At 63.9% G+C, this 226,943-nt stretch carries 219 protein-coding genes, 4 tRNA genes and 2 other RNA genes (2 of these 225 running past the window's edge); 119 read left to right on the plus strand and 106 right to left on the minus strand.

Annotated features, from left to right (window positions below):
* A protein-coding gene (gene cca, locus ACFQO4_RS10780; RefSeq protein WP_500260916.1) for a CCA tRNA nucleotidyltransferase crosses the window boundary here: on the minus strand, positions 1-1,308 show its 5' portion. Its footprint begins 111 nt before the window's first position; 1,308 of the gene's 1,419 nt are visible here — the first part of the coding sequence; it begins with the start codon at positions 1,306-1,308; the stop codon falls past the left edge of the window.
* Entirely contained in the window at positions 1,305-1,469 is a 165-nt protein-coding gene (locus tag ACFQO4_RS10785; protein ID WP_500260917.1) for a hypothetical protein, read from the minus strand. Before ACFQO4_RS10785 ends, cca begins: the two co-directional genes overlap by 4 nt.
* Before the next feature lie 99 nt (positions 1,470-1,568).
* Here ACFQO4_RS10785 and ACFQO4_RS10790 point away from each other — a divergent pair.
* The 9 genes from ACFQO4_RS10790 to ACFQO4_RS10830 all read left to right on the plus strand — a co-directional run bounded on the left by ACFQO4_RS10790 (position 1,569) and on the right by ACFQO4_RS10830 (position 7,033).
* Positions 1,569-1,641: transfer RNA gene (locus ACFQO4_RS10790), tRNA-Asn, on the plus strand.
* A gap of 128 nt (positions 1,642-1,769) precedes the next feature.
* Positions 1,770-2,357, plus strand: coding sequence for a MogA/MoaB family molybdenum cofactor biosynthesis protein (locus ACFQO4_RS10795; protein ID WP_500260918.1), 588 nt, complete (start codon positions 1,770-1,772; stop codon positions 2,355-2,357).
* Positions 2,358-2,431: 74 nt separating this feature from the next.
* Positions 2,432-2,506 (plus strand) — tRNA-Ile (locus ACFQO4_RS10800).
* A 183-nt stretch (positions 2,507-2,689) separates the two neighbouring features.
* Positions 2,690-2,914, plus strand: a complete 225-nt coding sequence (locus ACFQO4_RS10805) for a DUF7563 family protein (protein WP_500260919.1) — start codon at positions 2,690-2,692, stop codon at positions 2,912-2,914.
* Positions 2,907-3,506 (plus strand): J domain-containing protein, encoded by a 600-nt coding sequence (locus ACFQO4_RS10810; RefSeq protein ID WP_500260920.1) that lies wholly within the window; start codon positions 2,907-2,909, stop codon positions 3,504-3,506. Before ACFQO4_RS10805 ends, ACFQO4_RS10810 begins: the two co-directional genes overlap by 8 nt.
* A 112-nt stretch (positions 3,507-3,618) precedes the next feature.
* Positions 3,619-4,125, plus strand: coding sequence for a PD-(D/E)XK family putative nuclease (locus ACFQO4_RS10815; protein ID WP_500260921.1), 507 nt, complete (start codon positions 3,619-3,621; stop codon positions 4,123-4,125).
* Positions 4,122-4,415 (plus strand): hypothetical protein, encoded by a 294-nt coding sequence (locus ACFQO4_RS10820; protein ID WP_500260922.1) that lies wholly within the window; start codon positions 4,122-4,124, stop codon positions 4,413-4,415. The genes ACFQO4_RS10815 and ACFQO4_RS10820 overlap by 4 nt, the downstream gene beginning before the upstream one ends.
* A 4-nt stretch (positions 4,416-4,419) precedes the next feature.
* Positions 4,420-6,045, plus strand: a complete 1,626-nt coding sequence (locus ACFQO4_RS10825) for a DUF7845 domain-containing protein (protein WP_500260923.1) — start codon at positions 4,420-4,422, stop codon at positions 6,043-6,045.
* Between the two features lie 409 nt (positions 6,046-6,454).
* Positions 6,455-7,033 carry a hypothetical protein gene (locus ACFQO4_RS10830; protein ID WP_500260924.1) on the plus strand — a complete coding sequence of 193 codons (579 nt, stop codon included), beginning with the start codon at positions 6,455-6,457 and terminating at the stop codon, positions 7,031-7,033.
* Positions 7,034-7,098: 65 nt separating this feature from the next.
* Here the strand turns inward: ACFQO4_RS10830 and ACFQO4_RS10835 are convergent, their stop codons facing one another.
* From ACFQO4_RS10835 to ACFQO4_RS10880, 10 genes are all read right to left on the minus strand, one after another.
* Positions 7,099-7,863: an AlbA family DNA-binding domain-containing protein gene (locus ACFQO4_RS10835; protein ID WP_500260925.1), complete on the minus strand. Its 765-nt coding sequence runs from the start codon at positions 7,861-7,863 to the stop codon at positions 7,099-7,101.
* Positions 7,864-8,088: 225 nt separating this feature from the next.
* Positions 8,089-8,472, minus strand: coding sequence for a PD-(D/E)XK family putative nuclease (locus ACFQO4_RS10840; RefSeq protein ID WP_500260926.1), 384 nt, complete (start codon positions 8,470-8,472; stop codon positions 8,089-8,091).
* A complete protein-coding gene (locus ACFQO4_RS10845) occupies positions 8,459-8,737 on the minus strand; it encodes a hypothetical protein (protein ID WP_500260927.1) in 279 nt (92 codons plus the stop codon). The genes ACFQO4_RS10840 and ACFQO4_RS10845 overlap by 14 nt, the downstream gene beginning before the upstream one ends.
* Positions 8,738-9,065: 328 nt before the next feature.
* Complete coding sequence (locus ACFQO4_RS10850; RefSeq protein ID WP_500260928.1) at positions 9,066-10,247, minus strand: hypothetical protein; 1,182 nt, start codon at positions 10,245-10,247, stop codon at positions 9,066-9,068.
* Positions 10,240-11,034, minus strand: a complete 795-nt coding sequence (locus tag ACFQO4_RS10855) for a hypothetical protein (RefSeq protein WP_500260929.1) — start codon at positions 11,032-11,034, stop codon at positions 10,240-10,242. The genes ACFQO4_RS10850 and ACFQO4_RS10855 overlap by 8 nt, the downstream gene beginning before the upstream one ends.
* On the minus strand, positions 11,031-11,588 hold the full coding sequence (locus ACFQO4_RS10860; RefSeq protein WP_500260930.1) for a DUF8063 family protein: 558 nt from the start codon (positions 11,586-11,588) through the stop codon (positions 11,031-11,033). Before ACFQO4_RS10860 ends, ACFQO4_RS10855 begins: the two co-directional genes overlap by 4 nt.
* 2 nt (positions 11,589-11,590) lie before the next feature.
* Positions 11,591-14,491 (minus strand): WD40 repeat domain-containing protein, encoded by a 2,901-nt coding sequence (locus tag ACFQO4_RS10865; RefSeq protein WP_500260931.1) that lies wholly within the window; start codon positions 14,489-14,491, stop codon positions 11,591-11,593.
* Positions 14,491-15,024, minus strand: coding sequence for a hypothetical protein (locus ACFQO4_RS10870; protein WP_500260932.1), 534 nt, complete (start codon positions 15,022-15,024; stop codon positions 14,491-14,493). Before ACFQO4_RS10870 ends, ACFQO4_RS10865 begins: the two co-directional genes overlap by 1 nt.
* On the minus strand, positions 15,025-15,150 hold the full coding sequence (locus tag ACFQO4_RS10875) for a hypothetical protein (RefSeq protein ID WP_500260933.1): 126 nt from the start codon (positions 15,148-15,150) through the stop codon (positions 15,025-15,027). It abuts the gene before it with no gap.
* 16 nt (positions 15,151-15,166) lie between these two features.
* On the minus strand, positions 15,167-15,601 hold the full coding sequence (locus ACFQO4_RS10880) for a DUF8023 family protein (protein WP_312907068.1): 435 nt from the start codon (positions 15,599-15,601) through the stop codon (positions 15,167-15,169).
* 121 nt (positions 15,602-15,722) lie between these two features.
* Between ACFQO4_RS10880 and ACFQO4_RS10885 the strand changes: the two genes are divergently transcribed.
* Positions 15,723-15,914, plus strand: a complete 192-nt coding sequence (locus ACFQO4_RS10885) for a DUF8053 family protein (protein ID WP_500260934.1) — start codon at positions 15,723-15,725, stop codon at positions 15,912-15,914.
* A gap of 73 nt (positions 15,915-15,987) precedes the next feature.
* Positions 15,988-16,491 (plus strand): hypothetical protein, encoded by a 504-nt coding sequence (locus ACFQO4_RS10890; protein ID WP_500260935.1) that lies wholly within the window; start codon positions 15,988-15,990, stop codon positions 16,489-16,491.
* Between the two features lie 21 nt (positions 16,492-16,512).
* Here ACFQO4_RS10890 and ACFQO4_RS10895 read toward each other — a convergent pair whose 3' ends face one another.
* Positions 16,513-17,100, minus strand: a complete 588-nt coding sequence (locus tag ACFQO4_RS10895) for a tyrosine-type recombinase/integrase (protein ID WP_500260936.1) — start codon at positions 17,098-17,100, stop codon at positions 16,513-16,515.
* A 136-nt stretch (positions 17,101-17,236) separates the two neighbouring features.
* Complete coding sequence (locus tag ACFQO4_RS10900; RefSeq protein WP_500260937.1) at positions 17,237-17,689, minus strand: type IV pilin domain-containing protein; 453 nt, start codon at positions 17,687-17,689, stop codon at positions 17,237-17,239.
* Between the two features lie 346 nt (positions 17,690-18,035).
* On the opposite strand from ACFQO4_RS10900, the gene ACFQO4_RS10905 reads away from it, so the two are divergent.
* Positions 18,036-18,818 carry a hypothetical protein gene (locus ACFQO4_RS10905; RefSeq protein WP_500260938.1) on the plus strand — a complete coding sequence of 261 codons (783 nt, stop codon included), beginning with the start codon at positions 18,036-18,038 and terminating at the stop codon, positions 18,816-18,818.
* Positions 18,819-18,821: 3 nt separating this feature from the next.
* Here ACFQO4_RS10905 and ACFQO4_RS10910 read toward each other — a convergent pair whose 3' ends face one another.
* Complete coding sequence (locus tag ACFQO4_RS10910; RefSeq protein ID WP_500260939.1) at positions 18,822-19,076, minus strand: winged helix-turn-helix domain-containing protein; 255 nt, start codon at positions 19,074-19,076, stop codon at positions 18,822-18,824.
* Between the two features lie 624 nt (positions 19,077-19,700).
* Between ACFQO4_RS10910 and ACFQO4_RS10915 the strand changes: the two genes are divergently transcribed.
* The 7 genes from ACFQO4_RS10915 (at position 19,701) to ACFQO4_RS10945 (ending at position 22,888) form a co-directional block, all read left to right on the plus strand.
* Complete coding sequence (locus ACFQO4_RS10915; RefSeq protein WP_500260940.1) at positions 19,701-20,081, plus strand: hypothetical protein; 381 nt, start codon at positions 19,701-19,703, stop codon at positions 20,079-20,081.
* On the plus strand, positions 20,078-20,368 hold the full coding sequence (locus ACFQO4_RS10920) for a hypothetical protein (RefSeq protein ID WP_500260941.1): 291 nt from the start codon (positions 20,078-20,080) through the stop codon (positions 20,366-20,368). The genes ACFQO4_RS10915 and ACFQO4_RS10920 overlap by 4 nt, the downstream gene beginning before the upstream one ends.
* Positions 20,361-20,663, plus strand: a complete 303-nt coding sequence (locus tag ACFQO4_RS10925) for a hypothetical protein (RefSeq protein WP_500260942.1) — start codon at positions 20,361-20,363, stop codon at positions 20,661-20,663. Before ACFQO4_RS10920 ends, ACFQO4_RS10925 begins: the two co-directional genes overlap by 8 nt.
* Positions 20,660-20,899, plus strand: coding sequence for a hypothetical protein (locus ACFQO4_RS10930; RefSeq protein WP_500260943.1), 240 nt, complete (start codon positions 20,660-20,662; stop codon positions 20,897-20,899). The genes ACFQO4_RS10925 and ACFQO4_RS10930 overlap by 4 nt, the downstream gene beginning before the upstream one ends.
* A 38-nt stretch (positions 20,900-20,937) precedes the next feature.
* Positions 20,938-21,930, plus strand: a complete 993-nt coding sequence (locus ACFQO4_RS10935; RefSeq protein ID WP_500261176.1) for a tyrosine-type recombinase/integrase — start codon at positions 20,938-20,940, stop codon at positions 21,928-21,930.
* A 204-nt stretch (positions 21,931-22,134) separates the two neighbouring features.
* A complete protein-coding gene (locus ACFQO4_RS10940) occupies positions 22,135-22,311 on the plus strand; it encodes a DUF8053 family protein (protein ID WP_500261177.1) in 177 nt (58 codons plus the stop codon).
* Positions 22,312-22,546: 235 nt separating this feature from the next.
* Positions 22,547-22,888 (plus strand): hypothetical protein, encoded by a 342-nt coding sequence (locus tag ACFQO4_RS10945; RefSeq protein ID WP_500260944.1) that lies wholly within the window; start codon positions 22,547-22,549, stop codon positions 22,886-22,888.
* A 164-nt stretch (positions 22,889-23,052) separates the two neighbouring features.
* Here ACFQO4_RS10945 and ACFQO4_RS10950 read toward each other — a convergent pair whose 3' ends face one another.
* The 5 genes from ACFQO4_RS10950 to ACFQO4_RS10970 form a co-directional block, all read right to left on the minus strand.
* The gene (locus ACFQO4_RS10950; protein ID WP_500260945.1) at positions 23,053-23,532 is read right to left on the minus strand and encodes a tyrosine-type recombinase/integrase; all 480 of its coding nucleotides are present in this window, start codon (positions 23,530-23,532) and stop codon (positions 23,053-23,055) included.
* 214 nt (positions 23,533-23,746) lie between these two features.
* A complete protein-coding gene (locus ACFQO4_RS10955; protein ID WP_500260946.1) occupies positions 23,747-24,229 on the minus strand; it encodes a type IV pilin domain-containing protein in 483 nt (160 codons plus the stop codon).
* Between the two features lie 8 nt (positions 24,230-24,237).
* Positions 24,238-24,657, minus strand: coding sequence for a type IV pilin domain-containing protein (locus ACFQO4_RS10960; RefSeq protein WP_500260947.1), 420 nt, complete (start codon positions 24,655-24,657; stop codon positions 24,238-24,240).
* Between the two features lie 244 nt (positions 24,658-24,901).
* Positions 24,902-25,126, minus strand: coding sequence for a hypothetical protein (locus ACFQO4_RS10965; RefSeq protein ID WP_500260948.1), 225 nt, complete (start codon positions 25,124-25,126; stop codon positions 24,902-24,904).
* An 80-nt stretch (positions 25,127-25,206) separates the two neighbouring features.
* On the minus strand, positions 25,207-26,460 hold the full coding sequence (locus ACFQO4_RS10970) for a sulfatase (protein ID WP_500260949.1): 1,254 nt from the start codon (positions 26,458-26,460) through the stop codon (positions 25,207-25,209).
* A gap of 110 nt (positions 26,461-26,570) precedes the next feature.
* On the opposite strand from ACFQO4_RS10970, the gene ACFQO4_RS10975 reads away from it, so the two are divergent.
* Positions 26,571-26,816, plus strand: coding sequence for a hypothetical protein (locus ACFQO4_RS10975; protein WP_500260950.1), 246 nt, complete (start codon positions 26,571-26,573; stop codon positions 26,814-26,816).
* Positions 26,817-26,984: 168 nt separating this feature from the next.
* Positions 26,985-27,446, plus strand: coding sequence for a DUF411 domain-containing protein (locus ACFQO4_RS10980; protein ID WP_500260951.1), 462 nt, complete (start codon positions 26,985-26,987; stop codon positions 27,444-27,446).
* 210 nt (positions 27,447-27,656) lie between these two features.
* Here the strand turns inward: ACFQO4_RS10980 and ACFQO4_RS10985 are convergent, their stop codons facing one another.
* The 3 genes from ACFQO4_RS10985 to ACFQO4_RS10995 all read right to left on the minus strand — a co-directional run bounded on the left by ACFQO4_RS10985 (position 27,657) and on the right by ACFQO4_RS10995 (position 28,454).
* The gene (locus tag ACFQO4_RS10985; protein ID WP_500260952.1) at positions 27,657-27,812 is read right to left on the minus strand and encodes a hypothetical protein; all 156 of its coding nucleotides are present in this window, start codon (positions 27,810-27,812) and stop codon (positions 27,657-27,659) included.
* A gap of 258 nt (positions 27,813-28,070) precedes the next feature.
* The gene (locus ACFQO4_RS10990) at positions 28,071-28,316 is read right to left on the minus strand and encodes a hypothetical protein (protein ID WP_253430948.1); all 246 of its coding nucleotides are present in this window, start codon (positions 28,314-28,316) and stop codon (positions 28,071-28,073) included.
* A 6-nt stretch (positions 28,317-28,322) separates the two neighbouring features.
* Positions 28,323-28,454, minus strand: a complete 132-nt coding sequence (locus ACFQO4_RS10995) for a hypothetical protein (RefSeq protein WP_500260953.1) — start codon at positions 28,452-28,454, stop codon at positions 28,323-28,325.
* 355 nt (positions 28,455-28,809) lie between these two features.
* On the opposite strand from ACFQO4_RS10995, the gene ACFQO4_RS11000 reads away from it, so the two are divergent.
* Genes ACFQO4_RS11000 through ACFQO4_RS11030 form a run of 7 tightly spaced genes read left to right on the plus strand, consistent with a single transcriptional unit; the run spans position 28,810 to position 37,850 of the window.
* Positions 28,810-32,589: an ATPase, T2SS/T4P/T4SS family gene (locus ACFQO4_RS11000; RefSeq protein ID WP_500260954.1), complete on the plus strand. Its 3,780-nt coding sequence runs from the start codon at positions 28,810-28,812 to the stop codon at positions 32,587-32,589.
* Positions 32,586-34,640 carry a type II secretion system F family protein gene (locus ACFQO4_RS11005; RefSeq protein ID WP_500260955.1) on the plus strand — a complete coding sequence of 685 codons (2,055 nt, stop codon included), beginning with the start codon at positions 32,586-32,588 and terminating at the stop codon, positions 34,638-34,640. Before ACFQO4_RS11000 ends, ACFQO4_RS11005 begins: the two co-directional genes overlap by 4 nt.
* A 1-nt stretch (position 34,641) precedes the next feature.
* Positions 34,642-35,139, plus strand: a complete 498-nt coding sequence (locus tag ACFQO4_RS11010) for a DUF7287 family protein (RefSeq protein ID WP_500260956.1) — start codon at positions 34,642-34,644, stop codon at positions 35,137-35,139.
* A gap of 2 nt (positions 35,140-35,141) precedes the next feature.
* Entirely contained in the window at positions 35,142-35,780 is a 639-nt protein-coding gene (locus ACFQO4_RS11015; RefSeq protein ID WP_500260957.1) for a DUF7288 family protein, read from the plus strand.
* On the plus strand, positions 35,780-36,628 hold the full coding sequence (locus ACFQO4_RS11020) for a DUF7261 family protein (RefSeq protein ID WP_500260958.1): 849 nt from the start codon (positions 35,780-35,782) through the stop codon (positions 36,626-36,628). Before ACFQO4_RS11015 ends, ACFQO4_RS11020 begins: the two co-directional genes overlap by 1 nt.
* Positions 36,625-37,101 carry a DUF7266 family protein gene (locus ACFQO4_RS11025; RefSeq protein ID WP_500260959.1) on the plus strand — a complete coding sequence of 159 codons (477 nt, stop codon included), beginning with the start codon at positions 36,625-36,627 and terminating at the stop codon, positions 37,099-37,101. Before ACFQO4_RS11020 ends, ACFQO4_RS11025 begins: the two co-directional genes overlap by 4 nt.
* A complete protein-coding gene (locus tag ACFQO4_RS11030) occupies positions 37,101-37,850 on the plus strand; it encodes a DUF7289 family protein (protein ID WP_500260960.1) in 750 nt (249 codons plus the stop codon). The genes ACFQO4_RS11025 and ACFQO4_RS11030 overlap by 1 nt, the downstream gene beginning before the upstream one ends.
* A gap of 48 nt (positions 37,851-37,898) precedes the next feature.
* Here the strand turns inward: ACFQO4_RS11030 and ACFQO4_RS11035 are convergent, their stop codons facing one another.
* A complete protein-coding gene (locus tag ACFQO4_RS11035) occupies positions 37,899-39,128 on the minus strand; it encodes a hypothetical protein (protein ID WP_500260961.1) in 1,230 nt (409 codons plus the stop codon).
* Between the two features lie 284 nt (positions 39,129-39,412).
* Between ACFQO4_RS11035 and ACFQO4_RS11040 the strand changes: the two genes are divergently transcribed.
* Together ACFQO4_RS11040 and ACFQO4_RS11045 are read left to right on the plus strand one after the other, a co-directional pair.
* Positions 39,413-41,938, plus strand: a complete 2,526-nt coding sequence (locus ACFQO4_RS11040) for a methyl-accepting chemotaxis protein (RefSeq protein ID WP_500260962.1) — start codon at positions 39,413-39,415, stop codon at positions 41,936-41,938.
* A gap of 194 nt (positions 41,939-42,132) precedes the next feature.
* A complete protein-coding gene (locus ACFQO4_RS11045) occupies positions 42,133-44,691 on the plus strand; it encodes a methyl-accepting chemotaxis protein (RefSeq protein WP_500260963.1) in 2,559 nt (852 codons plus the stop codon).
* 261 nt (positions 44,692-44,952) lie between these two features.
* Here ACFQO4_RS11045 and ACFQO4_RS11050 read toward each other — a convergent pair whose 3' ends face one another.
* The 9 genes from ACFQO4_RS11050 to ACFQO4_RS11090 form a co-directional block, all read right to left on the minus strand.
* A complete protein-coding gene (locus ACFQO4_RS11050; protein ID WP_500260964.1) occupies positions 44,953-45,801 on the minus strand; it encodes a CheR family methyltransferase in 849 nt (282 codons plus the stop codon).
* Positions 45,798-46,313: a chemotaxis protein CheD gene (locus tag ACFQO4_RS11055; protein ID WP_500260965.1), complete on the minus strand. Its 516-nt coding sequence runs from the start codon at positions 46,311-46,313 to the stop codon at positions 45,798-45,800. Before ACFQO4_RS11055 ends, ACFQO4_RS11050 begins: the two co-directional genes overlap by 4 nt.
* Complete coding sequence (locus tag ACFQO4_RS11060; RefSeq protein ID WP_500260966.1) at positions 46,310-47,542, minus strand: chemotaxis protein CheC; 1,233 nt, start codon at positions 47,540-47,542, stop codon at positions 46,310-46,312. The genes ACFQO4_RS11055 and ACFQO4_RS11060 overlap by 4 nt, the downstream gene beginning before the upstream one ends.
* Entirely contained in the window at positions 47,539-48,144 is a 606-nt protein-coding gene (locus ACFQO4_RS11065; RefSeq protein WP_253430985.1) for a chemotaxis protein CheC, read from the minus strand. The genes ACFQO4_RS11060 and ACFQO4_RS11065 overlap by 4 nt, the downstream gene beginning before the upstream one ends.
* A 3-nt stretch (positions 48,145-48,147) precedes the next feature.
* The gene (locus ACFQO4_RS11070) at positions 48,148-48,270 is read right to left on the minus strand and encodes a hypothetical protein (RefSeq protein ID WP_500260967.1); all 123 of its coding nucleotides are present in this window, start codon (positions 48,268-48,270) and stop codon (positions 48,148-48,150) included.
* Positions 48,267-51,866, minus strand: a complete 3,600-nt coding sequence (locus tag ACFQO4_RS11075) for an Hpt domain-containing protein (RefSeq protein ID WP_500260968.1) — start codon at positions 51,864-51,866, stop codon at positions 48,267-48,269. Before ACFQO4_RS11075 ends, ACFQO4_RS11070 begins: the two co-directional genes overlap by 4 nt.
* The gene (gene cheB / locus ACFQO4_RS11080; protein WP_500260969.1) at positions 51,859-53,085 is read right to left on the minus strand and encodes a chemotaxis-specific protein-glutamate methyltransferase CheB; all 1,227 of its coding nucleotides are present in this window, start codon (positions 53,083-53,085) and stop codon (positions 51,859-51,861) included. Before cheB ends, ACFQO4_RS11075 begins: the two co-directional genes overlap by 8 nt.
* The gene (gene cheY, locus ACFQO4_RS11085; protein ID WP_253430991.1) at positions 53,082-53,444 is read right to left on the minus strand and encodes a chemotaxis protein CheY; all 363 of its coding nucleotides are present in this window, start codon (positions 53,442-53,444) and stop codon (positions 53,082-53,084) included. Before cheY ends, cheB begins: the two co-directional genes overlap by 4 nt.
* A gap of 147 nt (positions 53,445-53,591) precedes the next feature.
* Positions 53,592-54,407 (minus strand): chemotaxis protein CheW, encoded by an 816-nt coding sequence (locus ACFQO4_RS11090; protein WP_500260970.1) that lies wholly within the window; start codon positions 54,405-54,407, stop codon positions 53,592-53,594.
* A 342-nt stretch (positions 54,408-54,749) separates the two neighbouring features.
* Here ACFQO4_RS11090 and ffs point away from each other — a divergent pair.
* Positions 54,750-55,060: signal recognition particle sRNA (ffs, locus tag ACFQO4_RS11095), an RNA gene on the plus strand.
* Between the two features lie 374 nt (positions 55,061-55,434).
* On the opposite strand, the gene ACFQO4_RS11100 is transcribed toward ffs, so the two are convergent.
* From ACFQO4_RS11100 to ACFQO4_RS11110, 3 genes are all read right to left on the minus strand, one after another.
* Positions 55,435-56,364: a mechanosensitive ion channel family protein gene (locus ACFQO4_RS11100; protein ID WP_500260971.1), complete on the minus strand. Its 930-nt coding sequence runs from the start codon at positions 56,362-56,364 to the stop codon at positions 55,435-55,437.
* On the minus strand, positions 56,361-56,615 hold the full coding sequence (locus tag ACFQO4_RS11105; protein WP_500260972.1) for a YhbY family RNA-binding protein: 255 nt from the start codon (positions 56,613-56,615) through the stop codon (positions 56,361-56,363). Before ACFQO4_RS11105 ends, ACFQO4_RS11100 begins: the two co-directional genes overlap by 4 nt.
* Positions 56,616-56,687: 72 nt before the next feature.
* Positions 56,688-56,963, minus strand: coding sequence for a ribonuclease P protein component 4 (locus tag ACFQO4_RS11110; RefSeq protein WP_312910419.1), 276 nt, complete (start codon positions 56,961-56,963; stop codon positions 56,688-56,690).
* A gap of 218 nt (positions 56,964-57,181) precedes the next feature.
* Here ACFQO4_RS11110 and ACFQO4_RS11115 point away from each other — a divergent pair, with 218 nt between their 5' ends.
* Positions 57,182-59,026, plus strand: a complete 1,845-nt coding sequence (locus ACFQO4_RS11115) for an ABC transporter substrate-binding protein (protein ID WP_500260973.1) — start codon at positions 57,182-57,184, stop codon at positions 59,024-59,026.
* Positions 59,026-59,862, plus strand: a complete 837-nt coding sequence (locus ACFQO4_RS11120; protein WP_500260974.1) for a phosphatase PAP2 family protein — start codon at positions 59,026-59,028, stop codon at positions 59,860-59,862. Before ACFQO4_RS11115 ends, ACFQO4_RS11120 begins: the two co-directional genes overlap by 1 nt.
* Positions 59,863-60,038: 176 nt before the next feature.
* On the opposite strand, the gene ACFQO4_RS11125 is transcribed toward ACFQO4_RS11120, so the two are convergent.
* From ACFQO4_RS11125 to ACFQO4_RS11135, 3 genes are all read right to left on the minus strand, one after another.
* Positions 60,039-60,458, minus strand: coding sequence for a hypothetical protein (locus ACFQO4_RS11125; RefSeq protein WP_500194189.1), 420 nt, complete (start codon positions 60,456-60,458; stop codon positions 60,039-60,041).
* 95 nt (positions 60,459-60,553) lie between these two features.
* Positions 60,554-61,432 (minus strand): DUF2797 domain-containing protein, encoded by an 879-nt coding sequence (locus ACFQO4_RS11130; protein WP_500260975.1) that lies wholly within the window; start codon positions 61,430-61,432, stop codon positions 60,554-60,556.
* Positions 61,433-61,477: 45 nt separating this feature from the next.
* Complete coding sequence (locus ACFQO4_RS11135) at positions 61,478-61,654, minus strand: hypothetical protein (RefSeq protein ID WP_253431006.1); 177 nt, start codon at positions 61,652-61,654, stop codon at positions 61,478-61,480.
* 150 nt (positions 61,655-61,804) lie between these two features.
* Here ACFQO4_RS11135 and ACFQO4_RS11140 point away from each other — a divergent pair, with 150 nt between their 5' ends.
* The 3 genes from ACFQO4_RS11140 (at position 61,805) to ACFQO4_RS11150 (ending at position 64,265) form a co-directional block, all read left to right on the plus strand.
* On the plus strand, positions 61,805-62,137 hold the full coding sequence (locus tag ACFQO4_RS11140) for a BsuPI-related putative proteinase inhibitor (protein ID WP_500260976.1): 333 nt from the start codon (positions 61,805-61,807) through the stop codon (positions 62,135-62,137).
* A gap of 204 nt (positions 62,138-62,341) precedes the next feature.
* On the plus strand, positions 62,342-63,220 hold the full coding sequence (locus ACFQO4_RS11145) for a hypothetical protein (RefSeq protein ID WP_500260977.1): 879 nt from the start codon (positions 62,342-62,344) through the stop codon (positions 63,218-63,220).
* A 25-nt stretch (positions 63,221-63,245) separates the two neighbouring features.
* Complete coding sequence (locus tag ACFQO4_RS11150) at positions 63,246-64,265, plus strand: DUF5787 family protein (protein ID WP_500260978.1); 1,020 nt, start codon at positions 63,246-63,248, stop codon at positions 64,263-64,265.
* 60 nt (positions 64,266-64,325) lie between these two features.
* On the opposite strand, the gene ACFQO4_RS11155 is transcribed toward ACFQO4_RS11150, so the two are convergent.
* Positions 64,326-65,150, minus strand: coding sequence for an MBL fold metallo-hydrolase (locus ACFQO4_RS11155; protein ID WP_500261178.1), 825 nt, complete (start codon positions 65,148-65,150; stop codon positions 64,326-64,328).
* 169 nt (positions 65,151-65,319) lie between these two features.
* A complete protein-coding gene (locus ACFQO4_RS11160) occupies positions 65,320-67,410 on the minus strand; it encodes a CocE/NonD family hydrolase (protein ID WP_500260979.1) in 2,091 nt (696 codons plus the stop codon).
* A gap of 381 nt (positions 67,411-67,791) precedes the next feature.
* On the opposite strand from ACFQO4_RS11160, the gene ACFQO4_RS11165 reads away from it, so the two are divergent.
* The gene (locus ACFQO4_RS11165) at positions 67,792-69,234 is read left to right on the plus strand and encodes an FAD-binding oxidoreductase (protein ID WP_500260980.1); all 1,443 of its coding nucleotides are present in this window, start codon (positions 67,792-67,794) and stop codon (positions 69,232-69,234) included.
* Positions 69,235-69,294: 60 nt separating this feature from the next.
* Here ACFQO4_RS11165 and ACFQO4_RS11170 read toward each other — a convergent pair whose 3' ends face one another.
* Positions 69,295-70,749 carry an ATP-binding protein gene (locus ACFQO4_RS11170; RefSeq protein ID WP_500260981.1) on the minus strand — a complete coding sequence of 485 codons (1,455 nt, stop codon included), beginning with the start codon at positions 70,747-70,749 and terminating at the stop codon, positions 69,295-69,297.
* Positions 70,750-71,170: 421 nt separating this feature from the next.
* Here ACFQO4_RS11170 and mptA point away from each other — a divergent pair, with 421 nt between their 5' ends.
* Positions 71,171-72,106, plus strand: coding sequence for a GTP cyclohydrolase MptA (mptA, locus tag ACFQO4_RS11175; protein ID WP_500260982.1), 936 nt, complete (start codon positions 71,171-71,173; stop codon positions 72,104-72,106).
* 172 nt (positions 72,107-72,278) lie between these two features.
* Entirely contained in the window at positions 72,279-73,943 is a 1,665-nt protein-coding gene (locus tag ACFQO4_RS11180) for a hypothetical protein (RefSeq protein ID WP_500260983.1), read from the plus strand.
* A 35-nt stretch (positions 73,944-73,978) separates the two neighbouring features.
* Here ACFQO4_RS11180 and ACFQO4_RS11185 read toward each other — a convergent pair whose 3' ends face one another.
* From ACFQO4_RS11185 to ACFQO4_RS11195, 3 genes are all read right to left on the minus strand, one after another.
* The gene (locus ACFQO4_RS11185) at positions 73,979-74,785 is read right to left on the minus strand and encodes an ABC transporter ATP-binding protein (RefSeq protein ID WP_500260984.1); all 807 of its coding nucleotides are present in this window, start codon (positions 74,783-74,785) and stop codon (positions 73,979-73,981) included.
* A gap of 62 nt (positions 74,786-74,847) precedes the next feature.
* Complete coding sequence (locus ACFQO4_RS11190; RefSeq protein ID WP_500260985.1) at positions 74,848-75,651, minus strand: TrmB family transcriptional regulator; 804 nt, start codon at positions 75,649-75,651, stop codon at positions 74,848-74,850.
* A gap of 79 nt (positions 75,652-75,730) precedes the next feature.
* Positions 75,731-77,428, minus strand: coding sequence for a DUF255 domain-containing protein (locus tag ACFQO4_RS11195; protein ID WP_500260986.1), 1,698 nt, complete (start codon positions 77,426-77,428; stop codon positions 75,731-75,733).
* Positions 77,429-77,563: 135 nt separating this feature from the next.
* Here ACFQO4_RS11195 and ACFQO4_RS11200 point away from each other — a divergent pair.
* Both ACFQO4_RS11200 and asnB read left to right on the plus strand, forming a co-directional pair.
* Positions 77,564-77,647 (plus strand) — tRNA-Leu (locus tag ACFQO4_RS11200).
* 299 nt (positions 77,648-77,946) lie between these two features.
* Positions 77,947-79,815 carry an asparagine synthase (glutamine-hydrolyzing) gene (gene asnB, locus ACFQO4_RS11205; protein WP_500260987.1) on the plus strand — a complete coding sequence of 623 codons (1,869 nt, stop codon included), beginning with the start codon at positions 77,947-77,949 and terminating at the stop codon, positions 79,813-79,815.
* Between the two features lie 58 nt (positions 79,816-79,873).
* Here the strand turns inward: asnB and ACFQO4_RS11210 are convergent, their stop codons facing one another.
* A complete protein-coding gene (locus tag ACFQO4_RS11210; protein ID WP_500260988.1) occupies positions 79,874-81,832 on the minus strand; it encodes an ATP-binding protein in 1,959 nt (652 codons plus the stop codon).
* Positions 81,833-81,993: 161 nt separating this feature from the next.
* Here ACFQO4_RS11210 and ACFQO4_RS11215 point away from each other — a divergent pair, with 161 nt between their 5' ends.
* Positions 81,994-82,278: a hypothetical protein gene (locus ACFQO4_RS11215; protein ID WP_500260989.1), complete on the plus strand. Its 285-nt coding sequence runs from the start codon at positions 81,994-81,996 to the stop codon at positions 82,276-82,278.
* A 53-nt stretch (positions 82,279-82,331) separates the two neighbouring features.
* Positions 82,332-82,865, plus strand: a complete 534-nt coding sequence (locus tag ACFQO4_RS11220; RefSeq protein ID WP_500260990.1) for a GNAT family N-acetyltransferase — start codon at positions 82,332-82,334, stop codon at positions 82,863-82,865.
* A gap of 14 nt (positions 82,866-82,879) precedes the next feature.
* Here the strand turns inward: ACFQO4_RS11220 and nadC are convergent, their stop codons facing one another.
* Positions 82,880-83,749 (minus strand): carboxylating nicotinate-nucleotide diphosphorylase, encoded by an 870-nt coding sequence (gene nadC / locus ACFQO4_RS11225; protein ID WP_500260991.1) that lies wholly within the window; start codon positions 83,747-83,749, stop codon positions 82,880-82,882.
* A 189-nt stretch (positions 83,750-83,938) separates the two neighbouring features.
* Between nadC and ACFQO4_RS11230 the strand changes: the two genes are divergently transcribed.
* Positions 83,939-85,087 (plus strand): mechanosensitive ion channel family protein, encoded by a 1,149-nt coding sequence (locus ACFQO4_RS11230; RefSeq protein WP_500260992.1) that lies wholly within the window; start codon positions 83,939-83,941, stop codon positions 85,085-85,087.
* Between the two features lie 33 nt (positions 85,088-85,120).
* On the opposite strand, the gene ACFQO4_RS11235 is transcribed toward ACFQO4_RS11230, so the two are convergent.
* Both ACFQO4_RS11235 and nadA read right to left on the minus strand, forming a co-directional pair.
* Complete coding sequence (locus tag ACFQO4_RS11235) at positions 85,121-86,650, minus strand: L-aspartate oxidase (RefSeq protein ID WP_500260993.1); 1,530 nt, start codon at positions 86,648-86,650, stop codon at positions 85,121-85,123.
* A 3-nt stretch (positions 86,651-86,653) separates the two neighbouring features.
* Positions 86,654-87,787, minus strand: coding sequence for a quinolinate synthase NadA (gene nadA / locus ACFQO4_RS11240; RefSeq protein ID WP_500260994.1), 1,134 nt, complete (start codon positions 87,785-87,787; stop codon positions 86,654-86,656).
* Positions 87,788-87,982: 195 nt separating this feature from the next.
* Here nadA and gfo6 point away from each other — a divergent pair, with 195 nt between their 5' ends.
* Positions 87,983-89,062, plus strand: coding sequence for a D-xylose 1-dehydrogenase Gfo6 (gfo6, locus tag ACFQO4_RS11245; RefSeq protein ID WP_500260995.1), 1,080 nt, complete (start codon positions 87,983-87,985; stop codon positions 89,060-89,062).
* A 174-nt stretch (positions 89,063-89,236) separates the two neighbouring features.
* Here the strand turns inward: gfo6 and ACFQO4_RS11250 are convergent, their stop codons facing one another.
* Positions 89,237-89,632, minus strand: a complete 396-nt coding sequence (locus tag ACFQO4_RS11250; protein ID WP_500260996.1) for a hypothetical protein — start codon at positions 89,630-89,632, stop codon at positions 89,237-89,239.
* 189 nt (positions 89,633-89,821) lie between these two features.
* Between ACFQO4_RS11250 and ACFQO4_RS11255 the strand changes: the two genes are divergently transcribed.
* Positions 89,822-90,169, plus strand: coding sequence for a nuclear transport factor 2 family protein (locus ACFQO4_RS11255; protein ID WP_500260997.1), 348 nt, complete (start codon positions 89,822-89,824; stop codon positions 90,167-90,169).
* Positions 90,170-90,260: 91 nt separating this feature from the next.
* Here ACFQO4_RS11255 and ygfZ read toward each other — a convergent pair whose 3' ends face one another.
* On the minus strand, positions 90,261-91,394 hold the full coding sequence (ygfZ, locus tag ACFQO4_RS11260; protein WP_500260998.1) for a CAF17-like 4Fe-4S cluster assembly/insertion protein YgfZ: 1,134 nt from the start codon (positions 91,392-91,394) through the stop codon (positions 90,261-90,263).
* A gap of 120 nt (positions 91,395-91,514) precedes the next feature.
* On the opposite strand from ygfZ, the gene ACFQO4_RS11265 reads away from it, so the two are divergent.
* Positions 91,515-92,204 (plus strand): class I SAM-dependent methyltransferase, encoded by a 690-nt coding sequence (locus tag ACFQO4_RS11265; protein WP_500260999.1) that lies wholly within the window; start codon positions 91,515-91,517, stop codon positions 92,202-92,204.
* Between the two features lie 39 nt (positions 92,205-92,243).
* On the opposite strand, the gene ACFQO4_RS11270 is transcribed toward ACFQO4_RS11265, so the two are convergent.
* Positions 92,244-93,854: an amidohydrolase gene (locus ACFQO4_RS11270; RefSeq protein ID WP_500261000.1), complete on the minus strand. Its 1,611-nt coding sequence runs from the start codon at positions 93,852-93,854 to the stop codon at positions 92,244-92,246.
* Between the two features lie 232 nt (positions 93,855-94,086).
* Between ACFQO4_RS11270 and hmgA the strand changes: the two genes are divergently transcribed.
* Positions 94,087-95,313 carry a hydroxymethylglutaryl-CoA reductase (NADPH) gene (gene hmgA, locus ACFQO4_RS11275; RefSeq protein ID WP_500261001.1) on the plus strand — a complete coding sequence of 409 codons (1,227 nt, stop codon included), beginning with the start codon at positions 94,087-94,089 and terminating at the stop codon, positions 95,311-95,313.
* Positions 95,314-95,421: 108 nt separating this feature from the next.
* Positions 95,422-95,895 carry a redoxin domain-containing protein gene (locus ACFQO4_RS11280; RefSeq protein ID WP_500261002.1) on the plus strand — a complete coding sequence of 158 codons (474 nt, stop codon included), beginning with the start codon at positions 95,422-95,424 and terminating at the stop codon, positions 95,893-95,895.
* Positions 95,896-96,015: 120 nt separating this feature from the next.
* On the opposite strand, the gene ACFQO4_RS11285 is transcribed toward ACFQO4_RS11280, so the two are convergent.
* The 3 genes from ACFQO4_RS11285 to ACFQO4_RS11295 form a co-directional block, all read right to left on the minus strand.
* Positions 96,016-96,789, minus strand: a complete 774-nt coding sequence (locus tag ACFQO4_RS11285; protein WP_500261003.1) for a hypothetical protein — start codon at positions 96,787-96,789, stop codon at positions 96,016-96,018.
* Complete coding sequence (locus tag ACFQO4_RS11290; RefSeq protein ID WP_500261004.1) at positions 96,786-99,941, minus strand: vWA domain-containing protein; 3,156 nt, start codon at positions 99,939-99,941, stop codon at positions 96,786-96,788. Before ACFQO4_RS11290 ends, ACFQO4_RS11285 begins: the two co-directional genes overlap by 4 nt.
* A 151-nt stretch (positions 99,942-100,092) precedes the next feature.
* Positions 100,093-101,490 carry an MFS transporter gene (locus ACFQO4_RS11295; protein WP_500261005.1) on the minus strand — a complete coding sequence of 466 codons (1,398 nt, stop codon included), beginning with the start codon at positions 101,488-101,490 and terminating at the stop codon, positions 100,093-100,095.
* 139 nt (positions 101,491-101,629) lie between these two features.
* Here ACFQO4_RS11295 and ACFQO4_RS11300 point away from each other — a divergent pair, with 139 nt between their 5' ends.
* The 6 genes from ACFQO4_RS11300 (at position 101,630) to guaA (ending at position 107,051) form a co-directional block, all read left to right on the plus strand.
* Complete coding sequence (locus ACFQO4_RS11300) at positions 101,630-102,595, plus strand: succinylglutamate desuccinylase/aspartoacylase family protein (RefSeq protein ID WP_500261006.1); 966 nt, start codon at positions 101,630-101,632, stop codon at positions 102,593-102,595.
* Position 102,596: 1 nt separating this feature from the next.
* A complete protein-coding gene (locus ACFQO4_RS11305) occupies positions 102,597-103,700 on the plus strand; it encodes a pyridoxal-phosphate dependent enzyme (RefSeq protein ID WP_500261007.1) in 1,104 nt (367 codons plus the stop codon).
* A 160-nt stretch (positions 103,701-103,860) separates the two neighbouring features.
* Positions 103,861-104,097 (plus strand): HalOD1 output domain-containing protein, encoded by a 237-nt coding sequence (locus tag ACFQO4_RS11310; RefSeq protein WP_500261008.1) that lies wholly within the window; start codon positions 103,861-103,863, stop codon positions 104,095-104,097.
* Between the two features lie 59 nt (positions 104,098-104,156).
* Positions 104,157-104,369, plus strand: coding sequence for a DUF8149 family protein (locus ACFQO4_RS11315; RefSeq protein ID WP_500261009.1), 213 nt, complete (start codon positions 104,157-104,159; stop codon positions 104,367-104,369).
* 79 nt (positions 104,370-104,448) lie between these two features.
* On the plus strand, positions 104,449-106,134 hold the full coding sequence (pyrG, locus tag ACFQO4_RS11320; RefSeq protein WP_500261010.1) for a glutamine hydrolyzing CTP synthase: 1,686 nt from the start codon (positions 104,449-104,451) through the stop codon (positions 106,132-106,134).
* Entirely contained in the window at positions 106,134-107,051 is a 918-nt protein-coding gene (guaA, locus tag ACFQO4_RS11325) for a glutamine-hydrolyzing GMP synthase (protein WP_500261011.1), read from the plus strand. The genes pyrG and guaA overlap by 1 nt, the downstream gene beginning before the upstream one ends.
* A 12-nt stretch (positions 107,052-107,063) precedes the next feature.
* On the opposite strand, the gene ACFQO4_RS11330 is transcribed toward guaA, so the two are convergent.
* The 4 genes from ACFQO4_RS11330 to ACFQO4_RS11345 all read right to left on the minus strand — a co-directional run bounded on the left by ACFQO4_RS11330 (position 107,064) and on the right by ACFQO4_RS11345 (position 109,315).
* Positions 107,064-107,420 (minus strand): DUF7344 domain-containing protein, encoded by a 357-nt coding sequence (locus tag ACFQO4_RS11330; RefSeq protein WP_500261012.1) that lies wholly within the window; start codon positions 107,418-107,420, stop codon positions 107,064-107,066.
* 165 nt (positions 107,421-107,585) lie between these two features.
* A complete protein-coding gene (locus ACFQO4_RS11335) occupies positions 107,586-107,990 on the minus strand; it encodes a DUF7344 domain-containing protein (RefSeq protein ID WP_500261013.1) in 405 nt (134 codons plus the stop codon).
* Between the two features lie 278 nt (positions 107,991-108,268).
* On the minus strand, positions 108,269-108,661 hold the full coding sequence (locus ACFQO4_RS11340; RefSeq protein ID WP_500261014.1) for a DUF7473 family protein: 393 nt from the start codon (positions 108,659-108,661) through the stop codon (positions 108,269-108,271).
* Between the two features lie 93 nt (positions 108,662-108,754).
* Positions 108,755-109,315, minus strand: coding sequence for a TATA-box-binding protein (locus tag ACFQO4_RS11345; protein WP_252700267.1), 561 nt, complete (start codon positions 109,313-109,315; stop codon positions 108,755-108,757).
* Positions 109,316-109,502: 187 nt separating this feature from the next.
* Between ACFQO4_RS11345 and ACFQO4_RS11350 the strand changes: the two genes are divergently transcribed.
* Entirely contained in the window at positions 109,503-110,645 is a 1,143-nt protein-coding gene (locus ACFQO4_RS11350) for a methyltransferase domain-containing protein (RefSeq protein ID WP_500261179.1), read from the plus strand.
* Between the two features lie 134 nt (positions 110,646-110,779).
* On the plus strand, positions 110,780-111,937 hold the full coding sequence (locus ACFQO4_RS11355; RefSeq protein ID WP_500261015.1) for an MFS transporter: 1,158 nt from the start codon (positions 110,780-110,782) through the stop codon (positions 111,935-111,937).
* A 21-nt stretch (positions 111,938-111,958) separates the two neighbouring features.
* Here ACFQO4_RS11355 and ACFQO4_RS11360 read toward each other — a convergent pair whose 3' ends face one another.
* Positions 111,959-113,836 carry a sensor histidine kinase gene (locus ACFQO4_RS11360; protein ID WP_500261016.1) on the minus strand — a complete coding sequence of 626 codons (1,878 nt, stop codon included), beginning with the start codon at positions 113,834-113,836 and terminating at the stop codon, positions 111,959-111,961.
* A 329-nt stretch (positions 113,837-114,165) separates the two neighbouring features.
* The gene (locus tag ACFQO4_RS11365) at positions 114,166-114,648 is read right to left on the minus strand and encodes an Lrp/AsnC family transcriptional regulator (protein ID WP_500261017.1); all 483 of its coding nucleotides are present in this window, start codon (positions 114,646-114,648) and stop codon (positions 114,166-114,168) included.
* 516 nt (positions 114,649-115,164) lie between these two features.
* Here ACFQO4_RS11365 and ACFQO4_RS11370 point away from each other — a divergent pair.
* The 6 genes from ACFQO4_RS11370 (at position 115,165) to ACFQO4_RS11395 (ending at position 121,644) form a co-directional block, all read left to right on the plus strand.
* Complete coding sequence (locus tag ACFQO4_RS11370; protein WP_500261018.1) at positions 115,165-115,329, plus strand: DUF7576 family protein; 165 nt, start codon at positions 115,165-115,167, stop codon at positions 115,327-115,329.
* Between the two features lie 174 nt (positions 115,330-115,503).
* Positions 115,504-116,499: a nucleoside hydrolase gene (locus ACFQO4_RS11375; protein ID WP_500261019.1), complete on the plus strand. Its 996-nt coding sequence runs from the start codon at positions 115,504-115,506 to the stop codon at positions 116,497-116,499.
* 104 nt (positions 116,500-116,603) lie between these two features.
* Positions 116,604-117,746 (plus strand): BMP family lipoprotein, encoded by a 1,143-nt coding sequence (locus tag ACFQO4_RS11380; RefSeq protein ID WP_500261020.1) that lies wholly within the window; start codon positions 116,604-116,606, stop codon positions 117,744-117,746.
* Between the two features lie 6 nt (positions 117,747-117,752).
* Positions 117,753-119,345, plus strand: coding sequence for an ABC transporter ATP-binding protein (locus tag ACFQO4_RS11385; RefSeq protein WP_500261021.1), 1,593 nt, complete (start codon positions 117,753-117,755; stop codon positions 119,343-119,345).
* Positions 119,342-120,583, plus strand: a complete 1,242-nt coding sequence (locus ACFQO4_RS11390; protein WP_500261022.1) for an ABC transporter permease — start codon at positions 119,342-119,344, stop codon at positions 120,581-120,583. Before ACFQO4_RS11385 ends, ACFQO4_RS11390 begins: the two co-directional genes overlap by 4 nt.
* On the plus strand, positions 120,580-121,644 hold the full coding sequence (locus ACFQO4_RS11395) for an ABC transporter permease (protein ID WP_500261023.1): 1,065 nt from the start codon (positions 120,580-120,582) through the stop codon (positions 121,642-121,644). The genes ACFQO4_RS11390 and ACFQO4_RS11395 overlap by 4 nt, the downstream gene beginning before the upstream one ends.
* Positions 121,645-121,684: 40 nt before the next feature.
* Here ACFQO4_RS11395 and ACFQO4_RS11400 read toward each other — a convergent pair whose 3' ends face one another.
* Positions 121,685-122,902 (minus strand): GNAT family N-acetyltransferase, encoded by a 1,218-nt coding sequence (locus ACFQO4_RS11400; RefSeq protein WP_500261024.1) that lies wholly within the window; start codon positions 122,900-122,902, stop codon positions 121,685-121,687.
* Between the two features lie 433 nt (positions 122,903-123,335).
* Between ACFQO4_RS11400 and ACFQO4_RS11405 the strand changes: the two genes are divergently transcribed.
* Positions 123,336-124,142, plus strand: a complete 807-nt coding sequence (locus tag ACFQO4_RS11405) for a mechanosensitive ion channel family protein (protein WP_500261025.1) — start codon at positions 123,336-123,338, stop codon at positions 124,140-124,142.
* A 6-nt stretch (positions 124,143-124,148) separates the two neighbouring features.
* Here the strand turns inward: ACFQO4_RS11405 and ACFQO4_RS11410 are convergent, their stop codons facing one another.
* Complete coding sequence (locus ACFQO4_RS11410; RefSeq protein WP_500261026.1) at positions 124,149-124,547, minus strand: hypothetical protein; 399 nt, start codon at positions 124,545-124,547, stop codon at positions 124,149-124,151.
* 200 nt (positions 124,548-124,747) lie between these two features.
* Here ACFQO4_RS11410 and ACFQO4_RS11415 point away from each other — a divergent pair, with 200 nt between their 5' ends.
* Entirely contained in the window at positions 124,748-125,197 is a 450-nt protein-coding gene (locus tag ACFQO4_RS11415) for a DUF1467 domain-containing protein (RefSeq protein WP_500261027.1), read from the plus strand.
* Between the two features lie 99 nt (positions 125,198-125,296).
* Here ACFQO4_RS11415 and ACFQO4_RS11420 read toward each other — a convergent pair whose 3' ends face one another.
* Together ACFQO4_RS11420 and ACFQO4_RS11425 are read right to left on the minus strand one after the other, a co-directional pair.
* Positions 125,297-126,496: an aminotransferase class I/II-fold pyridoxal phosphate-dependent enzyme gene (locus ACFQO4_RS11420; protein ID WP_500261028.1), complete on the minus strand. Its 1,200-nt coding sequence runs from the start codon at positions 126,494-126,496 to the stop codon at positions 125,297-125,299.
* Positions 126,493-126,978, minus strand: a complete 486-nt coding sequence (locus ACFQO4_RS11425; RefSeq protein WP_500261029.1) for an Lrp/AsnC family transcriptional regulator — start codon at positions 126,976-126,978, stop codon at positions 126,493-126,495. The genes ACFQO4_RS11420 and ACFQO4_RS11425 overlap by 4 nt, the downstream gene beginning before the upstream one ends.
* A gap of 289 nt (positions 126,979-127,267) precedes the next feature.
* On the opposite strand from ACFQO4_RS11425, the gene ACFQO4_RS11430 reads away from it, so the two are divergent.
* Entirely contained in the window at positions 127,268-127,771 is a 504-nt protein-coding gene (locus ACFQO4_RS11430; RefSeq protein WP_500261030.1) for a DUF7344 domain-containing protein, read from the plus strand.
* Here the strand turns inward: ACFQO4_RS11430 and ACFQO4_RS11435 are convergent.
* The 5 genes from ACFQO4_RS11435 to ACFQO4_RS11455 all read right to left on the minus strand — a co-directional run bounded on the left by ACFQO4_RS11435 (position 127,765) and on the right by ACFQO4_RS11455 (position 131,244).
* Positions 127,765-128,499: a hypothetical protein gene (locus tag ACFQO4_RS11435; RefSeq protein WP_500261031.1), complete on the minus strand. Its 735-nt coding sequence runs from the start codon at positions 128,497-128,499 to the stop codon at positions 127,765-127,767. The two genes, ACFQO4_RS11430 and ACFQO4_RS11435, sit on opposite strands and share 7 nt — an antisense overlap.
* A 151-nt stretch (positions 128,500-128,650) precedes the next feature.
* The gene (locus ACFQO4_RS11440) at positions 128,651-129,547 is read right to left on the minus strand and encodes a decarboxylating 6-phosphogluconate dehydrogenase (RefSeq protein WP_500261032.1); all 897 of its coding nucleotides are present in this window, start codon (positions 129,545-129,547) and stop codon (positions 128,651-128,653) included.
* 81 nt (positions 129,548-129,628) lie between these two features.
* Positions 129,629-130,243 (minus strand): GNAT family N-acetyltransferase, encoded by a 615-nt coding sequence (locus ACFQO4_RS11445; protein ID WP_500261033.1) that lies wholly within the window; start codon positions 130,241-130,243, stop codon positions 129,629-129,631.
* Between the two features lie 2 nt (positions 130,244-130,245).
* Positions 130,246-130,614 carry a universal stress protein gene (locus ACFQO4_RS11450; protein ID WP_500261034.1) on the minus strand — a complete coding sequence of 123 codons (369 nt, stop codon included), beginning with the start codon at positions 130,612-130,614 and terminating at the stop codon, positions 130,246-130,248.
* A gap of 66 nt (positions 130,615-130,680) precedes the next feature.
* Entirely contained in the window at positions 130,681-131,244 is a 564-nt protein-coding gene (locus ACFQO4_RS11455; RefSeq protein WP_500261035.1) for a metal-dependent hydrolase, read from the minus strand.
* A 104-nt stretch (positions 131,245-131,348) separates the two neighbouring features.
* On the opposite strand from ACFQO4_RS11455, the gene ACFQO4_RS11460 reads away from it, so the two are divergent.
* Both ACFQO4_RS11460 and ACFQO4_RS11465 read left to right on the plus strand, forming a co-directional pair.
* Positions 131,349-131,864, plus strand: coding sequence for a metallophosphoesterase (locus ACFQO4_RS11460; protein WP_500261180.1), 516 nt, complete (start codon positions 131,349-131,351; stop codon positions 131,862-131,864).
* Positions 131,865-132,392: 528 nt separating this feature from the next.
* Positions 132,393-132,524, plus strand: coding sequence for a DUF7859 family protein (locus ACFQO4_RS11465; RefSeq protein ID WP_256498863.1), 132 nt, complete (start codon positions 132,393-132,395; stop codon positions 132,522-132,524).
* 119 nt (positions 132,525-132,643) lie between these two features.
* On the opposite strand, the gene ACFQO4_RS11470 is transcribed toward ACFQO4_RS11465, so the two are convergent.
* Positions 132,644-133,660 carry a threonine aldolase family protein gene (locus ACFQO4_RS11470; protein ID WP_500261036.1) on the minus strand — a complete coding sequence of 339 codons (1,017 nt, stop codon included), beginning with the start codon at positions 133,658-133,660 and terminating at the stop codon, positions 132,644-132,646.
* Positions 133,661-133,846: 186 nt separating this feature from the next.
* Between ACFQO4_RS11470 and ACFQO4_RS11475 the strand changes: the two genes are divergently transcribed.
* Complete coding sequence (locus tag ACFQO4_RS11475) at positions 133,847-134,959, plus strand: aminopeptidase (RefSeq protein ID WP_500261037.1); 1,113 nt, start codon at positions 133,847-133,849, stop codon at positions 134,957-134,959.
* Between the two features lie 79 nt (positions 134,960-135,038).
* On the opposite strand, the gene ACFQO4_RS11480 is transcribed toward ACFQO4_RS11475, so the two are convergent.
* From ACFQO4_RS11480 to ACFQO4_RS11495, 4 genes are all read right to left on the minus strand, one after another.
* On the minus strand, positions 135,039-135,290 hold the full coding sequence (locus tag ACFQO4_RS11480; protein WP_500261038.1) for a hypothetical protein: 252 nt from the start codon (positions 135,288-135,290) through the stop codon (positions 135,039-135,041).
* A gap of 1,087 nt (positions 135,291-136,377) precedes the next feature.
* A tRNA-Arg gene (locus ACFQO4_RS11485) sits at positions 136,378-136,487 on the minus strand.
* A gap of 100 nt (positions 136,488-136,587) precedes the next feature.
* On the minus strand, positions 136,588-137,388 hold the full coding sequence (locus ACFQO4_RS11490; protein WP_500261039.1) for a ParB N-terminal domain-containing protein: 801 nt from the start codon (positions 137,386-137,388) through the stop codon (positions 136,588-136,590).
* Positions 137,389-137,497: 109 nt separating this feature from the next.
* A complete protein-coding gene (locus ACFQO4_RS11495; RefSeq protein WP_500261181.1) occupies positions 137,498-137,719 on the minus strand; it encodes a DUF7967 family protein in 222 nt (73 codons plus the stop codon).
* A gap of 9 nt (positions 137,720-137,728) precedes the next feature.
* Here ACFQO4_RS11495 and serB point away from each other — a divergent pair, with 9 nt between their 5' ends.
* On the plus strand, positions 137,729-138,379 hold the full coding sequence (gene serB / locus ACFQO4_RS11500; RefSeq protein ID WP_500261040.1) for a phosphoserine phosphatase SerB: 651 nt from the start codon (positions 137,729-137,731) through the stop codon (positions 138,377-138,379).
* Between the two features lie 170 nt (positions 138,380-138,549).
* A complete protein-coding gene (locus ACFQO4_RS11505; protein ID WP_500261041.1) occupies positions 138,550-138,999 on the plus strand; it encodes a hypothetical protein in 450 nt (149 codons plus the stop codon).
* On the opposite strand, the gene ACFQO4_RS11510 is transcribed toward ACFQO4_RS11505, so the two are convergent.
* The 4 genes from ACFQO4_RS11510 to ACFQO4_RS11525 form a co-directional block, all read right to left on the minus strand.
* Positions 138,996-140,006: a hypothetical protein gene (locus tag ACFQO4_RS11510; protein ID WP_500261042.1), complete on the minus strand. Its 1,011-nt coding sequence runs from the start codon at positions 140,004-140,006 to the stop codon at positions 138,996-138,998. The two genes, ACFQO4_RS11505 and ACFQO4_RS11510, sit on opposite strands and share 4 nt — an antisense overlap.
* Positions 140,007-140,087: 81 nt before the next feature.
* A complete protein-coding gene (locus tag ACFQO4_RS11515) occupies positions 140,088-140,726 on the minus strand; it encodes a DUF7978 family protein (protein WP_500261043.1) in 639 nt (212 codons plus the stop codon).
* 154 nt (positions 140,727-140,880) lie between these two features.
* Positions 140,881-142,122, minus strand: a complete 1,242-nt coding sequence (gene metX / locus ACFQO4_RS11520) for a homoserine O-acetyltransferase MetX (protein ID WP_500261044.1) — start codon at positions 142,120-142,122, stop codon at positions 140,881-140,883.
* A 4-nt stretch (positions 142,123-142,126) separates the two neighbouring features.
* Positions 142,127-143,443, minus strand: a complete 1,317-nt coding sequence (locus ACFQO4_RS11525) for an O-acetylhomoserine aminocarboxypropyltransferase/cysteine synthase family protein (RefSeq protein ID WP_500261045.1) — start codon at positions 143,441-143,443, stop codon at positions 142,127-142,129.
* 161 nt (positions 143,444-143,604) lie between these two features.
* Between ACFQO4_RS11525 and ACFQO4_RS11530 the strand changes: the two genes are divergently transcribed.
* From ACFQO4_RS11530 to ACFQO4_RS11545, 4 genes are all read left to right on the plus strand, one after another.
* A complete protein-coding gene (locus tag ACFQO4_RS11530; RefSeq protein ID WP_500261046.1) occupies positions 143,605-144,831 on the plus strand; it encodes an MFS transporter in 1,227 nt (408 codons plus the stop codon).
* 180 nt (positions 144,832-145,011) lie between these two features.
* On the plus strand, positions 145,012-145,320 hold the full coding sequence (locus tag ACFQO4_RS11535; protein WP_500261047.1) for a hypothetical protein: 309 nt from the start codon (positions 145,012-145,014) through the stop codon (positions 145,318-145,320).
* A 269-nt stretch (positions 145,321-145,589) separates the two neighbouring features.
* On the plus strand, positions 145,590-146,618 hold the full coding sequence (locus tag ACFQO4_RS11540) for a DMT family transporter (RefSeq protein ID WP_500261048.1): 1,029 nt from the start codon (positions 145,590-145,592) through the stop codon (positions 146,616-146,618).
* 126 nt (positions 146,619-146,744) lie between these two features.
* A complete protein-coding gene (locus ACFQO4_RS11545; protein WP_500261049.1) occupies positions 146,745-147,857 on the plus strand; it encodes a pyridoxal-phosphate-dependent aminotransferase family protein in 1,113 nt (370 codons plus the stop codon).
* A 52-nt stretch (positions 147,858-147,909) separates the two neighbouring features.
* Here ACFQO4_RS11545 and ACFQO4_RS11550 read toward each other — a convergent pair whose 3' ends face one another.
* The 6 genes from ACFQO4_RS11550 to ACFQO4_RS11575 all read right to left on the minus strand — a co-directional run bounded on the left by ACFQO4_RS11550 (position 147,910) and on the right by ACFQO4_RS11575 (position 152,724).
* The gene (locus tag ACFQO4_RS11550; RefSeq protein WP_500261050.1) at positions 147,910-148,185 is read right to left on the minus strand and encodes a DUF7513 family protein; all 276 of its coding nucleotides are present in this window, start codon (positions 148,183-148,185) and stop codon (positions 147,910-147,912) included.
* Complete coding sequence (locus ACFQO4_RS11555; RefSeq protein WP_500261051.1) at positions 148,182-149,750, minus strand: Na+/H+ antiporter NhaC family protein; 1,569 nt, start codon at positions 149,748-149,750, stop codon at positions 148,182-148,184. The genes ACFQO4_RS11550 and ACFQO4_RS11555 overlap by 4 nt, the downstream gene beginning before the upstream one ends.
* 565 nt (positions 149,751-150,315) lie before the next feature.
* Positions 150,316-150,603: a translation initiation factor eIF-1A gene (gene eif1A, locus ACFQO4_RS11560; protein WP_253431206.1), complete on the minus strand. Its 288-nt coding sequence runs from the start codon at positions 150,601-150,603 to the stop codon at positions 150,316-150,318.
* A gap of 43 nt (positions 150,604-150,646) precedes the next feature.
* Entirely contained in the window at positions 150,647-150,886 is a 240-nt protein-coding gene (locus ACFQO4_RS11565; RefSeq protein WP_500261052.1) for a hypothetical protein, read from the minus strand.
* A gap of 76 nt (positions 150,887-150,962) precedes the next feature.
* A complete protein-coding gene (truA, locus tag ACFQO4_RS11570; protein ID WP_500261053.1) occupies positions 150,963-151,898 on the minus strand; it encodes a tRNA pseudouridine(38-40) synthase TruA in 936 nt (311 codons plus the stop codon).
* Positions 151,899-152,013: 115 nt separating this feature from the next.
* Positions 152,014-152,724 carry a DUF2270 domain-containing protein gene (locus ACFQO4_RS11575; RefSeq protein ID WP_500261054.1) on the minus strand — a complete coding sequence of 237 codons (711 nt, stop codon included), beginning with the start codon at positions 152,722-152,724 and terminating at the stop codon, positions 152,014-152,016.
* Between the two features lie 115 nt (positions 152,725-152,839).
* On the opposite strand from ACFQO4_RS11575, the gene ACFQO4_RS11580 reads away from it, so the two are divergent.
* The 7 genes from ACFQO4_RS11580 to ACFQO4_RS11610 all read left to right on the plus strand — a co-directional run bounded on the left by ACFQO4_RS11580 (position 152,840) and on the right by ACFQO4_RS11610 (position 162,436).
* Positions 152,840-153,487, plus strand: a complete 648-nt coding sequence (locus ACFQO4_RS11580; protein WP_500261055.1) for an HVO_2922 family protein — start codon at positions 152,840-152,842, stop codon at positions 153,485-153,487.
* Between the two features lie 79 nt (positions 153,488-153,566).
* On the plus strand, positions 153,567-155,069 hold the full coding sequence (locus ACFQO4_RS11585; protein WP_500261056.1) for a sulfatase: 1,503 nt from the start codon (positions 153,567-153,569) through the stop codon (positions 155,067-155,069).
* A 331-nt stretch (positions 155,070-155,400) separates the two neighbouring features.
* Complete coding sequence (locus ACFQO4_RS11590) at positions 155,401-157,089, plus strand: alkaline phosphatase family protein (protein ID WP_500261057.1); 1,689 nt, start codon at positions 155,401-155,403, stop codon at positions 157,087-157,089.
* 85 nt (positions 157,090-157,174) lie between these two features.
* Entirely contained in the window at positions 157,175-157,834 is a 660-nt protein-coding gene (locus ACFQO4_RS11595) for a helix-turn-helix domain-containing protein (protein WP_500261058.1), read from the plus strand.
* Between the two features lie 640 nt (positions 157,835-158,474).
* Positions 158,475-159,956 carry a right-handed parallel beta-helix repeat-containing protein gene (locus ACFQO4_RS11600; protein WP_500261059.1) on the plus strand — a complete coding sequence of 494 codons (1,482 nt, stop codon included), beginning with the start codon at positions 158,475-158,477 and terminating at the stop codon, positions 159,954-159,956.
* Between the two features lie 159 nt (positions 159,957-160,115).
* Positions 160,116-161,750: a flippase gene (locus ACFQO4_RS11605; RefSeq protein WP_500261060.1), complete on the plus strand. Its 1,635-nt coding sequence runs from the start codon at positions 160,116-160,118 to the stop codon at positions 161,748-161,750.
* Positions 161,751-161,986: 236 nt separating this feature from the next.
* On the plus strand, positions 161,987-162,436 hold the full coding sequence (locus ACFQO4_RS11610) for a response regulator (protein ID WP_500261061.1): 450 nt from the start codon (positions 161,987-161,989) through the stop codon (positions 162,434-162,436).
* Positions 162,437-162,658: 222 nt separating this feature from the next.
* Here ACFQO4_RS11610 and ACFQO4_RS11615 read toward each other — a convergent pair whose 3' ends face one another.
* Positions 162,659-163,960 (minus strand): polysaccharide deacetylase family protein, encoded by a 1,302-nt coding sequence (locus ACFQO4_RS11615; protein WP_500261062.1) that lies wholly within the window; start codon positions 163,958-163,960, stop codon positions 162,659-162,661.
* Between the two features lie 140 nt (positions 163,961-164,100).
* Between ACFQO4_RS11615 and ACFQO4_RS11620 the strand changes: the two genes are divergently transcribed.
* The gene (locus ACFQO4_RS11620) at positions 164,101-165,102 is read left to right on the plus strand and encodes a glycosyltransferase family 2 protein (protein WP_500261063.1); all 1,002 of its coding nucleotides are present in this window, start codon (positions 164,101-164,103) and stop codon (positions 165,100-165,102) included.
* Between the two features lie 164 nt (positions 165,103-165,266).
* Positions 165,267-166,502, plus strand: coding sequence for a PKD domain-containing protein (locus tag ACFQO4_RS11625; protein WP_500261064.1), 1,236 nt, complete (start codon positions 165,267-165,269; stop codon positions 166,500-166,502).
* A 207-nt stretch (positions 166,503-166,709) separates the two neighbouring features.
* Here ACFQO4_RS11625 and ACFQO4_RS11630 read toward each other — a convergent pair whose 3' ends face one another.
* Entirely contained in the window at positions 166,710-168,083 is a 1,374-nt protein-coding gene (locus ACFQO4_RS11630) for a polysaccharide deacetylase family protein (protein WP_500261065.1), read from the minus strand.
* Between the two features lie 279 nt (positions 168,084-168,362).
* On the opposite strand from ACFQO4_RS11630, the gene ACFQO4_RS11635 reads away from it, so the two are divergent.
* Positions 168,363-170,096, plus strand: a complete 1,734-nt coding sequence (locus ACFQO4_RS11635; protein WP_500261066.1) for a hypothetical protein — start codon at positions 168,363-168,365, stop codon at positions 170,094-170,096.
* Between the two features lie 267 nt (positions 170,097-170,363).
* The gene (locus ACFQO4_RS11640; RefSeq protein WP_500261067.1) at positions 170,364-170,873 is read left to right on the plus strand and encodes a hypothetical protein; all 510 of its coding nucleotides are present in this window, start codon (positions 170,364-170,366) and stop codon (positions 170,871-170,873) included.
* A gap of 121 nt (positions 170,874-170,994) precedes the next feature.
* Here ACFQO4_RS11640 and ACFQO4_RS11645 read toward each other — a convergent pair whose 3' ends face one another.
* The gene (locus ACFQO4_RS11645; RefSeq protein ID WP_500261068.1) at positions 170,995-171,585 is read right to left on the minus strand and encodes a DUF7344 domain-containing protein; all 591 of its coding nucleotides are present in this window, start codon (positions 171,583-171,585) and stop codon (positions 170,995-170,997) included.
* 391 nt (positions 171,586-171,976) lie between these two features.
* Here ACFQO4_RS11645 and ACFQO4_RS11650 point away from each other — a divergent pair, with 391 nt between their 5' ends.
* Together ACFQO4_RS11650 and ACFQO4_RS11655 are read left to right on the plus strand one after the other, a co-directional pair.
* Positions 171,977-172,960, plus strand: a complete 984-nt coding sequence (locus tag ACFQO4_RS11650) for a DUF8471 domain-containing protein (protein ID WP_500261069.1) — start codon at positions 171,977-171,979, stop codon at positions 172,958-172,960.
* Complete coding sequence (locus tag ACFQO4_RS11655; protein ID WP_500261070.1) at positions 172,961-173,539, plus strand: metal-dependent hydrolase; 579 nt, start codon at positions 172,961-172,963, stop codon at positions 173,537-173,539. It begins immediately after the preceding gene.
* Positions 173,540-174,067: 528 nt separating this feature from the next.
* On the opposite strand, the gene ACFQO4_RS11660 is transcribed toward ACFQO4_RS11655, so the two are convergent.
* The 5 genes from ACFQO4_RS11660 to ACFQO4_RS11680 are packed head-to-tail and all read right to left on the minus strand — an operon-like array spanning position 174,068 to position 180,532.
* The gene (locus tag ACFQO4_RS11660; RefSeq protein WP_500261071.1) at positions 174,068-176,044 is read right to left on the minus strand and encodes a glycosyltransferase family protein; all 1,977 of its coding nucleotides are present in this window, start codon (positions 176,042-176,044) and stop codon (positions 174,068-174,070) included.
* Positions 176,037-177,008: a glycosyltransferase family 4 protein gene (locus tag ACFQO4_RS11665; RefSeq protein ID WP_500261072.1), complete on the minus strand. Its 972-nt coding sequence runs from the start codon at positions 177,006-177,008 to the stop codon at positions 176,037-176,039. Before ACFQO4_RS11665 ends, ACFQO4_RS11660 begins: the two co-directional genes overlap by 8 nt.
* A 6-nt stretch (positions 177,009-177,014) precedes the next feature.
* Positions 177,015-178,082: a DUF354 domain-containing protein gene (locus tag ACFQO4_RS11670; RefSeq protein WP_500261073.1), complete on the minus strand. Its 1,068-nt coding sequence runs from the start codon at positions 178,080-178,082 to the stop codon at positions 177,015-177,017.
* Positions 178,083-179,126, minus strand: coding sequence for a glycosyltransferase family 2 protein (locus tag ACFQO4_RS11675; RefSeq protein ID WP_500261074.1), 1,044 nt, complete (start codon positions 179,124-179,126; stop codon positions 178,083-178,085).
* Positions 179,126-180,532, minus strand: a complete 1,407-nt coding sequence (locus tag ACFQO4_RS11680) for a nucleotide sugar dehydrogenase (RefSeq protein ID WP_500261075.1) — start codon at positions 180,530-180,532, stop codon at positions 179,126-179,128. Before ACFQO4_RS11680 ends, ACFQO4_RS11675 begins: the two co-directional genes overlap by 1 nt.
* A gap of 510 nt (positions 180,533-181,042) precedes the next feature.
* On the opposite strand from ACFQO4_RS11680, the gene ACFQO4_RS11685 reads away from it, so the two are divergent.
* The 3 genes from ACFQO4_RS11685 to ACFQO4_RS11695 all read left to right on the plus strand — a co-directional run bounded on the left by ACFQO4_RS11685 (position 181,043) and on the right by ACFQO4_RS11695 (position 185,578).
* Positions 181,043-181,672, plus strand: a complete 630-nt coding sequence (locus ACFQO4_RS11685; RefSeq protein WP_500261076.1) for a helix-turn-helix transcriptional regulator — start codon at positions 181,043-181,045, stop codon at positions 181,670-181,672.
* Between the two features lie 952 nt (positions 181,673-182,624).
* Positions 182,625-184,433: a glutamine--fructose-6-phosphate transaminase (isomerizing) gene (glmS, locus tag ACFQO4_RS11690; protein ID WP_500261077.1), complete on the plus strand. Its 1,809-nt coding sequence runs from the start codon at positions 182,625-182,627 to the stop codon at positions 184,431-184,433.
* Positions 184,434-184,672: 239 nt separating this feature from the next.
* Positions 184,673-185,578: a carboxypeptidase-like regulatory domain-containing protein gene (locus ACFQO4_RS11695; protein WP_500261078.1), complete on the plus strand. Its 906-nt coding sequence runs from the start codon at positions 184,673-184,675 to the stop codon at positions 185,576-185,578.
* A 171-nt stretch (positions 185,579-185,749) separates the two neighbouring features.
* Here ACFQO4_RS11695 and ACFQO4_RS11700 read toward each other — a convergent pair whose 3' ends face one another.
* A complete protein-coding gene (locus tag ACFQO4_RS11700) occupies positions 185,750-186,754 on the minus strand; it encodes an AAA family ATPase (RefSeq protein WP_500261079.1) in 1,005 nt (334 codons plus the stop codon).
* Positions 186,755-186,835: 81 nt separating this feature from the next.
* Positions 186,836-187,939 (minus strand): DUF7282 domain-containing protein, encoded by a 1,104-nt coding sequence (locus ACFQO4_RS11705; protein WP_500261080.1) that lies wholly within the window; start codon positions 187,937-187,939, stop codon positions 186,836-186,838.
* 194 nt (positions 187,940-188,133) lie between these two features.
* Between ACFQO4_RS11705 and rnz the strand changes: the two genes are divergently transcribed.
* The 4 genes from rnz (at position 188,134) to ACFQO4_RS11725 (ending at position 193,257) form a co-directional block, all read left to right on the plus strand.
* Positions 188,134-189,069 (plus strand): ribonuclease Z, encoded by a 936-nt coding sequence (gene rnz, locus ACFQO4_RS11710; RefSeq protein WP_500261081.1) that lies wholly within the window; start codon positions 188,134-188,136, stop codon positions 189,067-189,069.
* A 228-nt stretch (positions 189,070-189,297) separates the two neighbouring features.
* Complete coding sequence (locus ACFQO4_RS11715; RefSeq protein WP_500193955.1) at positions 189,298-189,969, plus strand: hypothetical protein; 672 nt, start codon at positions 189,298-189,300, stop codon at positions 189,967-189,969.
* On the plus strand, positions 189,966-191,222 hold the full coding sequence (locus tag ACFQO4_RS11720; RefSeq protein ID WP_500261082.1) for a thiol-disulfide oxidoreductase DCC family protein: 1,257 nt from the start codon (positions 189,966-189,968) through the stop codon (positions 191,220-191,222). Before ACFQO4_RS11715 ends, ACFQO4_RS11720 begins: the two co-directional genes overlap by 4 nt.
* Before the next feature lie 55 nt (positions 191,223-191,277).
* Positions 191,278-193,257 (plus strand): DUF460 domain-containing protein, encoded by a 1,980-nt coding sequence (locus ACFQO4_RS11725; RefSeq protein ID WP_500261083.1) that lies wholly within the window; start codon positions 191,278-191,280, stop codon positions 193,255-193,257.
* 27 nt (positions 193,258-193,284) lie between these two features.
* On the opposite strand, the gene ACFQO4_RS11730 is transcribed toward ACFQO4_RS11725, so the two are convergent.
* Complete coding sequence (locus ACFQO4_RS11730; RefSeq protein ID WP_253431304.1) at positions 193,285-193,464, minus strand: DUF7470 family protein; 180 nt, start codon at positions 193,462-193,464, stop codon at positions 193,285-193,287.
* 238 nt (positions 193,465-193,702) lie between these two features.
* On the opposite strand from ACFQO4_RS11730, the gene rnpB reads away from it, so the two are divergent.
* From rnpB to ACFQO4_RS11745, 3 genes are all read left to right on the plus strand, one after another.
* An RNA gene (gene rnpB, locus ACFQO4_RS11735) (RNase P RNA component) lies at positions 193,703-194,131 on the plus strand.
* A gap of 88 nt (positions 194,132-194,219) precedes the next feature.
* Complete coding sequence (locus ACFQO4_RS11740; RefSeq protein ID WP_500261084.1) at positions 194,220-194,963, plus strand: hypothetical protein; 744 nt, start codon at positions 194,220-194,222, stop codon at positions 194,961-194,963.
* Positions 194,964-195,079: 116 nt separating this feature from the next.
* Positions 195,080-196,237: a nicotinate phosphoribosyltransferase gene (locus ACFQO4_RS11745; protein WP_500261085.1), complete on the plus strand. Its 1,158-nt coding sequence runs from the start codon at positions 195,080-195,082 to the stop codon at positions 196,235-196,237.
* A gap of 71 nt (positions 196,238-196,308) precedes the next feature.
* Here the strand turns inward: ACFQO4_RS11745 and ACFQO4_RS11750 are convergent, their stop codons facing one another.
* Positions 196,309-197,328, minus strand: coding sequence for a DUF7972 family membrane protein (locus ACFQO4_RS11750; RefSeq protein WP_500261086.1), 1,020 nt, complete (start codon positions 197,326-197,328; stop codon positions 196,309-196,311).
* Positions 197,329-197,462: 134 nt separating this feature from the next.
* Between ACFQO4_RS11750 and ACFQO4_RS11755 the strand changes: the two genes are divergently transcribed.
* Positions 197,463-198,041 carry a cysteine hydrolase family protein gene (locus ACFQO4_RS11755; RefSeq protein ID WP_500261087.1) on the plus strand — a complete coding sequence of 193 codons (579 nt, stop codon included), beginning with the start codon at positions 197,463-197,465 and terminating at the stop codon, positions 198,039-198,041.
* A 40-nt stretch (positions 198,042-198,081) separates the two neighbouring features.
* Here ACFQO4_RS11755 and ACFQO4_RS11760 read toward each other — a convergent pair whose 3' ends face one another.
* Together ACFQO4_RS11760 and ACFQO4_RS11765 are read right to left on the minus strand one after the other, a co-directional pair.
* Positions 198,082-198,870 (minus strand): TrmB family transcriptional regulator, encoded by a 789-nt coding sequence (locus ACFQO4_RS11760; protein WP_500261088.1) that lies wholly within the window; start codon positions 198,868-198,870, stop codon positions 198,082-198,084.
* Positions 198,871-198,936: 66 nt separating this feature from the next.
* Positions 198,937-199,101: a hypothetical protein gene (locus ACFQO4_RS11765; protein ID WP_500261089.1), complete on the minus strand. Its 165-nt coding sequence runs from the start codon at positions 199,099-199,101 to the stop codon at positions 198,937-198,939.
* A gap of 226 nt (positions 199,102-199,327) precedes the next feature.
* Here ACFQO4_RS11765 and gpmI point away from each other — a divergent pair, with 226 nt between their 5' ends.
* From gpmI to ACFQO4_RS11780, 3 genes are all read left to right on the plus strand, one after another.
* Positions 199,328-200,863 (plus strand): 2,3-bisphosphoglycerate-independent phosphoglycerate mutase, encoded by a 1,536-nt coding sequence (gpmI, locus tag ACFQO4_RS11770; RefSeq protein WP_500261090.1) that lies wholly within the window; start codon positions 199,328-199,330, stop codon positions 200,861-200,863.
* Between the two features lie 61 nt (positions 200,864-200,924).
* Positions 200,925-202,694, plus strand: a complete 1,770-nt coding sequence (locus ACFQO4_RS11775) for a sensor histidine kinase (protein ID WP_500261091.1) — start codon at positions 200,925-200,927, stop codon at positions 202,692-202,694.
* 106 nt (positions 202,695-202,800) lie between these two features.
* On the plus strand, positions 202,801-203,340 hold the full coding sequence (locus ACFQO4_RS11780) for a GNAT family N-acetyltransferase (protein WP_500261092.1): 540 nt from the start codon (positions 202,801-202,803) through the stop codon (positions 203,338-203,340).
* A 106-nt stretch (positions 203,341-203,446) separates the two neighbouring features.
* Here ACFQO4_RS11780 and pepF read toward each other — a convergent pair whose 3' ends face one another.
* Both pepF and ACFQO4_RS11790 read right to left on the minus strand, forming a co-directional pair.
* Positions 203,447-205,240, minus strand: coding sequence for an oligoendopeptidase F (gene pepF / locus ACFQO4_RS11785; RefSeq protein WP_500261093.1), 1,794 nt, complete (start codon positions 205,238-205,240; stop codon positions 203,447-203,449).
* 67 nt (positions 205,241-205,307) lie between these two features.
* Positions 205,308-205,634 carry a hypothetical protein gene (locus ACFQO4_RS11790; RefSeq protein ID WP_500261094.1) on the minus strand — a complete coding sequence of 109 codons (327 nt, stop codon included), beginning with the start codon at positions 205,632-205,634 and terminating at the stop codon, positions 205,308-205,310.
* Between the two features lie 145 nt (positions 205,635-205,779).
* Here ACFQO4_RS11790 and recJ point away from each other — a divergent pair, with 145 nt between their 5' ends.
* A complete protein-coding gene (gene recJ / locus ACFQO4_RS11795) occupies positions 205,780-207,276 on the plus strand; it encodes a RecJ family nuclease (protein WP_500261095.1) in 1,497 nt (498 codons plus the stop codon).
* A gap of 55 nt (positions 207,277-207,331) precedes the next feature.
* Here recJ and ACFQO4_RS11800 read toward each other — a convergent pair whose 3' ends face one another.
* Both ACFQO4_RS11800 and ACFQO4_RS11805 read right to left on the minus strand, forming a co-directional pair.
* Complete coding sequence (locus ACFQO4_RS11800) at positions 207,332-208,087, minus strand: CehA/McbA family metallohydrolase (protein WP_500261096.1); 756 nt, start codon at positions 208,085-208,087, stop codon at positions 207,332-207,334.
* A 952-nt stretch (positions 208,088-209,039) separates the two neighbouring features.
* Entirely contained in the window at positions 209,040-209,876 is an 837-nt protein-coding gene (locus ACFQO4_RS11805; RefSeq protein WP_500261097.1) for a glycerophosphodiester phosphodiesterase, read from the minus strand.
* A 260-nt stretch (positions 209,877-210,136) separates the two neighbouring features.
* Between ACFQO4_RS11805 and ACFQO4_RS11810 the strand changes: the two genes are divergently transcribed.
* From ACFQO4_RS11810 to ACFQO4_RS11835, 6 genes are all read left to right on the plus strand, one after another.
* Positions 210,137-210,922 carry an HAD-IIA family hydrolase gene (locus tag ACFQO4_RS11810; protein ID WP_500261098.1) on the plus strand — a complete coding sequence of 262 codons (786 nt, stop codon included), beginning with the start codon at positions 210,137-210,139 and terminating at the stop codon, positions 210,920-210,922.
* A gap of 322 nt (positions 210,923-211,244) precedes the next feature.
* Entirely contained in the window at positions 211,245-212,483 is a 1,239-nt protein-coding gene (locus ACFQO4_RS11815; RefSeq protein ID WP_500261182.1) for an ABC transporter substrate-binding protein, read from the plus strand.
* Between the two features lie 27 nt (positions 212,484-212,510).
* The gene (locus ACFQO4_RS11820) at positions 212,511-213,395 is read left to right on the plus strand and encodes a carbohydrate ABC transporter permease (RefSeq protein ID WP_500261099.1); all 885 of its coding nucleotides are present in this window, start codon (positions 212,511-212,513) and stop codon (positions 213,393-213,395) included.
* 6 nt (positions 213,396-213,401) lie between these two features.
* Positions 213,402-214,274, plus strand: a complete 873-nt coding sequence (locus tag ACFQO4_RS11825; RefSeq protein WP_500261100.1) for a carbohydrate ABC transporter permease — start codon at positions 213,402-213,404, stop codon at positions 214,272-214,274.
* 2 nt (positions 214,275-214,276) lie between these two features.
* On the plus strand, positions 214,277-215,413 hold the full coding sequence (locus ACFQO4_RS11830; protein ID WP_500261101.1) for an ABC transporter ATP-binding protein: 1,137 nt from the start codon (positions 214,277-214,279) through the stop codon (positions 215,411-215,413).
* 46 nt (positions 215,414-215,459) lie between these two features.
* Positions 215,460-216,662 carry a Cdc6/Cdc18 family protein gene (locus ACFQO4_RS11835; protein ID WP_500261102.1) on the plus strand — a complete coding sequence of 401 codons (1,203 nt, stop codon included), beginning with the start codon at positions 215,460-215,462 and terminating at the stop codon, positions 216,660-216,662.
* Between the two features lie 90 nt (positions 216,663-216,752).
* On the opposite strand, the gene ACFQO4_RS11840 is transcribed toward ACFQO4_RS11835, so the two are convergent.
* Complete coding sequence (locus tag ACFQO4_RS11840; RefSeq protein WP_500261103.1) at positions 216,753-217,130, minus strand: hypothetical protein; 378 nt, start codon at positions 217,128-217,130, stop codon at positions 216,753-216,755.
* Positions 217,131-217,399: 269 nt separating this feature from the next.
* Between ACFQO4_RS11840 and ACFQO4_RS11845 the strand changes: the two genes are divergently transcribed.
* Together ACFQO4_RS11845 and ACFQO4_RS11850 are read left to right on the plus strand one after the other, a co-directional pair.
* Entirely contained in the window at positions 217,400-217,714 is a 315-nt protein-coding gene (locus tag ACFQO4_RS11845; RefSeq protein ID WP_500261104.1) for a DUF5783 family protein, read from the plus strand.
* A gap of 76 nt (positions 217,715-217,790) precedes the next feature.
* A complete protein-coding gene (locus tag ACFQO4_RS11850) occupies positions 217,791-218,141 on the plus strand; it encodes a NifU family protein (protein ID WP_500261105.1) in 351 nt (116 codons plus the stop codon).
* Here ACFQO4_RS11850 and ACFQO4_RS11855 read toward each other — a convergent pair whose 3' ends face one another.
* Positions 218,142-219,059, minus strand: coding sequence for a ketopantoate reductase family protein (locus ACFQO4_RS11855; RefSeq protein WP_500261106.1), 918 nt, complete (start codon positions 219,057-219,059; stop codon positions 218,142-218,144).
* A 352-nt stretch (positions 219,060-219,411) separates the two neighbouring features.
* Between ACFQO4_RS11855 and ACFQO4_RS11860 the strand changes: the two genes are divergently transcribed.
* From ACFQO4_RS11860 to ACFQO4_RS11875, 4 genes are all read left to right on the plus strand, one after another.
* Positions 219,412-219,891, plus strand: a complete 480-nt coding sequence (locus tag ACFQO4_RS11860; RefSeq protein WP_500261107.1) for an Lrp/AsnC family transcriptional regulator — start codon at positions 219,412-219,414, stop codon at positions 219,889-219,891.
* 510 nt (positions 219,892-220,401) lie between these two features.
* Positions 220,402-220,932, plus strand: a complete 531-nt coding sequence (locus ACFQO4_RS11865) for an acyl-CoA thioesterase (RefSeq protein WP_500261108.1) — start codon at positions 220,402-220,404, stop codon at positions 220,930-220,932.
* Positions 220,933-221,102: 170 nt separating this feature from the next.
* Positions 221,103-223,544, plus strand: a complete 2,442-nt coding sequence (locus ACFQO4_RS11870; RefSeq protein WP_500261109.1) for a ribonucleoside-diphosphate reductase subunit alpha — start codon at positions 221,103-221,105, stop codon at positions 223,542-223,544.
* Between the two features lie 16 nt (positions 223,545-223,560).
* Positions 223,561-224,556, plus strand: coding sequence for a ribonucleotide-diphosphate reductase subunit beta (locus tag ACFQO4_RS11875; RefSeq protein ID WP_500261110.1), 996 nt, complete (start codon positions 223,561-223,563; stop codon positions 224,554-224,556).
* A gap of 173 nt (positions 224,557-224,729) precedes the next feature.
* Here the strand turns inward: ACFQO4_RS11875 and ACFQO4_RS11880 are convergent, their stop codons facing one another.
* Complete coding sequence (locus ACFQO4_RS11880; protein WP_312910648.1) at positions 224,730-225,059, minus strand: DUF7130 family rubredoxin-like protein; 330 nt, start codon at positions 225,057-225,059, stop codon at positions 224,730-224,732.
* A gap of 127 nt (positions 225,060-225,186) precedes the next feature.
* On the opposite strand from ACFQO4_RS11880, the gene ACFQO4_RS11885 reads away from it, so the two are divergent.
* The 4 genes from ACFQO4_RS11885 to ACFQO4_RS11900 form a co-directional block, all read left to right on the plus strand.
* Entirely contained in the window at positions 225,187-225,597 is a 411-nt protein-coding gene (locus ACFQO4_RS11885; RefSeq protein ID WP_500261111.1) for a 30S ribosomal protein S6e, read from the plus strand.
* A 14-nt stretch (positions 225,598-225,611) separates the two neighbouring features.
* The gene (locus ACFQO4_RS11890; protein WP_500261112.1) at positions 225,612-226,055 is read left to right on the plus strand and encodes a DUF7112 family protein; all 444 of its coding nucleotides are present in this window, start codon (positions 225,612-225,614) and stop codon (positions 226,053-226,055) included.
* Positions 226,056-226,186: 131 nt separating this feature from the next.
* Positions 226,187-226,843, plus strand: coding sequence for a TetR/AcrR family transcriptional regulator (locus ACFQO4_RS11895; protein WP_500261113.1), 657 nt, complete (start codon positions 226,187-226,189; stop codon positions 226,841-226,843).
* Positions 226,840-226,943: the beginning of an MATE family efflux transporter gene (locus ACFQO4_RS11900; RefSeq protein ID WP_500261114.1), read on the plus strand. The gene runs 1,369 nt beyond the window's last position; 104 of the gene's 1,473 nt are visible here — the first part of the coding sequence; it begins with the start codon at positions 226,840-226,842; the stop codon falls past the right edge of the window. The genes ACFQO4_RS11895 and ACFQO4_RS11900 overlap by 4 nt, the downstream gene beginning before the upstream one ends.

The raw sequence follows: 226,943 nt of genomic DNA on the forward strand, positions 1-226,943 counted from the left end.
GTGGGCGCCGAGTCCAACGTCCAGCAGTCGGTCGCTCTCGAGGAACGAGACGGCATCGGTGAACTCCCGGTCGCGTTCGACGACGTACCGGGCGCCGTCGATGAACGGGCCGTACACCGTCTCGTCGTCCGCGTAGGCGTCGTAGAACCCTTCGGCGTGGTCCTTGACGTGAACCGGCGGCCCTTCGTGGCGCTCGACGGCCGGGCGCTCGGCGACGGCGAGTTCGACGAGGAGAACGGCGCTCGCGTCGGCGAACGCTTCGGCTCTGAGGACGTCGAACTCGCGACGCTCGAGACCGCTTGCGATGCCGTCGAGGGACTTCTGGAGCTGTGGATAGAGCTGATCGTCGACGAGGGGAGGGGCATCGAATCGGATCGCGACGGGCGTCGTCTCGCGTCGATCGAGGTGGGCCGCGAGTTCGTCGGGTTCGAGTGGTTCCGGTTCGTCCGGTTCGAACAGCTCGATTCGGGGCGACTCGAGCACCTCGCGCGCGTAGTGCTGGAGCCGGGCGACGTTCGCCGCCGAACACACCGCGGCGACGTTGCGTTCGGGATCGGTCGGGTCGATGACGACGAGCGGGTCGTCGAACGTCGCTCGACCGTGGTCTTCGGGATCGAGTTCGACGGGCGGGCGCCAGCCGGCCGCTGCCTCGAGCAACGGCCGAAAACCGCCGTACTCGACGACGAGCAACTCGGTCAGGTAGCCGCTGAATCCCTCCGTCCGGAGGTTCGACCCGTACGCGCCGATCGCCTTCAGAAACTGCTTGGCGAGACGAACGTCGTCGGCGGTCTCGTCGTCGAGACGATCCTCGAGATACCGGTTGTGAAAGGGGGTCCGGTCGACTGCCGAGCGGATGTCGGTAGCGTCCTCGAGTCGAAAACAGGGGACGACGTCCACGTCGAATCCGTCGTACTCGCCCGTGACGTAGGGATGTTCGGCATACTCCTCGTGGCCCTCCGGGAGCGTTTCGTGGCCGACCTCGAGCCCGTAGGTCTCGAGTGTCTCGCGGTCGAGCGACGGTGGAAAGCGGACGAAGACGTCGATGTCGCGGTCGCCGCTGATCCAGGTGTCGCGAGCCGTGGACCCGACCTGGACGACGTCGGCGTCCGGACAGCGGTCAGTGGCCGCGGCGGCCGCCCTGGTGATGAGGTCCTCGGCGACCGTGTGCATGGTGGCTCGTTCGTCGTCGGCAGGGCTGATCCGCTCGAGGACCTGTTCGGTGACGGCCTCGAGTTCCGCGCTACCCGCATCGTCGGGCTTTCCGCCAGCCCCGTGTTCGGGTTCGCCCTCCCCCGTATCGTCGCTCATACGGGGGACGTACTCGAGCGACGGCCGAAAGGGTATCGAACGACGACGCGTGCTCGCTGGAGCTGGAGGGTGACGGCGAGGGTGAGCGTGCCTGCGACAGCGAACGCGGGGGCGAGGACGAGGACGAGATCGAGTGCGAGTGCGAGTGCAAGTGCAAGCACAACACCGGAAGTAAACCCGTGTGCGACGTGAACTCGAGGCACGACCCGGCGAAAAGCGAAAGCCCTATCAAATCAACCCGACAACCAGCAGATGCCTAAGCCGAAGTAGCTCAGTTGGTAGAGCACCTCGCTGTTAACGAGGCGGTCCCAGGTTCGAGTCCTGGCTTCGGCGCCTTCTCTCGAATTCTCGCTCGAGGGGTACCCACGCCGTGATTCGAGGAGCGACAGTCGCTTCGAGCGGCGAGCGTACCATCGGCCTCGAGGAGTGGCTATTAGTTCCCACCCACCGGAGAGACGCCCATGTCGACACCCGCCGACAGACGAACGACCGACGACGATGGACACGACGTCATCGACCCGCTGTACGTAGGAATCGTCACCGTCTCGTCCTCGAGAGCCGCGAGCGACGACCCCGATCCGGACGACCCCGGCGGCGACATCATTCAGGAGTGCTTCGAGACCGAGGGTCACGAGGTCCAGGCCCGCGAACTCGTTCGCGACGACTACGCGGCGATCCGGACGGCCGTCAGGAGTCTGGTCGTCCAGCCCGATATCGACGTCGTGCTCACGACCGGCGGCACGGGCGTCACCGCCGACGACGTCTCCCCGGACGCGGCTTCGGCGCTCTTCGAACGCGACCTGCCCGGATTCGGCGAGCTCTTCCGGTCGCTCTCGTGGGACGAGGTCGGCACGCGAGCGATGGCCTCGCGAGCGACGGCGGGGATCGCCGCGGATACGCCCGTGTTCTGCCTTCCGGGGAGTACGAACGCCTGTCGAACGGCCTGCGAGCAGTTGATCGTCCCCGAGGCGCCCCACCTCGCGGGACTGGCGACGAAACACCGCGCCGGGACGGGAACGCAGACGCTCGCGGATTTCGACGGGGAGTGAGACGTTACCCGAAGCTCGAGGTGGCCCCGGACAACAAGCGTTAATTAGCCTGCCCGTTTTCCCCCGATTGAAAGGGGCCCTTAGCTCAGTCTGGTTAGAGCGCTCGGCTCATAACCGAGTGGTCGATGGTTCGAATCCGTCAGGGCCCATCCGAAAATAACCCGATCCGTGGCCGATAGCGATTCGGCCATCGGTCGGGTTCTTACCCACTCGAAAAGCGGATATTCGTTCTCGAGCGAAGCGAGTTCGAAACTGGAGCCGAACCAGTCACTGGTTCCGGGTCGCCTCCCTCGTGCGATATTTGTAGCCGAAACGGGGTGGTCGACGTGGCGGTGAGCGACTGGGTACCCGGGAGCAGTTCGACCTGTGACCACTGCGGCGCCCACGTCAGCGAGCAATTTCGGCGGGTCTACGGCGACTCGTCGGACCGCGCCCACCGCTGCGGGGAGTGCGATTCGTTCCGTCGCCTGAGCCGCGGGACCGGCGCCGGTGTCGACGTCGCGATTCCCGATCCCGAGATCGCGCCCGGTCGCCACGGGGGTGAGTCCGATGTCTGACCTCAAATGGCCGAAGTCGTTCCCACGGACGTCACCGGAGGAGCGCGAGGCCTATTCGGGGAACTTCCGCGTTTCGACGCGACGCGCGTTTCAGAATATCCTCGGCGAGCTGCAATCCTGGGATGGTGTTACCGACGTCCAACTCGAGAGTGCTGCCGATCACCTGAAACAGAATCCGAATCTTCCCTACGCCAACGCCACGAAGCCGGACGATCCGGGCGTCGTCGCCTACTTCACGAAAGACGGCGAGCAGATGGCTGCGGCCTGTGATCGGTGGGATAACCTGCGCGACAACGCCCAGGATCTCTACCATTACTTGCACGAAACTCGGATGCAGGAACAGCGCGGAACGGTCACCGCCGAAAGCGAATATCAGAAACTTCGACTCCCGAGTGCTGGTGAGGCCGTCGAAGCCGCGCCGTCACCCTACGCTGTCCTTGAGGTCGCTCCCGCCGCTGACAGCGACGAGATTCGAGATGCGTTCCGAGAGCGAATCAAAGAAGCCCATCCCGATAAAGGAGGTTCGGAATCCGAGTTCAAGCGAGTTCAGAATGCCTATCAGACGCTAACTAACGGGGGTGACCAGCGGTGAGCCGACTCGTCAAAAGCAACGAGTGCGAGCGCTGTGAGGAATCCATCAGTGGCCTCCGTCGTCTTTGTCCTGAGTGTACTCGAGAGGTTCGCCGTGCTCGAGGTGGGCCGCTGTGAGCCACGCCGTCGAGACTATGGCCCGGTCACGACAGGCGGGTGACCGTGCAGAGACGGCCGTCCTCGAGTTGATCGACGGTCTACGATACGTCCCCGACTCGGAAGCTCAGCACTACGACGCGATCGCCGAGGCGGTCATCGTTCCATGTCGAGAACTTCCGTTCGTCGGGCTCTGTCTTCTCGAGGCGGGGGTCGTCGTCGAGATCAAGAGTGTGGCCGTCGTCTACGGACAGAACCAGCGCCGCGGCCGCTTTAGCCTTCGACGCGTTCAACACCAGAGCTTGCTCGAGGAGGGCGGCGTCTACCTGTTTGCCGTCTGTACGCCGAACAGCCGCGAGATCATCGGGATGAAGGTCGTTCCGGCGAATCAGGTCGATCACCTGCTTGAGTCGGTAACCGACGGCTGGCGGACCGCGGGCGACGGTCGCGAAGATTATTCGCAGCTCGCCTGGACGCGAGTCTTCGATTCGAGCGAACTCCGCGAGCGAGGGGATGCGCTGTGAGCACCGAGCACGTCGGTGACGATCGTGACCTTGAGGCCGAACTGGCGAGCCCGGCCGCCGGCCGGATCGGGTTGCCCTTCGACGCGATCTGCACCGGCTGCCAGCGTGTCGCGGTGAAGCGAGCGAGTCTGGAAGACGTCGGGCACGAGCCGCAGGCCGATCTTGAGTCGCTCGAGGCGGGCGACTGCACGTCGTTCAAGCACATCTGCCATCGCTGTCAGACCTGTACGTGGTGGAATCCGGTGGCCGTGCTCACCGGCCTGATCCGGGCCGATCGGGAGGAGGACTAAGCTCATGTCCCAACCCGAAACCACGCCCCACGAGAGCCACGGGCGATGGAAGTGGGACACCTGGGGCCGCGGGCCCTACGATGCCCTCTCGAGCGTGATGCTCGGTCCACCGTTCGAGGGACACCTGAAACTGGACGTCGACGTCGACGGCGAGCCTTGGCACCTGGAGGTCACCTACTCAAAATCCGGAATTAAACCGCGGCCTCGAGACAACATCAACGCCTCGAGGCTCTACGAGTGGGACATCAAAGGCCGCGGACCGGGCGAGGCGAAAGCGTCGTTCAATATCTCGCCCCGGTTCCCGAACATGTGTCACTGGGAAACCGGCGATCCGTTGGGCCTTCCCTGGGAGAACCAGTTCGGCGAGGTCGACGGTGTTGACGTCGAGTACGAACCGTCGAACGTCGAACCCGAGCGAGCGCTCGAGTTGCTCCCCGAGTTCTATGCAGCGATCTTCGAGGAAGCGGGTGAGCCAGTGTACCCCGAGTACTTTCGGAAGCCGCCCCACCCGACGTACAGCCGCGAATGGGCGCACGAGCGCTACGTACGTATGCGTCGCGAATGGGCCGAGAAACTGGCCTCCGCGGGCGTCCTCCAGAAGATTACCCACCACCTGACCGATATGGAGGGTGTCATCGCCGAGTTGAAGATCAACAACAAGGAGGTCGTCAACCATCAGAACCGGCTGGTACTCGACCCCGCGGCGGTGAGTGAACTCCTCCCCGGCCACAGCTACGGACGGAAGTTCGAGATTTACCAGCTGAAAGATCCGGACGCGGTGTCGAAAGATCACCCATCGTACCACCCGAAGGTGGAGGTACTGGTGAACAAGAAGATGAACGACCGCGAGGCATGGGCATGGGCCGATCGACGCGAGGTCGTCGAGGAGATCGACGAGACGCTGATGAATTTCATCAACTGGGACGACATCCCGCTCGCCCCGGACGCGAGCGCGGTGTACGTCGAAGACGACCATTTCGAGGCCGTCGCTCGTGACGATCCGGTCGAACTCTATCCGGACCCGACGCCGCGCCTCGAGGCGAAGAGTGAACACCTGTTACTGACGACGCTTCGCGATCTCGGGAAGACGCCGCGCGACGTCGCCGAGAAGGTCTCGACCGACGGCGGCGTGACCGTCGGCGACCTGGCCGACGAGCTAGGGAAGCATCCGTCGACGATCTACCGGGCGATCGAGGAACTCGGCGAACTACTCGACCTCGAAAACGGTCAGGTCTCGTACCGGGCCAGGAAGTATCGCGAGGAGATCCGAGCGCTCGTCGAGAGCGCCGAGTACGGCATCGAGAGCTACGCCGACCGTATCCAGCACATCATGGGCCTGGCGGATCACGTCGCCGAGTGCTCGCCGTTCCAGAAGTGGCTAGCCGAGCACGGCGCCGAGCTCGAGTTCGACCAGGAAGGCGAACCGAAACGCCTCCGCATCGACACCATCCTGTCGACGCTGAAAGCCTCGAGTTTTGAGAGCGCCCAGGAGGTCGCCCGCGAGGCGATCGAGAAGTGGCGCCACTCGGGCAACGACCCAGCCCTCTTCTCGAGGGTGCCGATGCTGTGGCGGACACCTGGAGGGGACACGGAGACACGACCGGTCGGACGACTCGCGCCCGACTGGTAGCGCGGCCCTCGTGAGTGGCAACGCTTTTTCGCACCTTCTTTTCAGAAATTGAGATTGTACTCAATCCGTGAGTGTACAACTTCGGTTGTGTTCTGGCCTCGAGGGGTCGGGCTCCGGCGCGATCGGGCCGGTGCCCCTGCGGGGTCGATTCGCGCTGCGCGCGAACGCCCCCTTGCGGCGTGTCCCCAAGGGGACAAAGCCAAAAAATTACAACGCCCCCGCCCCACCTCCGCACGATTCCAGTTGAAGCACATGAAACAGGGGTGTGCTCTTTTGCAAGAGTTTATGAGTGAAGCCGGGAGCAAAGTCGGTGCTATACGGCATCCCAAGTTAATCTGCTGATCGCCTACGCGCTCTCGTTACCACGGATATGGCAAATCTTTTGAAATGGTCAACTAATTACTAACATATGTCACCTAATGCTGATTCTGAATTTAGTCAACTAGATGAGTATTTGGACAATGTTGATTTGTCCTCTGATGTCAGTGAAGGTGGATTGGAGGTTTTGAAAGATGAATTACAAGACCGAATTGATCATCAAGAGAATGAATATCAATACTATTTGGATTTAGGATTTAGAAGTGCACGAACAGTAATAGTCCTATTAGGAATATTTGTGTCTGCTATTGCAGTACTAATAAACCAGGGAATGATAAATATCACCGATCTCATCTCAGCCCCTTTCCTTTTTGGAGGATTTTCTGCCGTTTTATCAATTCTTTTTGGCACGCTCCTCCCATTCTTCATCAGCTATTTCAGGAATAGAGCTCGGAGAGAAACAGATTATGAATCAATTACATTAGCAGAAGATCCTGGATTAGTTTATTCTAAAGAACAAATCCTAACCTTTGCCGTAGAACAAAAGGTAAGGATGACTAAAAGGTCACATAAGAGTGTAGGGCAGGCACAAGTTCTTGCACTTATATCCCAATACTTGTTTGTTATTTTTGGAATTTGCGTTGGGTACGGTATATTGGCTGCGTTGTGATTACGGATCGATTAGCGTATCCACTCACATCTTTCTCCCAGATCACATTCAAAATGTTGATTATCTCACCGTTTGTATCTCTTTACTGTTTCTTTTAGAGTCGCTGGAGCATCATCTATTTCCAGGCCGAGTTTCTCATCGATTTGTTTTTCTTTTGCAGCTATTCTACTATCTATGTACTGGTAGAATTCATCTCTTTTCCCTGGTTGTAACAGTTTTTTCATATTTGATTTGATTCGAATTCCGTTATTTTCGCCATTGTCATAAAGTGCTTTTAGCTGAGAAAGATCTTCACGAATATCATCTGACTTTGTTTCTAACTGTGATTTCACCCTTCTATCAATTATATTATTAATCCCTGACTGCCCTGCTTCTATGCTTTTAGTATTCTTTCGAATGTATATTCTATCTCGTGAGATTCGCCCCTGTTTACCTTTTTGTGATATCAAAGGGAGGATCTCCGGCACGTCATCCACAAACAAAACTTGGAACAATTTTCCTTCTAATTCACTCCATTCTGCCGATGCATACACATATTCCTCTACCTCATAGATCTCATGTGCTTCGTCAGGAAGATACTGATCAATCGATAAATCCGATTTATCTTTCAAATTTTCAAGTCCCTTAATTTCTAAAGTATTGTCCTCCTTTTCAGATATCCCGAATAAGATCACTCCACCACCAGAATTCGCGAGAGCGAGCACATGCTTTCCGAGTTTTGCATTATCTATCCACTCTTTCTTGAAATCGAGATTATCATATTCCCCATCGTAATTTCGAAGAATCTCTCTTAGTTTCTCTCGATTCGGCTCTCGGAAGAATTCTGCCATGTCTTCCTTTCGACTTTCTCGGAATGATACCGATGCCATACTGACTCATCATCGTTCACGATTACTAACCCTTTTGGAAGACTTCAAATCAATATCTAATACCCCGAGAATCGTGTGTATTTTCGGTGGGGTAGCCTTGGTCACCGCTAATCGGTGATCAAGCTTTCAATTCACCCTATTCTGGGACAAATTCTAAGTCAAAACTGATATCGTCACCAACACTAACTAGAAAATGTCCGGAATCGCTACCTTAGCTTGATCGGTCCCACGATGATCCCCACCACCATGCCATCGTAGGAATGGGAGACTCGAGGCCTTGCACATCCTGTCTTTGACGATCGTCAACCCCGAGCTTCCATGTGGCCGATAGACCACAAAGCAGTACCAACCATTCGATCGGCGTAATCGATCGTGATAGGCTTTGTAGACCTTGAAATTCCCCGGCTGGCCGTCGCTATGCTCGAGCATCGTGCTCTTGATCTCGACGGGCGTCCCATTCTGAAAGCGTGCATCGTGCCAACTCGAGCGTTCGAGGTCGAACCGTCGCTTCCGGGCCATCCGTTTCTCGCAGATCGTCCCGAAGTGGTTCGCTCGCTTACTCCGATTCATTTCGAGCCTCACAGGCGTCTTTGTAGCCCACGTCCTCACAGCTGAATGTGTGTCTCTCGAGAACTTCGCTCTCGCCGTTCTCGTAGACTGTAGTGACGATCGCCTCGTATTGGTAGGTGATATTGCCACCATTGCCGTTGGTGATCGCGTAGATTTCGGGGACCACGCGAGAGGTGTGAGCCGTCCAGATGCCCGTATTGCCAGTTGCCCCAACCACTCGAAGCTCGACGTACTCGAGGTCGTCAAACGAGTCGACGTCAACCATAGCTGAGCATCGGTGGATGTGCTCGCCGGAGAGTGCCTCGTGATCGTGGCACCGAGTCGTGAGTTCGACCTCCGGTTCCGACGTTCCGAAGGTCGTTCCCGCGTAACTGCCTATCAGGATCACAGCGACGATCGCCGTTGCGACCAACAGCGTTCGTCGATTCGGATTCACGCCGACCACGCGCCACGCGCGCCGATATATATCAACTCCTCCGCCTGATTCGACGCCCGCCCATCGGTCGCTTCGCTCCCCGCGGGAGCGAGCGATGGGCTTGGGCCTCGAGTAAAGGGGACTGCGTATCCGTATCCAGCCATCCATCGCGCCGCGGTCATGCGATAACCTCGTTCACTTTGGAAATCGCGTCGACGTGCTCGCCGTCGTCTCGGTATTCCCGCCAGCGTGAACCCACCCAACCGTGGCTGTAGGGAACGAATTTGGCGGTTTCACGGTTTGTCATTCCCTCTTCCTTACAACGGATCACCGTCCACAGCGCGGTGAGGCGAGCGGCCTCGTCGGCATTCATCTCGTCGGTTTCGTCGCCGAAGCGCGACCAACTCCAGTCGCTCGCTTCTTTGGTGTTGTACCGGAAGTCCGTCGGCGGGATACCTTCGATCTCACCCTGGACGTCTGCGAGTTTCGCGTTGCTGATCGAATCGGCGATGATCGCTTTCTTCTGGCTCACCTTCTTGACGATCGTGCCGACGCGCCAGAGCATCGGGTGGATCGATCGTTCGCCGTGAGCGATGTAGATCAGTGCACCACCGTACTTGCGGATCTTGTAGACCAGCGGCGCCATTTTCATTCGGGTTTCGTAGCCCTGTTTTCCCTGGCCGCTCGCTGAGCTCGAGAACTCGTCGCCGATGAACAGTTTCGGGCGCTGGCTGTGCTCGAGCGGGTCGCCGTCCTGCTCGACCCACTCCATGAGGGTGCCGTAGTCGGGAATCCAGCCGTCCTGGACGTCGCCGTCCTCGTCGACCCAGCGGTTCTTCTCCTCGAGGGACTGGATGTTGGTTCCGAGCAGCGACTCCGATCGGTTGAGGTCGCGCCAGCGCTGCGCGAGTAGACACGCGAAGTCGGTCTTTCCGGCGCCCATTTCACCCAGAACGACGACGACCGGCGCCGGGCCGTCGATCAGGTTGTCGACTTTGCCGATCGCCTTCATTCCCGAGACGTCCGCTCGCTGGGAGGTATCGCCGACCATGTGCTTGATCGTCGGCATATCGCCGTTCTCGAGCGCCTGGCGGAAGGTTTCAGTCCCTTCGACCATGCGGATGTCGCGGTGTTTTCGGAGGTCTTTGCACTGGCCGGGCATCTTGTCGGGCCGATCGGCCTCGAGCGGATCGTAGTGAACCGAGCGGATCGACAGCGCTCTCGAGACGTGCTCGTCGCGAACGATACCGCCGTGGTCGTGGATCTCGCGGTTTTCCCGGTCGCTGTAGCCTTCCTGGTGTTCACGCGCCTGTGCGGTCGTGTAGAGCGCCTGCTGGTCGGCGCCGTTGTTCTCACTCATGGTTTCGTCCTCCGTCGGTGGCTGTCTCTGCAGTCTCGAGCGTGATTCCCTGCGGGTTCTCCGCCGGGTCGTAGTCGATCGCGTAGTCGTCGACGTCGCGGATCTCGTCGCTGTCCCACTTGTCGGCTTCCTCGCGAGCGGCCTCAAAGCGTTCCTTCACGCTGGTCTGCTGGCCCATTAGCCCACGCTCGTCGGCCTCGGCCTGGAAGTTGATCGAGTCGCGCTCGATCTCGACGCCCATCTTCGAAATGCGGCCGCGGAGTTTGTTGAGCGCGATCGAGTCCTCGATGAGGTCGCCGTGAATGTCCTCGAGCATCGCTTTCAGCGTCACGAGCTTCGAGTCGGCCATATTCGACTGGTAACAGCCGGTGACGATGAGGTCCTCCGTGTCCTCGAGCCACTCGAACTCGCGAACCTCGAAGGCCTCGTTGTCGTTGCATTGGTACGGCGACGGTCCTTCGACGGTCTTGTTCGCCCACACCTCTGGTTCGACGTAATACTTCTCGCGGACGTCCTCGACGCCGTTGATGTGGTGAACGGGAATCATGTGTCGGTTTCGGAGCTTCCGCGCACCCGTGATGAATACCGCGAGCAGCGGCGGCCCCAGGAGCAACAGCGCGGCGAACCAGCCGAAGACGATCGGCGGGATACCGGGGACACTCGGTCGAATCCAGATGAGCGCGGCGCCGAGGGAAACCATGATCCCGAGAACGATTAGCTGACTCTCGGCGAGCAAGTAGGTCACGCGGTCGGACCAGCTCGAGAACGTGCCACTGGTTTCGGTCATGCCTGCACCACCCCACTCTCTTCGGAGCGGACGACGTACGCGGCGCCAACACCGGCGAGTGCCGTCGTCATGATGACGCCCGAGAACAGGCCGCTCTCACCGCCGAAGTGGCGGAACGGGTTCTGCTCGACCATGCCGGTCGAGACGACCGCGCCGGTTCCCTGCGCGAGTGACTGCCTGGTGGCGACAGCGACTGCGGCGCCGTCCCGATCGGCGACCGCGAACGTCACCGTGTTCGTTCCCTTCTCGAGGCGCACCTCGTCGTAGTTGAAGCTGGTCGTTCCCTCTTCGAAGGTACCGGCCTCAGTGAGCGATATACGGCGCCGTTCGTCGGCCTCGATGGTGAGCGTGAACCGGCCGCTCGAGTAACTCCAGTCGACGATTCGCGTTTCGGCGTCGATCGCCCGTTCGTAGTCCTCGCCCGCCTCGATACCGTCCTCGGTGGCTGTTTCGTTCGTGGCGTTCTCCTGGGACTGTGCGAGCGCGCCCATACTGCCCATGCCCATCGCGAGCGATACCGCTACGATCGTGGCGAAAATGAAAATGCGTCTCATGGTTAGTTACCCAATCCAGGGATGAGGTCGGTCACGATCCCGACGACCGCCAGGACTACCGCCGCGATGAGTCCGAACCCCAGAATGGTGCTGCCGCCGCCATCGAAACTTCCGAATAGTCCGCCGAACAGTGGCTCGTCGTCTTCCGTGCTCGAGTTCGTCTCCTCGTTCTCACTCTCGAGTTGTGCGATCAACTCCTCGAGTTCGGCCATTGCCTCGGCGAACTCCGCCGACGTTACCGCGTCGTAGTCCTGGTCAGTGTAGTCAGGTTCCGTAGTCCGTACGTCGGAGCCGTCGTCGTTGCCGACCGTGGCATCGACTCCGTAGTGCTCGATAATCGCCAGCACGTCGCGCGTGTAGCGAATATCATCGACACTATCGAACTCATCCATCTCCTCGACGATCGTCTCGATAGAGTCGGGCGTTCCTTCCAGTGCTTCAATGTCGGCAATCGTCTGCTCGTCAACGTGCGTGATTTCGGCGCCTTCGGCGTCCCACATCTTGACGACCTCGAGCACGCCATTCCAGAGGTCGACTTGACCTTGACCGCTCGAGTCGTCCGTGGACTCGTCGAATATGAGCGAGCGAGCCGCCATTCCAGAGGCCGCCGGAGGGTCCATGATAGAAACACCCTCGTAAGCAGTGGTACTCCCTGAATAGACCCACATTGCAGAGCCATCAGACGCATCGACTGCATGGAGTTCACCAGCCCGGTCAGCGGAATAGACAAATCTTCCACCAGGAGGCACCGCCAACGAGTTGAGTCCATCCGTGTGACCCCCTTCGTATGCGTACTTTTCAGACCCATCTGACGGGTTGAAAAATCGCACATCCCCGGCGGTGTCGTTATCACCGGCGACGACTGTCCCATTAGGAAGTGTCGCGACAGGGGCAGAGTGCCCCGTCGTGGTAGTCCAACCGAGGGAGCCGTCAGCAGTGTCTATTTCTCGCAGGTCGCCAGACTCCGAGAAATACAGATGCTCTCCGTCAGGAGAGATCGCTATTCCTTGAATCTGTCCAGTTACCGGGGTGCTCCACACGCCAGAGCCGTCCGAGGCGTCAATCGCGTGGACACCATCGCCATTCGTCGATACGGCGTAAGCGGTCTGAGAGTCGTGAGAAAAGACCCCCGCAGTAACCCCATCACCATGCGAATATGTCCACTGCTCAGTACCGTCAGAAGCGGCGATTCCATACGTCAGGTTGTCCCACCCGCCACCGATGATGGTGGTACCATCCGGCGACACATCAACGAAATCGACAGATTCCGTGTTTCCGTCGAAATGCCATAGCTCCGAACCATCTGAGGTGTCGATCGCGTAGACGCCAAAGGACCCACAAACGAACAGTGTTCGTCCGTCGGGAGAGATCGCCGAATCGGAGAAATCGGCGGAATACGCCCCGATCGAAGCCAGCAGGTCCCCCGTAAAGGGATCGACTGAAGAAATGGTACCGCCAGCACCAACACCGTAAGTTGGGGGGCCGACAGTGTAGGTTTCGCCCGATTGGAAGCCACCCATAGGAACATCGCTTCCGAACACGATTCCGTTGTACTGCTCGGCGTCGGCGTAGCCGTCCGGGTAGACGTGGCGATCGTCGAGGTCCGGGTCGGGATCGACCCACGTTTCCGTAGCGCCGCTCCAGTTGACCGACATACCGCGCACGATCCGGAGGTCCGGGCGTTCGAACCCGAATTGCTGCATCCAGCTAATTTGGAAGCGTTCGTCGGTCGGGTCGTCAGTTCTCGAGAGGAACCGCGCCATTCCCTCCGGGCTACGCACTTGCTCGGGCGTGATGTTACCGGCGTCCAGTTCGCCGTAAATGTCTTCGACGAACGACTGGTCGTACCACGCCACTACGTCGTCCGAGAGCGTGCGAATTTCTTCGAGTATTTCGAAGAACTCCGGTCCATCGAACGCGAGCAGGGAGTCGGTCGAATCGAGGTCGCCACCGTCATCAGTCACGCTCTGCGTGGTGAACCGGAGGTCCGTCAGCACCTCTGTTCCGTCCTCGAGCACGAACGTCGTCGCACCAGGGTTCGACCGTCCAGACAGTTGGGCGGTCGAATCCCAGGCGTCGAGTTCGTCAGCACCGAGCGCCTTCGAGCCGATCAGCGTCTCGTCGCCAGCATCGAGGAAGTCGAAAACGGGCGTGATGAATCGCCCATCGTCACCGTCAAGGTTGTCGACGTTATCGAGCGCGTTTTCATCGACGACCGTTCCCTCATGCAGCACCGGTTTCGTCTGCTCTCGAGCATCCGAAATACGAACGATCACGTTCGAGCCGTCCGACACGCGCTCGCCGATCGTCTGAATGTTGTACGCAGGGTCCGTGTCCTGACCAGCGCCAGCGATATACGACAGTTGCAGCAGCGCCTTATTAGAGACGTGCAAGTGGTTGAACTCAGAGACGCAGTAGTATTGTCGGATACGCGAGAGCGCGGTGTCGTAACCCTTGCTCGAGCCGTTTCCGAGTTCCCATTCAGACGCCATGCCGTGCCGCGCCTCGAGCGAGGCGATCGGGCGAGTGTCTTGCAGGTAGTTCCCGAAGTTGACCGAGTGGTTGTTCATCCAGGCCGCCTCGTTCGTGACGAGTTGGTGCAGCTGCACTCGGTCGGACGTTGGGTCTTCGTTCATCGAGTTACGATACCAGGTGCCACCGACGAGGCCGACGAACACCGGCATCGCGAACACCGCCATCGTCCAGTGGGTCTTGTCGATAACGCCGCCGATCGCTTCCTTGAGGCCATCGACGACGCCGTTGTCAGCAGCGACCGTTCCGCTTGAGGCCGCCCCGGCGACCGCCGCTGCGCCGATCGCCTGAAGCGCCCGGCGCCGGGTGAGCGTGATCCCGTGATGGTACGTCGGAGGATCTCCCGACGATGGGCTTTGGGCTGAAGACATCAGTCACCTCCTCGAGCGCGTGCCGCCACGCCAGCGAGAGCCAGTGCGAGGACGGCGACACCGACACCGAAGCCGGGTTGAGCGTCACCGTAGGCGATCACACCTCCGATTAGCCCGCCCTCGATTTCGACGGTCTCGACCTTTTCGGCGTCACCTTCGACCACCACGCGCGTTGTCTCGTTGTACTCGAGGCTCGCGTAATCTTCGAAATAGACGTCCTCGACGATGCGCTCGGTCTCTTTGCCTTCGATGGTGACCGTGTGCAGCGCCGTGGCGTTCGTTCCCGAGTCGTTGAACTCGGTTTCGTTGTAGAACGTCGCCTCGACGCTCGCGACATCCGTCGACGAATCGTTGAAGTCGTCGGAAAACTCGACGGCGATCGTCACCGGATCGGACTCGTTGTCGACCTCGACGGTTTCGTTGAGCAGCTCGCTGGTGTCCGCGGCGCCGAGGCCGACCAGGAGGCCGGCGCCGAGTGCGAGCACGACGACCGCGAGCGAGAGCCATCGGGCAGCCGTGGGCGTGGGCCGCATTCAGACCACCCCCGCAGCCATCACCCCGGTAAGCGCGATCGAGAGCGCCGAGGCCGTGATGATGTAGCCGGTGATCGTCGAATCGTACCACTCCGCTTTCGTACCGTTGAATTCCGTGAGTTGCATGAATTGAACCTCGAGGTTACTTGTAGGCGATCAGGTAGAACGCCGCGGCGTTCAGCAGGACGATGAACCAGCCGAGATACCACATCGAGTCGACGGCGTACGAAACAGCGGGTACGAGCGCCGACAGGATGTTGAGGATGAACGCCAACAGGAGCGTCACCGTCTCGATGTCAGTGTAGTCCTCGAGTGTGGTCTGGCCGTTCGTGACCCAGGCGGTCAGGAGCGTCAGCATCGAGACGATGAACGCGTAGGTGATCTCGGTGCCGTGGGCGGCGTAGAGCGCCGCGTCCATCCCGACGTTGAACGGCGCGTTCAACGCGATCGAGACCACGCCGACCATCGAGACCGACGCGAGCACGAACAGCGGCGCGAGCACACTGTCGATCAGATCGATTCCGTCCTCCCGGCGAACCGCGCCGGGAACCATGTTCTGCGGTAGGCTAAGTGCCATACCTCCGTAGCGGCGCCCCAACGGGTCGAAAAACTCCGTATTTCATAGGCGACGCCTCGGGTACTCATTGGCGAAACAGACTGTCAGCAACCTTTATACCAAGGCGGGTTGCCCGCCGGATATGGCACTGAACAAATTACGCCAGCTCGATCAGAACTCTGCCGGTGTTACGCTCCCGAAAGACGACCTCCGCCTCGAGGGAATTCTCGACGAAAACGGTGAAGTCGAGGGCGAACACCACGCGCATATTCGCCACGTCGACGAAGGGAAATGGACCGTCGAATTGGTCGAAATTACTTTTAGCGAAAAATAACGGTGTTATATTTTCAGCATCAATTATGTTTCCTGACCGTAATATATTAGATGATTAGGTCAAATTTCCTACTATGCGTCGCAGACAACTCCTTGTGAACGCAGGATCGGTAGCGCTCGGTAGTACAATAGCCGCTTCGGGCTTGGCCGCTGCAGAGTCCGGTCGACGACTTCCACCGAATGATAACGTCCCGAGCGCATCCATCCATCCGTTTCCGACTCCAGAGCCCCAGGAGGTGTCGACCGGTGATTGGATCACCCATCGAATTGGATGGATTTCACCGACTAAAGCGGAACTCGAGGACTTCCTCGGGAAATATGAGATTCGAGCGTGGATCGATGGAGAACCCATAGACGATTTCGACTCATATCGAGGAGATATCAACGAGGATGAGGACGGGTGGACGACGTACTGGCGCTACACGACACCGCCAAAACCACCCGGAGTATACGAATTTGAGGTGGAGCTCGAATTCAACGAGGATTTGGATAACGGGAAGAACGAAGCTGGCGACGTTATCACGGTCGCCGGTACGTACGAAGTTACACCTAATGGCGGGCGCGGTAAAGGACGATAACAGAGTCCAATCAAACCCCGATCAAAGCCAGTTGACTTTTTTACGTTCTCGCTGCTGAGCCTCAGGCGAATACGTTCCGCGATAGTGCTCGAGGAATGTCTCGAGATCGTTCCACCCGCCCCAGTCGATCACCAGGAGCGGATCGACGTCGGCTGCGGCGAGCGCGGTCGCCCACGTCCGGCGGAGATCGTGCATCCCGAGATACAACCAGCCGTCGTCTCCGGTCACCTGGTGGAGCTCGCGAGCGGTCCCGCTGAGCCAGCGCCGAAGTGAGCGCGTCGTCGATATCTCGAGTAACGGTTTCTCGCTCGAGGCGTCTCTTACGTCGGCCACGGTTCGGATAGTTGTCGCCAAATCGCGCGGTACGGGCGTCTCACGGAACTTGTCGCCTTTGCCGTGCCAAACGCGGAGAACCGTTCCGGCGTCGGTGTCGACGACGTCCTCGGGCGAGACGTCGAGAATTTCGTGCGATCGGAGCCCACAGCGCGCGCCCAACGAATAGGCGAGTCGCTGCTGGGTATCGGTGGCGGCCTCGAGGAGCTGTGCAACTTCGGTCTGGCTGAGCCAGACCTTCATGTCGTCGCGGTTGCGATGTTGCTGGAGATTCATGTCCGGGTTGCGAGTAAGGCGGACGGCAACCCGGGGTATAGTGAGTGTTTTGGTGCGATGGGCGGCCCGATCGGGCCGGTTTACGTCCGAGATTCAGTCGTTATCGGACGAGAAAGAGAGATAAAATTACTATCGCTTAGCTGGAGGTCTCAAAGCTAGTCAATTCGTTTGAGGTACTATCTGTCTCCCAGACAATACGTACTTCGTCACCAGCATTGTAGTCAGGCCCTTCAGTCAGGTCTAAGGTATCTCCACCAGCAACCCTATCGCCAGACGCCCAACCAGACACGTCGGTCCGGACACCATTTGCCACGATAACCAAATTGCCCTCATCAATCTTGTCTCCACCACTGTGAGTCAGAGTAAGTGATTTTGATGAATCATTACTGGTGTGAGTTTCCTCTTCCCAATCGTAAGTCGCTGTTGGCGCTGAATTCCCCACGCTGCTGCCCATATCCAACACAAACGCTGCAATCACTGCAGCGAGAATAACCGTAATCGCAACCATGAGTATAACTCCGATGACAGGAGAGACAGCCCTCTCCGATTCGTTTCCGATCAGCTTGCTTCTGTATTGCTTCAGGTCCATGATTATCGTTGTTCTATTACGCGCACCAGATGTGAACGGTCAGAAACTTTATTGACTGACCCGGTGTCGAGTCAGTTGGCGGATGGGGTTGGGGGTACTTACCTTCCCACACCGTCAGTTCTTCGCGTCGCACCTGTGCTGATAGTCTCACTTAACGGCTGTATAATAAACCCTGTGGCTAGGTCTGAATAAACGACAATCACGAAATCTTAGACGGTTTCAGATGTGATAATCAGCGACTCGTGGAAGGCCTACAACACCCCCTTGAAACGTTCATGTCTGGCGTTTTTCCGCTGTGCTGTCGAAACCCGAATCCTATTACACAAGACAGTCCATCACTCGATCAATGACCGACAGCGTGTTCGTGACCGAGGAGGATCTGGCGCGAACCTTCGACGGTGGGGCCTACGAGGACGCCTTTGAGATCGTCGAGCAGTACCGAAAAGCGACGCGTTACACCTCGAAACACGACGTCAAATCGGGCGCGACCGCCTCGGCGCTGGATCTTCCGCGCTCACGCTTGCGGACGTGGATCGACGAGGGCGGTGCACCCGACGCAGTGAATTGTATCGAGGCCGCGCGCCGACACGGTTGGCTCAATCTCGAGTACGGCGACTCGAAATTCGACGCACTGAATGCACTCGTCGCGAACGTCTTCTCGGGCGGGTCGATCGCCCGCGAGAACTACACCCCGACGTTTGCCCTGAATCGACACGGCGACGAGAGCCACGTGATCGACGCGCTCGGTCTCGCCGGCGTCGACTACGATCTCCTCGAGCGCACCGGTCGCGCGGACGAAGCTCGACCGACGACCGACGGACGTGTTCTGGGGCGAGTTCTCGCCAGCCTCGGCGCTCCCGTGGGGTCGAAAGCCGACAACGAACTCGAGTTGCCTGCGTACCTTGAGGATGCACCCGACGACGTCCGTCGACTGTTCGTCGTCTGCTACCTCGAAAATCGCGCCCATGCCCATCGCTCCATCCTCAAATTCAGGGAGGAACGCTCGAGGGCGTACCTCGAGGACCTGGCGGCCTTGATCGAAGACGTCGCCGCGGGACCGGTCACCGTCTCGGAAAAGAACGTCAATATCTCGAAAGCGGCCGCTGAAAACCTCGGAAGCGTGATTTAGCGATTACTCGAGGTCGTCGGCCTCGAGATCGCCCTCGAGATAGGCATGGCCGAGGTCAGTGATTTCGTATAGCCCGTCGTCCACACGGTTCACAAGCCCGGATTCGAGAAGTTCAGCCAGTCTGGTGCTCAGATAATGGCGTGAATAATCTGTATTCACTGAGAGGATTTTTGGAGAGAGAACTAATCCGCTATCGTCGAGAGTCTCGAGGATTCGGTCATCAGCCTGGGTCATCCATGAGACCCTCGGTCTTCGCATACTGATACGTCCCATACCCGCATTTTATCAATACTGGTTGGATTTCTGTGCAGCATCATTTGGTACTCCACAGATTAACGTACGTTAGGTTAAATATAAGTGGTTGGGATGTTTCGGTTGTGAGCAACGGACGCCAGACGAACCCGCCGCTGGCCGGTCGGGATCCTGAAAAGCTGCGAACCCGGTGTTTGGGCCACCGGTTCGCTGGCCTCCGTAACCAGGCTACGGAAGCATGCAAAGACGCAACCCGCGGGAAATTAAGTCTCCCGCTCGAACGGTGACGTATCGACAGCGACGAGTTTCACTTTCACTTTCACTATGGGCATTTGGCCGACCGCTTTTATACCCCGGTTCATCTGTCCGGGTGATGGCTTCGAGTAAGCAGGAGATCCGCTTAGCGGATCGCACAGATCGATGGCGGTACGTGTGCCCACGCGGGCACCGATCATGGGAGCCGACGAATTTCCACTTCTGGTGCCAGCAGTGCGCGAGTAACTGGGCCGACGTCGATCCCGAGTTTGACGAGTTGCACGATCGCAAGACCGGCGAAATGGTCGCCCGGTCTGAACTCATCCTTTCACCGGAAGGGATCAATGAACCGCCCGAAAACGGAGGTGGACACGCGTGAACGACGATTTCGAGATGTCTAAGGGCGAAACTGGTCGGTCGTTCATCAGCCGTCTCGCCGATGAAGTCACCGACTGGATGATCGAAGATCCGTCACGGGAAGACATCTGTGACGAGGTTTGGGCGTTTGCGCTGGCGACGTTCGTCGACGGAACCGCGATCACCCCACGCGGATTTGACGAATCCGAGCGGTACACGCAGGCGAGTACTGTAAGACCGCCGTTCGTCGACGCGACCGTCGAGTACGCAGAGTGTCATTTCTGCGGTCAGACGTGGGAACCCGAAGCTGTGGACGGATTCGACCTGTCGACGGAAGACGAATACTACCCGAAAATGGTTCCAGTTTGCCCGGAACACGCGTGGGGAGGTTGCAGATGAGCGACGATCGCGCCCTCGAGCGCCAAGCCGACGCGCTCGAAGCGATCGCCACCGAACTCAGGTATCAGAACGCCGTACTCGTGGAGGTCGTCTCGAGTATGGACGACCTGGCCGCTCGAGTCGATCGGCACCACTGCCCGGACGGGCCGCCCCGTGATCGGTCGGGGAAGGCCCTCCAGACGTGGATTCAAGATCGCCTTTTCGAGCGCGACGAACTCGAGGACGTCGACCGCGACTACAGCGCCACCTGGGGAAATCCCGAGAACTGGGGTGAAAACGATGACTGAACCGAACGACGTGCTCATTCAGACGACTCGAGCCGCCCTCGAGCACAAGATGAAAGGCGAGGTGAAGCCGGGTCACCTGCCGTTCTGGCGGGTGAACGGGACGCCCCGCCGCACTGATGAAGGCGCGTCGATCCTCTTCAGCGACGGTCAGCGCGTGATCGCCCGCGGGCTCGTTGCGAAGCTCGAGGAGGGACGAATCTGGTTCACCCCGCTCGAGGCCGTCGACGAGGTGTTGCCAGCCGAGCCACCGACGCGCGGGTTCAAGTACGTCGACCCATCGGGGGTACCGGCGTGATCTACGAGCAACGGCACTGGACTCGAGTCCAGCAGGTCGCCCGAAAGGCGCTCTGTGAACTCGCCACCGGAAACGCAGAGACGGTCACCGACGCCGTCGACGCCGTGGGCGATGGGCTTGGGCCAGCACGCCGAGCCGATTCGGTCTGGTTGGTCGAGATGATCGACGATCGACTCGACGACCAGGATCGAACGGAGCTCCTCGAGGCCGTCCGATCGGAGGTCGGTTCAGCGTGAGCGGCCTTGAACCAATCACACCCGAGCGAGCCGTCGAGATGTACGTCGAAGGGCGTCGAGACGAACTCAGCGCGCAAACGCTCCCCTCACATGTCTACCGACTCGAGGCGTTCACACAGTGGTGTGCCGAGGAGAGCATCGAGAACCTGAACGAACTGACCGGCCGTGATCTGTACGCCTATCGAGTCTGGCGACGCGAAGGACAGGGCGAAGGCCGCGAGGAGGTGACGACGATCACCCTTCGAGGCCAGCTCGCCACGTTACGCGCGTTCCTTCGATTCTGTGCCGACATCGACGGCGTTCCGGAGGATTTGTTCACGAAGGTTCCGCTCCCGACCGTCTCCGCCAGTGAGGGCGTCAGCGATACGACGCTCGAGCCGGACCGAGCGACCGAGATTCTGGACTACCTGTCTCGCCACCACTACGCCTCGAGAAAGCACGTCACGGTGCTGTTGCTGTGGCACACGGGCGCTCGAGCGGGCGGTGTTCGAGCACTCGACGTGTCGGACTGTGATCTCGATACCGACCGGCCTGGCCTCCAGTTCGTTCACCGGCCCGAGTCGGACACACCACTGAAGAAAGGCGAGAAGGGTGAACGGTGGAACTCGATTAGCGGTCACGTCGCGGGCGTGCTCGAGGATTACATCGACGGACCTCGCGAGCGCGTTACCGATGAGTATGGCAGAGCGCCGCTGCTCTCGACTCGAGCGGGCCGAGCGAGTGTCTCGACGATTCGAGATACGCTGTACGGCGTCACCCGACCGTGCTGGCGCGGGGCTTCGTGCCCGCACGATCGTGACCCCGAGGACTGTGACGCCACCTACTACGCGAAGGCTAGCACCTGCCCGTCGTCGCGATCTCCGCACGACGTCCGAAGCGGCCGGGTGACCGCGTATCGACGCGCCGATGTCCCCCGTCGTGTCGTCGGTGATCGACTCGACGCGAGCGACGACATCCTCGACCGGCACTACGACCGACGAAACAACCGCGAGAAGGCCGAACAGCGCCGCGACTACCTCCCAGATTTGTAACCATGATCCACGATTTCACGAACGTAGAAGCAACGCCGAAGTGCAGTCCCGTCAGGGCCCATCGATTCTGCGACGAACGGAGGTGAGGAGCGAATCGATCACGCACTGACGATTCGAATCAGGGAGCAGCTTCGCTGCGACCGAGGTTCGAATCCGTCAGGGCCCATGGAGCGAGCCGAGCAGTTCTCGAGGTTCGTAGAGTGGATCGCTGGCGATTCGAATCAGGGAGCCGGTGTTACGCTCCCAAAAGACGACCTCCGCCTCGAGGGAATTCTCGACGAAAACGGTGAAGTCGAAGGCGAACACTACGCGCATATTCGCCACGTCAACGAAGGGAAATGGACCGTGGAATTAGTCGAAATGAGTTTTGGTGAGAAGTAGCTGAGGTTTATTTTTCATCTGAAGTGAATTTCATGACCGGAATGCATTAGAACTTCAGGTCAGATATCAAACTATGCGTCGCAGACAACTTCTGACGAACGCAGGAGGGGTGGCGATCGGTATGACCACAGTCGCTACGGGCCTGAGTGCCGCCAAATCGGGTCGACGACTTCCGCCTAACGAGAATACACCGAGCGCTTCCATTCACCCGTTCCCAGGACCAGGAACGCAACAGGTGTCGACGGGAGAATGGATTACGCACCGGATAGGATGGATCGATTCGACCAAAGCGGAGGTCGAGGAATACCTCGAGAAATCCGAAACCCAGGCCTGGATCGATGGCGAACTCATCGATTATTTCGATTCGTATCGAGGGGAGATCAATGAAGAGGAAGACGGCTGGACTGTCTACTGGCGCTACACAACACCACCAAAATCACCCGGGACGTACGAATTCACAGTTCAGATCGAATTTACTGGGGACCTGAGCAACGGGAAGAACGATGCTGGCGATGTCATTACGACCACCGGGACGTACGAAGTCACGCCTAGCGGCGGTCGCAGTAAAGGGAGATAGCTGAAACCTGAGCGAAGGGGAGCACAATCGATTGCTCTCGTTCAATTCAAAGTATTCCTATAGCCAGTCGACTTTCTTACGTTCTCGCTGTTGGGCTTCCGGGCTGTAGGTGCCCCGGTAGTGCTCGAGGAACGTCTCGAGATCGTTCTACCCGCCCCAGTCGATCACCAGGAGCGGATCGACGTCGGCAGCGGCGAGCGCGGTCGCCCACGTCCGACGGGGTCATGCATCCCGAGATACAACCAGCCGTCGTCGCCGGTCACCTGGTGGAGCTCGCGAGCGGTCCCGCTAAGCCAGCGCCGAAGTGAGCGCGTCGTCGAGATCTCGAGCAACAGCGTTTCGTTCGAGGCGACGCGAACGTCGGCCACGGTTCGGATGGTCGTCGCGAGGTCCCGTGGAACGGGCGTCTCGCGGAATTTGTCACCCTTGCCGTGCCAGACGCGGAGCATCGTCCCGGCGTCGGTGTCGACGACGTCCTCGGGCGAGACATCGAGAATTTCGTGTGATCGGAGCCCGCAGCGTGCACCCAAGGAATAGGCGAATCGCTGTTGGGTGTCGGTGGCAGTCTCAAGGAGCTGTGCCACTTCGGCCTGGCTGAGCCAGACTTTCATGTCGTCGCGGTTGCGATGCTGTTGAAGATTCACGTCCGGGTTGCGAGTATGGCGGACGGCAACCCGGTAGATAGTGAGTGTTCTGGTGGGTGACCGTCCGGATCTGGCCGATTCACGTCTAAGATCCAGCTGCTATCTGACAGTTGCATTGAGTTGCATTATAGTATCAATTGTTCTCAGACAATATCATTTGTGACTCTCTCGGTGAAGAGTAGAATAATAGAAACAGAGGAAGTGAGTAGATGGACTATGGAGAGTTGTCGACCGTAACCTCAATAGTGTACGTGTTGGATGAAACTACGTTCTCATCATCTCCAGAGACTGCTACAGCAGTTACTGCGATTTCAACTTCTTCGGAATTAGTAACATCCGTTGCGTCATCACTACCAGCCTTGATAGTGATACTATCACCAGTAGATGAGAGTGTGCCACTGCTTGGTTCTGCAGTGATAGTGCCTGACGCCGAACCGGAATCTTCGACCTCGGCTCTGATTTCGACACCATCTTCAGCGTTCCCGCTGTCGGTTAGCTGGATTCCAACATCCTCAGAAGAGGCATCCACCGATACACCAGCGTTAACATTCGCACCCTGGCTTTGACCAAGATCAAGAACGAACGCCGCAATAACGGCAGCAAGAATTACTGTGATTGCGACCATCAGTATAACCCCTATAACTGGAGATACACCACGGCTAGTTGACTCGTCTTCAGTTGGGAGTTTGCTCTTCATTTTCATGGTTATCCCTTGTGATTGCCGACGACGTTTTCATCGTCACCAGAAACGGCGACAGCAGTTGCGTCAAATGATTCGTCGAACGTTGCTCTGTCTCCGGTACTCGACAATTCACATTCTTGGTCGCTACCTGAAGCGGTCCAGCTTCCACCGGAACAAGTGTTAACGTCGCCGGCACTTGCGCCTTCAACGGTCACTACCACTTTATCAGAGTTCCCTTTATCCGTCAACTGGATCTCTCCGTCAGAAATCGAAACACCTGCATTGGCGGTTCCACTTTGGCCTTGACCAAGGTCAAGTACGAATGCTGCAATAACAGCAGCGAGAATAACGGTAATCGCGACCATAAGTATAACACCAATGACCGGCGATACCGCCCGGCTGGACGATTCGTCTTCGGTTTGAATTTTGCTTTCCATTTGCATGTCGAATCACAGCACCGTGTGAACGATGGGAAGATTTATTGACAGGGGAATGATTCCCACAATCGACGGATGGGTTAGGGGGTATGCACCGCGTCAACCACTCCGTCAGCTTCTCACCGTTTCGTCGGATGCTGATAGTGGAACCTCAACCATCCCTAATAAACACATCGGTCAGTTCTGAATAAATGACTCTCAGTCTCGATGAATCGTTTTCAAAATTGATAATCAGCGACCCATAGAACCCTTACAGCACCCCCTTGAAGAGCCGCTGTCTGGCGATTTCAAAATGGCAGTTCCAGAAGTGAAATCCACACGATTCCGTACTGCTGTCACTCACACAATGATCGAGCCGGTGTTCGTCACCGACGAAACCCTCGCGCGCACCTTCGACGGCGGTAGCTACGCCGGCGCCTGGGACGCTGTCGAGCATCACCTCGAGGACGTCATCGCCTGGAGACAGCGTTTGCATCCCGTATTTCTGCTACTGATGAGCGATCGCCCCTCGAGTCGTCGCTGGATTCCACGGAACCACCTGATGAGCCGGTCCGCTCAGACTTTGCTGCCGATCGGCAGCTCGTCGACGCCACGGATGATTCGTTCGCGCTCTCGTTTAGCTTCCTCCCAGTCGTCGACCAGTTGGCGACCGATTGCGCGCAGTTCGTCGTTGTCCAGTTGTTCGTCTTCGTCGCCTGGCAGCGGGTGGAGGAGTTCCTCGCCGTCGTGTCGTCTGCCGAACTTCCAGTTCTTCCCGCGGATGCAGGTCGTCGGGTCTCTGTTCCGCGTGACCACCCACGGCTCCGTCAGCGCTTCGTAGTCCTCACCCGCCGCCAGCGTCGAGACGAGTTCCGGGAGGCGGCGCAAGGAGAACGGTTCCGTCACGGTGTCGTTCGGCCCGTTCCCGACGACCAGCGGGACGTGAGCGAGTTCCTCGTGGGGATACCCGCCGTGGCCGTATCGTCCGTGTTCGCCGAACAGTTCGCCGTGATCTGCGTGAACGATGAGTAACGGATCGTCGTCCATCTCCTCGAGGTCGTCCACGAGCCGCGAGAGGAACGCGTCGGTGTGTCGCACGGTGTCTTCGTACGCGTCCAGAAGCGCCGCGCGGAACCGCTCGTCGAACCAGTCCGGCCGCCCGGCGTACATCCACATGTTCGCCAGGTACGTCATCGGTCGCGACCGCGAGCGATACTCGTCACCGGGAATGTACGGGAGGTGGGGGTCTACCAGAAACGCCCACGCGAAGTACGGGTCGTCCGCACCCTCGAGCCACGTGGATATCTCGTCGTAGTAGTTCTCCCACGACATGAACATGTCCTGACCCTGCCACCAGTTGAGCGCCTGGACGAGCGCGTAGCGAACGGTGTTGTCCGGCCGCCCGCCCTCGATGAGCCCCTTCGAGAGGTCCTCGTCCATGAAATCCTCGAAGTAGTCGAACCCGGCATCGAACCCGAAGTGGCTCGAGGTCCACGGGTTCGCGGTGAATCCCGCGGTTTCGTACCCGGCAGCCGACATCCGTTCGGCGATCGTTCGCTGTGACCGGAGATGCGCCCGGATGTGCTCTCGCATCTGTGATTTGGTGATCTCGGTGCTACCCGGTCGCTCGACCGCGTGTTCGCCGGTCATGAACGTCGTCGCCGACTCGTGGGTTGCAGGCCCCGTGGCGATCGCGTTCTCGAACGCGAGACCGTCGTCTGCGAGGCGCTCCAACGTCGGCATCGCGTCCGACAGGTCGTCTGCGTAGCTACAGTAGTCGAGTCGAAGACTGTCGATCGTGACGAGTATGACGTTCCGTTGATCTCCCATTACTGTCGCTACGGTCTATGGTCTCCCCAATCAACGTTTGGTATTCTACGAAGCCGCTATGATGGCTTATACACCCGATAATAATACGCTTCGCAGTCTAACTCACGCTAATGAGTTCGGACCACGCTGCGCTAGAACGTGACGAACGTGAATCGATTACCCTTCCACCGGAACTCGTCTCGAGGATCGAATCTCGGCTCCCCAGGAGCGACTTCGACTCCGCCGACGAGTACGTCGCGTTCGTCATGCAGGAAGTGCTCACTTCCATCGAAGCCGAAACCGAGACGGACGACTACGAGGGGGCGGCCCAGGACGAAGTCGAAGCGCGACTCGAGTCGCTGGGTTACCTCGAGTAGCGATCCAGTTGCCGCTCTTTTCGGGTACCCAGTTCGCCCACTCGTTTGCGGGCGACGCAACCATCGACAATCAGGCAATTCCCGTTCGTCTGGAATTGCCGACACAGAGATGGCTCTCGAAGAGAGACGATCAGAGAACGAATGAGAGAGACGTCGAGACGTACGGCTTTGCTAGCCGGTGGGAGTGCACTCGCCGTTGCGCTGGCAGGGTGCCTGAGCGATGGAACTGGCGAGTGGGAGACGGACGAAGCGATTCCGGTGACCGCCGCGAAGATGTACAAGGGACCGAATTGCAATTGCTGTGACGTCTACGCGGAGTATCTCGACGACTCACTCACGACTGACCTGGAGACGGTCGTTCCCGACGACCTCGAGGCCGTCAAGGCTGATCACGGAATCGAACCCGACCTTCGAAGCTGTCACACCGTAGAGCTGGACGGCTACCTCGTCGAGGGTCACGTTCCAGCCGAAACCATCGCCGCGCTGTTCGAAGACGAACCCGATATCGCTGGAATCGCATTACCGGGAATGCCGTCCGGGTCGCCGGGAATGGGCGGGGAGAAAGACGGAACGTGGCCGGTGTACGAAATCCGGGTCGAAGGGGGCTCCGCAGTATATACAGAACTGTGAACGGCCGGTACTCCAGGCCCCTCGAGCGAGTGCTGTAAAACGGCGAAGTCGGCAGAGAAGTATGTGACGCGGGAGTCCAAGTTTCGACGGTGTCCGGACTGCACCAGCGCGAAAACGACGCTCGAGCAGCGACGCGATTCGGTCGGTTCTAGCGCCCAGGGCACGAACCTGGAGAGACCAGACGATGGCAGGGCCCTCGAGCGGTGCTCGTCACTCCATTATCTCGAAGTCGCGACTGCCACAGGGACACGCGTCCGTTCCGATCGGACGAATCCGTCCGCCCTCACAGACGATTGCCGCGTGAGAGGATCCACACTCGACGCAGATGGCGACCACCCTGTTCGAGTCGTCTTCCCTTCGAGCCATAGCCTATCATACGCTGCCGCGCATATTCAAACCCATTTATCAGGAATTCGAAAATCATCGGGAGAGAACGGCAGTCTCGTCAGATGCCGCGTCCCGGAGCCTGTCGGGGTGAAGGTCGCCTCGAGCCTCGAGGAAGGAGCACGCGTACCGATCGCTGCTTCGCGTCGATTGCGTTGGACGTGAGTTCGATCACCCGACCGGGGCGAGTCCGACCCTCCAACCCGTGACCCATATCGCCCGTGTACGAGAATTGTTCGACTACCTGTTTTTCGACCGACTCGACCAGTAGAGCGGGATCAGGAGGACGAGAAACACCGACCCCATCGCCGCGATCGAGATCCAGATGACGCCAATGATCTGTTCGTCGAGGTAGCCCGCGATCTCGAGCAACCAGAGGAGGCTGTAGACGGTGGTCACAATCACGATGGTGATGTAAACGCGGAGAAAGAGCCCAGCGGCGTGATAGAGAACCGTTTTCGAGGGGATGAGGGAAGTGTGCTGCATGGTGTGTTAGAAGATGGCCCCGAACTCGGCGGCGAGGATGACCGTCCCGACGAGCGCGATCCCGACGGCGATCGTCGAGAGGACGAGTATCCACCACGCGAGCGGACTGAGGTTGTCACGAAGACGAGAAAGTGCCATAGTGCCTGTTCTGGTGAGAGACGGCCGCATCCAATAATAAAATGAGCGGTTTGTTCAGCCGATGAACGTGTTCGGCGGTCAGAACCCGTGAGACTGGACGAACGGGACCCGTCGGTCCCACTCCCTGACGAATCGTCGACTGTCAGTCGCAAATGATAGTATTTTAACGTTAACCACAAGACAAAAATAAACGGGGTCGAAACGGGCGGTAGATACAGTGGAGGTGCTGACATGCGCGTGAGATCGAGACGAGCGACGGGGCGCGAGACAGTGACACGGACGGCATTGCCCGAGATTATCAGAAGTGGTAATTTCTGGATGAAACTTTTGATGGATGAGAGATTGGAGGACGTCAATGGCTACTGAGGACGTCGACCAGACCGATCCGGGTGCGGTCACTAAGGGAGGTGACTCGGGATCGGCGTCGGGGTCGAATACACAGACGACACACGAACCGACTCGAGGCGCCGACGTTCGGGTCGGAGCGTACACGTGGGCCGATTTCATGACGGAATACGGCTACGAGGACGAGATCTCGATTCTCTATCCCCACGGGGTGAGCGGCCCCGACGACCAGCTCGGGCTCGATACCGACGGCTCGGCGGAGTCGACCGCACCCTACGGTGCCGACTGGGAGCGCGTCGAGTTCGATCCGGAACCGCACCTGGGCTACGACCCGGACGAACTGCCGGACCTGATCGGCGAGGTGTTTCAGCCGAATGGGGACCGTCTCCAGGATATCTTTCTCACCTACGTCGACCCCGAAACCACTCCAGTTCTGAAGGATTTCTACACCTGGGAACACTACAAGTGGGAGTACTACTACGACGAGGACGGCAGCCGCCCCCGCGACGGGTCGGGCGAAATCGAGTCGTTCGACGAGGAGGAGGCACTCGGGTTCGACCCGGACGACATCCGCCAGAAGATCCACCAGGGCGGGCAGGCCGCGATGGAACTCGACGACGTCGCCGAGGAGCGGACGGTCAACGTCAGCGAGGACCTCGACGAAGACAAGTTCTTCTCGACGGAAATCGGCGACACGACGGTCGTCAACCGGTACGACCTCGAGAAGGCGGTTCCGTTCGCCAAGAAGCGCCACTACCGCGAGGTCGAGCGCTACTGGGTGAACAAACCCTACGCGTTCGTCATCATCTTCCACTCCGAGAAGGAAAACGAGAAGAAGTACTACGCCGTCGAGCCCCACCTGAATCCAATCGAAGAGGAGCTACGGGACTTCCTCGGCGGGAAGTTGCGGACGGCGATCAAGTACTCCGACGACGGGATCAAACACACCGCCGACCTGGACGGCCGCCGCGAGGTCATCGAGGAGGAAACCCGTCGGCTGCTGAAACGCTACGACCTGTTCGAGAAGTCGAGCGGCAAGACCACGAAGGGGATCATCGAATCCCTGCGAACGCTGCTCGATGACGAGGACGAGACCCCGACGACGGCCGACCTCTACCTCGAGGGTACGGCGGCCAGGCCGGAGCCAGCGATTCTCGAGGACGACCCGGACACGCTGACCGAGTACCAGGTCGAGAAACTGCTCTACCTCCTGAAGCGAAACTTCCTCGGCTACGAGCGGATCGACCCGATTAAACACGACATCAACGTCGAGGACATCTCCTGTGACGGCTACAACTCGCCGGTGTTCGTCTACCACTCGGGGTACGAACAGGTCATCTCGAACATCTACCACGGCGAGGACGAACTCGACGACTTCGTCGTCAAACTCGCCCAGCGCTCGGGCAAGGGGATCAGCAAGCGACTGCCGCAGGTCGACACCACCCTCCCCGATGGGTCGCGCGCCCAGTTGACCCTCGGCAAGGAGGTCTCCGACCACGGGACCAACTACACGATCCGACAGTTCAAGGACGTCCCGTTCACCCCGGTCGACCTGATCAACTGGAACACGTTCAGCCTCGACGAGATGGCCTACCTCTGGCTCGCCATCGAGAACCACAAGAGCCTGATCTTCGCTGGTGGGACGGCGTCCGGGAAGACGACCAGCCTGAACGCGGTCTCGCTGTTCATCCCGAGCAACACGAAGATCGTCTCCATCGAGGACACCCGCGAGGTCGAACTCCCGCAGCGAAACTGGATCGCCTCCGTCACCCGCCCGTCGTTCGCCGACGACGACCAGGGCGACGTCGACGAGTTCGACCTGCTGCGCGCCGCGCTGCGTCAACGTCCCGACTACCTCGTGATGGGTGAGATCCGGGGTGAAGAAGGGCGAACCCTGTTCCAGGTCATGTCGACGGGGCACACGACGTACACGACCTTCCACGCCGACTCCGTCGACGAAGTGCTCAAGCGGTTCACGACGGACCCCATCAACGTCTCGAAGACGATGTTCACGGCGCTGGACCTGGTCTCGATTCAGACCCAGACCCGGGTGCAGGGCAAGAAGGTCCGCCGGAACAAATCGCTAACCGAGATCAACCACTACGAGGCCGAACACGACGAGATCAACGTCCAGGACGTCTACCAGTGGCAGGCCGAGACCGACGAGTACCTCAAGATGGGGGACTCGAACACGTTAGAGGAGATCAAGTTCGACCGCGGCTGGAACGACGAGAAGCTCCGGACCGAACTGTTCAAGCGCCAGGTCATCCTCGCGTACCTGATCAAGAACGGCCTCAACACGTACTCGGAGGTCGCCGCGACCGTCCAGGCGTTCATCAACGATCAGGAAACCATCCTGACGCTGATCGCCAACGGCCAGCTCGAGAACAGCCTCGAGGACCTCCAGGAGATGGAGAGCGTCCTGATCGACGTCGACCCCGAGAAGGAGGAACTGGTCCCGCGGCCGGACTCGACCACCGAGACGTACAACCTCTCGACGGACATCCTCGAGCGGGCCGAGGAGTCGCTCTTCGAGGAGTACCGGGGACAGGTTCCGAGCGGCCTCGCGAGCGCACTCGGCGACGTCGAACAGGCCGACACAATCGAGGTCGACCGGGCCGACGTCGACGAGTTCGACTTCGGCGGCGAGGTCGACGAGGACGTCCCGGACGACGAGTGGGACCTCGGCGACGGCTCGACCGAGTTCGCCTTCGACTCGGGCGACGGACCGGCGTGGCTCGACGACGACGGGGACTTCCCCACCGGCGACTCGAGCGATCAGAGTCAGACGGCGACGGCGGATGCGTCGGCTGCGGACGAATCGACGGCCGAACCCGCTACGGCACCGGCGTCTGCACCGGAACTGGAGGCCGGGCCGTCGGAGACATCGACGGCTGCGCCGGACGAATCGACGTCCAGCCGATCCACCGACGAGGTCCAGCCAGCGACCGGGTCCGACGCGGCGGGGAGCCAAGCGAGTCAGCCGGCGGCCGAACCCAGCCCCGAGTCCGACCTCGAGGACGAAAGCGAGGAAGTGACGGCGCAGCAGGCAGGCGCGGGGACGGCTGCGACCGCGGACCACGATGCGGCCGGCGAAGTGACCACCACGGCCGATCCGTCAGCTACGACCGACACGTCTGCCGAAACCAATACGTCTACCACGGCCGAGACGTCCACTACAGCCGATACGTCCGCCACAAGCAGCACTTCGACCACGACAACCACGGAGACGACCGAGGAGGGAGACGGCACCCTCGAGGGACTGTTCTCCGACATGGGGTCGACGCTCGAGCGCCTCGAGGAGGGGCCGAGCACGGAGACACAGACGGAAACGCACTCGAAGCCAGGTCCCGATACGTCGGGATTCGACGCGATGTTCCCGGACCGGGATCTGGACTCGATTTTCGGGTCCGGCCCGACGACCGCCGACGGCTCGAGCGACGACGCTGGTTCCGATTCTGACGGCTCGAGCGACGACACCCCGGCGGAAGCCCCCCAGGGGTCGATCTTCGACGAGGACGACGGGTCGATCTTCGACGACGAGAATCAGCCCACCGACGCTGGCGCGGGTGACGGGCTCGCTGACTCGAGTGCCGGAACGGACACCGTCGACTCGACCGATGGAAGCGGTTCGATCTTCGGTGACGACGGCGACAATTCGATCTTCTCCGAGGACGGAGCCGACGAGGACGCAAGCGACGCCAGCGAGGAGAGCATGTCGGGCTCGATCTTCTCCGAGGACGGAGACGACGAGCCGGCCGACGACGACGCGGAGGCAGACGACGAATGAGCCTCCAGTCGAGCGACGGACCGGGCGGCATCGCGAGCAGTTCCGACCTTCTCGGCGAGATGTTCTACCCGCTCTACGACTGGCTGTTCAGCGAGGACAGCCAGTTCGTCTCCGACCTCGAGACGAAACTCGCCCAGGCACGGATGACCGACACCGTCGAGATGTACCTCTCGCGGTCGCTCGGCATCGGGTTCATCGCCGGCCTCGTGCTCTGGCTCATGGGACTGATGCTGGGGTACGGCCTGTTCGCCACCGGGGTGATCCAGGTCGATACGATCATCGGCTTCCCCGTCAGCAGCGAGACGGTTCTCGCGATCATCGACACGCTGCGGATTCCGGCACTGATCGTCACGACGGGCCTGTTCTTCGGGAGCCTCGGGTTCGCCTTCGGCTTCGGCACACTCGTCGCGATTCCGTACTCGCGCGCGTCGACGCGCAAGCGCGAGATCAACATGCTCCTGACGGACGCCGTCTCCTACATGTACGCCCTCTCGGTCGGCGGACTGAACCAGCTCGAGATCCTCGAAGCGATGGCCGAGGCTGACGACACCTACGGCGAGGTTTCGAAGGAGTTCCAGAGCATCGTCCAGGAGACCGAGTACTTCGACGTCGATTACCGGACGGCCATCCGAAAGCAGGCAATCGAGACCCCGAGTGACGACCTCTCGCAGTTCCTGACCGACATGCTCTCGATCGTCAACAGCGGCGGCGACATGGAGAGCTTCCTCGAAGACAAGAAGGAAAAACACATGCGAACCGCCAAGCAGGAGCAGGAACTCACCCTCGAGACGCTCGAACTGTTCGGCGAGATGTACATGACACTCTCGCTGTTTCCGCTCCTGTTGATCATCATCCTCGTGATCATGCAGATGGTGCCGGACGCAGACGTCGATCCCAACCTGCTGTACATGTCCGTCTACGGACTGATCCCGCTCACGGGAGCGGGCTTCATCGTCCTCGTCTCGACGGTCAAACACGACGAACCCGGCGACGGCTACCTCGGAACGTCGAGCGGGGACAGCCGGATCAAGCACGAGCAGGACAGCGGCCTCCTCAACCTGGGTCTCGTCGAGCAGTACACCGGCGCCCACCGCGTCTTCGACCGGATCAAGAACCGTGAGGGTACCCACGAGACCGTCAAGGTTCTGCAGGCACCGCACATCTTCTTCCGGGACAACCCGCTGTACACGCTCGCACTGACCGTGCCGGCCGCCCTCGTCGTCGTGACGACGGCGATGGTCAACGGGAGTGCGCCGACCTCGTGGGACGGGATGAAAGCACGGCCCGTCTGGGGCACGTTCATCTACCTCTACGCGCCGCTTTACATCACGATGGTCCCGCTCTCGGTCTTCCGGGAGTGGAACGTCATCTCCCGGAACGCCGTCGTCAAGACGCTCTCGGAAGACTTGCGAAAACTCGCGAGCGCGAACGACACCGGCCTCACGCTCCTCGAGTCGCTCAAGTCCGTCTCCGAAACAACCTCGGGGCGGCTGGCTCGCGAACTCGAGTTGATGCACACCAAAGTCAATTACGGGATGAGCCTCTCGGAGGCGCTCGTCGAGTTCAACAACAAGTACCACATCCCGCGGCTGGCCCGGACGGTCAAGCTCATCACGAAGTCCCAGGAGGCGTCGAACCAGATTTCGGCGGTGTTGCGGACGGCCGCCCGCTCGAGCGAGAATCACGACGACATCGAACGGGAACGAAAGTCCCGGACGCGGATGCAGGTCGTCATCATCATCATGACGTTCATGACGTTGCTCGCGGTGATCGCCATCCTCCAGACCCAGTTCATCGGGACGATGGCAGGTCTCGAGACGGGCGGCAGCGACGTCGACGCCGGGGCGAACAGTCAGCTCGCGGACGCCAACTTCAGCGAGAACGTCGACATCGATCAGCTGTCGCTGCTGTTCTTCCACGCGGTGACCTTGCAGGCCGTCCTCTCGGGGTTCATCAGCGGCTACATCCGTGACGCCGACCTGCTGAGCGGGTTGAAGTACGTGATCATTCTCTCGACGATCGCCCTGATCGCCTGGGCGCTGGTGGCCTGAGATGACGCGCCGACGCCCCCGTACCGTCTCGGTCTCGATCTCACTCGACTCGAGAGGCCAGACCACCCAGGACTTCGCGGTCGGCATCGGGGTGTTCCTGCTCGCGGTCGCGTTCGTGTTCTCGTTCGTCCCGTCGCTGATCACGCCGTTTTCGGCGTCGACGGCACCGGAGTCGGCACAGGCTGACCGAATCGCCGGCGAGATCGTCACAGAGTACTCGAGCGGGGAGCCGAACGACCTCGATCTGGCGGCGCTCGAGGACGCCGATCCCGACGGGCTCACGGGACTGGGGCTGCGAAACACCGGGTCGGTTCGGATCGATCGGATCAACGTGACGGTCGTGAACGCCACTCGAAATCCCCAGTTTGGCGTTGGAGACGAGTACCGGGGCCAGTCGGCGGGTAGTGCGACGCGGATCGTGACGGTTTCGAATACGTCGGCGATGCCCGGCGACGTCGACTGCGACCCCGCCTGTCGACTCGTCGTAAGGGTGTGGTAACCATGAGACGGAATACACCGAATTCGAGAACGACCGATCGCGGCCAGGCGTACACGCTCGAGGGGTTCATCGCGGCGTTCATCCTGTTGATCGCCGTCCTCTTCGCAGTGCAGTCGGTGGTCATCACGCCATCGTCGGGCGGGGCGGTCGACCGCACTGCCCAGGCCCAGCAACAACAACAGGTCCAGGACGCACTGATCATCGCTCAGCGAGAGAACGACCTCTCGCAAACCGTTCGGTACGTCGACCTAGACTCGAGCGACGAGTTCGAGGAGTTCCACAACCACTCGAGCGGCGTCCAGGGAGTTTACTCGACGGCGGCGTTCGAGAACGTATCGACGCTGGGTGCCATTTTGAATCAGCACCTCGACGCCGGACAGAGTTACAACGTGGAGTTACACTACGAAAACGAGTCCGGAGAGGCGGCGTCGCCGATCAAACTCGTCAACCAGGGACCGCCCTCGAGTACGGCGGTGACGGCGAGTTACACAGTCGTTCTGCACGACGATCAGAATCTGACCTCGCCTGATCACGACGATCGAACCCTCGACCAAATACAGGGTACGGAGGGATACATCCCCGATATCGACGACGGTAGCGGCCTCTACAACGTCGTAGAGGTACGGGTGGTCGTATGGTGATGACACAGGAGAAGAGAGACCGCGAACGCGGTCAGCTCGTCCTCATCTCCGCAATCACCATCGCGTTCATCCTCCTCGGCGTCGTCGTCGTGTTCAACGGCGTCCTCTACACCCAGACGCTCTCCTCGAGCGCGTCGGGGCAGACCGTCTCGGACGCCGAGCGGACGGCAGCAGAAGTGACCCAGGGTGTGCTGACAGTCGCCGAGCAGCGAGACGAGGTGGCCGTCGACTCGAACGATCAAATCATTACGGACGTCGAGGCGTTCCTGGACCAGTATCAGAACCGGACGGCGACGAATCGACCAGCGATCGTCTCGAGCAACGTGTCGGCAGTGAATGGAACGTACGCGACCGCGAACCTCTCCGCCGAGCGAAACGTGTCGGACGCCGATATCTACGGAGTGGCGCTTACGCTCGAGAGCGGCGATCTCAACGATAGTGAAAACGTCACCGTCGAACTGGCCGGAAGCCCAGACGTCACGATATCGGAGGACGACGGCACCCTCGAGATCGAGCGAGGAGACGACCGCTGTGAGATCGAACTCGACGGAGAGCCGGCGACGATCGACTTCGTCACGGGAACGGTCCACGGTGCGGAACGGACGACGTGTTCGGCGAGCAGGCTCTCGCTGCCGACGACGAACGTCGACCTCGTCGTTACGCCTAGTGATAACCTCAGCGACGTACAACTTGAGGTACTCTTCACCGGCGGGGATCCGCTGACAGGCTGGGAGGACGATAAAGACGCCGTCGTCGCAATCAAGATCGGCCTCGAGTACACCACGAACGACCTCACGCAGTCTCGAACGCTCGAGGTGCCGATGCCGCTGGGGGTGTACAACTCGTGATTGGGCCCGAATCGAACGACCGCGGTGTCTCCATCGCCATCACCCACGTCCTCACCATCGGCATCACGACAGTCCTGATCGCCGGGCTTCTCATCTCCGCCGGGTCGCTCCTCGAGTCCCAGACCGATCGTAGCGCCCAGCAATCGCTCGAGACCATCGGGGAACGGCTCTCTGGCGAAATCTCGGCTGTCGATCGAATGACGACCGAGAACGGATCGGCGAATCTTACCGCCGAACATCCGTCGATGGTCGCCTCGAATCGGTATACAATCACGTTGCTGGATAACGAAACCTGTGCGGATCAGCCGTTACTCACAGACGCGACGAACTGTATGCGATTGAGCGCACAGAGCGCGGACGTCGATATCTACGTGCCAGTGACCGCCCCCGTCGACGACGGGAGTTCGGTTTCTGGCGGAACCATCCGGATCGTCCACGACGGCGACAAAGTTAGACTCGAGCGTGATCGCTAATGTTCGATCGTACCCCCTCCTGTGATCACGACGATCGCGCCGTTTCCGAGGTCCTGGCGTTCATCCTCGTGTTCACCATCATCATCGGTTCGGTGACGATGGTGTCGGTCTTCGGGATGCAGTCGCTGACGAGCTACCAGGAGGGCGAGCAATTGCGCAACGCCGAGCGGGCGATGGACGCCCTGAGCGACAACTTCAACGACGTGGTCCGGTACGACGGCGTGACGGCTCGATCGGGCGAACTCAATCTTCGTGGTGGGTCGGTGTCGACGGCGCACGAGGGGACGGAGTTGACGATTTCCATCAACGATAGTTCTGGCGATGTGATCAACGAGACCGACGTGACGACTGGCGGCCTCGTATACGAAGCCGGCAGCGGCACCGACACCATCGCCTACGAGGGCGGCGCCATCTTCCGCGGCGATCATACCGGGAACGTCGTCCTCCAGGAGCCCATGCTCCGCTGTCGGGACGACACCGCCGTCGTGTCCCTGCTCGTCATCGAAGCCGAGCCACGAACCCTCCAGAGCAGCGAGATCAACCAGCTCCGGCTCACCGAAAACACGTCGAAGACGACCCGACGGACCTACACCGGCGTCGACGAGGTGACGGTCGACGTCGGCAACTCCGAGTACAAGATGGCCTGGGAGCGGACGCTCGAGGAGCGTGGGTTCGGCGAAGATGAGTGCAGTCTCGGCGGCGACGGCCGCGTCACGATTCACGTCGTCTACGCCGACCTCGAGTACTGAACGTCACATCAAACTGAGTACTGAACGTCACGCCACCTCGAGTACTGCTCACTTCCAGTCGCCGGTCAACATCACCCGATACCCCGCTCGAGCGCCGAGCGCCTCGACTCGAGCGGCGTGGTCAGTCGAAGAACCCGCGGTATTGAGGTGGTACCCGTTCGAAAGTTCCCGGCTCCGTGAGAGGCGCGATGCACCATCCCGGTCGACGAGAACCGGGGGGTCCAGGGTGCCACCGGCCTCGTGGGCCTCGGGTTCCGATCCGGGCCACGGAACGTGGACGCCCGATAGTCCCCGCTCGAGGAGGAACTCGGCGGCGTGGACGAGCGCCTCCGTGGACGAACCGTGGCCGATAGCCCCGATCGAGCCGTGATCGGCGAAGAAACGGGCGACGTACTCACCGTCCGATCGTGTCGTCGGTTCGTTTCGGTCGGTAGATGGGGTGGTGTTGCTGGTAGTGTCATCGCCAGCGTCGCCGTCACCGGAGTCGCCAGCGTCGGGTCGTTTGTCGGGAGGACCGTCCAGCGACCGCTCGCAGTACTGGACGCGGTCTCGAGTCGGCTTCTCGAGGGGCTCGCTCTCGTCCTCGGCCTCGGCAGCCTCGCTCTCGAACGTCGGGGTCCCGGCGTCGGGGTTTCCAGACGTGGACGGAGACGCGGACGCGGCGTCGGTCCCCGAGAACGAACCGATCAGATGTTCGATCAGTCGGTCGACGGCCGCCTCGAGTTCGTCGGTGTAGGCCGACCCGGTGACCGCCTCGAGATCGTCGACGAGCGTCTCTCGCACCGCCGTACGCTCGACGGCCAGCCGACGAGCGACGGTCGCTCTGGAGTGGCGCCCAAGACGCCGCTCGAGCGCCGGTCTCTGGTAGTGCTCGAGTAGCGGGTCGAGTGTCTCCCGGCGGCGAAGGTCGCAGTGATGAGTGTCGATCGAGTCCGTTCCGGCGAGCAAAACCGCCTCGCGGCCGTCGGTGTAGATCGCGCGATCGACCCCGGTTTCGGCGAGACAGGTCCCGAGTGCCGAGAGGCGATCACTCGAGGGGAACGCGCTCGCCGGATCGACAGTCACGAACAGCGCGGGGGTCGCCTCGATCGAACAGACGTACTCGAGTGTGGTTCCCGCCACCGAGATGTTTCGCCGGCAGTCATGGACGGTGTTCCAGCCAAGGGCGCTCAACAGCATGTCGACGATTGGCGTCGTTTCAGCCAGTGTCTCCGGTGGCGCGGCTTCACACAGGAGCCGGGTTCGGGTAACGAACGTCTCGAGGCGGGGGGTAGACATGTGCGTTCAGTGGCGGATACTCGGGTAGGTATCCCGGGCTGACAACTTAAACGACACTGTTCTGCAGAGACCTGTTCTCAGTCGTGATAATCACGGGAGAGGATTTATTGTGAATGATACCTGTCTATGACCGTATGTTAGGCCCGGTCCGAAAAGTCATTCCCAAATTCATCAGACAGCGATACGCACTCAAGTTCGCTATCGTGCTTCTCGTCATCGGTCTGTCTGTGGGGGCAATGGGGTATCTGGGGACGAATCAAATCGCGAATGAAGTACAGTCGCAGGTGCAAGACGATTCCGCAGAGCTGGCACAGCAGGAAGCCCGGAACGTCGACAAGTGGAACCAGTTGAACGTCCAGGCACACAAATCAGCTGAAGATACGCTGACGACGGGTGAAACAGGAGAGTTGCTCGGTGCACGTAACTCGATGTCCGCCCACAGCGTCCATTACGTCGACCTCAACAACAACGTCACGCACAGCACAGTGGGGGACCTCAGCGGGAAGGCTCCCGCAGAAATCGTTCGAAACCACAGTCCCGAGAACGGCGAGATTACCTGGGCAGCGGAGTTCGCCAGGATCGAGCCCCACTACGAGAGCAACGACGACCCCCTGAAATCAGGAGGCGAGTTCTACGGCTACCGGGTTTCGAGCCTCGATACCAACGTTGCAATCGTGCCACACTACGCGTCCGATGGGACGCGCGTGTTGAGTTACGTCACGAGCGTCGATGGGAAAAACGAGTTCATGGTCACCACCCTCGAGATCGGTGCGTACACTGACGAGATGATTCACAACGAAGACGAGGGTCGAATCTCGTTCATCGTCATGGAGACCGGCGGCGGCGACGCCAAGGTCGTCATGGACCCGAGCGAAAACGCCTACCTCGAGGAGTACTCGACCGAAGACTTCAACCTCAGCGCAGTCGGCCTCGAGGGCGAGCACTTCTCGGTCGACGAGCCGAACGACGCGCTGGCGTCAGCCGTTGGCAGCGATTACGGAAACGAACCGTACATCGGCGCGGCGGCTCGCGTTACCGAGGGCAGTCCGTTCCTCGTCGTCGTCCACACGCCCGAATCCGAGGCGTTCGGCTTCGTGCAGGACGTTCAGCAGTACGGCATCTACGCCTCCATCGGTGGCATCCTGTTCGTGATGCTCATCGGCGGCGTCATGGGGCGCAACACCTCGCGCTCGATCGACCGACTCACGACGAAAGCCGAGCGGATGGAAGAAGGCGACCTCGACGTCGAGTTCGAGACCCAGCGCGTCGACAGTATCGGTCGGCTCTACGCCGGGTTCGCCACCATGCGCGACTCGCTGAAGAACCAGATCCAGAACGCCCAGGACGCCCGTGAAGAGGCCGAACAGGCCCGCGCGGAGACCGAGGCGATCAACCGCCACCTCGAGGCGAAAGCCGACGAGTACCGCGCCGTCATGCAAGAGACCGCCGAGGGCGACCTCACCGCCCGGATGGACGCCGAAACCGAGAACGAGGCGATGGAAGACATCGCCCTCGAGTTCAACGCGATGGTCGCCGAACTCGAGGAGACCACCGCCGGCGTCAAGGCCTTCGCGACCGACGTCGCAACGGCGAGCGAACAGGTCACCGCCTCGAGCGAGGAGGTTCGTTCGGCTTCCGAGCAGGTCACCGAATCCGTCCAGGAGATTTCCGACGGCGCCGAGCGCCAGAACCAGAGCCTCCAGTCGGTCAACCACGAGATGAACGGCCTCTCGACCACGATCGAGCAGATCGCAGCCTCCTCGAACCAGGTGGCCGACATCGCCGAGCGAACGGCCCAGACGGGCAAGCGTGGGCGCGACGCCGCCGAGGACGCCATCGAGGGCATGGCCGAGATCGAATCCGAGTCTCAGTCCGCAGTCGAGGAGATCGAACGACTCGAGGCGGAGATGGAACAGATCGACGAACTCATCGAGTTCATCACCGAGGTCGCCGAACAGACCAACATGCTGGCGCTGAACGCCAACATCGAGGCCGCTCGCTCGGGCGACTCCGGTGAAGGGTTCTCTGTGGTCGCCGGCGAGGTCAAGGAACTGGCCGAGGAGACGAAGACGGCGGCCGAAGACATCGAGGAGCGACTCGAGGCGATCCAGAACCAGACCGAGCAGACGGCGACCGAGGTGCAGTTGACCAGCGACCGGGTGGCCGAACACACCGACTCGGTGCAGCGGGCGGCCAACGCGTTGGACGAGATCGCCGACTACGCCGGCGAGACCAACGTGGGCGTCCAGGAGATTTCGGCGGCGAGCGAGGAGCAGGCGGCGTCGACCCAGGAGGTCGTCTCGATGGTCGACGAGGCCGCGACGATCTCCGAGGAGACCACCGCCGAGAGCGAGAACGTCGCCGCTGCGGCCGAAGAGCAGACTACGGCCCTGACCGAGGTCTCCCGCAGCGCGAGCGACCTCGCGAACCAGGCGGCACAGCTCTCGGAGGCGCTCGACCGATTCGACACCAACGCCCAGCCGGCGCTCGAATCTGGGGACATTGACGACCTCGAGAGCGACGCGATCGCGTTCGACGACGCGACCCCGTCGGTGACGGATGCGCCAGCTACCGACCAGTCTGAGCAACAGACCGAAGAATCGAACCCCGTCGAGATCGGGGCCGGAAGCGGAGCGGGCGGTGATGGAGCGGGCGACGGCGGCGAGACCGACGACGTCGATTCCGTCGACTCGGCGGGCGTAAACGAGTCGACGCTGGCACTCGAGTCGGAAGTCGAAGCCGACGACGGCGACGGCGACGACGAATCCGACGACAGCGACGACATGTTCACGTTCGGTAACAGCTCCTGAGCGGCTCGATCAGCGAATCCGTACCGAATTCGGCGTTTTTTCTGTTTCGTTCTCCCGTGTTTCGCTCTCTCGAGTAGTAACACCGTTCTCGAGCCTGGCGTTCGTCCGATTCTTTCGACGTCTCGAATTCGTCTCGTATCTGTGATGAACTTTCACAGCAAACATTTATTACGGATAGCTGATCTATAGGTCGTATGGTGAGTATCGTCCGCAGACTGGTTCCACGAGTGATACGACGAAGTTACGCGCTGAAGTTCGCTATCGTGTTGCTCGTTCTGGGGTGTGCCGTCGGGGCAATCGGACTGGTCGCGACCGAGGAAGTACAGACGGAGGTGCAATCGATCGTGCACGAAGACCACGGGACGCTCGCGGTCCAGCAGGCACAGGGCATCAGAAACTGGAATACGAACAACGAAGAGACCGTCGAGGCGATGGCCCGCTCGAGTGCGATCGAGAGCGGAGACGCCGAAACCATCCAGGCGTATCTCGACGACGAAATCGCCGGTCGGTACAATTCGGGCGCCGGTCGGACGTATCCACACATTCACTACATCGACGCCGATTCCGGCGACATCGTCGCCAGCACGAAGACGGATCAGGATCTGAACCCCGTCTCGGAACTCGAGGGCGAGTGGTTCGACGACCTCGATTCGATCAGCGGAACGGTGACGACCGGCGCCTACCAGAGTGGGACGTTCGGCGGGAACGAAGAGCGGGTCGCGTACGTGACCGACGCCGGCGACCTTCAGGACAGCTACCTGCTGGCGTACACCGTTCCGCTCTCGTTTTACGAACAACAGATGCGAGACGGCGACTCCGGCGTCGTGATGCTCGTCGACGGCCAGGATCGCGTCATCGCCTCGAGTCCGACCGGAGCAAAATGGGCGAACTACGACGAATCCACCCGGCCACTCGAGACGGCGCGCTCGCTGTCGGCTGGACAGGGCGAGGGGATGCTCGTCGAGGCCGGCGCCCAGGGCGTCCTGACCAGCCGATCCAGTTACAGCATCGGTTCCGGCGAGGAGTACGTCGTCGGCGCCGCGCCGGTTCCGGGGACCGACTGGGTCGCCCTCGTCCACACGCCCTCGAACAGCGCGTACGGCTTCGTACAGAACATCCAGCGGTACGGGATCTACGCGACCCTCGGCATCGTCCTGCTGGTCGTCCTGGTCGGTGCAACACTCGGGTTCAACACCTCGCGCTCGATCGACCGGCTCACCGGGAAGGCTGAGCGGATGGAAGAAGGCGACCTCGACGTCGAACTCGAGTCGCCCCGGATCGACAGTATCGGTCGGCTCTACGCCGGGTTCGATAGCATGCGCAACTCGCTGAAGAACCAGATCCAGAACGCTCAGGACGCCCGTGAAGAGGCCGAACAGGCCCGCGCGGAGACCGAGGCGATCAACCGCCACCTCGAGGCGAAAGCCGACGAGTACCGCGCCGTCATGCAAGAGACCGCCGAGGGCGACCTCACCGCCCGGATGGACGCCGAAACCGAGAACGAGGCGATGGAAGACATCGCCCTCGAGTTCAACGCGATGGTCGCCGAACTCGAGGAGACCACCGCCGGCGTCAAGGCCTTCGCGACCGACGTCGCAACGGCGAGCGAACAGGTCACCGCCTCGAGCGAGGAGGTTCGTTCGGCTTCCGAGCAGGTGACCGAGTCGATCCAGGAGATCGCCGACGGCGCCGAGCGCCAGAACCAGAGCCTCCAGTCGGTCAACCACGAGATGAACGGCCTCTCGACGACCACTGAGGAAATCGCGGCGTCCTCAAACCAGGTGGCCGACATCGCCGAGCGAACGGCCCAGACGGGCAAGCGTGGGCGCGACGCCGCCGAGGACGCCATCGAGGGGATGGACGCCATCGAGACCGAATCCGAGGCCGCGGTGGCCGACATCGAGGCGCTCGAGGCGGAGATGGAACAGATCGACGAACTCATCGAGTTCATCTCTGAGGTGGCGAAGGAGACGAACATGTTGGCGCTGAATGCCAACATCGAAGCGTCGCGTTCGAACGCGGGGGAAGACGGCTTCTCGGTCGTTGCCGGCGAGGTCAAGGACCTGGCCGAGGAGACCAAAGACGCCGCCGAGGACATCGAGGAGCGACTCGAGGCGATCCAGGCCCGGACGGCCGACACCGCGGAGTCGGTGACGAACACGAGCGAGCGCGTCGAGGCGAACCGCGACGCCATCGAGGACGCCGTCGCCGCGCTGGACGAGATTGCCGACCACGCCGAGGAGACTAACGTGGGCGTCCAGGAGATCAGCGCAGCGACCGAAGAGCAGGCGGCGTCGACCCAGGAGGTCGTCTCGATGGTCGACGAGGCGGCGACCATCTCCGAGGAGACCACCGCCGAGAGCGAGAACGTCGCCGCCGCGGCCGAAGAGCAGACTACGGCCCTGACCGAGGTCTCCCACAGCGCGAGCGACCTGTCCGATCAGGCCACACGGCTCTCGGAAGCACTCGACCGCTTCGACACCGGCGTCGGACCGGGTCAGGTGGTCGACGCCGAGGCGAAAGTCCTCGTCGCGGGGGCGGACAACCCGACACCGCTTCCCGAGACCGGATCGGACCCATCGCTCGAGGACGAAACTGCGCCCAAATCGGTCGACCATACGTCCGAATCCCTCGAAGAGCAGCGAGACGACGACGAAAGCGACGGCGACGAACGGGCGGACGACACTGCGTCGGGCGACGGCCGGCGCGAGGACGACCCGTCGGACGTCTTCACCTTCGGCGAGGAGAACTAACGGATTCCTCGCGTTCGAGGCCCCACTCGAGTACCGTGTCGAGACGCTCGAACACCGCGGCGGTGCGACTAGGCCTATTAGTATAATTATTGTAGTGTTCGAAGGCCTCCGGTGAGCACGAACCCCGTGACCGTGTGTCTGGGAGCGATGCCAGAACGAGCTCCAAATCGGTCTCCCTCGTCATCGATGACGACGAGGCGTTCGTCGAGACGAAGCAGTCGGTCCGAGCGTTACTTCGGTAGCCGCCACGAGGACGGGAGATTAGTTGGTCGACTCGGAGTTCATCGAAACTCCCACTGAGCCCTCTCGCTGGTAGATCCGAAGTCTGCCATCGGTAATCGCGAACGCGGACTTCAGTGTCGGCGGGATCGTCTCGGCCTTGCCGATGACGAGGTAACCGTCGGCCCGAAGCGATCGGGCAATGGTCTCGAGCATCGACTGTTTGTACGCGTTGTCGATGTAGATAAACAGGTTCCGGCAGATCACGAGGTCGAACCCGGACTTCGCCTCGCCGTTGATGAGGTCGTGTCGCTCGAACGTGATCGGCCGGGCGACGGACTCGCGCACCCGGTAGGTTTCGTTCGACGGGTCGTGGTCGACGTATTGCTCGTAGGCGTCCAGGAACTCGAGCTGGTCGCCGAGATCGACCGTCCTGGATTCGGTGTACGTCCGTTCGCGCGCGGTCTCGAGGGCCGGCTCGCTGATGTCGGTCGCGAGGATGTGGATCGACGATTCGTCGATTTCGTCGTCGTCGTGGGCGAGCATCGACAGCGAGTACGGTTCGCGGCCGTCGGCACACGCGGCACTCCAGATGTGGACGCTCTCGTGGCGCTCGGTCAGCGTTCGGAGCACGTCGCGAATCCCCTCCCAGACGTCGGGGTTGCGAAAGAAGCCGGTGACGTTGATGCTCAGCGAGTCGAGCAGCGCCCGCTGTTCGTCCGCCTCCGACCGCAGCAATTCGAAGTACTCTTCGTAGCTGTCACAGCCGGTTCGGCGCATCCGTGAGGAAACCCGCCGGTCGAGGTAACTCGTGTTGTAGTGGCTCGTGGCGAACGCCAGCTCCGCCTCGACGTACTCGAGGAGGCGTTCGAACGCCGGGTCGGTGCTCACAACTCGCTCACTCCGTGCTCACCGTTGGCCGTCCGAACGATAAGGGTACCGGTGCCGGGAGTGAATTCAACCGTCCGACCGTGGTTTCCGCCGACGTCCTCGGCGATCAGCGGGACGCCGAGTTTCTCGAGTTCGGTCTTCGCGGCGTCGACGTTTCGCTGGCCGACGCCGTCGCCGAAGCTCTCGAACTGGAACATGTCGCTCCCGCCGGCGATCTTGGCCTCGACGGAGGTGTAGCTGGCGCCGCGTTCGACCATCCGCCGTAGGAGGGCTCGGATGGCCGTGTCGGCGTACTTTCCGGGCTTGACGTCGCTATTGTCGGCGGCGTCGCCGTTCGGGAGCATGACGTGTGCGAGACCACCGATGTCAGAGTCCGGATCGTACAGCGCGACGGCGAGACACGAACCCAGTCCGTAGGACTTCAGCGTGTCCTCGCCCTCGCTGACGACGAGTTCGGAGATTCCGACCTGCACCGGTTCGGGGACCCCCGGTTCGGTTCCGTACGTCTTCATTCTACGTCTCCGAATTCGGCCGTCGTCGGCGTCTCCTCGATGCGGTCGACGTCGAGGTCGTTCAGTGCGCGTTCCAGGTCTCGCTCGTCGGGGATGGCGTAGATGTCACAGTCGAACTCGCGCCCGTCGGCCATCACCTGCGTGTCGAAGACGAACGCGAACTCCTGGTTCTCGCCCAGCTGGATGATGACGGGGTCGACGGCGGCGGTGCCGATGTCGTGAATGAACTCGGGGGGCGAGTGATCGATCGTCGTGTCGAGCACGTTCGCCCAGCCGTCGAGGAAGCCGCTGGCCATGATGTTCCCGAGTTCCTTGATGGCGCTTCTCTCCATCTCGCCAAATCCATCCTCGTCGCCGGTCTCCATCGGCACCATCGCGTCGACGATCTCGTGTGCGGATTCCTCGTCGAACAGGAACAGGAGGTACCCACTCGGCGTGCCGTCGAACTCGAAGGCGACCCCGACGAGGCGCTCGTTCGGGACGGACGCGGGAATAGCCTCGAGCGAGACGAAGTTCAGGCGTCGAATCTCGACGCTCGTCTCGATTCCGGTGAGCGTCGTCGCCGTCTTCGCCACCTCCTCGGCACCCTGCTCGGCCATCCGGTCGAAGCCGTCGAGCTTGTCGTACTCGATTCCGTCGCTGGTGCGCAGTCGCTCGAGCAGGCTTGCCATAGAGTCGCGCGCGGGGAACAGGTAGTGGCTGAAGCTGAGTTCGGTGCCGACAGCGTTGATGTGACTCTGGAAGAGCAGGGCCATGTCCCCCTCGCCAGGAGCCTCGTCGATGTCGCCGAAGAAGGGCTCGGCGGTCGTTCCCTCGATGAACTTCGGCGTCGAGACGTCGATCACGGTCTCTAAGACGTCGGCCCAGCCGTCGATGAACCCGCTGTTCATCACCTGCCCGACCTCGGTGGCGGCGCTCATGCTCATCTCGTCGAACTCCTCGACGTCGGCCTCGGCGATCAGCATCTCGACGATGCGAAGCGCGCTGTTGCGGTCGAAGACGACGACCGAGTGGCCGTCGAGGCCGCCGCTGAGTTCGACGCGGATCCCGACCTTCTCGGTGCCGTCCTCGAAGTCGTGTCGAATCTCCTCGCCGCGCATGAAGTTGAGCTTCGTGACCCCGACCTGCGTCTCGACGCCGGTCATCTTCGTCAGCCGACCGGCCGCCAGCCCGGCGCCTTCGCGGGCCATCCGGTAGAACGTGCCGAGGGCGTTGACGTCGAGTTTCATGCAGGGTGCACGTCGATGCCGTTGACCATCTCGACGAACTCCTCGAGCTCCGGGAAGGCGTAGATTTCCGCCTCGATCTGATAGCTCGGCACCGAGAGATCGGAGTCGAAGAAGAGCGCGAGGTCGTCGCCGCCGAGCCCAGCCGTTCGAACGACGATGTCGCCGGCCGGTGCGTAGACGAGCTGTGGGGCGGCGATGTCGATCGCGCGCCCGAGCACGTCGGCCCAGCCGTCGATGAACCCGCTGGCCATCATGTTCCCCATCTCTTCGACGGCGCTTCGGGCCATCTTCCCGGAGACGTTCGACATGTCGTCGACGACGTCCCGAAGCATGATCGCGGTGATCTTCTTCGCGCTTGCCTCGGGAAAGAGGATGAGGATGTGTCCGTGGGGCGGGTCGAGCAACCGGACCCGGACGCCGACGCGCTTGCCTGGCTCGAGCTGACTCTGGATGTCGTCGACGTCGATGAAGTTCGTCTTCGTGACCTCCATCTGGGCGTCTTCGCCGGTCAGTTTGCTCATGTTGTCGGCGACGCCGTTCGTTCCGACCTTCGCCATTTCGTTGATAAAGCTCAGCTTCCGAATGTCGACCATCATCGTCATAGATTAGGTACCTCTGTGTGCGTTGTCGAGTTCGTTCGTCGTGTCCGTAGCCGGTGTCTCTTTCGAGTAGGGGATCGCGTTCGACCGTCCGTCACTCTCGGTGTAGGTGTGCATGCTCGTGCTCATAGTGTATTGACGTCGAGGATCGTAACCACTTCCCCCCGGCCACGAACCGTCGCCCCGCTCAAGCCTGGCAGCCCACTCATGAACCCCTCGAACGGCTTGATGACGACCTCCTGTTGCCCGTGGACGACGTCGCAGTGAAGGGCGACCGACCGGACGTCGTCCCGGATTCGGATCACCATTCCGCCGTCCGGGTCGGACGACTCCGGCGTCTCGAGTCGCTCGGCGAGTTCCACGACGGGAACGGGCGAGTCGCTCGAGGGAATCACCGGATTGCCATCGACGGTCTCGACGACTCGCGCGTCGTCGATGTCCTGAACGGCCTTGATCGGGACGCCGAACTCCTCGCCGCCGATCTCGAAGAACAGGACGTCGGCGATGGCGACCGTCACGGGGAGTTCCATCGTGATCGTCGTCCCCACGCCGGGCTCGCTGTCGACCGAGACGGTGCCGTCGAGGTCCTCGATCGTCCGCTTGACGACGTCCATCCCGACACCGCGGCCGCTGACGTCGGTCACTTCCGTCGCCGTCGAGAGACCGGGATGGAACACCAGGTCGTAAACCGCCTCGTCGTCCAGGTCCGCGGCCTCCTCGGCCGCCAGGACGTCGGCGTCGACCGCCGCCTCGCGCAACTCCTCGGCGTCGAGGCCGCGACCGTCGTCGTGAATTCGGATCTGCACGCGGTCGCGGGCCCGCTCGGCCGTGAGTCGGACCGTCCCCTCGCGGGGTTTTCCGGCCTCCTCGCGGACCGACGGCGCTTCGATACCGTGATCGACCGCGTTCCGAACCAGGTGGATGAGCGGGTCGCCGATCCGGTCGAGGATACTGCGATCGAGTTCGACCGACTCGCCCTCGGTCTCGAAGGCGACCGCTTTCTCCTGGTCGCGCGCGATGTCCCGAACCGTCCGGGGCAATCGGTTGGCGACCGTCTCGAGGGGGACCAGTCGGACGTCCATCACCGTCTCTTGGAGTTCGGCGGTTATGTCGTCCAGGTCGTCGAGTTCTCGACGGATCGTCTTCGGGTCGTCGTCCTGCTCGATGGTGTGGCGGAGGCGGACGCGGGCGGTGACCAGCCCCTCGACGAGGTTGAGGAGCGTGTCGACCTGATCGATGTCGACGCGGACCGACTGCGCCTGGTCGGCGTTCGATTCCGAAACCGCCTCCTCGTCCGTTTCTGGTACGCCGACGTCCGGAATCGGCATCGGCGGAACGTCCTCGTAGACGCAGTTCGATTCTGCGGCGGTCGCGTCCCCGCCGTCTCTGTTCTCTGCAACGCCGAACGCAGCGGTGCTCGACGCGTCCGCGCCGGCCGTGAGGCCGTCCTCTGGAGCAGAGGTGGCAGTTTCGACGTCAAGGTCTTCGAGGTCGTCGGGGTCGTCGAGAGTATCGAAGCCGTCGAGGTCGTCGAGGTCGTCGGCGTCCATCGCAGACGCCTCGAGTCCAGCGTCGTCCTCGAACGCGTACGCGTCCTCCGCATCCGCGTCGACGTCGAACGCCGTCGGTGCCGGCTGGTCGTCGACGAACGCGGTATCGTCCGGCGTCTCGAGGTCCCCGTCCAGATCGTGGGCGGGGTCGGGGTCCTCATCGACGTCAACGTCGACCTCGAGCGTCGAGTCGTCGAACGAGACGTCCTGTTCGTCCTCGAGTGCCAGGTCGTCGACCGGATCGAATCCGAAGTCGACCGCGAAGTCGTCTTCGGCCGCGTCCCGATCGATCGACTCGAGTCCCAGGTCGTCTTCGAGATCAAGGTCGTCCTCGAGAGCAACACCTTCGACGTCGAATTCCGCTCCCAAATCGTCGACTGCGGAATCGTCGTCGGAACTCGATTCAGAATCGTCCGTCCCGTCGTCGGTTTCACCGAAGTCGACGCCGTCGAGGGCGGCAACGCCGGCCTCTTCGGGTCCGTCGGCCTCCTCAACGTCCGTCGCTCGCGGCTCGAGCGAGTCGGGATCGGACGCCTCGGCGGGCTGCTCTGCGGCGCTGTCATCCGCGTCCAGGTCGAGGTCCGCATCGTCGAAGGCGAACGCTTCGAAGTCGTCGTCAGTTGGGACGATCGAGTCGTCGGCGTCAGCCGGTGTCGAACCCGTCGCCGCATCCGATTCCACATCCGCATCCGACGACAACTCCACCGGAGCGTCGTCCAGGCCGGACGACTCGGTGGCTGTCACCTCGCTATCGGCATCCGTCCGTTCGACGTCCCCGTCACCGGTCTCCTCGGCGTCGCTGGTCTCCTCGGCGTCGCGCTCGAGGACCACGTCGTCGAACTCTTCGTCAAATTCGGCTCCGAACTCGTCTTCGACCTCGAGGAAACTGTTGTCGTCGACGTCGACGTCGTCGCCGAGCAGTTCGTCCATGTCGACCTCGTCGTCGCTGTCGAACTCGTCGAATTCGAGTTCCTCGAGTTCGTCCTGGAGTTCGTCGAAGCCGACCATCTCGACCTCGTTTTTGAGTTCGGCGAACACCGCACTGGCGTCGCCGGCGTCGTCAGCGTCGGCAACGTCTTCGCTATCGTCCACACCGCCACCGCTCACGGATTCCGAATCCGCTGACTCGGCGGCGGTAGCACCGTCGGCGGGGTCCGATTCCGCCTCCGAATCGTCGACGCCTCCTTCCAGTGAGACGTCCGCCGGCGCCGACTCGCCGAGCAGGTCGTCGAACGACCCCGCATCGCCCATCTCGTCGAACGCATCGAGGTCCTCGCCCTCGACTTCCTCGACCATCGCGTCGAGGTCGTCGAACTCGTCGAACTCGTCGAGCAGTTCGTCGACCGAGAGGTTCTGCGCGTCGGTCGAGGAAAGGTCCTCGGCGGCGTCGTCTGCGGTGAGCGACTCGTCGACCGCGTTGGCTCCGGATGTGTCACTGCTCGAGTCGAACCGGTCCGTCACCTCGACGATCTCGAACGCGTCGACCGCAGCGACTGGCTCGAGGGCCGCACTGATCGCGTCCTTGCCAACGGCGCTTCCGAACACGGCGTCGAAGGCCGTGCCGTACTCGCCGTTTTCGATCGCCTCACGGGAAGGTGCGGTTCCGACGAGGTCGAACGCGTCCACGAGCGCCTCGACCACGAGTTGACCGTTGTTGACCTGCGGGTCGTCGGTGATCGCGAGCCGAACGAGAAACGCGTCGTGGTCGGCGTCTTTCGGGGGATCGAACCGGGCCAGGATGGCGTCGATTTCGGCATCCGTCGGCGTCGAAACGTCCTCGCTCGTCCTCGCCCGCGTCGTCGAATCGTCCAGAAAGCTACGGAGCGTCTCGATCTCCGCCGACGGATCACGATCGATGTCGCCGTTCGGGGGCGCCTCCTCGAGCATCGCCTCGAGTTCGTCGACGCCGTCGAAGATGGCGTCCATGACCTCGGGCGTGATTTCGAGGTCGTCCCGTCGGACGGCATCGAGGAGGTCCTCGATGGCGTGTGCGAGGTCGCTCGCACGGGCGAGCCCCATCGCACCGCAGTTCCCCTTGAGGGTGTGTGCGGTCCGGAAGATGGCCTCCATCGCGTCGTCGTCGTCCGGGTCTCGCTCGAGCGTGAGCAGGGAGTTGTTCAGTTCCGTGATCTGTTCGTCGCTCTCCTGGGTGAAGTCCGTCCAGTACTCACTCATCGGTCTCACCGTCCGTAACGAACGCACCGACGATCCGATCGACGAGCGCCGGCGCGGGAACGACCTCGTCCACGCGACCCGTCCGGATCGCCTGCTGGGGGATACCGAAGACAGGGCTCGTCGCCTCGTCCTGGGCGATCGTATGGCCGCCAGCGTCGGCAATGGCCTCGATGCCCGCGGCACCGTCCCGGCCCATTCCGGTCAGGACGACGCCACAGAGTGGATCGACCACGCGCGCTGCGGCGGTCTCCATCGTCACGTCGATCGCCGGGCGAACCCCGTGAACGCGCTCGCCGTCGTCGAGGCGAACGCGAAGCGATCCGTTGACGTTGTTCACGACTCGGAGGTGCTGACCGCCTCTGGCGATGACGACGTCGCCGGCATCGATCCGGTCGCCGTCGCTCGCCTCGAACACGTCGTAGGCACAGATTGCATCCAACCGAGTGGCGAGTCGCCGGGTGAAATCCGCCGGCATGTGCTGGACGATCAGCACCTTCGCCTCGAGGTCGGCCGGCAGGTACGCCAGCAGTCGCTCGATGATCTTCGGGCCACCAGTCGACGCCCCGATCACGATCGTCGGGTGATCGAGAGACGCACCGTCGACAGGGGTCGGCGCGTCCATCGTCGGCGGGGCGGACGGACCACGAGCGGTTAGCGTGCCCGCGTTTCCGGATTCGAGGACTTCGGCGCTCCCGGTACTGGCGCTGGCACTGGCGCCGCTCGCCGACCGCGCCACGTTCACCTGCCGGCGTTCGGTCGCCGTGACCGCGGCCGTCGCACGTGCGAGCGCCAGCGCCGACACGGGGGCCGCCGAGAGCTCGTCGACCTTCGCGACGACGGCATCCGTGAGATGACCGAGGTTTTGCGTCCCCAAACCGTCGGGTTTCTGGAGGACGTCGAGCGCGCCGCGCTCGAGCGCCTCGAGAGTCGCATCCGCCCCGGCCTCTGTGTGGGCACTGAGCACGAGAATCGGCGTGGGGTCGTGCGTCATGATGCGCTCGACAGCTTCGATACCGCCCATGCCCGGCATTTCGACGTCCATCGTGATCACGTCGATCGCGTCGTCCTCGTTGCCTTCGTCGTCTCCAGCGGACGCGATAGCCTCGATGGCTGCCTCGCCAGTATCGGCGGTCCGTACGTCGTACCCGGCGGTTTCGAGCGCGTTCCCGACGACTGTTCGCATGAACTGCGAGTCGTCGACAACGAGTACGCCCGTCATGCCGCGACGACGTCAGCCAGTGCCTTCCGTACGCTTGGTTCCTCGAACGGCTTCGTGACGTAGCCGTCCGCACCAGCCTTTACGGCGAGTTTCATCTTCTCTCGTTGCCCGACACTCGTACACATGATGACCCGCGACCGGGGATCGAGTTTCTTGATCGCCGCGGTCGCCTTGATGCCGTTACACTTCGGCATCACGATGTCCATCATGACGATGTCTGGGTTCTGTTCCTTGTAGAGTTTTACCGCCTCAGCGCCGTTCGACGCCTCTCCAACGATATGGTAATCCTGCTCGAGAATCTGGCGCAGTAGATTACGCATAAAATGGGAGTCGTCTACGATGAGCACCCCTGTCGACATTCAATTGTACACCAAATTCCGATAGAGATACAACTACCATAAATGCTGTCTCTCGATTATCAGACATGATAACCGGCGGCAGCGGCCGAATTCTCCGCGTTTTCGGGTGAACAGGAATAGGTCTACCGGCCGTTCGACGACGGTTTTTTACGACTCTGTTCCGGCTGCTAGCAATAGCGCCGGTACGTCGAGGATTCCGGTCGCCTCGATGACGACCGTTCCCTCCGCTCGAGACGGCGTCTCGGATACCTCGTCTTCGTCCTCGAGGACGAACTCGTCGCTCACGACGGATTCGTCCGCGTCCGCATCTGCGCCAGTGTCCGCGCCGGCGTCCGCACCCGCCGAACCGCGGCGCGAAATCCCCCCCACTGCGGCGGACGAAGCCGAACCGGAGCCCGGCTTCGACCGACTCCTCGAGAACCGCGACGACCGACCCCCGCGCCTGGGCCGGGATTCCTGGCGCGGGCGGCGCTCGCGTTCGACGAGGCCGCAGACGAGCGGGTGCTCGATTGCGCCGCCGGCAACCCCGGGGTCCTCGACCTCGTCGGGCTCGAGGACGTCGTCTTCGGCAACGTTGTGGACGCCGAGCACTTCGTCGACGCGAAGTGCCGCCGCCTGCTCGTCGGTGGGTCGATCGAGTACGACGAGTCGCTGTGCGTCCGGCGTCGGCCCGACGGGGAAGTGGACGCGAGTGTCGACGATGGCCGTGATCTCCCCGCGGAGGTCGACCAGGCCCTCGACGGCCTGCGGCGACCGCGGCACCCGCGTCAGGTCTGCATCTGCCGGCGGGTCCGTGACTGTCTTCACTTCGTCGACGGGGATCGCCAGGCGGTGCTCGCCCAGTCGAACGAAGATGAACCGCACGCGCTCTTCTTCCTCGGCCGTCGTCTCGTCGGCCGACTGTCGCTCGCTCGGGTCCTCGATACTGATCCCGAGGAGTCTATCGGGTAGCTCCGGAGTCATTGTCTGGTCGACTATCTCAGTCCACCACTAAAACGTTGCCTCTCCGAGAGGTCGTTCGAGAGAGGCGGCTCGAGGAAGTTTCTCGGCGAGGGTAGCGGGTCGTCATATCGGCCGTGAGGCGGTCTGGGGGTTTGGTTTCCGGTTTTCCACAGACCGAACCCCGAGTTCCGAATCCGAAAACGCCACCAACTCGAACGGCGAGGAACTCGCGAGTCGAGGGGACGCAGGTCAGAAGGCAGGGACTCGAGGGGACGCAGGCTCGAGGGTGAGAACGAGAGCGAGAGCGAGAACTAAAACAAGAACGAGAGACGAAAGGGCCTTAAGGTACGGTCGACTATCCAGACGTGGACTAGGTCGGGCAGTTAGGCCCTGCTCACAACCCACGGTATGGCCTTCAGTGGGGACCGAAGCCCGCGGGCGTCCGGTCAGACCGGCCGGGGCCCCGGGAGCCAACGTGGAAGCCTCGTCCGTCGGGGACAGCGGTCGACCATGACCGTCCGCAGGGACGACTCATCGTCGTTAGCCGGCGACAGCCCATCAGGCGCGGAAGCGAGCAGTGGACCGCCGGACACCTGTCGCTCGACGGGTCGCGGGGTGGAGGAGGCAACCGGGATTCCCCCGGCCGGAACGCCGGGCAACCGCGGGGTCCAACACTCATAACCGACCTTTTACACTGCAGTCTACCTCGCCAGCGTCAGCAGTGCTGGCGTATGGCTCGGCGTCCCTCAGTAAAAGCTCGACCAAAAGCACTCCTCCCTCCCCTTCACTCACTTCGTTCGCTTCGGGTCAGTCGTCGGCCCGCTCGCTCACTGACTCACGGGCTTCGCCCGTTCGTCTTTTCACGGCGCCGTGCGCCGCGCTTCCGTTCGCTCGCGGTGAAGATACTCGTAACGCCTGCCCTCCCCCGAGTTGCGTCCCGCTCAAGGAACTCGCGGAACGCTCCCGGCCATTTGCCGCGAGCACGGCTCGAGCAGCCAACACTACTCTCGAGAACGGTAGAAACCGAAAGCGATGAAACCGAACCGGGTCAGTCGTCTGCCGCCTCGAGCATAGACGGGTTGCCGACCTGCAGGCCCCCATCGAGCGTCCGAACGGGGTAGGGGATGTCGATACCTTCCTCGTCGAATCGCTCTTTGACGCTCGTGACGTACTCCGCGCGGGTCCGGACGAAGTCCGATCGAGACGGATTCGCGATCCAGAACCGCGACTGGAGGCCGACGTCGGAGTCCCCGAGTTCGGTCAACCGAACCGAGGGACCCGGATCGTCCATGATGTCGGGGTGGTTCTCGGCTTCCTCGAGGATGATGTCCGTCGCCTCCTGGATGTCGTCGTCGTAGCCGATCCCGAAGACGAACTTCAGGCGGAGTTTGTCCGCCTCGACGGGGTTCTTGAGGACGTTCTCGGTGAGAAGGCTGTTCGGCACCGTCAACAGTTCGTTGTCGAAGGTGCGAACGCGGGTGACGCGCAGGCTGATATCCTCGACGACGCCCGAGTAGGTACCGTCGTCCCACTCGATCCAGTCCCCGATACGGAACGGCTTGTCGGTGTAGATGAAGATTCCGGCGACGAAGTTCGAGATGACGTTCTGCAGGGCGAAACCGATCGCGAGCGCCCCGGCGGCGGCGATTCCGGCCATCGACACGAGGAAGTTGCCGTAGTCGGCGGCGCCGAACGCGATGGCGACGCCGAGAAAGAGGATCGCGAACCTGGAGACCACCAGCAACGGCGTCTGGGCGTGTCGATCGAGGCCGCGGCGATCCATCGCCCGCTCGACCAGCGGGACGACGACTGCCCGCCCGACGAGCCAGACGAGGAGCAACGTCACCAGGAAGACCAGGCCGCTCTCGAGGGTCGACGCGAGCGTCTCGTCGACCCAGGAGAGTCGGTCGAGTTGCTGACCGATCGGTCCGAGGCCGCCCTGTAGGAGCGTTCCAGCCCCAACCTCGCCGCCGCTCATCGATGGATCACTGCCGTGTGCCCTCGCGTGTCGATCAACTGCCCGTTGACCCGCTCGGCGAGGTCGGCCGCCTTCTCCTCCGTGGAACTGCCCGCTCGAGCCGCCCGGAGGAACTTGACTTTGACGAGGTTCTCGTTCGCGAGCTGGTCGTTGAGTTCGTCGACCACCGCGTCGATGCCGCTCTTCCCGACCCAGACGGTGACGTCGAGGTCGTGTGCGCGGCGCTTGAGTTCCTGCTCGTGATCGTTCATGGACCGCTCTATGTGGGCGGGCGGTTTCAATGTTCGCGATTCGAGAAACTTCGAGAAACGCCCGAGTGACCGTCACTCGTACGGATAGCGCGCCTGATTCCCGCAGTCGCAGGTGACGACGACATGGCCGTCGCGCAGGCGAACCCGGGCGTTCTTCCCCGGACGGAGGTAGGCGTCGCAGGCGTCGCAGGTGAAGCGCTTGAACTGCCGCGGGAGTTCGAGTCGATTTCGTTCGGCGATTCGGCGGGCGAGCCTGACGTAGGCGCTCGCCCGCTCGTCGTCGCCGTCGGCAGCGGCCGCTCGAGCGAGAGCGTGGAGACGGTCGATTCGCTCAGCGGCGACGCTCATGGTCGCTTCGTTTGCCCGTCACGGGTAACTAGGTACCGGAATCCGCCGGCCTCGAGTACGGTCTCGGTCACGGTTTTGGCCGTGACGTCGAGCGTGCCTTCGACCGCTACGGCGTGTCGATGCCGCAATACTGTTATACGGCTCCCGGTAACTACCCGTGAGAACAGACCGTGACTCCCAGAGGGACAGCGACCGCCGACGGCGGAGACGCGACCACGATGGACCGACGATCCCTGCTCGCCGCGACCGCTGCCGGTTGTTCGCTGTCGCTGAGTGGCTGCGTCCGCGAACTTCGGAGCGCGGTCAACCGTGACCGACTCGAGCCGCTCTCGGTGACGATTACGACCCAGCCGGCAGACGGCGACCGGCAGTCGATTCAGCTCAGCCGGGATATCGCCGCAAACCTCGAGGCTGTCGGGATCGACGTCCACATCGAACTCCGATCGCCCCAGGAACTCCGCCGACAGGTCCTGGTCAACCACGATTTCGACCTGGTGGTGGATCGCCACCCCGGCGGTGCGGACCCCGATTTCCTCTACGAAGCGCTCTACTCCCGGTACGCCGAGGAGTCGGGCTGGCAGAACCCGTTCGGCGTCACGAACATGGCAATCGACGACCTGCTGGAGCGCCAGCGCCGGGTCGCGAGTGCGGACCGACGCGAAGCGGTCGAGCAACTGGCGACGCTGGTCGCCCGCGAGCAGCCGTTCGTCCCCATCTGTCGACCCGACGAGGTTCGACTGGTCCGCACCAGTCGATTCGACGGCTGGCGCGCCGACGAACTCCCGAGCCGACTCGGCTACCTCGGCCTCGACCCGGTCGAGGAGGGCGGACAGTTACGCGGCACGATCATGGACGCCTCGCCCTCACAGAACGTCAATCCGCTCTCAGCGGCCTACCGGGGGCCGGATCCCGTCGTCGACCTCGTGTACGATCCGCTCGCCGTCGAGCCGCCGGACGACGAGGCGGTCGTGGCGTGGCTCGCCGAGGACTGGACCTGGGACGGTGGCGAGAGCGGTGGCGGCGGTGACGGAAACGAAGAGGGCGACGGCGACGATAGCGGTGGCGATGAGGGCGATGGCGACGACGGCGAAACCGCCATCAGCAACGGCGCCGGTACCGACACCGGCACCCTCGAGGTCACCCTCCGCGAGCACGCCTTTCACGACGGCGAGCCGCTGACGGCGGACGACGTCGAATTCACCTACGAGTTCCTCGCGGACACCTCGATGGGATCGAGTGACGTTCCAGCCCCCGCCCCACGGTACCGGGGCCGAACCTCGGCCATCCAGTCAGTCGATGTGCTCGACGAACGAACGCTCGAGTTCGTCGTCGACGGCACCGAAGCCATCGCCGAACGAGCGCTCGTGGCACCCATCCTGCCGCGACACGTCTGGGAATCGCGATCCGACCTGCCGAACGTCCCCGGGGTTCGCCTCGCGCAGGGGACGACCGAGGCGCTCGTCACGAACAACCTCCCGCCGGTCGGCAGCGGTCCCTACCAGTATGCCGACCACGAGGACCGCCAGCACCTCACCCTCGAGCGCTACGCCGACCACTTCACGACCCGCGAGGACGTGGACCTGCCGGCGCCGACCGCCGACTCGTTCCGAGTCCAGATCGACCCGCGGAGCACCTCCGCCATCTCGCTGATCCGGGACGGAGACTCCGACGTGACGATTTCGCCGCTCGAGACGTACGTTCTGGACGACCTCGAGGGAGCGGGCGACGTCGAACGGGTCGAGTCGGAGACGGCGGCGTTCTACCACCTCGGGTTCAACGTCCGGCGCGCGCCGTTCGGCGACCCGTACTTCCGTCGGGCGGTTGCCGGCGTAATCGACGAGGCGTGGCTCGCCGAGACGGTGTTTCACGGCCACGCCGATCCGATCGCGACGCCGCTGTCCCCCGAGTGGATGCCGTCGTCGCTGGCGTTCGGTGACGAAAACGAAGACCCTGTCGTCCCCTTCCACGGCTCCGACGGTGAACTCGACGTCGACGCCGCTCGAGCGGCGTTCGAGGACGCGGGGTACCACTACGACGGCGACGCCCTGGTGGTGAGACAGTAATGTTCCTCCAGACGCTCACACAGGTGGTCGTCGTCGTCGCCGCCATGATCGTCGTCTCGACGGCGGCGTTCGCGGGTCGGCAGCGACTGGTCGAAACCGCCAGAGACTGGCGCCGACGGGTAGCAGGAATCCTCCCGATCGTGCTCGTCCTCGTGTCCGTGTTGTTGTTCAACAGCGTCGCCAGGGACCTCGCCCCCGAGGTGTCCTGGATGATCGGCTGGGAACTCACCGGGATGATCTACGACATCGAGGGTGACTTCATCCTCTGGCTGCAGGCCCAGGCGACCCCCGAGCTGACGGCGTACTTTTCGTTCATCTACATCTACGGCTACGTCTTCGTCCTCGTGTTTCCGGTAATCGCCTACTTCCTGCTCCCGAACACGCGCCCGCTCCGGGAACTGCTCGCGGCCTACACCCTCAACTACACGCTCGGGCTCGTCTGCTACGTATTCGTCATCGCCTTCGGCCCCCGGAATATGATGCCCGAACTCATCCAGGCACTGCTGTACGACACGTACCCGCAGTACCAGCACCTCACCCGCCAGGTCAACCGCAACACCAACGTCTTTCCCTCGCTCCACGCCTCGCTCTCGACGACGGTCGCCCTGCTGGCCTACCGGACTCGCGAGGTCTACCGCGGCTGGTTCTGGCTCGCCGCCTGGCTGGCCGTCAGCGTCTCCCTCTCGACGATGTACCTGGGCATCCACTGGGCCATCGACGTGGTCGCGGGCATCGGCCTCGCCTGGCTCGCCGTCGAGCTCTCGACGCACCTCGTGGGTCGCTGGTCGGTTTACGACGGACTCGAGCGTCGCGGGCTGTGGAATCGGAGTCACTGAAGGACTTCGGGAAACGGATCCAAGAGCGAGTTCAGGGGAAACGGATCGAGAGAAACGACTCGAGAGGGTCGGGAGCCCTGGCTACCAACTCGCCGACGCCAACGATGACGCTGACGCCACCGTCGAGGCTGTCGCTCTCGAACTGGAAATCGCAAGAGAACTACCGAAATCGGCGCTCAGTCGTCTTCGAGCGCGTCGGCGATACGGTTGAGCGCGCGGGTCTGATCGCGCAGTTCGTCACGGACCTGTCGAACCTCGCGGACGAGTTCCTCGTTGCCGACCTCGTCGCCGCCACGACCACCGGGACCGCCTGCGCCCGGCCCGCCGGGTCCGCCGCCCATCATGCCGCCCATCATCTGGGCGAGGGGGTTGCCGCCCATGCCGCCGGGTCCGCCGCCACCGCCACCGCCGAACGGACTCTCCGGTGGCCCCTCACCCTCCTCGGCTTCCGCCTCGCGTTTTTCGCGGATCTCTTCGACGCGCTCGCGGAAGGATTTTTCCTCGCCGTCGCTGTCGCCGTCTCCGCTGTTATCGACGTCGACGTCGACGTCGGTCTCCTCCCCCGCGTCGGCGTCGTTGTCGTGATCGTCTGCCATACTCGTCCTTCTCGAGCGCGGCGGAAAAGGATTGTTATCTCGGGAGTTTTGACGCCGGAACCCGGTCGAGTGCGGCCTCGACCGGCGGACGAGAATCAGCCTCGAGTGGCGAACGACCCGAGCGATGACTGGAGCCGTCGACCCCCGGTATCGGTGGCCTCGAGTTCGTATCCCACCAGGTCCCGCATGTCGACGACGTAGGCCGTCCCGCCGCGCTCCAGGACGAGCAGTCGCCCCTTCGTGCCGATGACGGTCCCCGCGGCGATGGTCTCCCGGACGGGGCGATGATCGAGGTCGAGGTCGTACGCGAAGTCGAATCGGTCGATGACGTCGAACGCGTCGCGGCCGAGCAACGCGTCCCAGGCGTCACCGTCGACCGCGCTGGCCAGCGTCTCGACCTTCGCGTCGGTTCGGACGCGGTCGACCAGCCCCTGTTCGCGGGCGATCTCGGCCTCGAGTTCGCGAGCGATACGGCCGTTCGAGACGGTGTGGAGGTGAGCGGCGCGGTCGGCCCCCTGCTCGCGAAGCCGAGTCTCGAGGCGCCACGAGCGGGTGACGCCTACCTTGAACGTCGCCGGGGCGAACGCTGCGAGGTAGACTGCGTGCTCCTCGTAGCAGTCCATCTCGTCTTTCAGGCAGGTGCCGGTACACCGGGCGCAGACCCAGGTGCTCGTGTGGTACTCGCAGTAGGGTGCCGCCGGGCGGTCACAGGGGTGGTGGACGTCGCCCTCGAGCGAGCCGGCGCAGTGGCGGTCGCCGAGAGCGTACTCGAGGACGGTGCCCGGCTCGAGGGCGAGCGGCGTGACGGTTCGGTCGTCCCTCGCGGTCGCTTCGGGGTCGCTGAGTAGCAAAACGGCGTCGGTCAGCGGCGTCGGTTCGTTCGGTTCGTCGGCTGCACTCGAGGCCGTGTCCGACGACTCCGCATCGACCGCCGCCGACACCGGTCGGCGCGGTCTGTACCCGACGACTTGCACGGTCGTCCTTCGAACCCGCGATAGAAAGCCGTGACGCTCGCCCCGTCAGGGCCACTCGCACGCGGCGCCGACGGTCAACGCCTGCTCGTCGATGTACGCCGCCAGACACGCGTAGTTGCAGAACTGGCCCGCCCGTTCGCGGCCGTCGTCCGTCGCCTCGCTCACGAAGACGGGGTCGTGACACTCCACGTCGCTGCCGCAGTAGGTGCAGTCGGTGGCCATACCCGTCTATCGATCAGCGAAGAGGAAGGTGTTACCCTGCGACGCTCGTCGAGAGCGTCGACAGCCGTGCCGCAACAGCCAGGACGGAACGAGAGACTATATTTCGGCGATAACACAAGGAATATAGCCCCAGGGGCGGAACCACCGACCATGACACTCGAGGGCACGCTCGACGTGACCGTGACGGACGGCGTTCCGACGTTCGAACTGACGGTCGAGAACACCGGTCCGGACGACGTCACGCTTCAGTTTCGAAACGGCTGCAAGGCCGACTTCGCGGTCGAAGACGACGGGGCCGAGCGCTGGCGACTCACGAACACCCGCATGTTCACGCAGGTGCTCTCCCAGGCCGACCTCGACGCCGGTGAGACCACCACGTTCGAGGCTACGGGTGACCAGCTCGAGCCCGGGCAGTACGTGGCCGTCGGCGAGTTGAACGCGAACAACTACGACTGCACGGCTCGAGCCGAGTTCTCGGTTTGAGGCGAGGGCGTCCGCACGCGGACACGTGGGCCTTCGATGTTCGATGGAGGTACCGATAGCATCGTTCCCGTAGCCAGATATTCTTAATGATTATTAAATATGTTTATTGGCCGAGAGGGCGTATTGTCCCTCGAGGATTATGACGTCGATACCAACGTGTGAGCAGACAGTACAGACAGTTTCCATCCCTCAGAAGGTGGGGCAATGAGTTTCACTTCGTCCACGAGAGCCGCCGGTACCCGGATGCTGGGATCGGTCGGTCACGGCGCGGGACGGCTACGCACGCCCGCGTTCTACCTCGTCACGGCCGCCTTTCTCGCGTTTCTCCTGTTCGCGCTCCGAGACTCCATGCTCATGGCCGGCCGGGCGTGGACGGCGGGGTACGCGTTTCCGGGTCACCGCGTTCACCACGTGATGATCGGCGCCACCTTGACGGTGTTCGCCGCGACCATCGCGGTCCAACTGTTCCGCCCCGCCGAGCGCGTCGGGGCGCTTCAGGCGGCGCTCGCGTTCGTGATTACGGCGTTTCTCATCACCGTCGCCGCGTCCGGGCTAGCGGCCGCCAGCGAGATCGTCGCGTTCGTCGTCCCGGTGTTCGCCATCGCCCTGTTGCACCCGGCCCGTCGCAACCTGATCCCGTCCCTCGAGCGGCGAGGACTCGACGCACGGCTGTTCGCCCTCGCAGCCGTCGGTGCCCTCGGCTTCGCCGTCGTCGCCGCCGGCGAGTTCGCGAACCACACGACGTTGACCAACGAACACGTCGTCTTCGGCCACTACGAGTTCCTGTCGTTCGCGGCGGCGTCGATCGGACTGTTCGCGTTGCTAGGAGCCCTCCGACCCGCCGGCTGGCGCGCACTCGTCTACGGGAGCGCCGCCCTCGCCGTGCTCTTCGCCGTCGGTTCGCTGGCGTTCCCGGGTGCCGAGCAGGGCTCGAGTCTCGGGACCGCAGGGTCACTCGCCGTGATCGCCTGGGCCGTCACGTTCGTCGCGCTCGCGGAGTACGGCGCTCGCACCGCCTCAGCTAACCCAGAGGTCGGACTCGACTCGAGTGCGACTCCCGGAACCGAGCCGCCACAGGCTTAAGCCCGTCCCGCCCCCAGCCCAGACAGTGAGCGAGTTTGCGTTCGAACTCGAGCTGTGTGCGGCCCTGGAGGCGCGTCGAGCGGGAATTCTCGCCCGCCAGCTCGGCGGGAGCGTCGCCAGCCCCGGCGCCCGTATCCTCGACGTCGTCTCCGTCGAGCCGGGTCCCGAGTTCGACCGGCGCACGGCGATCACCGCCGATTCGATCCCCGACGCGGCCCTCCAGGCCGACGTGGGCACGGGCCGGGCGCGCTACTGGAAGGACTGCTTCGACTGCCACCCCGAACGCGCCCGCCGGGCGGTCGAACGCGCCGTCGAGATCGGGTTCTTCGAGTCCGAACCCCGCAACGGACGGGAGTACGTGCGTCAGGTGGCTCGCTATCCCGACTGGTACGGGAAACTGGTGGGAATCGAGAACAAGCCCGACCTGGGCCGACCGGGCGACCTCGAGGCCCAGTTGCGCCTCGACGCGAGCCTCGCGCTGGTCGACGAGGCGGTGCTGGCGACGGAGAGTTACGTGACGCGAGCGCACCTCAACCGGATTCCCGAGGCGGTGGGCGTCTGGCGGATACACCGCGATGAGACGGCAGCGCCGACTGGTGGCGATACGGGGCCTGTAGACAGTACTATAGAAATTGAAGTAATACGCGAGCCCACGCTGTTACCGACCGCGAAGCCTGGCATCGAACCGCTCGAGTACCACCCCGGACGGACCGACGTCGCGGTGGTTTCGCCGGAACGGAAGGCTCGAGCCAGGCGCCGACTCGCCGAGCGATCGTACGGAAAGGGGTGGCGAACGTACGATTTTCCCGCGTGTGCGGCCTGCGCGCCGCTCGAGCGGGACGGTGCGACCCTGCCGCACTGCCGGTGGGCCGAACGCGTCGTGGACGCGAGTTCGGAGTGTGGGCCGGCGTGTCCGGGCTACGAGTCGGTCGAGGAGCCAGAAATTCGGGTCGACCTCGAGGCCGAGCGCGACGAGCGGACGCCGTGGGTAGCCGATCCGGCCGGAAAGCGGCGCCGTCAGTCGGGACTGGATCGGTTCTCCTGATCACTGAGCGGGTGAACATTGGGCGGACACGAACGCTCGAGGAGAGGGAAGTAAAGAGGTCTACAGCGAGTATCGCTCCCCGTCCACCGCTAACGGCTCCTCGAAGGCCTCCTCCGCCGGGTAGAAGTGCGCGAGGTGCACCAGCCGCGTGCGCTCGGCCGCGAGTTCGTCGGCCAGCGCGAGCGCCCCCTCGCGCGTCATGTGTTTCGTTCCGAACGTCCGCGGGACCCCGTCCGGACCCTCGTGGCGGCCACCGATGGGGTGTTTCTCGGCGAGGTGAGCCGGGACGATGGCCTCCGCGAGCAAGAGATCGGGGTCGGCGAGCACGGCCCGCGAGTCGTCCGGGACCGCGTAGCTGGTGTCACCCGTGATCGACAGCTTCGCCCCCGTTTCGGGATCCTCGACTGTCAGCCCGTAACAGACCAGCGGCGGGTGGACGACCGGAACCAGCGTGACCTCGAGTCCGCAGGTCGAAAAGGGCTCGAGCGGCGTCCGCGGGTGGACGGTCACGGCCTCGAGATAGTGGTAGTCCGCCGAGACCGTTTCGGCGACGCTCTTTCCAGTTTGGGGATCGGTCTCGTCGGCGGCGTAGACGTCCAGTTCGTCGATCACCCGGAAGACGTTGCCCAGCCCATCGAGGTGATCGAAGTGAATGTGTGTGATGATCGCCGCGTCGGGCAGGGCGACCTCGTCGCGGAGGAACTGGTAGCGAAAGTCGGGGCTGGCGTCGATCAGGAGGGACTCGCCCGTGCGCTCGTTCTCCACGTGGACCGAGAATCGGGTGCGCTCGAGTCCGCGTTCTCGGGCGAGCCGACAGGTCTCGCAGTCACAGCCGACGGTGGGCGTGCCGGTGGTGTCGCCCGTACCGAGCAGCGTCACCTCCACGGTCAGGGCCACCTCCGAAGCCGGTCGCTCGAGCGAGGGAACGTCATCGCCGGGGAATACGGCCGTGGGGGATAAGGGTGTTACCGCTTCCGTTCAGGGATTCGTCGATCGATTTCAGTCCGAAGGCCTCGAGCACCCGGTCCAAAGGCCTCGAGTGATCTCGAGGGGCTCAGAGCGACGTATCGAGACCGACCACGGTGACCGACGCCGCGGTCCCGTCCGCGCTCGCCCAGAGGTCGCCGCTCGCGCTGTACTCGAGCGGCCCGAACTCGTGCTCGCCCGTCTCGGCGGGGACCTCCGCGTAGTAGCGCACCGAGTCGCCCGCCTCGAGCGGGTCGTCGAACTCGACGTAGGTCGCCCCCTCGACCTCGGTGACCGAGTGGTCGTCGCCACCCACCACGGCCCACTCGTCGGGGAGGCGGTCGCGAACCAGGGTCGCCTCCGTCGTCGAGTCGACGGTGAGGTCGATCCTGGCCGTCTGGCCGGCGGTGTAGGCCGACGAATCCTGCTCGCGTGAGAGGGTCGCGGTGGGGAACGTGGGCGCGTCGAGGCCCTCGGCGATGGCGTCGAACCGGAGACACGACTCCGAGAGGACGACCTGGTTCGTCGACTCGTTGTCAGGGTCGTGTCTGACCCAGTCGGCGTTGTCCGAGGCGACGGCGACGCCGAGTCGCGACCCGGCCTCGAGCGTCCAGTCGATGTCCCAGCAGGCGACGGGCACGCGGTAGGCTCCGTCCGTCGGCGTCGGGGACTCCTCGTCGATACCGTCTCGGAACCGCGAGTTCCAGAACCCGCGAGCGAAAGGCCGGGTGCTACCGTCGGATCGACGCTCGTAGACGACGGCCGTGAACCAGGTGTCGTCGCTCGAGGCGACCAGCAAGTCCGCGGTGACGTGCCCGGCGACTCGCATCGACTCCTCGAGAGGCGGGCTCTCGAACATGAGGTGGTCGGGTCCGGACGAACGGTCGGCGAACATTCCCTCTTCGTCCGCGGGCGGCGAGGCGTCCTCGAAACTCGAGACGCCAGTCCCCAGCAACTCGAGTTCGCCCGCTGCGGGGTCGTCGCGGACGAGCGGGAACGCCGTCTTCTCGGCGGTGGCCGGCGGCCAGACGTCGAACTGCGTCCGCGGCGACGACGCCGACTGCACGTCGACCGGTGGCAGGTCCATCACGTCGGTCTCGACGCCGTCGACCAGCCAGTGGTCGAACCAGGCGTGATACAGCGCCGGGCTATCGGGGTACTGCCCGGCGGCGTGACCCCAGTCGCCGACGACGAGCCGTTTCGGGTGGTCGTCGGGGAGCGCCTCGTAGAACCGGGTCGATCCCCAGCGCTTGACGTTGCGGTCCTCCCAGCCGGCCTCCATCATCACGGGGCACTCGACGTCCGCGGCGCGTCGGCGGTAGTCGCGCTCGATCCAGAACTCGTCGTAATTGGGATCGTACTCGTAGGATCGGATCTCGTGCTCGAGCCGGTTGCTGGGCTCGACGCGGGTCGTGAGCGAGTCGAGCAGTTCCTCGGGATACTCGACCGCTGCCGGCGGGATGAGCCCGAAGCCGAAGTCGAACAGCGTCGGCGTCCCGTAGGTGTCCCACGGACAGGCGCCGTGGAACCGGTAGTCGTACCAGCGGTCGATGGCGACCTGCGGGACGATTGCTTGCAGGTGTTCGGGGTCCTCGATAGCGGCCGCGAGCTGGGTCGTCCCGTCGTAAGAGCCCCCGATCATTCCAATGTTCCCGTTGGTCCAGTCCGCCTCGCCGAGCGCGTCGATCAGTTCCTTCCCGCTGAGACGCTCTCGGATGCCGCCGTAGTCGTAGTAGCCCCCGGAGTTGCGCGTCCCGATGAGGTCGAACTGGGCGCGGGCGTAGCCACGCGGCACGAAGAAGTCGGCGATGCCGTCTTTCGCCGGGCTCTCGCCGCCGTTGAGCGCCTGGTAGAGGTCGTTGTACGGCGAGTACGTGAGGATCACCGGCACGTCGGAGACGGGTTCGCCGTCCGCGTCGACCGGACGGATGATCTCACCGTACAGCGACGGCGTCTCCGTCACTTCCTCGCCGTCGCGGTTCTCGAAGGTGAACTCGACTTCGATCGAGTGCGATTCGGGATCGCCGAGATCGTAGCGGGGTTCGGTCTCCCCGCTGGTGGTTTCGATCCCGTCCGTCGCGGCGACGGACGCGGATCCGAGCAGACCGAGCACGCTCGCTCCGGCCAGGGCGCCGGACGCTTTTAGAATCGATCGCCGATCGACTGGCTGCCGTGACATACGCTCGAGCACAACAGTCGCCATAAAGAGCGTGTTGACAATCCCATCAAAACGTTCGTGGCGGTTGGATCGACTGGCGAATCCGCTCACACGAGACGCTCGAGAAAGAGCTGACCGAGTGTGCGAATAACGATGGTAGAACTATTGTGAGCGGCCTCTTGTACGCCTCGCTCGACCCACAAAATCGACCGACTTACTAACGCCGGGAATTGCTATTCTAACCGCGACGGCAACTGAAGCGGGCGAGAGTCGATCCGGAAGGAGAGTTCTCCTTCCGTTTGTATCTGATGACCGTCTTGCATCGTTTGCACGGACGGCAGTGGGTGACAGAAAATCACTAGCTAGCTACCTAACCCTCGCGGCCGTATTACCGAAGATGCTATGACCCACACGACTATCACCACCCGCGAGGGGGCGACGACCACATTCCCCGAGGAGACGATCGAGACGTTTCACCGGCGTTTACACGGCCAGTTGCTCTCGCCGGCGGATCCGGAGTTCGAGGAAGCGACGCGACTCTGGAACGGCATGATCGAGAAGACGCCGGCGATCGTCGTCCAACCGACCGGGACGGCTGACGTCGTGGCCGCGGTCGAGTTCGCCCGCGAGCACGACCTCTCGCTCTCGGTGAAAGGAGGGGGGCACAACATCGCTGGCACGGCGCTGGTCGACGGCGGCATGACCATCGATATGTCCCGTCTCCGGGGAGTCATCGTCGACCCCGAAGCGCGGACCGCGACGGCCCAGGCTGGTTGTCTCATCGGCGACGTAGACCGCGAGACACAGCTTCACGGACTCGCGACGCCGTTGGGCTTCGTCTCCGAGACTGGACTGGCCGGCTTGACCCTCGGTGGCGGCTTCGGGTACCTGACCCGTCGATTCGGGTGGACAGTTGACAATCTGCTCGAAGTCGAAATCGTCACCGCCGACGGCCGGGTCCGACGCGCCAGCCGCGAGGTGAACGCGGATCTCTTCTGGGCCATCCGTGGTGCCGGCCACAACTTCGGTATCGTCACCTCGTTCACGTTCCAGCTGCACGAGGTAGGGCCGACCGTCTACGGCGGACTCGTCGCCTGGCCCTTCGAACGAGCTGACGAGATACTCGAGGCATACCGGGAGATGACGGCCGAAGCGCCCAGAGTCCTGACCGCGTTCCTGATCATCCGTCGGGCTCCGCCAGCGCCGTTCGTTCCCGAGGACTGGCACGGCAAGCGGATCTGCGCCATGACCATCTGCTACAGCGGTGACGTAGACGAGGTGGACGAGGCCCTGGCTCCGATCCGAGCGCTGGAAAATCCTGTCGTCGATCTCCTTCAAGAGCAGCCATACGCGCAATTGCAGTCGTATCTGGACACGACGCAGCCGAAAGGCAACGAGTACTACTGGAAGACCGAGTTTGCCGCCGAGTTGAGCGATGAGTTCCTCTCGACGATGCGAGAGCTAGCCGACGAGTGCCCCATCCCGGGAGCGCAGTTGGTCTTCGCTCACGTCGCCGGGGCGCTCAACGAGCGCGACGACGACGACGGGGCCGTCGGCAATCGCGACGTTCGCTTCGTGTACGGTGCCGCCGGCATGTGGGAACCGGACGAGCCCCGGTCGGCGGAGTACCAGCGGTGGATCCGCGATGCGTGGGAGCGGTTCCGGCCGTTCTCGACCGGCGGGAACTACGTCAACTTCCAGACCGCAGACGACGACGAGGAACGAGTTCGGGCGACGTACGACGAGAATTTCGATCGCCTCGTCGAGGTCAAAACGACGTACGACCCGGACAACGTATTCCGATCGAATCGGAATATCCGTCCAACCGATACCCGGGCCCGTTGATCGAAAGACCGACGGGTAGATTAGACGGTCGACTCCCAGTCGGTGGGTCGTTCGGAACGTTCAGTGGTCGTGGTCGTGACCGTGATCGTGTGAGTGCCCCCCGTCGCTCGCCGCACCTAGATCGCCACCCGCGACCAGCGCCTCGTGATCGCCGTCGATCATGTCCATGTTTTTCAGGTTGTCCCGCTCCTCGAAGTCCTGAACGGCCTCGAGCAGGTCGTCCTGGGTCAGCGTCGTCCGGTTCTCGGTCAGGGCCTCGAGGACGGCCTCCCGCATGACCATCCGGAGGTCGCTCCCGGTCATCCCCTCGGTTGCGTCGGCGACCGCGTCCGGATCGAACTCGTCGATGTCCATCGCGTGGGTGATGACTCGGAGGATGTCCGAACGCATCCCCGTGTCGGGTTTGGGGAAGTTGACGATCTCGTCGAACCGTCGCCAGGCCGCGGCGTCGAGTTGGTCGGGGTGGTTCGTCGCCCCGATCAGGAGCACGTCGTCCTGGATGAGCGAAACGTTGTCGATGCTCTTGAGCAGGGTGTTGACCGCCCGCTTGAGCGCGGCGTGTTCGTCGCTCCGGCGGGTCTTCGCGACGAAGTCGAACTCGTCGATGAACAGGATACACGGCGAGAGCCGCTTTGCCACCTCGAACGTCTTGTCGACGTTTTTGGCCGTCTCGCCGAGATACTGGCTGGTGATCATCGAGAGTTTGACCTCGACGAACGGGAGGTCCATGTCGTGAGCCAGCGCGCGGGCCGTCGACGTCTTCCCGGTGCCCGGCGGCCCGACGAACAGCAGTTTGCCGATCTCGCGCAGGCCGATCTGGGCGAGGTAGTCGCGGTGTTCGATCGCTTTGGCGATCTTCTCGATTTCGGACTCCTGGTTCGGCGTCAACACCAGGTCGTCGAGGGTGATGTCGACCTCCTCGGGGGCGCGCACCTCGACCAGGTCGAGCATCTCCTCTTCTTCCTCGTCGGCGAAGTACTCCTGAAGCAGCCCGTCGATCCACACCCGGTCGGCCTGGATCGGCCGGTTCTGCTCGCGGGCGGCCTCGTAGTCCGCGTCGAAGGCGAGCCCCTCGCGTCCCTCGAAGTGCTTCGCGAGCGTCGGGTTCGCCTGGATGCGGTCGGCGTCGGTTCGCTCGAGGTACCAGCGCTCGGCCAGGTCACGTTCGGTGAGCGAGATCGACCCCGAGAAGTCGTCGCGCTCGGTGAACATGAGGTCGCTGACGGCGTGCCACGGGCGGTCGACGCCGGTCGCCTCGCGGATGGTCGTGGTGGTGGCCGACAGCGGGCGGGAGATGCCACCACGGTGGCGTCGGTCGCGGCCGGAACCCGCGCCCGCGCTCGCGGCGTCGCCCGTATTGGATGTGTCGTCGGTGTCGTCGGTCCCACCGGCGGCGCCCGTCCAGAAGACCCGGCGGATCGCCGGCGGGAGGTCGTTTTCGTCGAGAGAACGGTCGTCCGAGTAGATGCTCGCCGTGAGCAGGAACTCGACGACCTCGAGCGCCGGAGTACTCATTCGCGGAACCTAGTCACCACACGCCCTTAATCCCGTCGTCACGGCCGCGACGCGACGGTCGTCGACGAGAGTCGGACGGCTCGTTCCAGTCGTCGACGGCCCGAGAGTCCACGAGCACCACTGCTCGAGGAACGTGACGGCGTCAAAATGCCCTTCATAGCTCTACCTTGTGACCAGAGCCACTTAAAGGAATGAGGAGAGCTACCGAAGAACACGGATCGGTCCAGCACAGTGGCTCGCGGGACGGAACGACGGGAAAATGCCCTTCATAGCTCTACCTTGTGACCAGAAGTACTTAAAGAACGATCGGGGATACCGCTCACCGAAAGCGAGGGTCGAGAGTACCGGAGTCCCCGTCCGTGAGCTCGACAGGCTAGCCCCTTCCGAAAGGCCTAATCGCGTTCTGGCCCGAATGTGACCAATGAGTCACCAGTTGCCCGACGTCCAGGCGAGCGCGCCCGACGTCACCGTCGGACTGAGCCAGGTCGGCGTCACCGGCGTCGAGAAACTCGTCAAGATCGCCCGCGAGGACAAACGCCCGTTCGTGTTCACGGCGGAGTTCGAGGTCTTCGTCGATCTCCCCGCCTGGCGCAAGGGCGCGGACATGAGTCGCAACATGGAGGTCATCGACGAGACCCTCGAGGAGGCCACCCGCGAGGAGGCCTACCGCGTCGAGGACGTCTGCGGCGACGCTGCCGAGCGCCTGCTCGAGAAACACGACTACACCTCGAAGGCTGAAGTCTCGATGGAGGCCGAGTTCATGCGCCGCGAACAGACGCCGGCGAGCGACCGCGAGACCCAGCACACCGTCGACGTCATCGCCTCCGCGACGGCCACCGAGGAGGGAACCCGCGAGGAGGTCGGTGCCCGCGTCGTCGGCATGACCGTCTGTCCGTGTTCCCAGGGGATGTCCGTCGCGCGGGCGAAGCAGAAACTCGAGGACCTCGATGTGCCCGAGGCGAAGATCACGGAGTTCCTGGACGAGGTGCCCCAGCCGGGTCACTCCCAGCGCGGGCACGCGACGCTCACGATCGAATCCGAGGGTGCGCCGGACGTCGACCTGAACGACGTCATCGACGTCGCCCGGGACTCGATGAGCGCGCACATCTACAATCTCGCGAAGCGCCCCGACGAGGACCACATGACCTACGAGGCCCACAGCGACGCCAAGTTCGTCGAGGACTGCGTCCGCGCGATGGCCGAGGGCGTCCTCGAGCAGTTCGGCCACCTGCCCGACGACGCGGTCGTCCGCATGTCCCAGTCGAACGACGAGTCGATCCACCAGCACAACGCACACGCCGAGCGCGTCGTCGACTTCGCGACCCTGCGAGCGGAAGCGAACGGCGACGGTCAGTAGCGAGGTGACAGCGGACCGAACGATTTACGCGGGCGGCCCGCCCACGGAAACCTATGTGCCGCCCCCTGATTCGTAACCCACTCCGGAGGTCGCTCGAGGCAGCGGCCCGCGCGCTCGAGCCGGGACTCCATCCGCTCGAGACAGGACTCTGTGCGCTCGAGGTGACGGCCTGATGGGGTTCGTTCCCCTCACGATCGCCACGACGGAGTACCGGCGAACGGTTCGAACGGTCGTCGGCGATCGAACGAAGCTCCTCCTGAGCGTCGGAATCATCCTGGTCGCGCTCGGCCCGATGATGGCCGTCGGCCTCCTCCTGTTACCGGTAGCGGGCGAAGCGCTGGCCGCGGGGCCGGTCGAACCGGTCGCCGGGTTCACCGTCGCGGACGTCGTCACCGGCGGTGTCGCGATGGCGTGGATCGGACTGGTCGCGTTCGCGACGATCCGCGTCGTCTCGACGGTAGCCGACCTGGACGAGCCCGCACTCGTCCTGACGGCGACCCCGATTCGAACGCTCGTCGTCGGCCTCGTCGGTTCGGAGCTGCTGGCCTTCGGGACCTGGCTGCTCCCGATCTCGTTACTGCTATCGGGCGCGTTCGCCTACGGAGCGGGAACGATCTGGCCCGTTCTCGTCGCCCCGGCAACGGTCGCCGTGCTATTCCTATCCGCCTTCCCGGTCGGGTTCGCCCTCGGCGTCGGAATCCGCCACCTCATCACCGTCTACGAGCCGATCGCGCGCTACCGTACCCCAATTCTCGTCCTTATCGGCGCGGCTTACTTCGGGTCGATCGCCCTCGGCTGGTTCGACCAGGTCACCGGCGTCCTGTTCGACCTCCTCGACGGGACGCCCCTCGGCTGGCCCGGTCACCTCCTGCTGGCGGGACTCCCGAACGTCACGTTCTCGATGCCACACGCCGTCGTCGGCGTCGTCGGTTCGGGGGCGCTCTCCGCACTCGCCATCGTCGTTGGCACCCGTCTGGCCGCGATTCACTGGCGATCCGATCCGTTCCGCGAGGACGAAGACGAGCGCGTCGTCGCGGACCACTCCGGCGAGAGCCGGCTCGCGACCCTGCTCGAGCCAGGACTGAGCCAGCCGGTTCGAACCGTCGCCGTGACGGCCCTCCGCCGGACGAAACGCGCCCCCATTCGCCTGCTGTACGTCGCCTACCCGCTGTTCATGGCGGCCTTCTTCGTCCAGGAGATCGCTCGAGCGGGGACGATACCGGCCTACGTCGCCGTCCTCACCTGCTTGTACGTCGTCTGGGGCGCCGGCGCGTTCGTCTCGCTCAACCCGCTGGGCGACCTCGGACCGGCGCTCCCGGCCGTCCTCACGTCGACGGTCTCGGGTCGACAGGTGGTCGCCGGCCGACTCGTCGCGAGCGCGCTCGTGGCCGCCCCCGTCGCCGTCGTCGTCAGTCTCGGCGTCGGCCTCGTGAGTCCGCTGTCGCTCGAGCAGGTCGCCCTGCTGGTTCCTGCGACGGTGGTCGGCGCCCTCGCCGCGCCCGCGCTGGCCGTCGGCATCGGCTCGCTGTTCCCCCGATTCGGCAGTGTCACCATCTCCTCGAACCGGGAGGCGGTCATGCCGAGCAAGTCCGCGTTCGTCGCCTACACGCTCGCCCTCGTAATTCCGATTGGCGCGTTCGGTATCATCTACACCGACGCCGCCGACGCGGTCGCGGCAGTCGCGACCGCACTGGTCGCGGTGGCGCCGGTCGTCGAACTCACCGTCCCGAGCGCCGCCGTCCTCGCGCTCGCCTGGCTCGCACTCCTCGTAGGGCTCGCCGGACCGGCGCTATCAGCCGGTTACGCGGTTCGTACGTTCGACGAGTACGTCAGTTGATCGCGATCAGGCCAGGCCCAGGATCGGATCTAGACTCAGACTCGTTTTTCAGTACCTCGAACCGCCGCCTCGCTGTCGTCGGTGATCTCGAGGAAGGCGTCCTCGAGACTGCCGCTCTCGCCGGTTTCGGCCCGTGATTTCAGCGTCTCGGGGTCGCCCTCGGCGACGAGGGTCCCCTCGTGGAGGACGCCGATGGTGTCGGCGAGTTCGTCGACGACGGAAAGAATGTGGGTAGAGAGGAAGATAGTCATCTCCTGGTCGGCCAGGTCCGCGATGGTGTCTCGCATCGTCCGGGCCGCCCGCGGGTCGAGGCCGCTGGTCGGTTCGTCGAGGAAGGCCACCGCGGGTTCGTGAAGGACCGCCTGGATCACGCCGACTTTCTGGCGCATCCCCTTCGAGTAGGCGTCGATGCGCTTGTCGGCGTCCTCGAGCAGGTCGAAGCGCTCGAGGAGGGACTCGATGCGTTCGCTCGCCTCCGCTTTCGGGAGGTCTCTGAGGCCCGCGACGTAATCGAGTTGCTCGCGGCCGCTGAGTTCGTCGTAGATCGGCGGCTCTTCGGGCAGGTAGCCGATGTGCGGGGTGACGGCGTTCCGGTCGGTGACGTCGTGACCGGCGACGCGGGCCGTCCCGGACGTGGGTCGGGTGAGCGTCGTCAGCATCCGCATCGTCGTCGTCTTGCCGGCCCCGTTCGGACCGAGGAAGCCGTAGACGGTGCCCCGTGCGATTTCGAGGTCGAGATCCGAGACGGCAGTCTCGTCACCGTAGCGCTTGGTCAGGCTTCGAGCCTCGATTGCGGGGGGAGAGGGAGGGATCGACGAGTCGGCGGGAGACGTGGGGGACATACGCCGGGGTTCGCGCGTTCGGTCCTAAAGTGTTGCTGATGTTACCCGATTTGGGTCCCGACTCAGAACGAGAGCGGCGTCGCCTCCTCCCACCGAGGGAGGAACTTCTCGTGGACGTCGGCGGCGAACTCCGGGTCCTTGAGGTCGATCATGCCGAACGCCTCGCCTGATCCGAGCGGGTTTGGCACCTGGATCACCACCTCGACGTCGTCGATGACGTTGAACGACCCGCGAACGTCCTCGTTCGTCCGCACTGCGAAGTCCTCGCGCTCCTGCAGGGCCTCCTGGTATCGGCGCCCGACAGTCGGCGAGAGGGCGTTGACCAGGCTCCGGCTCATCAGTACGTTCACCGAGACACCACGGTCGAGGGCCGCCTCGAGGTGAGCCAGCACCTCGTCGCCGACCGTCCGGATGTCCACCTGTGGGGAGGGATCGGCGGCGACCATCACGATGTTCCGGTCGGCCGCGGCCAGGCGCTCGAGCAGGAGGTCGATCGTCTCGTCGGGACCGACGGCGGCCGTCCAGAACTGCTCCTCGACGGGTTCGGCCGCGTCGAGTTCGTTCGCGAGGTCGTCGACGATGGACTCGTACTGCTCGGCCTTCTCCTCGAGTTCGCGCTTCTTGTCGTCGAGCAAGCGGTCGAGGGCCGTCGCCGGTTCGACGGCGACGTACTTCTTCGGGCGACTGGCCGTCTGGCTTCGCACGAGGTTGTACTGTTCGATGCTGTTGAGGACGTCGTAGATCCGTCCCATCGGCACGTCGCTCGCGCGCGACAACTCCTTCGCCGTTGTGGGACCGGTGTTGAGCAGGGCCCGGTACGCCCGTGCTTCGTACTCCGAGAGGCCGAGGTCCCTGAGTGTGGCCATACTACGTCCTCGAGAGGCGACGTCCATAAACGCTTGGATAGTTTGACCGCCCGGCGAGTTCCTCCAGACGATCGAGAACCTACGCCAGGAGGTCCGAGACGCGATCACTCAACTCCGCAGGCGTTGTCGCGGGCTCGGTCGTTCGCGACCCGCGTTCGGCGACCGCCGCTCCCACGGGCACGTCCGAGACGTCAGCGGCGTCGGGGACGACGACCTTCTCGTGATCCGCGATGCGACAGGCCGCCCGGTGGAGGTCCGACCCGGCCGGCGCCCCGATCCGGATCACGAGCGATCCCTCGAGCACGCGCGCTGCCACGCTCGCGTAGCGGGCGACCTGTACCGAAAAGCGATCGCTCGCCCCGGCGAATGCCTCGAGGGTCTCGCGAGCGACCCGTTCGTACCGGTCGTCGCCCGTGATCGCCGCGAAGTCGAGCAAGGCGTCCGCGAACTCGACGTTCGCGTCGAGCGGCCGTAGGGGGCGCTCGAGCAGCCCCGCGCCGGATCGAGGGCCGTCGACGAACGAGTCGCCGACCCGGAGCTGGTCGATCGTTGCGTCGGCAACGGCGACCGCGTCGTCTACGGTGTCGGCGCCGAGGATCGATCGCGCGCTCGTCAGCGCCTGCAGAACCCGGGCCTGGTCGGCGAGCAGTCCGTGCTCGCTCTCGACGTTCCCTCCACCGTCGGCCCCGGCAGGTCGATAGTGGGTGACGACGCCGTCCTCGAGCATCGCGTCTCGAAGCGTCTCGAGGGCGCGTTCGGCGTACCGCCCGGCGCACTCGTCGTCGGTGTAGGCCCGGTAGGTACACAGGGCGTCGATCGCGAGCGCGTTCGCTCCCGCGAAGACGGTTTCGTCGACGGGAGGCTGGTCGACAGCCTCGCGGTCGCTCGCCTCGAGGACGTGTGATTCGGGGTCGCCGGGGGCCTGGCTGCCGGCGAAGGCGCCGCCGTGGGGCCGATTGTCTCCATTCTCGCCGCTTTCTGGCACCCACAGCGTCGTCGTCAGGTACTCGAGCGCGCGCTCGGCCGGCTTTCGGTAGCTGTCCTCGCCCGTGTAGAGGTAGGCGTTGGCGAACGCCCGCAATAGCGCCGCGTTCGAGTCCAGGAGCTTCTCGTGCTGGAGGCCCGACCAGTCCTTGCCCGTCGCGAAGCGGTAGAAGCCCCCCTCGTACTCGTCGAGCAGATTCGCCGAGACGGCGTCGAAGCACCGCAGCGCCATCTCCCGGTCGCGCTTGAGCGCGAACTCGAGAGCGTCGGGCAGCGGGAACTTCGGTTCCTCGCCCCAGCCGCCGGCGACCTCGTCGTACTGGTCGGTGAGCTGGCCGAGCATCTGGCGCTCGACGTCCGCCGTGAGCTGCCCTGCCGGCGGTTCGGTGTCCTGCAACGGTCGCGGAATCGACCCCGCCTCCGCACCCTTCGTCTCCCACACCGATCGAACGCGCTCGAGCACCTGTCGCAGGCCATCGTGACCGAGGTAGCCGGCACCCGTCAGGATGGAGCCGTCGGGGGCGAGAAAGACCGTCGAGGGAAACCCGCCCATGTTGTACCGGTCGCGCACCCGCGGGTGACGATCGACGTCGACGCGGACGGGGACGAACCCGTCGTTGACGTTGGCCGCGAGCGTCGGGACGGCGTAGGTCTCGGCGTCCATCTCGTGACAGTGGTCGCACCAGGTCGCCGTGAGCGAGAGCAAGACCGGGACGCCCCGGTCGGCCGCCTCGTCGAAGGCGTCGACTCCCCACTCGCGCCACTCGACCCGCGTGACGTCGTCCGTTTCCATACTCGAGGGTGGCCCGTCGTGCGTGTAAGGGCTTCGAAGGCGCTCGAGTTGTCGCAGTTGGAGTTTTCTCGAGTTTACGAAACCGACACCGAAACGCACAACCCCTATCGGTGGCAATCCTCGAGTGCATTCTGTGCGAGGGTAGCCAAGCAGGCCAACGGCGGTGGGCTTAAGACCCGCTCTCGTAGGAGTCCTTGGGTTCAAATCCCAACCCTCGCACTCGTCACGAACGCTGGTGAGTGACGAGTGTGAGACGCGGGATTTGAAGTAGAGAAGTCGCAGCGCCGAGCAACGCGAGGCGACCATCTTCGCGTAGTTCAAATTCCAACCCTCGCATTGCTGTTGCTCACAACGGCAATCGGACAGATGAAGTTCAAACTCAGTCCTCGAGCGACTTTCCTCACACACCATGAGACAGTTCGTTCGGGAACATAGTCCTCTCCCGAACACATATCAGGAAGTAACTACGACGCGGTAGCGACGACATAACAACGACCTAAACGCCGAATGCCGTTCGTATGTGTGGCATCGTTGGTGCGTACGGTCGGGTCGACGAGGAGACGCTCTCGTCGATGCTCGAGTGGATCGAACATCGAGGACCCGACGAGGAAGGTCGGTACATCGACCGCGACGCAGGGGTAATGCTGGGGGCGCGACGCCTCGCCATCGTCGACCTCGAGGGTGGCTCTCAACCGAAGTGGAACGAGGACGAGACCGTCTGCGTCGTCTTCAACGGCGAAATCTACAACCACGAGGAGTTACGAGCGTCCCTCCGGCGGGACGGCCACCGCTTCGAGAGCCAGTCCGACACCGAGGTCCTGGTCCACCTCTGGGAGGAGTACGGCGATCGGATGGTCGATCACCTCGAGGGCATGTTCGCCTTCTCCATCTGGGACGCTACGTCGCAAACGATCTTTCTGGCTCGCGACCGGATGGGCATCAAGCCGCTGTACTTCGGACGAACGGACGCGGGCTACGTCTGGGGAAGTGAACTCCCCGCGCTCCTGATCGGCGGCGTGAATCGATCCATCGACCCCGCGGCCGTCTTCAACCACTTCTCGCTCGAGTACGCGCCGGGCTCCCAGACGCTGTTGCGGGACGTCCGGAAGGTAAAGCCGGGTCACACCGTTGAGATCGGCCCCGACGGCGTTCGAGAGCGCGAGTACTGGAGTTTCCTCGACGTCGAGACCGGCAGTGCGGCGACGAGTTTCGCGGACGCCGCGGACCGACTGTCGACCCTGCTCGAGCGATCCGTCGAGCAACGCCTCATGGCTGACGTCCCCGTCGGGGCGTTCCTCTCGGGCGGCCTCGACTCCTCGGCGATCGTCGGCATCGCCTCGAACCTCAGGAACGAACCACTCGACACGTACTCCGTCGCCTTCAGCGACGAGCGCTTCGACGAGAGCGCGGAGGCCCGTCTCGTCGCGGATCACTTCGGGACGAACCACCACGAGGTGCACGTCGACCTCTCCTCGATGGACGTGTTCGACGACATGATTCGTCACCTCGGCGAACCGACCGGGCACCTGCAGATGCTGCCACTCTTCTTGCTCTCTCAGCGCGCCCGCGAGGACGTGAAAGTCGCCCTGGCCGGCGAGGGCGCCGACGAACTGTTCGCGGGGTACTCGCGGTACCAGCAGGCGCCCCAGTACAAGCGGAAGGTCGACTTCCTCCCGAAGTTCACCCACGACGTCGCGAGTGCCGTCGCCACGGTGGCGCCCGTCGGTTCCAAACACCTGCAGTACTACGCCTGGCTGAAGGACAACACCGAACTCGTCCTCCACAACACCTGCGGGTTCATGCCGTTCCGTCCCGAGCCGGACGACTTCCTCACGACGGGCGAAACCGCCGAGACGTCGGGCCTTCGCTCGAGCGTGAGTCAGGTGACGAGCCGGGTCGAGGACCCGACGCCCGAACAGCACATCTCGGCGTTCGAGACGAGCCAGACGCTCCCGAACTTCCACCTGTTCAAGGCCGACCACACGAGCATGGCCCAGTCGCTCGAGCTCCGGGTCCCGTTCCTGTCCACCGACGTCGTGGAGTTCGCCCACTCGCTCCCGATCGAGTACAAGGCGACCGACCAGGACGTCAAGCGCGTGCTCAAACGCGCCGTCGGTGACCTGCTGCCCAGGGAGATTCTCGAACGAAAGAAGATGGGGATGCGACCGCCCGTCGAGGACTGGTTCCGTGGGGACCACGACGCGATCGAACAGTGGTTCGACCGCGGGCGCCTCGAGCGGACGCCGTACGTCGACGCGGACAGGGCTACGGGGTTGCGGGATCGCCACCGTCGCGGCGAGGAGTCGGTCGGGCGAACGCTCTGGCTGATCCTCACCTACGTCGCGTGGTATCACACGTTCATCGACGAGAAGACGGCCATCGTCTGATCCTCATCGACAGAAGACGGACGTCGTCTGACCCGAAACGATTTCGGACAGTCTCGAGTCACTCCTCGGCTGCTGGAAGCGTAAACGAGAACGTCGAGCCTTCGCCGGGTTCGGACTCGACCCAGAGACGCCCGCCGTGGCGTTCGACGATCCGTTGACAGAGCGCAAGGCCGATCCCGGTTCCAGCCTGTTCGTCGTGACTGTGGAGGCGCTGGAACACCTCGAAGACCCGGTCTTGATCCTCGGGATCGATACCGATTCCCTCGTCGTGAACGGAGACCAGCCATCGCTGGCCGCGTCGATCGGCCGTCACGCGAATGGTCGGAGGTTCGTTACCACTGTAGGCGATCGCGTTCGTGAGGAGATTCTGGAACACCTGCCGTAACTGGCTGGCGTCGCCTTCGACGCGAGGCAGCGGGCCGACCGCGAGCTGGGCTCCGCTCTCGTCGATTTGGATATGGAGGTCCTCGATCACGTCGTCGACGACCGCCTCGAGGTCGACCGGTTCGAGCGGATCGCCCTGGGCATCTACCCGAGAGTACTGGAGCAGGCCGTCGATCATCTCGCGCATCCGATCGGCGCCGTCGACGGCGTACTCGAGGAACTCCTCGCCGTCCTCGTCGAGGTCGTCGCCGTACCGGCGCTCGATCAACTGGAGGTAGCTCGAGACCATCCGCAGGGGCTCCTGGAGGTCGTGGCTGGCGGCGTAGGCAAACTGCTCGAGGCGCTCGTTCGATTCCTCGAGTTTCCGCTGGCGTTCGACCTGTTCGGTGACGTCCTGGGCGATGGTCATCCCGCCGAACACCGCACCGCCGTCGTCGGTGAGCGGAACGACGCGAATAATCCACTCCCGGTGGGCGTACTCCACGTCGACCGTTCGCGTCTCGCCCTCGAGGGCGTCCCGGAACGCCGACTCGAGCGTCTCGCCGACTTCGTCCGGCCACACCTCCCTGACGAATTGCCCCTCGAGGTCGCTCGAGGAGACGGGCAGGTCCTCGAAACCCCGTCCCGCCGCGAGCGTGTACCGGAGGTCGTCGTCGAACATCGTGACGATCCCGTTCGGGAAGTTCTCGGCGAGGGTGCGGTGGCGCTGTTCGGACTTCCTGAGCCGTCGCTGATGTCGCTTGCGCTCGGTGACGTCTCGATCGGAGACGATGATCGAGACGACGTCGCCGTCGTCGTCGGTCACCGGTCTGAAGGTCCCGTTGAGGGTGTAGCGCTCGCCATCTGGCCGGGTGAGATCGGCCTCGAACTCGACGTACTCGCCCGCTGCGGCGCGTTCGGTCCACTCCTTTACGTCGGACTGGACATCGTCTCCCTCACCCCACCACGGCGTCTCCCAGAACAGTTCGCCGGTCACGTCGGCGAGGTCGGCGTCGATGTACTCCATCGCCGTCTGGTTGATGTCCATCACCGTCCCGTCCGGCTCGAGCAGCCCGACCAGAATGTTTGGATCCTCGAAGATTGCCTGGAATCGCCGCTGTGTCCGTGTGTTTTCGATCGCCGTCGCGAGCACGTTGGCGACGCTCTGAACGAAGGTCGCGTCGTGCTCGGTGAACTCGCGCGCTTCGGTCGTGTGAACGCCCAGGACGCCCCATGGGTCGTCCACCGATCCGATGACGACGCTCACGCCGCTGCGGACGTCGTGATCGGTCAGCAGGTCGGGCCCGGAGAATCGCTCCTCCGTGTGGAGGTCATCGACCACGACCGGTTCTTCGGTCAGGAGGGTGTAGCCGGCCTGGGAGTCCTGGTCGGTCGGCACCGTCCCGGTCCCCACCAGTCCGTCGTCCCAGCCGACCCCCTGTCGAAGCAAGACCGCCTCCCCGTCGGGAAGCAACTCGAGGACTTTGGCGTACTCGGCGTCGAGCGTCTCGACGAGTTCGACCGTCGCGTCGTGCATCAGCTGGTCGAGGTCGTCGGTCTCGAGCCCCTGTTGGCCGAGTTCGGCGATGGCTTCCTGCTGGCGGATGTAGGCGGCAAGTGCCGGATCTGCGTCTCCGTACGGAGATGACGGCATTCACCCCTAACGACCGCCGCGAAGCGTAAAAGCACTTGCATCAGCGACAGAACCTGTCAGTTCCGGCGTACGGAGCGAGTCGTCTCTCTGGCCCCGGAATCGAGTCCGCGGCCGGAATCTGCAGGGACGACGGTTTCACGCCCACCGCGCCTATCTTCACGATGAAACGAGTCGAAAACGCCATGGCCGACCAAAATAGAGGATCAGAACGGACGACGAGCGGGAATCGAATCCGCGAAAACCGAACCGCCGTCGCCGTCGTGGGGACTGCGCTCGCCGTCGTCGTCGCGAGCTGGCTGCTCGATCGCCTCGGCGTGTTCGATCTGACCGACCTTCGGCCGCCGGGGCTCGAGGACCTCCCGCTGTTCGTATTGCTCGGCGGCCTCGTCGTCGTGGTGGTCGCCTGGAGCCTCTGGCGGCTCGGATCGATACTCGAGCTCAGATGACCGCCCGCGAGCGATTCGACGACTCTTTCCGCTCTCCTGACCGTGCCTCGAGTATGTCCCGTCTCGACATCCGACGAGCGACGGGCGCGGACGCCCCCGCCATCGCGCGGCTCTATCGGCAGGCCTACGCGAGCGCCGCTCAACTCGGGTATCCCTCGCGAATGACCGAAATCGACGCCGAAACCGTCGCGGAGTGGCTCGAGCGCGAGGCCGTGACACTGGTCGCGAGCGCCGACGGCGCGGCAGTCGACACCGGCCCCGCGGCAGCCCCCACCAGCTCCAAAGGCTCCACCGACGAAGACGAGTTCGTCGGTACCGTCCGTCTCCTCGAGGAGCGCGACGAACCGTACCTCGAGCGACTGGCGGTCCACCCCGACTGGCAGGGCGAAGGGGTGGCGACGATGCTCGTCGACCGCGTCGAGGAACTCGCTCGCGACCGCGAGTACGACTGCGTCCAGTTGACGACGTTCGACGAACACCCGTTCCTCCTCGAGTGGTACCGCGAACGCGGATACGAGCCGACCGAGCACCACGAATCCTCGCGTCATGACTACGCGTTCGTCTCGATGGAGAAGCCCCTCGAGTGACCGCCGTCAAGTACCTACGACGGAGACGGACGTCCCGTCCGAAAGGAGAGATCGAGCGACGGCGCGGAGTGCGTCAGCGACCCCATCGAGATCACGTCGACGCCCGTCGCCGCGTACGCGGACACAGTCTCGAGGGTGATCCCGCCGCTGGCTTCGGTTAGCACGCGGTCGGCACCTGTACTGTCGCCGTCCCCAACTCGGAACCCGCCGTCCTCGAGCGCCGCCAGTGCCTCCTCGACAGTTTCGGGATCCATGTTGTCGAGCAGGACGATGTCGGCTCCAGACTCGGCGGCCCGAACCGCCTGGGCGGGCGACTCGACCTCCACCTCGATCTTCGTGGCGAAGGAGACGCGATCCTGGAAGTGGGAGACGGCCGCCTCGAGCCCCATCTCGGCGACGTGGTTGTCCTTGACCATGACCATATGCGAGAGGTCGAGACGGTGGGTGTCGCCCCCGCCCGCGACCACGGCGCGCTTCTCGAGCCCCCGGAGACCTGGTGTGGTCTTCCGGGTCGCCGCGATTCGGGTGCGCCCTGACCCCCCGCCCTGGCGAGCCGCCTCGACCGCGCGAGCCGTCCGCGTGGCGATCCCCGAGGCGTGACCGGCGAGGTTGACGGCGACGCGCTCGCCGCGCAACACGTCGCGAGCCCGACCCTCGACGCGGAGAACGACGTCGCCGACGTCGACCTCGGTGCCATCCTCGAGGGCCTCGAACACGTCGACGTCGAGGTACTCGAACACGGCGCACGCGGCCTCGAGGCCAGCGACGGTGCCCGCCTCCTTGGCGACGAGACGACCGGTCGTCTCGCCTGGAACGTCGTTCGTCACGTCGTGGTGCCCGAGGTCCTCGCGGAGCCAGCGGTCGATCTGTAAGTCGGAGATCATACGAGTGTCGTTCGCGGCTGCGCGTTCCTGGCGAATAAATGCGCCCGTTTTCGCCGGATCGGCAGTCGCGTCGACAGACCGGGTCGGGAATCGGTCCACAACCCAGCGTCGACGACCCTGTCGACAACTCGAGAATCCTGACGTTCAGGGTAGGGAAACAGTTACGTCCACTACCACCCAGTCTCTGTCATGATAGACGCACTCCTCGGTTCACTCGCCGCGCTGTTCGAGGAGGTCCCCGCCTGGCAGGCGACCCTCTTGCTCGTCGGGATCTCGTTCGGGGTCGCCGCCCTCCTCGAGGTCGTGATCCTCCGGACGCTCCTGCGCTACACCAGTCGAACGAAGACCCAGTACGACAACATCCTCGTCCAGGAACTTCGGGCGCCAGTCGTGCTGACGGCCGCGCTGGCGGGCGTCTACGTGCTCACGCAGATCCCGTCGGTTACCGAAAACGTCCTGCTCACGACGGCACAACTCGACACGTTCTTCGGGAAGCCGTCGCTGTCGGTCATCGTTGTCGCCTGGGCGTTCGCGTCGAATCGTCTCGTCAACCGGTTCGTCGAGGAGGTCAAGGACAAGGGCTCACGGTTCGACTTCGCGCCGGTCTTCTCGAACGTCTGGACGCTGATCGTGGTCGTCGGCACCATCGGCGTCCTGCTGTCGCTCTGGGAGTACAGCATCTCGCCGCTGCTCGGCGCGGCGGGCGTCGCCGGCATCGCCGTCGGGTTCGCCGCCCGGGACACCGTCGCCAACTTCTTCGGCGGGATCGCGCTGTACTTCGACGACACGTACAAGCTCGGCGACTACATCGAACTCGACTCCGGCGAGGCCGGCACGGTCGTCAAAGTTGGCGTCAGGTCGACGACGCTGATGATGCGCGACGAGGTGCTGATCACGGTACCGAACGCGGCGCTCAACGCCGCGAAGGTCATCAACCAGTCAGCTCCCAACCGTCGGCGGCGGCTCAAAGTCCCGATCGGCGTCGCCTACGGGACGGACATCGACGCGTTCGAGGACCTCGTCTTGGAGCTGGCGGACGAAGAATCACTCGTCCTCGACTCGCCGAAGCCCCGGATGCGATTTCGCTCGTTCGGTGACTCGGCGCTCGAGTACGAACTGCTCTGTTGGGTGGCGTCACCGACTCGCGCCAACAAGGCGCGCCACAAGCTCAATCGAGCGATGTACAAGGCGCTGACCGCGGCGGAGATCGAGATTCCGTTCCCCCAGCGCGACGTCACCGTCCACCAGGCCGCCGTTCCCGTTCCCGACGAGAGCGACGTGCCAGATCCATCGCCGTCGTCTACGAGCGCCACCAGGACGGTCGCTTCGGAACGGTAGGCGCCGGAGGCAGCGTTGCTGTGGGCACGTCGACTACTGCACGGTCGGTACATCGACGACGTGATGACAACCCGCCGACTCGGGATTCTCGCGCGCCGCTCGAGCGATCAGAAGCGCGGTCACGCTCGCGTTCCGGAGTTCGTACAGGTCTCGCGCCGTGCGCGTCCGGACGTAGGCATCGACCTCGCCCTTGAGCCGTCGGAGGACGCCGGCGGCGCGGGCGACGTCCTCGAGATCGCGCTCGAGGCCCAGGTGGTCGTCCATCGTCCGCTGTAGGCGGGCGAACTTCTCGGCGGCGAATCGTGGCGGAAGGTCGGGGTCGCTGTTTCGAAGGGTCAGTGCCTCCACCATTTCGGCGTCGGCGTCGAGCCCCGCCGCGTGCTCGCCCGCACGAAGTCCCCAGACCAGCCCCTCGAGCAGGCTCGTGCTCGCCAGTCGGTTCGCGCCGTGGACCCCCGTCCGGGCGCACTCGCCGACGGCGTAGAGGCGCTCGAGCGTCGCCCGCCCGCGGTCGTCGACGTCGATCCCGCCACAGAGGAAGTGCTCGCAGGGGGCGACCGGGATCTCGTCGCCGTCGACGCCGCGGTCGCGACACTTCTCGGCGAGCGCGGGGAACTCCGTCTCGAACGCGATGGGGTCTACGTCCAGGACGACCTCGCCCGTGGCCTCGCGCTCGGTAGCGACGGCGCGGGCGACGACGTCACGCGGGGCGAGTTCGGCGTCGGGGTGATAGTCGGGCATGAACCGGTCACCGTCGCCGTTTCGCAACAGTGCGCCCTCACCACGGAGGGCTTCCGAGAGGAGGAACGGCTCCCCGCTTCCCGCGTACGCAGTCGGGTGAAACTGCACGTACTCGAGGTCGGCAACGTCGGCCCCCGCGAGGGCGGCCATCGCGATGCCGTCGCCGGTCGCCCCCTCGGGATTCGTCGAGCGGGCGTACAGCGAACCGATACCGCCGGTGGCGAGGACCGTGGTTCCGGCGTAGATCGGGTGGCCGGTGGGGTCGCTGTCGGTGACGACGCCGTGGACCCGCCCCTCGTGAGTGAGCAACTCGAGGGCGGCGGTATCCTCTCGGACCTCGACACGCCCGTGGCCGTCGACGTACTGCAGGAACGGCCGGAGGATGTGCGTTCCCGTCGCGGCGTCGACGTGCAGGATCCGTTCCTCGGAGTGGGCTGCCTCGCGAGCGTAGTCGAACGTGCTGGCACCGTCGCTTCCGCTGGCGCCGTCGTCCGTCGAGTCGAAGTCGATCTCGAGCGTCTCGAGCAGCACGTCCTCGACGGCAGCGTCGGCGTTCTCGACCAGGACGTCGACCGCGTCTGGGTCGGCGGTGCCGTCGCTAGCCGCGAGAATGTCGGCTTTCAGCGACCGGGGATCGCCACGCGTCGTCGAGATGCCGCCCTGGGCCCAGTCGGTGCTGGCGTCGTCGGGTCGGGCGGCCTTGGTCACGAGGCAAACGTCGGTGCCCTCCCGTGCTGCGGCGAGGGCGGCCGCACAGCCCGCGATGCCGCTGCCGACGACGAGGACGTCCGTGGTATCCGGTGTGGCTGGATCGTTTCCCATCGCTCACACCTCGAGCATCCGGTCGAGGGCGACCTTCGCCAAGTCCTTCTCCTCGGGGGCGACCTCGATGACGTTGCGTTCGCGGCCCTCGACGAGTTCCTCGAGGACCCAGGCGAGGTAGTTGGGGTCGATCTGGCGCATGGCGTTACAGTCCATGCAGGCCTCGCCACAGAGCGGGACGACGTTCACCTCCGGGTGCCAGCGCTGGAGGTGGTTCGTCAGGTGGATTTCGGTGCCGATAGCCCAGGTATCGCCGGGGTCGGCGCTCTCGACCGTCCGGCAGATTTCCGCGGTTGAGCCCGCTTTGTCGGCCGCCTCGACGACCTCGCGGCGGCACTCGGGGTGGACAATCACGTTCGCATCCGGATTCTCGTCGCGAACCCGCTCGATGTGCTCGACCCGAAAGCGCTCGTGGACCTGACAGTAACCCTCCCAGCAGATGATATCGCTCTCCGCGACCTCGGCCGGATCCTTCCCCTCAGGGTCCCAGGGGTCCCACTCGGCGATTTGATCTTCCATTCCCAGCTTGTGGGCGGTGTTCTCCCCGAGGTGCTTATCGGGCAAGAAGAGCACCTTGTCGCCGCGCTCGAACGCCCACTCGAAGGCGCGGTGAGCGTTCGAGGAGGTACAGACGAGGCCGCCCTGGTCGGCACAGAACGCCTTCAGGTCGGCGTAGGAGTTCATGTACGTGATCGGCACGATGTCGGCGTCGGGCGCGGCCGCGGTGATCTCCGCCCAGGCGGCGTCGACCTGGAGGGCTTCGGCCATCCCGGCCATCGGGCACGACGCCTCCATGCTCGGCAGAATCACGGTCTGGTCGTCGTCGGTGATGATGTCCGCGCTCTCGGCCATGAAGGTGACGCCGCCAAAGACGACGTACTTCGCGTCGCTCTCGGCGGCCTCGACCGATAGCTGGTAGGAGTCGCCGACGAAATCCGCGTGCTCGACGATCTCTCGACGCTGGTAGTTGTGCCCGAGGACGACCACGTCGTCGCCCAGTTCCTCGAGCGCCGCCTCGATCCGCACCGTTCGCTCGTCGGCTTCGAGGTCGCGATACCTCGGTGGTAATTGCTCGAGGTTGTCGTACTTGAACAGGCTGAGTTCGGTGTCGAGATCCGCCGTATCTAGTGTAACCATAGTCGTCTCTCGTATCTAGATAGAGCTCATACTGCAATATTGAAAATGTTTTTCCTTCAAAGGCGGCGGGTGTAGACCGATGTTTTTGATGGCGTTTGCTGGCATACGCTGGCGTACGCTTGTCCCGACGGCTGGTCGAGCGTCGACCGGACACGGCGGCACTGCGCCTATTTCCCTGGCCCACCAACACCCGCTATGGAACTCGAGGACCACTTCAGGGAGATCACCCGTCGCGACTGGGAGCAGGAGTCGGTCGACGGGACGGTCAGGATCGCCATCATCGGCGTGGGAGGGTTCGCGCGAAACCGGGCCCTCCCGGGAATCGAAGCCGGCGAGTACTGCGAGACGACCGTCCTGGTGACGAGTTCGCCGGAGTCGGTGGCGGCGGAATCGATCGCCGCCGACGTCGACCACTGTATCGACTACGACAACTTCAAGTCGGGGGACTACGCCGACGCCTACGACGCCGTCTACGTCTCGACGCCCAACGCGCTCCACGGCGAGTACGCCGTCGCGGCCGCCGAGCAGGGCGCCCACGTCATCTGCGAGAAACCGCTCGAGACGAGCGTCGAGCGCGCCCAGGCGGTCGTCGACGCCTGCGAGGACGCCGGCGTGACGCTCATGACCGCCTACCGCCACCAGACGGAACCGATCGTTCGCCGGGCCCGAGAGGTCGTCGCCAACGAGGTGATCGGCGACGTCGTCCAGATTCACGCCAGTTTCTCACACCCGCTGCTCGAGGAGACCGAGCCCGATACCTGGCGCCTCGACCCGGACCTGGCCGGCGGCGGCGCGCTCGTCGACCTGGGTATCTATCCGCTGAACTGCATCCGGTTTCTGCTCGAGTGCGAACCCGTCTGCGTCTACGCGAACACGTACACCGAGCCCCCGTTCGAGCCCGTCGACCGGGACGTGGCCTTCCAGCTCGAGTTGCAGACTGGCGCGACGGCCTCCTGTACCGCCAGCTACGACGCCCACGCGGGCAGCCAATTGAAACTGGTCGGCACGGACGGATCGGTCCTGGTTTCTTCGCCGTTCGGCGGCGTCGTCCCTCACGAGATTCGCGTCGAGTACGACGACGTGTGCATGGAGTACACCGGCGAACCCACCGACGAGGTTCGCGAGGAGTTCGACTACTTCGGCTACTGCGTGCTCACCGAGACGACGCCCGAACCCGACGGCCAGGACGGCGTGGCCGACCTCGCGGTGGTCGAGGCGGCCTACGAGTCCGTGGACGAGCGGTGTGAGGTTCCGGTCGACGTCGATCGCTCGTGAGGCCATCGCTCGGTCGTGAAGTCCGTCGTTCGATCGTGAGTTCGTCACTCGAGCGCACGTGCGAGTGTGAGTGTGACTGTGAGCGCGAGCACAGGCGAAACCGGGCCATTCTCGCGTCGACGTCCAGGTTCGAACCGTCGAATGAAACCGGCACGAACTGCCGACGGTCCGCAGTCAGCGGTTTCGAAGTCGCGTGAGTACCCCACCTGCCCCGCTGGCCTCGGCCGATCCGTCCTCGGCTGACTCGACGCTCGAGCCTTCTTCGGCTAACTCGGCACCCGAGCCTTCTTCCTCGCTCTCGACGGAAGACTCGTCGGTGCGACCGGGGAGCCGACGTCGAAGCCGAGTTCGCGGACCGCCGGTGAGTCGTCCGATCCAGGATCGCGGGCCGCCGACCCGTCGCAGGAGGAGGTTCGGCGCGAAGAGCGCAGCGAGTCCGCAGACGAACACGAAGCCGCCGAACAGGTATCGCCCGTTAGTGACGAAGAGAGCGCCGGCGACGAACATCGGCCCCGCCAGCGAGAGGCCGAGGCCGACCTGCAGCATCCACAGGATGCCCGGGTTTTTCATCGGTTGGACGTTCGAGTCGAAGGTCCTTGATCCTCTCGGCCCGTCGTCGAGGACGTCGGAGGAACTACAACGAATCGCCTCCAACGACGAACCGTCCACATCGACGAACCGCTCACAACGCCGAACCGTCCACAGGAAGTGCCAGGCGTTCGTCGAACCTCGGCATCCAACCGACACGTTATCGTCTCCATGCCCTCGAGCCACTCACCCACGCCGACGCCGGTCGAGCGTTACTACGACGCCCTCGACCGCCACGAGTACGACGCCCTCGAGTCGATCCTGAGCCACTCGTTCGTCCAAGAGCGGCCCGACCGTCGGTTCGAGGGACGGGACGCCTTCGTTCGGTTCATGCGCGAGGAGCGACCGAGCCCTGACACCGCCCACGTCATCGACGACAGTACCGGCGACGGGAACACCGTCGTGGTCGAGGGACGCGTGCTCGAGGACGGGGGCGACGGCGACGCGCTGTTCACGTTCGTCGACACGTTCACGATCGAGAACGGGTCGATCGTCCACCTCGAGACGCGGCTTCGGTGACGGCACGCTCGGCTACTCGTCGAATCCGTCTCGCTCGCCCCTCGAGGCACTCATGCTGGGTACCCACTCCGAGGCGCTCACTCCGAACCGCTCACTCGTAGCTCGGCACGCGCGCCGACCGTTCCGACCCCGCCACGAACGGGAGCGCCGTCACGGTCGCTCCCACTTCGTCGCCGTCCACTCGAACCGAGAGGTGGGGGTCCGCGAGATCATACTCGACCAGTGCGAGCGCGATCGGCTCCTCGAGCACGGGGCTGACCGCGGCGCGGGTGATCTCGCCGACGGTGGCGTCGCCGTCGAAGACGGTCGCGCCGGGGGTCGGCAGGGCGTCGGTCGCCGATTCGGGCTCAAGCCCGGAATCGACGTCGGACTCGAGAACCACTCCGATCAACTTGCGGCTCGGCTGTCCCCGGTTCTCGACCCGCGAGACGACCTCCTGGCCGACGTAACACCCCTTCTTGAAGTCGAGCGCCAGGTCCAGTCCGAGTACGTTCGGAATCGTCCCCTCGAGTTCCGACTCGAATATGGGGGTGCCGGCCTCGAGCGTGAGGGTGTCCCAGGTCCGGTAGCCGAACGGGGCCGCGTTGAGTCCCTGGATCGAGAGCACCTCGTAGACGTCAGGTGCGACGTCGACGCCGCAGACGACCTCGTAGCTCTCCTCGCCCGTGAGGTCGTCGGTTCGCACGACGCTAACCCCGGCGTCGCCCATCGAGCCCCGGACGAACGTGAATCGGTCCTCGGGGGCGGCGGCCCCGTTGAGCACGCTCGCGATCTTCTCGGTCGCATTCGGGCCGTGAACTCCGAAGATGGCGAACTCGTCGGTCGCGTCTCGGATCTCGACGTCCTGGATGAACACCTTCTCGGACCAGTCGGCCGCGATGTCCGCGGCGTGGCCGGGTGGCGTAACGAGCAGCAGGCGCTCGCCCGCGTTGTAGACGTAGAGGTCGGACTCGATCCGGCCCTGGGGATCGAGCAACAGGGCGTAGCACCCTTCGCCGTCGGCGCCCGGGACCCGGTTCGAGACGATGTTGTCGACGTACTCGAGGCGGTCGTCGCCCTCGACGACGATCACGTCGGAGGCGGTCTCGATCAGCCCGACGCCGTTTCTGACGGCGCGGTGGGCGCGTTCGGGTCGCCCGTAGTGGTCGACGACCTGGCGCCCGCCGCGCTCGGTGAACGTCGCGCCGTGGTCTTCGTGGATCGACTCGATGACGCTCGCGTGCATACCGGTATCTGGTGGCGAGCCCCTACGGCCGTTTCGGTCTCGGGCGCGCTCGAGGGGCGAACGGTCGGTGCTAGCACGGCACGAAAAGTTTCAACAGGCTAGCCTCGAGATACCAGCGAGATGGTCGAGAGAGACGCCGTTCGCCGGAGCTACGACGAGCTGGCCCCGGTTTACGCGGCACAGCGATCGGACGACGGCCCCGGAACGAGAGTCCTCGAGCGCTTTCTGGGCTCGCTCGAGGACCCCGAACGCGTTCTCGACGCGGGGTGTGGCCAGGGGACCCCAGTGCTGTCGCGGCTGACCGAGACGACGACCGCGGTCGGGCTCGACTTCTCGCGCGAGCAGTTGAGACTGGCGACGGCGAACGCGCCAGAAGCCGGGCACATACAGGGCGACATGACGACGCTCCCGTTCGAAAACGCGTCGTTCGACGCAGCCGTCGCCTACTGGTCGCTGATCCACGTCCCGCTCGACGAGCACCAGGCGGTGATCGACGACTTCGCACGCGTCCTCCGTCCAGGCGGGTGGCTCCTCCTGTGTGAGGGGACGAACGCCTGGACTGGCGAGAACCCGGACTGGCTCGAGAGCGGCGTCGAGATGGCCTGGGAGATTGCGGGTGCGGAGGCGACGTGGGGTCAGTTGCAGGAGGCGGGGTTCGATGTGCTCGAGGAGTGGAGTGTGCCGGAAGAGTTCGCAGACGACGACAGCGACGGAGATGGAGAAGTCGGAGAGGACGACAGTGAAAGTGACGGAGAGGACGAGGACGACCACCCGTGGACGTTCTTCGTCGCTCGACTCGAGCGGAACTGAGCCGTCGGGTCGTCCGTCCCCGCTCTCCGGAAACTGCGATCAGCTCGACTCGAGCCCCGCGTCGTGGACCACGTTCCCGTCGACGAGCGTCGTCGCGACGTCGATCTCGTCGATCCGTTCTGGCTGATCCCACGGCGATGCCTCGAGTACCACCACGTCCGCTTTTTTTCCCACCTCGAGCGTCCCCAGTCGGTCCTCATCGAACCCGGCGTAGGCCGCGCCCGCGGTGTACGCCCGGAGTGCGGCGGTCACCGAGAGCCGCTGGGCTTCGACCGACGCGTTCACCGCGTGGTGAACCCCCAGCAGCGGGTCGAGAGGCATGCAGTCCGAACCGAACGCCAGCGGAACGCCCGCCTCGAGCATCGACCGGTAGCGGTTCGTCTGCCCGCGGCGCTCGACGCCCAGGCGCTGGTCGTAGAGGCCGCCGTCGCCCGCCCACTGGAGGAAGTTCGGCTGGACGGAGGCGACGATGCCCGCCTCGGCCATCCGCTCGAGGTGGTCGTCGGTGGTGAGTTCGACGTGCTCGACCCGGTGGCGGGCCGACCCGCCGTTGGCGGTCGATTCGAACGCCGAAATCGTCTCTTCGATCGCTTCGTCGCCGATGGCGTGGACGGTGAGCTGGTAGTCGCCCTCAGCAGTGGCTTTCGTGGCGATTTCCTGGAGTTCGTCGGGGTCGACTACCCACTGGCCGCGGCCCTCTACAGGGCCGTCGCCGTCGCTCGCGCCGTCCGGAAGATCCGCGTACGGCTCGAACAACTTCGCCGTCCGGCCGCCGAAGCTCCCGTCGGTGAACGACTTGACGCCGCCGACCTGGACGAACTCGCTTCCGCCGTTCGTTGTGAGACCGGCGTCCAGGAGGCTCTCGAGGTGGTCGCTCCAGTAATCCAGTCGGACCCGGCAGGACAACTCGCCCGCGGCCTCGAGGTCCCGGTAGACCCGCGGGGCGTGGGACTGGCGAACCTTGTCGTGAACGCCGGTCACGCCCAGCGCGTTCGCGTGTTCGAGGGCAGCGGTGACGAGGTCCCGCGTCTCCGCGTAGTCGGGTTCGATGGCGTCCCAGACGGCCTCGGTCGCTTCCTCGACCACGACGCCGGTCGGCTCGCCGCCCTCGGTTTCGACGTCGGCGGCGGGCATCGACCCGGCCAGGCGCTCGAGCGCGACCGAGTTCAGCGAGGCGGTGTGCATGTCGACGCGCATCGCGACGACGGGGCGATCCTCACTGACGGCGTCCAGGTCCGATGCGGAGAGGTACCGGTTCTCGGGCCACGCGCTCTCGTCGTAGCCGAATCCGAGGAGCCACTCGCGGTCGCTCGCGTCGTCAGCGTGGGTCGCGAGTGCGTCGAGGGCGCCCTCGAGCGTCTCGGCGGCGGAGAGGTCGGCGTGGACCAGGTACTGCCCCAGGTTCTCCACGTGCGTGTGCGCGTCGATGAATCCGGGGAACACTGGGCGGCCCTCGCAGTCGATCACGTCAGTTTCGACGCCCTCGAGGAAGCGAACCTCGTACTCGCGGCCGACGCGGACGATCTCGCCGTCGCGGATCGCCAGCGCCTCCGCCGGATCGGGTTCGGGTGCGTCGGGGTCGGTCCCGTCCACGTCCGCCAGCGAGTAGACGCGGGCGTCGACGAGCACCGTGTCGGCAGCTTCAGTCATACTCGAGTGCGCGTACGGAGAGGGCAAAACGGTTGGGAAAGCGGCCGCCTGGCCATCTATGGACGAGCACGCATTCGCCGTGCTCGGGCCCGAACTCGAGTCCTCGCCACCCACCGAGATTACTATAGAACGTATAGTAATCGCTCGAGCGCTCGGACGTGCGCTCCCAGGCTTTCGACGTCCCTGCCGAGAATCAGCAACCCTTAGCACCCGCCGCCTCGATTCCCCGCACATGACCGACGCCGAGACCCTCGCCGAGCGCGTCCGGACGGGCGAGTTGCGACTGCACGAACTCGAGGACCACGCCGACCACGACACCGCGGCCGCGGCCCGTCGCCGGTTGCTCGAGGCCGAAACCGACGCCGACCTCGAGACGATCGGTGACTACGCCTTCGACGCCGAGGTGGCCGAATCGGCCATCGAGAACATGATCGGCGCGGCCCAAGTGCCGATGGGCGTCGCCGGGCCGGTAACCGTCGACGGTGGCGCCGCGAGCGGGCAGTACCGCCTGCCGCTGGCGACGACCGAGGGCGCGCTCCTGGCGTCCGTGAATAGGGGACTCTCGGTGATCGAGTCGGCCGGCGGCGCGAACGCCCGCGTGACGAAGAACGGCATGACCCGTGCCCCCGTGTTTCGCGTCGAGGGCGTCGTCGAGGCCGCCGAGACCGTCGAGTGGGTCGGCGAGAACCTCGAGGCCCTGCGCGAGGCCGCCGAGTCCACGACGAGTCACGGCGAGTTGCTCGACGTCGAGCCCTACGTCGTCGGCGACTCCGTCTACCTGCGCTTCGCCTACGACACCAAGGACGCGATGGGGATGAACATGGTGACGATCGCGACGGACGAAGCGTGTTCGGTCGTCGAGGCGGAGACGCCCGCCTCCCTCGTGGCCGTCTCCGGGAACCTCTGTTCGGACAAGAAGCCCGCGGCGATCAACGCCGTCGAGGGTCGCGGCCGCTCGGTTACGGCCGACGTCGTGATCCCCGGCGAGATCGTCGAAGAACGCCTGCACACTACCGCCGACGCCATCGCGGAGGCCAACACCCGAAAGAACCTGATCGGGAGCGCCAAGGCGGGCAGTCTGGGGTTCAACGCCCACGCGGCCAACGTCGTCGGCGCGGCCTTCCTCGCGACCGGCCAGGACGAGGCCCAGGTCGTCGAGGGGGCGAACGCGATCACGACGATGGACGCCCGCCCGAACGAAGAGGGCGCGGCCGACCTCTACGCCTCCGTCTCGCTCGCCTCCCTCGAGGTCGGCACCGTCGGCGGCGGCACGAAACTCCCCACCCAGTCCGAGGCACTCGACGTGCTGGGCCTGCGCGGGGGCGGCGACCCCGCCGGGTCCAACGCCGACGCGCTCGCCGAGGTCATCGCCGTTGGGGCGCTCGCGGGCGAACTCTCCCTGCTCGCGGCGCTGGCCTCGAGACACCTCGCGAGCGCGCACGCGGATCTGGGTCGATAGCACGGCGAGTCCGACGGCACGGGTCCGAACATCACGTTCCTGCTCGAGCGAATCGCGTACACCGTTCGGACCACCGTTTATCCCGGCGGCGTCCCAAGCGTCGCGTAGATGGTTTCGATCGGCGGCCCCGCACCACGGTTTCGCGCGACGATCGGCACGAACGAGGCCGAACCCCTCGACCTCGAGCAACGGCTGGGCGACGGCCCGACCGTCCTCGTGTTCTTCCCGGGCGTGTTCACTTCGACCTGTACCCGAGAGATGGTCGCCTTTCAGGAGCGCCTCGACTCGTTCGAGGACGCCGGAGCGACGATCTTCGGCATCAGCGCGGACTCGCCGTTCTCGCTCGCGGTCTTCCGGGAGGAACTCGGCCTCGAGTTCGACCTGCTCAGCGACATGCGCCGGGAAGCGATCGAGGCGTACGACCTCGAGATGGACATTCCCGACCTCGGTCTCTACGGGATCCCCAGACGCGCGGTCTTCGTGCTCGACGCTGACGGCGTCGTCACCGACGAGTGGGTAGCCGAAGATTCGGGCACCGAACCCGATTACGACGCGGTGTTGTCGGCGGTAAAGGCCGTCTGACGCGTCGTTTCCGTGCGCCACTGGCTGTCCGAGCGACCGGGGTCGGTAACGGCGTCGATTCTGACCGAGCGGTCGGAATCGATAACAGAATCGGTCCGCCCGAGGGTGTACGCTCGAGACCTACTCGCTCTCGTCGGCGCGAGCGCGTTCGACCCACTCGGGCGGTTCAACCGCGGTATCCCCGGATCGTAGTTCGTATTCGATCTCGTACTCGACGGCATCCTCGCGATTCCGGAGGTACGCGAGCGACGACCCGGCGAACGTCCTCTCGAAGGCGATGTCGATTCGCGTCACGCCTCCGGCCTCCGAGTCGACGACCAGTTCCCCGGATGCCCCCGTGATGCGGTAGTCCCGGCTCGAGTCGATCCAACCGCCCCGGGGCTCGTAGACGCCACCGTCGCCGTCGTCGACGCGTTCGTAGGCGGGGAACTGCGAGGTGTCGGCGACCACGCCGTTCCACTCGGTGAGGAACGTCTCGACCGCTCGGTTCGGGTCCTCGGCGCGGATAATCGCGACGGTGAGGCCGTCGGCTTTCTCCTGACTGACGACCTCGCCGCCGACGACTTGTTCGAACTCGTCGATCCGCGTCTCGTCGGCCGCCTCGAGTCTCGCGTACACCACGCCGTCTTCCTCGTACAGTTCCCTGACGTAACCGTCGTCCGAGCGGGCCCGGAAATACGCGGTTCCGTCGGCGGCGACCGCACCCTCGTAGTCGACGTACGTCTCGCCGTCGAGCAGGATCGTCCCAGACGCCTCGTAGGCTTCCGGGTCGGCGGGGGCGAACGGCGTCTCGTGATCCGTCGGCGAGACCGGGTGGAGCGCTAGCGCCGTCAGGGTGCCGACGACGAGCAGAACGCCGACGGCGATCCCGACCGCCAGCGTCCGTCGGTTCATCGCACCCCGTCAGTCTCATCGCCGACGGTCGCGTCGTAGTCCGTGAGGTCGATGGCAATTACCGGCCCCGTGCTGACAACGCCCGTCTCGTCGCTCACGCCGTACTCGTCGTATATATCCGACTGAAAGTCGTCGTAGCCCGTCTGATCTTCCCCTTCGAGAACGCCGAGAATCGAGTCGGCGTTGTTGAGCGCGCGGATGAGGTTCTTCTGGGTCATCGTCTCGGCCGCCCGCATCGCGGCCCACCGGGTCGGCGCCGTCGCGAGCGAGTACGACGCCTGCATCCCTTCCTCGAAGATCATCCACGCCTCGTTGTACACCTGCTCGTACCGCTCGGCGGCGTCGGTGTCGTATATGTAGCGGTACTCCGATTGCGCCGTCACCTCGCGGCCGAGTTCCGTCCCGGTCATGTCCACGGTCAGCTCCGACCGGCCGACGCTCGAGTACGCGGACGCCACGTAGTCGTCCATCCCGGACGGCGCGGCGACGACGACCTCGGTCCGGGTGTATCCGCTGTCGTAGGCGAACGAACCCGACTCGTCGTAGACGTGGACGTCGGAATCCGTGAACCCGATTTCGTAACTCTCGGGAAGATCCTCGGTCCGCACGTCGTGGGTGTACTGGACGACGACCACCGGCTCGAGTTGCATGTGATACAGCTCCGAGTCGACGACGTCGTCGGGGAGCCAACTCGGGTCGGAGTCGAAGATCCACCACCAGTCGTGTCGCCACCGATCGGACGGGATGTCGTCGTTGGCGGGTGCGACGGCGTACCCTTCGCCCTGCGCCCGGTCGATGACCGCCGAGGTGACCGGATCCTCCGACTCGAGGTCGGCTTCAGTCGGGAGGAAGTAGCCGATTTTGATGACCTCCCTGGTCACCGGCTCGCCGGTGCCGGGGTGGAACACCGCGTCGTCGACCTGGGCCGTGATCTCCTTCGTGCCGTTGTCTCCTTCGGTGACGAGCCACTCGACGTCGACGACGTCGGAATCGAGCCGTCCGTCTCCCGCGGAGTCCTGCGCGTCGGGGTCGAGCCCGAGCGACGATCCGAGCATGTCCGGTCCACCGACCGGCATCGCGAGGTCCATCTCCTCGACGGCGTCCGGTATGCCGTCCTCGTCGGTGTCGACGAGCGAGAACCGCTCGTCCTGTACGCGGTCGAAGACCTCCGGCAGGTCCGCCGAGTCGGCGACGTGATAGTACTCTCCGCCGGTTACGTCGGCTATTGTCGTCAGTTCGTTCGCGTCGACTCCCGAGCCGACGCCGATCGTGTTAATCGTGATTCCCTCGGCGGCGGCGGCTTCGGCGACGGAAACGGGGTTCGGACCGGCGTTCGTGTGTCCGTCCGCCAGGAGGACGATCTCCTGCTCGTCTGCGTCGCCGTTTGCGACCAGTTCGTCGATCGCCGCCTGCAAGCCGGCGCCGGTGTTGGTCGACCCGCCGGCAGTGAGTCGATCGATGCTCGCGTTCACGGCGTCGTAATCCGTCGTGAGCGGCTGCTCGAGTTCGCCGGTGGACGAGAAACTCGCGACGGCGACCTCGTCCTCCTCGTAGAGCCCGCCGACGAACCGCTTCGACGCCGCCTTCGCGTTGTCGATTCGGGCGCCGCCCATGCTGCCGCTGACGTCGAGCACGAACGCGAGATCGATCGACTCGACCGTCCCGCCCCCGTCCGTCACGTCCTCGTCGTCGAGCGTCGTCGTGGTCGAGAACGCGTCGTCCCAGTTGTCGACCCAGAACACCGAGAAGTACGAGAACGAATCGACCTCAGCGGTCGCCGTGCCGTTCTCGGCGTCGATTTCGGTCTCGACGCGGTGCCAGGGATCGTCGTCGTGTTGGTCCCACTTGTAGATCGCCAGTTCGCCGTCGGCTGGGTCGACGCCCTCGGCGAGCGGAATCTCGACGGTTGCGTTGTCGAAGTTCGTGTGGTTGCGCACGTGGACGAACGACCCGGCGTGGAACGATCGGTTCATCTCGGGCGGGACGGCGTCTACCTCGACATCGCTTTCGACGAGGCCTTCGCCGGTGACGTGGACGGTCACTCCGCTCTCGGGATCTGTCGGTCGAACCGTGTAGGTTTCGTCCGCAAACCCTGGCGCCGCCACGGTGATCGTTTCGGAGACCGTCTCCCCGTTGGCCTCGTCGGTGGCGACGACCGTCACGTTGGCCCGCGTCCGCTCGAGGACGAGACGCGTTTCGAAAGTTTCGACCGCGCCGGGAGCGGCCGACCCGTCGACGCCGACCGTTTCGTGGTGGGCTCCGTCGATGTACACGTCGACTGCGCTGACGTTCGCCGCCGGTGCGCTGATTTCGCCGCTGATGGGGTACGTAATCGCGTCCGCACCGGGTTCGTGTTGGCTGGCCGCGACGGAGAGTGAAAGTCCGGCCTCGTCGTGGACGGTTTCGATCGCCGTCTGCGCGTGCACCCAGGCCCGTTCGTACTGCTCGATCGCGCTGCGGCGATCCTGCAGGCTGACGTCGGTTCCCGACGTCCGCTCGTCCCCCCGCTCGAGGGCTCGGTACGCGTTCTCGAGGTGGCGCTCGACCTTCTCTCGCTGTCCTGGCGTCTCGACGTCGTCGCCGAATCGATCGAGTACGTACTCCGCGTCCTCGACCGCTCGCTGTGTCGCTCCCCGGTCCGCAGCGACGAGCGCGACGCCGACCTCGTCAGCAGCGTCGGCGTCGACGCGCCGCAACGACCGTAACGCGGCACGATCCCGGTCGAACGCGTCGGCGGAATCGACGCGCGACCAGCCGACGTGAGCGGACAGCGAGTCGTTGACGTCTTCGAACGCGGACTCGAGTTCGCGTTCCGCTTTTCGGTCGGCGGGATCGATCTCTTGCAGCCTCGAGACGGCCCAGACCCGCTGCTCGAGCGGCGTCAACGTCTCGAGATCGTCGACGGTCGCGTTCTCGATGTACGCCGGGATGGGGAGGTCGTCCGCCGGTTCGGCGCGACCGCTCTCTACTTGAGCGGGATGAGCAATCCCGTCTAACGACGGTGAGCCGTCCAGAACCCCCGCTTTCGAAGCGGAGAGACTTGATTCGTGCGTCGGCGCGGACGTCGGTGCGCTCGCAAGCACGGGCAGTGCGATTAGCGAACAGGTCACCAGCACCGCGAACAGCACTGCGACCCCTCGAGAGAGGTACATATTTGCTCTGGTAGAAGTGCCAACCAGAACGTATTAAGAATTTTGGTAGTTATCCATAAAATCAAAATCCAGTTCTATTACCTCTCGGCCGTGGAATCGAGTTTAAACGCCCGCGATGCGTTTCTAGGGCCTCGCTTCGGGACCGTCGCGCTCACCGATAAGCCTCGAACTCCTCGCCGAACACGACGAAGTAGCCCGTCCCGACGAGGCCGATGACGGTCGCGATGGTAAAGGCGAGGACCGGATCGCCGGCCAGGATCGTCTCCCCCGTCAGGGGATTCGACAGCCCCGCCCAGAGGAATCCCCCGAGGGCGGCGCTGGGGATGACGATCACGTTCCGCAGGAGGTAGTACGCGCCCGTGACTCGCCCCCCGGCACCCATCTCGGCGGGGCCGACGATCAGCGCCTTGTGGGCCGGCAGACCCGCGAATCGGAGGCCCGAGAACGCGAACAGGACCGCGAGGACCCCCGCTGTGGAGAGTGCACCGACCCCGCCCTCAGGCACCGAGATCAGCATGATCGGGAACACCGCGTAGACGAGGAAGCCGAGCGCGACGACCGGTTTGAGTCCTACGTGCTCGGCGGCTTTCGCGGCTGGAATCATCACCAGCAGGGCGACGGCCATCTCGAGGCTCAGGAGGAGACCGAAGTACGCCTGTGGGGAGAGCGAGTCGCCGACCCCGGGTACCGACGTCGGGAGCGCGAGGCCCACCGCGAGAAAGTCGGTGACCACGAGGACGAAGAAGACGTAGACCATCCCGTTGGCGAACCGAACGAGGGTGTCCCCGACCAGCAGCGGCCGCAGCGGGTCGGGGAGATTCCGGAGGTCCGCGAGGAGCTGAGAGACGCCCTCGAACTCCTTGCCGAAGGAGTCGTCGCTCGAGTCGTACAGCCGATGCTGGACGAAGGTGCCGAAGACGCCGAAGGCGACGGCCACGACGAGGATCAGCTGGAAGGCGAAGACCACCTCGTCGCTCGCGCTGGTGAAGGGGGCGAAGACGAGGGCGGCGATCAGGGGGCCGACGAGGAACGCCGTCCGACGAAAGCTCTCGGTACTGGCGAACCCCGCCGCCAGCTGTGAGGGCGGGACGGCCTGCTTGACGATGGCGTAGGTGGCGCCGAGGCCGAAGGACTTCCATGCCTGGGCGAGGATCAGCCCGAGGAAGATAGCGACGATTGCGAGGTTGGTGGGGCCGATTGCGACGTCGGCGAGGAAGGGCGCCGCGAGCCAAATCCCGAACCCGATGGTGGCGAGAAAGCCGAACGCGGTGAGGGCGTACCGGGAGCCGATGCGGTCCGAAATCGCGCCGCCGGGGTAGGGGTAGACGGCGCTGATTACGTTCCCAGCGGTTCCGAAGAGTCCGACGGCGACGCCCGTCGCCCCCAGCGCGACTATGTACTCGGCCATGTAGCGACTCGTCATCTGGAAGCTGAGGCTGAACGCGAACATAGCGAGCGAGAGGACGATCACGTCCCGCTCGAGCGCGAAGAACTGGCGCCAGGCGTCGAGCGGGTCGGCCGCATCCGTCTGGGAGTCCTCGAGGCTCATACGGTCCCGGTTCTGGCTCTACCGACAAGGACATTTCCGTCCCGACGAGCCGAACGCCGCGCACCCGAGACGTCACGCCGTCTCCTGCCCGCACCGAAAGACCGAACCAGTAAAGGCAGGCGGGCGCTTCCTCGGGCACATGACGACGACGCTCGGGACGGCGAGCGCGTCACCCGGCGAGATCGACACGGGCCGACTCGAGGTCGGCGAAACCCGAGACGGCAGCCCGTTCGGCCTCCCGGTCGCCGTGATCAACGGCGCCGAACCGGGGAAGACGCTCTACGTGCAGGCAGCCAGCGACGGCGACGAGTTGAACGGCGTCGGCGTGCTCAGCCGCGCCGTTCCACGGATCGACCCCACCGAACTGTCGGGAACCATCCTGGTCGTGGGACTCGTCAACTACCACGCCTTCCAGGTGGCCGAGCACCGCAACCCGATCGACGACACGAAGATGAACCGGACCTACCCCGGCAACGAGTCGGGCACCTCGAGCGAGCGCATCGCCCACGCCACATTCCAGATCGCCCGCGAGGCCGACCTCATCGTGGACCTCCACCAGGGGTCGACCAGCCGCATGATCGACGAGGTGCGGGTCCGCTGTGGCCACCGCCACCGCCTCCATGAGTCGTGTCTCGAACTCGCGCGCGTGTTCGCCCTCGAGTGCGGGCACATTCTCGATCAGAAGGGTCCCGAGGGACAACTCGCCCGCGCGGCGCCGAACGAGGGCATCCCGACGATCGATCCCGAACTCGGCGGAGCCGTCGGCTGGGACGAGGGGAGCATCGAGAAGGGCGTCGCAGGACTGTTCAACGTCCTCCGGTACTACGGGTTCCTCGAGGACGAGGGCGAACTCGTCGACCAGACGCGAGCGACCGGGTTCGACCAGTACGGCTCGCCGGTCGGCGGTCTCGTCCGCTTCGAGCCGTCTCTGGGCGAGCGCGTCGCGGCCGGCGACACTCTCTTCGAGGTGACGACGCCCTTCGGTGAGTCGAAGGCGACCGTGACCGCCGACAGCGACGGCATCTTCTGGCGGAGTCGGCGCCTCCCGCAGGTCGCGACCGGCGAGTACGTCTGCTCGGTCGGGACCGACCTCGAGGTGATCTGACGTGGCTAGCGACCTCGTCTGTCCCGACTGCGGGGCCGAATACGCCGCCGGCCCGGACGAGCCCTGGCGCTGTACCTGCGGGCACGGCCTCGAGTTCGCGGCTCGTCCCCACCCCGAGGGGAACCCGCTGCCGCTCTCCCAACTCGACACCTCGGAGGGGCTGTGGACGTTCTTCGAGTTCCTCCCCATCGAGAAGCACGTCACGTTCCACGAGGGGTTCACCCCGCTCGTCGACGCCCCCGAGTGGGACGCCCAGTTCAAACTCGAGTACGTCTTTCCCACGGGCTCGTTCAAGGATCGCGGCGCGACGACGACCCTCTCACGGGCGGTCGAACTCGGCGTCGAGAAGGTCGTCGAGGACTCCTCGGGCAACGCCGGGGCGGCCATCGCGACATACGCGGCGAAAGCCGGACTCGAGGCCGACATCTACGTTCCGGCGGACGTCAAGCAGTCGAAGCTGATGGCGATCCAGCGCGTCGACGCGCGCCCCGTCCGCGTCGAAGGGAGTCGCGAGGACGTGACGGCGGCCTGCCTCGACGCCGTCGAGCGCGGCGAGGGGTGGTACGCCTCCCACGCCTGGAATCCGGCGTTCTACGCGGGGACGATGACCTTCGCGTTCGAAATCGCCGCTCAGCGCGGGTGGACCGTCCCGGACGCGCTCGTGCTTCCGATCGGTCACGGGACGCTCTTCCTGGGCGCCTACCGGGGGTTCAAGCTGCTCAACGACGCCGGAATCGTCGAGTCGATGCCACGCCTGCTCGGAGCCCAGGCGGCGGGCTACGCGCCCATCGTCGCCGCCCTCGGCGGCGATACCACCGGCGAGGACGGGGAACGAACCGACATCGCCGACGGCATCCAGATCGCCGAACCCGCCCGCGGCACCCAGATCCTCGAAGCCATCGAGGCGACCGACGGCGACGCCATCGCGCTGGGGAGCAACGTCCTCGAAACGACCCTCGACCGACTCCACCGGAACGGCTACTACGTCGAGCCGACGTGCGCGGCGGCCCCGGCGGCCCTCCGCCGGTATCGTGAGGCGGGCGTCCTGGACGATGACGACGACGTGGTCGTCCCGCTCACGGGGAGTGGGCTGAAGACGATGTAGGTCTGGGTACCTGGGCCCCGGGCGTCTGGGTGCCCGAGTACCTAGACCCGATGATCAGCGACCGTCGACGAGTCAGACAACGTCACGCTCGATCGTTCCCACGACGTGAGAACCGGCGCGAGAGCCAGTATCGAGCGACTCCTGAGGAACGGAGATAGACATGGGGAATAACTGTTGGCCGATCGATGGGGAATCGCCGACGCTCGCGGTCGTACAGGCCGTCGCAACCGCCGCGGGCCGTCAGCCGGAGGATCTCGAGCCGCTGTACGACTTCGTCGACGGCGATGCCCTGAACGGGGTTCTCGAGGGCGGTGACGACGTTCGCGTCCGCTTCGAGTTCGCGGGTTTCGACGTCGACGTCACGCCAGAGGAGGTGTGCCTGACCGAGCGGGCATAACCTTGAGGCCCTCGCAAGCGACGATACCACTTTGAGGGTGCCCCTCGAGTGTCCACGTGATGACGGATTCAGACGAGGCCCGCGTTCCGGTGGAGTGTTCCGCGTGCGAGACGCGAACCCGCGTGCCGCTGTCGGAACTCGCCGAATCGATCGAGCGTCACAACGAGACCGTTCACAACGGCGAGCCGATCGCGGAGGTCGATCCGGACCTCAAGGCGCAACTGGCCGACCTCGTTGTCGAGGACCTGGGGTTGCTCGAGGACGAGGGATGATTGGCAACGGCGACTGCCAGTCCGTGCCGTGGCAGGTCCGTCCCGAAATGGTTTTGATCCCCTCACCCGGACACTCGGTATGCCGACGGAACCGGACACCCAATACGACTCCTCGCTGGGGAGCAAGTTTATTTTCGTCACCGGCGGGGTCATGTCAGGCCTCGGGAAGGGGATCACGGCCGCGAGTACCGGCCGACTCCTGAAGAACGCGGGCTTCGACGTCACCGCCGTCAAGATCGACCCGTACCTGAACGTCGACGCCGGGACGATGAACCCCTACCAGCACGGGGAAGTGTACGTCCTCAAAGACGGCGGCGAGGTCGACCTCGACCTCGGGAACTACGAACGCTTCCTCGGGATCGACATGCACTCCGACCACAACGTCACGACGGGCAAGACCTACAAGCACGTGATCGAGAAGGAGCGCGCGGGCGACTACCTCGGGAAGACGGTCCAGATCATCCCACACATCACCGACGACATCAAGCGGCGCATCCGCGAGGCCGCCGAGGGCACCGACGTCTGCATCGTCGAGGTCGGCGGCACTGTCGGCGACATCGAGGGCATGCCCTACCTCGAGGCCCTGCGGCAGTTCGCCCACGAGGAACCCGAGGAGAACGTCCTGTTCGTCCACGTGACCCTGGTTCCATACTCGAAGAACGGCGAGCAAAAGACCAAGCCGACCCAGCACTCGGTGAAAGAGGTCCGGTCGATCGGCCTCCAGCCGGACGTGATCGTCGGCCGATCGGACGACAAACTCGAGCCCAGTACCAAAGAGAAGATCGCCCTGTTCTGTGACATTCCCACCGAGGCCGTCTTCTCGAACCCCGACGTCGAGGATGTCTACCACGTCCCGCTGGTCGTCGAGGAGGAGGGTCTCGACGAGTACGTCCTCGAGCACTTCGACCTCGCCGACGAGGCGCTTCCACCGGGCGAGCGCACTCGCGAGTGGCGCGAGGTCGTTACTACCGAGAAGACCGAGTCGGTCGACATCGCGCTGGTCGGCAAGTACGACCTCGAGGACGCCTACATGTCGATCCACGAGTCGCTGAAACACGCCGGGTTCGAACTCGGCGCCAAGGTCAACGTCGAGTGGGTGTTCGCCGACGACCTCGCCGACGGCCACGACGGCCAACTCGAAGGCGTCGACGGCGTCATCGTCCCCGGCGGGTTCGGCATGCGCGGCACCGAGGGCAAGATCGAGGCGATCCGCTACGCCCGCGAGCACGACGTACCCTTCCTCGGGCTCTGTCTGGGCTTCCAGATGGCCGTCGTCGAGTACGCCCGCCACGTCCTCGGCCTCGAGGGCGCCCACTCGACGGAGATGGAGGCGGAGACACCACACCCTGTCATCGACATCCTGCCCGAGCAGTACGAGGTCGAGAACATGGGCGGGACGATGCGTCTGGGCGAACACACGACCGTCATCGAACCCGAGACGCTCGCCTACGACCTCTACCAGGACACCTCGTGTCAGGAGCGCCACCGCCACCGCTACGAGGTCAACCCCGAGTACTTCGAGGCGTTCGCGGACGAGCCCCTGACGTTCTCGGGGACGGCGGGTAACCGAATGGAGATCCTCGAACTCGAGGGCCACCCGTTCTTCCTGGGCACCCAGTACCACCCCGAGTACAGTTCCCGACCGGGCGATCCGAGTCCGCCGTTCGTGGGGCTGGTCGAGAGCGTACTCGAGGCGGGTCGGACGGACGGCGGAGACGTACCGAGCGGTGCAGGCGACGCGGACGAAACCGAGGTGACCCACTGATGGTCGACACCGACACCTTCGTTCCCGAAGCAGTCGCGGAGATCGAAGACGAAATCGGCGATTCGAACGCCGTCATCGCCCTCTCTGGCGGCGTCGACTCCTCGGTGGCCGCCGCACTGGCCTACGAGGCCATCGGCGACCGACTCACGCCGGTCTACGTCGACACCGGCCTGATGCGCAAGGGCGAGACCGGCCAGATCCGCGAGACCTTCTCGTTCATGGAGAGTCTCGAGATCGTCGACGCGAAAGACCGGTTCCTCGAGGCGCTCACCGGCGTCACCGATCCGGAGGAGAAACGCAAAATTATCGGCGAGCAGTTCATCCGCGAGTTCGAGCGCGAGGCCCTCGAGGCCGACGCCGACTACCTCGTCCAGGGGACGATCTACCCAGACCGGATCGAGAGCGAGGGTGGGATCAAGTCCCACCACAACGTCGGCGGCCTCCCCGAAGTCGTCGACTTCGACGGCATCGTCGAACCGGTGCGCGACCTCTACAAGGACGAGGTACGCGAGGTCGCCCGCCACCTCAACCTCGACGAACTGGTGGCTGAGCGGATGCCCTTCCCCGGTCCGGGACTCGCCGTGCGCGTTATCGGCGAAGTCACCGAGGAGAAACTCGAGGTCGCCCGCGACGCCTGTCACGTCGTCGAGGAAGAACTCGAAGAGTACGATCCCTGGCAGGCGCTCGCCGCGGTCATCGGCAAGGCGACGGGCGTCAAGGGCGACAACCGCGTCCACGGCTGGGTGGTTTCCGTGCGATCGGTCGAGTCCCGCGACGGCATGACCGCCCGCGCACAGGAACTCGACTGGGAGACCCTCCAGCGCATTCAGTCGCGGATCACCGGGCAAAACGAGAACGTCGCGCGCGTCGTCTACGACGTGACGCACAAGCCGCCGGCGACGATCGAGTACGAGTAGCGGGGATTGCGGTCAGTTTTTCGGGGTTGATTCGAGCAACTCGCGTGCCTCCGCCGGATCCGTTCGGAGGACGACGTCGCCGTTTCGATCATCGTACTCGACGAGGAGTTCCTCCTCGAGTCGCGGCAGGTGATCGTGGTGGAGCATCGTCTCGAGTCGCTCGACCTCGCGTTCCGAGAGCGTCTCGTCGTCCGAAAGCATCGCTACCAGTTCCTCTCGGGTCGCTATCTCGCGGTCGACGAGCAACGACATCACACGTCGTCGGACGGGATGGCCCAGAACGCCGCTCGATTGAACCAGATACACGAGAGCGTCGTCGAGAAGCCCGGCAAACGCGAGGGCCGCCTCGGCGAGAATCAGTGTGGCCATGAATGTGGTCGAGCGATTGCGCACAAAAGATTTCTCGTGGTTCGAGCGGAGAGTCCAGGCAGCTGTCTTTCCGAGTCCGAGCCGATTCTTCGCTCGAGTCGTTAGATGCGCACCTCGAGCGGACGTTCGTCCGTCGTTCGCCTCTTGTTCGCCCCTACTCGCCTCCTACGATCGATCGTCCGACTCGATCACCGATTCGTACAGTTCGAGACGCCACGTCGGGACGACGAGTTCCTCCGTTTGATTGTAGACGAGCAGTCCGTACTCCTCGAGCAACGGGAGGTGCGTCCGACGCAGGGAGACGTGGACGCGCTGGCGAAGCTGGTGAATCGTCGTCTCGACGGTCGGCTCGTGTTCGTCGTCGGCGAGCCAGCCGATCAGGGTGTGGACGTCGAGTGCCGTCCCCGCGTCGAGCAGGTGCTCGAGGAGCGTCCGGCGACGGTCCGACGACAGCACACGAGTGACTTCGGTACGAGCGAGAGTGTCGCGATTACCAGCGCCAGGGTGCGTAGCGGCGGTCGTGCCACGACCGCTCGGGTTCGCCGTCTTGGTCGGGACGCGGAACGTCATGGGTGATAACCACTCACTCGAGTAGGAGGTATAAAGCGGCGTAGTCGTTTCGTGGTTCGTCACCGATCGCAACTCGGTCGAATCGTTTAGGCGGCGGTAAAACGATATTACTCGCTGCAAGGGCCCGTCTGGGGGATCGTTGCCACGCGTGAAAATCGACGCGCCAATCGCAAATTCGGGTTGAATTCGCCTCGAGTATCACGAACGCTGATCGGTTATCTCGAGGATAAACGAACGGTCGCTGGCGTCACGAGGTACCGTCCCAGGCAACAGCCAGCTCACGCAGGCGCCGTTCCGAGCAACAACCAGAGGTTCAAGATCGTGAACCCGACGATGACGGCGACGGTGTAGTACGCCACCGCGACCAGCGCCGCGAGTTTGTAGTCCAGGTCGTAGACGATCAGGATCGCGGTGTATGCGACGGCGACCATGAACGGAACGACCACTAGCGGGCCCCACCGCTGGAGGACGACCGAGACGAGCGCCAGTACTGGTCCGATGGTGAACGCGCGTTTGACCGGGACCGTCCCGAGCACGTACCGGGCGGCGATGTGGAGCGTGACGCCGTAGAAGATCGTCGCCAGCAGGAAGGTCCCGAGGTACGCGAGGGGACCACCCCCGGCCGGGTCGATCCCGCCGGGGACCTGAGCGAGAAACGGTGGAGTGTGCATACTCGAGAGACGATATCACGCGGTTTGTGTGTGCCGAATTCGCGTCGCTCGAGGGGGAGATCCGAGCAAAAATTGAATCCGCGAGTCGGACTGCTACTCGAGCAGACCGAGGTCCTCGAGTCGGGAGACGATCTTGTCGACGGCGTGTTCGGCGTCGGCTGGCTTTTTCCCGCCGGTGATGACGAGTTTGCCCGAGCCGAACAGCAGCGCCACCACTTCCGGCTCGTCGAGGCGGTAGACCAGGCCGGGGAACTGCTCGGGTTCGTACTCGATGTTCTCGAGACCGAGGCCGATGGCGATCGCGTTGAGATTGAGATTGCGGCCGAGGTCAGCCGAGGTGACGATGTTCTGGACGACGATTTCCGGATCCTCGTTCACCTGAATCTGGAGTTCGCGAAGTTTGTCGAAGACGATCCGCAGACTCTCGTGGACGTCGTCGGTGCTCTTCGCGCCAGTACAGACGATCTTCCCCGAGCGGAAGATCAGTGCGGCGGATTTCGGATTCTGGGTTCGGTAGACGAGACCGGGAAACTGCTCGGGGTCGTAGTCGGCCCCCTCGAGGTCCATCGCGACACTCTGGAGGTCGAGTTCTTGCCCGATGCCGGTCGACGCCACCACGTTTTCGATGTTGATGGTGTCCTTCGGATCCGTCATAAGTCGCTTAAAAAGACGTATTTAAGGTTTATAAAGCTTGGTACTGCGTGCTGATTTGTCCGGTTCTTTGAGTGTGTCAGACGAGTGGATGACGGTCGCCGACGAGGCGACAGGTAGTGAGGCGACGAGGAACCGTCCCGCGAGTCGACCGACAGTATCATTGCTCGTCCAGCATCACTCGAGACACGTGTACCTCCTCGAGTACGGCGGCGAAGACGACGCGTTCGCGGCGGTCGAGAGCCGCCACGCCGCCGCCGGCGTCACCCGGATCGCGCCGGGGCTGGCCGTCGCGAACGCCCTCGCCCCCGAACGCGTCCGTGGGCTGGCCTACACCCGCGCGGCGAGCGACCTCGTGGGCCGAACCGACGCCTCCATCGCGAGCGCGCGAGCCCTACTCGAGGCCGCCTCGATCGATCGGGAGGGGACGGTCGCTGTCCGTGCGACGGACGTCCACGGTTCGAGCGGCGTCTCCGCGACGGACGCGGAACGCGAACTCGGGAGCGTCCTCGTCGACCGCGGGTTCGCCGTGGACCTCGAGAATCCCGACAACGTCCTCCGCGCAGTCTTTTCGGAGGGGCGCCTCGAGTCCGAGGCCGACGATGGCCGTGGCGACCTCGTCGAGTCGGTCGCGAGCGACGAAGCCAGGAAGCGAAACGGCGAAACTGGGGAGCGAAACAACGAAACTGAGGAACGAGTCGACGAATCCGGGGAACGGGTGTCGGTCTGTGCCCTCGGCTGGCTCGCCGCCGAGAGCGTCCGCGACTTCGGCTCGCGGGCGCCGACCGACAAGCCGTTCTTCCAGCCCGGAAGCATGGACCCGCTCCTGGCACGGGCGGTCGCCAACCTCGCCGGCGCGGAACCCGGGCGAACGATCCTCGACCCGATGTGTGGCACCGGCGGCGTCCTCGTCGAGGCGGGACTGGTCGGGGCGACCGTCGTCGGCACGGACGCCCAGACGAAGATGGTCGCCGGTGCGCGGACGAACCTCGCGCACTTCCTCGACCGCGAGGACCCGTCACCGACCGGCGTCCCGCGCGGGTCCTGGCACGTCGCTCGCGGCGACGGAACCAGTCTCCCGCTCCGGGACGGTGCCGTCGACGCCGTCGTCTTCGATGCCCCCTACGGCCGCCAGTCGAAGATCGAGACCCACCGGCTGGCGGATCTGGTCTCGGGCGCGCTCGCGGAATCCCGCCGGGTGGCCGACCGGGCCGTCGTCGTCGCCGATCGGTCGTGGGCCAGGGAGGCTCGAGACGCGGGCTGGACGCTCGAGGCAGCCTTCGAACGCCGGGTTCACCGATCGCTGACGCGGTACGTGCTGGTCCTCTCCTGAGTTGGGGGGTGGCTCGAGGGCGCCGAGGGTGGCTCGAGGGCCCTGGTTCCTGGTTCCGCCGGTACAGCGCCGCCGGTCGAGGCGGAGGATTCCGCTTTCGGAAGCCTTGAGACGACCTGCAGAAAAGATTTACCGTGGCCCGCGCTCGTCTCTTCGGATCCCTCTGTGGACTCGTCTTTCTCATCAATCTCGCTAGAATCGTCTTCGCACCGCTGCTGAACGTATTTATCGCCGAGTTCGGGATCGGCGAGGCGACCGCGGGCCTCATCGTCACCCTCGTGTGGGTCGGCAGCGCGTTCCCCCGCCTGCCGACCGGGTGGGTACTCACGAAAGTTCCGAGACAGCACGTCGTGCTGGCCTCGGGCGTTGTTCTCGCGATTTCGTCCGCGATCGCTGCGACCGCTACTTCGATCACCCACCTCATGGGCGGCGCCTTCCTCATGGGGATCGCGTCGGGTGTCTACTTCGTCTCGGCGAACCCGCTCTTGAGCGAGCTGTACCCCGACCGCGTCGGGCGCGTCATGGGAATCCACGGGGCGGCGAATCAGGTCGCTGCGGTGATCGCCGCCCCGTTCGTCGCGCTCACCCTCTTCGTCGACTGGCGCCTGTCGCTGTGGGCGATCGCCGTTGGCGGGGCCGTGGTTACGGCCTACACGTGGCTCACCGCGAGGCGAACCGAGATGCCGGATGCGGGGCGGTCCGATCGGGCCTTCGTCGCTGGCGCGCTCTCGGAGTGGCGGCTCATCGTGACCGCGCTGGCGATCGCGGGCGTCGCCGTGTTCATCTGGCAGGGCGTGTTCAACTTCTACGAGCTGTACATGCAGTCGAAGGGGCTTTCAGACCGAGCAGCAGGGATGATGCTCACCGTCGTCTTCGCCGCCGGCGTCCCCGCGTTCTTCTTCGGCGGCGACCTGGCCGACCGTCTCCCGCAGATTCCGTACCTGCTCGGGATCGTCGGCACGTTCGCCGCGACTCTCCTCGCGCTGACGCTCGTCGAAGGGCTGATCCCGCTGGTCGCTCTCACCATCGTCGTCGGGTTCGTGATCCACGCGTTGTTTCCAGCCGTCGACACGTACCTGCTCGATACGCTCCCCGATTCGACTCGAGGGAGCGCCTACGCCGTGTTCAGCTCCGTCTGGATGCTCTCCCAGTCGCTCGGCTCGTACGTCCTCGGCGTCTTCGTCGAGGGAAGTTACACCTACGACGAGGTGTTCGCCGTCGCCGCGCTGTTTCTCGGCGCGACGGTCGTCGCCCTCGTCGTCCTCGAGCGAGTCGGAAAACTCCCGAGTTGAGATCGCCGCCCTCGCCGGCGTCTACGGGTGACGCTCGAGCGTCGTCACGTCGTGCACTTCGATTCGTGTCCCGCCGTGCTGGCCGCTGGTCACCGTCAACGACCAGTCGTGCGCATCGGCGATCGCCCGAGCGAGAGCGAGACCGAGGCCGCGTTCCTCGTCAGCGTCCTCGCCGCGCGACTCGAGGTCGATTACCCGGTCGTAATCGGTCGGTGGAATCTCGGCGGCGTCGTCCATGAGGAAGAAGCCGCGTTCGCTCGAGCGGGGATCGTCGAAGCCGAGCAGCCCAACCTGGATCGTGACCGATCCGTCGGCGCGGGCGGCCGCGTCGTCGAAGATCGTCTGGAGGAAGTGATCGAATCGCTCTCGGTCGGCCCGAAGGGTCGCGTCGGCGTCGACGACCACGGCGGGGCGCTCGAGGCGGGAGTCCTCGACTGCGTGTTCGATCGCCGACGCGAGGTCGATCCGCGTCCGGGGGCCGACCGCCGTCGCGTTTCGGGCGAACTCCCGGATGTCGTCGACGAGCCGTTCCGTGCGGTCGAGCGTCGTCGAGACGGCGTCTTCGGCGAGCGGAAACTCCCACTCGCCGGGCCGGTCGGGTTCCTCCTCGAGCGCCGTCGCGACGGCCTCGAGGTGGCGCTTGAGGTCGCTCGAGAGCACGTTCGCCACGCTCTCTAAGCGTTCGGTCTGGTGTTCGAGCTGGGTCGTCCGGTCCTCGAGGACCTGCTCGCGGATCGCACGGTCGAGCGCCGCGCGGCTGTTCTCGGCGAGCGTCGAGAGTAACTCGACGTCGGTGTCGTCGAAGTTCGCGACCCGCTTCGAGCCCGTCATCAGGATGCCGTGGGCGCCGATAGGGGCGATGATCTCGGAGCGGATCGGCGTGTCGGGGTTGTAGAGGCCGTCGACTTGCTGCAGGTCCTCGATGTGTCTGGTCTCGCCGGCCTCGAAGACGTCCCAGACGAGGCCCTCACCGGGGTGGAATCGGGGGAGCCCACCGAACTCGTCGTGTGCGCCCGCGGTGCCGGCGACGGGGTCGAGGTAGCCGTACTCGTCGTCGAGCAACCAGACGCCGCTGATCGGGAGGTCCAGGAGGTCGCTCCCGGCGTGGACGGCGATCGCACAGATCTCCTCGGGGTCGCTCGACTGCAAGAGCCAGCGCGTGACCTCGTGCAGCGAGGTCACGACCCGCTCGTACTCGCGCTGGTCGGTGACGTCGCGGGCGATACACGCGAGATTGGCCGAGCCGTGGTCGACCGGCACGACGCTGACCTCGGCGACCCGATCGGCGCCCGTCGCGTCGGTGTAGGCCAGTTCGAACGTCCGCTGGGCCGTACTGCCGACGTCGACGTCGCTGAGCGCGCGGCCGACGCGGATGGTGTCGTCGGCGTCGACGGCAGCGAGGTCTAGGAGGGTCTCGACGTGTTCGCCACGCAGCTCCCGCGCGTCGGTGTCGAAGGCGCGTTCGACCGTGGCGTTGACCGAGAGGATCCGGTTGTTGTCGTCGAGGGTGACCACGCCGTCCTGGATCGCCTCGACGACGGCCGTATTCCGGGCAAGTTTCGTCTCCCGCTCCTTTCGCTCGGTGACGTCACGCATGGACACCGAGAGCCCGTTCACCCCGGGCCAGGCCCGGGCCTCGAACCAGGTCTCGAGCGGCGTGTGGTACACCTCGAATGAGACCGGTACCTGTTCGTCCATCGCCTGGTAGAAGCCGTCTGGGAACTGGGTCTCGACCGTTTCGGGGAACTCGTCCCACATGACCCGCCCGAGGAGGTCCTCCCGGGAGCGCTCGAGGAGCGTCTCGGCGCGCTCGTTGAGGTACGTGAATCGAAAATCGGTGTCGAGGGCGAAGAAGGCGTCGCGGACGCGGTCGATCATAGGGACGGTGCGGAGGGTCACCGGCGACCACCCACGTTAGGGACGACGGATCGGCGGCGAGGCGTCGTGACTCGCGGCGCTAGCCGTCTCGCCCGCTCCACTGATCGAACCCGCCTGTCTCTCATTCCGTTGACTCATAGTTACCCCACCCGGTATTTTAGTGTCGTGGCCGATGGGCGTCCGATTCGGCCTCGAGACGGCGTTTGGTCCCGTCGGGACTGCTGTTCAGAAATTCCATCGACCGACTGGTACAGGCGGCCGATGGAATGCGACTGGACGTATTCTACCCGGTTTCCGTCGAGAATAGCGCGGCTGACCGCAGAGCACCTCGCAGTGCGATGCTCGGCGCCTCACCGTTCGACCGGAAGCAGTTCCTTCACCGTCACGTAGTCGAGAGGGGCGGCGTGTTCGGTCCGGATGAGGTTCTCGTCGTTGATCTCGAGCGCGAGGTCGTCGAGTTGTTCGGCAACGTAGGTGATATCCTCGTTTTCGGTCCCGACTGCCTTGATGTGGAGGTTCTCCTGGCCCGTCATCAGTTCGGTCACTTCGGTAATCTGGGGAAGTGCCAACGCCTTCTCGGCCACGTTGGAGCGCTCGCTGATGCGGGCCGTACAGCTGAAGTGAAAGTAGAGACGGAGCCCCGTCCGGTCGTAGTCGACGCTCGTCGTGTAACCGGTAATGACGCCGGCTTCCTCCAGCCGTTCCATCCGATTGTGAACGGTGTTGTCGGAGACCCCGAGTTCTTCGGCCAGGTCGATCGCCTTGGACCGAGCGTTCTCCTGAAGCAGATTGAGCAAACGCCTGTCTACGTCGTCGAGTTCGTACTCGGTCACAATCGGGCTTGTCGGGCCGCCTCCATGATACTATCGATACTCCACAGTTTCCGAGAGTGGTTTTCGAGAAGTTCGAGAAGTAGGCGTTATCAGGGCATTATCGAAATACGTTTTCGTACACTTAAGAGGGGTAGCAATGGGAAGGGAATACCGAATATTAATCCCTAATTGTCTCGAAGTTCCACGCTAGATCTCATTTTTACGGGAAGTATCGAACCAGACAACCTGGGTTTTTTATACGTAGACGCCATTGAACGACTGTGAAATCGGGCCTACCTGCTCCGTCCACGACGGTGAACTCCCACGGGTCTGACAACGGCTGCTGTGGCCGTGTCAGATCCGTTGCTGAAACGGAAGGGAGGCCACTATCTGCGTCGCCACCGCTGGCCACGGTAACTGACCTGGATGCCCACCGCGCCATCGCTCGAGATGTGGAGGATGTGACTGACAAGGATGCCAATGGCGGCAACCAGGTGCGTAATTCCGGTGACGGGCCAGTCACCACGGGAGGGGACAATGAGTGACGACAGACCGGATTTCTGGAACTATTGCGCCCAGTGCGGGACCGAATATAGCACCGCTGCCTCTCCACCAATCGTCGACGTGGTCACGGACGACGACACCACCTCTCCGATCTCGTTCTGTAGCGACGAGTGCCGAGGGTCGTGGGCCAGCGACTAGTTCAGGGTAGTTTCGCTGCCGAGAGCACCGTACTGGCCGATTCTTCGTTCGTTCTATTCGGACGGCGTCCGCGCTGTGTGCGCGCCTTCTACTCGCGCCAGTCCGACGAGCAGACACCACCCGACTTCGAAAGGTGCGACAAGGTATTCCTCGTCCGCCGCGAACCGTCGGCCGATGAGTGATTCGGACCCGACGCGATTGATCGTCGATACGGACACCGCGGGCGACGACTCGCAGGCACTCGTGCTCGCGGCTTGCTCGAACCGGGTCGCCCTCGAAGGCGTGACGATCTGTGCGGGGAATGTCCCGTTCGAGTACCAGGTCGAGAACGCGAAGTACACCCTCGACCTCGCTGGAGCCGGCGACGTGCCGGTCTACGAGGGCGCTCGCGAGCCACTCGAGAAAGAACACGAGTTCGCGGAGTACATCCACGGCGAGGGCGGCCTGGGTGGCGACCTCTTCCCCGAGACGGGAATCCCATCGGCCGAGACACACGCCGTCGACTTCATCGTCGAGACCGCTCGCGAGAACCCCGGCGAGATTACCCTGGCCTGCATCGCCCCGCTGACGAACGTCGCCCTGGCGCTCGAGCGCGAACCCGATCTACCGGAGCTGCTCGACGAGGTGGTGATCATGGGCGGCGCGGTCAATACGCTCGGGAACATCACGCCCGCGGCGGAGTACAACTTCTGGGTCGACCCCGACGCTGCAGCGGTCGTGATGGACGCCTTCGAGACGACGCTGGTCGACTGGGGGTTGACGCTCCGGGACTCGACGTTCGGCACCGACGTTTTCGAGACGATCGAGGCGATGGACACGCCGCTCGCTGACTTCTACCTGACCGTCACCGACGCCGTCCGCGCGTTCAACCGCCAGTCCGACCACGACGCCCTCGGTGCGGACGTGACGACCCAGCCTGATTCGCTGGCGATTGCGACGGTGCTCGAGCCAGACATCGTCGAGTCGGCGAGCACGTACTACGTGGCCGTCGACGACCGGGAGGGGATGACCCGCGGGTACAGCCTGGTCGACGAACTCGGCGTGACCGACGGCGAGGCGAAGACGCGGGTGATCGAGTCGGTCGATGGCGGCCGGTTCAGGCAGATGCTGCTCGACGCGTTTCAGTACGAGAATCCCCATCGGAGGGAGAGTGAAGGGGAGAAGGAGTGACCGATCGGTGACTCTCTGCGACCGAATCTTCAGGTAATTCACGTAAAGTTGCTATCTCCTTTTGAAACCGAATCTATAAACCGGTCGCGTACACTTTCACGGGTATGCAACGACGACGGTTTCTCACGACAGCAGGTGTAGGGGTAACGGCGGGACTGGCTGGTTGTCTGGTCGATGACGGCAACGGCGGCAACGGCGGCAACGGCGGCAACGGCGGCAACGGTGGGAACGGAAACGGGAACGGGAACGACACGGCCGACGGCAACGGCAACGGCGGCGCCGGATCCGACATCACCGTCGGCATCATCTACTCGACCGGTGGCCTCGGTGACGACTCGTTCAACGACATGGCCCACGCCGGCATCGAGCGAGCGGTAGAGGACTTCGGCATCTCCTACCAGGACGCCGAACCCGACGCCCCCGCCGACATGAACCAGATGCAGCGGAACTTCGCGGGCGACGAAGAAATCGACCTCGTCTGCTGTATCGGCTTCGATCACGCGACCGACCTCGGGGAGAACGCCGCGGAGTTCAGCGACCAGCAATTCGTGCTCGTCGACGCGGTCGTCGAGGCTGACAACGTCGCCAACTACACGTTCCGCGAACACGAGGGCTCCTTCCAGGTCGGTCACCTCGCTGGCCTGTTGACGACGACCGACTACGCCCACGGCGGCGGCGAGACGAACACCGACGAGACCGTCGTCGGCTTCGTCGGCGGCCAGGAGACCGCCCTCATCGATCGATTCGAGGCGGGCTACATCGCGGGCGTTCGCCACGCCGACGAGAATATCGAGACGCCGTCGGCGTACGCCGGAAGCTGGAACGACCCGTCCCGAGGCCAGGAGATCGCCAGCGGAATGTACGACGACGGCGCGGACGTCGTCTACCACGCCGCGGGCGGCACCGGTGGCGGCGTCTTCCAGGCCGCCCAATCGGCCGGCCGGTTCGCCATCGGTGTCGACGACGACCAGTCGATCAGCGCCGAGGACTTCAGCGACGTGATCGTCGCGAGCATGGTCAAGCGCGTCGACAACGCCGTCTACGACTCGGTCGAGGCCGTCGTCAACGACGAGTTCGAGTCCGGCATGAACGACCTCGGCCTCGACGACGACGGCAGCGTGAGCGCAACCATCGGCCAGGACTTCGAGGGCGAACTCCCCGAGGACATCGTCGACGCGCTCGAGGAGTCCCGACAGGCGATCATCGACGGCGACATCGAGGTTCCCGACAACACCGACGACCTCTGAGACGCAATGGCTACTGACGACCGCGGGACGGACGGCGAGACGCCGCCGGCGGTGGCACTCGAGGGGATCACCAAGCGGTTCCCGGGCGTCGTCGCGAACGACGACGTCGACTTCACCGTCGAGCGTGGCTCGATCCACGCCCTAATCGGCGAGAACGGTGCCGGGAAGACGACCCTGATGAACGTCCTCTACGGGCTGTACGAACCCACGGAGGGAACGATCCGAATCGACGGCCGGGAGCAAACGTTCGACGACCCCGGCGACGCGATGGACGCGGGGATCGGCATGATCCACCAGCACTTCATGCTCGTGGACACGATGACCGTCGCCGAGAACGTCGTCCTGGGGGACGAACCGACGAAGTGGGCCGGCCTCGCAACCGACCGCGCCAGGGCCAACGAGGAGACGCGGGCGCTGGCCGACCGCTACGGCTTCGACGTCGACCCGACCGAGCGCATCGAGGACGTCAGCGTCGGCGAACAACAGCGCGTCGAGATCCTGAAGACGCTCTATCGTGGCGCGGACGTCCTGATCCTCGACGAACCGACCGCTGTCCTCACGCCCCAGGAGGTCGACGCCTTGCTCGAGGTCCTCGAGGAACTCATCGCTGAGGACAAGACGATCATCTTCATCACGCACAAACTCGGCGAGGCCCTCGAGGTCGCCGACGAGATTAGCGTCCTGCGAAACGGCGAACTCGTCGGGACGGTCCCGGCGGCCGACGCCACCCGAGAGGAACTCGCGCGCATGATGGTCGGTCGGGACGTGCTCCTCGAGGTCGACAAACCCGCTGCCACGCGTGGAGACGTCGTCCTGGACGTCAACGGCGTGACGGTGACGGACGACCGGGACGTCGTCGCGGTCGACGAGGCGACGTTCCGCGTCCACGAGGGCGAGGTCTTCGGCATCGCAGGCGTCGACGGGAACGGCCAGTCGGAACTCGTCGAGGCCATCACGGGGCTCCGTCGGACGACCGACGGAACGATCACGTTCGACGGGCGCGAGATTTCCTCGTCGCCGCGTCGCGAGCGCATCACCGCCGGGATGGCCTACGTCGCCGAGGACCGTCAGAAACGGAGTCTCGTGATGGACTACGATCTTCGGCGAAACGGCCTGCTGGGCCGACAGCACCTCGCGCCGTTCTCGGACGGTCGAGTGATCGACTGGGAGGCGACCAGCGACTACGTCGACGAGATCATCGCGGAGTACGACGTGCGACCACCCGACCCCTCCGCAACGGCGCACTCGCTCTCGGGCGGGAACCAGCAGAAGTTCATCGTCGGCCGCGAGTTCGAACGCGACCCCTCGCTGGTCGTCGCCGCGCAACCGACTCGTGGGGTCGACATTGGGAGCATCGAGTTCATCCACAACCGACTGCTCGACCTTCGTTCGACTGGGAAGGCCATCCTCCTCGTCTCCTCGAAACTCGACGAGGTGACCCAGCTTTCCGATCGACTCGCGGTGATGCACGACGGTGAATTCGTCGCCGTCGTCGATCCCGACGCTGTCACCGAGGAGGAACTCGGCTTGCTCATGGCCGGCGAACGACCCGACGGACTCGACGTCGACGGCGCTCGAGTCGGGAGGTCGGTGGTATGAGCGGCACGGACGGTTCGGATGGTACGGACGGCCCGGACGGCAGTGGGGACGGCGGCTGGCGAGGCCGTGGCGGAACAGCCCTCGACCGTCTCGTCGACGCCTCGGCGGCTGAACGCGTCGCGATCAGCCTCGCCTCGCTCGTCTTCGCGCTCGTTGTCGGCGCCGTCTTGGTGTTCGTCTCCGGGTTCGTCGCCGAGTGCTCGAGCCCCTTCATCTACCTGCCGGGACTGGGTTACGGCTGTTACAACCCACTCGAGATGTACTGGACGATCCTGGAGGGGGCGTTCGGCTCGTTCACCGACCTCGGCCAGACGCTATTGCAGACGACCCTGTTGCTGTTCACCGGGCTCTCGGTCGCCGTTGCGTTTCGCGCCGGCCTGTTCAACATCGGGACGCAGGGGCAGATGGTGCTCGGCGCGCTGGCGACGGCGATGACGGTGCTCACGGTCGGGGAGTTCGTGCCGGATACGCTGGTCGGCTCGCTCGTCGTGATCCCGATCGGAATCGTCGTCGGCGGTTTCGTCGGTGGGGTCTGGGGGATGATCCCCGGCCTGATGAAGGCCTACGCGAACGCCCACGAGGTGATCACGACGATCATGCTCAACTTCGTCGCCGCGGGCGTCGCCTACTGGCTCGTACAGGTCCACATCGGCGACCTGGCGAGCGATTCGGTGCAGACGGAACCGATCCCGGGGGTCGCCCGACTCCCGGCCTCGATCGACGGAAGCCGGTTTTCGCTGATCGCCCTGGTCGGCGCCCTCGCGATCGCCATTGGCATCGCCCTCCTGTACTCGCGAACTGTCATCGGTTACGATCTGCGCACGAGCGGCATCCAGGAGGCCGCAGCGGAGTACGGCGGCGTCGACGCGAAACGAAACGTCGTCACGAGCATGACGCTATCCGGTGTCCTGGGCGGTATCGCCGGGGCGATATACGTCACGATGGTCCAGTACCGCTGGCAGGCGGGCATCCCGCCGCTCGGCTTCGACGGCATCGCCGTCTCCATCCTCGCCGGGAACAACCCCATCGGCGTGATTCCGGCCGCCCTCCTCTTTGGGACCCTCAAAACCGGCAGCGTGGCCGTCGACCTCTCACTCGGCATCCCGAACGAACTCGTCGAGGTGCTCAGGGGGTTGATCATCCTCTTCATCGCCATGCCCGAGTTCTTCCGGCTCCTCGGCAAACACTACGGATTCGGCAGCGAACCCGTCGCGACCGACGGAGGTGGGCGTCGATGAACGCGCCGACCGTCACCCGTCGACAGGGACTGGCCATCGGCGCGGGCCTCCTCGGCGTGCTCGCACTCGGCCTCGTCGTCGACGGCGGACGTCAGTTCGTCGGGGAGATTGCCGGTGTCATCAGCGTCTCCTATCTCGGCTCGGCGCTCCGGTTCACTGTCCCAATCGCCTTCGCCGCGATGGGCGGCATCTTCGCCGAGAAATCCGGCGTCATCAACATCGGACTCGAGGGGCTGCTCATCGTCGGCGCGTTCAGTTCGATCGCGACCATGTACGCGCTTGGTTCCGACTCCGTCCCGATCGAGCCGAATCCGTGGCTCGCGCTATTGGGTGCTATCCTCGCGAGCACGTTGATCGCCCTCCTGTTCGCCATCGTCTGCATCGAATTCAAGGCCGACCAGATCATCGCCGGCCTCGCCGTCTGGTTGATCGCGCTGGGCGCCGCCCCGTTCCTCAGCGTCGTCATATGGGACCGCCGAAGCAGTCCGGGGAACGTCGGTACGTTCTCGTCCATCTCGATTCCGGGACTCTCCTCGCTGCCGGGCGTCGGCCAGATTTTCGAGTTCTCGCCGCAGGTGCTTCTCTTGCTCGTGGCCGTCCCCGTCTCGTGGTACCTCCTCAACCGAACCACGTTCGGGATGTGGCTCGAGGCCAGCGGCGAGGACCCCAAGTCGCTCGACACGGCCGGCGTCGACGTTCGAAAGGTGCGCTACGCTGGCGTCCTGCTCTCGGGCGTCTACTGTGGCATCGGCGGCGCCGGCTGGGCGCTCAACGTGGGCCAGTTCCAGGGCACCGGCGACACCATGATCGACGGTCGCGGCTGGATCGGCCTGACGGCGTACCTGATCGGGAACTACAACCCGATCGGCGCGTTCCTCGCGTCGTTCCTCTTCGCGGCCCTCGACGCGCTCCAGATCGAACTTCAGCAGATCGCAGCCTACGACCTCTCCTCGACGCTCGTCGGCATCGTCCCCTACGTCGCCGTCCTGGTCGTGCTCACGTTCGTCGGTCATACCCGGATGCCGTCGGCCGCGGGCGAACACTACGACTCCGACGAGTGAGGGACGGTTCACTCGTTTTGAACTATCCAGTCGAGTCCACTCAGAACCCGTCTCGCAGGTACACCGACCGTTCGGGGAACAGCGTCTCGAGCGTCTCGAGCGCCGATGGTGAGACCTCGAGACGGCCTGCCCGCTCGAGCGCCCGGGCCGAACGGGCGCCGACGGCGAGTTGTGACAGCGTTCCAACGTCGAGCACGAAGTTCGAGTCCGACACGGATACGCGTTCGCAGGTGCCATCGCCACTCTCGACTGCGAGTTCGAACGCGCCGTCGTTCCACTCGACGAGCGGATCCTCGACCATGAGCGACAGCGTGGCATCCACGCCAGGATACGAAAGTTTCGAAAGCGCCCGCGAGACGTCGACGATTCGAATCATCGGCCCACCCTCGAGTTCGGTCTCGAGTTCGTCGGGGTCGCTCGCGACGTCGAAAAGCGGGGTGTCGGTGGGCAGGCGAAGACGAACGGTCTGGACCTGCGAGTCGTGGTCGCGACAGAACGACAGGAGTGCCAGGAACGCCTCGACGTCGGTATAGGCGAGTTCGGCGACGTCCATCGTCCGATCGCCCCAGTCGCCTTCGATCGTGTACTCGAGGTAGCCCGCCGGTTCCCCGTCGCGCTCCCAGACGGCGACGAACGGGTCCGTCTCCCAGTTCTCGAAGACGCGGTAGCGCCACCAGTCCGCGTCGCGATCGATCGAGAGATCGTAGCGCGCGGCGTGGCGCTCGTAGACCGGGTCGAGTGCCTCGTACTCGTCGGCCTCGAGCCGACGGTACCGGCCACGCTCGGCGGTTCGTTCCTCCAGCCGCGTCCGGGCGAACGAGAGGTCCGCGGGGTCGCACTCGACTCGAAGCTGTCGGTTGGCCGTCGCCCACCCGTACTGCCGGTAGAACCGGTGTCGAAACGGCCAGAGGGCCGCGAAAGCCGCGTCTCGGTCTCGATACTCCTCGAGAGACGCGGCGAGCAGATCTCGAACGAAACCGCTCCGGCGGTGTTCCGGCGGCGAGGCGACGGACGCCAGACCGGCCATCGAGTGTTCGTCGCCGCGGACGCGAACGTCGAACCAGTAGTGTTTACAGACACAGAGCGGGTTTCCATCGCCGTCCGCGAACAGTCCTCGTCGGTCGCCGAGGAGCGCTCGTGGCCGGTCGTGTTCCGCCGGGTCGTACGCCGGCGGGCCGTCGGTGGGCGTGAACGCGTACGAGACGTACTCGTGAAACCGGTCGCGCTCGTCCTCTGAGAGTATCCGGTACGTCGTCATAATCGATGAGCGAGAGGCCAGTTCGAAGAAGGTTCGTGTTCTGTGTGTCACGATAACACGCGGTCGTATCTGCGTTATTACAGGTTTTCTCCGAAACCGGCCAAGACACTAATGGTCGATTACCGAGCGGCCAATCGACGACCGCTTCGGCCTCGAGCACGAACTGTTTCTCCACATCCGAGGGGCACGCCGTAGCCCGGTTTGGTGACGCGGCGACAGGGTGATTGAAATCCGCAACCGCTGTCCGCATCGACCGGCAGCAGTCGTGAGTCGAGGACGACGCAGCCAGCGCCAGTCCCGCTCGCTCCGATTCCGGACGCACGCTCTCGAAGAGGTACGTCTTGGTTGTTGAGTGGACAACGTCGCCGGAAACAGGATATTTCCACCGAGAGCAACGTCTACCGTAAAGTCGAGCGCGGACCACCGTTCGGGTATGGTTCACACACAACCCGCACAGGTAACGGTTCCCGACTGGCTCCAGGATCCGATCGCCGAACTGGTGACGTTTCTGCCGCGACTCGTCGGCGCGCTGGTGATCCTGTTCATCGGCTGGATTATCGGCCGCCTCGCCGGCCGCGTCGTCATGCGAATCGCCGACGGCATCGAACTCGACCGCATGGTACTCGAGACGCCGCTCGGGCGCATCCTCGGCGGAACAGAACAGGCCGTTTCCAGAACCTTCGGCAAACTGGCGAAGTGGTTCGTGTACGCCCTCGCGATTCTCGCGGCCGCGAACGCCCTCGCGATCGCGCTCCTTTCGGAGTGGATCTCGACCGCGGTCTCGTACCTGCCGGCGTTCGTCGCGGGCCTGCTCGTCATCGTCTTCGGGTTCATCGTGGCCGACTTCGTCGGCGACATGATCGAGCGGACTCGAGCGGCGACCCAGACGGTCTACACGTCCTGGTTCGCCGACGGGGCCCGGGTGTTCCTCTACTTCACGGCCATCGTGATCGGCCTCGGGACGATGGGCATCGACGTCGGCATCCTGTTAGTCTTCGCGCGAGCGCTCGCGTGGGGCCTGGCCGCGGCCGTGGCGATCGGCGCCGGCGTCGCCTTCGGCTGGGGCGGCAAGGACTACGTCGCCGAGAATATCGACGGCTGGATGCGCCGGACGAACTCGATGACGCCGTCCGGTGAGGAGTCCGATCAGCGACGGAGCGAGAGTGGTGCTGGAACGGGGAGTGGGTCCAGAGCTCGATCGGACCGCGAACCCGGTCCTGGCGCGGACTCGGACGACTGACCTCGGTCATCGGACGGCCGGCCGCGCCGTTTTCGGTTCCCCCAGTTTCGAGAAGAGCGGTTTGACCGGAACGACGACGTACGTTTTTACCAATCGGCCGTTAACCGAGCGCCACTTCTCGACGCGCGCGACGGCGTGAGCCTCGTACAGCGACTCGAGCGTCTCGATCACCGCGTCGAACGCGGCGGTGTCGAACGTTTCGTGTGGAACGCGGTCGGTGACGACGGCGAGGCGTCGGCGCCGCGCGTAGACGTCGAGTCGACCCTCGAACGCGAACTCGGCGTCCTGGATCAGGTCGTGAAGCGCGCCCATCGTCGGTGCTGACGATTCCGTCGGCAGGGAGATGTACGCCTGGTATTCGTCCGGACGTTCCGCGACGTACCGTTTCCACAGGCGTTTCAGCACGGTTCGGTCACCTCGAGTCCAGCGTTGGACTCAGACCCATCCCTCCTCCGATCACGTACGCTCGCCATCCTTGGCCGTGACTTCTCGCCACTGGTAATACGTCCTTTGTTGTTCGTCGCTCTCGATACCCTGAAAGTCTGTTTTTCGTGACGATAGCTGATTCGAGAGACCTATGTGTAATTGCTCACTACCGCCACGCGATGCCCACTCGTCTCCTCGAGTCGACGCGGTTCGTGACCGTCACGTCGGCGGCGCTCGTCGCCGCTGGCGTCGCCATCAGCAGCGGTTTGACGCCCTCGGCCCGATCGCTCGCGGCACTGTGTCTCGTCTCGGTCGGACTCGTCGGCGTCGCGAGCGAGGTGAGCGAGCGCCCGCTCGAGGGCGTTCATCGGGCGACAGTTCGCTGGTGGGCGGTCGCCTTCGTCGCCTTCCTCCCGTACGGACTCGTGGCGGCGCCCTCGAGCGAAGGAGCGACGGCGGTCGCTGACTCCCTGTCCGCCACGATTCCAGTCGTCGCGTTCGAAGTCGGTGCCGGGAGCGCGTTTCTGTGTGCAACTGCAGTAACGGCCCTCTACGCGATGGCACGCTACGGCGTCCATCCAGGACGACCACGGCCCGAAGAGCGGATTCTAGTCGAGGGCGACGACTGACTCGAATTGCCGTCGCGATCCGATAGTCGGGAAACGAATTCTCCCGAAGACGTCACGTACTCGCCACGCAGCTGGCAGAACGCTGTGGACGAAACGGCTTCAGACGTGCTCCTCGACGAACGACTCGATTCGCGCCAGCGCCTCGCGTAGGTCCTCGAGTCCCGTCGCGTACGAGACCCGGAGGTGGCCCTCGCCACCGACGCCGAAGACGCCGCCCGGGACGACGGCGACGCCGCGCTCGCGGAGCAGTCGCTCGGCGAAGTCGTCCGCGCTCCCCTCCCACCCGTCGGGCACCTTGGGGAAGACGTAGAACGCCCCCTTCGCCTCGAAACACGGCATTCCGATCTCGCGAAACCGGGAGATGACGAACCGGCGCCGGCGGCCGTACTGGTCGACCATCGCCTCGACGTCGTTCGCACAGGAATCGAGCGCCTCGAGGGCCGCGTACTGGGCGGTCGTCGGCGCCGAGAGCATGCCGTACTGGTGGACGCGGTTCATCGCGCCGATCGCCCCGCCGGGGCCGAGCGCGTAGCCCAGTCGCAACCCGGTCATCGCGTGGGCCTTCGAGAACCCGTTGCAGACGATGGTGCGCTCGCGCATGCCCGGAAGCGTCGCGATGGACGCGTGGGTGGCGGTGCCGGGACTCGCGTCGGCGGCGCGCTCGTCGTAAGTCAACTCGGCGTAAATCTCGTCCGAGAGGACCGCGAGGTCGTGCTCGCGGGCGAACGCGGCGATGGGCTCGAGATCAGTCCGCGTCATCACGGCGCCGGTTGGATTGTTCGGATAGCACATGACGAGCAAGTCCGCAGCCTCGGCCTCGGCGGCCTCGAGCGCCTCGACCGTGAGCCGAAAGTCGTCTTCCTCCCGCGTCCGGACGGAGAGGACCTCCCCGCCCGCGAAGGTCACGCCCGGGCCGTAGGAGATGTACGCCGGCTGAGCCACGGCGACGGTATCGCCGGGGTCGACGAACGCCCGAAAGGCCAGGTCGACGGCCTCGCTCGCGCCCGCAGTGACGAGAATCTCCGCGTCGGGATCGTACGCGAAGCCGAAGCGGTCGGCAACGTGCCTCGAGATGGCCTCGCGAAGGTCGTACATGCCGCGGTTGGCCGTATAGGAGGTCTTCCCCCGCTCGAGTGACTGGATGGCGGCGTCCCGCGCCGCCCACGGCGCGGAGAAGTCAGGTTCGCCGACGCCCAGGGAGATGACGTCGTCACGCTCCTCCGCGATTTCGAAGAAGCGACGGATACCCGAAGGGCCGACCGCCTGGACGCGTTCGGCTGGCTCGAGGCTCCTGGTCATGGCGACACGGAGAGTCGGTCGTCGTCCTCGCCGTCCCCGAGTTCGATCCCGTTCTCCTTGTAGGAGGCCATCACGTAGTGGGTGACCGTCTGGGTAATCTCGGGGACGGGAGCGACCTTCTCGCTGATGAACCGGGAGACCTCGCGGATCGAGTCGCCCTCGACCTCCATGTCGAAGTCGTAGTCGCCGCTGATGAGCCGCAGCGCTTTCACCTGCGGGAAGCGAGCGAGTCGCTCGGCGACATCGTCGTAGCCCGTCTCCCGGTCGAGGGTCACGTTGAGTTCGACCTCGGCGCGAACGCGTTCGTCCTCGAGGCGGTCCCAGTCGACGACGGCCTGGTAGCCCCGAACGATCCCGGCGGCCTCGAGCGCCTCGATGGCGTCGGCTACCTCGTCCTCGTCGAGGTCAGTCATTCGCGCGATGTCGGCCGTGTCGTATCGCGCGTTCTCACGAAGCAACTCGAGCACCTCGCGTTCGCTCATATCCCTCCGAAGCGCGAGCGCCGGCAAAAGCGTTGTGTCACGTGCAACACCTGACGGCTCGACGAGTTTCGCCGAGTGCGTCCTCGAGCGGGCCGGGATCGGCGTTCTGGGGAGATATTTCATATTCATCAGCGTGTTAATTCGCCAATATTTACCCAACGTGTTTTGGGACAATGTGCATAACGACAGGACTATTTGAGTATTCTATACGCGAGACCGTTGACGATACGGCACTCTCACCGAATCGGGCACGAAGCCCACTACATCGTCAGAGGCCACCATGCTGTCAATGAAAGATACCGTACCCAAGAACGAGACGATCAAGCGAGTTGCACGCCACGTCGAGACGTCGGTGCGCCGTTCCAACCCAGTCACCCTGGTGAAAGGACCCCAGCGGAGCGATTCGACGGACGACCGACCGGCCACCACCGACAGCCCGGACGGTCCACACAACGCCGGTGGACGAATCCTGGAGACGCCCCGTCAGCAAAAGACGGTTACCTGTCTGCTCGAGTACGGGACGACCGGGCCCGTGAAGATGGGAGCTCTCGCAGAACGGGTCGCCGCTCGGGAATACGGGACGACGGTCGCCGACCTCGAGGGCGGCCAGCGCAAGCGAGTATACGTCTCGCTCTCTACGTCGGTCCTCCCGGAACTGGACCGACTCGGACTCCTCGAGTACGACAAGTCCCGTGGGCTGGTGTACCCGACCGACCAGCTACAGCAGTTCCGTCCTCACCTCGGTGCGTCAGCAGGCGAACCGGCGATGGCGACCAGCAACGCAGGTCAGTAATTCTTGAACAGGAGTGCGCGCACGTCGTCTTTCGTCTGCACGTCCTCAGTGGAGTCGTCGGGGAGCGTAACCCGGTAGCGATAGTCTGCAGCGGGTGATTCGTCCCACTTGTCGTCGTGGGTGTCGAGGAGATTCATCATCTTGTTCAACATGTCGTCGTCGTCGGCGGCGCCGCCGCTGTCGGCTGCGTCCTCGTCCTCGTTTTCGCCGTCTGCGTCTCCGTCCGCCTCGTCTTCGTTCTCGCTGGTATCCTCGTCTTCACCCTCGCTCTCGTCCTCGCCTGCGCTCTCACCGTCGTCCTCGTCGGTGCCGGCATCGTCCTCGCTCGAGTCCTCGGTATCCGCATCCGCATCTGCATCCGACTCGGATTCCGCCGAGTCCGCATCGGTGTCGCCGTCACCCCCGTCGTCGGTAGCGCTCGTCTCCGCCTCCTCGTCGTAACTGACTTCTGCCACCTCGTCGGACCCATCAACCTGCGAGCCCGACTCGATCGCCGACTCGACAGCCGCCGCCACGTCGTCCGTCGCCGTTCGACCCGAGGTGTCGGTCTCGAAGTCGACCTCGAGACCGTCTTCACCGTCCTCGCCCGCCTCGAGATTGTCGATCAGAAACTGGATCGCGTCGCGTTCGCGCACGAAGCCGTACCTGCCGACGACGTCCTCGGAGATGGCCGCTCGCAATCGCTGGATCACCGCGTACTGTTCGTCCGTGACCTCGACTGTCTGCATACCTGACCGATGTGGCGAGGGGTACATATAGGTGGGTGCGTCTGTCGATGGGCGTATCTGGCTGTCAGGCTGATAGATCGGCAGAACGGCAGAATATCAGAGCACCAACGTATAAGGACACCGCGTCGTCGGTCCCCACCCCACAAACCGCCTACCGCCGCTGGACTTCGTGGCGACCGAACCCGTACCGCAAACGGTTCGCGAGCCGTCTCGAGAACCGACCCTCGTCCGCCCGCGAACTGTATCGCTCGGCGAGCGCCGTGTAGATCAGCGGGAGGGGAACCTCCTGCTCGAGACCCTCCTGGACGGTCCAGGTGCCCGTCGAGCCACCCTCGATCCGGTCGGCGACGTCGCCCAGGTCGGACCCCTCTTCGCGAAACGCCTCTTCGCAGAGTTCGAGCAGCCAGGACCGGATGACCGCGCCGTTGTTCCACACCGAGGCGACGGCCTCGAGATCGAGGTCAAATCGGCCCTCGTGGAGCAGTTCGAAGCCCTCGCCGTAGGCTTGCATCAGCGCGTACTCGACGCCGTTGTGGACCATCTTGACGTAGTGGCCCGACCCCGACCGCCCCATCCTGGCGTGGCCCGCGGGCCCCGTCGCCACGGCGTCGAACGCCGGGGCGAGTTCGTCGTAGGCCCACTCGGGGCCACCGACCATGAGCGAGAATCCAAGTTCGGCGCCGGCAGGACCCCCGGAGGTGCCGCAATCGAGGTACGCCGCCGGACAGGACTCGGCGCGCCGAAGCGTGTCGTGGAAGTTCGAGTTGCCGCCGTCGACGACCACGTCCTCGGCCGCGAGGCGGGGCTCGAGCGTCTCGAGGGTCGCGTCGACGGGGGCACCGGCGGGAACCATCAGCCAGATTCGCTTGTCGTCGCCGAGTTGGTCACACAGATCGTCGATCGAGTCGGCGGGGCTGGCCCCCGCGGCGGCCGCGGCATCGATCGCGTCCTCGTCGAGGTCGAAGGCGACGACGTCGTGGCTCGCGGCGAGCACCCGGTCGACGACGATCTGCCCCATCCGTCCGAGTCCGATTACGCCCAGTTGCATGCGTAGCCGTGCGCGAAGGGGCGTGGTAGGGGTTGCGGTTTCTCGTTGGGAGCAGGTACGGCTTCCGTCACGAGCAGGGCGCTACGGCTTCTCGTTGCGAGCGAGGTGGATCGACATCTCCTGTTCGAAGCTCTCGGCCCCGCACAGTTCGAAGCCGACGCGTTCGTAGAGCGCGATAGCCGGGCCGTTCCAGCGCTCGACGGTGAGCCAGACCCACTCGACGCCGCGTTCGGCCGCATGTCCGAGCAGGTGCTCGAGCAACTGGGTCCCGATACCGCCGCGCTGGTAGGCCTGCAAGACGAAGATCGCCAGCTCCCACTCGACCTCGCTCAGGTCCTCGACCGTCTCCGGATCGTCGACGTCCGGAACCAGCGTTGCGTGACCGATCACCCCCTCCTCGTGTCGCGCGACGACGTTGATCCCGTCCTCGAGCAACGGCTCGAGCCACTGGCGGATGCGTTCCTCGCCAGTCGGCGGGATCCCCTGGGCGCGGTCGGCGGGGTCGAACTGCACGTACATTCGGGCGAGCGCATCGAGCGCTCCGTCGGCCGGTTCGGGTCCGACACCGCCGTCGAGATCGAGTGGCCCGATCTCGATGTCTCGCCCTTCCGGATCGGTGTAGGTCGTCGGTGGCGTCGGGAACGGGCCGGCCGGTTCGTCCGGGTACACTCGTCGCTGTCTCTCAGTCTCCGTCATCGTTATCGAACGAGTTTGACGGTCATCGTCGCGTTCAACAGGACGAACTCGGTGATCGGCCCGAGGCGAACTTTCCCCATCGGGCTTCTGGTACCGCCGCCGATCACCAGCTGGTCGACGTCCTCGCGCTCGGCCAGGGCGACCAGCGAGCTCCCGGGATCGCCCTCGAGCGTCCGGATTTCGGCGTCGATCCCGGCTGCCACGAGTCGTTCCTGGGCCAGCTCGTGCATCTCCTCGACCGTTCGGTCCGCCTCCGGCTTGTCGAGGACGGCGACGACCAGGTCGTCGCCCACCTCGGTGACGCGCTCGATCGTCGTCTCGAGCGTCTTCACCGACTCGTCGCTTCCGTCGAGTCCCAGCAGGACGTGCATGCGTTCGTGTGGGACGCCCCGGTGGAAAACCGTTGCGCCGGTTCCGTCGGTTTCGCCGAAGAATCGTCAGCGCGAGGGGTGTTCGCGCTCGTCGGGACCTCGCCCGAGTCGGTCCGTCACGAGGTCGAGTCCCGGATAGCCGTCCGCGCGCCAGACGACCAGGGCCGCCGCGGCGAGGACGAACTCGAGCAGGAAGTAGGGGTCGCCCAGGGAGCTGGAAAACAGCTCGAGGATGCTCGGTGGACCCTCCTCGTAGGGTTCGACCGGGACGACCGGCCACAACAGATACCCGAATTCTTCGGCGCCCCAGAGGGCCGGCACGGTGTCGGCGAGGAGGTGTGAGAACGCGCCGATGGCGAAGGCGATCGCGTAGGTCGGACGGTCGTACCGGCTCGCGATGGCGAGGACGGCGAGCGAAACCGGGAGCACGAACAGCAGGGAGTGTGCCAGCGATCGACCCGTCGGGAGTACGGGGACGTACCACGCGAGCGGTTTGTCGATCAAGTCGGGAAACTGGCTGCCGACGAGGACGCAGACGACCGCCACCGCGCTCGGGACCCGCGCCAGATGACGGCGCGTCCAGAGCGAGTAGAGGAGGTAAGCGAGGGCGGCGTGTCCGAGTGGCCACATGCGTACTGTCTCGTCCGAAGATGGGGACGAGTATAAACGATGCGACTGCAGGCGTCCGGTCGATGTCGAAACAGTGGTACTCCCTCGCGGCCTACCGTGTCCCGATGCTCGCTATCTTCTCCGACACGCACAGCACCGGCGGTCACAACCTCGAGGGCGCCGCGCTCGAGGCCGCCCGCGAGGCCGACGCCGTGATCCACGCCGGCGACTTCACCAACGTTGGGGTTCTCGAGGCGTTTCGATCGCTCTGCCCCGTCTTCTATCCCGTCCACGGCAACGCCGACGACGCGACAGTCACCGAACAGCTACCGCCCGTTCGAATCGTCGACTGTGAAGGAATCCGGATCGCGGTCACGCACCGACGCGGCGGCGGCGACGTTGGCCTGGCGATGTTCGGCCGCTCGCGCGAGGTGGACGTCGTCGTCTCGGGACACACCCACCGTCCGTCGGTCGTCGACGCCGAGGGCGTCCTGTTGCTCAATCCCGGGAGCCACGCCCAGCCGCGCGGAAACCGGCCGGGGTTCGCGACGCTCGAGCGAGACGAGGACGGGACGGTTCGTGGCGAACTTCGAGAGCCGGATGGTACGCTACTCGAGTCGTTCACGCTCGAGTCGAAGTGAGCGAGAGCGGGGCAGGAGTGCGAACGAAAGCAGGAGTCGTAGCGGGAACGGGAACGAGGGAAGCCGGGAACAGAAGTGGAGGGAGGGGGAGGACCGAGCCTGATGAGAACGAGACGTACGTGAGAAAGCCGGACGACCACGGGGGAGGGCACGCGACTGTGAACGAATGGCGGTTCGGGCGACCGCCGAAGCATCAGAGGGGACGAGTAGGGGCCGACCGTGGGTGGTCGGTCGATCGGTCGATCGGTCGGTCAATTGTGACTTCCGCGCTGGGGGAGAGCGCTGGGTCGGCCCCGGACGGTGGGTGGACTGTATCGGTCGCACCAGTGGATGTCACGGGAACGTGTGCGACCGACGTCCATCATCACCTACGTGTCGGGTATAAAAAGACTCACCGCAAGCTAAAAAATCGATTTTAGCTATCCGTTTCCTAGCCCCGCAGCCAGTCCATCGGCCTACAGATCCTCGAGTCTCACCGTCCTCGAGGCGTCGAAACGGTTTTGCGGCCGCCCCGTGTACCCCCGACGTATGTTCGACCTCATCCCCGACGATCCGGTCATCATCGCGATGGTAGTCATTTTGCTGTCGCTCATCTTCTTCCTCTACCTCCTGCTCCGGCGGACCGTCCTCGAGTTTCGAGACGGGATGGAGCGTCGGTAGCGCCGTTTCTCACGACTGACCGGCGTCGGGAGCGGATTCGCCACGGAGATGAGATCGCGGAGCGACTGGTGCTCGAGAGTCGAGAGTGACATTGATATCGGCGAATGGGTGAACGCGACCTAGACGAGCGCCCCGGCAACCTGCTCGACCGCTCGCTCGACGTCCTCGCGCGAGACGTCTCGATGAGTACAGCATCGAATCGTCGTCGGCCCGAACGCGGTCGCCAGCACGTCGTGCTCGCGCAGGCGCTCCAGGACACTTTCGACGTCCAGCCCCGTTCCGGCGACGTCGACGACGACGATATTGGTCTCCGGTTCGGGCGCCGACAGGCCCGCGACGTCGTCCAGCCCCGACGCCAGAAGCCGTGCGTTGTCGTGGTCGGCCTCGAGGTCGTCGACGTTCTCGAGGGCCTGCAGGCCGGGGCCCGCGATGATCCCGGCCTGGCGCATCCCGCCGCCGAAGAGTTTTCGCGTTCGGCGCGCACGCTCGACGAAGTCGGCGTCGCCCGCGAGCATCGATCCAACGGGTGCGCCGAGACCCTTTGAGAGACAGAACATTACGGAGTCGACGTGCCGAGTGACGTCGGTGACGTCGATGTCGAGGGCCGTCGCGGCGTTGAACACGCGCGCGCCGTCGAGGTGAACCGCGACGTCGCGCTCGCGAGCGGCGCTGGCGGCCTCGGCGATCCGGGCCGGTTCGATCGCCAGTCCCCCGCGCGCGTTGTGGGTGTTCTCGAGGCAGAGCAGCCCGGTTCCAGGGCGATGGAGGTCCTCCGCGACGTAGCCCGCCTCGACCTGGTCGGCGGAGGGAACGCCGCGCTCGCCGTCGACCATCCGAACCTGGACGGCGGCGTGCTGGGCCATCCCACCGAGTTCCCACTTGACGACGTGGCTCTCCCGGTCGGCGAGTACCTCCTGACCACGCTCCGCGTGTTCGCGAACGGCGATCTGATTACCCATCGTCCCCGTCGGTACGTAGAGGGCCGCCTCCTTGCCAACGAGGTCGGCGGCGCGTTCCTCGAGTTCGTTCACCGTGGGGTCTTCGCCGTAGACGTCGTCGCCGACGTCGGCTTCGCGGGCGGCGTCGCGCATCGCGTCGTCGGGTTTCGTGACCGTGTCCGAGCGCAGATCGATCATGGTAGATGTCCGTTTCGTCTCGCCGAAGAAATAGTCGACGCTCCCGGTCGGTGCCGGGCGAACGCGTCGTGGCTCGTCGGTTTCGGCTGCCCTCGCCTCGAGGTGCGCCTCGCTGGTTCGGTTGCCAGTGCCTCGAGTGGCGTCCGGAACGAAAGGATATTCGACTTCGAATCGAAATAGCCGGGCATGGATCCGCGAATCCGCGAGCACGCACAGATCATCGCCGACCACTCCGTGGACCTCCAGCCCGGCGACAACGTCGTCATCGACGCCCACCCCGTCGCGGAGGACCTGGTCGTCGCCCTCCACGAGGTCGTCGGCGACGCCGGCGCGAATCCCCTCACGACGAGCAAGCGGGCAGGCAAACGTCAGCATCGGGCGTTCCTTCGCGCGGCGGCAGACGGCAACGGTGACGACCTCGAGTTCGACACCCCGTCACACGAACTCGCACTGATCGAGAATACGGACGTCTACATCGCGATCCGCGCGGGCGACAACGCGACCGAGACCAGCGACGTCGACCCCGAGGTCAGCGCGGCCTACACACAGGCCTACCGCCCCGTCCAGGACGAGCGCCTCTCGAAGCGCTGGTGTCTGACGCAGTTCCCCGCGCCCGCGAACGCGCAACTGGCCGAGATGTCCCGCGACGGCTACGAGAACTTCGTCTGGGACGCCGTCAACAAGGACTGGGACGCCGTGCGCGAACACCAGCAACAGCTGGTCGAGATCCTCGATCCCGCCGAGGAGGTACACATCGCCAGCGGCGACACGACGGACGTGACGATGAGCGTCGCCGGGAACACGACGCTCAACGACTACGGCGAGCACAACCTGCCCGGCGGCGAGGTGTTCACCGCGCCCGTCCCCGACAGCGTCGAGGGCGAGGTGCTCTTCGACATGCCGCTGTACCACCAGGGCAGAGAGATCACCGACGCCTATCTCGAGTTCGAGAACGGGGAGGTCGTCTCCCACGCGGCCGAGAAGAACGAAGACCTGCTGACGGAAGTGCTCGAGACGGACGACGGTGCTCGCCGACTGGGCGAACTCGGCATCGGCATGAATCGCGACATCGACCACTTCACCTACAACATGCTGTTCGACGAGAAGATGGGCGATACGGTTCACATGGCGGTCGGTCGCGCCTACGACGAGACGGTCGGCGAGGGTAACGAGGCGAACGACTCCGCGGTCCACGTCGACATGATCGTCGACATGAGCGAAGAGTCGTTCATCGAGGTGGATGGCGACGTCGTACAGCGAAACGGGACGTTCGTGTTCGAGGACGGCTTCGAGGCGTGAGCTGAAACGTTTTGGTCCAGCTTTTGTGAGCGAGTCACGAAGTGACGTGCGTCGCAGGGGCGACGAGCGAGACGACCAATCAGCGTTCGCTCGAGATGCGTCGATAGGCCAGGTGAACGACGATTCCGACGACGAACGCGAGTCCGATGTTCGTCGCCAGCGCCAGGAACCCGATCCCGATCGACGGCGGGAGATGTTCCGACTGACGAACGCTCGACCCCAGCGTGACGGCGACGACGACCAGCGGGAGGACCGTAATCGAATCCCCTATCGCCCCCGTCACCTCGTTCGGCGTGAACTCGAGTCGAAAGGGACGGGCACGAACGACCATTTCGAGGCCGTATGGACCCAACGGTTGTATACGTGTTCAGTAACTCCCCGCAGGCATCTTGAGCCGGACGGATAACGATTTTCGGTTACACCCGCTACCGTCCGTATCTCCCACCAGCCGGCACATATTGGCTTCGACCGGGAGACCGACTCGAGAGAGCTCGTCGGAAGTTCGGGGTGACGGGCGTCGATGGTCTTCCTGGCTGTACTGTCGAATTGAGTTAGCAATCCTCGCGCGTCGATGTAGTCAGGAGAGAGGTATCCGCTGGACAGGTTCGGCCCTCTACGACCACGCCATCGGAAGATGTTGCCGCAACACTGGCGGTATAGGCAGTTCGCTACGCGAGGTACTGGTGCCGCCACTGATTAGAGGCACGACACTTGACACACCGTCGCGTCACCCCGTTCTTCTCTCCTCTCGTAGACGTTTGGAGTGCTCCTCGAGTGTATACGTGTTCAGCGTCCGCGAACGATCACCGGTGTGACACCGCCGGAGCGCTCGAATCTCCGGTGTTCCCGGGAATCACCCCTGATAGACCCGTATCCGGTTGTAGTCATCGATAAAGAACTCGAGAACCAGCACCTATTTCATCCAGATAATGTTTGATGAGTATTATGAGTTCGACAGAACGACGGCTTCGGAACCTCCTGTTGATGGCGCTCGCAATACAGTGTTCGATATTCGGAATAGTAACCTCCGAATTGGTACTCTTGTATCTCAGCCTGGGGATTACGGCTCTCGCAATTAGTAGTGAGGCGTTCTGGGTGTTCGAAATTGGCAAAGCGGTAGATCGGTAACGCAAACTGGTGAGAAGTTGGGGCCCACCTTTCAGACGATCAGTACCGCCCAAACAGTGATCGTTTCCGCGTCGAACTGCTCTCGAGTCCCCAGTCGCTCACCGCTACCACGATCATCTCCTGAGACCGAAAACGGGAATGAAAATCACCCGGCTCGAAAGGGGCCGTTCAACGATGGAACGATGTCCGATTTCTCAGGACGATCGAGTAACTCCGATTCGTCTGATTTCCCAAGATTGGTAGCCTGTACGCACCGTTCAGTAACGGGTACTGAACGGTTGAATTTCGCACGGGCACGATGGGATTCGAACCCACGACCGTCGGATGTCTTCCCCCACCGCAACCGCGATCGCGACGGGGATAGAAGTCCGACGCTCTATCCAGACTGAGCTACGTGCCCTCGAGTCCCTGTCGTCTGTCAACCAGTATAAGCAGTGGGGATTTCGACGGACAAAACGCGCCTATCGAGCGCACTCGTGACCGCCTACCGACCTCTCCCGTTAATGCTCCGACCTCGAGTCCAGATCCAGGAGGTCGGGATGGTTACCCGCATCGGCTCCCGTCAGGACCACCCGGTCGCGGCGGTGTTGCCACCGTCGATGGCGAACGGAGACGTGAACCGGGATCGTCTCGAGTCCGAGTAACTGCGCGACGGCCAGGCGCTCGAGCCCGTCGTGTAGGATCCACCGACCGTCGCGACCGACGTCGACCCGAATCTCGCCCGTCGCGGCCGGAAACGACGGATAGGGATCGACGATCGATCCATCCTCGAGAACCGACGATCGCCCGTTGCGACGGTCGCTGATCCGCGGACAGCCCCGGGTTGCGAGGTCGGCGAGGTACCACTCGAGCGCGCTCCGGTCGCCGGAACCGGCTGTCCGCTCGAGCACCGGGAGTGCTCGCGGGTTCGCACCCTGGACATCTCCGAATCGGAGGCCGCCGTCCGCGGCTACGGCAAAGGGTTCACCCGCGCGCGAAGATGGACGCCCCTCGCCAGTGAACCACTGGACGACGCGACGATAGCGATCGGTTTCCCGGATCCGGGCGCTCTCGAGGTCCCACGTGCCGGGGACGACGGCCGGCACGTGCGTCGGCGACAACGACTCGAGTACTCTGCGCTGGGGTGGCTCGAGCGCGTATCGAATCCGGTCGGGAGCGACGTCGACGACGCGAAACGGGTCGATCGGGGCTGCGTAGTGCCGTCCGCAGGTCCACCAAGTCTGTAGACGAATGCGCTGACGATGGTAGCGACGTGCGATCGACACCGCGGCGTGCTCACCGACGACCCGAGAAGTGACCAAAGTGACCACCGAGTCGGCCCACCACATCGACTACATCGGCCTCGAGCAGTGGCGTAAGTAATCGGGTGATAGGCGCCGGTAGCGCGTACGTACCGTCCCGTGGCGAGCATCACCGCGAACGTCGGTGATACCGCTCGCTGTCCGGCGTCGCGGAGACCAGCGTGATGAGGTACCGGTCGTCGAAGGTTCGTTCGACGAGCCGGCACCGAACGGTGTCGCTCGAGTCGGTCGGACGCGTTCCAGCAACTCCGTCACCGGAGTCCGTCTCTCTCGCGGTACGCGGCGACCAGACTCGCGGGAACCTGAACTGGTTTATCCCGGGACTGGCAATCGAGGAGTGATGCGCGAAACGATCGTTGCGTTCGACTTCGACGGCACCCTCTCCGACTCGGAGATGACCGTCCTGCTGGGGGACCGACTCGGCGTCGCCGACGAGATGGCCGAGATTACCGAGCGAGCGATGAACGACGAGATCGGCTACGCCGAGAGCCTGCGCTCGCGGGCGGCCCTGCTCGAGGGACTCGAGCGCGACGAGGTCGAGGCCGCGTACGCGAACGTGGTCCTCCGCGAGGGGGCGGCGGACCTGATACGGGACCTGAACGAGGCGGGGGTCACGACGGCCATCCTGACCGGCGGCTTCCAGCGCGGCGTCGAAGCGGCCCTCGAGCGCGACGGCGTGAGGGTCGATCACGTCGTGTCGAATCGCCTACCGCTCGACGCCGACGGCGAGGCGCTGACCGGTGACGTCGAGGGCCCGCTGATCGAGGGGACGAAAGACGACGCGCTGGCGAACCTCGCCGAAACCGTCGACGTGCCCCTCGAGTCGACGGTCGCCGTCGGTGACGGGGCGAACGATCTGCCGATGCTTCGGGTGGCCGGCCTCGCTGTTGGCTTCGATCCGAAGCCAGCCGTCGAGCCCCACTGCGACGTCGTCGTGACGTCTATGGACGGCGTTCGAGCGGAACTCCGTAAGGCAGACATACTCGAGTGATCGTCCGGGTCCTCGCCCCTCGAAAGAGGGCACGAGCGAGGCGAAGACCGTTCTTTCTCTGGTGAGGTTACAAATTAACTCGGATGATAGTCAATTTCATGCTAAGTTATTTCCAACCACCCATTTCTGATATCAACAGGCTTTTACTCGACTCCGAAATAGTACTGGTGATGATGTGGCAAGATTTGATTTTCACGATTGGGAGCGGCCTGTCGATATTCTTCCTCGCCCCGACGCTACGGGATGCGACGGCGCGGGTACCGCTCGGAACGAGTCTCCCTTCCATGGGAATCGGAATGGTGTACGGCTTCACGTTTTCGACGATGGGCATGACGTTCTCGGCGATGGGAGCGCTCAGTGCCGGCACGATGTGGGCGTTAATCGCCCTTTTCCGCTCTCCCGGGAGTCAGTCAGCACCGATTACTCGCGTCGATGGTCTCACGCTCTTTGCCCGAGACGCACACCGCTGGCTCGAAGGTCTGGTCGGTCAGTCTACCGCGTACGACCAGTTCGTCTTCGACCAGCCAGGGGCCGACGCTTCGCTCGGTCGTTCGAGTTTCGGAAACGGTCTCGCCGATGGCGGCAACCGGTTCGATCAGGCACGCCCAACTGACGACTAATCGTCTGACGGACGATAGCGGTCGTGGTCGTGGTCGCTATTTCGGTCCCCCTTCGCTCGGCCGTCGGACGCGCCACCGGGCCGGTATCGAGTGTGATCGCCGCTCGTGACGTCCTCGGTTCCATCGTTTCGATGCCCTCGAGCGGTTTTCGTGTCCGATTCGTCCGTTTCCCTCGAGAGATTCTGAGGCAATCCCGACGAGTCGGCATTTCCGTTTCCAGCCGACGATGTCGGCATTGCACCTGTCTCCCGTTCGACCGTGCCGGAAGTTTCTCCGGCCTCGTTCGTGGGAAGAGTGACTGTCCGCTCGACTCGAGGCTCGAACGTCGACGGAAAGAGGACGGCACGCCGCGCGAACGTAGCTCCGGCGAACGCGAACACGAACGCGAGGGCCGCCGTCGTAAGTAGAAATGAGGCGTCGGGGGAGACGGCGACCGTCTCCACCTCGAACAGCAACCAGACGTTCTGGGTACCGGTCTGCGGACGGTCATCCGGGGGCGTGTACCTCGCGAGACGAGTCAATACCGCGAGCGAGGCGACGTACGCCGGGACGATCGAGCCGGCGTAGGCGGCAGTCGTCTTCGGAGTCGAGGGCTCGAGGACGCGACCCACGAGAACTCCCGCCACGACCAGCGCGATTACGATGACCAGTGGCAGGAGCTGGGTAGCGTTCTGTGCACCGGCGGCGGCCACGTACGGCAGTCGTTCGGGGTCCTCGACGAACGTGCCGCCGTGGCTCGTGAGTGTAACGATTCCGGCCGTCACCCAGGTGCCCGGTTCGCCCTCGGACCAGGAGATTCCGTTCCGAGAGGCCAGCGAGAACTGGTAGGCGACGAAATACACGGCGAGGAAGGCACCGAGACCGACTGCCGACCCTATCGAGAGAATAGTTCGTACGTCGTTTCCGGCTCCGTCGTCCCCTGGGTCCGTCGCCTGCGAGTTGTCATCGGGCGGATCACCGTTAGCAGGGGGCGACGCGTCGTACTCGAGGCGGCGGTCGAGGGCCATACGGCCAGGTGTCTGTGACGAATAGTAAGTTTTGTGATTGGTTAGGTTACGACGTTGTGGAGGCGGGGATAATAACTCGGTTTAGCCGTCGATCTTCGCCAGCACTTTTTCGGCGGGGTCGGGCCAGCTGTAGAGCAGGCCACCGGTGATCGCGAACACGGCCGGGATCAGGACGCCCGCAAAGAGGATTGCGTCCTGTGTCGCCAGTTCGAAGGCAACTTCGGCCTCACTCTCCCATCCTGAGAGGAACGCGAACCCAACCGTCAGGGCGAGCCAGCCGGGAACGACCAGCGCGCCAGCTTTGGCTGCCTCCGTGGCGTCGGCGGCGTTCGTGTATTTCGCCATGCTGTAGCCAACCGCGGCGAGCGCGACGAGCGGAACGAGCATCAGAAACGGGGCGGCGATGAAGAGCAGTTCGGAACCGGCCGCCTGACCAAGTGCCACTGCCTCGCCGTCCGCTTCGATGCCCGCACCGAGCCCCGAGAGCAGTGCCCAGGTCGCAAGTTTCCAGGTGGCAGCGATGTCGTCGGGGGTCGACCCGCCCATCGTCAGTACACCCTTGACGAACGTGAGCGAGGCAAAGTAACTCAACAAGAACGCGCTGACGCCGAATATCGCCCCTTCCTTGGCCGGCAGGGCTGGCTCGGTCGCCGTTGCCTGTTGTGGCTGTTCGTCCACGGGTTGTGCATCGTCGTACTCGAGTTGGCTATCGACTGCCATCACCGACCTATTCCACAGTACTACCTTATAATTTTCTACATTATAGTAGAATCATTAATCACGGAAAGATAGCAACTCAATAATTATGCGAGAGAATTGGTTAATTTAGTATACAGTGCGTACAGTCATCACATTGGCGTGTCGTTGTGTTCCGTCATCGCGAAAAGAGGCTCGTGTGAACGGGCGCGAACGGACTCGACGCCGGCCGTTCGACGGTATCCGTAATCGCTCGCCCCTGGAGGCCAGCTTCGAGCAGTCCCGACAGCGGCGGGCCGACCTTCTCGGGTTCGACGAGAAACGCGTCGTGGCCGTGGTCGGAGTCGACGACGTGGTGGGCGACGTCGATCTCCTCCTCGCGACAGGTCTCGGCGAGGGCTTCGGCCTGTTCGACGGTGAAGTGCCAGTCGCCGGTGAACGAGAGGAGCAATAGGTCGCCCTCGAAGGCGGCCAGTGCGTCGGCGTCGGATTCGTAGCCCGCGGCGAGGTCGAAGTCGTCCATCGCCCGGGTCAGGTAGAGGTAGCTGTTCGCGTCGAACCGGTCGACGAAGCGCTCGGCCTGGTAGTCGAGGTAGGATTCGACCTCGCGATACGGGAAGAAGGCGCCCGCCGGGTCCGTCGGTTCGTCTCGAGTCGCCTCGCGGCCGGCCGCTCGACGGCCGAACTTCCGGTCCATGGAGGCCTTCGAGAGGTACATGATATGGCCGATCTGGCGGGCTCGAGCCAGGCCATCCGTGGGACCCGCCTCGAGCGAACCGTCGCCGGTGTCGTTCCCGTCGCCCTCGATCTCGTAGTAGTGGCCGCCGTTCCAGTCCGGGTCGCTCGTGATCGCCCGTCGAGCGACCGCGTCGAGGGCCAGACACTGCGGATCGAGACGGGGAGCGGTCGCGACGGCACCAGCACACTCGACGTCGTCGGGGTAGCGCCGGAGCCAGTCGAGGACGTTCATCCCGCCGACGGAGCCGCCGACGACCGCCCGCAGGCGACCGACGCCGAGTTCGTCGAGCAACTGTCGCTGGGCACGGGTCCAGTCGCCGACCGTGACCGGTGGGAAATCAGTTCCGTACGGCCGCCCAGTTTCGGGGTTCTCGCTCGAGGGCCCCGTCGTACCGTAACACGAGCCAGGGACGTTCGCACAGACGACGTAGTACTCCGTGGTGTCGATCGCCTTTCCGGGGCCGACGACGTCGCCCCACCAGGCACGGGCCTGTCCGGCGGTCTCGTCGCCGGCGTCGGGTCGGCGGGCGACGTGGGCGCTCCCGGTGAGTGCGTGACAGATCAGGACCGCGTTCGAGCCGTCGAACTCGCCGTAGGTCTCGTAGGCAACCTCGAGCGACGGGATGGATTCCCCGCACTCGAAAGAGAACTCGCCGAGGTCGACCGTGTCCCTGGTGGTCATCGGCTCACTTGCCTCCCGCCGGTGTCGTCGCCGTCTCGATCGCCTGCTCGAGGTCGGCCAGGACGTCCTCGGGGTCTTCGATGCCGACCGACAGACGGACTAGGTCGGGCGTGACGCCCGCCTCCTCCTGCTCCTCGGGCGTGAGCTGGCCGTGGGTGGTGCTCGCGGGGTGGATGACGAGCGTCTTCGCGTCGCCGATGTTCGCGAGGAACTGGGCGACTTCGACGGACTCGCAGAACGTCTTTCCGGCCTCGTATCCCCCCTCGAGCCCGAACGCGATCATGCTCCCGTAGTCCTCGAGGTAGGTCGCGGCGTTATCGTGAGTGGGGTGGCTCTCGAGCCCCGGGTAGGTGACCCAGGCCACGTCGTCGTGGTCGGCGAGGTAGTCGGCGACGATGGCGGCGTTTTCGCAGTGTTTCTCGATTCGGAGGGGAAGCGTCTCGAGGCCCTGGAGCGTCTCCCAGGCGTCGACGGGCGACTGTTGATTGCCGAGGCTGCGCGTCGACCGGTAGCGGACGGCGGCGGCCAGCGGCGCGTCCCCGAAGTCCCGCGAGAAGTCGACGTCGTGGTAGGCGTCGTTCGGCCCGGCGACTTCCTCGTAGCCGTGGGCCCCCCAGTCGAACGATCCGCCGTCGGCGACGACGCCGCCGACCGTCGTTCCGGAGCCGTGGATCCACTTCGTCGTCGACTCCCAGACGATGTCGGCGCCGTGCTCGAGCGGCCGACACAGCGCGGGCGAGGCGAAGGTGTTGTCGACGACCAGCGGAACGCCGTTCTCGTGGGCGATGTCGGCGATTGTTTCGAAGTCAGGCGTGACGAGCGATGGGTTCCCAATCGTCTCGACGTGAACGAACGCGGTGTCCTCGTCGATAGCCTCCTCGTACGCGTCGGTTTCGAGCGTCGGGACGAACCGGGTGTCGATCCCGCGGCGTGCCGCCGTCTTGGCGAAGTACGCGGTCGTGCCGCCGTACGTATCCGTCGAGCAGACGACGTTGTCGCCGGATTCGGCGAGCACCAGAACGATGGAGTCCAGCGCGGCCATGCCGCTCGCGCTGGCGACGGCGCCGCTCGCGCCCTCGAGCGAGGCGAGACGCTCCTCGAGAACGTTCACGGTGGGGTTGCTGATCCGCGAGTAGATGTGACCCTCCCGCTCGAGGGCGTACAGGTCGGCGGCGGTATCCGCGTCGTCGAAGGTGTAGGAGGTCGTCTGGTAGATCGGTACCGCGGCCGCACCGGTAGCCGGATCGCCGTCGTAGCCGGCGTGGACACTCCGGGTGGCCAGCCCGGGGCTCGAGGGGCCGTCGCTCTCGTCGTTACTCATGTTTCGTATGCATACTTCTGTGTCGACTTATGCACAGCAGTAACGGCAAATACGGCCATCGAGCGCGAGTGATCCTCTCGCATAATGGCCGAGCGGGTTTCCGAGACTCGAGCTGGCCCGGAACTGACGGTTTCATAGGTATCGAGTGCCAACACGTCCGCGTGCACTCGAACGACCGGGATCGGATCGTCCTCGCGACGGTCGTCTTCGCCGTGCTCTTCTCTCAGCTACTGCTCTACCCGGGCATCGCGGACCTCGTCGAGGCGCTCGGCGCGGGAGAAACCACTTCACCGCTGACGTCGACCGCCCTCGACGCCAGCATGTGGTTCCTGGTCGCGGAGTTCGCCGCTTACGTCGTCTTCGTCGGAGCCTGGGGAATCGCCAGCGACGCGACCGGCAAGCGGACCCCGTTCATCGTCGTGAGCGCCCTCGCCGGGAGCGCCGGCTACGCCGCCCTCGCACTCATCGGCGCGTTCGCCTCGCTCTCCTTCGGGGGCGTGCTCGTTCTGCGCGCGTTCCAGGGAGCGATGACCGTCGGCGCGCTCTCGCTCACCATGACGATGCTCATGGACCTCGAGGGCGGCCACGGGCGGAACATGGGAGCCGCCGGAATCGCCATCGGTCTCGGGGCCGCGATGGGCGCGCCAGTCGGCGGGCAGCTCACGGCGGTCGACCCCCTCGCCCCGCTCGCGGCCGCGGCCGTTTTGCTCGGCCTGGTCGGCCTCCTCGTGACCCTCGCGACCGACCGCGCACCCAGCACGCGCCGGCGAGCGAGCGCGATCCTCGAGGGGGTCCGACGACGGCCGACGCTGTCGATCCCGTACGCGTTCGGCTTCATCGATCGACTGACGGCGGGCTTTTTCGCCCTCGTCGGGACGCTTTACTTCCAGGCGACGTTCGCGGTGGACGCGGCCACGACTGGCCTCCTGCTCGCGTGCTTTTTCGCTCCGTTCGCTCTCCTGCAGTACCCCATGGGCGCGCTCTCGGATCGAATCGGCCGGACCATCCCCATCGTCGTCGGCTCGCTCTGTTACGGCGTCGGCATTCTCGCGGTCAGCGCCGCCCCCTCGGTAACTCTCGCTGCCGCAACGATGGTCGTCGTCGGCATCCTGGGGGCACTCATCTCGCCGGCGACGATGGCCCTCGTCACCGACCTCGCGGCCGACGGCGAGCGCGGACTGGCGATGGCCGGGTTCAACCTGGCGGGCAGCCTCGGCTTTCTCGGCGGGTTCCTCATCGGGGGCACGGTCGCCAGCCAGTACGGCTACGAACTGGCGTTCCTCGTCGTCGGCGGCCTCGAGATCGCGATCGCCGTCGTCGCCGCGCCTGCGTTCGTGCGCCTCTCGCTCGGCCAGGAGTCGCTGTCGCTCGACGGTCGAGACGTCTAGCCGACCGGAACCCTCTCTCGAGGAGTGAGCTCTCGTCGGATTAGCGTCAGGTACCGCCGGAACCGGGCGATTATTGGCGCTTCAGCCGTCGAGAATCGTCCGGCCGACGTGTCGGTTCGTAACAAAAAACCGGCAGTTGCAGGTCATCGTTATATCCATCCGTTTGATGAACCGATGAGTATGGGATCAAAACAACCCTACTCACGACGACGAATACTCGGTATTTCAGGCGTGGCGCTTTCGGCTGTCCTCGCCGGATGTGGCGGACCGAGCGACGAGGAGGGTGCGCCAGAGAACGATACCGGTGTTGGCGACGACAACGAAACCGATACCGGCGTTGGCGACGACGAGGAGGACAACGAAACCGACATCGGCGACGACGAAGAAGACAACGAAACCGAAGACAACGAGACTGACGTCGGTGACGACAACGAAACCGAAGACAACGAGACTGACGTCGGCGACGATAACGAAACCGAAGACGAATAATTCGTCGCGCATCGACCGTTTTTGCCGACCAGTTGGAGGACCGCTCGAGCCGACGGACTGGCGAGTCGCTGAGCCACGAGGCTCCTGCTCGCTACCGCTCCCCGTGGACGAAGTCGATCGCCCCGACTCCACCTAGCTGTCACGTGAGTTAGTAACACGCCCACTCGACTCATTGTCGAATGCTATCATACACCTCCGAATTATCCATCTATGGGCCTCGAGAAGTGTGAATAGCAACATAGATATACGGTCGACCCATTTTGAGGATAATGACTGATACGAGAGACATCGGGCTCTTTCTCGGGCTCGCGCTCGTCTGGGGCACCTCGTTCGCGGCGATCGAGATCGGCCTGGCGACCGTGCCCCCGATCCTCTTCGCCGCGTTTCGATTCGACGTCGCGGCACTCCTCTTCGTCGCCGCCGTCGCCCTCACCGGCGCGTCCTGGCGACCGAGCGTTCGAGCCGACTGGCTCCTGATCGCCGTCGGCGGCGGCCTCCTCGTCGGCGCTCACTTCGCGCTGCTCTTTCTCGGCCAGTCGATGGTCTCGAGCAGCGTCGCGGCGGTCGTCCTCAGCCTGACGCCCATCGTGACACCACCGCTGGCGCTCGCCTTGCTCCCCCGTGAGCGGATTCGCCCGCAGGCCGTCGTCGGGTTGGTGCTGGGACTGGTCGGCGTCAGCACGATCGCGCTCGAGGGCGGTTCGTTCGGCGGCCAGGCTCTCGGCGTCGGCCTGCTGTTCGCCTCGGCGGTCGTCTTCGCCCTGGGTTCGGTGCTCACCGAACGCACCCGGGGAACGCTGCCGATCGTCTCCCAGCAGGCCTGGGCGATGGGACTCGGAGCAATCGTCCTGCACACCCTCAGCGGCCTCCACCCCGCCGAGACCCTGGTCGGCCTCGAGGTCACGACCGACGCGGTGCTCGCCCTGACGTACCTCGCCGTCGTCGCCACTGGCGGCGGCTTCTTCGTCTACTTCGTCCTCCTCGAGCGCATCGGGGCGACAGAACTCAGCCTGGTCAACTACGCCGTGCCGGTCGTCGCGGCGGTCGTCGGCTGGGCGGCGCTGGGCGAGTCGCTCACCGCCGGGACGGTCGCTGGCTTCGCGCTGATCATCGTCGGCTTCGCCCTGTGTAAACTCGGCGCCCTCTGGCAGACGGCCGCGCCCGCGATCGGCTACGGCCCCTACCGGCCCAGTGATCCCGAGGGGGTCGTCGTCGGCGGGAACGTTTACCTCGCCGACGAAGGGTCGGATCGGGGCGTTTCCCGGTCGACTCGAGGCGACGCCGTCGCTGCGGACTAGCGATCGACACACGCCTCGAGTACCTTCTCGCTACTGCGGCGCCTGATTGGGCACCCGTCGTGGTATTGTGCCATTCACAAGGACCATAGCCTCGCGTGACCCAGTACCGCCTATCAGGTGAGTCCCGTGACCGAGAAACGCGAATACAGAGACAACTATCCCGACAAGACGCTGTACATCCCGGGTCCGACCGAAGTGCGCGAGGACGTCATCGAGGCGATGTGCGAACCGATGTTCGGCCACCGGATGGACCGCATGACCGACCTCTACACGACCATCGTCGAGGACACCAAGGAGTTCCTTGGCACCGACAACGACGTGATCGTCCTCACGGGGTCGGGTACCGAGTTCATGGAGAGTTCGATTCTGAACCTCGTCGACGAGCACGTCCTCGTCACGACCTGCGGCAGTTTCAGCGAGCGCCAGGCCAACGTCGCCGAACGCCTCGGCAAGACCGTCGACACCCTCGAGTACGAGTGGGGCCAGGCGGTGAAACCAGCGGACGTGCGCGAGCGCCTCGAGGGGAGCGACACGGACTACGACGTCGTCACCTGCGTGATGAACGAGAGTTCGACCGGCGTCCGCAATCCCGTCGAGGAGATTGGCGACGTCGTCGCCGAGTACCCGGACACCTACTTCGTCGTCGACGCCGTCTCCGCGCTGGGGGGCGATTACGTCGACATCGACGCCCACGGCATCGACGTCATCTTCACCTCGGTCCAGAAGGCGTTCGCTATGCCGCCCGGACTCGCCGTCTGCGTCGTCAGCGAGGACGCCTACGAGCGCGAGCTCGAGAGTGAGTCCGCCTCGTGGTACGGCGGCTTCCAGCGCACCATCGACTACTACGACCGGAAGGGCCAGACCCACTCGACGCCCGCCATCCCGGTCATGCTCGCGTACCGAACACAGATGAATCACATGCTCGAGGAGGGCCACGACGCCCGCAACCAGCGCCACCGGGAGATGGCAGAATACACCCAGGAGTGGGCCCGCGAGCACTTCGACACGTTTCCCGAAGAGGGCTACGAGTCCCAGACGGTCAGTTGCATCGAGAACACCCGGGACATCGACGTCGCCGGGACCATTGAGGCCGTCTCCGAGGAGTACGACATGGTCTTCTCGAACGGCTACGGCTCGGCACTGGGCGAGAAGACGTTCCGCATCGGCCACATGGGCGAACACGACCTCGAGTCCATCGAGGCGCTAACCGACGCGATCGAGGACGTCGCCGGGTTGTAGCGAACGATGGGACGGACGGCCTCGAAGCCGTCCTCTCGGTCGCCGCGGCCGATTACTGCGTATAGGAGCTCTCGCCGACCGTCTCGACGTACTCGCCGCGACCGGTCGACATCGAGTCATCGAAGTCGATGACGCGGACGCGGACGCGCTTTTCTACGTGCCCGGGGCTGGCCCCCTCGACGTACAACACAGTGTCACCGATGCGGGCGACGCCGGTGTCGTCCGCGTCGAACTCCGAGAGGAAGACGTCCACCTCGGTTCCTGGGGTGAGCGTCGGCCTGGTCGTCCGGAAGTGCCACCCGCTGAGGAACTTCTCGAGGACGCTCATACGCGGGCCACCTCCTCAGATTCGCGGTCGATGACGTACTCGCGGCCGAAACCGGTGATCGCCGCGAGAACGAACACCGCTACCAGCAACCAGCCGTGGAAGACGAACGGGACGACGTCGATCGGGTTGACGATCAGCGACTCGCCGAACCAGTCGTACGTGTCCGGCAGGTCCTGCATCTCGGAGAAGCCCACCAGGACCCCGCCGGACCACGGGAAGATGTAACCGAGCGCGGCCGTCTGCGCGTCCAGGATGTTCGCGCGCCGGTAGCCGTTGATGTTGAAGCGCTCGCCGACCTTCGAGATGTAGGGACCGATCGCGACCTCGGCGGCGGTGTTGATCGTGATCGTCGCGTTGATCAGTGCGGCGGAGCCGACCATCGTCAGTTCGGCGTTGCGGACGTTCGTCGCGAGCGTGTCGAGCGACCAGTCGAGTATCGCCTGGAACGCGCCGCCACGGATCATGATCTGGGCAGCGCCGATGATGAACAGCACGAGGATCGACAGTGTGAAGAAGCCGGCGGCGCCCTCGACGAGGCTGCCGGTCACGGCGGGATCCTCGGCGATCTCGACGATCGGCAGCACCGCGAGTTGGTCCGCTGCCGGCGCGTCACTGGGTGCCTCGAAGTTGACGATGGCGCTCGGCGCCGTGAGGCCGAACAGGAGGTTCGAAGCCACAGCGAAGACGATCCCCCAGGAGATGGCCTCGACAATGTGTCGCCCGGCGACCGCCGTCACGATGACGACGCCCATCGAGAGCAGGTGAACGAGCCCGATCGGGGTGCTCTCCTCGACGAAGAGCTGTCGGGCCTCGGCCCCGTTGGTGATCTCGGCGCCGGGGAGCACGGAACTGGCGACGACGTATCCGACGAACGCGAGTACCGCGGCGATGATCGCGTACTTGAATCGGGACGCGACGACGCCGCCGATGTCGGCGTCCTGCGTGACGGCGCTGACGATCGTCGTGTCGCTGACCGGCGCGAGGTTGTCGCCGAAGATTGCGCCCGACAGGATCGCACCGAACAGCAACACCGGGTTCGCTCCAAGGAGCACGCCCGCCGGGAAGAACAGGGCGACGAACGCGATCGTCGTCCCGTAACCCGTCCCGATGCCGGTCGCGAGGAGCGCCGCCAGCACGAACGTGATCGCGGGGAACAGCGCCGCGCCGACGCCCGTGAGATCGGCCAGCCAGACCAGCCCCTCGACGAACCCGCCGGTCTGCATCGTCTGGGCGAACATTCCCGCCCAGACCCAGGCGACGATCGCCGTCACCGCGACCGGCTGGGTCATCCCCTCGAAGATGGTGTTCGCGTACCCCTTCCAGGAGCCCCTCACGAAGAACATCCCGAGAATGAGCCCCAGGAGGATCCCGAGCACGAGCCCCTCTTCGCTCGAGATGCGCAACAGCGCGGTCTGGACGATCGCCCAGAGGACGAAGAACGCGATCGGAAACGCGCTCATTCCTCGACCGCCGTAGAACGTGATCGCCGGCTCCTCGTCGGTCGGATCGACGAACTGTTCGCTGGCTATATCCTCGTCGTCCGGTGGGTCGTCCCTGCGTGACATTTCATCACCGCGCGTACGTTGTTACCAATGTACAATATAATTCACGGAGTCGTCAGTCGGTTTTGCTGGTACGGCTACACGAATCGTGAGTAACGTCTCCTGAATTCACAGCGGGACCTTCGCAACGGTGGGTTCGCATCACTTGGACGAACGCGGCCTCGAGTCGCTCTGAACCTTGAAACTGCCTCGATCGCCGGATGAAACGGAGTTGCCGACCGAATTTCGGTCAGCCCTGCACGTGTGCTGTAGTGGCCGGGAGCACGACTCGAGCAACGCGAGAGAGACGTGCGACTTGGGGGAAGGCAGGCGATTCCCTGAATTGAACCGCGAGCGAATTCGTGAGGAGCGGGCCGACGACTGACGTGGAGTGACGCAGCGCGTCACGGAACGGAAAGAGGAGTGTTCTCGCGAGCAACGCGAGTGAGAACTCGGAAGTCGCAGTCCGTGAGCGGAGTGAACGGAACCGTCTTCCGTAGTTTTTAGTCGAGCTTTTGCCGAGTGTCAACGCGACGTGGAGCGCCACTGGCGCTCCCGTCGCGATACGAACGCAGCGCAAAAGATCGTTTTATTGGATGTGGCCTTCTCGCCTGAGCTGGTCGGCGTCGGCCTTCTCGTAGCGCCAGGTGATGTCGGCCTTCTCGTCTTGCCAGTCCCAGGGGGAAACGAGGACGACGTCGTCCTCGCGGATCCAGATGCGCTTTTGCATCTTCCCCGGAATGCGGGCCGTGCGCTCCTCGCCGTCGGCACACCGCACTTTCACGCGGTTCGCCCCGAGCATGTTCGTGACGGTCGCAAAGACCTCGTCGTCGTCGGGCATTCGGAGGTTCTTGCGCCCACCCTCGTCGTCGCTCATATGCCGGCGTTTGCTCCCGGTACGGTTAAGGTTTTATCGTTTCTCACCGCCGCTCGGCCCGTACCGCGGTCCTGACGACTCGAGCCAGCCCCATCGTGATCGCGACAGAGCCGACGAGTGCGAGTCCCGAAAAGAGGACGAAACCGAGCGCTCGAGCCCCGAGCGCCGTGTACTCGAGGAAGGGTGTGGTGAAGCGGTAGCCGAAGACGAGTACGATCACACCGATGGCGATTCGGATGGCGGCCTGCCAGTACGCACCGTACTCCTCGGGTGAGACCTCCATGTTCGTGTCTGTCCCTCTGGCTCGAGGTGGCGCTCGCGGGTGATAACTTCCGGTGGTCGTCGACGCTCGTCACTCGTCACTGCGTCGGGGGTCCGGGTTCGCTCGAGTCACCCGGCGAATTCGACTCTTCCGACGTATCCGATGCATCCAACTCTCCCGATGCATTCGACGCACCCGACTCGAGCCCGTCCCGCATCTGTCTCGCCACGCGAGCCCCCACCAGCCGATCGATCCGTCGGGTCTCGAGGATCTCGCGGCTCCGTCGGGCAGCCTCAGCGTCGACGGCAAACTCGAGGGCCGTATTCGAGTACTCGACGCGCGAAAGAACCAGCGGCTCCGGTGCCGCAGGGGCGATGCCCTCGTGTCCGGGAAGCGGTTCGGGCTCGAGCGCGCGGTCGATTTTCTCGAGGGGTTCCTCACCGCGCCCGACGGCCCGAGCGAGCGAGACGAGTCTGCGGACGAGTTCGCGCGCGAACCCGGACGCGCTGACGGTGATTTCGAGGAACGGGCCGTTTCGCTGAGCCTCGAGCGTCGGCGACCGGCGGGTCCCCTCCTCGTCGGGCGTGAGATTGTGGAAGTCGTGGGTGCCGGAGAGGGCTTCGAGGGCGGTATGGAAGCGTTCGTCGTCGACGGCCGCTTCGGCTGTCACGTCCGAGTCGACTCGAGGCGCGTACAGGTGATAGGTGTACTCTCGACGCGTGGCGTGATGGGTCGCGTGGAAGTCCGTCGGCGCGTTCACGCTGGCCCAGGCCCGCACGTCGGGCGGAAGCGCCGAGTTCAGCGCCCGCGGCGTGAGCCAGTCGGGCGCCTCGAACGTGATCGTCTGGGCGAGCGCCGAGACCCCGGCGTCCGTCCGTCCGGCGGCCGTGTACCCCGCGGGTTTGGGGTCGTCGCCGAGCACCTCGAGATCTCGGAGGCCGTCGAAGATGGCGTCCTCGACGGTCGGGACGTCGGGCTGGCGCTGGAAGCCGTAGTAGCCGGTCCCGTCGTAGGCGATCCGATAGACGCGCATCGATTCTCGAGCGTCGAGACGGCCCTGTGGGGGTTAGGCCCGTCGGTTCTGGTTCCGATTCCAGCGCCCAGTGTCAAATGAGATACGTCTGGCGCTCGAGCGCCGGGTTCGACGGCTACTTCCAATCCCCTGTATTCTCGCCGTGAATTTCGCCCTTCGCCCGCCGTCGTCCCGGCCACAGTGCAAGCACCGCGACCGCGAGGTAAAACGCCCCGAGGATCCCGGCGACGACGAAACCGTGAATGCCGGGCAATTCGGCCGCTTCGGCCCACTGCGCCTCCGGCGTAAAGAGCGTCACCTTCGCAACCCAGGCGAGTCCGACGATGACGAACAACAGCCCATAGATGCGGCGTATTCGGCGGGAGAGCGCCTCGAGGAGCGAGACTTTGAACGTCGGCTCGCGCAGATCGGTGCCCAGTTCCTCGCGCCACCGCGGGTGCTCGACGCCGACCGGCTGGAGGGCGTTCGCGAAGACGTTCTCCTGGACGAACCGGACTCGAGCCCGGTACATGTCGTAGAAGCGGTAGCGTCGAACCTCGTAGGAGAGGAAGACACAGAGGACGACGAGGCCGATCAACAGCAAGTAGGCCGGCATCTCGCGGCTCGAGAATACCAGCGACAGCAGCGCCGCGATGACCGTGATCGCCCAGTTGGTCGTCTGATCGATCCGGTCCTGTGCGTTGTTGGCCTGACTGACCTCGCCCCGGTAGTAGTGGGGTAAGAGCGCGAGGAGGGAGTCGGGCTCGTCAGCGGCCTCGGCGGCGATCTCCTGATCCTCGCGGTCGAGCGGGGAGTTCGGGCGATCGGTGCGATCATTGCCTCTCATGGGCGTCGTTCGGTCCCCAGACGGGTAACGGGCTATTGGCCGTCGATCCGACTATCACCTTCGACGAACGCTCACCCGGTGACACCTATTTACGCAGGGTTGGTGGACAATGCGTATGGACGAGGACCTCCTGACCGTGGCCGACGAGAGATCGCTGACCACTGCCGCGGGAACGTTGCGAGCGATCGCCGACCAGCTCGAGCACGGTGACCGACTGCGACTCGAGGGAACCGATCGGCGGGTAGCCGTTCCGCTTCCTGACTCGGTCGCGTTCGAAGTGGGACTGGAACTCGAGGGCATGGACGAGAGACAGAGCGAAGCCGAAGACCAGCACGAAGGTAAGGCTGAAAGCGAAAACGAGAACGAGAGCGAAGACGGGGAGAAACAACCCAGGATCGAACTCGAGGTCGAACTCGAGTGGCCGGTGACCGATGCGGACGCCGTCGAGATAGTATCGACGTCCGAGTCTGGCGATGACCTGGAACCGACGGGAGAGACGGATCGGGTCGACGCCGAGCATCCCCACGAAGTGGTCGCCATCGCTTCACCACCCGAATCGCTCGCGGAGTTCCGGCTGTTCGAGGACCGGGCCGGCGAGTGGCGCTGGCACCTCCGTCACCAGAACGGGAACATCATCGCAGACGGCGGCGAGGGATATACGACGAAGCAGAGCGCCCGCAATGGCATTCGAAGCGTCGTACGGAACGCGCCGGGCGCGAGCGTCCTCGAGGGACGCCCTGAGAACCGCGACGTCGAGAGGTGACCTGAGTAACTCGATTCGAACGCTGAGAACCTGCATACGCCGGCCCGATGGCCTTCCCCATCTGCGGTGCATGAATCGTATGGTAACGGACGACGCTAACGAGCGTGATGTACAGACCCATCGAAACCCGCGGAACGTCGTTCTCGTCGTTCTCGACACGGCGCGAAAGACGAGCGTCTCGCGGGAGACGATGCCCACGCTCACCCAGCTCGCCGAAGCGGGGACGACGTTCGAACGCGCGTTCGCGACGGCCCCCTGGACGCTCCCATCGCACGCGTCCCTGTTTACCGGCACCTACACCAGCGAACACGGCGCCCACGGCGGGCACACCTACCTCGACTCGAACCGCCGGACGCTCCCGGAGGCCTATCGAGATGCCGGCTACGAGACCGTCGGCGTCTCGAACAACACCTGGATCACCGACGAGTTCGGCTTCGACCGGGGGTTCGACGACCTCCGTCGCGGCTGGCAGTACATCCAGTCCGATGTCGACATGGGCACCGTCGTACGCGGCGAGGACCTCCGCGAGAAACTCGAGGCGACGCGCGACCGCCTCTTCGAGGGGAACCCGCTGATCAACGCCGCGAACGTCCTCTACAGTGAAATTCTCCAGCCGAGCGGCGACGACGGCGCCGACCGGTCGACGACGTGGGTCGCCGACTGGATCCGGTCGCGAGAGGACGACCGGCCGTTCTTCCTGTTCTGTAACTACATCGAACCCCATATCACGTACGATCCGCCCCGAGCGTTCGCCGAGCGATTCCTGCCCGACGGCTGGGACTACGAGGCGGCGACGGACATCCGCCAGGACCCCCGGGCCTACGACTGCGAGGACTACGACCTCTCCGAGTCGGAGTTCGCCGCTCTCCACGGCCTCTACCGTGCCGAACTCGCCTACGTCGACAGTCAACTCGAGCGCCTCCGTGACGCGCTCCAGTCGGCCGGCATCTGGGACGAGACGCTGCTGGTCGTCTGCGGTGATCACGGCGAGAACGTCGGCGACCACGGCTTCTTCGGTCACCAGTACAACCTCTACGATACCCTGATCCACGTCCCACTGGTCGTTCACGGCGGGGCGTTTACCGATGGCGGGCGACGGACGGACTTCGTCCAGTTGCTCGACCTGCCCGAGACGGTGCTCGAGGCGACTGGCGTGTCGGATCCCGAGATGGAAACCCAGAGTCGGGGGCGGTCGTTCCATCCTGACGCGATCACCGAGACGAGAGACGCCGTGTTCGCCGAGTACGTCGCCCCTCAGCCGTCGATCGAGCGCCTCGAGGCCCGGTTCGGATCGCTCCCGGAGCAGGTCTACACCTACGACCGCCGGCTACGAGCGATCCGCACGGATCAGTACAAGTACGTCTGTGGCGACGACGGGTTCGAGCGCCTCCACGCCATCTCGAGCGATCCGACCGAGACAGTCGATCTGTCCGACCGGCAACCTGATCGCGTCGAGACGCTTCGTAAACGACTCGAGGCACACTTCGAGGGCGTCGATACCGTCGAACGCCCCACCGAGGGAGCCACACCGGAGATGACCGACTCGACGAAGGATCGGCTGGCCGACCTCGGGTACCTCTAGTCCGGCGTTTCATTTTCGAAACGAAGAAACAGCGAGTTACTCGGCGCTGTAAAGCGAGCTCAGCCCGAATCGGCGACACGGGCGAGCGATCAACGCCGTTCAGCATTCGAGGATACGTCAACGAGCGAAAACAGTCTTCCGGCGTGAGTGTCTGACCCGGCCGAATTCGCTGCCAGATCGGTTTATGGCGTGAATTCAGGGTTTAACACCTCGATAATGAAGGGCGCTCCGCGTATTGGCATCCGTATGAAGCCACTTCGAATCGAGCCCTGTCCAGACACAGTGGATGTGGACGGCCGGAAACAACAACTAATTGGGAGGCGGTGAGAGGATGACAGGACGACACAATCGAACGAATGGGGCATCGGCGTCGGGGCGAACGACCGGCGACTCGGGTCTCGACGTACTGCTAATCGGTATCGACGCTGGCTGTCTACCGGTCTTCGAACGACTCTACGAGGAAGGGCGTATTCCGAACCTCGAGCGACTCTGTACCGGGCCCGGGAACGTCTCGGCCCCGCTCGAGTCACAGATTCCGCCGTGGACGCCGAGCGCGTGGCCGTCGATTTTCACCGGCGTCAATCCCGGCAAACATGGCGTCGTCGGCTTCGTCGGCTACGACGGCTACGACTGGCACGTCTCCAGCAACGACGACGTCCACGAACGCTCTCTCTGGTCGCTCCTGGACCACCACGGTCGCTCGAGCGTCGTCGTCAACGTACCAGTGACTCACCCGCCGGACGAATTCGACGGCGCGATCATCCCCGGGTTCATCGGTCCGGAGAATCCGAAGTGTCACCCCGAAGGAACGCTCGAAGAGGTTCGAGAGGCCATCGGCGAGTACCGCGTCTATCCGAACTACACTCGTGGCGACGAATCGATCTCCGACCGCGAGAAGATGGACGAGTACCAGCGCCTCATTCGCATGCGCGGGGAAGCGTTCCGGTATCTCGTCGGCAAGCACGAGCCTGACTTCGGGTTCGTCCAGTTCCAGAAGACCGACACCGTCTTTCACGAGTTCGCGGGCGACCCCGACAAGGTCGAGACGGTGTACGAGTCGACGGACGACCAGATCGGGCAGATCCTGGAGGAGTGTGATCCAGACACCGTCTTCGTCGTGAGCGATCACGGGATGGGCCCGTACGAGGGCTACGAGTTCCGGATCAACGAATTCCTCGAGGAGGCAGGATACCTCGAGGCGACGACCAGCGGGAAGGGAATGCCCTCCTGGCAGCCCATGCGTCACCAGTTACGCGAGGGGAAAGACTGCGATAGCTGGGAGCCGACGATGACCGAACGAGCGGCCGCCGTCGCTGCCAGGTTCGGCATCACCGCCAGGCGGGCTCGAATCGCCCTCGAGCGAGTTGGCCTCGCCGATCACGTCATCAAGTACGCCCCGCAGAACGTCGCCCGGACGGCCAACAGGCAAGTCGACTTCGCCGCCTCGCAGGCGTACGTCCGCGCTCGAACGGAACTCGGCGTTCGCATCAACCTCGAGGGGCGAGAGCCCAACGGCATCGTCTCGCCGTCTGAGTACGACGCCCTCCGCGAATCCTTGATGGCCGATCTCCGGGCCGTCGAGACGCCCGACGGAGAGCCAGTCTTCGAGACGGTCGCCCCCCGAGAGGAGTACTTCCACGGACCCTACGAAGAACACGCCGTCGACATCGTGACGATTCCAGCCGACTTCGAACACGCGCTCTCGGAAGAATTGTGTGGCGAACAGTTCGGCCCCGTGGAACCGTGGAATCACAAACTCGACGGCGTCTTCGCCGCGAGCGGAGCAGGGATCGACGAGACCGCAGCGCTCGGCCATCCCACCATCTACGACGTGGCACCGACCGTGTTAGCCGCACTGGGCGTGCCCCAGAGTGATCGTATGGACGGGACGGTACTTCCAATCGTCGACTCTCTGGGAACCGAAGCGTATCCAACCGCCAGCGAGTCGACGCCAGCGAGTCGAGAGGCCGCAGACGAGACGGTAACCGCTCGCCTCGCCGATCTTGGGTATATGAACTAACCGTTTCAGTCGGTGAAACAGTCATTCGATCTTATTTTACTCATAAGTATTGTCCCCGTCATCGATAGCACACGTATACTGGTACATGGGCTTCGTAGCACACGTTTCACTGTCACATCCGGATCTCGTTCTCGCACCCACGATCCGGGCAAAACCGGATGTGACGATACGATACGAGTACGGTGTCGTGACCGACGGGGGTGAGCGGTGCTTCGTCTCGGTGTTTGGCGACGACCTCGAGCGGGTCGAGGCGACAATGGCCGACGACCACACCATTTCGAATCCGACCCGGGTGGCCACGTTCGAAGGACGAGCGATTTACCAGCTAGCCATCGATACGAACCTCGAAATCGTCCCGTATCGATGTGCCGCCAGAGGTGTTTTCGTGTTCGAGACGATCAGCAACGAGAACGGGTGGACGGTCCGTATACACGTTCCAGACCGGGAGGCATTATCGGCGTTTCGCGAGTACTGTCGATCCTGGTCGATCACGTTCCGGGTCAATCGATTGTCCCAGTCGACGGCCGAGGACGACGACGATACCTACTTTCTCACGGAACAGCAACACGAGATTCTCTCGAAAGCATACTACTCGGGATACTTTGAAATCCCACGTCGTGCCTCCCAGAACGATCTGGCGAACCAGCTCGGAATCTCGACGTCAGCGGTCTCTCAGCGGATTCGCCGTGCCGTCGCCGAGCTCATCGAGTCGACCCTCGAGAACGATCGAACGCCCGACCGCTGAGTCACGAACCGACTTCCTCGCCCGCTAACTACGCTCATTGCCTCGATCGACCCGGTGATGCGGTGTCACGATTTCCGCCTTCGGTTCCAGTATTAGCGATTCTCGGTACCTGAGAACGTGCCCGTTCGTGAGCGACGCGCGTGTCTGACCGTATCTGACCGTTCCACGGGTTTCGAGCGCAGGACTGCAACTCACCCGCCCGCTGCAAGTCGGTGGGATTGGGTGGGACGGCGGGGCGGTTCACGGTTGGTAGACGTTCCCACTCGGTGGCGGCAGTGATTCGACAGTCTTCATTCCTGAAACAGAATACTGGCCATAGAAGACCCCAAAACACCGTTTCGGGCCATGTTGCATTTAGCAAAACAGTCATAATACGGAATTTCCAGGGTTATCACTCTGATAATCCGACCCGTCTTAAAGGCTGGATATCCGAATCCATAGATATTGGCCCGGGACGTTACTCTAAACAAAGTGAATATCAATGGCGAAACGAAGCGGTGCAAAATATTCGGGTGCTCAACCTTCGGATTTCCAAAACGAATCCCAGGTAGGAGACGAACAGAACTCATCGAACAACAACGGCCGATCGCGGCGAGCATTTATGGGTGGTGTCGCCGCTGCCGGTGTTTCTCTCGTGGGAATGGCCACGAGTGCCAGTGCGGCTTCGGGTTCGTACACACAGTACGACGGCGAGTACCGACACGTCGTCAACGTCGTCGAAGCCGGCGCCGACAACACCGGAAACAAATCGATCACTCCGGTGCTCAGGAACCTTCGGAACGACAACACGCTGTTTTACTTCCCACCGGGGCGGTACTACATGGACAGCCAGCTCCGGTTTACCGGCTTCGACAACGTCGCCTTCATCGGTAACGACGCGACGCTCGTCCCCGCGAACTACTACAACTTCGAGGGGCCGCGCTACCGGCTCTTCCGTCTCGGCGTCGGCTACAGACCAGGACGCCGTCTACGTTTCGAGGGGTTCGACGTCGACCAGACGGCCCCCGACACCGGAATTCGCGTCATCGAGGCTCACGTCTCCGACCATCTCGAGGTGCGCGACATCAACATCGAGGGTCAGCACGACAGCGGAACGTGGGGACCGGGCCTGTTCAACGTCACCAGTTCGAGCGGCTACGGCATCGTCGAACGCTTCCGCGCCCCCCACGGTGGCGAGTGGATCGACAACACCCCGACGGCCGGCGAGCGATGGCGCGGTCCGACCGGCATCATTGCGAACCAGAACGCCGGCACCCTCGAGTTCAAACACTGCACGCTCGGCGCCTTCCCTGACAACGGTCTCTACGCGGCCGGCGGAAGCGGGAAGATAATCGTCAGCGGCGGCACCTACCGGAACAGTAACGGCGCGAATCTCCGCATCGGCGGTAACGGCAGTGAGATCAACTGGCCGACGGTAAGAATCGACGACACCCGTCCGGAAGACGCGGCTCAGCGCGGGATTCGAATCGAGAACGGCAAGAACCTGCGTATCAAGGGAGCGGCCGTCGAAGTGACCTCGCCGATGCCGACCAGCCACGCAATCTCGGCGATGAGCACGTGTGACAGCGCTCGAATCGAGCGCGTTCGCATTGACATGCAGGGCAACGACGTCAATCACGGCATTGTCGTCTCCCCTAACTGCGGGGAGGTCACAATCGTGGATACGAAGATCAACCACGAAACGGCCGGCGGCTACCCGGTGTGGATCCGCAACACGAGCGCGACCGACCGCGTTCTCGCCGAATACCTCACGATCACCGGCAAGGCAGGTGACGCCTCCGGATTCCGCGACGCCATCCGCGTCGAGCGAGACAACTGCCGGTTCAACGCGACCGAGGTTGACCAGTCCAGTCGGCGTGGTGCTAGCCGAAACGGGATCACGTCGACCGCCGACGACCTGACGGTCTGGAAGAGCACCCTTCGCGCGAGCAAGTACCCCTACGTTGACCTCGGAGACGACAATCTCGTTATGTCTTCCGACCTCGAATCGACCGGCGGCAAACAGGCGGCCTGCCTGTACGATTCGGTGGACGGCGTCTCGTTCAAGTACAACCGTCTCGTCAACGGCATCCGCGACTTCGGTGCGAGTAACGTCTACACCTACTCGAACACGTCGTCCTGAACGCCCGACGGTAGCCCGACGAAGGCGCACTAGTCGCGGTCGACGCTACTTAGTCCCCCTATAATAACACGCTGTCAAGCCGTTCGTCCACCCAGTGACCGTGTCGGATATCGATCGAAGTAGGGTGGTGGAACCAGGTTTCGGGTTCCGAAGACAGCCATGAACCGGAGTATTGCCAGCGGTGTCCTCTCGGTCGTCAGCGCCAAAGTCGTCGTTCTCGTGGTGACGGCCATTTCGACCCCGCTTCTGTACCGACTGCTCGGGGTCTCTCAGTTCGGCGAGTACTCGTTCCTGCTCTCGGTGTTCGCCATCTACATGATCTTCGTGAGCTCCGGAATTACCGACGGCGTTCGAAAGTTCCTCGCCGAGGATCGAGGTGCCGAAAACTGGGAGGCACACGTCGTCAGTTTCTACTTTCGGCTCGCGGTCGTGTTCGCTCTCGTGGGCGCTGCACTCATGATCGTCGCCGCGAGATTCGGGCTCGTCGCGGCAGCGTTCGGCGAGCGGTTCGTTCCGTACTTTTACGCGCTCGCCCTCCTCGTCATCACGGCCCAGTTCCGCGATTACGCCCGAAAGACGCTCATGGGATTCGGCCTCGAGCGCTACTCCGAACCCTTGAAGACCTTCGATACGATCGGGTTCGTTCTCGTCGCGATTCCGCTCGCAGCTCTCGGGTTCGGCGTGGCGGGGGCGCTCGCCGGCCACCTGATCGCGAGTCTGTCGGTCGGCCTCGCCGGACTGTACGTGATCAATCGACGACAGTCGCTATCGTGTGTGTTCACCTCACCGTCGTCGCGGTTTCCTCGACGCGAGATGCTCACGTTCAACTCGATGAGCATCGTCCTCGTCTTCCTCCTGATGTCGCTGTATCACGTCGACATCATCATGCTACAGCAATTCAGGGTCAGTTCGGAGGTCGGGAACTACAAAGCGGCGCTCACGCTCGCGGAGTTCCTCTGGTTCGTTCCACTCGCCTTGCAGACGGTATACGTTCACTCGACGTCGGAACTCTGGTCGCAAAACCGGTACCGGAAGATATCGTCGCTCGCCTCCCGAACGACCCGGTACACGTTCCTCCTGACGGCCGTCATGGCCATCGGCCTCGCCGCGCTGGCAGACGTCGCCGTACCGCTCTACTTCGGGTCGGACGCGGAACCCGCCGTCGAACCGCTCATACTCCTGTTGCCCGGTGCACTCGGATTCGCACTCGCACGCCCGGTTCTCGCGATTTCACAGGGGAACGGACAGCTCCGGTATCCCGTCGCTGCGACCGGCGTCGCTGCCGGGATCAACGTCGTCCTCAACTTCCTGTTGATCCCCAGATTTGGCATGCACGGCGCGGCGGTCGCCACGAGCATCGGGTACGGCTCGATGTTCGCCTTCCACGTCCTGAGCGCTCGAACGATCGGATTCAACCCGCTCTCGGACGCGCGACTCAGCCAGGCGATGGCTACGGCTGGGCTCGCAGGGCTGCCGATCTTCGCGCTCGCAACCGCCATCCAGAACCCGTGGCTCGCGCTCGTCGTGGTTCCGCCGGTCGGACTCGCCATCTTCCTCGGATTCGCGATCCTGCTCGGTGCACTCGATCCTGCCGAACCGTTCGAAATTCTCGCGATCGCGCCAGATCCGATCGGGTCCGTCGCGAGCAAGGTCTGTCGGCACCTCCAGGCAACGGGAGGCGATTCGCCGGTCGCGATGGGACAGAGCCTGCTCGTCGCGATCGGGCTATCGCTGCTAGTTTCTGGGCTCGTTCTCAGCCTGGTCGGTCCGGGGATTGGAATGACTCACCCCTGAACGGTGGACGCTCACGGGGCTACGACCGTAGTCTGGCCAACAGACACGAATATTTTTGGAGGAAGGGTTTACAGGAGGGACGTTCCTAGTTTCCACAATGGATCTTCGGCCGAAGTTGTTGTGGTGTTCGTGATTGACGAGAACGACGACCGAGACGCAACAGGGGCGGCGACTGGCGGGCTGGGACGGTGGGGAATCTCGGATAGCCGTAGACGTATCATCGAGAAGAGACTGCAATGAACGCAACTAGGAACGAACACACCGACGTGCTGCTGATCGAAGACAATCCTGGCGATATCCGCCTGATAGAGGAAGCCTTCAGGGCACACAGCGAGGACGTGACGCTCTCCGTCGTCCACGACGGTATCGCGGCGCTCGACTTCCTTTTCCAGCGCGGAGAGTACGCCGACAGTCCCACACCAGCCCTCGTCTTGCTCGACCTCAACCTCCCGCGAAAGAACGGCGACGAGATCCTCGAGGAGATGAAGAACGAACCGACGCTTCGTCGGATTCCGGTCGTCGTACTCACCAGTTCACAGGCGCGCGAGGACGTGCTGCGGACGTACGACAAGTGTGCGAACGCGTTCCTCACGAAGCCAGTCGACCCCGACGCATTCCTCGAGATTATCGAGTCGGTCAGGGAGTTCTGGCTGTCGACTGCCAGACTCCCCGACACTCGAGGGTGAACGTGGCAGTTACTCGATCCAGTGTTCGAGGTGTTCGCGCTCGAGTACGAACGTGGGTGCGAACGCGACCGCGAACACGTTGAAAAGCGTCGCGAAAAGCACGGGCGGCGAGTCGATTTCGGTCACCAGAGGGCTCGTGGTCGAGGTCCGAGATCACGCTTTCAGTCGGCGGTCGGCGGTCGACGCTTCGATCCGATCACGGACGGCAATCCGTACGTCCAATCACGCGCCACCGGCCAGCGCCGAGGCCGTCACGACCTGGACGTCGGCCGAATCGACGTACTCGAGCAGGTCGACGAACGCGTCCTCGGACATCCCGTCGGAACCGCCGATCTCCTCGAAGCGGATCACGGCGAGTTGACCGTACTGGTCGGCGTAGTCGACGTACTGGGTCACTTCCGAACCAGCCGTCCCCGAGAACGTACCGACGTTGTGCGGGTCGGTGAGCGGAAGTCCGTTCGGGCCGCCCCCGTAGCGGAACGCCACGTCGTAGTGTTCCTGAACCAGGTCGTAGGTATTCGGTCCCATGATGTTCCGCGGCGTGACGAAGTAGTTGGCACCGTCTTCGAACCCGCGGTGTTCGAGGAACTTATTCGTCCGTTCCATCGTGCCCTCCTGTTGCTCGCGCGTAAACTCGTTGAGGTTTCTGGAACCGGTTCGCGGGCGAGCGGCCATGTCCCAGCCGGCGTCACCGAGGTCCTGCATCTGATCGTGCGTGAGGCGTCCGGTCTCGCCGACTGCTTCGGGGATGACAGCCTCGACACCAGCGAAGCCGAACGACTCCATGTGCTCGAAAGCGGTTGCGTGGTGGGACTCGAGGGTGCCGTCGAAGAGGAACAGCACCGATCCCTGGCCTGAGCGCTCGGTCACGCGAAGGTCGTCGATCGCAAAGTCGATCGGCCCCTCGTTCGAACCGCGCCGGTGAGCGATGACCCGGAATTCGCGGACGTCCGTGAGGTCGGGCGAGGTATCGACGTTCGTCGTCCCGAAGTCGACGCGAACCCAGCGGTCGACCGGTCCGGTGAGCACCCGACGCAACGTCACCTTGTTCCGCGCGTTCGGTGCGAGGACTTCCAGCGTGATCATCAACTGTTCTCGGCCCGAGTACTTGACGGCCATCGAGAAGGCCGCATCGGACAGATCCATGCTCTCGGGGAGCATGAACGAGGAACCGGCGGACTCGTTACTCTCGCCTGCGTGCAGCCGGGCGGACTGCGATCCCGCGTAGGGGTCGTCGGTCGTCGCCTCGATGGAGCCACCGTTGAGCAACGTGGCCCAGTTGTCGAGGGACTCGAAGTCTTCGAGCGTCTCACCCGGAAGGTGGTCGAGTTCGCCGTTCGAGTTGTTCTGGGGGGACTCGGTCTCGTTACCGTTGCCGGTGTCAGAGCCGTCCGACGAGTTCGTCTCGCCGTCACTCGAGTCGGACGGAGACGAATTCCCGTCGTTCGAGAGACAGCCCGCCAGTCCGAGTGCACCAACCGTCCCAGCAGTCCGAATGAACGATCGTCGATTTCGGTTCGTCATCACCAGAGTGGTCAACACGTTGCACCTTTCTTATAGAGGTAATAGGTGGCTCGAGCGAAACACCTTATGTGGTGGAAATACGCCGTATACGGCGCTTATCCACTCGATAATAATGGACGCGGGGTCGCTATTCGGGGTAGATGCCACGCGTTAGCGTTATCATCCCGACGTACAATCGGGCCGGCTCGCTCGTGCGCGCGATCGACAGCGCGCTCGAGCAGACGATCGACGATCTCGAGGTCGTCGTCGTCGACGACGGCTCGACGGACAACACCGGACTGGTCCTCGCCGAGTACGACGACCCGCGGGTTCGTCCGGTCGTCCACGCGACGAACCAGGGGGCAAACGTCGCTCGCAACACCGGCATCGAGCACGCGCGCGGCGAGTACGTCGCGTTCCTCGACTCGGACGACGAGTGGGATCCCACCAAACTCGAGAAGCAACTCGCAGCGATTGAGGACCGCGGCGACGACTGGATCGGGACCTACTGCGACACGGCGTTCGACCTCGAGGGGACCAGCGGTCGACTCCGAGGGGTCGCCGCGAGCCTCCTCTCGCGGACGGACGAGCAGCCGACGATGGAGGGCAACGACGACCTGATCGGCGAGATCCTGTCCGACGGCGTCCAGCCGGGAGCCGGCTCGACGCTGCTCGTTCGAACCGACGTCGCCCGCGAGATCGGGGGCTTCGACGAGGAACTTGATCGCTTCCAGGATCCCGAGTTCTGTCTCCGCGTCCTCGAGCAGGGGAAACTCGCGTACGTGGACGAAAAGCTGGTCGTCCGCGAGGAGACGGGGCACCCGCCAGCGGACGTCGTCCGTCGAGCCGACCAGCAGTACCTCTCGAAACACGAGGACCTGGTCGATCGGTACGAGGTCGAGGGGTACGAGATTCGCTCGAGACACCAACTCGTCCTCGCGAAGCGGTACCTCGCGGAGGGGCGATTGCTCCGGGGGGCCTGGCACCTGCGAAAGGCCGCCGTCTCCGCCCGGCACTACCCCGGCCTCCTCTGGGCGACGGGATCTGGCGTCCGGCGACGGCCGCTTCCGGTCGTCGCCTCGCTCGCGCTGGTCTTCGTCGCCAGCACACTCGGCCGACGGACGCTCACGAACCGCGTTCTCGATCGATCGTCGACGCGATAGCAGCTCGGAGACTCCAGACATTCTCACCTGTCGCTGACGGTCTCCGGTAATGTTTCATTATGTGAAAACAATTGCCGAAAATAGGCCCCTCAAGGGGTCTCTCTCGCCCTTTCACCGTTATCGCCGAGATAGTAAAGCCAGTTCGAGCGCCAGTCCGGACTGGCATGGATCGAGGTTCAATCTCACGTCGATCGCTACTGACTGCTGCTGGCAGTTGCGCGCTGGCGAGTGCCGGCGTCGCGTACGCGAGCAGAGGTACCGCGAACGAGGGAAGCACAGCGGCCGACGGATCGGCCGTTTCTCGCGATACCTTTACCATCCTGTCCGGCACCGACCGGGAGACGACCGGATACGTCACGCAGGCGGAGGCAGACGGACCGACGGTTGTCGTTCTCGGCGGGATACACGGGAACGAGGTGGCCGGATACACGGCCGCCGGCAAGATCGCTGACTGGGAGATTACGGCCGGAACGCTCGTGACGATCCCCGAAGTGAACGCCGCCGCGATCGAACGCGGCACGCGAACCGACGAGGAGGGCACCGACCTCAACCGGCAGTTTCCCGAGGGTGAGGAGCCACGAACCGACCTCGCTCGCGCGGTCTGGGACGTGCTCCTCGAGTACGAACCCGACGCCCTCATCGACCTTCACGAGTCGGTTGGGGTCTACACCGGTGACGACGTCGACGGGGTCGGACAAGCGATTTTCCACTCGAGCGACGACGGGGCGGCGGCCGCCGCCGAGGAAGCGGCGGCCCTCGTCAACCAGGACTACGTCGACGACGACCTCGCGTTCCAGACCGACGACTTCGCGGGGCCGGACGCCTCGCCGTCGGGTCTGGTCGCACACAAGGCGGCGCGCGAACTCGAAATACCTGCCTTCCTGGTGGAGACGCTCTCGGTCGACGTCAGCCTCGAGACGCGCGTCCAGTGGCATCTGGCGATCGTCGAGTCGCTGGTCGGAGATGGGCTCTTCGCTGAGGACGAAGAGGGCGAAGGCGGCGAAGACGACGAAGACGACGAGACCGACGTCGAGGACCCGGACGTCGACGATCCGGAGGAACCCGAACCGGAGCCCGAACCCGAACCCGACGACCCCGACGCGGGCGAGCCGGGTCGTGATCCGGTCGCCGAAATCCGAACGACGCCCGAAGACGCGGCCGAGCGGACGCTCTCGGTCGACGATACCGTCGAACTCGACGCCTCCTGTTCGCGTGCGCCGGAGGGCGAGATCGTTCGCTACGAGTGGAGCGTCTACGACGAGGGCAGTTTCGACAAGACCGGACGAACGATCGACGTCACGATCAGCGGGGAGGGCGACCATCCAATCGTCCTCCGCGTCGAAGACGACGGCGGACGAACCGATACCGCGGAGATCACGCTCTCGGCGGGGAGTTCCTGAGTTCCACTCGAGGAAAGCGACTGGCTGCACCACCTCCGCTCGTGTGGTGAGGTGGCGCGGTCTGGCGCCTCGAGAGGGTCGTCCGGACGTGAGCACACTCGCTATCGATCAGGCTGTCTTACACGATATCTCTCGAAGGACTGGTACTCGCTCGAGTGTCGTCAAACGCTAACGACGAGACGAGTGACTCCTGGCGATTCGACCGAATCAGTTTCCGGACGTGCGCATCTCCCAGAGTTCGTCGAACGTGATGACCTCCACGTCGGACTCGTCGATGTAGGCGAGCAGTTCCTCGTAGTCCTCCTCGGGCATGGTGTTGTTCGCGGAGAACTCGTGGAAGTTCAAGATCGTACACTGGTTGTACGCGCCGGCGAGGTCCACACAGCGTTTGGCGATGTCGAGGTCGTGACCGATCGTCCGGGGCAGCGCCAGCGGATCGAAGCCGTGGACGTTCGTGGTGTTCACGTTCCCGGCCTGGTTGAAGCCGCCACAGTAGTGGTACTTCGAGATGTACTCGAGGCTGGTGGCGTCGTAGCTGTTGTGCGGGTAGACGATGAAATCTGCGCCCATGAACTCGTGCTGGATGAGCCAGTTCTTGTCCCCCCTGAGGCGACCGTCCAGTTGGTCCTCGTCATCGTACTCGTGCATGCGAGAGTGAGTCCCGTGGGTAACGATCTGGTCACCCGCTTCCTGTCGCTCCTTGAGTTGCGAGGTCGACATGATCCCATCGCGGGCCTCCTCGGACCATCGGGGGACGGCGGCCTGGACCGCACTGAAGCCGTACTCGTCGTGGAGTGGGCTCGCTTTCTCGAGGAAGTCCAGGGTTCCGTCGTCCCAGGACAGCATGACGTATCCATTGTCGGCCGTTGGGACTGCGCGCAGGTCGTCGATCCACACCTCCGCCTCCGGCATCGAGTGGAGCACCTGGAACTGGAGGGTGGCGACGTCGTCCATCATGGGCTCGATCGAGCTCTCCTCGAACACGCCGGGGCTCGAGCGGAACCATCCGACGTCGGGCGCGCGGTAGGTGATCTCCCGGAGGGAGTAGACTCGCTCGCTGCCGTAGGAGTCGACGACGCGAACGTTGATGGTGATCCGATCTGGGGTCGTCGTTCGCACGGCGAACGAGAGGTCGAGGTCGGTCAGATCAACGTCCGAGAGTTCGCGCTCGACGACGATGTTCTCGTCTTCGTCCGCCGTGAGATGGAAGCTCTGTGACCCGTCGAAGACGACCTCCTCGTCGGCTTCGCCCGACCCCTGTACGACCTCCCACGGACCGAGATCCTCGAAGTCGTCGATAGAGTCGCCCGGCTGGCGGTACTCCTCGCGGCTGTTGTACTCGGTCTCGAGTGCCGGCACGCCGTTGCCGTCCTCGTTTCCGTCGGTGTCGTTGCCGTCTTCGCTCCCGTTGGAGTCGTTGCCGTTGCCAGTATCGTTACCGTTCCCGTTACCGTCCCCGTCTCCGTCCCCGTTACTACGCAAGGAGTTCAGGCGATCAGTACAGCCCGCGAGCCCGGCCGCCATCGCAGTCGCACCCGAGGTGGCCAGGAAGCGTCGCCGCGTCGTGTTGTCTCGCGTCATTGGTACCCGGCAGTACCGGCAACGACCCCATTATTATAGACGCGATAGACCCCTCGAGCACTCATCCGATACCGCAGCAGACCACCGCAGCAGGTTCCAATCCCAGAATCCCCGAATTCGGGCGCGATTCGAACCAAGTCCGTCGGTCGCTCGAGGCTTAATGACGCCATAGTAAACGACGCGGCGCCAGATACTGGTAGGTACACAGGCGAACGCGCGACGGCCCCACCACGATCGGCGGGACGCCGTCGACGGTTCGTTCGAGGGAGACATTCGACGATGAACAAGGAACTATTCGGCGTGTTTGGAAGCATCGAGACGTTCGAACGTCACCGGTCTGTGGAGGCGTTCGACGACGTACTCGCAGGAACGGAGATCACGGTCGGTATCAGAGACCCCGGTCTCGGTACGCCCGGCTGGAGCGCCCGCTACGCCGACGAACGTGGTATCTGTGTCGTCTGGGGGGAAGCTTACGTTCCCGGCGACGAAACCAACGCGGCTCGCTGGCTGCTCGAGCAGTACGATTCCGAAGACGACGCGGCGTTCGACGTGCTGAACGGATCCTACCTCGCCGTCGTCGATCCCGTCGACGACGACGCCTTCGTGGCGACCGACCCGGTTCGCTCTCGAGAGTGTTTCTACACCGACGAGTCGGGTGCCCGCACGTTCGGGACCGACGCGGCCAGCGTCGCCCGGACGGTCGATGAACCGACGGTGAACCGAAACGCCGTCCTCGAGTACCTCCACCTGGGCGTAACCCTCGGGGAAAAGGCTGCCTTCGAGGAGCTCTCGCGATTGCCGATAGATAGCCGACTGACCCAATCCGGGGTGGAATCGTTCGAACGCTTCGTCTACCAGCCCCACCAGTTCGATTACGTCGACGAGCTGGCTACTCGGCTGAAACGGGCACTGGAACGGCGATCCATCCTCCCGGGGCGAAAGGGGTTGCTCCTGTCGGCCGGTTACGACTCCCGCATTTTCCTGCCAACGATACCCGACATCGACCGGTGTTACACGGTCGGAACGCCGTCAGCCCAGGAGGTCACCGGCGCACGGCGCGTCGCGACCCAGTACGGGGTCGACCACGTCGCCTTCGAGCCCGACGAGCACTACCTGCTGGCTAAAGAGTCGAAGACCAGGTACGGACAGGGTATCAAAGAGTCACTCCACATCCACCACGCCGGGTACACCGACGAGATGAACGTCGATACGATGTATCACGGCCTGCTCTGTGATACGTTCTTCCGGGGCCACTTCACCGCACAGGACACGATCGAACTCTTCGGAACGGAGGTTCCGCGAAACAGACTCGATCCAGACCCCAATCCAGTCGACTCTCTTCTCGGAAAGTTCGGATACGATCGGGAGTCGAGTGAAGCTCTCTCCGAGCGCATCGCCTTCGACGAGGACCCCGAGCCGTTCGTCCGGGACGCGATCGCCGAAGAGTTCGACGCCGTCGGCGACCGCGCCGTGACGACCCAGAACTCGCTGACGTGCTGTGGAATCGCTAACCAACCGTCGATCCCGTTTCACAATCACCTCGCGGACAACTTCTTCGCGTCGTTCCTCGCGGCCGACATCGAACTCGTCCGGTGGCACCTCGAGACGCCACCGGCCCACCGAACGACCGACACCTTCCTCGAGGCCTGCGAACGCCTCGATCCCAATCTCCTCCACCATCGTCCGCCCGATCGTCCGCACGACGTGACCCTGCTCAACGAGGCCGAGCGGTTTATCCGCCGGAAGACGCCCCTGCTCGAGCCGTTCGAATCGCCGTGGCCGGACCGCAGGTGGATCTTCGATCACTACGGACTCGACCGAAAACTCCTCCCCGAGCTCGAACACGTACACGGGCTACCGGCGAGACACAAGTTACGGCTGAACGATCTCAACCGGTGGATCGGTGCTTCGACCGACGACGTCGACAATGCTCGTTCGTGGCTTCACCCGAGGTCAGTAGCGAGAGACGAAAACGGAAACGACGACCGTTCGACGCAGCCACTTCCCCTGTAACGGGCTGTGCGTGTGACAGTAGTGGACTGTTTCGGTGAGTAATAGCCCAAAAGATGCTCTGTAGTCGGTTTCAAATTTCTCAACAACGGTTCTGTCACCGTCTTTCACACACGTTCGTTCGCGAAGGTGTCCAAATTGGTGAACGTACGGACCGATGAGTCATTACTCGGTTTTGCTCGCCTCAACGCTCTCTAATGGGCTCGTAGTACTGTTCAGAATCGAAAAATGAGGAGAATACTTATAACCCATCACTTGTTTGGTTGGAATATGCGTCTGACGCCGTCTTGGGTTCGTTCGTCGCGAGACGCGTCTTCGGGCACTCAGTCCGTCCCCGACGACAGCGCTTCACCCGCACCCGAGGTACCAATCTATTACGCGACCGACGAGTCGACGGATTCGTCGTCGACTCCGTCGGTATCGGCCGCCTCGTTCGTGCCAGAATCCGATAGGGCGCTCCTCGAAGAAATCGCCGAGCTAGGAGCGCCAGTCACAGTCGACGAGCTCGCGGACCACCTCATCTGGCCGGCTGATCCGCCGATCGAAACGTGGGCCGACGTTCACGAACTCCTCTACGACGAACGGCTTCCGGGGCTCGAAGCGGGAGGAGCACTGGAATTCGACGCCGAGAAAGGAATGATCGAACACGTCCGAGAAACCGAAGATCACACCGAAGACGTCTGGTTTTCTCGACCAGTCCTCGGATTACTTTCGCTCATCTTGCTCGCGACGACGCTATTTCTCGTCTCGACTGGTGTCGTCACGGCGACTCCGTTCTAACACTGCCATCCGACGGCTGTCTCAACGTAATAACGTAGTCTTCTCGAGAAAACGTAGCTGACACAGAAAGGAGGGCCGTCGTCAGCACGGTGAGACGACCGTCGTCCGATCAACGGGAGACTCAGTTAACGAATCGCCCAGCAGTCAGTACCGTAAACAACAGCAGTATCAGCGCGCTCAGGCCGATGCCAGAGAGCAGTGAGACGAACGGTAGTTCGAAGATCGCGCCCAGGAAGACCAGGTAACACAGCGCAGTCGCTCCCAGATAGTAATCGTCCCAACCGCCGCTCGCGCTGGGCTCTGCAGACTCCTCGTCCGTCGGTTCTCCAACCTGGAGGTACTGGTCGACGTAATCGGCCAGTGGCTCTCGTTCGACGACCCCGCGGTTCTTCTGGTAGGAGATAATGCCGGCCTCGTCGAGTTTCGACAGGTGTGACTGGTAAAGCGGGATGTACACACGCTGGCGCTGTGCGGACGTGAGCTGGTCGACGGTCGTCTCGTGTTCCCACGCGGCGACTTGCTCTGCAACGTCGCGCATGCGGACGCTCCCCTCCGTATCGCGCAGATACTCGAGCACGAGCCGGCGACGTTCATTTTGCAGTAGATGAAAGAGTTCGTCCTTCGAAAATGGGACGTCCTCTTCCGGAGCATCGGCGCTCCCATCAGTCGTCTGCTCGTCCTCTTCTTCAGGGCTGATATATTCGGACTTCATCGCACCAGTCTTCTGGAAACAGTTCCGGGTAATAAAGGATAGAAACCGTCCAGCGATGAACGATTCATTTTAGTTGAATTCACGGGCCGTCCCAGACATTTTCTGTCGTTTTAATACCCAGTTATTAGCAACTATAGGCCCCATACTGCCAGAATCACCTTTATATAAAATATCCAACTACTAATTGATTTCGCTCAAAATAGGACGGTATTAGCCACCGTTCAAGACCATTTTTTGGCCATGTGAGAGGCCAGTCTCGAGAGAAGGGCGAAGATAGCAAAACAGTGTCTGGAACGTTACATTCCAGGTCATATTCCCCGTTTTTTCCGCCTGTAACCCCCGAGAATTACCGTCCAGATAATAAATGACCGTGAGGACCTCTCGAGAACCAATGAGCGACAACAACTGGTGGTTTCTCGATCTGGCCGCCGTCGTCGCGGCGACCGGATTCCTCTCGTTCGGCCTCCTGCTCGGCGTTCCAGGCGTCGCTCGAGTGGCATTCGCCCTGCCGCTCGTGTTATTCTTGCCTGGATACGCGCTGATCGCCGTACTGTTCCCAGACGCGCCGAGCGACGACTACCAGCCGTTCGATATCGACCGCACTGGGCTTCGAAACCCACTTTTAGTCTCTGGTGGTCTGGCGTCGACGGAGCGGATTATCCTGTCAATCGTTGCGAGTATTTTTCTCGTTCCCGTGATTGCCCTCATTGCGAGCGTAGCCCCTAGGGGTATTGCTCCGGAAACGGTCATCCTCGGGATTGCAGGATTAACAGGTCTGTTGACACTTTTTGCGATCGTCGCACGGTACCGATGCGCACCCGATCGCCGATTCGCGTTGACGGTCGGTATGTCCGGTCTCCTGTTCAGTCGATCGAGTCGATCCACTGGCGTGTCCACGCGACCGTTCAATATCGCAATCGTCATCGCACTCCTGGTTCTCGTCGCAACGACCGGCTTCGCGGTCGCCAACCCACCGACCTCAGAATCGTACACTGAATTCGCGTTCGAGACCGAACCTATCACGGGCGATACCGACACGGTGTACCAGGCCAGCTACGCAGCGGGCGAGGCCTCGGACGTGACCGTTTCGATCACGAACCACGAGGGAACGGACCAAACGTACACTACTGTGGTTCTTCTCGAGCGGGTGAGCTACGGGGAGTCAGACGCAACGGTTGAAGAACGAGAACAGCTCGCGAGCGAATCCATTACACTCGCAGACAGCCAAGAGGAACAACAGACCCTCGAGATGACGCCGACGATGCAAGGGGACGACGTCCGGCTGACAGTGCTGTTGTACAAAGGGGAACCGCCGGCCGATCCCTCGACCGAAAATGCCTACCGGGCGGTGCAGGCACCGATCGTGGTGGAGTGAATGTGGCCATGGGAGCACCTGCTGTTCGCGTACCTGCTGTACTCGTTCTACACCAACGTCGTTCGGAGACGCAGTCCGTCGGGGCCTGAGACGCTCGCGGTCGCCGTCGGCTCACAGCTGCCGGATCTCGTCGATAAGCCGCTGGCCTGGACGTTCGGCGTCACCCAGACCGGCTACTCGGTCGTCCACTCGATTTTCGTGGTTCCGTTCGTCTGCCTGGCTGTATACGTACTCCTCCACCGCTGGGAGCGCGGATCGATTCGACAGGCAACCGCGTTCTCGATCGCGATTCTGTCCCATCTCGGCGGGGACATCGTCTATCCGTGGCTTACGGGCGGCCATCTCAACCCGAGAGCCGTCACGTGGCCGGTCACATCGCCGCCGACGGTCGATCAGGGGAGCTTCCTCGATCACGTCGTCATCTACGGCAACCGATCCCTCGAACTGTTTCTCAGCGGCGATATCCCCCAGGAGTTGACAGTGCTTCTCGGTCTGCTGGTCCTCACCGTCGTCCTGTGGGTGTACGATGGGGCGCCGGTCGCCGCCGACTGCTGGCGGTGGGTGTCCCGGCGGACGTAGTTCGATTGTCCGTCCACACACGCCCGGCACGTCTTCAGTCGTCGTCCACTCACGCCCCTGCACCCTACACGCCGTCCGTTGCAGCGATAGGGACGACGAGTAAGATGCTCGAGCGACGCCCCACCGAAACGAACGGATCCACTTGCAACGACGTCCGATACGTGAGGAGGTAACACTGTTCGTCTGCCAGAACGAAGATCGATACCTGTGCTGGGCGAGGGAGATGAAAGTGACACACCGCTTCTCACGTCTCGTGTGGCGTTCGTCTGAAGCCGTCCGAGACGTTCGTGGCGCGGTCTGCGGGCGGGTCCAATCATACCGCCATCTCGTTCTCACGGACTCGAGATGGATGACACGCTGCCTGGACGGCTTCCACTCGAGCACGAGTTGTGCTTCCCACCCTGGGTACGTACACGCACACGTACGCACTCGCTCGAGTGGTAGTCACTCAGTCGATAGCGACTCGAGCGCTCGTGACGTCGTGTTCGAGTGAAAAGTCAGCGGCACGCAGACGGTGTGACCGGCCCATCAGTTCGAAACCGGCGACGGCGTACAGAAATTGACGTCACCGTTATCGTACACCGTCGCCTGGGTCGGACGACAGATCTGTGAGCGATCGACCGACTTGAGCTGCGCCCGATCGTCTTCAACGAAGTAGGCCACGGACTCCGTCTGACTGGTCCGGTAGACCGTGTAGTCGTGTTCAGCGACGCCGTCTTCGGGTATCGTGACGTACGACGAGGACGGATAGGCGCCCGTCCGATCGAAGACCGTGAAGTACGGATGGTCGGTGTGTAGTTGCTGATCGGGTCGAATTTCGGAGCCGGCCGGGGAGCCAGTCATCTCACCGATCGACGAGACGGCGGTGAGTTCCGAATCGCTGTAGGCCAGCTGTTCGTGTTGCTGGGGGAAGACCGGATTCTCGGTGTTGCTCTCGGCGGCAAAAGCCATTGCCCCAGGGTAGATCAGGACCACCAGGAGCACGGTGACGACCGCAAGTCGGGGGTCGAGGTCGCGAATGAACACGCGGATCGCGATCGCTCCGAGGATCGCCATCGGCGCGTAGAGGAAGGCGAACCAGCGCGTCGGGATGAAGTTTCGAATGCCGAACATCGGTAGCCCCATCACGAAGACGAGCATGAACGCCGACGCGAGCAACAGGGTGAAGACGGACTGCTCCGCCCGTTTCCGATGAACGACGTACAGACAGCCCGCGAACGTCAGTCCGAGCAGGAGCAAGAATCCGAGTGAATCGACGTACGGAACGACCTGATCGAGGAGCGTCGGTGCTGCGACTTCGCTAGCCGAGTCCTCGCTTCCCGTCCCGCTGGCGATGTTGAGAAAGCCGGCACTTTCCTCGATCGTCTGCGTGAAGTAGCTCAGGACGGTCCCCAGGAACGAATCCTGGCGATACGGCGTGAGCGACCAGACGAAGATCGTCAGCCCGAAGTTGAAGACGACCAGGCCGACCAGGTTGACCGGCTTCTTCGTCCGAAACGTGTTCGTATCGAGGCGGTCGAGGCCGAACGGGCCGATCATGAAGACGAGCTGGGCGAGGAACGCGGTCACGAGCACCACGAGCATGATGAACGTCGACACCTGGTGGGTGAGGATGACCGCGAGACTCAACACCAGGAGTAACGTGAAGTCACGGAGCGTGTACTCGATCCGCATGACGCGAATCAGTGCGTAGAGGACGCCGAGGAAGAACACGAGCCCCATGCTGGTCGGGATCAGGTGCATCCCCCACAGGGAGACGTAACTCGCCATGGCGAACAGGCTGGCTGCGAGCGCCGACCAGCGCGGCGAGATCAGCAGGTTCGCCGTCGCGTAGACGAGCAAGATCGAGAGCGGCATCACCACGCCGACGGTCAGGTACAGTGCTGCCCGCAGCGGAACGTCGAAGACGATTGCGCTCGACGCCACGAGCAGGTGATACAGCGGTGAACCGTAGTGTTTATCGTTGGAGATGGCGCTCAGCGATCGCTCCTCAAGGATCGATCCGGCCAGTTCCATGTGCGTCCAGATGTCGATGCCGATGTATCCCGGCGTCGCGTACAGCGCCGTAAACCGGAAGACGAACGCGAAGAGGACGAGCTGGAGCAAAACGAGTCCCGTATTGAACGTCTCGTCCTGCGAGAAGACGATCTGGGCGATCAACAGCGTCCCGACGAGACCCGACAACACGAAGAAGGCGAGCGTTCGCTCGCCCTGTACGAGCGTCAGCGCGACGAGCGCGGACAGGCCGAACAAGACGAGCGTCGGCAGCGCCATCAGGGCCGGTCTCGACAGCGTCGGCATCGCCGGGTTAGTGTCCTGGGCATACAGCGACAGCAGGTACAACCCGCAGGCTAACCCGAGGACGATTGGCACGGTTTCGATGTAGATCTGGGACGCCAGGAACCGGAGTGGAAGCATCGCCAGCGCCAGTACGAGTCCGAAAATCGCGGCGACGGTATCGAGGCGCAACGGCCGGATTCCCGACAGAAACGACGAGTTACGCATTCTCCGTCACCTCGAGGTCGCGAGGCCGGCCCGTGGGCCGGGACCGCCGTCCGAGGACGTCGCGATAGCACTCGAGCAGACGGTCGCCCATTGCGTCCAGGCTCAGTCCGTCGACGACCTCACGGCCGTTCGACCGTCGGTCGCCGTCGAGGACCATCTCGAGGCCCGCGGCGAGGTCGGCGTCGTCGTCGCTCACGACGCAGTTGTCGACCTCGCCGATCGTGTCTCGGACGAAACCGACGTCAGTCGAGACGACCGGCACGTTGCAGGCGGCGGCCTCTTTGATGACCATCGGGCCGGCCTCGCGCTTCGAGGTCACGAGGAGGATGTCGCTGGCGTTCATGTAGTAGGGCATCTCTTCGTAGGGGACGCCATCGATCGTTCGCAACTCGAGGTCGGCGTCGGCGCGCTCGACGATGCGTTTGGCCCGCGGATAGTCCTTCTCATCCCTGTTTGGATCGTACGGAAAGAGCGCGATGCGTTCGTCGGGATCCCAGCCCACGCGTTCGCGGGCGTCCGCGCGTGGGACGGGTCTGAACTGCTCGGTGTCGACGCCGAACGGGATCTCGACGTGGTCGGTGTCGAGTTCGCGCGACATCGCGGGGCTCGGAACGATCGTGGCGTCCGCAAAGCGGGCGCCGTAGCGGCTGATCGACTCGAGCCAGCGCATGTCGCTCATCAGGTCGGTTCCCCACAGGCTCATCACCACCGGACGCGTCGGCTGGGCGAGCGCGAACGGCGCAACGAGACCGTAGTGGCCGTGGATCAGGTCGTACTCTCCCGACCAGACGTGCGAGAGCACCTTCGGATAAAACCGCAGGTAGTCGACGGGCGTCCGCGGCGAGTCGGCAGTGTATTCGCCGGGAACGCCGATGACGGTGCACTCGACGCCACGTTCCTCGAGGACGGAAATCTGCTGCTCGAAGAACGAACGCGTAGAGGTGATGAGGTGTAATACGTGCATGTCGTGTCAGTCAGCGTTAGCGGCGAGCGCCGGCCGATCGAGCCTGGTCCCGGAGACGGTTTCGACCTCCCTGACGATGACGTCTGTCACGTCGATCCGGTCAGCGAGCAGTCGTTCGCGTCGACGGCCCCACTTCTCGGGGTCGTCTTCCTCGATCACCGAGATTGCCTTCTCGAGCGAGCGGGCGTGGCGGTCCGATCCGTTGAAGTTGAACACGAGGCCGTACTCCTCCTCGAGTTCGGTCGTGTACCCGAGCGACAGGGAGTTGACGTACACCGCCGGCGTGCCCAGCACCGCAGCCTCGGCGGTCATCGTCGCGCCCTCGCCGACGAAACAGTCGGCGTACGCGAGCAGGTCGTGCATCCGGTCGGGCGACGTCGTGAGCCGGTTCGATTCGAGTTCGTCGGGGAGGGGAACCTCCGACGTGAGCACGACCTCGGCGCCGGCGTCCTCGAGTCGCTCGACGGCCTCGACCGGATCGTCGAAGCCGCCCTGTCCCATATCGTGCGAGGAGTCCCAACTGCTCAGGCGCATCACGACGAGCGTGTCGTCGGGTTCCAGCCCGGCTTCCTCGAGGATCCCGGGATCGGGTTCGAACCGGTCGGGGTGGAGGTACGCGAGTTCGTGATAGCCCGGGTACTCGACCTTCTTCGAACCGATGTCGCCGTCGTAACACTCCGGCGTACAGACGACGTCGGCGAACGGGTACGCGAGCGCCTTGATGATCGTCGCGTGTTCGGTGTCGTAGAAGACGACGCTCTTCGCACCGACGAGTTTCGCGACGTGGGCGGCAGCGACGCCGCCGATCGCGGTGATGACGTCGGGCTTGATGCGACGCGCTCGCGCCAGCAGTTTCGCCTCGTAGGTCGCCTGGACCGCCGCCAGCGAGAGCAGCGAGTTCGACTCGCCGGCCAGGATCTCGTGGTCGATGTCGTAGCACTCGAGTAAGTCCGTCACCACCTCGTTCTCGCGCGCGAAGACGTGAACGCTGTGACCGTTGGACTCGAGTTCGGCGATCGCGTGCTTGAAGAAGTGGACGTGTCCGGGGTGCTGGATCGTCACGATAACGCGCATCTACCGACGCACCCCCTTCTCCGTGTTCTCACCGGCGTCGATCACCATCGCAACCAGGAAGACGACCGCGCTTGCGACGAACGCGAACCCGGTCGTGAACAGTTCGCGAAGTGACGTCTCGCCCTCGAGGGCGTTCGCGGTAGCGCCGCCGGCGAACGCGACGGCTCCGACCAGCGACGCGACGCCGATCAGGTACCCGAGCGCGGTCGGGTCGCTACGATCGTCGGCGAGGCGCACTCGCATTCGCTGGAGGAAGCCACGCAGCAGCGTCACCGACGTGATCGGGATGAATCGCTTGTAGTCGATGGTGCTCTCCTCGTCGGCGTACTTCGCCGGCATCGAGACGTCGGCGACGCGCATCCCCGCGATGTTGAGCCTGACGAGTAAGTCGTTGGTGTACTCGTGATCGTCCGGCAGTGACTCGATGTCGACCGCCGACAGCGCCTCGTTGGTGATCGCCGTGTACCCGTTTTGTGGGTCCTGGAGGCTCCAGTATCCGCTGGCGACCTTCGTCAACTGCGTCAAGACCCAGTTGCCGAACAGGCGAAACGGCGGCATCTCCCGTCGGCTCTCCCGGTCGGCGAGTCGGTTGCCCTTCGCGTAGTCGGCCTCGCCCTCGACGATCGGATCGAGCAGCTTCGGGAGCTGGTCGGGATCCATCTGGCCGTCCGCGTCCATCGTGACGACGACGTCCATTCCGTCGTCGCGCGCGCGAACGTATCCGGTCCTGAGCGCCCCGCCGGCGCCCTGATTTTCCTCGTGGCGGATCGCGACGATCTCTGTCCCCCCGATCGCTCCACCGTCGGAGAGCAAGGCGCGCGGTGCAACCCGCTCGTCGGTAGCCGGATCGACGCGCCCCTCGTCGGTCGACCGTCTCGAGCGAGCCGCGTACTCCTGGATGATCTGCCAGGTGTCGTCGGTCGAGCGGTCGTCGACGGCGTAGATTCGGTCGACGAAATCGGGCATCGTCTCGAGGACGCCGCCGACGTGCGTTTCCTCGTTGTACGCTGGCACGATGACGCCGATGGTGTGTCCGCGGTACATTATACCCTCCGGTAGACGAAGCCAGCATCAGCGACGGCGTTCTCGTCGAGTGCCGCGGTCACGTCGACCAGTGCCGGTTTCTCGTTGAGTTCGGCGGCGGCGTGCTCGAGGTCCATCTCGACGAACTCCTCGTGCGGTGTACCGAGGAGGATCGCGTCGAAGTCGGTGAAGTCGAGTTCGGTCTGGACGTCGATTCCGAACTCGTCGTGAATGGCGTCGGCGTCTGCGAACGGATCGTATCCTTCGATGCCGATGTCGTACTCCTTGAGTTTCTCGACGACGTTCGCGATTTTCGAACTCCGAATGTCGCCTACGCCGGCCTTATACGAGAGGCCCAGAACCAGAACGCGGCTCTCACAGAGAGTCTTCTGACACTCGTTGAGCGCCTTGATCGTCAGGTCGGCGACGTGCTGTGGTACCTGCTCGTTGACCGCACGGCCCGTCTGGATGAGTTCCGGCGTGAATCCCGCCTGCTCGGACTGGTAGGCCAGGAAGTACGGATCGACCGGAATGCAGTGTCCGCCGACGAGCCCCGGCCGGTAGTCGTGGAAGTTCCACTTCGTCCCGGCGGCCTCGAGGACCGCTCGGGTGTCGACGCCGAGTCGCTCGAAGGCCATCGACAGCTCGTTGACGAAGGCGATGTTGAGGTCCCGCTGGGTGTTCTCGACGACCTTGCTCGCCTCGGCGACCTCGATCGAAGGGGCTCGGTGGACGCCGGCGTCGACGACCGACTCGTAGAGGGCGGCGACGTCCTCGAGTACCTGCTCTGTCTGCCCACTGACGACCTTCACGACGTCCGCGAGGCCGTGTTCCTCGTCGCCCGGGGTCGCCCGTTCGGGCGAGTAGCCGACGAAGAAGTCCTCGCCGGCGGTCATCCCGGAGGCCTCCTCGAGCGCGGGAATCATGACCTCGCGGGTCGCACCCGGGTAGACGGTCGACTCGAGGATCACCGTCGCCCCCGCAGTCATCTTCGAGCCGACGGTGCTCGCGGCTGCCTCGACGAAGTCGAAGTCCGGGCGGTTGTCGCAGTCGACCGGCGTCGGAACCGCGATGATGACGTAGTCGGCGTCGGCGATCTGGCTGGCCTCGGTCGTGTAGGAAACGCCGCTTTCCGCGACGGCCTCGTCGGTGAGGTCGCCGGTCGTGTCGACGCCGTTCTGGAGGGTTTCAACCTTCGACTCGTCGACGTCGAAGCCGACGACATCGAAATTGGCCTCGGCGAATCGGACGGCGAGTGGCAGTCCAACGTAGCCCAGCCCGACGACGCAGATCGTCGCTTCACGTGCGCGTTCGATCGCTGGCTCCTCGAGCGTTCCCTCCTGGCCCCGCTGGGAGTAGTCCGTGACGACGGGCACGTTCGATCGATTCTCGCTTCGCGATTCCGTATTGCTGAGTGGTGGATTCATAGGTACATCACCGTCTTCTTCGTGTGCCGGCCGACCGGGTCCGACCGATCGGAAGGTCGTTCATGTGGCGATCCCGGGAGTGGGACGCGCTATTCCCTCTTTCCAGCCTCCCTCCGTTTACTATACCGCTGATAAAACTGTTGCAGCGGCGGAGACGGTCGTTCTCAGGGCCGGTACCGGCCAGTCACCGGGGTATCAGCCGAAATTGAGCCACAGAAGCGCCTCGAGGGCTTAGCCTGCCGTTAAGCGGGCCTGTAGCGCTTTATAATGAAAAGGGTGTCTCGTATTAGTGGACGTACGGTCGTCCCCGATCGTCGTTTCGATCGGTCGGCTCGGCCGTGCGTGATCATCCGATCACCGATACCGAAACCGATCACCAACCAGCTCCGAAGGACCGAAGATATGACGGCACCCACCTCTCAGATCGATGTTGCCCCGTCCGGGGTCGTACGTTCCCGGGCCGACACTGGGGAGTCGACCGATTCGACTCCACAGCCAGCGCCTGCGAACGTGCGGTCGACAGACGACAGCGCCACCGACCGTGGTTCCACAGCACGCTCCGAGTCGGTGTGTGCGTCTCGTCCCGACGTCGTCAGTCGTCCATCGCCTTCCCGTGAGTGCGACCACCGCACGCACGGAATTGGGCTGTCGGCGGGGATGGCGACGATCGGTAACGGGGCACCCGCGGTCGCGTTCGTGAACTGGTTCACGAACCGGCCCGCATCGGACTGGGACATGGTTCTGGTGACCGTGCTCTCGCTGCTCGTCGGTGGTCTCGTCGGTATTCGTCTCGCGTACGTCCTGTCCGCTCGAGAGATCAGCGTCACCCTGGGGGGTTCACTCTCGGATCCGGCGGGCGACGAACCGACGGACGACCAGCACAGCACCGGGCACGAGTTCCACCATGCCGTCTCGGCTTCCACTCCTTCGTTGCTCCTGAGCGACGAGGGAGAAGTGATCAAGCTGCTCATGCAGAACGACGGAACGCTCCGTCAACACCAGATCGCGTCGGAAACGGGATGGTCGAAGTCGAAGGTAAGTCGCATTCTCTCGGATATGCACGACGAGGGAGTGATAGAGAAGATCTCGATCGGTCGCGAGAATCACATCACGCTGGTTCCGGAGGCACAACAAGAATAACAGACACGCGTCTGTGCGGCGTATCGGTCGCCGTTTGTCGATCGCAATCGCACCACACCACCACCACCACCACCGCAATCGCAATCGCAATCGCAATCGCACTCACCACAGTACACCTCACGACCGAGTGCTCCGGTTCAGCGTATTCTCGGTACACGTCGAAGGTACCGACGGAGCGACCGCCGGTATCGGCTTCCATTCTTTCGATGCTTCGTCCTGACCCCTCCGATACTGGCGGGGCTCACCGGGCCACCGGAGAGCTCCGGCACTCTTGGACCCGTCTGTAGGCGTCGCTCGAACGACGAAACGGCTCGCAGTATCCTCACGAGAGGGCTCGAGGAAACTCTGGCTCCACTGTACCGCCCGTCGACCTGCGCCGACGATCGAGAACGCACTCGAGACCCGGCCGGGCTCGACGAACGCGTCCATCAATGCCACGGACGACCAGGCCACGAGACGGAGAGAATTATCGGGCGTGTCGACACGGTCGGTGAGCTGCTCTCGATACCTCGGCGATGTAATGATTGTTCGAAGGAATATCGGCCGTCAGCCACCCGTCTGACGACTCCTCGGGGAGCCGAACCCCAAACGAGATCAGTGGTCTGAGTGGGTCTAACCCATTGATACCGGCACCAATGATCGGTAGAACGTACGTTCGTATCCTGTGAAACGGTTTTAACAGGGAACTATGAGGGGCCAGGATGCGTCTTACCTGAGGTATAGTAATACCGTCATTCCGTCTGGTGAACGAGTAGATGCCCACCCGCCAGCTGGCGGAGGATCACGGGTACCACACATCCATGACACGAACTAGCCGCCATCTACGCACCGCTGTCTCGACGAGCACGACCACCAAAACCGACGCAGTGGTCCGGTCGACCGCTGGTCGGTCGTCTCGTTCGTCCGTCACGGCACCGCCAGCCGCGGCGTCTGCTCCAGAGGTGAGCGGCTAATGTGTGGAATCATCGCGCGAGTCGGTCGCGACGACGCGACCGAGGCGCTCCTCTCGTCGCTCGAGAACCTCGAGTACCGCGGCTACGACTCCGCCGGGATCGCCGTCCAGAACGGCTCCGGCGTGAAGGTTCACAAGTGCTCGGGAGAGGTCGCCGACCTCAAGTCCCGCCTCCAGACGAAACCGAGCGGGAACATCGGAATCGGGCACACCCGATGGAGTACCCACGGGCCGCCGACGGACGCGAACGCCCACCCTCACACAGACACCGCGGGTGACGTCGCCGTCGTTCACAACGGCGTCATCGAGAACTACGACGAACTCAGGGACGAACTCCAGGCGAAGGGCCACGTCTTCAGGAGCGACACCGACACCGAGGTCATCCCGCACCTGATCGACGAGTACCGGGCTGAGACCCCCGACACGGAGACGGCCGTTCGACGCGCCGTCTCGACGCTCGAGGGAAGCTACGCGATTGCCGCTATCGTCGACGGCGAAGAAGCCGTGTACGCCGCCCGAAAGGGATCCCCGCTCGTCCTCGGACTCGACGCCGACGAGTGGTACCTCGCGAGCGACGTCCCCGCGTTCCTCGATCACACTGACGAGGTGATCTACCTCGAGGACGGCGACGTCGTCGTACTCGAGCCCGACAGCTACCGGATCACCGATCTCGAGGGCGCCCCGATCGAGCGGTCGGTCGATACCGTCGAGTGGGACCCCGAAGACGCCGGCAAGGGCGAGTACGACCACTACATGCTCAAGGAGATCAACAACCAGCCGACATCGCTCGCCAACACCATCGAGGGGCGAGTCGACGACGGCGAGGTCGTCCTGGAGGACCTCCCCGCGGGGACGTTCTCCGAGGTCGAGTACGTCCAGTTCGTCGCCTGCGGAACCTCCTACCACGCGGCGATGTACGGCACCCAACAGCTCCGCGAGGCCGGGATTCGGACGGAAGTCGTCCGCGCGAGCGAGTACGACTCGACCGCAGGACCGGTCTGTGAGCGAACGCTGACGGTCGCCGTCACCCAGAGCGGCGAGACGGCCGACACACTCGAGGCGCTCCGCAGCGCCGCCGAACAGGGGGCGCGAACGCTCGCCGTCACCAACGTCGTCGGTTCGACAGCGGCGCGAACCGCCGACGGCGCGCTGTACATTCGGGCGGGGCCGGAAGTCGGCGTCGCCGCGACGAAGACGTTCTCCTCGCAGGCGGTCACGCTGACCCTGCTCGGTCAGCGACTCGCCGCCGACGTACCCTCCGCTACGCCCCGGAACGACCAGGCCGAACTCCTCGAGGACCTCGAGCGGCTTCCAGGCCAGGTCGAGACGCTACTCGAGTCGACGGATGCGAAGCGACTGGCGGCGGCGTACGTCGACAGCCCGTCGTACTTCTTCATCGGGAACGACCTGGGTCACCCGGTGGCGCTCGAGGGGGCCCTGAAGTTCAAGGAGATTACCTACGAGCACGCGGAAGGGTTCGCCTCGGGCGAACTCAAGCACGGGCCGCTCGCGCTCGTGACCGACGAAACGCCAATCTTCGCCACCTGTACGGGGGCGAACGACGAGAAGACCAAGACGAACGCGATCGAAGCCCAGAGCCGAGGTGCACCGATTATCGCCGTCGGCCCCGAGCGGAATCCGCTGACCGACGTCGCCGACGCCCAGCTCGAGATTCCGGAGACTCACCCCGTCTGGGCGGGTCTGCTGGCGACAGTACAGCTCCAGCTGGTGTCGTACCACGCGGCGAACCAGCTCGGTCGACCGATCGACAAGCCACGGAACCTCGCGAAGAGCGTCACGGTCGAGTAGTCTCTCTCGGCTCTTTCTCGCCTCCCACTCGACGTTGCGCTCAGTACCATTACTAACAGTCATCGGACCACAACAAGGAACCGTCGACCAGTACCGCTCACAGCGATTGTACGGCTCGAGTCGCGAGCGGCTTAGTAGCCGTATAATGAAAGGCTGACGGTTGGTACGAGAAGTATGGACACAGCCGTCTCGAGTTCGCACTCGAGTCACGATCGACCGACACACCAGAGGTAAGAACCATGGAAAATTACGACCAACAGACGAACGAGACGCGATCGATCCACACCGGCGTACAGCTGTTACTCGTCTTCATCGGCGTCGCCTTCCTCGTCGCCGGGCTGGTACTCGCCGCAGGCGGATCGAGCCTCATCGGATCGGATGGGCCAGTTGGCGGGCTCGCACCGTGGGATTCGGGCTCTTCGGGTGACGACGACGAATTCCAGCAACCTTCCGAGGATGGAGATTCCGACGGGGGTGACGATCCGAGCGGCGATGGCGATAGCGATGGCGGCGAGCAGACCGAAGACGGATCGGACGGTGACGAGACGGATACTGATGGCGGTGGCGACAGTGGTGATGGCGAAGATAGCGATGGTGGAGACGGTGATGGCGGAGACGGTGATGATAGTGATAGTACCGATGGCAGTGACGGAAGCGATGACGACGGTAGTAGCGACGACGGCAGCAGCGGTGACGATGGGAGTGATGACGGCAGCGACGATGGCAGTGACGGCGACGATGGCAGTGACAGCGACGATGGCAGTGACAGCGACGATGGCAGTGACAGCGACGACGGTGATAACAACGACAGCGACGACGGCAGTGACGGCGAAACGTCGACACTCAGCCTCATCGTCGAAGACGAGGACGGCAACCCGATCGAAGGCGCCACCGTCCAGGTCGAAGACGACGGGATGATCTTCGGATACAGCGAGGAGAAATCGACCGACGGAAACGGGTTCGCGGAGTTCGAACTCGAGGACGGCGAGTACGAGGTCACCGTGACCGCGGACGGCTACGAAGGCGCCCAGACCACCATCGAGATGTCCGGCGACGACGAGATGCTCATCGCCACGCTCCAGGAGTCAGGCGATAGCGACGGCGACGACAACGAGACGACCAACGACACCCAGACCGACGGCTAACGCCAGGTGACTGCGGACCTGGCATCCGACCGCACTCGATCGTCTGTTTTTGTGCGGATTCGATCGCTTTCAACGCTCGACGACTAGGTAGTCGACACGGGAGACGGCGCTCGAGAGCTATACCTCGGACCCAGAATTACCGCTGCTCATCAGCCACCGGTGTCCCGGAAATCAGGCGTTCCGCCCCAGTTCCGCGAGCAGGTGGCCGACGTGAATGCGATCGCTCGCCCCTTCGGTCATCTCGAACTCGACGTCCGCCGCGAGGCGGTGCATCCGCGCGAGCGCCTCGCCCTGGTAGCGCTTCCTGGCGACGGTCAGGATTTCCTCGAGGACCTCCCCACCGTCGAGTCCCTCGTCGACGAGCAACTCGTCGAGCGTCGACCGAGCGTCGGTGAACGCGCCCGCCTCGGCGTCGTCGAGCATGGACTCGACCTCGTCGCCGTAGCCGACGGTCCCGATCGTCTCGTAGGCCGTCGACATCGTGAGTTCGCCCTCGGTTTCGACGGTCGTCTGGGCCGCCAGGATCGCCCGCCGGAGGTTGCCGTCCGCGTAGCCCGCGACGAACTCGAGGCCGTCCCGGTCGTAATCGACGTCCTCGGCCTCGACGATCCGCTCCAGGACGGTGACCGTCTCCTCGCTCGAGGGCGCGCGCATCGAGACGGGGAAACACCGCGACCGAATCGGCGGGATGAGCTTCGTAGGCTGGCGCGTCGCGAGGACGAACTGAGTCGTCCGGTGGTGCTGTTCCATGATTCGGCGTAGCGCCTGCTGGAAGTCCTCGCGAACAGCCTCGGCGTTGTCGAGGAGGACGGTCTTGTACGACCCCGAGACGGGGGCGTAACTCGCCGATTCCTTGAGGACGTGGTTGATCATGTCGCGTTTCGACATCGACGACCGGCCGGTCAGGAAGTGTGCGAACCGAGGGTCGTTCTTGATTTCGGTCTTCGTCCGCCCGAAGAAGTCCGCGACGTTGATGATGATCAGGTCGTTGTCCGGGTCGTCATGTGCCGCCGCCGCAAGTGCCTTCGCCGCCGCCGTCTTCCCGCTTCCAGGCGGGCCCTGCAAAATGAGGTTGATCGGCTCCTCGACGGCGCGCTCGAGGTACGCACGAGCGTCGTCTTGGGGCAACTCCTCGAGAGTCGGCGCGTACGTTTCCGTCCACAGCGGCGCGTCCATCGCCTGTCCGTAGGGAGGGGTGAGGTAAGAATCGGTCGGTTAACGGGAGCGGTCAGCGGTTAGCGGTCAGTACCTCGGACGCTACCCCTCCTGGATCTGGTCCTCGTCCGACGGGAGCGCCGCTTGAATGCGATCGCCGTCGACGACGATCGGATCGGCGTTCGGGAATCCCTCTTCCGCGTCGTACTCGTCCGACTCGCCCGAGTAGAGCACGACGAACAGGGTTTCCTCGCCCTCGGCGTCGAACTCGAGAGTGACGTTCTCGTGGGTCCCCGCCGAGAGGTTCTCGCTAATCCCACGAACGGCCTGCGACTCGTTTTCGACGGTCAGGAACCCGTCTTCGGGGAGCGTGACGTTGACGGTCGCCGTCGACTCGTTCGCCTCGAGTACCTCGAGGTCGGGTGGTGTGTCGTACTGGATGGTGAGCGTGTCGAGCTGGCCGTGGTCGGTCGTGTAGATGCCAATCGTCCGATCGCCGGGGTCGAGTTGCGCCGTCTCGAGTTCGAAGCTGACGGTGGTGGTCTCCCCAGCCTCGAGGGAGACGATCCTTCGCTCGAGCACCTCACCGTCGACGCGAATCTCGACGTGCTGGCGATTCTCGACGTCTCGTGGGTTTCGGACGTCGCCCTCCACGGTGACGGTTTCGTTGGTCGTCGCCGTCGTGGGAAGTGAGAGCGATTCCACCTGGAACGAGTCGGTCGGGGCGTCGCCCTCGCTCTCGTTCAGGGTGACGCTCGCGGTGTCGCTGACCGGGTAGCCGTCCTCGATGTACGGCCGGTCTTCCTCGCCGTCACTCTCCTCGAACATGTAGGTCCCTTCGTTCGCCGTGTCCTGGTGAACTGTCGCCGTGAGTTGTCCGACGAGGTCGCCGCTGTCCTCGTCGTCCTGCTCGATCGTGACGTTATCGTACGAGTCGGCATCGAGGCGGTCGGAGACCGCGACCGTCTCGCCGGCGCTGTTCGTGATGACGATGAACCCCCCATCGGAGAGCGTGACCGACTCGACCTCGACGCTCGAGCCGTTAGTCGTCTGATCGGGGAACGTGATCGACGCCTCGGGTTCTTCTTCGACGCCAAACAACGCCGGCGCCTGACCGACGGCGAGTCCAGCAGCGAGGACGACGGCGATAGCGACCAGTAGCGCGAGCAGCAGTTTGGCCGTTCCGAGCGAGAGGTTCGAACTCATCGAAGCTTCGAGTACATCGTCTTACGAGACACACACGGTAAAATGACCGGTTCGTTCCCATCGAATTGCCGGTGTAGTCGTCGAATACCGGTTCGATCACGTCGACTCTATCGCCTCGCTCTCGAGGTCGGACGCGTCGACGGTCGGATTCGGATTCGAAGCGGGTTTAGCCCCAGCGGACTGATCACGGACCAATGACACTGTGCGTGACGTACCTGGGGACGAGTGGGGCGATTCCGACGACCAGTCGGAACCCGAGCAGCCTCTTCGTCGCCCGCGAGGGCGAGCAGTTCCTGTTCGACGCCGGCGAGGGGACCCAGCGCCAGATGATGCGCTTCGGAACGGGTTTCTCGGTCTCGCACCTGTTCGTCACGCACACCCACGGCGACCACGTCCTCGGGATTCCGGGCCTCCTCCAGACGATGGCGTTCAACGACCGCGAGGACCCGCTGGCTATTCACTGCCCGCGCGGGACGCGCCGTCACCTTCGGTCGCTCGTCTCGCTGCTCGGCAACCGACCCTCGTTTCCGGTCCGAATCAACGAGGTCGACGGCGGGAGCGTCGCCTACCGCGGCGACGACTACGAGGTGCAAGCGTTCGACACCGACCACGACACTCGATCAGTCGGCTACGCGCTGGTCGAGGACGACCGGAAGGGCCGCTTCGACCGCGAGCGAGCCGAGGAACTCGGCGTCCCCGTCGGCCCCGCCTTTTCCAGACTCCACGAGGGCGAGCCGGTCGAACTCGAGGACGGCACCGTCGTCCGGCCCGAGCAGGTCGTCGGCGAGCCACGTCCCGGCCGGTCGCTCGTCTACACCAGCGACACGCGCCCGACCGAGGCGACCCTCGAGGTCACCGACGACCCCGACCTGCTGATTCACGACGCGACGTTCGCCGACGACTGGGCCGAGCGCGCCGACCACACCGCTCACTCGACGGCGCGACAGGCCGGACGAATCGCCAGCCGGGCCGGTGCGAAGCGCCTCGCGCTGGTGCACCTCTCCTCGCGGTACGCCGGCCGATCGACGCCCCACCTCGCGGAAGCCAGGGAAGCCTTCGACGGTGATCCGGAGGCCGTCTCAATTCCCGACGACGGGGACTCCCTGAAGATTCCGTATCCGGACGAGTGAGACGATGCTCGAAAAGCGACGAGTCGACCACTCGAGGCGACGATCGAGGGCGATTCGTCCAGCCGGTGGCGGGAAGCGTTCGGCGACTAACAAGCGCATAAACTAGACATGTCGGAAACCAGATCATATATTAACGAGACGGTAGTCGAATTTAGATTCAGTTCATCGACTTTACGTTCGTAATTGCTATATAACTCATCGTCGACCGGCCGATATGGTGAGTACGCAGTGTTAGAGTACATCAAACCCTTCACCGACATCGTCTTTCCGGCGGTGTACATTCTGTTCTTCGTCGGGACGATCGGCGTCCTGGCGTTCGCCAATAGATCCATCGCGAAAAAGGTCTGGCTGGCGTGTTTTTTCGCCCTGTTGCTGGCGGTGACGGTCGTCGGCATGACCGTCATGCCCGTCGTCGAGATGCACAAGTTCTCCCAGCCCAACAGCGACGAGATGACCTACTACGAGGTCCGGATCGTCGACTCGGCGGGGAACGAACTCGAGCTCGACGACCGCGCCACCCCGCCGCTGACCGGCTCGCGGACGTCGTCGGTCGCCGGGGAGATGGCGTACGAGTATACCGACGAGGAACGCATGGAGATGGGTGAATTCTACATTCGAAGCGTCAACGACTATCGACAGACGATCGAATCGGGTGGCCCGCCGGCCTACGAGGCGTTGCAGCCGCCGCGGTACGTCGACGACCACCAGTGGACCGCCGCACAACTCGAGAACTACGAGGAGTTCGAGGCCGTCCGAATCTACGAACGAACCGTGACGTTCAACGAGGAACACAGCGCGGTCGAACGAAACGAGGAGACGCACCTGGTCACCATCGACGTGGCCAACGGGACCGTCGACGAGAACGAAACCGCGATCGAACACGAGGGTGAGCGGGCATGAGCGCGTTCGTCAACTACTTCGCCGACGACGCCCGGTCGACCCCGATCAACCTCGCGGTCGTTCGCGTGCTCCTCGGGTCGTGGGTGCTCTGGCGGATGCTCTCGCTCGAGTGGGGCTTCTACGGTGAGTGGCCCCGTCACTTCAACCCGCCACTCGCCTACCTCTACCAGGACATCTTCTTCACCCTGTTGCCGTACCTGCAGTGGGTCCTGGCCGGGTTGCTCGTTCTGTTCATCGTCGGCTACAAGACCCGGTGGTCCGGCGGACTCGCCAGCCTGGTGATGATGCACATGCTGGCGGTCAAGTCGACGATCTACCTGGCGGGGACCATCGAGTCGCTGTTCGCCTGTGCGTACATGATCCTCCTGTTCGCGCTCTTCTGTGAGGACGACGTGCTGTCGGCCGACACCGTGATCGAAACGAAAGAGAAGTCCATCGACCAGCTGAATACGTTCCTGAAGGAGGGGAGCGACGAGACACATCGTGCGCGAGCACTGAAGTGGGGACTGCTCGCCATCGGCCTCCTGTACCTCGGCTCGGCCTGGGGGAAGTTCATGAACGGCCCGATCGACATCTGGCTCTCCGGTGCGGAACTCCAGCGCGACATCCTGTTCGCCCAGGAGCTGACCGGCAAGGAACGCCCGCTCGCCGCGCCGATCCTGGAGTACGACGTGCTGTCGTGGCTCGGGTTCCTCGGCACCGGCCTGGTCCAGGCGTCGCTCATCGTCGTCGTCCTGCTGGGCCTGCCGATCACGCTGTCCGCGCTCGGCCTGATCGGCTTCCACCTCGCCGTGGTCGCGACGCTGGGGCTGTACTTCATCGACATGGTCCTCGTCCTCTCGCTGTTCGCCGCCTGGGACGTCGCCTACCGGTGGCTCGCCGCGGACGCGGACGATAGCGTCACGCTGGTGTACGACGAGCGCTGTTACTTCTGCGCCCGGAGCCTCTATCTCTTCAAGTACCTCGACGTCAACGACTCCGTTCGATTCCGCTCGCAGTCGGACGCGCCGCGAGAACTCGTCGACCGCGACGGCGTCGACCTCGACAAGGAAATGTACCTGTTCCGCGGCGACGAGGCCTACGGCGGCTACGAGGCGTTCCGCCAGCTGTTCAAACAGTTCCGGGTCTTCGCCCCGATTACCCTCCTGATGGCACTCCCACCGGTCAGGATGGTCGGCAACCGTGTCTACGCCTACATCGCGCGCAACCGGAGTCGCCACTTCGTCTGCAGTATCGACGCCGAACAGTCCTGAGCCGTTTTTTCGCCCTCGCGTCGGATTTATACGTCGTTCCGCCCTATACTGCGCCGTGAGTACGCGAACGAACGCACTCGACGCGGTCGTCTTCGGCGTCGACGTTCAGAGCGGTGACGTTCGCGGCGACGCACCCTCCTACGCACTCGTCGTCTACGACGGTGACGAAGACGGCCTCGAGCGAGACGTCGTCTCCCACCGGAAACTGCGCCGCCTGATCGCCGACGTCGAACCTGCCATCGTCGCGACCGACAATATGTACGAACTGGCCGCGGACAAGGACCAGTTGATCCACTTTCTCGGGTCGCTCCCTGCCGGGACCAAACTCGTCCAGGTGACCGGCGACGAACGACCCGAATCGCTCTCACGAGTCGCGAAGCGCCACGGGGTTCCCTACGGCAAGGAGCCCATGAAGGAAGCCGAGGCCGCGGCCCGTCTGGCGGCCCACAGCGTCGGCTACGAGGTATCGGCCTTTACCGACACCACGGAGGTTAAAGTCTCCAGGGGCCGCTCGACCGGCAAGGGCGGCTGGAGCGCCGACCGCTACACGCGCCGGATCCACGGCTCCGTCAAGCGTCGCGCCCGCGAAGTGGAGAGCGCCCTCGAGGATGCCGGCCTCGAGTTCGAACGCGAGGTCCGGGAAGCCTACGGCGGGTTCGCCAACGCGGTGTTCACCGTCGAGGGCCGCCCCCAGGACATTCCGGTGTCGAACGAGCGCTCGGGCGACGTGCGCGTCGAGATCGAACGGGAACGACGCGACGGGATCGAGTTTCGCCCGCTCGCGAAGCGCCGCGATCACGTCGTCGTCGGCGTCGACCCCGGGACGACCACCGCGGTCGCCATCGTCGGCCTCCAGGGCGAGGTGCTCGACGTCTGGAGTTCCCGAACGAACACCATGGCCGACGTGATCGAGTGGATCGTCGAGCGCGGCCGCCCGGTGATCGTCGCCGCGGACGTGACGCCGATGCCCGAAACCGTCGAGAAGATCCGCCGGAGCTTCGACGCGGCGGGCTGGACGCCCCAGCGAGACCTGCCCGTCGACGAGAAACAGCACCGCACGGCGGACGAACCCTACGACGACGACCACCAGCGCGACGCGATGGCCGCCGCCCTCTACGCCGTCGACGCCCACGAGGACCAGTTCGAGCGCATCGCCCGCAAACTCCCCGCCGGAATCGACCGCGGCGAGGTAACGGCCCGGGTCGTCGCCGGCGGCGAGACCGTCGAGACCGTCCTCGAGGATCTGACCGAGGACGAAGAACACGACGAAGAGGAGAGCGAACACCAGCCTCGAGAGTTGACGGCCGAGGAACGGCGCATCCGCGACCTCGAGCGCCAGGTCGAACGCCTCGAGGGCCACGTCGAGACGCTCGAGGGACGAATCGAGGATCGGGACGAACAGATCGAGGACCTCGAGGCCGAACTCGCCGTCACCCGCCGAGAGGAACGCCGCCAGATCCGTAAAGAGCGCGAGGTGAGCCGCCTCGAGCGCAAGGCCGACCGCCTCGAGAGCGAGCGCGACGAGGCCCGCGAGGAGGTCGAGGCCCTCGAGGAGAAAGTCGAGCGGATGAAGACGCTCTGGAAGCTCGATCACTCGAACTTCGCGGACGTCGCCGAGAAGAAGGCCGGCCTCGTCCCCGTGAAGGTAATCGAGAAGTTCACGAAAGGGGCGATCCGGGCGGCCGAGGAGGCCTACGGCATCGCGCCTGGCGACGTGGTCTACGTGCGCGACGCCAGCGGGGCGGGGCGCTCGACCGCGGAACTCCTGGCGAGTTTCGAGCCGCGAGTCGTTTTGAAGAACGGCAACCTCTCGGAGATCGCCGACGCCATCCTCTTCGACCGCGAGATTCCGGTCGGCCCCGGCGACGACGTGGCGATGCAGGAAGTGGACGAACTGGCCGTCGCCCGCGAATCGGACGTCGAGGCGGTCATCGAGGACTGGCACGACCGGGCGCTCGAGCGCGAGCGCGATCAGAAAGCGGAGATGGTCGATCGGCTCATCAGCGAGCACCGGGCGGGCGATAACGAGGCCTGACCGGATTCGGCGTGTCTTTTTCGAGCCCTAAACCATCCCGAACGACTGGAGCACGCCCGTCACCAGCGACTTGACGACGAGGGCGACCCCGATGAGCATGAGGGCGAGGCCGCCAGCGATCAGGTAATTCTGGGTGGCGATCAGGGCGATTCCGGCGATCGCGAGGATCACGCCGAGGATTCCGAGCGGACCGAGATTTTTGCGCATACCCGCTGTGGACAGTCGATACTCTTAATCGCGGTGGTTTGTGAGCGGGGCTCGAGTCGAAACGAGGGGCGATTTTCGGAACCCGATTGCCGAGCGCCGAACGCCAGCCGCCGACCACCGAACGCCGAGCCTCGAGCGTCGAACCTCGAACGCCGAACTTTGAGCGCCGAGCGTCAGCCCCCCGAACGCAAATACGCGTAAACGAGACACTTAACCGACGACCGACCCTAGAACCGATGGGAGAGAGAGCCTGGCTGCCGCGATGGCCGGTCCGGAAACGGGTCGGCCACCCAACGCGAGCGCTCGTTTTTCGGGCGCTCGCGCCCGCGAGGAAAGTCCCCCCACCCGTCGGGCGGGTGACCGGACGCAAGTCCGGAGCGGGAGACCGCTGGCTCTGGAACAGCAACGACACGTCTCGGCCCGATCGATGATGCGCGCGAACCCAACCGCGAGGACGGGGAGTTAACCCGCAGAGAGCGTGTGGCCGCCTTGCGGCCACGCTGGGGCGGTGTAGCCGCCCCACGGACGGCCGAGGATCGATGGAACGGCGAATCCTCACCGGTGCAAGTCCGCGTCGCAGGTAGCCCGACAGAACCGCCTCAGGCGGGCGGCGCGGACGCTCAGCCGAATGCCGGGTCGAACAGAAGGGGGCTTACTCCTCTCACCCAGTTTTGCGCCCTCGAGAGCAACCAGTGTCGAATCACCGTCTCGGTCACAGCGCCCGGATCGCACTGCAGTGAGGGGAAGTAGAAGGTGTGCGTTTCGCCCGGCTCGAGTTCGGCACCAGCCGAATCGTTGAACGCGACGGTTCCGTCCTCGAGCAGCGCCTCGACGACGACTCCGGCCTCACCGGTTTTCGCCTCCGTCGCGTTTCGGAGCGTAACCGCGGCCCCGTAGACGGGGTCGCCGTCAGCCGTCCCCAGCTGGCCCCACTCGTTCTCGACGAGAGCCGACCCGTCTTCGATCGTCGGGCCCGGATCCGACGTTCCGCCGTCCGGTTCCGCGAGCGTGTATCGGTCGACGGCGTCCGCGCTCCCCTCCGTCGTGACGATCTCGAAGAGGTACGTCTCCCGACTCCGCCTGAAGAGCGACCGACTCTCGATGACACGCTCGCCGTCGCTGCGTTCGAACGTCGCCCGTACCGTTTCCATGTAACTACCGAGATCGTCGAACTCGATGCGTCCGCGAACGCCGTATCGGTCGGTCGCGTCGTCGTCGAAGAAGTGGTGATCCGTGATCGTGCCACCCGGATTACTCTCGATGCGCCCGTTGCGATCCTCGCCGTCGACGCAGATCGGCGTCGCCGACCGGTCGAACGATTCCTCGGCGACCACCTCGTTGGGCCAGTTCTCCGCTGGCGCGAGTGCCGAACTGGTCACGTTGGTCCTGTCGTCGTCGACGCCAGGGACGCTCGAGAGACACCCTCCGACGAGACCAGACCCGAGAGTCGTGAGGTACGGTCGACGTTTCACGACGTAAACCATAGCACGATGTCATAAGAAGGTACCTCAAGCTCAAACTCCGGTTGCACCTACAGTAGTCACGGATGGCGTCGCCCGCTACCCACCCCGACGCGAGACGGGAACTTTAACGCCTCGCGCCGGAAAGCGAGAGTATGTCGAATCCGTTCGGAATCGTCCCCACTGAGGCTATCCTCGAGGGACGGGCCACCGACGCCTACTTCGAGCGTACCCGGACGACCCTCGAACACGCGGGTCGCAACCCCCGCGTTGTCACCGAGGTAACGGCCGACCAGTTTCCAACAGGGGAGTTCGAGGTCTTCGCGGGCGTCCACGACGTCGCGACGCTCTTCGAGGGCCGCGACGTGGACGTCGACGCCCTCCCTGAGGGCACGCTGTTCGACGGCGGGCCGGTCATGCGCATCGAGGGGCCGTACCTCGAGTTCGCCGAACTCGAGACCTCCCTGCTGGGCTTTCTCTCCCAGCCCAGCGGTTTTGCAACAGCGGCGCTCGAGGCCCGTCTGGCCGCACCCGACTCGCAGGTCCTCTCATTCGGCGCGCGCCACGTCCACCCCGCCATCGCCGCTACCGTCGAACGATCGGCCCTGCTCGCCGGACTCGACGGCTTCTCCCACGTCGCCGCGGGCGACGTCCTCGGGCGCGAGGCCGGCGGGACGATGCCCCACGCGCTGATGCTCATCTTCGGCGAAGGCGAGCAGGACGATGCCTGGACGGCCTTCGACGAGGCCGTCCCCGAGGACGTCCCTCGAGTCGCCCTGGTCGACACCTTCTGGGACGAGAGTAGCGAAACCCTGCTCGCCGCCGAGACCCTCGGCGACCGCCTCGACGGGGTTCGCCTGGATACGACTGGCTCGCGACGCGGCGACTTCCGTCACATCGCCCGCGAGATCCGCTGGGAACTCGACGCCCGCGGCCGAGAGGACGTCGACATCTTCTGCAGCGGCGGGCTGACCCCCGAGACGATCCGAGAGCTCCGAGACGTCGCCGACGGCTTCGGGATCGGGAGCTACGTGACGGGTGCCGACAGCGTCGACTTCGCGCTCGACATCGTCGAAATCGAGGGCGAGATGACCTCGAAACGCGGGAAGCTCTCAGGAGACAAGCAGGTCTACCGCACCGCCGACGGCGGTCACGAGGTCCGGCTGGCCGACCAGCCCGTCCCCGAGGACGGGGAGGCCCTCCTCGAGCCGCTGGTTCGCGACGGCGAGATTGTCCGTGAGGCGGACCTCGAGGCGGCGACCGAGCGGTGTCTCGCCGATGCGGCGGCGGTCGGGTTCGGGAGCGACGACTGAGAGCCGTCCACTCGTCGGATTCGAGCTCGCGTCTATCGCTCGTCTATAGTACTGGCCTCCTCGAGGGCCACTCACTCGTCGACCTTGACGTCCACCCGGGGGACGAAGGGGCCGAAATCCGCGGTCTTGCTGGCGATCGTCGCAATTCTGAAGGTGTACACCAGCAGGACGACGAACGGCAGGAAGGCGAGCGTGACCGCGACGCTCACGACGACGACGAGCGCGAGCGTGCTCTCGAGGCCCGCGATGATCGACGGGTACGTCATCATGAACAGGCCGCCGCCGAGCAGCGTCGGGAACCCCACGTACAACAGGAGTTTCGAGAGGTGAGCGAGTTCGTGTTGCATGTACAGCGTCTTGAACGACTGGCGGGCGACGGCGAGGTAGCCGAGCAGTTCGATCAGGGAGTCGAGCCCCTCGAGGGCCTCTATCGAGAGTTCGTCGGCGTACCGGGCTCGAATCGTCCGGGCGGCGTGGAGGTGCGCCCCGTTGAAGTGACCCAGGACCGCCGAGAGCGCGTCGAACGTCCCGAACTCCGCGGTCTCGAGCGCCTTCGAGACGGTCTCGCCTTCCTCCGTGACGGCTCCGGCGAACGTCTCGAGGCTCGCGGCGACGGCTCCGTCGGCGTCCGTCGCGTCCGACTGGAGGTCGCCCACCGCAGCCACGACGGCGTCGACGATGAGCCGGAGGAACTCGGCAGGTGCGGCCGGGCTAACCGGCGTCTCGGTCGCGTCTTCGACCGTTCGTCGGAAGTCGGTCATCGCCTCGTAGCGCTGTTGCAGGTCGCCGGTCCACCCCAGTTCCTGGGAGAGGACGAGCTGGTTGATCGCGAGGACTATGGTGATGAACGGGAGGGTGCCACCGACGATCGCGCCGACGAGCGTCGTCGCCGTAGCGGGATTCGCGACCGGAATCCAGCCGGCAGCCCCGATCGCCAGACAGACGGTGAACACCAGTCCGGCAAAGAGGGCCGTCAACACGTAGCGATTCCCGTCGAGCAAGATCCAGCGCTGGGCCGGCGACTCGCGAAGTCGTTCGTGAACGAGGTCGCTCTGGGTCTTCGTCTCGTCGATCGCTCGCTCGGTGCCCATGGATCGGCGTCAACGACCGTCGAAAAAAGCGTGTGTCTTCGTTGCAGTCGATGGGGCCGAGTTTCGAGTGTGATCTACGCCTGGACCGATCCGCCGCGCGTGGATTTATGGCTCGAGAGTGGGTATTTTCGACTATGCACCTCGAGCCAGACACCACGGCGGTGATCGTCGTCGACATGCAAAACGGCTTCTGTCACCCCGACGGGGCGCTGTACGCGCCGGGCAGCGAGTCCGTAATCGAGCCAATCGCGGCCCTGGTCGAGCGAGCGCGAGAGGCGGGGAGCCGAATCGTCTACACCCGTGACGTCCATCCCCCCGAACAGTTCGAGGACGCCCATTACTACGACGAGTTCGACCGATGGGGCGAACACGTCCTCGAGGGGTCGTGGGAGGCCGAACTGGTCGAGGAACTCGACGTTCGCGAGGAGGACCTCGTCGTCGAGAAACACACCTACGACGCCTTCCATCAGACCCAGCTCGACGGCTGGCTCTCCACGCGCGGAATCGAGGATCTGGTCATCTGTGGCACCCTCGCGAACGTCTGCGTCCTCCACACTGGCGGGAGCGCCGGGCTTCGGGACTACCGCCCGCTGATGGTTTCGGACTGCATCGGGGCGCTCGAGGACGACCACCACGAGTACGCCCTGCAGCACGCGGACTGGCTTTTCGGAGAAGTCGTCGAGAGCGACGACTTGTCGTTCGACGGGACGTAGCCCGCGAGGCGCGTGCCAGTCCTCGGACGATGCACCCGGGCTACCGATCGGCGTCTCGGTTTCGCAGTCGGTCGGTTAAGAGTTCGCGTATCCACACGGCGAACCCGTGGTCGTCCCCGTACGTCCACACCGCCACCTCGTGGGTGACGTCGGGGAGGTCGCTCTCCGTGATTCCGCCGGCCAGGACCGCCCGTTCGTCCACCATGAGGAGTTGACCCGGCCACTCGGAGTAGACCGCCTCCGTCGACGCGAGATCGGGGGAGACGACGACGTGGTCCTCCGGAACCGCCTCCGAGAAGCGGTCCCGTACGTCTTCGTCGGGCACCTCGACGATCACGCGAACGCCGCGGTCGTCGGCTTGTCGGAGGTGCGCGTGAACGCGTTGATCGAGCACATCGTCGTCGGCGACGAGAAGGTGAACGCTCTCCTCGGCGTCGTCGAGGAACATGAGAATGCGCTCAACGACGTGGTCGGTGTGCGTGATCGCCCACATTCCCTCTTCTTCCTTCGATTCCGGCTCTTCGACCTGTTGCAGGGCGTTCTCTGCGGTGCTGATGTGCGACTCGTAATCCTCTCGAATCCGTCGCATCGCCATCTCTATCGGGACGGCTTTGTACGTGCGCGGATCGGTCTGTTGCACCTCCACGAGCCCCCGCCGGTCGAGCCGTTCGACGGTGTCGTACACCCGCGAGCGGGGGATCTCGGCCACCTGGCTGATCTCCTTCGCGGTCCCCGTCGAAATTTGCGTGAGCGCAACGAAACAGCGCGCCTCGTATTCGGTTAGCCCGGCGGATTGCAGGGAAGAAACCGCTTCGTCTGCTCGAGACACGGTCGTCGTAGGACCGAGAACACCAAAAGCTTCGCCCTTCACCCGGTCCTCGAGGCGATCGCCTGGCTACGCCTCCGAGTTGCCGTTCGCCAGGACGCGAAACGACGTCGCACCGCACGGACACCCGCTCACGCTCCCGATCGGGACGACCTTCCCGCTAGCGAACTGCCACGCCGCTAGCGCTCGCTCGCATTCGGTACACCGCGCCGCCGTTCTCGTTCTCGCTGTCACTGCCCCCGAATTCGATCGAACCGGATATATACTGAATGGGACTCTGAGGAGGACACCTGCCGCGTTGTTACGGGAGGAGCAACAGCGAAAGGGGCGGTGGAGATGGCGAAAACGGCCCGGTCGAAGTCCATACTATAAAATTCGTATCAAAGAGCAGTGATCGCGTATTCCGCGACGGGCACTCCCGAGCGACAGCTAAATACGGCCAGACCGGTACCCCTCGAGCATGGACGCGGCACTCATTATCCTCGATGGCTGGGGCCTCGGAAGCGACGACGGCGGACGGAACGCGGTCGAGGCGGCGCATACGCCCGTCGTCGACCGACTGGCTCGAACAGGGCCGTCGGGCAGCCTCGAGGTCGCCGGCCGGCGCGTCGGCCTCCCGGACGGCCAGATGGGCAACAGCGAGGTCGGCCACCTCAATATCGGCGCCGGCCGGGTCGTCTTACAGGAGTACACCCGCATCACTGACGCCGTCGGCGACGGCAGTTTTCGGAACAACACGGCGATCGACGCCGCCTTCGACCACGCGCTCGAAAATGACGGGCGGGTCCACTTCCTCGGCCTCGTCAGCGACGGCGGCGTCCACGCCGATCACGAACACCTCCACGCGCTGATCGGGATGGCCGCCGACCGCGACGTCGAGGCGGTCACCCACGCCATCACCGACGGCCGGGACACCTCGCCCCACGGCGGCGAGGGCTACCTCACGGAACTCGAGGCCGTGATCGACGAGGCGGGAACGGGCGACGTGGCCACGGTTTCGGGCCGGTACTACGCGATGGATCGCGACCAGAACTGGGAGCGGACGAAGCGGGCGTACGACGCCATCGTCGATCAGGACGCCGCCTTCGAGGCGCCCTCGGCCGTCGAGGCCGTCACCGATTCCTACGAGCGCGGCGTGACCGACGAGTTCGTCGAGCCAACGACGATCTCGAGCCAGCCAGCGCTGCAAGACGGCGATTCGGTGGTCTGGTTCAACTTCCGATCCGACCGCGCTCGTCAGTTGACCCGGATGCTCGCCGATATTCGCCCGGAGTGGGAATTCGAGACGCGCCCGCCCGACGTCGAGGTCGTCATGCTGACCCAGTACGACAAGACGTTCGACCTCCCGGTGGCGTTCCCGCCGACCCAGCCCTCGAAGGTTCTCGGTGAGGTGCTCGCCGACGCCGGCAAGACCCAGCTCCGGATCGCCGAATCCGAGAAGTACGCCCACGTCACCTACTTCCTCAACGGGGGCCGCGAGGTCGAGTTCGACAGCGAGGTCAGGAAGATCGTCGAGAGCCCGGACGTCCCCACCTACGACCTCCAGCCGGAGATGAGCGCCCCCGAGGTGACCGACACAGCCATCGACACCATCGAGAGCCGAGATCCGGACGTCCTGGTGCTGAACTACGCCAATCCCGACATGGTCGGCCACACCGGCGACTACCGCGCGGCCGTCGAAGCCGTCGAGGCCGTCGACACCCAGCTGGGTCGGTTGCTCGACACCCTCGAGGCCCACGGCGCGCACGTCTTCGTCACCGCCGACCACGGCAACGCCGACGACATGGGGACCGAAGAGGAGCCACACACGGCCCACACCTATAACGACGTGCCGTTCTTCTACGTGGCTCCCGAGGGGGCCTCGAGCGCCGGCGACGTCCGGATTCGGGTTCGCGAGGGCGGGACGCTCGCCGATCTCGCGCCCACGATGCTCGAGTGCATCGGTCTCACGCAGCCCCCGGAGATGACCGGCGAGTCGTTACTCGTACGAGAGTAGCCGACGCCGGACCGGTTCAAACAGCCGAAATAGGCAAGTAGCTGTACTCACCACTGGTATCGTGTCCCTCACAGCCTGGCCGGTGGCCGCGTCGTTGCTCGCGGGTGTCGGGACGCTCGTTCTCGTCGGCTACCTCTGGAAGTACCGGAACGAACCCGGCGCATACTGGTTTCTGCTCACGCTGTCCTGCCAGGCCGTCTGGTGTTTCGCCTACGCCTGTGCCCTCCTCGTCTACGATCCGGCCGCCAGGCTGGCCCTCGAGATGGTCGTCCTGGTTTCGATGAACTGGATCGGCCCGCTGTTTCTGGGCTTTGCGCTCACCTACACCGGCCGTGCGAACATCGTTCGATCCTGGAGTTTCCAGGCCCTGTTGGGAACGTCGGCCGTCACGACGGCGCTAATTCTCACGAACCCGATCCACGGCCTCGTCTGGACTGGATTCGCCCTCAATCCGGTCTACGGCGTTGCTGCAGCCTCCTACACCCTCGGGGGGTGGGGGTACGTCGCCATCGGCATCGGCATGCTGACCGTCGCCGCGGGAACGATGGTGCTGTTCGATACGGTTCTCAGTTACGGGCCGCTGTACCGACGGGAGGCCCTCGCGGTCGGGTTGAGTGCGTTTCCGCCGGGAATCGCGCTCTTCGTCTGGGCGTTCGAACTGGGGGCCACCCCACAGCTAAATCTGACGACGATCATGTTCCTCCCGCACGTCGTCCTCGACGGGTACGCGTTCGTGAGCGGCCGAATGTTCGAGTTTAGCCCGGTCACCCGTCGAACCGTGGAGCGAAACGCCATCGAAGAACTCGAGAACCCGGTCGTCGCACTCGATACCGACGACCGACTCGTAACCTACAACGACAGCGCCGCACGGCTGTTCGATTCCGACGGCACCGACGACCCGTTGGGACGTGAACTCGAGGACGTCACCGGTACCGAGACCGAGATCGACCTCGAGACCGACGACCAGGTCGTTTCGGTCGCCACTGATGGTGGGTTTCGAGAGTTTACCTGCTCGAACTCGACGCTCCAGGACCCGATGGGGGCGTCCGTTGGACGGCTCCTCGTCTTTCAGGACGTCACGACCCAGCGGCGCCGAAAACAGCGCCTCGAGATTCTCAATCGTGTTCTTCGGCACAACCTTCGAAACGAACTCAACGCCGCCCACGGGTACATCGGGATGGTCGCCGAGCAACTCGAGGACGAGGCGCTCCGTGACCAGCTCGCTGGCGCACAGGCCGACGTCGAGGGCGTCATCGCGATGGGCGAGAAGGCCTGGGCGTTCGAGCGCGTCGTCGAGACCGTCGACGAGGAACGAACGCCGGTTTCCCTGCGAGAAGCGGCCACGTCCGCGGCGGGAACGTTCGATCACCGCCGCGGAGAGATCGACGTCGACGTCCCGGAGTCGTGCGTGCTCTCGCTCGACCGACCCGTCCTCGAGCACCTGTTCGAACAATTGCTCGAAAACGGGCTCGAGCACTCGGACGCCGACGTTCCCCGCGTTCGCGTCGCGCTGGAAGGGACGAGTCCGGACGGCTCGACGGCCATCGTGACGGTCGCGGACGACGGTCCCGGTATTCCAGACCACGAACTCACGGTCCTCGAACGCGGGACGGAGACGGCTCTCCAGCACGGCAGCGGGATCGGCCTTTGGGTGATCGTCTGGTGTACCCAAACGCTCGGTGCCGACCTGACGTTCGATTCCGGACCCGATGGGACGACGGTTCGACTCGAGTTGCCGGGAGTCGTCGAGGCGGCACCAGGTATCGACGGCGACCCGGATCCCGATTTCTCTGCAGAACGTGGGGTCGAGGGCGAGATCGAGACCAAGTGAGACCGAGAGCGAGACCGAAGGTGAGACCGAAAGCCAGAGCCAGACCGAGATCACCGATCACTCGCAGTCGACACCCTGACGATACTCGAGAGACCACCGTCCACGCGTGACTGGCACGACCGACGACCCTCCCCACGTGACTCTTCGTCCGGCGTCCCTGGCCGACGCCCCGACGCTCGCTCGCCTCTACCGGGACGCCTACGCGACCAACGTCGACCTCGGGTTTCCCTCCCGAGCGGCGCGCGCCGACCGCGGGGCTCTCGAGGCCTGGATTCGGGAGAGTCGCGTGTTCGTCGCGGTCACCGCTGGAGGGGATTCAGGCGGCAGGGCTGACGACCGGCCCGCCGCCGGCAAACTCGTCGGCGCCATCCGCTACCGCGACGAAGGGAAGTACGACCCCGACATCCCCGAGTTCGGCCGCCTCGCGGTCCCCCCGCGCGCTCGAGGCCAGGGAATCGGCAATGAGTTGATCGAGCACGTCGAGACGCTCGCCCGGCGGGAAGACCACGACCGGATGCGATTGCGGACGTTCGCCGGCCACCCGTTTCTCCCCGAGCTCTACCGCCGACGCGGGTACCGCGACGTGCGGGTTCGGAAACTCGAGGGGGCGCCGTTCGACGTGTTGCACATGCAAAAGGAGCTGTAGCCCGACCCACACGTTCGGCCTCCGAACTGGCCCCCGTCGCTGGCGAGGGGATCGTATTCGGACAAGTCGGATCGATCGGCAAACCAGAGTCGCTACCCCGACGCCTTCACTCGAGCAGGGCGTCCAGTTCCTCTAAGCGGTCACGGTAGGTCGACAGCGCCCGGTCGATCGGCTCCGAGGAACGCATGTCGACGCCGGCAATCTCGAGCAACTCGAGGGGGTACTCCCGGGAACCCCGACGGAGGAACGCGAGGTAATCCTCGGCCGCGTCGGCACCGTTCTCGACGATGTCGTCGGCGATGGCGAGCGCCGCGGAGATGCCCGTCGAGTACTGGTAGACGTAGAACGCGCGGTAGAAGTGCGGGATGCGCATCCACTCGCGGGGAATCCGGTCGTCCATCTCGGCGGGTTCGTAGTACTGGGCCTTGAGGTCACCGTACAGTTCGTCGAGGCGGTCGGCCGTCAGCGGTTCGCCCGCTTCCTCGAGTTCGTGCGCCTCGTGTTCGAACTCGGCGAAGAGCGTCTGGCGATACAGCGTCGAGCGCACCCGTTCGAGGAACTCGTTGAGGATAGCCTTGCGGAATTCTGGGTCCTCGACGGTCTCGAGCAGGTGGTGGGTCAACAGGGCCTCGTTGACCGTGCTCGCGACCTCGGCGGTGAAAATCTCGTAACTCGAGTAGATGTACGGCTGTTCGTCCTTCGTCAGTTCCGAGTGCATGGAGTGGCCGAGTTCGTGAGCCAGCGTGTACATCGAGGCGACGTCGTCCTGGTAGTTCATCAGGATGAACGGCTGGGTGTCGTAGGTACCCCCGGAGTAGGCGCCCGTGCGCTTGCCCTCGTTCTCGTAGACGTCGACCCACCGTGACTCCAGGCCCTCCGCGACGCGGGACTGGTACTCCTCGCCCAGGGGGGCAACGGCGTCGACGACGTACTGGGCGGCGTCGTCGTACTCGACGTCCGGCCCTTCTTCACCCGTGAGCGGCATGTAGACGTCCCACATTCGGAGTTCGTCGACGCCGAGCGCCTCGCGCTTGAGGTCGGCGTGACGGTGGAGGTGCTCGAGGTTGTCGTGGACGCTGTCGACGAGCGTGTCGTACACCTCGACGGGGACGTTGGGACCGTCGAGGGCGGCCTCGCGGGCGGTCTCGTAGTTTCGGGCCTGGGCGAGTTTGACGTCTGCCTTCACGCTGTTCTTGTAGGATGCGGCGACCGTGTTTCGAACCGACTCCCACTCGTCGAAGTAGGCCTCGTAGACCCGCTGGCGGAAGTCGCGGTCGGGTCGCTTGAGCAGGTTGACGAAGTTGCTCTGGGTGATCTCGACGGGTTCGCCGCCCGGGTCCTCGACCGTCGGAAAGCCCATGTCCGCGTTCGAGAGCATGCTGTAGACCTCGCCGGGTGCGCCGGTGACCTCGCTCAGGTCCGCCAGCAGCGCTTCGACCTCGGCCGAGCGCGTGTGCGGTTTCATCCGCAACACGTCGTCGACGTAGTGGGCGTAGGTCTCGAGGTCGGGTTCGTCCTCGACCATGGCTTCGAAGTCCTCCCGGGTCAGTTCCTGCAGTTCCGGCTCGATGAACGAGGCCGCAGACTGGGCATCGGCGGCCAGCGACTGTGCCCGTGCGCTCAGGGCCTGGTACTCCTGGTTCGTCGTGTCCTCGTCGCTTCGCATCCGGGCGTAGGCGGCGATCGTCGAGATCTGGCGCATGAGCCGGTCGCGCAGTTCGAGAATCTCGAGTAACGTCTCGGCGTCCTCGGTCGTCTGGCCCTCGTAGGCTGCCAGCTCCTCGACCCGGTCCGTGGCCGCTTCGTAGGCGTCCTCCCAGTCGTCGTCGGTGGCGTAGATGCTCTCGAGATCCCAGGTATACTCCTCCTCGATCTCCGAGCGCGTGGGAACGGAACTCATGGGACGACGTTTCGGAACGAAGGTGGTAAAGGGTATCGAAGCGCCCCCGAATACCCGCCGTCAGTCGTTAGTCGCCGCCGGCTGCCGACTCGCTCGAGGGCCGCGACGCGAGCGCCCCGAGAACGACCAGCACCGCGGCCGGGAGCGCCGCGAGCTGAATCACGTCGTCCCAGATCGAGAAGATCACCAGACCGAGTGCGCCCAGGTACGCCGGCCTGGTTCGCCCGGTGTGGACGCCGTAGCCGCCGACCCACCCCGAGAGCACCAGCGCCGCGAGGAGGGCGAACCGGCCGTGTGTGTAACCGAACTCGAGGAGTAACGCGGGCACGAGCAGGGTCACCCCGGCAATCGCGACGAACGCGCTCCATCTAAGCAGGTCGCGCCAGAGTACCATCGTTCGCGACCAGGGGCGGACGGGTGATAACCGTTGAGACTCTCGCGTCTGGAGGGTCGAGGCTGCCCACCATTGAGATTATCTTCAGGGGGAGGAGCCACCCGCAGGTTTATCCCGGAAGCCGACCCAACCACCAACCGATACGATGGCAGGCCCGATCCCCGCCCTCGAGGAACGCGCCACCGCCTGCGCCGAGCACCTGCTCGAGTGCGACCGCGTGCTCCTCGCCTCCCACATCGACGCCGACGGACTGACGAGCGCCGCAGTCGCCGCGAGCGCCCTCGAACGAGCGGGGCTGCCCTTCGAGACCGTCTTCGAGAAGCAACTCGACGCCGAGGCGATCGAGGCAATCGCCGAGACCGACTACGACACCGTGCTGTTCACCGACTTCGGGAGCGGCCAACTCGACGTGATCGCCGACCACGAGGACGCCGGCGACTTCACGCCCGTCATCGCCGACCACCACCAGCCCGCGGAGGCCGAAACCACCTACCACCTCAACCCGCTCCTGTTCGGGATCAACGGCGCCTCCGAACTCTCGGGTGCCGGGGCAAGTTACGTCCTCGCCCGGGCGCTCGCGGAAGCAGGCGAGAGGCCAGGAACGGCTGGGGCGGCCGAAACGGCGGGAGAGCCGACGGCAACGGACGGCGGCAGCGCCACCGCGCGAGCGGACAACCGAGACCTCGCCGCGCTGGCCGTCGTCGGCGCCGTCGGCGACATGCAGGCCTCCAGCGGCGAACTCCACGGCGCTAACGCGAGGATCGTCGCCGAGGGCGTCGAGGCCGGCGTCCTCGAGACCGCGACCGACCTCGCCCTCTACGGGAAACAGACTCGGCCCCTCCCGAAACTGCTCGAGTACGCAAGCGACGTCAACATTCCGGGAATCTCGAACGACGGCAACGGCGCGCTCCGCTTCCTGGACGGCCTCGACCTCGAGTTGAAACGCGACGGCGAGTGGCGCTGCTGGGCAAATCTCACGAGCGAGGAGAAACAGACCGTCGCGAGCGCGCTCGTCAAGAAAGCCGTCACGAGCGGCGTCCCGGCGCACAAGATCGACGACCTCGTGGGCACGAGTTACGTCCTCGCGGCCGAGACCGTCGGCACCGAACTCCGTGACGCCAGCGAATTCTCGACCCTGCTCAACGCGACGGCCCGCTACGAGCGCGCCGACGTGGGTCTCGGGGTCTGTCTCGGTGATCGAGACGAGGCCCTCGAGCGCGCTCGCCAACTGCTCAGGGAACACCGTCGCAATCTCTCGAACGGCATCGACCTCGTGACGCGGGAGGGCGTCACGAAAGCGGACCACGTCCAGTGGTTCGACGCGGGTGACCGCATCCGTGAAACCATCGTCGGCATCGTCGCCGGGATGGCCGTTGGCAACGCCGGCATCAGCCGGTCCATGCCCATCCTCGCGTTTGCGAACAAGAACGACGAGGAGGTCAAAGTATCCGCCCGCGGGACCCACAGCCTCGTCAGAAAGGGGCTCGACCTCTCGGTCGTGATGGGCGAGGCGTCCCGGGCAGTCGGCGGGGACGGCGGTGGACACGACGTCGCTGCCGGGGCGACGGTACCCGCAGGGAAGCAAGAGGAGTTCGTCGAGCGCGCCGACGAAATCGTCGGTGAGCAACTCGGCGATAGCTGATGGCTGATAGCTGGTAACTGACGGCTGAGAACTGACGCGAGTTCCACCCCGACAGCTACTGTGAGCGATCCATCGACGCCGGCACCGTCGGTATCAGCGGCGTTCGTTTCGTGATCACGTACGACGACTTCCGCACCGCACCCTTCGCGTACTGGACGGTGCTCTTTCGGATCGGCGTCCGTTTCCCCTGGATGCGCGTTCTCCCCTCGAGGATGGCGTCGACGAGTTGGTCGCCGTCAATGGTCGCCCTGGTGACGTCCTCGTTGGTACTCGTCACGATCACCTCGGTGTACGCGCGGCCGACGTTCGGGAGATAGTGGGCGTCGCTACCGCCGACCTTCGGGTACTCGCGTCGCTGCGCGAACCGGCGTGCACGACGGTTCTGGTAGCCCGTAAAGAGCATCGAGTTGTACACTTCGATGGCGTCCACGTCGAGGATGTGGCGCCGTCGAACCCCGTGGCGACTTCGCTGGAAGGGGTGGGGAACGATGGCGAGGCCGCCGAGTTCGCGAACCCGTTCGACGGTCGCCTGGAACGGCCGGCCCGGTTCGGGTCGCTCCGCGACGCCGATCGCGAGGAGGTGGCCCTGTGCCGTCGATACCTCGACGCCGGGAATTCCGACGAGCCCGTAGCGCGAGGCGAGTTCGGCTGCCTCGATGGACGCATCGATTTCGTCGTGGTCGGTGATGACGACGCCGTCGAGACCGATGTCTGCCGCGTGCTCGAGTATGAGCTCGACGGGCTCGTGTCCGTCGTAGGAAGTCTCCGAGTGGACGTGAAAATCGATAGCGAAGGGGATGTGAGCGGACATACGAGGAGAGTAGCTCTCGGTGTGAGATAGCCGGTTGCGCGTTATAAACTTTCTACTCCCGAGAGGTGAGGACACCGATATCCGGCGATCCGGTGTCGCTCCAGTGTACCGACTACCCACGTTCGACTAATTCCATATATCGTTATGCAGTATATGATGGATATCGGTACTCGTAGCATATCCTCCGTAAGATTCCTCGAGCGCCCGGAAATCGGGCATTATCTGGACCTGGCAGCTCAAATTCGAATGCCGCCGTCAGAGGGGACCCGCTCGAGGACATGAAAGCGGTCGATACTGTGCACCTCGAGGACGCACCCAACGCCGCCTCGAGAACAGGGAAAGGGGCGAGACACCGAACCATGCTGATTCCAACGTCACCGAGCGGAGTCGATCGACGAGAGAAGCCAGAGACTCAAGCGCAATAGCGACACACCCGAGCCGCATAACAGCCTCTTGGAATGACGGGGTCGTGGACTCGAGGGCCAGTTGATGTGCCACGCGCGAGGAGACGGTGTCCTGGACGGACTGTTCTGTTTCGATTCCTCGTCGAGATCGATCAATAAACCGACGGACACTCGAGCGAACTGCTGTGTCCGAATCGACGACTCGTACGGACACCATTCGTCGGCGATAACGAGAGGAGCCCTGTAGCGGCGATGTCGAAGGCGGACGTGCCGTCACAATCTGCCGCAGGTGGGCAGGTCGGTTTCGCAGTGTTCCTCGAGCGAGTCCGAGGAAAGCGCGGTATCGGGACGGAAAGAGGAAGTGGGTGACGGAGTCGGGGAACGTCTATGGCGACCCACTAGAGCGAGGGGGAGCGGACAGAGCTGGTCGACGATGCAATTGCCGGCAGTTCTATTCGACTCTCACGCCTCTCTCGAGCGGCAATAAACCAAATAGCGGTATACAGAAATTGTGACGTCAGGGAAAAACGGCGATCCGTCGAGAACGGTCAGAAGAGCGCCGTACACCGGTCGGTGATGAGCCCGTCGACGCCGATCGCGGCGAGGTCGGTCGCTTGACCGGCAGTAGTGATCGTCCACGGTTCGACGAGTAATCCGTTTTCGTGTGCGCGTGCGACCAGGTCAGTCTCGAGACAGAGCTCGAGACGCGGGTGGATCGCCCGACACTCGAGGGACAGTGCCGTCTCGAGAAACTCCCTGACGGGCTGGCGAGGATAGAGAGGGATGTCGCTCGCGGCGACGTCACGAAACCGCCTGCCGAGCCAGGTCTCCCTGACGATCAGGGCGGTTTCCGCTCCCGCGTCGGTCGCGGCGGCGACGATGGAAGAGTCGAAGGAGGACAGCAACACCTCGTGGGGATGATCGTCGGCGAGCGAGAGCACGTCGTCGACCAGCCCCGACGTCTTGAGTTCGAACACGAAGGCGGTCGAGTCGGGGACCACCTCGAACAGCGACTCGAGGGTCGGAATCGACGCGTCGGTCCCACCGACCGATAACGACTGTAATTCCTCCAGGGAGAGGGCGTCGACGGCACCGCTGGCACCGGTAACGTGATCGACTGTCGCGTCGTGGATTGCGACGAGTTCGCCCGATCCGGCTCGACGGACGTCGACCTCGACTGCGTCGACGGCCCGACCAGCCCGTCTGACCGCGGGGAGCGTGTTCTCAGGAGCTTCGTCGGTACAGCCGCGGTGGGCGATGAGACGCGGTTGGTGGTCACCGCGTCGCGACGCTGTCTGGGGCAGTGAAACGTTCCCAGCGACGATTCCGACGCTGCACCCTGCCGCCAGTTTGCCGAGGACGGCCCGTCGCGGATAGGGAGCCATCGGTCGATTATTCGTCGCCGAGACTCATTAACGTGCGTGAGCAGGAGAGTACTGGCACCGGCCGTCCTCATCCGCGGAGACACAATTCGGGCCGCTGGGCGTAGAACCGACACCAGCAGAATTCGTTCCGTCCGTCTACAGTTACCTATATAGACAGACATAGATACGGACAAGATACATATTATTACTCGTAAAAGAAGAGTACTCGTAATGAATTACTGGCAACAGAACGGGGTTCGCCGGCCCGCAAGGCGACCACGATGAAGACGAGGTACGAGGGAGCGATCATCGACCTCGACGGAACGGTGTACCGCGGCGATAGCGCTCTCGAGGGAGCCGTAGCTGCGGTCGAACGACTGCGAGCGGCGGGCGTGTCGACTGTCTTCTTGACGAACAACCCGATCAAACGACGGACCGTCTACGTCGAGCGGTTGCGATCGTTCGGCATCGACGTCGTTCGTGAGGACGTGATCAATTCGGCGGCGATTGCCGGCGACTTCCTGGCCGAGACGCACTCAGCCGAACCAACGTTCGTCGTCGGCGAAGACCCCCTCGTCGCTGAGCTCGAGGACGCTGGAGTCCCCGTCACGGCCAACCCCGCCGAGGCCACCGTCGTCCTCGCGTCGATGGACCGGACTTTCTCCTACGACGATTTGCGGGACGCTCTCGTCGCGTTCGAGAACAATCCCGCGTTCTACGCGACCAACCCCGACCGTACCTGCCCCGTCGAATGCGGGGAGATTCCGGACGCCGCCGCGATGATCGGCGCGATCGAAGGCCTTACCGGCCGCGAACTCGATCGCGTCCTCGGTAAACCCTCCAGAATCGCCGTCGCGGTCGCCGCCGACCGCCTCGGCGTCGATCCTGAGCGGTGTCTCGTCGTGGGAGATCGCCTCGAGACAGACGTGGTGATGGGACAGCGAGCCGGAATGACCCCGGTGCTCGTTCTCTCCGGGGTGACTGACCACGAAGACCTCGAGCAGTCGTCGATCGAACCGGCATACGTACTCGAGTCGCTCGGGGAGATCGAGACGGTTTTTGAGTGACGATTCCCGACCAGTGAGTATCCGTCTCATCTCGAGAGATATATAAAGAACAGTAGTAGTAGTTACGACCATCGAGTCGACGGCGGTAAATAATTGATCCTGGTAGTGGTTTTCTGACCGTGAAGGAAGGTAAATAGGACAATCATCCAAATCTATAAATGTGATTGATCCATAATTGTTGTTTATGAGTAACGAGAAGTCACGGCGATCCGTACTCGCTGGAACGGCGGCGACAGGTGCACTCGGCCTCGCGGGGTGTCTCGGCGATCTAATGGGCGGAGACGAGAGCGAGGGTAACGAACAGCTCACGTTCTGGCACGCGATGGGCGGCGGTTCGGGCGACTTGCTCAACGACATGGTCGAGGGGTACGAGGGTGCCGACGGCCAGGCGGAGTACCAGGGAAGCTACGAGGAGACGCTGAACAGCCTGTTCAGCTCCATCGAGGCCGACGAAATGCCGGACGTCGTCATGATCGACAGCCTGCACAACCAGCAGGTGCTCGACACCGAGGCGACCCAGCCGGTGTCGGAACTGGTCGGTGACGACTTTCCGACCGACGATCTCGTCAGTGCAGTGCAAGACTTCTTCGTCGTCGACGGCCAGCTGAACTCGATGCCGTTCAACAACTCGAACGCGATTCTCTACTACAACAAGGACGCGTTCGAGGAGGCCGGTCTCGATCCCGAACAGCCACCCGAAACGCTCGAGGACGTCCGCGACTACTCCGAAGCAATCGTCGACTCCGGAGCCGCAAACTACGGGATCACGTGGCCCAACCACGTCTGGTTCGTCGAGACGTTCTACTCGCTGGCGGACGAACTGCTCCTCGACGAGGAGAACGGCCACGCGGGCTCGCCGACGACGATCCATACGGACACCGACTTCGCTCGCGACCTCTGGTCGTGGTGGCAGGGAATGTACGAGGACGACCTGTTCCTCAACTCCGGCATCGAGGCCTGGGGTGAGGCTCGAAGCGCCTTCCTGACCGGTGAGGTCGCGATGAAACTCGACTCGACAGCCGCTGTCGAGGCGACCCTTTCGGGCGCCCAGGGCGACGTCGAAGACAACGAAGAGATCGACGAGGAAGACGTCGACACGTTCGAACTCGGGACGGGCTACCACCCGTCACCCACCGAGGACCGCACCGGCGTGGTCATCGGCGGGGCGTCACTGTGGGTGAGCAACCAGATGAGCGACGAGCGCGAGGAGGAAGTCGCCGGCTTGCTCGAGGAGCTAAGTTCGGTCGAAAACCAGATCGAGTGGCACAAGGGCAGCGGTTACTACCCAATCCGCCAAGAAGCAATCAGCCAGCTCGAGGACGACGGCTGGTTCGAGGACAACCCCCACTACGCGACGGCGTTCGACCAACTGCTCGAATCCGACACGACGCCCGCGACGCTCCGGATGCTCGTCGGGCCCGCACGCGAGGTTCAGTTGCGAGTCCAGGAGCGCTCCCAGGAGATCTTCTCCGGTGACGTGAGCGTCGAGGACGGCCTCGCGAGCATGAAAGAGGACGTCGAGGAGGAACTCGAGCGCTACGACCGCGTTTCGGGCCAGTAAGGGACGCGACCGGCTTCCGTTTTCACCATGACACGAGAAATATACAATCGTTCGTGGGGGGCGTATTTGTTGTTGCTCCCGACGCTGGTCGTCTCCCTCGTCTTCCTGTACTACCCGGCGATTCGGGCCGCACACCTGAGTCTGTTCGAGACGCTCCGGTTCGGATCGGTCCGGGTCTGGACGGGGCTGGGAAACTACCAGTACCTGCTCACCTCGAGTGACTACCACAGTAGCATCGGCATTACAGTCCTGTTCTCGGCGATCGTCATCGTCGGCGTAATGACGATCTCGCTCGTCATCTCGTATCTGATCTACGAGGTGAGCGTCGGACAGTCGTCGTACCTGATCGCGGCGATCTGGCCCTACGCGCTCCCGCCGGCGGTCGCTGGAATCGTCTTCTTTTACATCATCCACCCCAGTCTGGGAGTGTTGACGACGCCGATCGAGGCGGTTACCGGCATCAACGTCGATTGGTTCACGAATGGTCGACAGGCGTTCATCATCGTCACGACGGCCGTCATCTGGAAGCAGATCGGCTACAACGTGATCTTCATGATCGCCGCGCTGAACAACGTTCCCGACGCGCTCGGTGAAGTAGCGGACCTCGACGGCGTTGGAAAGACCACGCGGCTGGTGCGAATCTACATGCCGTTGATCTCCCCGACGCTCATCTTCCTGGCCGTGATGAACACGATCTACGCGTTCTTCAGCACGTTCGCGTTCATCGACGTCCTCACCCAGGGTGGGCCCAGCGGGGCGACGAACATCATGATCTACGACCTGTACCGGAACGCATTCGAGTTCAACAACCACGGACTGGCTTCTGCACAGTCGGTGATCCTGTTCCTGATCGTCGGGATCCTGATGTACGCACAGCTTCGCTTCTCCGATCGCTACGCACACTATGGGTGACAACACGTGAGCACGAAAACACAATCGACGACACAATCGCGGTTCGGATCGGTAGTTGACGGGCTGACGCTCGAGCGCGTGATCATCCACACAATTCTCGGGGTTTCGGTCTTCGTGATGGCGTTCCCGATCCTGATCGCGGCGGTCGTCAGCACCCAGAGCGTCGGGATCGTCAGCAGTTTCAGCGACCTCTTGCCCGGCAGTCACCTGATCGAGAACTATCGGACGGTGATGGTCGACTACAACTTCGGCATCTACATGGTCAACTCCTTCGTGATGTCGATCGTCATCGTCGTCGGGAAACTCGCCATCTCCTTGCTGGCGGCACTAGCTATCGTCTACTACCGGTTCCGCTTCAAGAACCTGATGTTCATGCTGATCCTCTTTACGCTCATGTTGCCGGTCCCGGTGCGGTTCGTCCCGCTGTTCAACATCGTGACGGACCTGGGCTGGTACGACAGCATGCTCGCGCTGACGATTCCGTACCTCGCGAGCGCGACGACGGTCTTCCTGCTCCGACAGCACTTCTACTCGATCCCCGAGTCGATCGTCGAGCAGGCCAAACTCGACGGCATCGGTCCCCTGAAGTTCCTCGCGTACGTCCTGATCCCGATGTCGAAGGGGATGCTCGCGGGCGTCTCCGTCATCATGTTCATCTACGCGTGGAACCAGTACCTCTGGCCGCTGGTCATTATCAACTCCCAGAGCCAGCAGGTCACTCAGGTCGGAATCACCCTCCTTCGCGGGGATATCCAGGCCGGCGAACTGCAGTGGGCCATCGTCATGGCCGGCGCCATCATTACGCTCGTCCCGCCGCTACTCGCACTGCTCCTGTTCAGAAAGCCGCTCCTCGAGACCTTCGGGGTCCAACAGAAGTAACCATGACAGCGATAACGCTCAATGACGTCACCAAACGATTCGACGACGTAACGGCAGTCGACTCGATCGACCTCACCATCAACGACGGCGAGTTCCTCGTTCTCGTTGGCCCCTCGGGCTGCGGGAAGTCGACCACGCTTCGCCTGTTGTCGGGCCTCGAGACCGTCACCGAGGGGGCGATCACGGCGAACGGCCGCGACCTCACGAACCTCCCGCCGAAGGAGCGAAACGTGGCGATGGTGTTCCAGAACTACGCGCTCTACCCGCACATGACCGCCAAGCGGAACATGACCTTCGGCATGAAGTCCGCCGGCGACTACACCGACGAGGAGATCGAACAACGCGTCACCGAGGCCGCGGCGATCCTCGACATCGAGGACCTGCTCGAGCGCAAGCCCAAGGCCCTCTCCGGCGGGGAGCGCCAGCGCGTCGCCATCGGCCGAACGCTGGTTCGCGATCCGGACTACCTGCTGATGGACGAGCCGCTGTCGAACCTCGACGCCAAGCTCCGGATCCAGATGCGCGCGGAACTGAGTCAGCTCCACGACGAACTCGAGACGACGACGCTGTACGTCACCCACGATCAGACCGAAGCGATGACGCTCGGCGACCGCGTCGCCGTGATGAACGAGGGGCAAATCCAGCAGATCGCCGAGCCACAGGTGCTGTACGATTACCCAGCGAACCAGTTCGTTGCCGAGTTCATCGGCAGTCCAGCGATGAACACGCTCCCGGTCACGGTGACCGACGAGGGCGACCACTACGTGGCCACCTCCGCCTCGGGCGACGTCAGGATCCGGTTGCCCGACACCGGCGACCTCGAGGCGCTCGCGGGCGATGACTTGCGCCTCGGGATCCGGCCGGAAGACATGGAAGAAGACACCGGAACCGACGACAGCTACGTGCGAACGACGGTGTCCGTGACCGAACCGCTCGGCGATTCGATGCTCCTGCACGGTCACGTCGAGGGCGAGTTGTTGAAATTCCAGATCGCCGCCCGATCGGCCCTGAACCCGGGTGACACCGTCACATTCGGCGTCGATTCGGATCGTATCCACCTCTTCGATGCCGAGACGGGCGCCGCGCGATATCACTCCGACGGCTCGAAGACGGCTACGAGCAACGTCGCGTCCCAGTAGTCGAGATTCGGCCAAACGTGTACTCGAGGCGACTATCGGATATCCGATGACGACGATCAACGATCGAATTACTCGACGGATACGAACGGAATCGGCCAGAAGCGTCGTTCACGACCAGTCGGCACTGGACCCGACCACCTGCCCCGCAAACGTCCAGATTCAGGGACGTGGGCCAGTCGTCGAACACCTCCTCGATGCCATCGATCCCGTGTTCTCGGGGGCGCTCCCGCCGACGGTCTACGTCTGGGGGCCGAAAGGCGCCGGAAAGTCGGCCGTCGTTTCGCGCGTCGTGAAACAGCTTCGACGAGCGGGCGGACACGATAGCGAGGCGCTCTACACCGCAACGAGGACGCAGGACGTGGCCCTCCCGCTGATCACCTGCGTCGACTTGCGCGGCCTCTCGAGCGAGTGGGCGTTCTACCGGTGTCTGCTGGGGAGCCTCGTCGACGAGCGGTCCGTTCCCTCGAATGGGGTCAGTACGGAGACGTTGCGAACGCGAATCCGAGACCACCTCGAGCGGAGCCCACCGACGGTCGTCGTCACCGATCACGTCGGGGATTCGCTGGCGCCCGAGACGGTCGACGTCGAATCCTGGCTCGCGACGGCGGCGCCGGAGGCAGTCTGGATCGGCGTCGGACGCCGCGTTCCCGAGGCGCTCGACGTCGTCTTCGATCGGAACATCGAGGTCCCCGCGTACCGGCCTCACGCACTCGTCGACGTACTCACCAGCCGAGTCGACGCCGGACTTTCGTCCGGGTCTATCACTCACGAACAACTCGATGCAGTTGCGGCGTGGGCGGACGGCGACGCACACGACGCGCTCACGGCCGTCTTCGAGGCCGCGATGGTCGCACACGAGGCGGGCCAGACCGTCATCTCGAGCGACCACCTCGACGTGGCGATCGATTCCATTCCCGACCCGTGTACCTCCCTCGCTTGCGTGTTTTCCCTCTCTGACGAGCGCCAGACGCTCCTCTACGGGTTGACGGCCGTTCCGACCGATGGAAATCAGTCAGTCACCAGCGTCGCCGAAACTCTCGCCAGGCACCCGTCGGTCGACCTCCGAGCGTCGACAATCGAGCGAATTCTGTACGAACTCGCCGACTGCGGGATCCTCCGGCGCGTCGACAGCGATCCCGGCGAGACGAGCGGACGCGGTCGGCCGCCGAGTCGACTCGAGACACGATTCCCGCTGGCGACGTTCGCTCGATTGTACGAGGGGAGAAGCGAGTCAAGTACCCACGGCTGAAGTCGCGGAATTGCGTCTCGAAATACGGTGACACCCTTCTCGACAGAACGGCGGAATTCTCGTCTCGAAGAAAGAGAGGACCGTCGATACTTACTTCGGGCCTGGAACAGTGTCACCGAGCTCGATCTCGTCGAGCACCGCCTGGACGGCGATTGGATCGTCGGGCGTCTCGACGGTGTCGTGGATTCGGTGCAGGCACTCGAGCAAGCCGTCGAGCGCTGCGCGTTTCGTCGAGACGTGACCGATCGATTCGGTGACCTCGAGTTCACCGATCTGGTGGCGAAGCTGGAGTTTCCAGCACCGGCCGAGGCCGAGCCGTGGATTCGCCTGATCTCCGTCGGTCTGCTCGGCGAGAATCTCGAGGAATGGCTCGTGGCGGCGGTAGACGAACCGGCCGTCGCTGACGGTGGCCGGCCCCCATCCTGGCGGCAACGCTTCGTGTGGGATGGGGTGGTGGTCCAGTGACATACAGCCGATGGGAGGCCACTGCCTTACGAGTGGATTGGGCTTGCGTAAGTAACCACCCTTAATAGGAGCCCCATGCCGTATCGTGTTTTTTGAGAGTCGATCCAGGTGAAGCTTCGTCGGATCGTTTGGTTGTCGTCTCGGGAGTCCTCCTCGGGAAAGACCGGTTCGAAACGGCGGGCAAAACGGCCGGCGCCAGCCCCGCTTTCGTGTTCGTAGACGGACGAACGGATTCAACGAGTACTATACCCTCGAGTCCCAACTGCCTGGGTATGACCGAGTTCGACCCGGCGAAGTTCGAGGACAAGTACGTCCACTACTTCCCCGAACTCCAGCAGGCCTACAAGAACGCGTTCAGCCGCATCAACGAGCGCTACGACTCCTCGCTCGTCCACGCGATCGACCAGCAGGTGCTCAACGAAAGCGAGCCCTTTTACGACGAAGAGGACGGCTTCTGGATCGAACTCCCCGACGACCCCTACGACCGGATCACCGGCGTCGTCGTCGACCGGGAACGGTTCGAGACGGTGCTCGAGGCTCACGTCGAGGCCATCGAGACGGAACTCGAGCGCGTCTTCAACGTGTGAAACCGGACCGGAGCCCAAAGGCTGGCCGAACACTGTCGACGGAAGGTTTAGGGAGGCCGACGCCCAACGAGTGAGTATGAGTACAGAGACCCAGGAAGGCGACGACCTCGAAGAGCGCGTGGCGAACTTCCTGCGACGGAACTTCCCACAGATTCAGATGCACGGCGGGAGCGCGGCCATCCAGGAGATCGACCGCGAGACCGGCGAGGTGTACATCCAGCTCGGCGGTGCCTGCAGCGGTTGTGGCATCTCCCCGATGACGATCCAGGCGATCAAGAGTCGGATGGTCAAGGAGATTCCTGAAGTCACGAAGGTCCACGCAGGTACGGGTATGGACGGCGGCGGTGGCGCCGGCATGAGCCCCTCGTTCCCCGGCGAGACCGTCGACGACGGCGAGGACGACGAAGGGCCGCAGGCCCCGTTCTGATTACGTCGCGTCGTAACTACTCCCGTCAAGCGTTTCTCGTTCCCACGCCCGCACGAGCGCCGCGAGCGTCCGGTTCGTCGGAACGGCGAGACCGCACGCGGTGGCCCGGTCACAGACGTAGCCGTTTATCGCGTCGATCTCCGTCCGTTTTCCGGCGCGAACGTCCTGGCGCATCGACGACGTGTTCGTCGCCGTCGTCGTCGCGACCGACTCGAGCGCGGCGAGCGCCTGCCGGTTGGCGAGCGAGACTCCGTTCACGCGGGCGAGTCGAGCCGTCTCTCGCGCCGCGGCCCGCGACAGGTCACGGAGGGGGTCCTCCAGGACGGCCCCGTTCGGCGCGTCGCCGAGCGCCGTCACGGGATTGATCGCGGCGTTGACGGCCAGTTTCTCCCACAACCGGTGTGGCATCGACGACGAGACGACCGTCTCGAGTCCCGCCCGCGAGAAGGCCTCGCCGACCGCGTCGGCGACCGACGATGGGCCGCCGTCTCGAGCGCCGAGGACGATCTCTCCGAGACCGGTGCAGGTGACGACGCCGGGTTTCTCGAGAATCGCTCCGTACGTCGCCGTCCCCGCGAGGACCGGACACGCCAGGTGCTCGGCGAGCGTCTCCTCGTTACCCATACCGTTTTGCAGCGAGAGGGCGGCCCCGAACGCACCCGTCGCGAGGGTTCGGGCGGCGTCTTCGGTGGCGGATGATTTGACCGTGACAACGGCGAGATCGGCCTCGAGGTCGACGCCGTCGGTCCTCGCAGCCGGATAGGTAGTCTCCTCGAGGGCGCCCGCAATCTGGAGGCCTTCCTCGGCGACGACGCTCGCGTGTGGCTCTCGAGCGACGAGCGTGACGTCGTGGGCGCGCGCGAGCAGGCCGCCGACGAGGCTGCCCAGACTGCCGGCGCCGAAGACGACGATGTCCATAGCGGAGATGGCTCGAGGAAGGGGTAAAGCGGTTCGCTTCCGGCTTCACGGCAGTACTCCGCAGGAGAGGAGCTGGCCGGTTCGCCGGGCAGCGCCTCAGTCCACGCTGGCGTGCCGGCGGTCACCGTCGACACGTGGATCGAGATGAGGCGTGCTACCGTTCCTGGGTTGACTCTCGAACTGAGACGGCGGAGATAATTGATTTTCTCATCGATCTCGAGTCGCACTTAAGAGGAGTGGATTCAAATTAGAGATTTTTTACTATTCTTCTTAAAATAGGAGATATCTATGCAGAGATGCGAATAGGAGGAAAGATCGGAAATAATTTTGGCAGAGAAAGGAGATACCGAGTATGGCGTGGTGCCCGCTCGACGAAACGGACAGACAGTTGCTCGACCTGTTACAGGAAAACGCGCGATACAAGGCGACCAGTCTGGCCGAGGAGATCGGGGTCTCCGACAACACCGTTCACAACCGGATGGGTCGATTAGAGGAAGAGGGGATCATCACCGGCTACACGACGGCTATCGATTACCAGTCGACCGGGCTTCGACTCTACTTCCACTTCACCTGTACGGCCCGGATCAGCGAGCGGTCCGCCGTGGCTGAAGAGGCACTGGCGCTCCCACAGGTCGTCGAAGTGACAGAACTAATGACCGGCCAGGAGAACCTCCACATCAAGGCGGTCGGCGCCGAGGATGCGGACATCACCCACGTCGCCGAACAACTCGACGACCTCGCGCTGGAGATCAACGACGAGAACCTCATCCGGGCCGAGTACACGCGTCCCTTCGAGTACGTGCGCGGACTGGAACTGGCAGACGACCGCTGATCGAACCAGAGACGCCGTCCGTCGAGACGAGCGGAGCCTGGACGCTTTTCTGATAGTCGTTTCGAAAGGAGGGTACGTTGGCCGGGTTAGAAAATTCCCAACACGTACTTATACGCGAGGGAGAAAAGCACACATAGATTCGGCAACAGGTGAAACCGTGAGCGACACCCCCACCGGAAAGTCAGTATCGTGCCCAGAGTGCAACGAAACGGCGTTCGCGATCGTACCGAAGAATAGTGAAGTCGTGGACGACGACGCGAACGCGGGGGGAAAAGTCTGGGTCAATTGCCGTAGCTGTGGGGTCCAGTTTCTCGCCTACTACCGGCGGCGGGACTGAGTTCCGGTGTGAACACGGAATTTGTCGTCTCGAGGCATCGCGTACCGGTATACGGGGGACGTTCGAGTGTGGACGATCATTGTCAGCGTCGAAGCTCCACCCACAGAAATAAAGTCAACTTGTAGTAGTGCAAATTAGATAGGCATTAGTGGAACGAGACTCTAGAACGCCATATGAACCGCGAGCGGTCCGTGAGCGAGGCGAGGTCCCTCCAGACGTCCTACACCGAAGTGAGCGAGATTCTGATGCCCAACGAGACGAACAACCTCGAGCGTGCGCTCGGCGGGGCCGTGCTCCACTGGATGGACATCTGTGGCGCGATCGCCGGCAGACGGTTCGCCCGACGACAGGTAGTGACGGCCGCGATGGACCACGTCGACTTCATCGCGCCGATCGAACTCGGCGACATCGTGACCGTGACCGGCTACGTATTCGACACGGGAGTGACCAGCATGGACGTTCGAGTCGACGTCCGTGCCGAGCGCCCCCAGCACGGCGAAACGAACGAGACGGCGACCTCGTTTTTCACCTTCATCGCACTCGACGAGTCGGAAACGCCGACGGCCGTGCCGGCGCTTCGGTGTCCCACGACTGCCGAAGCTGACCTTCGCGACCGGGCACTCGAGGCGCGTCGCTCCCGGCGCCGGGAACTCGCGCACGAACTCGAGGAATCCACCGACGGCGAAGGCCGAGGGAGCAGATAAACAAATAAACTTTCACTACTGCAATCTCATTGGGAAGCGTTTATGTGAGTCCGGTCGGATACCGGTACTGCGGAGGCGACGCGGACTCGAAGGAACCACGCACCACGTCGACAGTGGCGACGCTGCCGGTTTCGGGTGCCGTCGTTCCGCAACGAACTACGAACCCACCAATGAGCTACCACACGCAGACATCGATTCCAGACGTCCGTTCGATTCTCGAACGCGCACAGCCTGCCGACGGGCCGTCGCTGCTCGCGGACGAATCGCTTCTCGACGCGATCGATCGCTCCCGCTACGAGGGAGCGACGGTCGACGAGCAATACGAGGCCGTCATCCAGGCGCTCACGGCCCGAATCGAGCGCGATCCCGCGTTCGATCGTATCGCCGGAACGGTCGCCCGACACCGGTACTACCGAACCGTCCTCGGCGCGGACGTCTCCGGGGACGAATTCGACCGGGCCTATCGGGCGACGTTCGTGACCAACCTCGAGCGGGCGGTCGACGCGGACCGTCTCGACGGTCGACTGCTCGAGCGATTCGACCTCGAGGCACTCGCCGAGGCGCTCGACCTCGACCGGGACGGGAACCTCGAGTACATGGCGATGGAGACGCTCGTCCAGCGGTACGTCCTTCGAATCGAACAGGGAGGTGAGCCACTGGAGTTACCGCAAGCGTTCTGGATGCGAGTAGCGATGGGCCTCGCCCTCGAGGAGGACGATCCGCAGAAGCGGGCGATAGAATTCTACGAGGTGCTCTCGAAACTCGAGTTCACGCCGTCAACGCCGACGCTCTTTCACAGCGGCACAGCCCATCCACAGCTCTCTTCGTGTTACCTGACGACCGTTCCGGACGACCTCGAGGGGATCTTCGACGCCTACAAACACCACGCCCAACTCTCGAAGTGGAGCGGCGGCCTGGGCAACGACTGGACGAACGTTCGGGCCGAAGGTGCGTTGATCGAGTCGACCGGCGTCGAGTCGACTGGCGTCGTCCCCTTCCTCCGGATCAGCAACGACGTGACGGCGGCGATCAACCGCTCCGGAAAACGTCGTGGAGCGGCCTGTGCCTACCTAGCGTGCTGGCACCTCGACTTTCCCGCCTTCGTCGACCTCAAGCGCAACACCGGCGACGAGCGACGGCGGACCCCAGACATGAACACGGCCGCGTGGATCCCGGACCTCTTCGTCAAGCGCGTCCAGGACGGTGGCGAGTGGACGCTGTTCAGTCCCGACGAGGTGGCCGACCTGCACGACTGCTCGGGCGCGGCGTTCGAGGAGCGATATCGAGAGTACGAGCGCCTGGCCGACGCAGGCGAACTCCGCCAGTACGAGCGCGTCGACGCCGAGTCGCTCTGGCGGCAGTTGCTCACCCGCGTGTTCGAAACCGGCCACCCGTGGCTGACGTTCAAGGACCCGTGTAACGTCCGCTCTCCACAGGACCACGTCGGTACCGTCCACTCCTCGAACCTCTGTACGGAGATCACGCTGAACACGAGCGCCGACGAACACGCCGTGTGCAACCTCGGGAGCGTCAACTTCGCGACCCACGTCGCGGACGGCGAACTCGACCGCGAGCACCTCGCCTCGACGATCGAAACCGCGATGCGGATGCTCGACAACGTCGTCGACCTGTGTTTCTACCCGACCGACGCGGCCGAGCGCTCGAACCGCCGTCATCGCCCGGTCGGTCTGGGTACGATGGGGTTTCACGACGCGCTGATGGACCTGGGAGTCCCGATAGGCAGCGAGGCCGCCGTCGAGAAAGCGAACCGCTGGCAGGAATTTGTATCGTATCACGCTATACAGAACTCCTCGAGACTCGCCGCCGAACGAGGGACGTATCCGTCCTACGAGGGATCGAAGTGGGACCGCGGTCTCCTGCCCCAGGATACCGTCGACCGCCTCGAGGCCGAACGCGGCCGGGCGATTCCGACCGATCGCGAGGAGACCCTCGAGTGGGAGACCGTCCGCGAGCACGTCGCCGAACACGGCATGCGAAACTCGAACACGATGGCGATCGCGCCGACGGCGACCATCTCGACGATCAACGGGACGACGCCGTCGATCGAACCGATGTACTCGAACCTCTACGTGAAGTCGAATATGTCGGGTGATTTTACGATCGTCAACGAACACCTGGTCGAGGACCTGCGAGAGCGAGGGTGCTGGGACGACGACCTCGTCGATCTGCTCAAGTATCACGACGGCTCCGTCCAGGAGCTCGACGCGGTTCCCGACGACCTCAAAGCGCTGTACCGGGGTGCGTTCGAGATCGATCCGCGCCACCAGCTTCGGCTGACCGCCCACCGCCAGACGTGGATCGACCAGTCGGTTTCTCACAACGTCTTCTTCCCGTCGACCGACGGCACGTTGCTCGACGACGTGTACAAAACGGCCTGGGAACTGGGGCTGAAAACGACGTACTACCTGCGCACGCTCGGCGCCTCCCAGATCGAGAAGTCGACCCTCGACATGGCCGAATACGGGAAGACCCAGCACCGTAGCGAGCGGGAGGATAGAGGGAGCAAATTGGGCCCCGGCGACGACGACGGCTCGAGCGCCGAGGATGACCTCCCCTCCCTCGACGATCCGACCTGTGAGGCCTGTCAGTAACCCGTACCCACCGACAATGACACTCATCAACACCGACAGCGAACACGACCCGAACAAGATCCTCCCCATCGAGTACGACTGGGCGCGAGCGTACTACGAAGCCGGCGTCGACAACAACTGGGTTCCCGCCGAGATTCCGATGCAGGACGACGTCACGCAGTGGAACGGTGACGAACTCTCCGCGGCCGAGCGACAACTCGTCGAGTGGAACCTCGGCTTCTTCTCGACGGCGGAGTCGCTCACGGCAAACAACATCGTCCTCGCGCTGTACGAGTACGTGACCGCCCCCGAGTGCCGACAGTACCTCCTGCGCCAGGCCTACGAGGAGGCGATTCACACGGATACCTTCATCTACTGCTGTGACTCGCTGGGATTCGATCCGGAGTACCTCTACGGGATGTACGACCGGATTCCGGCGATTGAGGAGAAAGACGCCTTCGTCGTCGATCTGACGAGAGCCATCGATCGACCCACGTTTACCATCGACACCGACGACGACCTGCGGGAATTTCTCCGGGACCTCATCGGCTTCTACGTCATCATGGAGGGCATCTTCTTCTACGCTGGCTTCGCCATGATGCTCGGGCTCAAGCGCCAGCAGAAACTGGTCGGCGTCGGCCAGCAGTTCGAGTACATCATGCGAGACGAATCGCTCCACGTCGGCTTCGGCGTCGATCTGATCGATCAGCTCCGCAGAGAACACCCCGGCGCCTGGACTGACAGCTTCGGCGAGGAGGTAATCGACCTGATCACCCAGGCCGTCGAGTTAGAGCGCGTCTACGCTCACGAGGCCTGTCCCGACGAGATACTGGGTATGGGGCCCGACCAGTTCGCAACGTACGTCGAACACGTCGCCGACCGCCGCCTCGAGCAGCTCGGCCTGCCGGCCCAGTACGGGGTCGAGAACCCCTTCCCGTGGCTCTCCGAACAGGTCGATCTGAACAAGGAGAAGAACTTCTTCGAGACGCAGGTGACCGAGTACCGCAGCGGCGCCAGTCTCGAGTGGGAGTAGCCCGCCCACCACCCGGTCGGAACGGCTCTGGTCACCTGCTGGAGGCCGACCTCAGGTCGGAACGGTGGCTCGAGTCGGAGCGGTGAATTGACCCCGAAGAGGTGGCTCGAGCGACAGATCGGTCTCACTCTTCCGTTTGACCGTTTGGCCGTCAGTTCTCCAGCCTCCAGTTATCAATCCTCCGTCCAGTACATCAGGTTCTCCTTCTCGGTGCCACAGTTCGGACAGGTGTCGGGAAGGCCCTCGTCGATCGCCCCCATCTCGCCGCACTCGGTACAGCGCCACATCAACTCGGCTTCGCCGAACTCGTGGCCCGAGCGCGCGTGTTCGACGCTCATCGCCTCGACACCCTCCCGGGTCGTGACGAAGAAGCCGCCGAGGTCGAATCCGCGGACGGTTCCGAGTTTCTCCCCGTCTTCGCCGTAGACGGCCTGGCCGAACTGAACCTCGTGGACGTCCTCGACGGCTTCTTCGTCGCCCTCTCTAGCCGGTGTTTCTCCCATGGGTGAGGCTCCCACGAGTACGGGCATAAAACCACAACGCCCACCATCGTGGCTCGCCAACGATACGCCCGGTCCCGAGAAACGGTCGATCGACGTATTTTTCACCGCAGACCGTTTTTGCCCGCCCATGGCAAGTTTCACTGTCGTCGTCGGCGACCCCGAATCGGGGCTCGCCCACCAGCTCGAGGCGGAGGGTCAGGACGCGAACCGATTCATCGGCAAAGAGATCGGCCAGGAGGTCGACGGGAGCGCCGTCGGCCTCGACGGCTACACGCTCGAGATCACCGGTGGCTCGGACAACGCGGGCCGCCCGCACAACGAGACGGTCGCGGGCTCCCGGCTCCAGGAAGTCCTGATGAACGAACGCCAGACGGGCTACAATCCCGGCCGCGACGGCGAGCGCCGCCGGATCACCGCTCGCGGACGCGAGATCTCTGACGAAACCGCCCAGATCAACACGACGATCACCGAGCGCGGCTCCGAGAGCGTCGAGAGCCTACTGGGCCTCGAGGCCGACGAGGACGGAGACGACGAGTAATCCCCCTCGCTTCTATGCCCGACCGAATTTCGAGTGACAACCCGAGCGTCAAGACGGTTCGAGCGACGCTGGCGGAGACCGCTACCGGCGTTCGCATCGAAATCCCCGGCGACGAGACGGGACACTTTCCCGATCAGGCGGGTGAGGTCGTCCGGTTCGTCCTCGAGGGAACCGAGCACTTCGGCCGAGTCGATCGCGGTCTGACCGGCGACGAACTGATCGTCCCTGGCCTCTACGAGACGCCGGACCAGGCGCGGGATCCGCGTGACGGCGTCGACGCCCTGCCCGACTGGATCGACGACCACGGCGCTCGCCGCGGCGGGTCGGTCCTGCTCGACGTCGTCGAACCCGACTTCCTCTACGGCGTTCGCGCACCCGGTGAAACTGCCGTCTACGAGGCCCACGAACCGCCGTCTGCGAGCCTGCAGGACATTGCGAAGGGGCTCGAGGACCAGTAGCGCCGTTGGGTGAGCGTGGTGGTGGGTCGAGCGTAGCGACGGGTCGAACGCGGCCACGGTAACGAGTTCGACGATTCTAGATCGTTTCGAACCGAAACCCCCTTGTAGCTTGCTGACTAACCGGTTAGTTAGTGACCGACGAGAGCGCCCGCGACGAAATTATGACGGCGACCTACGAGGCCCTGTGCGAACACGGCTACACCGAGCTCACCACACAGGCTATCGCCGACCAGACGGACAAGAGCAAGTCCCTGCTGTTCTATCACTACGACTCCAAAGACGACATCATCTCGGCATTTTTCGACTTCCTGCTCGAGCACTTCGACGACCGCCTCGCGGCCAGCCAGGAGCTATCGCCGGTCGAACGCCTCGCGGCGCTCGTCGACTGGTTCCTCTACGACCCCGACGACGACGAGCGCGCATCCTTCCACACAGCGATGCTCGAATTGCGCGCCCAAGCCCCCTACGACGAGCGGTTCCAGGCGCACCTCCGGCGCAGCGACGATGCGCTCCGGGCGGCGTTCGAGGGAATTCTCCAGGACGGCCTCGAGGCCGGCGTCTTTCGCGACCACGATCCCGCGGAGACGGCGACGGTGCTGATCGCCGCCCTCGACGGCGCGCGCATCCGGCAGCTGACGATGGACCGGGACGCTTATCTCGAAGAGGTGCGGTCGGGCATCGCCAACGTCGTCGTCGCGGACCTGCTCGTCGAGGGCGAATCCTTCCCCGAGCGAGGGACCGTCTCGCTCGAGGCCGCGGACGCGGCGGCCGGTGATGCCCCCGAATGAGTCGAAAACGCGATCGATCGGTCAACGTCACGGACGGCGACCTGTTCAAGCCCCTCCTCGTGCTGTCGGCCCCCATCGTCTTCTCACAACTCCTGCAGGT

Origin of the sequence: Saliphagus sp. GCM10025334, assembly GCF_042663485.1 — an archaeon.
Lineage (GTDB): Archaea > Halobacteriota > Halobacteria > Halobacteriales > Natrialbaceae > Natronosalvus.

Bases quoted from the DNA above. Each gene is read 5' to 3' on its own strand.
- ACFQO4_RS10795 (WP_500260918.1), top strand. From the start codon at position 1,770: ATGTCGACACCCGCCGACAGACGAACGACCGACGACGATGGACACGAC.
- ACFQO4_RS10810 (WP_500260920.1), top strand. From the start codon at position 2,907: ATGTCTGACCTCAAATGGCCGAAGTCGTTCCCACGGACGTCACCGGAG.
- ACFQO4_RS10825 (WP_500260923.1), top strand. From the start codon at position 4,420: ATGTCCCAACCCGAAACCACGCCCCACGAGAGCCACGGGCGATGGAAG.
- ACFQO4_RS10830 (WP_500260924.1), top strand. From the start codon at position 6,455: ATGTCACCTAATGCTGATTCTGAATTTAGTCAACTAGATGAGTATTTG.
- ACFQO4_RS10835 (WP_500260925.1), bottom strand. From the start codon at position 7,863: ATGGCAGAATTCTTCCGAGAGCCGAATCGAGAGAAACTAAGAGAGATT.
- ACFQO4_RS10840 (WP_500260926.1), bottom strand. From the start codon at position 8,472: ATGAATCGGAGTAAGCGAGCGAACCACTTCGGGACGATCTGCGAGAAA.
- ACFQO4_RS10845 (WP_500260927.1), bottom strand. From the start codon at position 8,737: ATGGTTGACGTCGACTCGTTTGACGACCTCGAGTACGTCGAGCTTCGA.
- ACFQO4_RS10850 (WP_500260928.1), bottom strand. From the start codon at position 10,247: ATGAGTGAGAACAACGGCGCCGACCAGCAGGCGCTCTACACGACCGCA.
- ACFQO4_RS10855 (WP_500260929.1), bottom strand. From the start codon at position 11,034: ATGACCGAAACCAGTGGCACGTTCTCGAGCTGGTCCGACCGCGTGACC.
- ACFQO4_RS10860 (WP_500260930.1), bottom strand. From the start codon at position 11,588: ATGAGACGCATTTTCATTTTCGCCACGATCGTAGCGGTATCGCTCGCG.
- ACFQO4_RS10865 (WP_500260931.1), bottom strand. From the start codon at position 14,491: ATGTCTTCAGCCCAAAGCCCATCGTCGGGAGATCCTCCGACGTACCAT.
- ACFQO4_RS10870 (WP_500260932.1), bottom strand. From the start codon at position 15,024: ATGCGGCCCACGCCCACGGCTGCCCGATGGCTCTCGCTCGCGGTCGTC.
- ACFQO4_RS10875 (WP_500260933.1), bottom strand. From the start codon at position 15,150: ATGCAACTCACGGAATTCAACGGTACGAAAGCGGAGTGGTACGATTCG.
- ACFQO4_RS10880 (WP_312907068.1), bottom strand. From the start codon at position 15,601: ATGGCACTTAGCCTACCGCAGAACATGGTTCCCGGCGCGGTTCGCCGG.
- ACFQO4_RS10885 (WP_500260934.1), top strand. From the start codon at position 15,723: ATGGCACTGAACAAATTACGCCAGCTCGATCAGAACTCTGCCGGTGTT.
- ACFQO4_RS10890 (WP_500260935.1), top strand. From the start codon at position 15,988: ATGCGTCGCAGACAACTCCTTGTGAACGCAGGATCGGTAGCGCTCGGT.
- ACFQO4_RS10895 (WP_500260936.1), bottom strand. From the start codon at position 17,100: ATGAATCTCCAGCAACATCGCAACCGCGACGACATGAAGGTCTGGCTC.
- ACFQO4_RS10900 (WP_500260937.1), bottom strand. From the start codon at position 17,689: ATGGACCTGAAGCAATACAGAAGCAAGCTGATCGGAAACGAATCGGAG.
- ACFQO4_RS10905 (WP_500260938.1), top strand. From the start codon at position 18,036: ATGACCGACAGCGTGTTCGTGACCGAGGAGGATCTGGCGCGAACCTTC.
- ACFQO4_RS10910 (WP_500260939.1), bottom strand. From the start codon at position 19,076: ATGCGAAGACCGAGGGTCTCATGGATGACCCAGGCTGATGACCGAATC.
- ACFQO4_RS10920 (WP_500260941.1), top strand. From the start codon at position 20,078: ATGAGCGACGATCGCGCCCTCGAGCGCCAAGCCGACGCGCTCGAAGCG.
- ACFQO4_RS10925 (WP_500260942.1), top strand. From the start codon at position 20,361: ATGACTGAACCGAACGACGTGCTCATTCAGACGACTCGAGCCGCCCTC.
- ACFQO4_RS10935 (WP_500261176.1), top strand. From the start codon at position 20,938: ATGTACGTCGAAGGGCGTCGAGACGAACTCAGCGCGCAAACGCTCCCC.
- ACFQO4_RS10955 (WP_500260946.1), bottom strand. From the start codon at position 24,229: ATGAAGAGCAAACTCCCAACTGAAGACGAGTCAACTAGCCGTGGTGTA.
- ACFQO4_RS10960 (WP_500260947.1), bottom strand. From the start codon at position 24,657: ATGCAAATGGAAAGCAAAATTCAAACCGAAGACGAATCGTCCAGCCGG.
- ACFQO4_RS10965 (WP_500260948.1), bottom strand. From the start codon at position 25,126: ATGCAAACGCTGTCTCCAGGCGATGACGTCCTCGAGGTGATGCTCGAC.
- ACFQO4_RS10970 (WP_500260949.1), bottom strand. From the start codon at position 26,460: ATGGGAGATCAACGGAACGTCATACTCGTCACGATCGACAGTCTTCGA.
- ACFQO4_RS10975 (WP_500260950.1), top strand. From the start codon at position 26,571: ATGAGTTCGGACCACGCTGCGCTAGAACGTGACGAACGTGAATCGATT.
- ACFQO4_RS10985 (WP_500260952.1), bottom strand. From the start codon at position 27,812: ATGGCTCGAAGGGAAGACGACTCGAACAGGGTGGTCGCCATCTGCGTC.
- ACFQO4_RS10990 (WP_253430948.1), bottom strand. From the start codon at position 28,316: ATGCAGCACACTTCCCTCATCCCCTCGAAAACGGTTCTCTATCACGCC.
- ACFQO4_RS10995 (WP_500260953.1), bottom strand. From the start codon at position 28,454: ATGGCACTTTCTCGTCTTCGTGACAACCTCAGTCCGCTCGCGTGGTGG.
- ACFQO4_RS11000 (WP_500260954.1), top strand. From the start codon at position 28,810: ATGGCTACTGAGGACGTCGACCAGACCGATCCGGGTGCGGTCACTAAG.
- ACFQO4_RS11005 (WP_500260955.1), top strand. From the start codon at position 32,586: ATGAGCCTCCAGTCGAGCGACGGACCGGGCGGCATCGCGAGCAGTTCC.
- ACFQO4_RS11010 (WP_500260956.1), top strand. From the start codon at position 34,642: ATGACGCGCCGACGCCCCCGTACCGTCTCGGTCTCGATCTCACTCGAC.
- ACFQO4_RS11015 (WP_500260957.1), top strand. From the start codon at position 35,142: ATGAGACGGAATACACCGAATTCGAGAACGACCGATCGCGGCCAGGCG.
- ACFQO4_RS11020 (WP_500260958.1), top strand. From the start codon at position 35,780: ATGACACAGGAGAAGAGAGACCGCGAACGCGGTCAGCTCGTCCTCATC.
- ACFQO4_RS11030 (WP_500260960.1), top strand. From the start codon at position 37,101: ATGTTCGATCGTACCCCCTCCTGTGATCACGACGATCGCGCCGTTTCC.
- ACFQO4_RS11035 (WP_500260961.1), bottom strand. From the start codon at position 39,128: ATGTCTACCCCCCGCCTCGAGACGTTCGTTACCCGAACCCGGCTCCTG.
- ACFQO4_RS11045 (WP_500260963.1), top strand. From the start codon at position 42,133: ATGGTGAGTATCGTCCGCAGACTGGTTCCACGAGTGATACGACGAAGT.
- ACFQO4_RS11055 (WP_500260965.1), bottom strand. From the start codon at position 46,313: ATGAAGACGTACGGAACCGAACCGGGGGTCCCCGAACCGGTGCAGGTC.
- ACFQO4_RS11060 (WP_500260966.1), bottom strand. From the start codon at position 47,542: ATGAAACTCGACGTCAACGCCCTCGGCACGTTCTACCGGATGGCCCGC.
- ACFQO4_RS11065 (WP_253430985.1), bottom strand. From the start codon at position 48,144: ATGACGATGATGGTCGACATTCGGAAGCTGAGCTTTATCAACGAAATG.
- ACFQO4_RS11070 (WP_500260967.1), bottom strand. From the start codon at position 48,270: ATGAGCACGAGCATGCACACCTACACCGAGAGTGACGGACGGTCGAAC.
- ACFQO4_RS11075 (WP_500260968.1), bottom strand. From the start codon at position 51,866: ATGAGTGAGTACTGGACGGACTTCACCCAGGAGAGCGACGAACAGATC.
- cheB (WP_500260969.1), bottom strand. From the start codon at position 53,085: ATGACGGGCGTACTCGTTGTCGACGACTCGCAGTTCATGCGAACAGTC.
- cheY (WP_253430991.1), bottom strand. From the start codon at position 53,444: ATGTCGACAGGGGTGCTCATCGTAGACGACTCCCATTTTATGCGTAAT.
- ACFQO4_RS11090 (WP_500260970.1), bottom strand. From the start codon at position 54,407: ATGACTCCGGAGCTACCCGATAGACTCCTCGGGATCAGTATCGAGGAC.
- ACFQO4_RS11100 (WP_500260971.1), bottom strand. From the start codon at position 56,364: ATGAGCGGCGGCGAGGTTGGGGCTGGAACGCTCCTACAGGGCGGCCTC.
- ACFQO4_RS11105 (WP_500260972.1), bottom strand. From the start codon at position 56,615: ATGAACGATCACGAGCAGGAACTCAAGCGCCGCGCACACGACCTCGAC.
- ACFQO4_RS11110 (WP_312910419.1), bottom strand. From the start codon at position 56,963: ATGAGCGTCGCCGCTGAGCGAATCGACCGTCTCCACGCTCTCGCTCGA.
- ACFQO4_RS11115 (WP_500260973.1), top strand. From the start codon at position 57,182: ATGGACCGACGATCCCTGCTCGCCGCGACCGCTGCCGGTTGTTCGCTG.
- ACFQO4_RS11120 (WP_500260974.1), top strand. From the start codon at position 59,026: ATGTTCCTCCAGACGCTCACACAGGTGGTCGTCGTCGTCGCCGCCATG.
- ACFQO4_RS11125 (WP_500194189.1), bottom strand. From the start codon at position 60,458: ATGGCAGACGATCACGACAACGACGCCGACGCGGGGGAGGAGACCGAC.
- ACFQO4_RS11135 (WP_253431006.1), bottom strand. From the start codon at position 61,654: ATGGCCACCGACTGCACCTACTGCGGCAGCGACGTGGAGTGTCACGAC.
- ACFQO4_RS11140 (WP_500260976.1), top strand. From the start codon at position 61,805: ATGACACTCGAGGGCACGCTCGACGTGACCGTGACGGACGGCGTTCCG.
- ACFQO4_RS11145 (WP_500260977.1), top strand. From the start codon at position 62,342: ATGAGTTTCACTTCGTCCACGAGAGCCGCCGGTACCCGGATGCTGGGA.
- ACFQO4_RS11160 (WP_500260979.1), bottom strand. From the start codon at position 67,410: ATGTCACGGCAGCCAGTCGATCGGCGATCGATTCTAAAAGCGTCCGGC.
- ACFQO4_RS11165 (WP_500260980.1), top strand. From the start codon at position 67,792: ATGACCCACACGACTATCACCACCCGCGAGGGGGCGACGACCACATTC.
- ACFQO4_RS11170 (WP_500260981.1), bottom strand. From the start codon at position 70,749: ATGAGTACTCCGGCGCTCGAGGTCGTCGAGTTCCTGCTCACGGCGAGC.
- mptA (WP_500260982.1), top strand. From the start codon at position 71,171: ATGAGTCACCAGTTGCCCGACGTCCAGGCGAGCGCGCCCGACGTCACC.
- ACFQO4_RS11180 (WP_500260983.1), top strand. From the start codon at position 72,279: ATGGGGTTCGTTCCCCTCACGATCGCCACGACGGAGTACCGGCGAACG.
- ACFQO4_RS11185 (WP_500260984.1), bottom strand. From the start codon at position 74,785: ATGTCCCCCACGTCTCCCGCCGACTCGTCGATCCCTCCCTCTCCCCCC.
- ACFQO4_RS11190 (WP_500260985.1), bottom strand. From the start codon at position 75,651: ATGGCCACACTCAGGGACCTCGGCCTCTCGGAGTACGAAGCACGGGCG.
- ACFQO4_RS11195 (WP_500260986.1), bottom strand. From the start codon at position 77,428: ATGGAAACGGACGACGTCACGCGGGTCGAGTGGCGCGAGTGGGGAGTC.
- asnB (WP_500260987.1), top strand. From the start codon at position 77,947: ATGTGTGGCATCGTTGGTGCGTACGGTCGGGTCGACGAGGAGACGCTC.
- ACFQO4_RS11210 (WP_500260988.1), bottom strand. From the start codon at position 81,832: ATGCCGTCATCTCCGTACGGAGACGCAGATCCGGCACTTGCCGCCTAC.
- ACFQO4_RS11215 (WP_500260989.1), top strand. From the start codon at position 81,994: ATGAAACGAGTCGAAAACGCCATGGCCGACCAAAATAGAGGATCAGAA.
- ACFQO4_RS11220 (WP_500260990.1), top strand. From the start codon at position 82,332: ATGTCCCGTCTCGACATCCGACGAGCGACGGGCGCGGACGCCCCCGCC.
- nadC (WP_500260991.1), bottom strand. From the start codon at position 83,749: ATGATCTCCGACTTACAGATCGACCGCTGGCTCCGCGAGGACCTCGGG.
- ACFQO4_RS11230 (WP_500260992.1), top strand. From the start codon at position 83,939: ATGATAGACGCACTCCTCGGTTCACTCGCCGCGCTGTTCGAGGAGGTC.
- ACFQO4_RS11235 (WP_500260993.1), bottom strand. From the start codon at position 86,650: ATGGGAAACGATCCAGCCACACCGGATACCACGGACGTCCTCGTCGTC.
- nadA (WP_500260994.1), bottom strand. From the start codon at position 87,787: ATGGTTACACTAGATACGGCGGATCTCGACACCGAACTCAGCCTGTTC.
- gfo6 (WP_500260995.1), top strand. From the start codon at position 87,983: ATGGAACTCGAGGACCACTTCAGGGAGATCACCCGTCGCGACTGGGAG.
- ACFQO4_RS11250 (WP_500260996.1), bottom strand. From the start codon at position 89,632: ATGAAAAACCCGGGCATCCTGTGGATGCTGCAGGTCGGCCTCGGCCTC.
- ACFQO4_RS11255 (WP_500260997.1), top strand. From the start codon at position 89,822: ATGCCCTCGAGCCACTCACCCACGCCGACGCCGGTCGAGCGTTACTAC.
- ygfZ (WP_500260998.1), bottom strand. From the start codon at position 91,394: ATGCACGCGAGCGTCATCGAGTCGATCCACGAAGACCACGGCGCGACG.
- ACFQO4_RS11265 (WP_500260999.1), top strand. From the start codon at position 91,515: ATGGTCGAGAGAGACGCCGTTCGCCGGAGCTACGACGAGCTGGCCCCG.
- ACFQO4_RS11270 (WP_500261000.1), bottom strand. From the start codon at position 93,854: ATGACTGAAGCTGCCGACACGGTGCTCGTCGACGCCCGCGTCTACTCG.
- hmgA (WP_500261001.1), top strand. From the start codon at position 94,087: ATGACCGACGCCGAGACCCTCGCCGAGCGCGTCCGGACGGGCGAGTTG.
- ACFQO4_RS11280 (WP_500261002.1), top strand. From the start codon at position 95,422: ATGGTTTCGATCGGCGGCCCCGCACCACGGTTTCGCGCGACGATCGGC.
- ACFQO4_RS11285 (WP_500261003.1), bottom strand. From the start codon at position 96,789: ATGAACCGACGGACGCTGGCGGTCGGGATCGCCGTCGGCGTTCTGCTC.
- ACFQO4_RS11290 (WP_500261004.1), bottom strand. From the start codon at position 99,941: ATGTACCTCTCTCGAGGGGTCGCAGTGCTGTTCGCGGTGCTGGTGACC.
- ACFQO4_RS11295 (WP_500261005.1), bottom strand. From the start codon at position 101,490: ATGAGCCTCGAGGACTCCCAGACGGATGCGGCCGACCCGCTCGACGCC.
- ACFQO4_RS11300 (WP_500261006.1), top strand. From the start codon at position 101,630: ATGACGACGACGCTCGGGACGGCGAGCGCGTCACCCGGCGAGATCGAC.
- ACFQO4_RS11310 (WP_500261008.1), top strand. From the start codon at position 103,861: ATGGGGAATAACTGTTGGCCGATCGATGGGGAATCGCCGACGCTCGCG.
- ACFQO4_RS11315 (WP_500261009.1), top strand. From the start codon at position 104,157: ATGACGGATTCAGACGAGGCCCGCGTTCCGGTGGAGTGTTCCGCGTGC.
- pyrG (WP_500261010.1), top strand. From the start codon at position 104,449: ATGCCGACGGAACCGGACACCCAATACGACTCCTCGCTGGGGAGCAAG.
- guaA (WP_500261011.1), top strand. From the start codon at position 106,134: ATGGTCGACACCGACACCTTCGTTCCCGAAGCAGTCGCGGAGATCGAA.
- ACFQO4_RS11330 (WP_500261012.1), bottom strand. From the start codon at position 107,420: ATGGCCACACTGATTCTCGCCGAGGCGGCCCTCGCGTTTGCCGGGCTT.
- ACFQO4_RS11335 (WP_500261013.1), bottom strand. From the start codon at position 107,990: ATGACGTTCCGCGTCCCGACCAAGACGGCGAACCCGAGCGGTCGTGGC.
- ACFQO4_RS11340 (WP_500261014.1), bottom strand. From the start codon at position 108,661: ATGCACACTCCACCGTTTCTCGCTCAGGTCCCCGGCGGGATCGACCCG.
- ACFQO4_RS11345 (WP_252700267.1), bottom strand. From the start codon at position 109,315: ATGACGGATCCGAAGGACACCATCAACATCGAAAACGTGGTGGCGTCG.
- ACFQO4_RS11370 (WP_500261018.1), top strand. From the start codon at position 115,165: ATGAGTGACGACAGACCGGATTTCTGGAACTATTGCGCCCAGTGCGGG.
- ACFQO4_RS11375 (WP_500261019.1), top strand. From the start codon at position 115,504: ATGAGTGATTCGGACCCGACGCGATTGATCGTCGATACGGACACCGCG.
- ACFQO4_RS11380 (WP_500261020.1), top strand. From the start codon at position 116,604: ATGCAACGACGACGGTTTCTCACGACAGCAGGTGTAGGGGTAACGGCG.
- ACFQO4_RS11385 (WP_500261021.1), top strand. From the start codon at position 117,753: ATGGCTACTGACGACCGCGGGACGGACGGCGAGACGCCGCCGGCGGTG.
- ACFQO4_RS11390 (WP_500261022.1), top strand. From the start codon at position 119,342: ATGAGCGGCACGGACGGTTCGGATGGTACGGACGGCCCGGACGGCAGT.
- ACFQO4_RS11395 (WP_500261023.1), top strand. From the start codon at position 120,580: ATGAACGCGCCGACCGTCACCCGTCGACAGGGACTGGCCATCGGCGCG.
- ACFQO4_RS11400 (WP_500261024.1), bottom strand. From the start codon at position 122,902: ATGACGACGTACCGGATACTCTCAGAGGACGAGCGCGACCGGTTTCAC.
- ACFQO4_RS11405 (WP_500261025.1), top strand. From the start codon at position 123,336: ATGGTTCACACACAACCCGCACAGGTAACGGTTCCCGACTGGCTCCAG.
- ACFQO4_RS11415 (WP_500261027.1), top strand. From the start codon at position 124,748: ATGCCCACTCGTCTCCTCGAGTCGACGCGGTTCGTGACCGTCACGTCG.
- ACFQO4_RS11420 (WP_500261028.1), bottom strand. From the start codon at position 126,496: ATGACCAGGAGCCTCGAGCCAGCCGAACGCGTCCAGGCGGTCGGCCCT.
- ACFQO4_RS11425 (WP_500261029.1), bottom strand. From the start codon at position 126,978: ATGAGCGAACGCGAGGTGCTCGAGTTGCTTCGTGAGAACGCGCGATAC.
- ACFQO4_RS11430 (WP_500261030.1), top strand. From the start codon at position 127,268: ATGAAAGATACCGTACCCAAGAACGAGACGATCAAGCGAGTTGCACGC.
- ACFQO4_RS11435 (WP_500261031.1), bottom strand. From the start codon at position 128,499: ATGCAGACAGTCGAGGTCACGGACGAACAGTACGCGGTGATCCAGCGA.
- ACFQO4_RS11440 (WP_500261032.1), bottom strand. From the start codon at position 129,547: ATGCAACTGGGCGTAATCGGACTCGGACGGATGGGGCAGATCGTCGTC.
- ACFQO4_RS11445 (WP_500261033.1), bottom strand. From the start codon at position 130,243: ATGACGGAGACTGAGAGACAGCGACGAGTGTACCCGGACGAACCGGCC.
- ACFQO4_RS11450 (WP_500261034.1), bottom strand. From the start codon at position 130,614: ATGCACGTCCTGCTGGGACTCGACGGAAGCGACGAGTCGGTGAAGACG.
- ACFQO4_RS11455 (WP_500261035.1), bottom strand. From the start codon at position 131,244: ATGTGGCCACTCGGACACGCCGCCCTCGCTTACCTCCTCTACTCGCTC.
- ACFQO4_RS11460 (WP_500261180.1), top strand. From the start codon at position 131,349: ATGCTCGCTATCTTCTCCGACACGCACAGCACCGGCGGTCACAACCTC.
- ACFQO4_RS11465 (WP_256498863.1), top strand. From the start codon at position 132,393: ATGTTCGACCTCATCCCCGACGATCCGGTCATCATCGCGATGGTAGTC.
- ACFQO4_RS11470 (WP_500261036.1), bottom strand. From the start codon at position 133,660: ATGATCGATCTGCGCTCGGACACGGTCACGAAACCCGACGACGCGATG.
- ACFQO4_RS11475 (WP_500261037.1), top strand. From the start codon at position 133,847: ATGGATCCGCGAATCCGCGAGCACGCACAGATCATCGCCGACCACTCC.
- ACFQO4_RS11480 (WP_500261038.1), bottom strand. From the start codon at position 135,290: ATGGTCGTTCGTGCCCGTCCCTTTCGACTCGAGTTCACGCCGAACGAG.
- serB (WP_500261040.1), top strand. From the start codon at position 137,729: ATGCGCGAAACGATCGTTGCGTTCGACTTCGACGGCACCCTCTCCGAC.
- ACFQO4_RS11505 (WP_500261041.1), top strand. From the start codon at position 138,550: ATGATGTGGCAAGATTTGATTTTCACGATTGGGAGCGGCCTGTCGATA.
- ACFQO4_RS11510 (WP_500261042.1), bottom strand. From the start codon at position 140,006: ATGGCCCTCGACCGCCGCCTCGAGTACGACGCGTCGCCCCCTGCTAAC.
- ACFQO4_RS11515 (WP_500261043.1), bottom strand. From the start codon at position 140,726: ATGGCAGTCGATAGCCAACTCGAGTACGACGATGCACAACCCGTGGAC.
- metX (WP_500261044.1), bottom strand. From the start codon at position 142,122: ATGACCACCAGGGACACGGTCGACCTCGGCGAGTTCTCTTTCGAGTGC.
- ACFQO4_RS11525 (WP_500261045.1), bottom strand. From the start codon at position 143,443: ATGAGTAACGACGAGAGCGACGGCCCCTCGAGCCCCGGGCTGGCCACC.
- ACFQO4_RS11535 (WP_500261047.1), top strand. From the start codon at position 145,012: ATGGGATCAAAACAACCCTACTCACGACGACGAATACTCGGTATTTCA.
- ACFQO4_RS11540 (WP_500261048.1), top strand. From the start codon at position 145,590: ATGACTGATACGAGAGACATCGGGCTCTTTCTCGGGCTCGCGCTCGTC.
- ACFQO4_RS11550 (WP_500261050.1), bottom strand. From the start codon at position 148,185: ATGAGCGTCCTCGAGAAGTTCCTCAGCGGGTGGCACTTCCGGACGACC.
- ACFQO4_RS11555 (WP_500261051.1), bottom strand. From the start codon at position 149,750: ATGTCACGCAGGGACGACCCACCGGACGACGAGGATATAGCCAGCGAA.
- eif1A (WP_253431206.1), bottom strand. From the start codon at position 150,603: ATGAGCGACGACGAGGGTGGGCGCAAGAACCTCCGAATGCCCGACGAC.
- ACFQO4_RS11565 (WP_500261052.1), bottom strand. From the start codon at position 150,886: ATGGAGGTCTCACCCGAGGAGTACGGTGCGTACTGGCAGGCCGCCATC.
- truA (WP_500261053.1), bottom strand. From the start codon at position 151,898: ATGCGCGTCTATCGGATCGCCTACGACGGGACCGGCTACTACGGCTTC.
- ACFQO4_RS11575 (WP_500261054.1), bottom strand. From the start codon at position 152,724: ATGAGAGGCAATGATCGCACCGATCGCCCGAACTCCCCGCTCGACCGC.
- ACFQO4_RS11580 (WP_500261055.1), top strand. From the start codon at position 152,840: ATGGACGAGGACCTCCTGACCGTGGCCGACGAGAGATCGCTGACCACT.
- ACFQO4_RS11585 (WP_500261056.1), top strand. From the start codon at position 153,567: ATGGTAACGGACGACGCTAACGAGCGTGATGTACAGACCCATCGAAAC.
- ACFQO4_RS11590 (WP_500261057.1), top strand. From the start codon at position 155,401: ATGACAGGACGACACAATCGAACGAATGGGGCATCGGCGTCGGGGCGA.
- ACFQO4_RS11595 (WP_500261058.1), top strand. From the start codon at position 157,175: ATGGGCTTCGTAGCACACGTTTCACTGTCACATCCGGATCTCGTTCTC.
- ACFQO4_RS11600 (WP_500261059.1), top strand. From the start codon at position 158,475: ATGGCCACGAGTGCCAGTGCGGCTTCGGGTTCGTACACACAGTACGAC.
- ACFQO4_RS11605 (WP_500261060.1), top strand. From the start codon at position 160,116: ATGAACCGGAGTATTGCCAGCGGTGTCCTCTCGGTCGTCAGCGCCAAA.
- ACFQO4_RS11610 (WP_500261061.1), top strand. From the start codon at position 161,987: ATGAACGCAACTAGGAACGAACACACCGACGTGCTGCTGATCGAAGAC.
- ACFQO4_RS11615 (WP_500261062.1), bottom strand. From the start codon at position 163,960: ATGACGAACCGAAATCGACGATCGTTCATTCGGACTGCTGGGACGGTT.
- ACFQO4_RS11620 (WP_500261063.1), top strand. From the start codon at position 164,101: ATGCCACGCGTTAGCGTTATCATCCCGACGTACAATCGGGCCGGCTCG.
- ACFQO4_RS11625 (WP_500261064.1), top strand. From the start codon at position 165,267: ATGGATCGAGGTTCAATCTCACGTCGATCGCTACTGACTGCTGCTGGC.
- ACFQO4_RS11630 (WP_500261065.1), bottom strand. From the start codon at position 168,083: ATGACGCGAGACAACACGACGCGGCGACGCTTCCTGGCCACCTCGGGT.
- ACFQO4_RS11635 (WP_500261066.1), top strand. From the start codon at position 168,363: ATGAACAAGGAACTATTCGGCGTGTTTGGAAGCATCGAGACGTTCGAA.
- ACFQO4_RS11640 (WP_500261067.1), top strand. From the start codon at position 170,364: ATGCGTCTGACGCCGTCTTGGGTTCGTTCGTCGCGAGACGCGTCTTCG.
- ACFQO4_RS11645 (WP_500261068.1), bottom strand. From the start codon at position 171,585: ATGAAGTCCGAATATATCAGCCCTGAAGAAGAGGACGAGCAGACGACT.
- ACFQO4_RS11650 (WP_500261069.1), top strand. From the start codon at position 171,977: ATGAGCGACAACAACTGGTGGTTTCTCGATCTGGCCGCCGTCGTCGCG.
- ACFQO4_RS11655 (WP_500261070.1), top strand. From the start codon at position 172,961: ATGTGGCCATGGGAGCACCTGCTGTTCGCGTACCTGCTGTACTCGTTC.
- ACFQO4_RS11660 (WP_500261071.1), bottom strand. From the start codon at position 176,044: ATGCGTAACTCGTCGTTTCTGTCGGGAATCCGGCCGTTGCGCCTCGAT.
- ACFQO4_RS11665 (WP_500261072.1), bottom strand. From the start codon at position 177,008: ATGCACGTATTACACCTCATCACCTCTACGCGTTCGTTCTTCGAGCAG.
- ACFQO4_RS11670 (WP_500261073.1), bottom strand. From the start codon at position 178,082: ATGCGCGTTATCGTGACGATCCAGCACCCCGGACACGTCCACTTCTTC.
- ACFQO4_RS11675 (WP_500261074.1), bottom strand. From the start codon at position 179,126: ATGTACCGCGGACACACCATCGGCGTCATCGTGCCAGCGTACAACGAG.
- ACFQO4_RS11680 (WP_500261075.1), bottom strand. From the start codon at position 180,532: ATGAATCCACCACTCAGCAATACGGAATCGCGAAGCGAGAATCGATCG.
- glmS (WP_500261077.1), top strand. From the start codon at position 182,625: ATGTGTGGAATCATCGCGCGAGTCGGTCGCGACGACGCGACCGAGGCG.
- ACFQO4_RS11695 (WP_500261078.1), top strand. From the start codon at position 184,673: ATGGAAAATTACGACCAACAGACGAACGAGACGCGATCGATCCACACC.
- ACFQO4_RS11700 (WP_500261079.1), bottom strand. From the start codon at position 186,754: ATGGACGCGCCGCTGTGGACGGAAACGTACGCGCCGACTCTCGAGGAG.
- ACFQO4_RS11705 (WP_500261080.1), bottom strand. From the start codon at position 187,939: ATGAGTTCGAACCTCTCGCTCGGAACGGCCAAACTGCTGCTCGCGCTA.
- rnz (WP_500261081.1), top strand. From the start codon at position 188,134: ATGACACTGTGCGTGACGTACCTGGGGACGAGTGGGGCGATTCCGACG.
- ACFQO4_RS11720 (WP_500261082.1), top strand. From the start codon at position 189,966: ATGAGCGCGTTCGTCAACTACTTCGCCGACGACGCCCGGTCGACCCCG.
- ACFQO4_RS11730 (WP_253431304.1), bottom strand. From the start codon at position 193,464: ATGCGCAAAAATCTCGGTCCGCTCGGAATCCTCGGCGTGATCCTCGCG.
- ACFQO4_RS11745 (WP_500261085.1), top strand. From the start codon at position 195,080: ATGTCGAATCCGTTCGGAATCGTCCCCACTGAGGCTATCCTCGAGGGA.
- ACFQO4_RS11750 (WP_500261086.1), bottom strand. From the start codon at position 197,328: ATGGGCACCGAGCGAGCGATCGACGAGACGAAGACCCAGAGCGACCTC.
- ACFQO4_RS11755 (WP_500261087.1), top strand. From the start codon at position 197,463: ATGCACCTCGAGCCAGACACCACGGCGGTGATCGTCGTCGACATGCAA.
- gpmI (WP_500261090.1), top strand. From the start codon at position 199,328: ATGGACGCGGCACTCATTATCCTCGATGGCTGGGGCCTCGGAAGCGAC.
- pepF (WP_500261093.1), bottom strand. From the start codon at position 205,240: ATGAGTTCCGTTCCCACGCGCTCGGAGATCGAGGAGGAGTATACCTGG.
- ACFQO4_RS11790 (WP_500261094.1), bottom strand. From the start codon at position 205,634: ATGGTACTCTGGCGCGACCTGCTTAGATGGAGCGCGTTCGTCGCGATT.
- recJ (WP_500261095.1), top strand. From the start codon at position 205,780: ATGGCAGGCCCGATCCCCGCCCTCGAGGAACGCGCCACCGCCTGCGCC.
- ACFQO4_RS11800 (WP_500261096.1), bottom strand. From the start codon at position 208,087: ATGTCCGCTCACATCCCCTTCGCTATCGATTTTCACGTCCACTCGGAG.
- ACFQO4_RS11805 (WP_500261097.1), bottom strand. From the start codon at position 209,876: ATGGCTCCCTATCCGCGACGGGCCGTCCTCGGCAAACTGGCGGCAGGG.
- ACFQO4_RS11810 (WP_500261098.1), top strand. From the start codon at position 210,137: ATGAAGACGAGGTACGAGGGAGCGATCATCGACCTCGACGGAACGGTG.
- ACFQO4_RS11815 (WP_500261182.1), top strand. From the start codon at position 211,245: ATGGGCGGCGGTTCGGGCGACTTGCTCAACGACATGGTCGAGGGGTAC.
- ACFQO4_RS11820 (WP_500261099.1), top strand. From the start codon at position 212,511: ATGACACGAGAAATATACAATCGTTCGTGGGGGGCGTATTTGTTGTTG.
- ACFQO4_RS11830 (WP_500261101.1), top strand. From the start codon at position 214,277: ATGACAGCGATAACGCTCAATGACGTCACCAAACGATTCGACGACGTA.
- ACFQO4_RS11835 (WP_500261102.1), top strand. From the start codon at position 215,460: ATGACGACGATCAACGATCGAATTACTCGACGGATACGAACGGAATCG.
- ACFQO4_RS11840 (WP_500261103.1), bottom strand. From the start codon at position 217,130: ATGTCACTGGACCACCACCCCATCCCACACGAAGCGTTGCCGCCAGGA.
- ACFQO4_RS11845 (WP_500261104.1), top strand. From the start codon at position 217,400: ATGACCGAGTTCGACCCGGCGAAGTTCGAGGACAAGTACGTCCACTAC.
- ACFQO4_RS11850 (WP_500261105.1), top strand. From the start codon at position 217,791: ATGAGTACAGAGACCCAGGAAGGCGACGACCTCGAAGAGCGCGTGGCG.
- ACFQO4_RS11855 (WP_500261106.1), bottom strand. From the start codon at position 219,059: ATGGACATCGTCGTCTTCGGCGCCGGCAGTCTGGGCAGCCTCGTCGGC.
- ACFQO4_RS11860 (WP_500261107.1), top strand. From the start codon at position 219,412: ATGGCGTGGTGCCCGCTCGACGAAACGGACAGACAGTTGCTCGACCTG.
- ACFQO4_RS11865 (WP_500261108.1), top strand. From the start codon at position 220,402: ATGAACCGCGAGCGGTCCGTGAGCGAGGCGAGGTCCCTCCAGACGTCC.
- ACFQO4_RS11870 (WP_500261109.1), top strand. From the start codon at position 221,103: ATGAGCTACCACACGCAGACATCGATTCCAGACGTCCGTTCGATTCTC.
- ACFQO4_RS11875 (WP_500261110.1), top strand. From the start codon at position 223,561: ATGACACTCATCAACACCGACAGCGAACACGACCCGAACAAGATCCTC.
- ACFQO4_RS11880 (WP_312910648.1), bottom strand. From the start codon at position 225,059: ATGGGAGAAACACCGGCTAGAGAGGGCGACGAAGAAGCCGTCGAGGAC.
- ACFQO4_RS11885 (WP_500261111.1), top strand. From the start codon at position 225,187: ATGGCAAGTTTCACTGTCGTCGTCGGCGACCCCGAATCGGGGCTCGCC.
- ACFQO4_RS11890 (WP_500261112.1), top strand. From the start codon at position 225,612: ATGCCCGACCGAATTTCGAGTGACAACCCGAGCGTCAAGACGGTTCGA.